Origin of the sequence: Cognatazoarcus halotolerans (assembly GCF_009800965.1) — a bacterium.
Classification (GTDB): Bacteria; Pseudomonadota; Gammaproteobacteria; order Burkholderiales; family Rhodocyclaceae; genus Cognatazoarcus; species Cognatazoarcus halotolerans.
Window position 1 is genome coordinate 1 of record NZ_WUAF01000006.1, and the last position, 225,761, is coordinate 225,761.

217 protein-coding genes, 1 tRNA gene and 1 pseudogene (1 of these 219 running past the window's edge) are annotated in these 225,761 nt (G+C 62.4%); 91 read left to right on the plus strand and 128 right to left on the minus strand.

What is annotated here, in order from left to right; all coding sequences use genetic code 11:
• The 6 genes from GQB03_RS09175 to GQB03_RS09200 form a co-directional block, all read right to left on the minus strand.
• A partial coding sequence (locus tag GQB03_RS09175) for a helix-turn-helix domain-containing protein (protein ID WP_235027003.1) occupies nt 1–319 on the minus strand: 319 nt, incomplete at its 3' end.
• A gap of 35 nt (nt 320–354) precedes the next feature.
• On the minus strand, nt 355–558 hold the full coding sequence (locus tag GQB03_RS09180) for a hypothetical protein (RefSeq protein WP_159687775.1): 204 nt from the start codon (nt 556–558) through the stop codon (nt 355–357).
• 175 nt (nt 559–733) lie between these two features.
• Nucleotides 734–2,164: a hypothetical protein gene (locus GQB03_RS09185; protein WP_159687778.1), complete on the minus strand. Its 1,431-nt coding sequence runs from the start codon at nt 2,162–2,164 to the stop codon at nt 734–736.
• A gap of 109 nt (nt 2,165–2,273) precedes the next feature.
• On the minus strand, nt 2,274–3,131 hold the full coding sequence (locus GQB03_RS09190) for a hypothetical protein (RefSeq protein ID WP_159687781.1): 858 nt from the start codon (nt 3,129–3,131) through the stop codon (nt 2,274–2,276).
• 132 nt (nt 3,132–3,263) lie between these two features.
• On the minus strand, nt 3,264–3,752 hold the full coding sequence (locus GQB03_RS09195; RefSeq protein ID WP_159687784.1) for a hypothetical protein: 489 nt from the start codon (nt 3,750–3,752) through the stop codon (nt 3,264–3,266).
• A 411-nt stretch (nt 3,753–4,163) separates the two neighbouring features.
• Nucleotides 4,164–7,037: an adenosylcobalamin-dependent ribonucleoside-diphosphate reductase gene (locus GQB03_RS09200; protein ID WP_200832161.1), complete on the minus strand. Its 2,874-nt coding sequence runs from the start codon at nt 7,035–7,037 to the stop codon at nt 4,164–4,166.
• 376 nt (nt 7,038–7,413) lie between these two features.
• Here GQB03_RS09200 and GQB03_RS09205 point away from each other — a divergent pair, with 376 nt between their 5' ends.
• From GQB03_RS09205 to GQB03_RS09235, 7 genes are read left to right on the plus strand one after another with little or no spacing between them, the layout of a single operon-like run.
• On the plus strand, nt 7,414–9,219 hold the full coding sequence (locus tag GQB03_RS09205) for an NAD(P)H-dependent oxidoreductase subunit E (RefSeq protein ID WP_159687790.1): 1,806 nt from the start codon (nt 7,414–7,416) through the stop codon (nt 9,217–9,219).
• The gene (locus tag GQB03_RS09210; protein ID WP_159687793.1) at nt 9,216–9,932 is read left to right on the plus strand and encodes a 2Fe-2S iron-sulfur cluster-binding protein; all 717 of its coding nucleotides are present in this window, start codon (nt 9,216–9,218) and stop codon (nt 9,930–9,932) included. Before GQB03_RS09205 ends, GQB03_RS09210 begins: the two co-directional genes overlap by 4 nt.
• A complete protein-coding gene (locus GQB03_RS09215) occupies nt 9,925–10,470 on the plus strand; it encodes an NADH-quinone oxidoreductase subunit B family protein (RefSeq protein ID WP_159687796.1) in 546 nt (181 codons plus the stop codon). The genes GQB03_RS09210 and GQB03_RS09215 overlap by 8 nt, the downstream gene beginning before the upstream one ends.
• Before the next feature lie 30 nt (nt 10,471–10,500).
• The gene (locus tag GQB03_RS09220; protein WP_159687799.1) at nt 10,501–11,625 is read left to right on the plus strand and encodes a ComEC/Rec2 family competence protein; all 1,125 of its coding nucleotides are present in this window, start codon (nt 10,501–10,503) and stop codon (nt 11,623–11,625) included.
• A 13-nt stretch (nt 11,626–11,638) separates the two neighbouring features.
• Entirely contained in the window at nt 11,639–13,102 is a 1,464-nt protein-coding gene (locus GQB03_RS09225; RefSeq protein WP_159687802.1) for a Ni/Fe hydrogenase subunit alpha, read from the plus strand.
• Nucleotides 13,103–13,105: 3 nt separating this feature from the next.
• Nucleotides 13,106–13,591 carry a hydrogenase maturation protease gene (locus GQB03_RS09230; protein ID WP_159687805.1) on the plus strand — a complete coding sequence of 162 codons (486 nt, stop codon included), beginning with the start codon at nt 13,106–13,108 and terminating at the stop codon, nt 13,589–13,591.
• A complete protein-coding gene (locus GQB03_RS09235) occupies nt 13,588–14,001 on the plus strand; it encodes a YbaN family protein (protein ID WP_200832162.1) in 414 nt (137 codons plus the stop codon). The genes GQB03_RS09230 and GQB03_RS09235 overlap by 4 nt, the downstream gene beginning before the upstream one ends.
• Nucleotides 14,002–14,076: 75 nt before the next feature.
• Here GQB03_RS09235 and GQB03_RS09240 read toward each other — a convergent pair whose 3' ends face one another.
• From GQB03_RS09240 to GQB03_RS09265, 6 genes are all read right to left on the minus strand, one after another.
• Entirely contained in the window at nt 14,077–14,946 is an 870-nt protein-coding gene (locus tag GQB03_RS09240) for an HDOD domain-containing protein (RefSeq protein WP_159687808.1), read from the minus strand.
• Nucleotides 14,947–14,955: 9 nt separating this feature from the next.
• On the minus strand, nt 14,956–15,801 hold the full coding sequence (locus GQB03_RS09245) for an HDOD domain-containing protein (protein WP_159687811.1): 846 nt from the start codon (nt 15,799–15,801) through the stop codon (nt 14,956–14,958).
• A gap of 58 nt (nt 15,802–15,859) precedes the next feature.
• Entirely contained in the window at nt 15,860–16,870 is a 1,011-nt protein-coding gene (locus tag GQB03_RS09250; RefSeq protein WP_159687814.1) for a cation diffusion facilitator family transporter, read from the minus strand.
• A 3-nt stretch (nt 16,871–16,873) separates the two neighbouring features.
• Nucleotides 16,874–17,248 (minus strand): cytochrome b5 domain-containing protein, encoded by a 375-nt coding sequence (locus GQB03_RS09255; protein WP_159687817.1) that lies wholly within the window; start codon nt 17,246–17,248, stop codon nt 16,874–16,876.
• Nucleotides 17,245–18,525 (minus strand): ferredoxin reductase family protein, encoded by a 1,281-nt coding sequence (locus GQB03_RS09260; protein ID WP_159687820.1) that lies wholly within the window; start codon nt 18,523–18,525, stop codon nt 17,245–17,247. The genes GQB03_RS09255 and GQB03_RS09260 overlap by 4 nt, the downstream gene beginning before the upstream one ends.
• A 262-nt stretch (nt 18,526–18,787) precedes the next feature.
• A complete protein-coding gene (locus tag GQB03_RS09265) occupies nt 18,788–20,371 on the minus strand; it encodes a hypothetical protein (protein WP_159687823.1) in 1,584 nt (527 codons plus the stop codon).
• A gap of 250 nt (nt 20,372–20,621) precedes the next feature.
• Between GQB03_RS09265 and GQB03_RS09270 the strand changes: the two genes are divergently transcribed.
• Nucleotides 20,622–21,488 carry an endonuclease/exonuclease/phosphatase family protein gene (locus GQB03_RS09270; protein WP_159687826.1) on the plus strand — a complete coding sequence of 289 codons (867 nt, stop codon included), beginning with the start codon at nt 20,622–20,624 and terminating at the stop codon, nt 21,486–21,488.
• A gap of 42 nt (nt 21,489–21,530) precedes the next feature.
• Here GQB03_RS09270 and GQB03_RS09275 read toward each other — a convergent pair whose 3' ends face one another.
• The 4 genes from GQB03_RS09275 to GQB03_RS09290 form a co-directional block, all read right to left on the minus strand.
• The gene (locus GQB03_RS09275; RefSeq protein WP_159687831.1) at nt 21,531–22,322 is read right to left on the minus strand and encodes a DUF2189 domain-containing protein; all 792 of its coding nucleotides are present in this window, start codon (nt 22,320–22,322) and stop codon (nt 21,531–21,533) included.
• Nucleotides 22,323–22,405: 83 nt separating this feature from the next.
• Nucleotides 22,406–23,221: an alpha/beta fold hydrolase gene (locus GQB03_RS09280; protein WP_159687834.1), complete on the minus strand. Its 816-nt coding sequence runs from the start codon at nt 23,219–23,221 to the stop codon at nt 22,406–22,408.
• A gap of 7 nt (nt 23,222–23,228) precedes the next feature.
• Nucleotides 23,229–24,533, minus strand: coding sequence for an O-acetylhomoserine aminocarboxypropyltransferase (locus tag GQB03_RS09285; RefSeq protein WP_159687837.1), 1,305 nt, complete (start codon nt 24,531–24,533; stop codon nt 23,229–23,231).
• Between the two features lie 15 nt (nt 24,534–24,548).
• Nucleotides 24,549–24,761 carry a YdcH family protein gene (locus GQB03_RS09290; protein ID WP_159687840.1) on the minus strand — a complete coding sequence of 71 codons (213 nt, stop codon included), beginning with the start codon at nt 24,759–24,761 and terminating at the stop codon, nt 24,549–24,551.
• Nucleotides 24,762–24,954: 193 nt separating this feature from the next.
• On the opposite strand from GQB03_RS09290, the gene GQB03_RS09295 reads away from it, so the two are divergent.
• The 4 genes from GQB03_RS09295 to htpG all read left to right on the plus strand — a co-directional run bounded on the left by GQB03_RS09295 (nt 24,955) and on the right by htpG (nt 29,616).
• Nucleotides 24,955–25,179, plus strand: a complete 225-nt coding sequence (locus GQB03_RS09295) for a DUF3567 family protein (RefSeq protein ID WP_200832163.1) — start codon at nt 24,955–24,957, stop codon at nt 25,177–25,179.
• Between the two features lie 72 nt (nt 25,180–25,251).
• Nucleotides 25,252–25,800: a transcription elongation factor GreB gene (gene greB / locus GQB03_RS09300; RefSeq protein ID WP_159687846.1), complete on the plus strand. Its 549-nt coding sequence runs from the start codon at nt 25,252–25,254 to the stop codon at nt 25,798–25,800.
• Nucleotides 25,801–25,948: 148 nt separating this feature from the next.
• Complete coding sequence (locus GQB03_RS09305) at nt 25,949–27,580, plus strand: methyl-accepting chemotaxis protein (RefSeq protein ID WP_159687849.1); 1,632 nt, start codon at nt 25,949–25,951, stop codon at nt 27,578–27,580.
• Nucleotides 27,581–27,660: 80 nt separating this feature from the next.
• Nucleotides 27,661–29,616 (plus strand): molecular chaperone HtpG, encoded by a 1,956-nt coding sequence (gene htpG, locus GQB03_RS09310; protein ID WP_159687852.1) that lies wholly within the window; start codon nt 27,661–27,663, stop codon nt 29,614–29,616.
• A 298-nt stretch (nt 29,617–29,914) separates the two neighbouring features.
• On the opposite strand, the gene GQB03_RS09315 is transcribed toward htpG, so the two are convergent.
• Complete coding sequence (locus GQB03_RS09315) at nt 29,915–31,456, minus strand: chloride channel protein (RefSeq protein WP_159687855.1); 1,542 nt, start codon at nt 31,454–31,456, stop codon at nt 29,915–29,917.
• Nucleotides 31,457–31,685: 229 nt separating this feature from the next.
• Between GQB03_RS09315 and GQB03_RS09320 the strand changes: the two genes are divergently transcribed.
• A complete protein-coding gene (locus GQB03_RS09320) occupies nt 31,686–32,195 on the plus strand; it encodes a MarR family winged helix-turn-helix transcriptional regulator (RefSeq protein ID WP_159687858.1) in 510 nt (169 codons plus the stop codon).
• Nucleotides 32,196–32,350: 155 nt separating this feature from the next.
• The gene (locus GQB03_RS09325) at nt 32,351–33,124 is read left to right on the plus strand and encodes an oxygen-binding di-iron domain-containing protein (RefSeq protein ID WP_159687861.1); all 774 of its coding nucleotides are present in this window, start codon (nt 32,351–32,353) and stop codon (nt 33,122–33,124) included.
• 12 nt (nt 33,125–33,136) lie between these two features.
• On the opposite strand, the gene GQB03_RS09330 is transcribed toward GQB03_RS09325, so the two are convergent.
• The 3 genes from GQB03_RS09330 to GQB03_RS09340 form a co-directional block, all read right to left on the minus strand.
• Nucleotides 33,137–34,324 (minus strand): vWA domain-containing protein, encoded by a 1,188-nt coding sequence (locus GQB03_RS09330; protein ID WP_159687863.1) that lies wholly within the window; start codon nt 34,322–34,324, stop codon nt 33,137–33,139.
• Nucleotides 34,325–34,405: 81 nt separating this feature from the next.
• Entirely contained in the window at nt 34,406–36,412 is a 2,007-nt protein-coding gene (locus tag GQB03_RS09335; RefSeq protein ID WP_159687866.1) for a TIR domain-containing protein, read from the minus strand.
• A gap of 126 nt (nt 36,413–36,538) precedes the next feature.
• Nucleotides 36,539–37,381 (minus strand): AAA family ATPase, encoded by an 843-nt coding sequence (locus GQB03_RS09340; RefSeq protein ID WP_159687869.1) that lies wholly within the window; start codon nt 37,379–37,381, stop codon nt 36,539–36,541.
• Between the two features lie 193 nt (nt 37,382–37,574).
• Here GQB03_RS09340 and GQB03_RS09345 point away from each other — a divergent pair, with 193 nt between their 5' ends.
• From GQB03_RS09345 to tmpT, 3 genes are all read left to right on the plus strand, one after another.
• The gene (locus tag GQB03_RS09345) at nt 37,575–37,901 is read left to right on the plus strand and encodes a c-type cytochrome (RefSeq protein WP_159687872.1); all 327 of its coding nucleotides are present in this window, start codon (nt 37,575–37,577) and stop codon (nt 37,899–37,901) included.
• On the plus strand, nt 37,898–38,230 hold the full coding sequence (locus tag GQB03_RS09350; RefSeq protein ID WP_159687874.1) for a c-type cytochrome: 333 nt from the start codon (nt 37,898–37,900) through the stop codon (nt 38,228–38,230). Before GQB03_RS09345 ends, GQB03_RS09350 begins: the two co-directional genes overlap by 4 nt.
• 152 nt (nt 38,231–38,382) lie before the next feature.
• Nucleotides 38,383–39,069: a thiopurine S-methyltransferase gene (gene tmpT, locus GQB03_RS09355; RefSeq protein WP_159687877.1), complete on the plus strand. Its 687-nt coding sequence runs from the start codon at nt 38,383–38,385 to the stop codon at nt 39,067–39,069.
• Nucleotides 39,070–39,124: 55 nt separating this feature from the next.
• Here tmpT and GQB03_RS09360 read toward each other — a convergent pair whose 3' ends face one another.
• The 3 genes from GQB03_RS09360 to GQB03_RS09370 form a co-directional block, all read right to left on the minus strand.
• Entirely contained in the window at nt 39,125–40,135 is a 1,011-nt protein-coding gene (locus GQB03_RS09360) for an NAD(P)-dependent alcohol dehydrogenase (protein ID WP_159687880.1), read from the minus strand.
• Between the two features lie 136 nt (nt 40,136–40,271).
• Nucleotides 40,272–40,937: a hypothetical protein gene (locus GQB03_RS09365; protein WP_159687883.1), complete on the minus strand. Its 666-nt coding sequence runs from the start codon at nt 40,935–40,937 to the stop codon at nt 40,272–40,274.
• Complete coding sequence (locus GQB03_RS09370) at nt 40,937–41,134, minus strand: hypothetical protein (RefSeq protein ID WP_159687885.1); 198 nt, start codon at nt 41,132–41,134, stop codon at nt 40,937–40,939. The genes GQB03_RS09365 and GQB03_RS09370 overlap by 1 nt, the downstream gene beginning before the upstream one ends.
• A gap of 145 nt (nt 41,135–41,279) precedes the next feature.
• Here GQB03_RS09370 and GQB03_RS09375 point away from each other — a divergent pair, with 145 nt between their 5' ends.
• The 3 genes from GQB03_RS09375 to GQB03_RS09385 are packed head-to-tail and all read left to right on the plus strand — an operon-like array spanning nt 41,280 to nt 43,920.
• A complete protein-coding gene (locus GQB03_RS09375; protein WP_159687888.1) occupies nt 41,280–41,810 on the plus strand; it encodes a PEP-CTERM sorting domain-containing protein in 531 nt (176 codons plus the stop codon).
• A gap of 38 nt (nt 41,811–41,848) precedes the next feature.
• Nucleotides 41,849–42,508, plus strand: a complete 660-nt coding sequence (locus GQB03_RS09380; protein ID WP_159687891.1) for a response regulator — start codon at nt 41,849–41,851, stop codon at nt 42,506–42,508.
• The gene (locus GQB03_RS09385) at nt 42,505–43,920 is read left to right on the plus strand and encodes a sensor histidine kinase (protein WP_159687894.1); all 1,416 of its coding nucleotides are present in this window, start codon (nt 42,505–42,507) and stop codon (nt 43,918–43,920) included. Before GQB03_RS09380 ends, GQB03_RS09385 begins: the two co-directional genes overlap by 4 nt.
• Nucleotides 43,921–44,086: 166 nt before the next feature.
• On the opposite strand, the gene GQB03_RS09390 is transcribed toward GQB03_RS09385, so the two are convergent.
• The 13 genes from GQB03_RS09390 to GQB03_RS09450 form a co-directional block, all read right to left on the minus strand.
• The gene (locus GQB03_RS09390) at nt 44,087–44,512 is read right to left on the minus strand and encodes a DUF1841 family protein (RefSeq protein WP_159687896.1); all 426 of its coding nucleotides are present in this window, start codon (nt 44,510–44,512) and stop codon (nt 44,087–44,089) included.
• A gap of 46 nt (nt 44,513–44,558) precedes the next feature.
• A complete protein-coding gene (nth, locus tag GQB03_RS09395; protein WP_159688494.1) occupies nt 44,559–45,191 on the minus strand; it encodes an endonuclease III in 633 nt (210 codons plus the stop codon).
• 20 nt (nt 45,192–45,211) lie between these two features.
• A complete protein-coding gene (gene rsxE, locus GQB03_RS09400; RefSeq protein WP_159687899.1) occupies nt 45,212–45,934 on the minus strand; it encodes an electron transport complex subunit RsxE in 723 nt (240 codons plus the stop codon).
• A complete protein-coding gene (locus GQB03_RS09405; RefSeq protein WP_159687902.1) occupies nt 45,931–46,587 on the minus strand; it encodes an RnfABCDGE type electron transport complex subunit G in 657 nt (218 codons plus the stop codon). Before GQB03_RS09405 ends, rsxE begins: the two co-directional genes overlap by 4 nt.
• Before the next feature lie 6 nt (nt 46,588–46,593).
• Nucleotides 46,594–47,598, minus strand: a complete 1,005-nt coding sequence (locus GQB03_RS09410; RefSeq protein WP_159687905.1) for an RnfABCDGE type electron transport complex subunit D — start codon at nt 47,596–47,598, stop codon at nt 46,594–46,596.
• 46 nt (nt 47,599–47,644) lie between these two features.
• The gene (gene rsxC / locus GQB03_RS09415; RefSeq protein ID WP_159687907.1) at nt 47,645–49,315 is read right to left on the minus strand and encodes an electron transport complex subunit RsxC; all 1,671 of its coding nucleotides are present in this window, start codon (nt 49,313–49,315) and stop codon (nt 47,645–47,647) included.
• Between the two features lie 3 nt (nt 49,316–49,318).
• Nucleotides 49,319–49,870: an electron transport complex subunit RsxB gene (rsxB, locus tag GQB03_RS09420; protein ID WP_159687910.1), complete on the minus strand. Its 552-nt coding sequence runs from the start codon at nt 49,868–49,870 to the stop codon at nt 49,319–49,321.
• A 100-nt stretch (nt 49,871–49,970) separates the two neighbouring features.
• On the minus strand, nt 49,971–50,552 hold the full coding sequence (gene rsxA / locus GQB03_RS09425) for an electron transport complex subunit RsxA (protein WP_159687913.1): 582 nt from the start codon (nt 50,550–50,552) through the stop codon (nt 49,971–49,973).
• A 151-nt stretch (nt 50,553–50,703) separates the two neighbouring features.
• Nucleotides 50,704–51,714: a quinone-dependent dihydroorotate dehydrogenase gene (locus GQB03_RS09430; protein ID WP_159687915.1), complete on the minus strand. Its 1,011-nt coding sequence runs from the start codon at nt 51,712–51,714 to the stop codon at nt 50,704–50,706.
• 34 nt (nt 51,715–51,748) lie between these two features.
• Nucleotides 51,749–52,219 (minus strand): hypothetical protein, encoded by a 471-nt coding sequence (locus GQB03_RS09435; RefSeq protein ID WP_159687918.1) that lies wholly within the window; start codon nt 52,217–52,219, stop codon nt 51,749–51,751.
• The gene (locus GQB03_RS09440) at nt 52,213–52,962 is read right to left on the minus strand and encodes an arginyltransferase (protein WP_159687920.1); all 750 of its coding nucleotides are present in this window, start codon (nt 52,960–52,962) and stop codon (nt 52,213–52,215) included. Before GQB03_RS09440 ends, GQB03_RS09435 begins: the two co-directional genes overlap by 7 nt.
• Nucleotides 52,963–52,979: 17 nt before the next feature.
• On the minus strand, nt 52,980–53,687 hold the full coding sequence (gene aat / locus GQB03_RS09445; RefSeq protein ID WP_159687923.1) for a leucyl/phenylalanyl-tRNA--protein transferase: 708 nt from the start codon (nt 53,685–53,687) through the stop codon (nt 52,980–52,982).
• On the minus strand, nt 53,684–54,799 hold the full coding sequence (locus GQB03_RS09450) for an ABC transporter ATP-binding protein (RefSeq protein ID WP_159687926.1): 1,116 nt from the start codon (nt 54,797–54,799) through the stop codon (nt 53,684–53,686). The genes aat and GQB03_RS09450 overlap by 4 nt, the downstream gene beginning before the upstream one ends.
• A 149-nt stretch (nt 54,800–54,948) precedes the next feature.
• On the opposite strand from GQB03_RS09450, the gene GQB03_RS09455 reads away from it, so the two are divergent.
• Nucleotides 54,949–56,607 carry an ABC transporter permease gene (locus GQB03_RS09455; protein ID WP_159687929.1) on the plus strand — a complete coding sequence of 553 codons (1,659 nt, stop codon included), beginning with the start codon at nt 54,949–54,951 and terminating at the stop codon, nt 56,605–56,607.
• Nucleotides 56,608–57,010: 403 nt separating this feature from the next.
• On the opposite strand, the gene GQB03_RS09460 is transcribed toward GQB03_RS09455, so the two are convergent.
• From GQB03_RS09460 to GQB03_RS09495, 9 genes and pseudogenes are all read right to left on the minus strand, one after another.
• Nucleotides 57,011–57,406: a VOC family protein gene (locus GQB03_RS09460; RefSeq protein ID WP_159687932.1), complete on the minus strand. Its 396-nt coding sequence runs from the start codon at nt 57,404–57,406 to the stop codon at nt 57,011–57,013.
• A gap of 63 nt (nt 57,407–57,469) precedes the next feature.
• On the minus strand, nt 57,470–57,823 hold the full coding sequence (locus tag GQB03_RS09465) for a ribbon-helix-helix domain-containing protein (protein ID WP_159687935.1): 354 nt from the start codon (nt 57,821–57,823) through the stop codon (nt 57,470–57,472).
• Between the two features lie 27 nt (nt 57,824–57,850).
• Nucleotides 57,851–59,419 carry a GMC family oxidoreductase gene (locus GQB03_RS09470; RefSeq protein WP_159687938.1) on the minus strand — a complete coding sequence of 523 codons (1,569 nt, stop codon included), beginning with the start codon at nt 59,417–59,419 and terminating at the stop codon, nt 57,851–57,853.
• Nucleotides 59,420–59,455: 36 nt separating this feature from the next.
• Nucleotides 59,456–60,070 (minus strand): twin-arginine translocation signal domain-containing protein, encoded by a 615-nt coding sequence (locus tag GQB03_RS09475; RefSeq protein ID WP_159687941.1) that lies wholly within the window; start codon nt 60,068–60,070, stop codon nt 59,456–59,458.
• Between the two features lie 345 nt (nt 60,071–60,415).
• Complete coding sequence (locus GQB03_RS09480) at nt 60,416–60,697, minus strand: cupin domain-containing protein (protein WP_159687943.1); 282 nt, start codon at nt 60,695–60,697, stop codon at nt 60,416–60,418.
• Nucleotides 60,698–60,864: 167 nt separating this feature from the next.
• A pseudogene (locus GQB03_RS23535) lies at nt 60,865–61,098 on the minus strand (3-isopropylmalate dehydratase small subunit); the annotation flags it as partial.
• 1 nt (nt 61,099) lies between these two features.
• A complete protein-coding gene (locus GQB03_RS23175) occupies nt 61,100–61,246 on the minus strand; it encodes a hypothetical protein (RefSeq protein WP_235027004.1) in 147 nt (48 codons plus the stop codon).
• Between the two features lie 112 nt (nt 61,247–61,358).
• The gene (locus GQB03_RS09490; RefSeq protein WP_159687946.1) at nt 61,359–62,378 is read right to left on the minus strand and encodes an extracellular solute-binding protein; all 1,020 of its coding nucleotides are present in this window, start codon (nt 62,376–62,378) and stop codon (nt 61,359–61,361) included.
• A 138-nt stretch (nt 62,379–62,516) separates the two neighbouring features.
• Entirely contained in the window at nt 62,517–63,062 is a 546-nt protein-coding gene (locus GQB03_RS09495) for a C40 family peptidase (protein ID WP_159687949.1), read from the minus strand.
• Nucleotides 63,063–63,175: 113 nt separating this feature from the next.
• Between GQB03_RS09495 and GQB03_RS09500 the strand changes: the two genes are divergently transcribed.
• Nucleotides 63,176–63,772, plus strand: a complete 597-nt coding sequence (locus tag GQB03_RS09500) for a hypothetical protein (RefSeq protein ID WP_159687951.1) — start codon at nt 63,176–63,178, stop codon at nt 63,770–63,772.
• A gap of 5 nt (nt 63,773–63,777) precedes the next feature.
• Here the strand turns inward: GQB03_RS09500 and GQB03_RS09505 are convergent, their stop codons facing one another.
• The 5 genes from GQB03_RS09505 to GQB03_RS09525 form a co-directional block, all read right to left on the minus strand.
• Nucleotides 63,778–64,416 carry a 3'-5' exonuclease gene (locus GQB03_RS09505; protein ID WP_159687954.1) on the minus strand — a complete coding sequence of 213 codons (639 nt, stop codon included), beginning with the start codon at nt 64,414–64,416 and terminating at the stop codon, nt 63,778–63,780.
• Nucleotides 64,413–66,320, minus strand: a complete 1,908-nt coding sequence (locus GQB03_RS09510) for a DUF294 nucleotidyltransferase-like domain-containing protein (RefSeq protein WP_159687957.1) — start codon at nt 66,318–66,320, stop codon at nt 64,413–64,415. Before GQB03_RS09510 ends, GQB03_RS09505 begins: the two co-directional genes overlap by 4 nt.
• A gap of 104 nt (nt 66,321–66,424) precedes the next feature.
• Nucleotides 66,425–67,834 carry a PhoH family protein gene (locus tag GQB03_RS09515; protein WP_159687960.1) on the minus strand — a complete coding sequence of 470 codons (1,410 nt, stop codon included), beginning with the start codon at nt 67,832–67,834 and terminating at the stop codon, nt 66,425–66,427.
• 50 nt (nt 67,835–67,884) lie between these two features.
• On the minus strand, nt 67,885–68,340 hold the full coding sequence (bcp, locus tag GQB03_RS09520; RefSeq protein WP_159687963.1) for a thioredoxin-dependent thiol peroxidase: 456 nt from the start codon (nt 68,338–68,340) through the stop codon (nt 67,885–67,887).
• A 94-nt stretch (nt 68,341–68,434) separates the two neighbouring features.
• Complete coding sequence (locus GQB03_RS09525) at nt 68,435–68,812, minus strand: Mth938-like domain-containing protein (RefSeq protein ID WP_159687965.1); 378 nt, start codon at nt 68,810–68,812, stop codon at nt 68,435–68,437.
• 132 nt (nt 68,813–68,944) lie between these two features.
• On the opposite strand from GQB03_RS09525, the gene GQB03_RS09530 reads away from it, so the two are divergent.
• The 5 genes from GQB03_RS09530 (at nt 68,945) to GQB03_RS09550 (ending at nt 74,140) form a co-directional block, all read left to right on the plus strand.
• A complete protein-coding gene (locus GQB03_RS09530; protein ID WP_159687968.1) occupies nt 68,945–70,261 on the plus strand; it encodes a pyridoxal phosphate-dependent aminotransferase in 1,317 nt (438 codons plus the stop codon).
• The gene (locus GQB03_RS09535) at nt 70,251–70,703 is read left to right on the plus strand and encodes a GNAT family N-acetyltransferase (protein WP_159687970.1); all 453 of its coding nucleotides are present in this window, start codon (nt 70,251–70,253) and stop codon (nt 70,701–70,703) included. The genes GQB03_RS09530 and GQB03_RS09535 overlap by 11 nt, the downstream gene beginning before the upstream one ends.
• Nucleotides 70,700–72,013, plus strand: coding sequence for a homoserine dehydrogenase (locus GQB03_RS09540; protein WP_159687973.1), 1,314 nt, complete (start codon nt 70,700–70,702; stop codon nt 72,011–72,013). The genes GQB03_RS09535 and GQB03_RS09540 overlap by 4 nt, the downstream gene beginning before the upstream one ends.
• A 65-nt stretch (nt 72,014–72,078) precedes the next feature.
• Nucleotides 72,079–73,515, plus strand: coding sequence for a threonine synthase (gene thrC, locus GQB03_RS09545; protein ID WP_159688496.1), 1,437 nt, complete (start codon nt 72,079–72,081; stop codon nt 73,513–73,515).
• Nucleotides 73,516–73,522: 7 nt separating this feature from the next.
• Nucleotides 73,523–74,140 carry an SAM-dependent methyltransferase gene (locus tag GQB03_RS09550; RefSeq protein ID WP_235027005.1) on the plus strand — a complete coding sequence of 206 codons (618 nt, stop codon included), beginning with the start codon at nt 73,523–73,525 and terminating at the stop codon, nt 74,138–74,140.
• Here GQB03_RS09550 and GQB03_RS22955 read toward each other — a convergent pair.
• Both GQB03_RS22955 and nadC read right to left on the minus strand, forming a co-directional pair.
• Complete coding sequence (locus GQB03_RS22955) at nt 74,131–74,268, minus strand: hypothetical protein (RefSeq protein ID WP_200832164.1); 138 nt, start codon at nt 74,266–74,268, stop codon at nt 74,131–74,133. The genes GQB03_RS09550 and GQB03_RS22955 overlap by 10 nt on opposite strands.
• A gap of 85 nt (nt 74,269–74,353) precedes the next feature.
• Entirely contained in the window at nt 74,354–75,202 is an 849-nt protein-coding gene (gene nadC / locus GQB03_RS09555; protein WP_159687975.1) for a carboxylating nicotinate-nucleotide diphosphorylase, read from the minus strand.
• 157 nt (nt 75,203–75,359) lie between these two features.
• On the opposite strand from nadC, the gene GQB03_RS09560 reads away from it, so the two are divergent.
• From GQB03_RS09560 to GQB03_RS23185, 10 genes are all read left to right on the plus strand, one after another.
• Nucleotides 75,360–76,808: a DNA-3-methyladenine glycosylase 2 family protein gene (locus GQB03_RS09560; RefSeq protein WP_159687978.1), complete on the plus strand. Its 1,449-nt coding sequence runs from the start codon at nt 75,360–75,362 to the stop codon at nt 76,806–76,808.
• Nucleotides 76,798–77,289: a methylated-DNA--[protein]-cysteine S-methyltransferase gene (locus GQB03_RS09565; RefSeq protein WP_235027006.1), complete on the plus strand. Its 492-nt coding sequence runs from the start codon at nt 76,798–76,800 to the stop codon at nt 77,287–77,289. Before GQB03_RS09560 ends, GQB03_RS09565 begins: the two co-directional genes overlap by 11 nt.
• Nucleotides 77,276–78,172: a DMT family transporter gene (locus tag GQB03_RS09570; RefSeq protein ID WP_159687983.1), complete on the plus strand. Its 897-nt coding sequence runs from the start codon at nt 77,276–77,278 to the stop codon at nt 78,170–78,172. The genes GQB03_RS09565 and GQB03_RS09570 overlap by 14 nt, the downstream gene beginning before the upstream one ends.
• A gap of 107 nt (nt 78,173–78,279) precedes the next feature.
• A complete protein-coding gene (locus GQB03_RS09575) occupies nt 78,280–78,894 on the plus strand; it encodes a GspH/FimT family pseudopilin (RefSeq protein ID WP_159687986.1) in 615 nt (204 codons plus the stop codon).
• Nucleotides 78,895–78,910: 16 nt separating this feature from the next.
• The gene (gene pilV / locus GQB03_RS09580) at nt 78,911–79,369 is read left to right on the plus strand and encodes a type IV pilus modification protein PilV (RefSeq protein WP_159687989.1); all 459 of its coding nucleotides are present in this window, start codon (nt 78,911–78,913) and stop codon (nt 79,367–79,369) included.
• Nucleotides 79,366–80,382 carry a PilW family protein gene (locus tag GQB03_RS09585; RefSeq protein WP_159688501.1) on the plus strand — a complete coding sequence of 339 codons (1,017 nt, stop codon included), beginning with the start codon at nt 79,366–79,368 and terminating at the stop codon, nt 80,380–80,382. Before pilV ends, GQB03_RS09585 begins: the two co-directional genes overlap by 4 nt.
• Entirely contained in the window at nt 80,379–80,918 is a 540-nt protein-coding gene (locus tag GQB03_RS09590; protein WP_200832165.1) for a pilus assembly PilX family protein, read from the plus strand. The genes GQB03_RS09585 and GQB03_RS09590 overlap by 4 nt, the downstream gene beginning before the upstream one ends.
• A 15-nt stretch (nt 80,919–80,933) precedes the next feature.
• Complete coding sequence (locus tag GQB03_RS09595) at nt 80,934–84,365, plus strand: pilus assembly protein (RefSeq protein WP_200832166.1); 3,432 nt, start codon at nt 80,934–80,936, stop codon at nt 84,363–84,365.
• A gap of 2 nt (nt 84,366–84,367) precedes the next feature.
• On the plus strand, nt 84,368–84,694 hold the full coding sequence (locus GQB03_RS09600) for a hypothetical protein (RefSeq protein WP_159687991.1): 327 nt from the start codon (nt 84,368–84,370) through the stop codon (nt 84,692–84,694).
• Nucleotides 84,691–85,143, plus strand: coding sequence for a type IV pilin protein (locus GQB03_RS23185; RefSeq protein WP_159687994.1), 453 nt, complete (start codon nt 84,691–84,693; stop codon nt 85,141–85,143). The genes GQB03_RS09600 and GQB03_RS23185 overlap by 4 nt, the downstream gene beginning before the upstream one ends.
• Before the next feature lie 111 nt (nt 85,144–85,254).
• On the opposite strand, the gene GQB03_RS09610 is transcribed toward GQB03_RS23185, so the two are convergent.
• Nucleotides 85,255–86,349 (minus strand): TRAP transporter substrate-binding protein, encoded by a 1,095-nt coding sequence (locus GQB03_RS09610; RefSeq protein ID WP_159687996.1) that lies wholly within the window; start codon nt 86,347–86,349, stop codon nt 85,255–85,257.
• 149 nt (nt 86,350–86,498) lie between these two features.
• The gene (gene pmbA / locus GQB03_RS09615; protein ID WP_159687999.1) at nt 86,499–87,839 is read right to left on the minus strand and encodes a metalloprotease PmbA; all 1,341 of its coding nucleotides are present in this window, start codon (nt 87,837–87,839) and stop codon (nt 86,499–86,501) included.
• A 65-nt stretch (nt 87,840–87,904) separates the two neighbouring features.
• Between pmbA and yjgA the strand changes: the two genes are divergently transcribed.
• From yjgA to GQB03_RS09630, 3 genes are all read left to right on the plus strand, one after another.
• The gene (gene yjgA, locus GQB03_RS09620; protein ID WP_159688001.1) at nt 87,905–88,456 is read left to right on the plus strand and encodes a ribosome biogenesis factor YjgA; all 552 of its coding nucleotides are present in this window, start codon (nt 87,905–87,907) and stop codon (nt 88,454–88,456) included.
• Nucleotides 88,449–89,039 (plus strand): molybdopterin adenylyltransferase, encoded by a 591-nt coding sequence (gene mog, locus GQB03_RS09625; protein ID WP_159688004.1) that lies wholly within the window; start codon nt 88,449–88,451, stop codon nt 89,037–89,039. Before yjgA ends, mog begins: the two co-directional genes overlap by 8 nt.
• Before the next feature lie 115 nt (nt 89,040–89,154).
• Nucleotides 89,155–89,493, plus strand: coding sequence for a hypothetical protein (locus GQB03_RS09630; protein WP_159688007.1), 339 nt, complete (start codon nt 89,155–89,157; stop codon nt 89,491–89,493).
• Here the strand turns inward: GQB03_RS09630 and GQB03_RS09635 are convergent.
• The 5 genes from GQB03_RS09635 to GQB03_RS09655 all read right to left on the minus strand — a co-directional run bounded on the left by GQB03_RS09635 (nt 89,480) and on the right by GQB03_RS09655 (nt 92,938).
• Nucleotides 89,480–90,169 (minus strand): protein-methionine-sulfoxide reductase heme-binding subunit MsrQ, encoded by a 690-nt coding sequence (locus GQB03_RS09635; RefSeq protein ID WP_159688009.1) that lies wholly within the window; start codon nt 90,167–90,169, stop codon nt 89,480–89,482. The two genes, GQB03_RS09630 and GQB03_RS09635, sit on opposite strands and share 14 nt — an antisense overlap.
• A 54-nt stretch (nt 90,170–90,223) precedes the next feature.
• On the minus strand, nt 90,224–91,162 hold the full coding sequence (msrP, locus tag GQB03_RS09640) for a protein-methionine-sulfoxide reductase catalytic subunit MsrP (RefSeq protein ID WP_159688012.1): 939 nt from the start codon (nt 91,160–91,162) through the stop codon (nt 90,224–90,226).
• An 85-nt stretch (nt 91,163–91,247) separates the two neighbouring features.
• Complete coding sequence (locus GQB03_RS09645) at nt 91,248–92,024, minus strand: anti-sigma factor family protein (RefSeq protein ID WP_159688015.1); 777 nt, start codon at nt 92,022–92,024, stop codon at nt 91,248–91,250.
• Nucleotides 92,021–92,521 carry a sigma-70 family RNA polymerase sigma factor gene (locus GQB03_RS09650; protein ID WP_159688018.1) on the minus strand — a complete coding sequence of 167 codons (501 nt, stop codon included), beginning with the start codon at nt 92,519–92,521 and terminating at the stop codon, nt 92,021–92,023. Before GQB03_RS09650 ends, GQB03_RS09645 begins: the two co-directional genes overlap by 4 nt.
• A 39-nt stretch (nt 92,522–92,560) precedes the next feature.
• Nucleotides 92,561–92,938 carry a COG4315 family predicted lipoprotein gene (locus tag GQB03_RS09655; RefSeq protein ID WP_159688021.1) on the minus strand — a complete coding sequence of 126 codons (378 nt, stop codon included), beginning with the start codon at nt 92,936–92,938 and terminating at the stop codon, nt 92,561–92,563.
• A 173-nt stretch (nt 92,939–93,111) separates the two neighbouring features.
• On the opposite strand from GQB03_RS09655, the gene aroG reads away from it, so the two are divergent.
• The 3 genes from aroG to dinB all read left to right on the plus strand — a co-directional run bounded on the left by aroG (nt 93,112) and on the right by dinB (nt 96,138).
• Nucleotides 93,112–94,197 carry a 3-deoxy-7-phosphoheptulonate synthase AroG gene (gene aroG, locus GQB03_RS09660; protein WP_159688024.1) on the plus strand — a complete coding sequence of 362 codons (1,086 nt, stop codon included), beginning with the start codon at nt 93,112–93,114 and terminating at the stop codon, nt 94,195–94,197.
• Nucleotides 94,198–94,229: 32 nt separating this feature from the next.
• Nucleotides 94,230–95,018, plus strand: a complete 789-nt coding sequence (locus GQB03_RS09665; RefSeq protein ID WP_235027008.1) for a M48 family metallopeptidase — start codon at nt 94,230–94,232, stop codon at nt 95,016–95,018.
• A 103-nt stretch (nt 95,019–95,121) separates the two neighbouring features.
• Nucleotides 95,122–96,138: a DNA polymerase IV gene (gene dinB, locus GQB03_RS09670; RefSeq protein WP_235027009.1), complete on the plus strand. Its 1,017-nt coding sequence runs from the start codon at nt 95,122–95,124 to the stop codon at nt 96,136–96,138.
• Between the two features lie 45 nt (nt 96,139–96,183).
• Here the strand turns inward: dinB and GQB03_RS09675 are convergent, their stop codons facing one another.
• Both GQB03_RS09675 and GQB03_RS09680 read right to left on the minus strand, forming a co-directional pair.
• Nucleotides 96,184–97,014 carry a PhzF family phenazine biosynthesis protein gene (locus tag GQB03_RS09675; protein WP_159688033.1) on the minus strand — a complete coding sequence of 277 codons (831 nt, stop codon included), beginning with the start codon at nt 97,012–97,014 and terminating at the stop codon, nt 96,184–96,186.
• A 19-nt stretch (nt 97,015–97,033) separates the two neighbouring features.
• On the minus strand, nt 97,034–97,585 hold the full coding sequence (locus GQB03_RS09680) for a cob(I)yrinic acid a,c-diamide adenosyltransferase (RefSeq protein ID WP_159688038.1): 552 nt from the start codon (nt 97,583–97,585) through the stop codon (nt 97,034–97,036).
• A 268-nt stretch (nt 97,586–97,853) separates the two neighbouring features.
• On the opposite strand from GQB03_RS09680, the gene alaS reads away from it, so the two are divergent.
• Complete coding sequence (gene alaS, locus GQB03_RS09685) at nt 97,854–100,475, plus strand: alanine--tRNA ligase (protein ID WP_159688042.1); 2,622 nt, start codon at nt 97,854–97,856, stop codon at nt 100,473–100,475.
• A complete protein-coding gene (locus GQB03_RS09690; protein WP_159688046.1) occupies nt 100,475–100,771 on the plus strand; it encodes a hypothetical protein in 297 nt (98 codons plus the stop codon). The genes alaS and GQB03_RS09690 overlap by 1 nt, the downstream gene beginning before the upstream one ends.
• A gap of 77 nt (nt 100,772–100,848) precedes the next feature.
• On the opposite strand, the gene GQB03_RS09695 is transcribed toward GQB03_RS09690, so the two are convergent.
• The 7 genes from GQB03_RS09695 to GQB03_RS09725 form a co-directional block, all read right to left on the minus strand.
• Nucleotides 100,849–101,835, minus strand: a complete 987-nt coding sequence (locus GQB03_RS09695) for a PA2778 family cysteine peptidase (protein WP_200832167.1) — start codon at nt 101,833–101,835, stop codon at nt 100,849–100,851.
• Entirely contained in the window at nt 101,832–102,227 is a 396-nt protein-coding gene (locus GQB03_RS09700) for a PA2779 family protein (protein WP_159688050.1), read from the minus strand. Before GQB03_RS09700 ends, GQB03_RS09695 begins: the two co-directional genes overlap by 4 nt.
• 176 nt (nt 102,228–102,403) lie before the next feature.
• On the minus strand, nt 102,404–103,795 hold the full coding sequence (locus GQB03_RS09705; protein WP_159688054.1) for a phosphomannomutase/phosphoglucomutase: 1,392 nt from the start codon (nt 103,793–103,795) through the stop codon (nt 102,404–102,406).
• Nucleotides 103,796–103,825: 30 nt separating this feature from the next.
• Complete coding sequence (locus GQB03_RS09710; RefSeq protein WP_159688058.1) at nt 103,826–104,881, minus strand: hydrolase; 1,056 nt, start codon at nt 104,879–104,881, stop codon at nt 103,826–103,828.
• Nucleotides 104,853–105,287: a YybH family protein gene (locus GQB03_RS09715; protein WP_159688062.1), complete on the minus strand. Its 435-nt coding sequence runs from the start codon at nt 105,285–105,287 to the stop codon at nt 104,853–104,855. Before GQB03_RS09715 ends, GQB03_RS09710 begins: the two co-directional genes overlap by 29 nt.
• 82 nt (nt 105,288–105,369) lie before the next feature.
• Entirely contained in the window at nt 105,370–105,570 is a 201-nt protein-coding gene (locus GQB03_RS09720) for a zinc-finger domain-containing protein (RefSeq protein WP_159688067.1), read from the minus strand.
• Between the two features lie 11 nt (nt 105,571–105,581).
• The gene (locus GQB03_RS09725) at nt 105,582–106,502 is read right to left on the minus strand and encodes a branched-chain amino acid transaminase (RefSeq protein ID WP_159688070.1); all 921 of its coding nucleotides are present in this window, start codon (nt 106,500–106,502) and stop codon (nt 105,582–105,584) included.
• A gap of 104 nt (nt 106,503–106,606) precedes the next feature.
• Here GQB03_RS09725 and GQB03_RS09730 point away from each other — a divergent pair, with 104 nt between their 5' ends.
• The 4 genes from GQB03_RS09730 (at nt 106,607) to GQB03_RS09745 (ending at nt 109,540) form a co-directional block, all read left to right on the plus strand.
• The gene (locus GQB03_RS09730; protein ID WP_159688073.1) at nt 106,607–107,062 is read left to right on the plus strand and encodes an NUDIX hydrolase; all 456 of its coding nucleotides are present in this window, start codon (nt 106,607–106,609) and stop codon (nt 107,060–107,062) included.
• Nucleotides 107,063–107,064: 2 nt separating this feature from the next.
• Entirely contained in the window at nt 107,065–107,748 is a 684-nt protein-coding gene (locus GQB03_RS09735; RefSeq protein ID WP_159688076.1) for a hypothetical protein, read from the plus strand.
• A gap of 16 nt (nt 107,749–107,764) precedes the next feature.
• Nucleotides 107,765–108,865, plus strand: coding sequence for a tRNA 2-thiouridine(34) synthase MnmA (mnmA, locus tag GQB03_RS09740; RefSeq protein WP_159688513.1), 1,101 nt, complete (start codon nt 107,765–107,767; stop codon nt 108,863–108,865).
• Between the two features lie 213 nt (nt 108,866–109,078).
• On the plus strand, nt 109,079–109,540 hold the full coding sequence (locus GQB03_RS09745) for a glycine zipper 2TM domain-containing protein (RefSeq protein WP_159688079.1): 462 nt from the start codon (nt 109,079–109,081) through the stop codon (nt 109,538–109,540).
• Nucleotides 109,541–109,622: 82 nt separating this feature from the next.
• Here GQB03_RS09745 and GQB03_RS09750 read toward each other — a convergent pair whose 3' ends face one another.
• From GQB03_RS09750 to tsaE, 8 genes are all read right to left on the minus strand, one after another.
• On the minus strand, nt 109,623–109,985 hold the full coding sequence (locus GQB03_RS09750; protein ID WP_235027010.1) for a hypothetical protein: 363 nt from the start codon (nt 109,983–109,985) through the stop codon (nt 109,623–109,625).
• A gap of 131 nt (nt 109,986–110,116) precedes the next feature.
• Nucleotides 110,117–111,061: a 4-hydroxy-3-methylbut-2-enyl diphosphate reductase gene (gene ispH, locus GQB03_RS09755; protein ID WP_159688082.1), complete on the minus strand. Its 945-nt coding sequence runs from the start codon at nt 111,059–111,061 to the stop codon at nt 110,117–110,119.
• 25 nt (nt 111,062–111,086) lie between these two features.
• Nucleotides 111,087–111,515, minus strand: a complete 429-nt coding sequence (locus GQB03_RS09760; protein WP_159688085.1) for an FKBP-type peptidyl-prolyl cis-trans isomerase — start codon at nt 111,513–111,515, stop codon at nt 111,087–111,089.
• A complete protein-coding gene (lspA, locus tag GQB03_RS09765; RefSeq protein WP_159688089.1) occupies nt 111,512–112,006 on the minus strand; it encodes a signal peptidase II in 495 nt (164 codons plus the stop codon). The genes GQB03_RS09760 and lspA overlap by 4 nt, the downstream gene beginning before the upstream one ends.
• A 24-nt stretch (nt 112,007–112,030) precedes the next feature.
• On the minus strand, nt 112,031–114,829 hold the full coding sequence (ileS, locus tag GQB03_RS09770) for an isoleucine--tRNA ligase (protein WP_159688092.1): 2,799 nt from the start codon (nt 114,827–114,829) through the stop codon (nt 112,031–112,033).
• 24 nt (nt 114,830–114,853) lie between these two features.
• A complete protein-coding gene (locus GQB03_RS09775) occupies nt 114,854–115,789 on the minus strand; it encodes a bifunctional riboflavin kinase/FAD synthetase (RefSeq protein WP_159688095.1) in 936 nt (311 codons plus the stop codon).
• 204 nt (nt 115,790–115,993) lie between these two features.
• A complete protein-coding gene (locus tag GQB03_RS09780; RefSeq protein WP_159688099.1) occupies nt 115,994–117,358 on the minus strand; it encodes an N-acetylmuramoyl-L-alanine amidase in 1,365 nt (454 codons plus the stop codon).
• The gene (gene tsaE, locus GQB03_RS09785; RefSeq protein WP_159688102.1) at nt 117,325–117,828 is read right to left on the minus strand and encodes a tRNA (adenosine(37)-N6)-threonylcarbamoyltransferase complex ATPase subunit type 1 TsaE; all 504 of its coding nucleotides are present in this window, start codon (nt 117,826–117,828) and stop codon (nt 117,325–117,327) included. Before tsaE ends, GQB03_RS09780 begins: the two co-directional genes overlap by 34 nt.
• On the opposite strand from tsaE, the gene queG reads away from it, so the two are divergent.
• The 3 genes from queG to murI all read left to right on the plus strand — a co-directional run bounded on the left by queG (nt 117,811) and on the right by murI (nt 120,764).
• On the plus strand, nt 117,811–118,905 hold the full coding sequence (gene queG / locus GQB03_RS09790; RefSeq protein ID WP_159688106.1) for a tRNA epoxyqueuosine(34) reductase QueG: 1,095 nt from the start codon (nt 117,811–117,813) through the stop codon (nt 118,903–118,905). The genes tsaE and queG overlap by 18 nt on opposite strands.
• 150 nt (nt 118,906–119,055) lie before the next feature.
• Entirely contained in the window at nt 119,056–119,892 is an 837-nt protein-coding gene (locus tag GQB03_RS09795) for an N-acyl amino acid synthase FeeM domain-containing protein (protein WP_200832169.1), read from the plus strand.
• Nucleotides 119,893–119,954: 62 nt separating this feature from the next.
• Entirely contained in the window at nt 119,955–120,764 is an 810-nt protein-coding gene (murI, locus tag GQB03_RS09800; protein WP_159688109.1) for a glutamate racemase, read from the plus strand.
• A gap of 16 nt (nt 120,765–120,780) precedes the next feature.
• Here the strand turns inward: murI and GQB03_RS09805 are convergent, their stop codons facing one another.
• The 3 genes from GQB03_RS09805 to GQB03_RS09815 form a co-directional block, all read right to left on the minus strand.
• Nucleotides 120,781–121,626, minus strand: coding sequence for a sulfurtransferase (locus GQB03_RS09805; RefSeq protein ID WP_159688112.1), 846 nt, complete (start codon nt 121,624–121,626; stop codon nt 120,781–120,783).
• 9 nt (nt 121,627–121,635) lie between these two features.
• Nucleotides 121,636–121,995 carry a SpoIIAA family protein gene (locus GQB03_RS09810; RefSeq protein WP_159688115.1) on the minus strand — a complete coding sequence of 120 codons (360 nt, stop codon included), beginning with the start codon at nt 121,993–121,995 and terminating at the stop codon, nt 121,636–121,638.
• Nucleotides 121,996–122,178: 183 nt separating this feature from the next.
• Nucleotides 122,179–123,108, minus strand: a complete 930-nt coding sequence (locus GQB03_RS09815; protein WP_159688119.1) for a branched-chain amino acid transaminase — start codon at nt 123,106–123,108, stop codon at nt 122,179–122,181.
• A 347-nt stretch (nt 123,109–123,455) separates the two neighbouring features.
• On the opposite strand from GQB03_RS09815, the gene glpK reads away from it, so the two are divergent.
• The 3 genes from glpK (at nt 123,456) to GQB03_RS09830 (ending at nt 127,504) form a co-directional block, all read left to right on the plus strand.
• Nucleotides 123,456–124,949, plus strand: a complete 1,494-nt coding sequence (gene glpK, locus GQB03_RS09820) for a glycerol kinase GlpK (protein ID WP_159688122.1) — start codon at nt 123,456–123,458, stop codon at nt 124,947–124,949.
• A complete protein-coding gene (locus tag GQB03_RS09825; protein WP_159688126.1) occupies nt 124,936–126,453 on the plus strand; it encodes a glycerol-3-phosphate dehydrogenase/oxidase in 1,518 nt (505 codons plus the stop codon). Before glpK ends, GQB03_RS09825 begins: the two co-directional genes overlap by 14 nt.
• Before the next feature lie 100 nt (nt 126,454–126,553).
• On the plus strand, nt 126,554–127,504 hold the full coding sequence (locus GQB03_RS09830) for an AEC family transporter (protein ID WP_159688129.1): 951 nt from the start codon (nt 126,554–126,556) through the stop codon (nt 127,502–127,504).
• Here the strand turns inward: GQB03_RS09830 and GQB03_RS09835 are convergent.
• On the minus strand, nt 127,497–128,420 hold the full coding sequence (locus GQB03_RS09835) for a LysR substrate-binding domain-containing protein (protein ID WP_235027011.1): 924 nt from the start codon (nt 128,418–128,420) through the stop codon (nt 127,497–127,499). The two genes, GQB03_RS09830 and GQB03_RS09835, sit on opposite strands and share 8 nt — an antisense overlap.
• A gap of 116 nt (nt 128,421–128,536) precedes the next feature.
• On the opposite strand from GQB03_RS09835, the gene GQB03_RS09840 reads away from it, so the two are divergent.
• Nucleotides 128,537–129,205, plus strand: a complete 669-nt coding sequence (locus tag GQB03_RS09840; RefSeq protein ID WP_159688132.1) for a glutathione S-transferase family protein — start codon at nt 128,537–128,539, stop codon at nt 129,203–129,205.
• A 14-nt stretch (nt 129,206–129,219) separates the two neighbouring features.
• Here the strand turns inward: GQB03_RS09840 and GQB03_RS09845 are convergent, their stop codons facing one another.
• A complete protein-coding gene (locus GQB03_RS09845) occupies nt 129,220–129,879 on the minus strand; it encodes a Crp/Fnr family transcriptional regulator (protein WP_159688136.1) in 660 nt (219 codons plus the stop codon).
• A 45-nt stretch (nt 129,880–129,924) separates the two neighbouring features.
• Between GQB03_RS09845 and GQB03_RS09850 the strand changes: the two genes are divergently transcribed.
• From GQB03_RS09850 to GQB03_RS09865, 4 genes are all read left to right on the plus strand, one after another.
• The gene (locus GQB03_RS09850) at nt 129,925–131,928 is read left to right on the plus strand and encodes a CHASE2 domain-containing protein (protein ID WP_159688139.1); all 2,004 of its coding nucleotides are present in this window, start codon (nt 129,925–129,927) and stop codon (nt 131,926–131,928) included.
• Nucleotides 131,929–132,049: 121 nt separating this feature from the next.
• A complete protein-coding gene (locus tag GQB03_RS09855; RefSeq protein ID WP_159688142.1) occupies nt 132,050–132,310 on the plus strand; it encodes a hypothetical protein in 261 nt (86 codons plus the stop codon).
• Nucleotides 132,311–132,562: 252 nt separating this feature from the next.
• Nucleotides 132,563–135,952: a TonB-dependent receptor domain-containing protein gene (locus GQB03_RS09860; RefSeq protein ID WP_159688147.1), complete on the plus strand. Its 3,390-nt coding sequence runs from the start codon at nt 132,563–132,565 to the stop codon at nt 135,950–135,952.
• A gap of 94 nt (nt 135,953–136,046) precedes the next feature.
• Entirely contained in the window at nt 136,047–136,478 is a 432-nt protein-coding gene (locus GQB03_RS09865) for a hypothetical protein (protein WP_159688150.1), read from the plus strand.
• 37 nt (nt 136,479–136,515) lie between these two features.
• On the opposite strand, the gene GQB03_RS09870 is transcribed toward GQB03_RS09865, so the two are convergent.
• The 9 genes from GQB03_RS09870 to clpS all read right to left on the minus strand — a co-directional run bounded on the left by GQB03_RS09870 (nt 136,516) and on the right by clpS (nt 146,811).
• On the minus strand, nt 136,516–138,687 hold the full coding sequence (locus GQB03_RS09870) for a peptidase domain-containing ABC transporter (RefSeq protein WP_159688153.1): 2,172 nt from the start codon (nt 138,685–138,687) through the stop codon (nt 136,516–136,518).
• Between the two features lie 8 nt (nt 138,688–138,695).
• A complete protein-coding gene (locus tag GQB03_RS09875) occupies nt 138,696–139,958 on the minus strand; it encodes an HlyD family secretion protein (RefSeq protein WP_159688156.1) in 1,263 nt (420 codons plus the stop codon).
• A 72-nt stretch (nt 139,959–140,030) separates the two neighbouring features.
• The gene (locus tag GQB03_RS09880) at nt 140,031–140,171 is read right to left on the minus strand and encodes a hypothetical protein (protein ID WP_159688159.1); all 141 of its coding nucleotides are present in this window, start codon (nt 140,169–140,171) and stop codon (nt 140,031–140,033) included.
• A gap of 556 nt (nt 140,172–140,727) precedes the next feature.
• A complete protein-coding gene (locus tag GQB03_RS09885; RefSeq protein WP_159688162.1) occupies nt 140,728–141,162 on the minus strand; it encodes a nitrogen fixation protein in 435 nt (144 codons plus the stop codon).
• 10 nt (nt 141,163–141,172) lie between these two features.
• Nucleotides 141,173–141,430: a hypothetical protein gene (locus GQB03_RS09890; protein ID WP_159688165.1), complete on the minus strand. Its 258-nt coding sequence runs from the start codon at nt 141,428–141,430 to the stop codon at nt 141,173–141,175.
• Between the two features lie 466 nt (nt 141,431–141,896).
• Nucleotides 141,897–143,210, minus strand: coding sequence for an isocitrate lyase (gene aceA, locus GQB03_RS09895; RefSeq protein ID WP_159688187.1), 1,314 nt, complete (start codon nt 143,208–143,210; stop codon nt 141,897–141,899).
• A gap of 277 nt (nt 143,211–143,487) precedes the next feature.
• Nucleotides 143,488–143,973, minus strand: a complete 486-nt coding sequence (gene rraA / locus GQB03_RS09900) for a ribonuclease E activity regulator RraA (RefSeq protein WP_159688190.1) — start codon at nt 143,971–143,973, stop codon at nt 143,488–143,490.
• A 250-nt stretch (nt 143,974–144,223) separates the two neighbouring features.
• The gene (gene clpA, locus GQB03_RS09905; RefSeq protein WP_159688193.1) at nt 144,224–146,500 is read right to left on the minus strand and encodes an ATP-dependent Clp protease ATP-binding subunit ClpA; all 2,277 of its coding nucleotides are present in this window, start codon (nt 146,498–146,500) and stop codon (nt 144,224–144,226) included.
• A gap of 2 nt (nt 146,501–146,502) precedes the next feature.
• Nucleotides 146,503–146,811, minus strand: coding sequence for an ATP-dependent Clp protease adapter ClpS (clpS, locus tag GQB03_RS09910; protein ID WP_159688196.1), 309 nt, complete (start codon nt 146,809–146,811; stop codon nt 146,503–146,505).
• Between the two features lie 392 nt (nt 146,812–147,203).
• Between clpS and GQB03_RS09915 the strand changes: the two genes are divergently transcribed.
• Nucleotides 147,204–147,407 carry a cold-shock protein gene (locus tag GQB03_RS09915; RefSeq protein ID WP_159688522.1) on the plus strand — a complete coding sequence of 68 codons (204 nt, stop codon included), beginning with the start codon at nt 147,204–147,206 and terminating at the stop codon, nt 147,405–147,407.
• Between the two features lie 158 nt (nt 147,408–147,565).
• On the opposite strand, the gene rpmG is transcribed toward GQB03_RS09915, so the two are convergent.
• The 3 genes from rpmG to radC all read right to left on the minus strand — a co-directional run bounded on the left by rpmG (nt 147,566) and on the right by radC (nt 148,850).
• The gene (gene rpmG, locus GQB03_RS09920) at nt 147,566–147,733 is read right to left on the minus strand and encodes a 50S ribosomal protein L33 (protein ID WP_159688200.1); all 168 of its coding nucleotides are present in this window, start codon (nt 147,731–147,733) and stop codon (nt 147,566–147,568) included.
• A gap of 25 nt (nt 147,734–147,758) precedes the next feature.
• Nucleotides 147,759–147,995: a 50S ribosomal protein L28 gene (gene rpmB, locus GQB03_RS09925; RefSeq protein WP_159688204.1), complete on the minus strand. Its 237-nt coding sequence runs from the start codon at nt 147,993–147,995 to the stop codon at nt 147,759–147,761.
• Between the two features lie 177 nt (nt 147,996–148,172).
• Complete coding sequence (gene radC, locus GQB03_RS09930) at nt 148,173–148,850, minus strand: RadC family protein (RefSeq protein ID WP_159688208.1); 678 nt, start codon at nt 148,848–148,850, stop codon at nt 148,173–148,175.
• A gap of 62 nt (nt 148,851–148,912) precedes the next feature.
• Here radC and coaBC point away from each other — a divergent pair, with 62 nt between their 5' ends.
• The 4 genes from coaBC (at nt 148,913) to GQB03_RS09950 (ending at nt 151,682) form a co-directional block, all read left to right on the plus strand.
• The gene (gene coaBC / locus GQB03_RS09935; protein WP_159688212.1) at nt 148,913–150,115 is read left to right on the plus strand and encodes a bifunctional phosphopantothenoylcysteine decarboxylase/phosphopantothenate--cysteine ligase CoaBC; all 1,203 of its coding nucleotides are present in this window, start codon (nt 148,913–148,915) and stop codon (nt 150,113–150,115) included.
• Nucleotides 150,116–150,118: 3 nt separating this feature from the next.
• Nucleotides 150,119–150,568, plus strand: coding sequence for a dUTP diphosphatase (gene dut / locus GQB03_RS09940; RefSeq protein ID WP_159688216.1), 450 nt, complete (start codon nt 150,119–150,121; stop codon nt 150,566–150,568).
• Nucleotides 150,568–151,026 carry an NUDIX hydrolase gene (locus GQB03_RS09945; protein ID WP_159688219.1) on the plus strand — a complete coding sequence of 153 codons (459 nt, stop codon included), beginning with the start codon at nt 150,568–150,570 and terminating at the stop codon, nt 151,024–151,026. Before dut ends, GQB03_RS09945 begins: the two co-directional genes overlap by 1 nt.
• Before the next feature lie 119 nt (nt 151,027–151,145).
• Nucleotides 151,146–151,682, plus strand: coding sequence for a c-type cytochrome (locus tag GQB03_RS09950; protein WP_235027012.1), 537 nt, complete (start codon nt 151,146–151,148; stop codon nt 151,680–151,682).
• Nucleotides 151,683–151,742: 60 nt separating this feature from the next.
• Here GQB03_RS09950 and GQB03_RS09955 read toward each other — a convergent pair whose 3' ends face one another.
• Together GQB03_RS09955 and GQB03_RS09960 are read right to left on the minus strand one after the other, a co-directional pair.
• The gene (locus GQB03_RS09955) at nt 151,743–153,017 is read right to left on the minus strand and encodes an NAD(P)/FAD-dependent oxidoreductase (RefSeq protein ID WP_159688225.1); all 1,275 of its coding nucleotides are present in this window, start codon (nt 153,015–153,017) and stop codon (nt 151,743–151,745) included.
• Nucleotides 153,018–153,031: 14 nt separating this feature from the next.
• Nucleotides 153,032–153,322, minus strand: a complete 291-nt coding sequence (locus GQB03_RS09960; protein WP_235027013.1) for a c-type cytochrome — start codon at nt 153,320–153,322, stop codon at nt 153,032–153,034.
• A gap of 224 nt (nt 153,323–153,546) precedes the next feature.
• Between GQB03_RS09960 and GQB03_RS09965 the strand changes: the two genes are divergently transcribed.
• From GQB03_RS09965 to soxB, 8 genes are all read left to right on the plus strand, one after another.
• Nucleotides 153,547–153,903, plus strand: a complete 357-nt coding sequence (locus tag GQB03_RS09965) for an ArsR/SmtB family transcription factor (protein WP_159688229.1) — start codon at nt 153,547–153,549, stop codon at nt 153,901–153,903.
• Nucleotides 153,904–153,950: 47 nt separating this feature from the next.
• A complete protein-coding gene (gene soxC / locus GQB03_RS09970; protein WP_159688232.1) occupies nt 153,951–155,285 on the plus strand; it encodes a sulfite dehydrogenase in 1,335 nt (444 codons plus the stop codon).
• A 94-nt stretch (nt 155,286–155,379) separates the two neighbouring features.
• The gene (locus tag GQB03_RS09975; RefSeq protein ID WP_235027014.1) at nt 155,380–156,327 is read left to right on the plus strand and encodes a c-type cytochrome; all 948 of its coding nucleotides are present in this window, start codon (nt 155,380–155,382) and stop codon (nt 156,325–156,327) included.
• A gap of 31 nt (nt 156,328–156,358) precedes the next feature.
• Nucleotides 156,359–156,826 (plus strand): thiosulfate oxidation carrier protein SoxY, encoded by a 468-nt coding sequence (gene soxY, locus GQB03_RS09980; protein ID WP_159688239.1) that lies wholly within the window; start codon nt 156,359–156,361, stop codon nt 156,824–156,826.
• A gap of 30 nt (nt 156,827–156,856) precedes the next feature.
• Nucleotides 156,857–157,168, plus strand: coding sequence for a thiosulfate oxidation carrier complex protein SoxZ (gene soxZ, locus GQB03_RS09985; protein ID WP_200832170.1), 312 nt, complete (start codon nt 156,857–156,859; stop codon nt 157,166–157,168).
• A gap of 105 nt (nt 157,169–157,273) precedes the next feature.
• Nucleotides 157,274–158,080: a sulfur oxidation c-type cytochrome SoxA gene (gene soxA, locus GQB03_RS09990; protein ID WP_159688243.1), complete on the plus strand. Its 807-nt coding sequence runs from the start codon at nt 157,274–157,276 to the stop codon at nt 158,078–158,080.
• A 10-nt stretch (nt 158,081–158,090) separates the two neighbouring features.
• Nucleotides 158,091–158,693 carry a sulfur oxidation c-type cytochrome SoxX gene (gene soxX / locus GQB03_RS09995; RefSeq protein ID WP_159688246.1) on the plus strand — a complete coding sequence of 201 codons (603 nt, stop codon included), beginning with the start codon at nt 158,091–158,093 and terminating at the stop codon, nt 158,691–158,693.
• Between the two features lie 64 nt (nt 158,694–158,757).
• A complete protein-coding gene (soxB, locus tag GQB03_RS10000; protein ID WP_159688249.1) occupies nt 158,758–160,482 on the plus strand; it encodes a thiosulfohydrolase SoxB in 1,725 nt (574 codons plus the stop codon).
• Between the two features lie 56 nt (nt 160,483–160,538).
• On the opposite strand, the gene aceK is transcribed toward soxB, so the two are convergent.
• A complete protein-coding gene (gene aceK, locus GQB03_RS10005; protein WP_159688251.1) occupies nt 160,539–162,326 on the minus strand; it encodes a bifunctional isocitrate dehydrogenase kinase/phosphatase in 1,788 nt (595 codons plus the stop codon).
• A 311-nt stretch (nt 162,327–162,637) separates the two neighbouring features.
• Between aceK and icd the strand changes: the two genes are divergently transcribed.
• Nucleotides 162,638–163,882 (plus strand): NADP-dependent isocitrate dehydrogenase, encoded by a 1,245-nt coding sequence (gene icd, locus GQB03_RS10010; protein ID WP_159688253.1) that lies wholly within the window; start codon nt 162,638–162,640, stop codon nt 163,880–163,882.
• Between the two features lie 82 nt (nt 163,883–163,964).
• Here icd and GQB03_RS10015 read toward each other — a convergent pair whose 3' ends face one another.
• Complete coding sequence (locus GQB03_RS10015; protein WP_159688255.1) at nt 163,965–164,411, minus strand: universal stress protein; 447 nt, start codon at nt 164,409–164,411, stop codon at nt 163,965–163,967.
• A 169-nt stretch (nt 164,412–164,580) separates the two neighbouring features.
• Between GQB03_RS10015 and GQB03_RS10020 the strand changes: the two genes are divergently transcribed.
• The 8 genes from GQB03_RS10020 to GQB03_RS10055 all read left to right on the plus strand — a co-directional run bounded on the left by GQB03_RS10020 (nt 164,581) and on the right by GQB03_RS10055 (nt 173,595).
• Nucleotides 164,581–165,240 carry a DsbA family oxidoreductase gene (locus GQB03_RS10020; RefSeq protein WP_235027015.1) on the plus strand — a complete coding sequence of 220 codons (660 nt, stop codon included), beginning with the start codon at nt 164,581–164,583 and terminating at the stop codon, nt 165,238–165,240.
• The gene (locus tag GQB03_RS10025; protein ID WP_159688266.1) at nt 165,237–165,644 is read left to right on the plus strand and encodes a PPC domain-containing DNA-binding protein; all 408 of its coding nucleotides are present in this window, start codon (nt 165,237–165,239) and stop codon (nt 165,642–165,644) included. Before GQB03_RS10020 ends, GQB03_RS10025 begins: the two co-directional genes overlap by 4 nt.
• 124 nt (nt 165,645–165,768) lie before the next feature.
• The gene (locus tag GQB03_RS10030; RefSeq protein WP_159688270.1) at nt 165,769–165,960 is read left to right on the plus strand and encodes a hypothetical protein; all 192 of its coding nucleotides are present in this window, start codon (nt 165,769–165,771) and stop codon (nt 165,958–165,960) included.
• Nucleotides 165,961–168,681, plus strand: a complete 2,721-nt coding sequence (locus GQB03_RS10035) for a sensor histidine kinase (RefSeq protein WP_159688273.1) — start codon at nt 165,961–165,963, stop codon at nt 168,679–168,681. It abuts the gene before it with no gap.
• Nucleotides 168,682–168,735: 54 nt separating this feature from the next.
• The gene (locus tag GQB03_RS10040; protein WP_159688276.1) at nt 168,736–169,110 is read left to right on the plus strand and encodes a response regulator transcription factor; all 375 of its coding nucleotides are present in this window, start codon (nt 168,736–168,738) and stop codon (nt 169,108–169,110) included.
• Nucleotides 169,107–171,275 carry a 3'-5' exonuclease gene (locus GQB03_RS10045; RefSeq protein WP_159688280.1) on the plus strand — a complete coding sequence of 723 codons (2,169 nt, stop codon included), beginning with the start codon at nt 169,107–169,109 and terminating at the stop codon, nt 171,273–171,275. Before GQB03_RS10040 ends, GQB03_RS10045 begins: the two co-directional genes overlap by 4 nt.
• Nucleotides 171,276–171,381: 106 nt before the next feature.
• Entirely contained in the window at nt 171,382–173,418 is a 2,037-nt protein-coding gene (locus GQB03_RS10050) for a sodium:solute symporter family protein (RefSeq protein ID WP_159688284.1), read from the plus strand.
• An 86-nt stretch (nt 173,419–173,504) separates the two neighbouring features.
• A tRNA-Ser gene (locus GQB03_RS10055) sits at nt 173,505–173,595 on the plus strand.
• A gap of 368 nt (nt 173,596–173,963) precedes the next feature.
• Here GQB03_RS10055 and GQB03_RS10060 read toward each other — a convergent pair.
• The 7 genes from GQB03_RS10060 to GQB03_RS10090 all read right to left on the minus strand — a co-directional run bounded on the left by GQB03_RS10060 (nt 173,964) and on the right by GQB03_RS10090 (nt 186,448).
• Nucleotides 173,964–174,179 (minus strand): hypothetical protein, encoded by a 216-nt coding sequence (locus GQB03_RS10060; protein ID WP_159688288.1) that lies wholly within the window; start codon nt 174,177–174,179, stop codon nt 173,964–173,966.
• 65 nt (nt 174,180–174,244) lie between these two features.
• On the minus strand, nt 174,245–177,118 hold the full coding sequence (locus GQB03_RS10065) for a BPTD_3080 family restriction endonuclease (RefSeq protein ID WP_159688291.1): 2,874 nt from the start codon (nt 177,116–177,118) through the stop codon (nt 174,245–174,247).
• A gap of 11 nt (nt 177,119–177,129) precedes the next feature.
• Nucleotides 177,130–180,435 carry a site-specific DNA-methyltransferase gene (locus GQB03_RS10070; protein ID WP_200832171.1) on the minus strand — a complete coding sequence of 1,102 codons (3,306 nt, stop codon included), beginning with the start codon at nt 180,433–180,435 and terminating at the stop codon, nt 177,130–177,132.
• Nucleotides 180,436–180,883: 448 nt separating this feature from the next.
• The gene (locus GQB03_RS10075) at nt 180,884–181,507 is read right to left on the minus strand and encodes a hypothetical protein (RefSeq protein ID WP_159688295.1); all 624 of its coding nucleotides are present in this window, start codon (nt 181,505–181,507) and stop codon (nt 180,884–180,886) included.
• On the minus strand, nt 181,504–184,413 hold the full coding sequence (locus GQB03_RS22960; RefSeq protein WP_200832172.1) for a hypothetical protein: 2,910 nt from the start codon (nt 184,411–184,413) through the stop codon (nt 181,504–181,506). The genes GQB03_RS10075 and GQB03_RS22960 overlap by 4 nt, the downstream gene beginning before the upstream one ends.
• Before the next feature lie 9 nt (nt 184,414–184,422).
• Nucleotides 184,423–184,914 (minus strand): helix-turn-helix transcriptional regulator, encoded by a 492-nt coding sequence (locus tag GQB03_RS10085; protein WP_159688299.1) that lies wholly within the window; start codon nt 184,912–184,914, stop codon nt 184,423–184,425.
• Nucleotides 184,915–185,230: 316 nt separating this feature from the next.
• Entirely contained in the window at nt 185,231–186,448 is a 1,218-nt protein-coding gene (locus tag GQB03_RS10090) for a tyrosine-type recombinase/integrase (RefSeq protein ID WP_159688303.1), read from the minus strand.
• A 690-nt stretch (nt 186,449–187,138) separates the two neighbouring features.
• Between GQB03_RS10090 and GQB03_RS10095 the strand changes: the two genes are divergently transcribed.
• From GQB03_RS10095 to GQB03_RS10105, 3 genes are all read left to right on the plus strand, one after another.
• Nucleotides 187,139–187,984, plus strand: coding sequence for a FecR domain-containing protein (locus tag GQB03_RS10095; RefSeq protein ID WP_159688305.1), 846 nt, complete (start codon nt 187,139–187,141; stop codon nt 187,982–187,984).
• Nucleotides 187,985–188,065: 81 nt separating this feature from the next.
• Nucleotides 188,066–188,938, plus strand: a complete 873-nt coding sequence (locus GQB03_RS10100; RefSeq protein ID WP_159688308.1) for a c-type heme family protein — start codon at nt 188,066–188,068, stop codon at nt 188,936–188,938.
• Between the two features lie 16 nt (nt 188,939–188,954).
• Nucleotides 188,955–190,409, plus strand: coding sequence for a serine/threonine-protein kinase (locus GQB03_RS10105; protein WP_159688310.1), 1,455 nt, complete (start codon nt 188,955–188,957; stop codon nt 190,407–190,409).
• Between the two features lie 115 nt (nt 190,410–190,524).
• Here GQB03_RS10105 and GQB03_RS10110 read toward each other — a convergent pair whose 3' ends face one another.
• The 14 genes from GQB03_RS10110 to tssA form a co-directional block, all read right to left on the minus strand.
• Complete coding sequence (locus GQB03_RS10110) at nt 190,525–191,880, minus strand: tetratricopeptide repeat protein (RefSeq protein WP_159688313.1); 1,356 nt, start codon at nt 191,878–191,880, stop codon at nt 190,525–190,527.
• Nucleotides 191,881–192,129: 249 nt separating this feature from the next.
• Nucleotides 192,130–193,131, minus strand: coding sequence for a LirA/MavJ family T4SS effector (locus tag GQB03_RS10115; RefSeq protein ID WP_159688316.1), 1,002 nt, complete (start codon nt 193,129–193,131; stop codon nt 192,130–192,132).
• A gap of 178 nt (nt 193,132–193,309) precedes the next feature.
• Nucleotides 193,310–194,389 carry a hypothetical protein gene (locus GQB03_RS10120; RefSeq protein ID WP_159688318.1) on the minus strand — a complete coding sequence of 360 codons (1,080 nt, stop codon included), beginning with the start codon at nt 194,387–194,389 and terminating at the stop codon, nt 193,310–193,312.
• A gap of 78 nt (nt 194,390–194,467) precedes the next feature.
• Nucleotides 194,468–195,388, minus strand: coding sequence for a M35 family metallo-endopeptidase (locus tag GQB03_RS10125; RefSeq protein ID WP_159688321.1), 921 nt, complete (start codon nt 195,386–195,388; stop codon nt 194,468–194,470).
• Nucleotides 195,389–195,391: 3 nt separating this feature from the next.
• Nucleotides 195,392–198,121, minus strand: coding sequence for a type VI secretion system ATPase TssH (tssH, locus tag GQB03_RS10130; RefSeq protein ID WP_159688325.1), 2,730 nt, complete (start codon nt 198,119–198,121; stop codon nt 195,392–195,394).
• Nucleotides 198,118–199,227: a type VI secretion system baseplate subunit TssG gene (gene tssG / locus GQB03_RS10135; protein ID WP_159688328.1), complete on the minus strand. Its 1,110-nt coding sequence runs from the start codon at nt 199,225–199,227 to the stop codon at nt 198,118–198,120. The genes tssH and tssG overlap by 4 nt, the downstream gene beginning before the upstream one ends.
• A complete protein-coding gene (gene tssF / locus GQB03_RS10140; RefSeq protein ID WP_159688331.1) occupies nt 199,203–201,077 on the minus strand; it encodes a type VI secretion system baseplate subunit TssF in 1,875 nt (624 codons plus the stop codon). The genes tssG and tssF overlap by 25 nt, the downstream gene beginning before the upstream one ends.
• Before the next feature lie 13 nt (nt 201,078–201,090).
• The gene (tssE, locus tag GQB03_RS10145) at nt 201,091–201,597 is read right to left on the minus strand and encodes a type VI secretion system baseplate subunit TssE (RefSeq protein WP_159688334.1); all 507 of its coding nucleotides are present in this window, start codon (nt 201,595–201,597) and stop codon (nt 201,091–201,093) included.
• Nucleotides 201,590–202,426 carry a type VI secretion system accessory protein TagJ gene (locus GQB03_RS10150; protein WP_159688338.1) on the minus strand — a complete coding sequence of 279 codons (837 nt, stop codon included), beginning with the start codon at nt 202,424–202,426 and terminating at the stop codon, nt 201,590–201,592. Before GQB03_RS10150 ends, tssE begins: the two co-directional genes overlap by 8 nt.
• A gap of 24 nt (nt 202,427–202,450) precedes the next feature.
• On the minus strand, nt 202,451–202,933 hold the full coding sequence (locus tag GQB03_RS10155; RefSeq protein WP_159688341.1) for an Hcp family type VI secretion system effector: 483 nt from the start codon (nt 202,931–202,933) through the stop codon (nt 202,451–202,453).
• A gap of 94 nt (nt 202,934–203,027) precedes the next feature.
• Entirely contained in the window at nt 203,028–203,516 is a 489-nt protein-coding gene (locus GQB03_RS10160; RefSeq protein ID WP_159688344.1) for an Hcp family type VI secretion system effector, read from the minus strand.
• A 139-nt stretch (nt 203,517–203,655) separates the two neighbouring features.
• Nucleotides 203,656–205,152 carry a type VI secretion system contractile sheath large subunit gene (gene tssC / locus GQB03_RS10165; protein WP_159688347.1) on the minus strand — a complete coding sequence of 499 codons (1,497 nt, stop codon included), beginning with the start codon at nt 205,150–205,152 and terminating at the stop codon, nt 203,656–203,658.
• Nucleotides 205,153–205,230: 78 nt separating this feature from the next.
• Nucleotides 205,231–205,740, minus strand: coding sequence for a type VI secretion system contractile sheath small subunit (gene tssB, locus GQB03_RS10170; RefSeq protein WP_159688351.1), 510 nt, complete (start codon nt 205,738–205,740; stop codon nt 205,231–205,233).
• Nucleotides 205,741–205,846: 106 nt separating this feature from the next.
• Entirely contained in the window at nt 205,847–206,902 is a 1,056-nt protein-coding gene (gene tssA, locus GQB03_RS10175; protein WP_159688354.1) for a type VI secretion system protein TssA, read from the minus strand.
• Between the two features lie 274 nt (nt 206,903–207,176).
• On the opposite strand from tssA, the gene tssJ reads away from it, so the two are divergent.
• The 6 genes from tssJ to GQB03_RS10205 are packed head-to-tail and all read left to right on the plus strand — an operon-like array spanning nt 207,177 to nt 216,781.
• A complete protein-coding gene (gene tssJ / locus GQB03_RS10180) occupies nt 207,177–207,689 on the plus strand; it encodes a type VI secretion system lipoprotein TssJ (RefSeq protein WP_159688358.1) in 513 nt (170 codons plus the stop codon).
• A gap of 56 nt (nt 207,690–207,745) precedes the next feature.
• Nucleotides 207,746–209,080: a type VI secretion system baseplate subunit TssK gene (gene tssK / locus GQB03_RS10185; protein ID WP_159688361.1), complete on the plus strand. Its 1,335-nt coding sequence runs from the start codon at nt 207,746–207,748 to the stop codon at nt 209,078–209,080.
• Between the two features lie 54 nt (nt 209,081–209,134).
• Nucleotides 209,135–210,448, plus strand: coding sequence for a DotU family type VI secretion system protein (locus GQB03_RS10190; RefSeq protein ID WP_159688365.1), 1,314 nt, complete (start codon nt 209,135–209,137; stop codon nt 210,446–210,448).
• Between the two features lie 34 nt (nt 210,449–210,482).
• Nucleotides 210,483–214,052 carry a type VI secretion system membrane subunit TssM gene (gene tssM / locus GQB03_RS10195; RefSeq protein ID WP_159688369.1) on the plus strand — a complete coding sequence of 1,190 codons (3,570 nt, stop codon included), beginning with the start codon at nt 210,483–210,485 and terminating at the stop codon, nt 214,050–214,052.
• Between the two features lie 8 nt (nt 214,053–214,060).
• Nucleotides 214,061–214,759: a type VI secretion system-associated protein TagF gene (gene tagF / locus GQB03_RS10200; RefSeq protein ID WP_200832173.1), complete on the plus strand. Its 699-nt coding sequence runs from the start codon at nt 214,061–214,063 to the stop codon at nt 214,757–214,759.
• A gap of 24 nt (nt 214,760–214,783) precedes the next feature.
• On the plus strand, nt 214,784–216,781 hold the full coding sequence (locus tag GQB03_RS10205; protein WP_159688373.1) for a serine/threonine protein kinase: 1,998 nt from the start codon (nt 214,784–214,786) through the stop codon (nt 216,779–216,781).
• Between the two features lie 146 nt (nt 216,782–216,927).
• On the opposite strand, the gene GQB03_RS10210 is transcribed toward GQB03_RS10205, so the two are convergent.
• From GQB03_RS10210 to GQB03_RS10255, 10 genes are all read right to left on the minus strand, one after another.
• The gene (locus tag GQB03_RS10210) at nt 216,928–218,154 is read right to left on the minus strand and encodes a hypothetical protein (protein WP_159688376.1); all 1,227 of its coding nucleotides are present in this window, start codon (nt 218,152–218,154) and stop codon (nt 216,928–216,930) included.
• A 63-nt stretch (nt 218,155–218,217) separates the two neighbouring features.
• Nucleotides 218,218–218,871 (minus strand): glycine zipper domain-containing protein, encoded by a 654-nt coding sequence (locus GQB03_RS10215; protein WP_159688379.1) that lies wholly within the window; start codon nt 218,869–218,871, stop codon nt 218,218–218,220.
• Nucleotides 218,872–218,900: 29 nt separating this feature from the next.
• A complete protein-coding gene (locus tag GQB03_RS10220; protein WP_235027016.1) occupies nt 218,901–219,722 on the minus strand; it encodes a PP2C family protein-serine/threonine phosphatase in 822 nt (273 codons plus the stop codon).
• Nucleotides 219,719–221,482 (minus strand): type VI secretion system-associated FHA domain protein TagH, encoded by a 1,764-nt coding sequence (tagH, locus tag GQB03_RS10225; protein WP_159688381.1) that lies wholly within the window; start codon nt 221,480–221,482, stop codon nt 219,719–219,721. The genes GQB03_RS10220 and tagH overlap by 4 nt, the downstream gene beginning before the upstream one ends.
• Before the next feature lie 18 nt (nt 221,483–221,500).
• Nucleotides 221,501–222,715: a hypothetical protein gene (locus GQB03_RS10230; protein WP_159688384.1), complete on the minus strand. Its 1,215-nt coding sequence runs from the start codon at nt 222,713–222,715 to the stop codon at nt 221,501–221,503.
• Between the two features lie 4 nt (nt 222,716–222,719).
• Nucleotides 222,720–223,145, minus strand: a complete 426-nt coding sequence (locus GQB03_RS10235; protein ID WP_159688386.1) for a hypothetical protein — start codon at nt 223,143–223,145, stop codon at nt 222,720–222,722.
• Nucleotides 223,146–223,213: 68 nt separating this feature from the next.
• Nucleotides 223,214–223,591, minus strand: coding sequence for a DUF4150 domain-containing protein (locus GQB03_RS10240; protein WP_159688389.1), 378 nt, complete (start codon nt 223,589–223,591; stop codon nt 223,214–223,216).
• Between the two features lie 18 nt (nt 223,592–223,609).
• The gene (locus tag GQB03_RS10245; protein WP_159688391.1) at nt 223,610–224,659 is read right to left on the minus strand and encodes a beta-ketoacyl synthase N-terminal-like domain-containing protein; all 1,050 of its coding nucleotides are present in this window, start codon (nt 224,657–224,659) and stop codon (nt 223,610–223,612) included.
• 17 nt (nt 224,660–224,676) lie between these two features.
• Nucleotides 224,677–225,213 carry a hypothetical protein gene (locus GQB03_RS10250; RefSeq protein ID WP_159688394.1) on the minus strand — a complete coding sequence of 179 codons (537 nt, stop codon included), beginning with the start codon at nt 225,211–225,213 and terminating at the stop codon, nt 224,677–224,679.
• Nucleotides 225,214–225,234: 21 nt separating this feature from the next.
• Nucleotides 225,235–225,761: the 3' portion of an AHH domain-containing protein gene (locus GQB03_RS10255; protein ID WP_159688397.1), read on the minus strand. Its footprint extends 208 nt past the window's final position; only the last 527 of its 735 coding nucleotides appear in the window; its start codon lies beyond the right edge, outside the window — the gene reads right to left on this strand; its stop codon occupies nt 225,235–225,237.

The following is a 225,761-nucleotide window of genomic DNA, read 5'->3' on the forward strand; positions in this document are numbered from 1 at the left end:
CCGAGTAGCTCACCTGCGGTGCCCGCCGAACAAGCCAGGCACGATGCGCCGACAGAACCGTCTCGTCCTTCCCGGCCCGGCGGTACGGCCTCCATTCGGACTGCCGCAGCCAGTAGCGCACCGTCTTGCGGTCCAGTTCCAACTGCCGCGCAATGGCCGACACGCTCTGGCCGGCTGCCCGCAATCGCTGGATCTGCTCCCATCGTTCCTTGCCGACCATCTGCGCCTCCGTGCCAGTACTGGACACGGAAACATTAACGCCGCCGATGCTCTCGGCCCGCGGGCCGAGAGCATCGGCCACTTCATTCTTCCCTTCCATCTTTGAACTCCTTGTCAAAAATGGGTGGGGAATTTTCAGTTCCCACAACTGGGGATTATTGGGTTCCTACTGACAGCCCCCGTAACATCGTTGCGAAAGCGGGCACGGAGGTCCGACAGATCGAGTTCCCGATCGACCAGATGACACAGCGCGAACTCGAACGAACCGGGCAAGACCTGCCGCTCGAAATCCACCGGGATCATCTTCAAACCATAATCGGGGGTCTTGAAGCGCGGCATCGGGAGGCTCCGGTGGGAGATGCCGAATTATACCGGGGGCATTGGGCGGATTGGCGGGAGGGGAGGGTTTTTCTACAGCCTCAACGTTCGACATAACCGGCGTGCAAAAGCAGAGCGGAGCGGCGCTTTTGCACGTCCGAGTTGATGGCGTTGTTAGGGCCAATATGCTTCATGACTATCTAACCCCAACAGACAAAAGTTGGCGTAATTCCGTCCGGTAGTTGCTTGCAAGAAAAGTGAAGGTGATTTCTCTATCAATGTCTTTGGCGGCCGCTTCCAGTTGAGAGGTCTTTGCATTCTCTTTAGCCGTCAATAAGTTCTTTTTCAAATCGTCGAATTCTTTTTTGGCTCTATCGGCTGACAGTGTTCTAAGAATTGCTGTCTTTAAAGCTTGGGCGCGTGAAATGTCGTAATAAAGATCGAAACCATATGACTTTCTAAGCTCGGAGTTCTGTAGTAGAGCGGTGGCCTCACGTAGGGGCGATAATGCATCAGCCTCAATTTCTGAAATGTACCCAGAGGCCTTAGACGACTTTTCAGAGGACGACAGGTCTCGCCACTCTCTGGCAACGGTCTCTAGCGTCGACACGCCAAGAACATTGAGAGGCGATAAACGTTGGTCTAGCCCAACTAGCCCCGACTGATTTGCCGACCACGCGGCCTTCAATTTTTGCTGGGAATCCCGAAGCCGTCTTGTCCACTCCCTGTCAGAATCTTGCGGCGGATTCTTTGATGCCTTAATAACTGTTCTGGCTAGCTGATTTGCGTTCTTGCTATCCATTGGCGCCATTTCGTATGCGGCTTTTGCTTTCTCATAGGACAGTAACAGGTAGTTATTGTCCCAATCATCAGACAATCGGAAGCTCTTAGGACGTGCAAGGTTATAGTAGAAACGCGAAGATATTCTCAGCACTGAAGGCCGTTGATCTTCACTGGCAATTTGATACGCCTTAACCATAATGGCATCGCCATCCCGTGCAACAGATTCGAATTGTTGTTTGTCATTGTGCCCAAGTTGTGCCACGTCCAAATAGATTGCCGCCTTATCGAGAATGGCTTCAGTGAGAAATCGCTTGTTTTGAATTTCGCCGAAATGGTGAATTGCTTCGTCTGCCCAGAACACTGCATTGGGTTTTAACGAACTGTCATTTTCCGTGGTCCGGTAAATCCTGTTCAGATATGAAAGAGCCTTCGAGACTTTTTCTGTGTCTTGTGCCTTACGCTCGATAAGGGACGCTTGTTTCCATGACAGTTCGAACTTATTTCTAGCGTCCAAAAGCTGGGTTGGCAATTGGGCCTCAGGAGATATTGTCTTAGCTGATCGGGCGATTTCTGCCTCTGTAATCCATTTCTCCATGCTTGAAGATAGGCCTGTATGCTGCTGCGGAGCGGGGATTTCCTGTGCGGATCTGAATACGGCGTAACCAAAAGACAGGCAGCCAGTGAACACTAGAGCTAGCGCAGCGAATCGCCAGACCTCTTTCGATCGCCGAAAAAAACCGTAGGACAGACCGGCCAACACTATCAACATCAGCGCAACAATTCCAAGGTTGCTAGATGCTGCTGCCTTGATGATATCTGGTAGGTTCTTCAGTATTTCTTGCATTGTCAGCCCTAAGAGATTGGGTTACTGAGGATGGCCCTAACGTCGCGGTAACCGGCATGCCGTGGCGTGTCCGGTTGACCAAGGTGTTAGCCATCGGCCTACAGACCACTCACGGCTCTTTCCGGTTCAGCCTCGGGAACTGCGGGAACCCTTCTGGCGTTGGTACGACTTCGGCCAAAGAGTAAGCGCCTCTAATCAGTACCTGCCTCTGGGCGAGACCATTGTGCTGCATCGCTAAAACCGTTCGATCTGAAATGAGAAGAACGTTTAGGTAGCCAGAGAACTGGTCTGAGTAGTACTCAACGTCATTGTCCACCCAAAGCTTATGAAACCTTGAAGATCCTGCGAGATATGAGACAACCAGCACCGAACCAAACGCTAAGACTATTGCACCCAATAGCGTTCGTACTCGGCTGGGGGAGGCAGTCGCGATACCGCGGCTCAATGTTCTAGAGAAAGTGCGAACGTAGAACGTAGCTCGAATTGTCAGCGCGAAAAGCAAGACCAGTGCCCCAAGGAGCTCCAATAGGTACCGCGAAGGCACCGTCGAAACATCAATATAGGTATAAGAGAAGATCATCAAAGCAAACACCACATGGAACGGAGTTATCGCACCACGCTCGGCATTTAACAAACGGATGATCCTTCGGCCGCGAGACACTGGCCCTCGGCGAAGCACGAGAACAATTAAGTAGGCCAGTGAATTTACGGTCAGCACTAGCAACATCGCAATGACTCTACCTGTAATTGCACAGAAGGCCAGGTACAGGAAAAAGGTGGCAACAAAACCTGGCGCCATTTCCTGGGCAATGACAGGCACAAACGGGTCTGCGACATGCCGCAGAAAACCAATAAAGTGAGCCAGTCCTACCGATGCAAGGGCCAGGGCACTTAGCACCACTTGCGCTAAAGTTCCCTGGATGCCAGCAGCCTCTATAAGCTTCCTGGTGGAGGACAGCCTCCGCATGATGCGTTCCCGATGGCTAACGCAGAAGTGAGCGGACTGCGCGGCTTTTTGCGCAGGTCCGCTCGACTGCCGGGTTAGCCGCGGGACCCGCTTTCGTGGCGAATTGAATGACAGGACTCCTCGTAACGTGCACTATTTCGCGGGTTCACAGGATCTCTTTGCTGTCTCGGTGTGATAGTGGTAGGCATTGTTGCCGACAACCCCGCACGCCACGGTACCGATCAGCCAGAGTGCGGCAACCGTTCCTGGTACCAAGTACCTGAAATTGCGCGAGGGTTGATTAAAACGTTCCCATCCTAAAGCGCCTTCCTCCACTCTTTGCTCAAGCTGGAGGAGATATTTGCCCATGTGCATTGCGCGGACGTGAATCGACACCGCAACAATTCCGATGAAGAAAGCGCACGCCGCAGGAATAAACCAGACAACCGCTAGGAGTTCGACTGGCAACTTGGAGCAAACGCCGTGTTGGTCTTGGCCAACGGCTTGAGTTGCAAGCCACGAGAAAACTGCTGCCGCTATCACGAGTGCATACTGAAGCAAAGATGTGTTCGTGCCCAATAACACTGCCAATTCCGCACGGATCGCTTTGAACTCTTCGATCTGAAAATCGGCTTTGGACATTCGATGCCTCCTGTTGAATTAGTGGCTAACGTTAAGTAGCCATCCTATCCGACGCAAAACATTGCGTCACCATGACAAACGAACCCACTGAACGAGCCAAGAATTCCATGATATTCAGTCCTCTCGTCCTGTTTAGTACGTCCTAATCGGAAACAGCAGACCCGTCACCTCCCAAGACGGCTCAACCCGATTCGCAACTGGATCTGGGCCAAGCTCTGGAATGGCGGGGTCAGGTCGTAACAGCGTCGGGGTCAGGTCGCTCTTTCTAACATCCCGGCCGGGAGTTCCGAACGAGCGCATCTGCGTGATCGAGCTTGAAGGCAACCCCGCTAACAAAAAACGCCGACGATTTCCCGTCGGCGTTTTACATGCAACCCCCGGTCCGAACGTACCGGGGTCGTCACCGACCAATCAGCCGCAGGTCCCCACCGCACCGCAGGCGGTGCAGAAGTCGCAGCCGTCCTTGCGGATCACCGAGTGGTTGCCGCATTCGTTGCACAGCGCGCCTTGCATGAGCTTGGGCTCGTTGTCGTCGCGGGGGGCTTCGAGGATGCCCATTTCGCGCTTGGGGTAGCCTTTTTCGTCGAGCACGCCGAGCATCGCGTAGCGGTGGATGATCAGCGCGGCGATGTAGGCGACGGTGGAGGGCCAGTTCTGCTGTTTGCGCGAGCCGGGCACGAAGGCCATGAAGTCGCCCAGGGGTTCCGGGTAGTTGAGCAGCTTGCGCAGCTTCATGCCGATCCAGGCCGGGTCCATCACGCGCATGTCGAGCGACAGGATGCGGGTCAGGCCGTCGAGGGCGCGCGGGTAGTTGCCGGAGAGCCAGACCGAGTAGGGGCGAGTGTCGCCGTCGGGCAGGGTGATCTCCTTGAGGCCGAGCACGAAGTCTTCGCCGGTGGCCGGGTTGTTGATGTCGACCGTCCAGGAGAGGGTGCCGTCGGTGCCGGTCTTGGGTTCTTCGCGGGTGAACAGGGTGTCGAGCACCGGTGTCGGGCCTTCGCCGTCGAGGGCGCCGATCTTCTCGCAGCGGTAGCGCACTACCTGGGCGAAGGCGGACACCACGCCGGGCATGAGCTTCTTCTCGCCGTGCGGGGGCAGGCGCATCTCGAAGGATTTTTCGCCGACGGTGCGGGCCAGTGTGTCGAGCTTGAGTTGCAGCCAGCCGCGGTCGTTGGCGCGCATGTCCATCGACAGGGTCTTGGCCACGGCGCCGAGGCCGCGCGGCTGGTCGGCACCGTTCACCCAGACTTCGAAGGGGAAGGCGCCGGCGCCGCCGTCCGGGTTTTCCATCTGGCCGACGAAGAGCGCGAACTCACCCGCCGGGGTGGACAGCATGTAGGTCCACGAGAGGTTGCCGTCCGGGGTGTCGGGGCGGCCGGGCCAGCGCAGGCTGGAGAGCACTGGTGCGGGCAGGCTCTTGATCGACAGGCGCTTGTTGGCGTCGAGGATGTCGACGTCGTGCGGCTGCTTCTGCTCGGCGCTCGGCGTGACCGACAGCACCGAACCCAGCACCGAGTTGGGGCGGTAGGTGGCGAGGCCCTTGAGGCCGGCCTTCCAGGCGGACAGGTAGAGGCCTTCGAACTCGGTGTAGGGGTAGTCCTCGGGCACGTTGACGGTCTTCGAGATCGAGGTGTCGATGTAGGGCGCGACCGCGGCCACCATGTCCTTGTGCGCCTTGGCGGAGATTTCGAGTGCGGTGACGAAGTAGTCGGGCAGCTTGTCTACATTGCCGCCGCCGTGGCGGTACAGCCGCCATGCGTAGTCCTCGACCGCGTATTCCTTGAAGGTGCCGTCGGCCATCCGCTTGCGGCGGGTGTAGGTGTAGGAGAAGGGCGGTTCGATGCCGTTGGAGGCGTTGTCGGCGAAGGCCAGCGAGATGGTGCCGGTCGGAGCGATCGATAGCAGGTGCGAGTTGCGCAGGCCGTGCTTGCGGATCTTGTCTTTGACGTCGTTGGGCAGGCGCGAGGCGAAGTTGCCGCCGGCCAGGTACATGTCGGCGTTGAAGAGCGGGAAGGCGCCGCGTTCGCGGGCCAGCTCGACCGATGCGAGGTAGGTCTGGTCGCGCATGAACTCGGAAATGCGCGAGGCCATGGCGCAGGCTTCGGCGCTGTCGTAGCGCAGGCGCAGCATGGCGAGCGCGTTGCCGAGGCCGGTGAAACCGAGGCCGATGCGGCGCTTGGACTGCGCTTCCTCGTGCTGCTGGGTGAGCGGCCAGTGGGTCGCCTCGAGCACGTTGTCGAGCATGCGGGTGGAGATCGCGACGATCTTGCCGAAGGCGGCAAAGTCGAACTCGGCCTTTTCGCCGAAGGGGTTCTTGACGAAGGGGGTCAGGTTGATCGAGCCCAGGCAGCAGCAGCCGTACGGCGGCAGCGGCTGTTCGGCGCAGGGGTTGGTGGCCTCGATGGTCTCGCAGTAGTAGAGGTTGTTGTCGCGGTTGATGCGGTCGAGGAAGAGGATGCCGGGCTCGGCGTGGTCGTAGGTGGAGCGCATGATCTGGTCCCACAGATCGCGCGCCGGCACCTTGCGGTACACCCACTGGCCGTCCTCGCGCTGATAGGCGCCGGCTTCCCTGACTTCGTCGGTGGGCTCGGACTTGTGGGCAAGCTCCACGTCGGTGCCGGCCTCGACCGCCTTCATGAAGGCGTCGGTCACGCCGACCGAGATGTTGAAGTTGGTGAGGTCGCCTTCATCCTTGGCGTGGATGAATTCCTCGATGTCCGGATGGTCGCAGCGCAGTACGCCCATCTGCGCGCCACGGCGTGCGCCGGCCGATTCCACCGTTTCGCAGGAGCGGTCGAAGACCCGCATGTAGGAGACCGGGCCGGAGGCGTTGGACTGGGTGCCCTTAACGAGTGCGCCCTTGGGACGGATGCTCGAGAAGTCGTAGCCCACGCCGCCACCACGACGCATGGTCTCCGCGGCCTGGGCCAGCGCAGTGTAGATGCCGGGGCGGCCGTCAACCGATTCGGTGACCGAATCGCCCACCGGCTGCACGAAGCAGTTGATGAGGGTGGCCTGCAGGTTGGTGCCTGCGGCGGAGTTGATGCGTCCGGCCGGGATGAACCCTTTTTCCTGGGCCTCGAGGAACTTTGCTTCCCAGTGGGCGCGCTTGTCCTCGGTTTCGATCGAGGCGAGGGCACGGGCCACGCGCTGGCGGACTTCGGCTACGGATTGTTCGTTGCCCTTGGCGTATTTTTCGACAAGGACTTCCCCGGAAATTTCCTGCGGTGCGAGGGTGGAGGCATCGGCCCTCACTGTCTCCTGGCTGTGGACGCTCGTGCTCATGTCTTGTTGGTCTTCCGTGTGGACTGGGAGGTGTGAAATTCGACGCATAGAGTACTCCGATGTCCTGTTGAGTGCAAAAAAAAGATATTGTTAAAAATCAATTACTTAAAAATTGTGCTTGTGCATCAATTGGTTTCGCCATACTAGATGTAGTAGCGTTTTGTTGCGGTGTTCGAGGGCGAAAACGGCGAGAAATCAGATGCTTATGTGTTCCTCCGGCGCCTTGCTCGAACATTGGACACGGCTCGCCACACCGGGTGCGGCGCACCGCGGAAGCTTTGTGGAAATTTTTTGCACCCGGGCTCGATCTTCCGGTCACCCGCCCCCGTGCCGATTGGGCCGGACGTATAATCGTCCGGACTGAGCAGGAGGAAGCATGAGCGCTGAAGTTCCGCAAGCCCTGATCGACGAGGTCCTGAGGACCGCGGGTTCGACACCGGACCGCCTGCTGCAGATTCTCGTGACCTTGCAGGCGCAGCTCGATTTCCTTCCGCCGACACTGATCAGCCGCCTTGCCGAACAGCTTGGCATGCCGAGATCGCGGGTCGAGGGCGTGGCGGGTTTCTACAGCTTCCTGCACCTGGCGCCGGCCGGTCGCTACCGGGTGCGCTTCTCCGACAACATCATCGATCGCATGCTGGGCAGCGAGGCCCTGATGGCGACGATGTGCGCGAATCTCCAGCTCAGGCCGGGCGTGCCGTCCGCCGACGGGCGCGTCACGGTGTCCACCACCTCGTGCACCGGCATGGGCGACCAGGGCCCCGCGGTGCTGGTCAACGACCGGGCGATCGGGCGGCTCAACCACCAGCGCGTGATGGAAATCTGCGACCTGATCCGCCACGACGCGCCGCTTTCTGCGTGGCCGGAAGAACTCTTTCATGTAGACGACAACATCCGCCGCGCCGACGCACTGCTGTCCTCGCCGATGGTCGCGGGCTCGGCGCTGGCGAAGGCGGTTGCCCTGGGGCGCGACGGCTGGCTCGCGCAGATGCAGGCCTCGAAGCTGCGCGGCCGCGGCGGAGCCGGCTTCACCACCGCGGTCAAATGGCTGGCCTGCCGGGATGCGGCGGGCGCCGACAAGGTGGTGGTATGCAATGCCGACGAGGGCGAACCCGGCACCTTCAAGGACCGCGTGCTGCTCAACCGCCACGCCGACCTGGTGTTCGAGGGCATGACGCTTGCCGCCTGGGCCACCGGGGCCCGCGACGGTTTGCTCTACCTGCGTGGCGAATACGCCTGGCTGCGGCCGCAGCTCGAAGCCACGCTCGCCGCGCGCCGGGCCGCCGGCCTGCTGGGCAGCGGCATCCTCGGGCAGACCGGCTTCGACTTCGACATCGCGATCCATCTCGGCGCGGGGGCCTACGTCTGCGGCGAGGAGAGCGCGCTGCTCGAATCGCTCGAGGGCAAGCGCGGCACGCCGCGGATCCGCCCGCCGTTCCCGGTCACCCATGGCTACCTCGGCCGTCCCACTGTGGTGAACAACGTCGAGACGCTGGCCAAGACCTGCCTCATCGCGCGCGATGGCGGTGCGGCCTTCGCGGCTACCGGCACCGCCCAGTCTGCCGGCACCAAGCTCCTGTCAATCTCGGGCGACTGCGCCCGGCCGGGGGTCTATGAATATCCCTTCGGGGTTAGCATCCAGCAGGTGCTCGACGACTGCGGCGCGGCCGATGTGCTGGCGGTGCAGGTGGGCGGCGCATCGGGCGTGACGGTGGCGCCGTACGAGTTCCAGCGCCGCATCGCCTTCGAGGATGTGCCCAGCGCCGGGGCCTTCATGGTGTTCGATTCGAGCCGCGACATCTTCGAGGTGGCGCGCAACTTCGTGCACTTCTTCGCTCACGAGAGCTGCGGCTTCTGCACCCCGTGCCGGGTCGGCACCGCACTCCTCAAGGGCTACATGGACAAGCTCGCCGAGGGCTACGGAGCGCTGCAGGACCTTGCCGACATCGACTGGCTCGACCGCCTGCTCAAGAACGCCAGCCACTGCGGGCTCGGCTCGAGCGCGCCGAACCCGGTGGTCGATACGCTGCTCAAGTTCCGTCCGGCCTACGAGCGCCGCATCCAGCACGCGGACTTCCAGCCGGCCTTCGATCTCGACGGTGCGCTGGCGCGTGCCCGACAGATGACCGGCCGCGACGACGCCGGCGCCCACTTCGACACTGGAATGGGGGCAACACGATGAGCGCTACTTTCCTGCTGGACGGCCAGCCGGTGTCCTTCGAGCCGGGGCAGACCATCCTCGAGGCGGCCCGCGCGGCCGGGCGCTACATCCCGCACCTGTGCTGGCATCCGGATTTTCCGCCGCACGGCAGCTGCAAGCTGTGCATCGTCAAGGTCGCCGGTCGCCATGTGTCGAGCTGCGCGATGCCGGCCAAGGAGGGTTGGGAGGTCGAGAGCGATACGCCGGAGATGAACGGCGAGCGTCGTGCGCTGCTGCAGATGCTGTTCGTCGAGGGCAATCACTTCTGCCCGTCGTGCGAGAAGAGCGGTAACTGCCAGCTGCAGGCGCTGGCCTACGATCTCGAGATGATGACGCCGCGCTTCAACCACTTCTTCCCGGACCGGCCGGTCGATGCCTCGCACCCCGACGTGCTGCTCGATTTCAACCGCTGCATCTATTGCGAGCTGTGCGTGCGGGCGTCGCGGGACAAGGACGGCAAGGGCATCTTCGCACTCACCAACCGGGGCATCCACAAGCACCTGGTGGTCAATGCCGAATCCGGCCGTCTCGCCGACACCGACTTCTCCGCCGACGACATGGCCGCCAATATCTGCCCGGTCGGTGTGATCCTGCACAAGCGCGTGGGTTTCGCGGTGCCGATCGGCCAGCGCACCTACGACGAAGCGCCGATCCACTTGGTGGCGATGCGACCGGAGGCTGCAGGCGATGATTGAACAACGCAAGCTCAGGGTGGCGACCGTATCGCTGGCCGGCTGCTTCGGCTGCCACATGTCGCTGCTCGACATCGACGAGCACCTCTTCGAGCTGCTCGACCGGATCGACTTCGACCGCTCGCCGCTCACCGACATCAAGCATTGCGGGCCCTGCGACATCGGGCTGGTCGAGGGCGGCGTGTGCAATGCCGAGAATGTGCATGTGCTGCGCGAGTTCCGGGCCAACTGCCGTACCCTGGTGGCGCTGGGCGCCTGCGCGGTCAATGGTGGCCTGCCGGCGCAGCGCAACCACCTGGACCTCGGCGCCTGCCTCGACGAGGTCTACCGCTCGCGGCCCGGCCTCGCCTGCGCCGCGGTGCCCAACGACCCCGAGCTGCCGCTGCTGCTCGACAAGGTCCATCCGATCCACGAGGTGGTGCGTGTCGATTACTTCCTGCCCGGCTGTCCGCCGTCGGGCGAGGCGATCTGGAAATTCCTGGCCGACCTGGTGAACGGCCGCACCCCGCGGGTTACCGGTCCCTTGCTGCATTTCGACTGAATCCATATGACCGTCGCGCCGATGCCCTCATTGCGATCACAACTCTGCGCGCCGACGCCGGACGGGCTGCTGCTCGAGGTGCTGCCGGCGGACGAGGGCGATTGCCTGCTGTTGAGCTGTCGTCGTGGCGCCGAGGTCCACCATGTGCTCGTTGACGGCGGCACGCCAGCGACCGCACCGCGACTCGCCAAACGCCTGGCCGAGCTGCCGGGCGGGCGCATCGAGCTGCTGGTGGTGACCCATGTCGATGCCGATCACATTGGCGGCATGGTGCGCCTGCTCTCCGACCCGGCCTTCAAGCTGGAGATCGGCGAGGTGTGGTTCAACGGTTACAGGCACCTGCCCGGTCATGCACCGCGGCCGCGCGGGTTTCGCGATGGCGAGAACCTGGTGGATATCCTCACCGGCGGTAGCGGGGGCAGGGCGTTGGCGTGGAACGAGGCCTTCGGCGGCGGAGCCGCGGTACGCGACGAAGGCGAGGCGTTCTCGCCGCCCGAAGTGCAGTTCAACTGGGGCCTGCGGCTCACCGTGCTCTCGCCGACGCCCGATCGGCTCGAGGCGCTGGGCCGCGACTGGCAGAAGTATCTCGACGCGCTGCACCGTGCCGAGCACAGCCGCCAGACCCCGCAGCCGCGGGTGGCGCGGGCGCGCGGCGAAGACCTCGAAGCCATGGCGATGACCCCGAGCCGCGACGACACCGCCAGGCCCAACGGCAGCAGCATCGCGCTGCTGGCGGAGTTCGGCGGCCGCTCGATGGTGCTCGCGGGCGATGCCCATCCCGATGTAATGGCGGCGGCATTCTCGCGCCTCGCGCAGCTGCGCGGCCATGGCGTGGATGTGCCTTTTCCGATCGATGTCTTCAAGCTGCCACACCACGGCAGCCAGGCCAATGTCACTACCGCGCTGCTGGCCACGGTGAAGGCTGCGCACTATGTGTTCTCCACCAGCGGCGCGCGTTTCCGGCATCCGGACCAGGCGGCGGTGGCGCGCGTGATCACCCGCGGGGGGCCGGACCACACGCTGTGGTTCAACTATGCCAACAGCCGCACCAGCCGCTGGGACAAGGCCGACTGGAAAGCCCGCCACGGCTACCAGACCCGCTATCCCGACGAAGCGGGACGCGGCGTGAGCCTGTTCCTGCCGGCAAGCGAATGACCAGGAGTTGCAGATGAGTTTCGAACTCGAAACGGCGCCCAACCGCGAGAACCTGCGCAGGGTGGCAATCGACCCGGTGTCGCGCGTCGAAGGGCATGGCAAGGTCACGCTGCTGCTCGACGAGGCCGGTCACATCCACGAGGCGCGCCTGCACATCGTCGAGTTCCGCGGCTTCGAGGCCTTCATCCGCGGCCGGCCCTACTGGGAGGTGCCGGTGATGGTGCAGCGGCTGTGCGGCATCTGCCCGGTGAGCCATCACCTCGCCGCGGCCAAGGCGCTGGACCGGGTGGTGGGTGCGGTGCCGGTCACCGCCACCGCCGACAAGATGCGTCGGCTGATGCACTACGGACAGATCCTGCAGTCGCACGCGCTGCACTTCTTCCATCTGTCGTCGCCAGACCTGCTGTTCGGTTTCGGCTCGCCGGTGGGCCAGCGCAACATCGTCGGCGTGGCACGTGCCCATCCCGACGTCGCGAAGCAGGGCGTGCTGCTGCGCAAGTTTGGACAGGAGGTGATCCGTGCCACCGCCGGCAAGCGCATCCACGGCACCGCGGCGGTGCCCGGCGGCATCAACCGTCACCTTGACGCTGCCGACCGCGACCTGCTGGCGGCCGAGGTCGACCAGATGGTGGCGTGGTCGCAGGGTGCGGTGGCGCTGGTGCGCCGGCTGCACGAGGCGGATCCGGCGCTTTACGACCAGTTCGGCCACTTCGAGTCGGGCCTGCTGAGCTTGGTCCGCGATGACGGTGCGATGGACCTCTACGACGGCCACCTGCGTCTGCGCGATGCGGCCGGGACCATCCTGCGCGATGATGTGGCGGATCAGGAGTACCTCTCGTTGATTACCGAGGAGGTGCGTGCCTGGAGCTACATGAAGTTTCCCTATGTGACCGAGCTCGGGCCGCAGGCCGGCTGGTACAAGGTGGGACCGCTGGCGCGGGTGCAGAACTGCGATTTCATCCCCTCGCCGCTGGCCGAGGCCGAGCGCAAGGCCTTCATCGACTACACCGGCGGGGCCATCCAGCACGCGCCGCTGGCCTTTCACTGGGCGCGCATGATCGAGATGCTGCACGCCGCCGAGGTCATCCGCGAGATGCTGCCCGATCCGGATCTGGTCGCCGGCGAGCGCATGGCCGACGGCGTACGGACCGGCGAGGGGGTGGGCATCATCGAGGCGCCGCGCGGCACCCTGATCCATCACTACGGCGTGGGTGACGACGACCTCGTCTCGATGTGCAACCTCATCGTGTCGACCACCCACAACAACCAGGCGATGAACCATGCGGTGCGTGCCGTGGCCCGCAAGTACCTGGACGGGCGCGAGCTCACCGAAGGGCTGCTCAATCACATCGAGGTGGCGATCCGTGCTTTTGACCCCTGCCTGTCCTGCGCCACCCACGCGCTCGGCAAGATGCCGCTGATCGTTGAGCTGCACGATGCAGGCGGCGCCGTGGTCGACCGCCTGAGTCGTGACTGAGTCGTGACTGAGGGGGCGCCGATCCGGGTGGTGGTGCTGGCCGCGGGCAACGATGCGCGCGGCGACGATGCGCTCGGGCCGCTGCTGCTGGCGCGCATTGAGGCCCTTGGGATCGACGCGGTGCGCTGCGTCTTCGATTTCCAGTTCCAGGTCGAACACGCCCTGGATCTTGGCGAGGCGGATCTGGCGCTGTTCGTTGACGCCCACGCCGATCAGGTGGAGCCGGCCCGCCTCGGGCAGATCGAGGCAGCCCGCCGCCCGCCGACGGGTAGCCATGCTCTTTCGCCCGACGAGGTCCTGCAGGTCTATGCACGGGTCTGCAGCGCGGACGCGCCGCCATGCTTCATGCTCAGCCTGCGTGGCGAGACCTTTGAACTGGGGGCGGGCCTGAGCCGAGCTGCCGAAGAGAGCCTTGAAGCCGGCTGGGCGCTTGCTCAGCGCCTGTTCGATTGTCCGGACGCTAACCGCTGGCGGACGCACTGCGCATGATCGAGCCACGTCTGCACGAATCGCGGGCAATGCGCATCGCCTACTGGATCGCCGGCAGCGTGGCGTTGCTGCTCGGCGTCATCGGGGCCTTCCTGCCGGTGCTGCCGACCACGCCCTTCATCCTGCTGGCAGCCTTCTGCTATTCGCGCGCCTCGGTGAGATTGCATGCGATGCTCGTCGGCCACCGGGTATTCGGCCCGCTGATACGCGAGTGGCACGAGACCCGCACGATTCCGCCGCGTGCCAAGTTCGCGGGACTGGCGCTCATGGCAGTGTCGTTCTCGTCGTCGATCTACATATTGCGGGATCGTCCCGGGCTGCAGCTTTTCTTGCTGCTTCTCGGCCTCGGGCTCGGCGCCTGGCTGGCCCGTATTCCTTCGCGCAAGAATGTCCCCAAGGACATGCGGTGAAGCGTGGTGTGCTGCCCGCGAAGCGGCGCCAACAGGATGGTTCGCGTGACGCTGGGCAGATGCGCCGGCCGCGTCTCAGTCCGTCCAGCCGAGCGCTTCGGCCAGGCCGCCGCGATGCGTATCCACCAATGCGGCGAGTTGGCCGAGATCGAATGGGTGAAGTCCCGAAATCGCCCATGCCGCAGCGGGTGCGAAGTCTCGGGCACTTTCCGGATCGCGACCTTGCTGCATGGCTTCGGCTAGCTGCCAGGCGAGGTTGAGGTTTGCGGCTTCGAGCTGGTACGGGGCCGCACTTTCCGGAGCCTGCATCATGCTCAGGACCTGTACCAGACCCGCCGGGGCGCCCCAGTAGCGCAGCAGTTCCGCGGCCACGGCCTGATGGCCGAAGCCGAAGGCGTTCTTGATCGCCTCGGCCAGCGGTCTTGTTTCGTCACACTCGGAGCGTATCCGGGCCATCGTTTGCGGTTCGCATTGCGCAAGCAGCAGGAGGCCGAGCGGTGCCAGAAGTCCTTCGAGCAGTGGGCGCGCCGATTCCGGCTGGGCTTGTCGACGGAAGGCGAAATGGGCTGCCAGGCCACATGACAGGCTCCACCTGCGGAACGCGCGAAAGGCAGCCTCGTCGAGGCGGTGGAGCATGCGGTGCAGGCTGGCCGCCAGAAAGAGATCGTGGCTGCATTGCAGGCCGAGCTGGTTCACCGCGTGGCCGACCTGGTCGATCGCGTCTTGTCCGGGGATCAGCCAGTTGACCAGGCGGAGGAAGCTGCGTTGCTCGGGCAGCGAGGTCGAGATTGCGTGCACGATCGTGGCGCTCGACGTGTGGCCCTCGATCAGGCCGTCGCGTACCAGGCAGTAGGCGGGTGAGATGGCGAGATGACCCGCGCAGCGAATGACGCAACTCAGCGCACTCGCGGGCTCGCTCGGTCCCGGGCGTGATGGGGCTTTCATCGGTTCCGGTTATCGCGGAAAGAACACCGCCAGGGCTGCTGCAAGACCCAGTTCCGCCGAGGCCCGCACCGCGGGAAGTTCGTCCGGCTCGACTGCCGACAGATCCCAGATGAAGGGCGGGCACTCCTCGATGATCTCGGTGGATGTCAGGCCGTCGCGGTCGGCACGCGCGATCTGGTTCGCGAGGTAGATGATCGAGGCCTCCTGAGCGCCGCTGCCGGCAAGCCGTGGTTCGAACTGGCTTGCCACGGCACGTGCAAAGCTGTCGGGCAGGCGCCACTGGGAAAGCAGCGCCGCGCCGACCTCGCCATAGTCGCAGCCGATCGTCTGACGCTCGACGAGGTGAAGCGGCTGCCTGTGCGTGATTGCATAGTCCTGGGCGGCGCGTGCCTCGTCGGCGATGGTCAGGTACATCACCATGTGACCCAGATCCGCCAGCAGGCCGAGCAGGAACAGTCTCTCCGGCTCGCTCATGCCGCTCTTGCGGGCAAGATCGGTCGAGGCGACCGCACGCAACACGCTTGCCCGCCAGTAGGCGCGCGCATCGAACCCCTTTGCACAGGGATCGCCGAAGGTGCTGGTGACGAGGATCGCCAGCGACAGATCCCGCACCTGACGCAGTCCGAGCAACTGGACCGCCCGCGTCACGGTGGTGATGCGGCTTGGAAAACCGAACATCGCGCTGTTGGCGACGTGAAGCAGCCGGATGGACAATGCCGGATCGTTGCTGATCAATCGCGCGACCTCCTCCAGCGAGGATTCGGGCGTATCGATTTCCCGCTCGATGCGATGAAAGACTTCCGGCAGGCTGAGCAGCCTGTCGAGGCAATAGATCATTTCCTGGGCTGAGTGCATCGAGTCTGTGTCTTGTCGTCGGTGGAGTCGGGTGATGACGGTACGTTCGCTGATGGATCTAATCGGCATTCGGCGGCGCAACTTGAGCCGGCGGATGGGCAGCACGAGCGGTGATCGCCACCGGTACGTCCGGCACGAGTTCTGGCTGGAGGGTTGCGTGGCCGATCGAAAATTCCTCTTCCAGCACGTTCTGCAGTCGGCCGAGCAATGTCGGCCAGGTATCCAGTTTCCGCAGCACCACGTGGGCGGAGAGTGCCACGCGTTTGCTGTCCAGGCTCCAGATGTGCAGGTCGTGGACCGCCAGCACGCCGGGTTCGCGCGCCAGCCGCCGGCCGACATCGGGCAGGGAGATCCCGGGGGGCACGCCTTCCATCAGCGTGCGTACCGCGGAACGCAGCAGATTGAGCGTCGAACCGAGAATGAGGCCGGCGATGAGCATGGTCAGTAGCGGATCGATCGGTGTCCAACCGGTATAGGTGATGACCAGTCCCGATGCCAGGGCGGCGACCGATCCGAGCAGGTCACCCATGACGTGCAGCAGGGCGCCGCGGGTGTTGAGATTCTGTTCTCCACGCGACAGGAGCCATGCGACCACCAGGTTGATGACAAGCCCGACCAGCGCCACCACCGTGACCGTGTCGCCGCTGACCGCAACCGGGGCGAGCAGGCGGTGCACCGATTGCCACAGCAGCCAGCCGATCAGGGCCATCATGAACAGGCCGTTGGTGAGCCCCGCGACCGCCTCGGCGCGATTGAACCCATAGCTCAGCCGTTGGGTCGGGGGCCTGCGGGCGATCACGGCGGCGAAGGCTGCGAGCGCCAGAGCCATGCTGTCGGTCACCATGTGTCCCGCATCGCCCAACAGTGCGAGCGAACCCGAGACCAGGCCGGCCACTGCTTCGACGCCCGCAAAGCCCAGTGTCAGGGCCAGGGCGAGAAACAGTATCCGCCTGTCGTCCGGTGGCGCATGGCTGTGTCCATGGTGGTCGTGGCCATGATGGGTGTGGTGCGCGTGCCGGCCGGATCCGTGTTCGTCGTGTTGATCGTGCGTGTGACTGTGAGCGTGCATCGTTCAGGGCTGCAGTGGGCCGAGCAGGTAGTGTGCCATCAAGTTGCGGGCATAGTTCGAGTGCGGGCGAGCGTGGTCCTTGGTAAGAAAGCCTTCGGTAGCGTCCTTGCCACAATACTTGAGCATCGCCTGCGGTGGCGCGGGGTGCTGCGGGAGATAGGTCGAAAAATCGTATATCTGCCCTTCGATGATCATCCAGCAGTCGTCTGCCCGGTCGTGCCGCGCGGTTTCGGCGCGCGTCAGCGGTGGCGCCTGGGTGCTTGCATGGACCGTGGCAGTGGCCGCGGACGGTTCCTCTGACTGGAGAGGGGCGCGTGCCAGCGCGAGGGCGACGATTGCCCAGAACGCGACGCTGGCCCAGGTGACGAGTCCTTTCATCTGAAGTCAAAGCGCTCACTGTGAATGTTCGCCTGCGGCACGCCCGCCTGCAGCAGCGTTGTCCGCAGTCCGTCCACCAATGCCGGAGGGCCGCACATGAATATCTGCCGTGCCTTTGCGTCGGGAACGTGGTTCGTGATCTCCTGCCATACCGTCGCGATATCGTGTCTGCCGTACAGGCAATGCAGCTGCATACGATGTCTGCGCTCGGCGAGCGACTGCAATTGCCCGAGCCCGACAGCTTCCTCCGGGCTGCCGGAGAGGTAGAAGAGGTCGACCGCCTCGGCGGCAGGCGGATGGGCTGCCGCTGCGGAAATGAAGGGTGTGATGCCGATGCCGCCGGCGATCCACAGCTGTGGGCGGGCCGCGTCGATGGTCGCCAGAAAGTTTCCGTAGGGGCCTTCGACTCTCGCCCGGGTGCCGGGCTCGATATCGCACATGTGCCCGGTGCAATCTCCAAGCGCCTTGACGAGGAGGGTGAAGCGCCCGCTGCCGGGGTCGCTGCTGACCACGGTGAAGGGATGGAACTCGCCGCATCCATGAAAATTCCGGCCTTCGAAGAAGGCCACGAAGACGAACTGACCGGGCTTGGGGCGAACCATCAGACGGTCCGGCGAAAGCACCAGCTCGGTGACGGCGGTGGCGGGGTGCATGACTTGCTCGACGCGGTAGGGCAGCGATCTGACGCGGCCGCCTTCCATGAGATAGCGGACCACGAGGCTGCCGCAACCGATCAACAGCGAGGCCGCAGCCAAGAACCGGTCGAGCGGATAACCGCCCGGCGCCAGGACGATTCCGTGCAGGCCGGCGAGCAGGAAGGCCGGTGCGGAGACCGCATGGACCTGCTTCCAGCGCGCGTACCGCAACGGAAGCAGGAAGGTGGCGAGCATCATCGCCATCATCAGGAGCAGTGCCGCCCACCCCGCCATGAGTGGCCAGTCCGATATCCCGGGGAGTATCCGCTGCGAGGCCGAAAGGAAGAGCGGAACGGGGTGCGCAAGCAGGCAAAGGTAGGCCATGCTGCCGCATACGTGATGCAGATAGTAGAGTCGATCGAGTCCTCCGGCGGCTTCTTCGAGCGGGCGAAGGCGCAGCATCAACAGCAGGCTCGCGGCCCATAGCAACAGGCTTGCGAGCCCGAGCAAACGCACCGCTTCGGGCAGCAGGGGGGCGCCACTTCCCACTCGCAGTGCGCCCGGCAGGATACTTGCCAGGATGATCACGGTGGCGAGGGCAGGTGCCAGGCGGGGAGAGTGTGGTGCGCGCGATTGGGGCATCGGGAAGGGGTTTGCGGGCCGGGACGTTTTGACGGTGTACAAGGAAATCGCGTCGAACTCGTGAAGGCGCGTGCCAGGGCGCGGCAGGTGGCCGGGGCTCGGCAACGGGCACGACGCGACGCGTGACCTCACGAGCGGGGCCTGCCGGGCTCGGGCATGTCTGCGCGACCGCTTGCCAACCATGGGCGCGCCCGCTGGACCCGCTGCGATTATCGCCCCGGCATCATCGCAATGCCAGCGCGGCAAGCCCCGCGGATGCCGGTCATGTGCCGTTTGGCAGCGGATCCAGGGGAATCAGTTCGCAGGAGTCGTAGTGTTCGATCGCCTCACAGGTTGCGAACCGCCATGTGCGGCCATGCCAGTGGACCAGTATTTCGGTGCGTGCCCGTATGGTCCTGCCGGGGGCGAGGATTGCCGCCTGCCGCCCGAGTGCGGGTACGCGCGGCAGCAGGATGATGCGTGCCTGCGAACGCGGCGCACCGATGGTCTCGGCAGGTATGCTGATCGAGGTGCTGATGCCTTGCGCTGCCAGGACCTCGACGCCGATGTCGAATTCGCGGTCGCCCAGATTGATCGCACGGCGGATCACGCACAGGTGCACCAGCGATCGTTCGCGTGGACGCAACGCGCACACGTCCGCCACCCTGAGCGTGCTCGAGGCATTGCCGAGGTAGCGCAGTCCGAAGCCGCCAGGGCTCTCGTCCTCGATCGCCCACTCGCCCGGATTCTCGGGATCGGCGAGCCGTGCGGATTCGCCCGCCCGCCGGGCAAAGGCCGAATCGCCGAGGAAGCGGTGAATCTGCTCAAAGCCCGCAACCAGATCGGCGCGTGGCAGGAATCGCGACCTGGGGTGCCGACGCATCCTTGGAAGCTGCCACTTCTGCGAGAGTGACTGCAGCAGCAATCGGTATGCGGGGTTGGCGGCATTGACTGGCAAGCCGATGCGTTCCGGCGAGGCACCCTGGGTCAGCGCATCGATTTGCCTTTGAAGCCTGCGCAACAGCGGCCTGGCATCCATGATCACGGTCTCGGGACCGTGATTGCCGCCCCGCCACAGCGGGCTCGCGGGCCGGCCGTTGTTCTCGATCACGAACAGGCCGGTCTGGCTGCGCTGCTCTGAGGGTAGCGCTCTCAGGGAGATAAAGCTTACGAGCGTCGCGTGGCGGCGAAGATAGAAGCAGACGTGATCGATCTGGGTATTGGTGAGCCGTCCCGGATCGGCGAGTGCGACCAGCAGTGCTCTGGCATGCAGGCCGGCGATGCTGCCGCTCGGATTATCCGGATCGGATTGTTCGAGACAGCCCTCGCGCCGAGCGATGGTGTGGATCTCTAGCATCTGGCGCCAGCAGTTTCCCGAGGGGTTCGCATAGGCGCGGTGGGCCAGCTCGATACGGATCGTCACCATGTAAGCGGCCCTGCGAAGCGCGGACTCGAGCGGGCGGGCGAAACCCGTTGCGAGCCAGCGGCCCGACATCTCGCGGGCGAGGGAGAGGTAGCCCGTCGCGAAACGTTTCAGCAGGCTCAGTACGTTGGCGGCGAGACTGCGCTGCGGACCGGGCAGCGGCTGCGGCGCATTGGCGAGCACAGCCTCGAGCCGTCGGATCAGCGCAGGTAGCCCCTGCTCCAGGATCTCGACGTGACGAAGGCGACGACGAAGATTGGCATTGCCGTCGAGAATCGCCTTGAGCCGCTCTTCGAGCATATGGCAACTGACGATCGGCGCATCTGCCGGCAGATTGTCAACCCATCGAGCGAGCACATCGTCGCGTTCCGCGCCAGCTCGTTCCGTGCCCATGAGTGTCAGGCTGATCGCCGAACCAAGGCCCGGCAGCCCGCGGGGGCTCATGTGGGACAACCGTGGGTGTCGTCGGGCGGCGCAAACGAGATCCGTTCCGCCCGCGGGCCGGGGCACGGAACGAATCGATGGGGACGGACGCCCGGCGCAGCCGAGGCGCGTCCACTCCTGGTTGAAGAGGCTTGCATGAACTGACCGTTGGTTTATTGTTATTTCAGCGACTGACGTCGTTTTGGCAAGTATCGCAGGCTGCGCAGCCGCGGATAGCGGTGATTGTTAAAACTTGTGTATTGGAGGACCAATGCACGTTCTGAGCTGGAACATCCAGTGGGGGCGTGGCGCCGACGGGCGTGCCGATCTCGCGCGAACCGTCGCAGTGCTGCGCGATGCCGGTAGCCCGGACATCATCTGCCTGCAGGAAGTCGCGTGCGGATGGCCCGGTTTGAAAGGGCAGGCCGAGCCCGAGGATGGCCCGGCGTATTTGCGGGCGGCCTTGCCCGAATACCACGCGATCTATTTTCCCTCTCTCGAGCGCGGCGACGGATGCGGTGGCACGAGAGGCTTCGGCAACATGATCATGAGCCGTCTGCCGATCGGTCAGGTTTTTCGCCACTTGTTGCCTGCGCCGCCCGATCCGGCGGTGCCGAGCATGCAGCGGGGATGTCTTGAGGTGTGCATCGACGCTGCGGGCGGCCCGCTACGTATTCTGACCACTCATCTGGAGTATTACTCGAAGCCGCAGCGACTGGCGCAGGCCGGCAGGCTTTGGGGACTCCAGCAGGAGGCCATTGTCGAGGCGCGACAGGTGAACGGGCGTGCGCTTCACCGGGGGGAGTCCATATTCGGGCTTCCGGCGCGTGGCGAGGCGGCCGTGTTGTGCGGGGACATGAACTGCGAGCCGGGCTCGCCGGAGTATCAGGCGATCATCGCGCCATCAGGGGGCGGGGCAGGGGCGTCGGGTTGGTTCGATGCCTGGCCTTCCCGTCACGGCGCGCTGGCCCACGAGCCATCGGTCGGTCTGCATGGCGCGGAATGGCCCGACCGCCAATATTGTTGCGACTACTTCTTCGTTTCCGGTGAACTGACTTCGCGAGTCAGAGACCTGCGGGTCCTTGCCGAGGTTGCTGCATCGGATCACCAGCCCCTGTTGCTCGAGCTGGCATGCTGAGCCCGGATCGATGGGCGGTGCGATCCGGGCCCGCCGGCGACATCAGTTGCGGGGCAACGGTGCGACCAGGTCGCGATAGGCGTGCCACGAAGCGTGACCGATGATCGGCATGGCGACGACCAGCCCGATGTGAAAGGTCAGGAAACCCAGGAGGCTCATTCCCACGATGGCAAAGGCCCAGGCCATCATCGTGGCCGGGTTCTTGGCCAGGGCGCCAACGCTGGCCAGCATCGCGGTAATCGCATCCTGATTGCGGTCGAGCATGAGCGGAATCGCGACCACGCTGACGGCAAAGACGATGGTTGCGAACAACAGGCCGACGCAGAAGTAGACCATGAGGAATTCGAGATTCTCGAGGGCGAGAATCTGCTCGAGGAAGCCGGAGAGGTTGGGCAGCTCATTCGTGTAGAACAAGGCAAAGACCACCAGCGAGGCGCGCGCCCAGACGAGAAAGATGACGCCGACCACAACCGTGTAGATCGCGAGATTGCTGATGTTGCGGCGCCATACCGTGAGCGTTGGGGCAAGCGCACAGGTTTCGCCCAGTTCGCGTCGGCGGCTGATCTCGTAGAGGCCCATCGCAAGCAACGGTCCGAGAAGGAGAAAGCCAGAGGTGAGGCCGGCGGTGTACTGGTAGGCGTGTTCGAAGACGAAGGTGATCAGGAGCCCCATCGCCGCATAGCAGAATCCATAGAAAAGGCTTGGTACCGGGCAGGCGCGCAAGTCATCCCAAGCCAGCGCCAGCCAACGGAAGGGCGACGTAGCCTTGATGTCGCGGATGGTTGGAAACGGGAGGGTGTCCGGACTTGCACCGGACTCGGTTGGCTCCTGCATCGTTTGTCTCCTGTAATAGTTGTTGTTGATCCCTGGCCGTGAAGTGGCCTCGCGGGTTTATCGTGCTTCGAGCGTTTGCACGCTCATGCTTGCTGTTCGTCGAGGAATCGGTACAAGGCCTCGCTGACGCCGTCAGGCGCCTCGGCCATCATGGCGTGTCCGCAGTCGGGCAGGATGGCCCGGCGGACACCACCCGGTACCCCGATCAGCGCGTCGACGAGTGGCACACTCGCCCGGGGCGGTGTCATCTGGTCGCGTGCTGCACTGACCACCAGCGTGGGGCAGCGTACCCGCGACGCAGCCTCGATGCCCGCAGTGTAGCTGTTGCAGGCAGCGAGGTCGGTGTGTAGCACGCCCGCTGCCTGACGTTCCATGAGCCGCAGATTCGTCACGGTGAGGCACGTGCCGGGCTGGGCGCTGCGGCCGAGCGCACTTCGGGGTGCGTACGACCACTGGTTGATCATCGCATGTGCCTTTTCGCGACGGTTCGCAGCGGCATCGAGGAGCGGTTCGGCTACCGGCATCGGCACCACGCTGCCGATCAGCGCCAGCGCATCGACGCGGTCGGGTGCGTCGGCGGCGGCCTGCAGCGCAACGAGCGAACCCATGCTGTGTCCGACCACCGCCGCAGTCTTCAGATCCAGCGCATCGAGCAGGCCGATCGTCCACGCAGCGAGCGCCTCTATGTCTGGCAGCGCCTTGCCGGCCGAGCGACCATGACCGGGGAGATCGGGCGCGACGACCGAATATCCGCGATGTGCGAGGAATCGGCATTGCATGTTCCAGACGCTGTGATCGTGGCCTGCGCCGTGGATCAGCAGAACGGTGGGCCGTTCACGGTCGATTTCGCGCCCGCCGGTGTATAGCCTGGTGGTCAGGCCGCAAATCCCGATATCCATCGTCGTCCTATTTACCCAGGGTGCGGGAAGCCGCCAGCAGGCCGCGATCGAGATCGGCGAGAAGATCCGCAATGCCTTCGAGGCCGACCGAAATGCGTATCGTGCCCGGACCGATGCCGGCTGCGGCAAGATCGGCCTCGCTCATCCTGAAATGCGTGGTGCTCGCCGGATGGATGACGAGCGACTTTGCGTCGCCGACGTTGGCCAGATGAGAGAAGACCCGCAGTGCATCGATGAAGGCAGCGCCCGCTGCCCGGCCGCCCTTGAGTTCGAAGCTCAGCACCGCTCCGCAGCCGTCGGGCAGGATGCGCGCTGCCAGTGCGTGATCGGGGTGGCTTTCGAGCTCGGGATAGGAAACCGCATCGACCATTTCGTGGCTTGCGAGATGACGCACGATCTCACGCGTATTGGCCACATGCTGACGCATCCGCAACGGGAGCGTTTCGATGCCCTGCAGGATCTGGAAGGCATTCATCGGCGAGAGGCAGGCGCCGAAATCGCGCAGACCTTCGCGGCGTGCCCGCAGCAGGAAGGCCGCGACAGGTGACTCTTCGCAGAACACCATGCCATGGAAGCCGTCGTAGGGTTCGCAGAGGGTCGGGAAACGACCCGAGGCTTCCCAGTCGAAACGCCCGCCGTCGACGATGAGGCCGCCGACCGCCACGCCGTGCCCGCCAAGGAATTTGGTCGCAGAGTGGATGACGATGTCCGCACCGAGTTCGATCGGACGTTGCAGGCAGGGGGTGCTCAGGGTTGCGTCGATCACCAGCGGCAATCCGTTCTCGTGGGCAATGCCGGACACACCCGGGATATCCAGCACGTCGAGCCCGGGATTGCCGATTGATTCTCCGAACAGCAGGGCGGTCCGAGGCGTGATCGCGGCGCGCCAAGCCTCGAGGTCGCGCGGATCGACGAAGGTGGTGCTGATTCCGAAACGGGGGAGCGTGTAGGCGAGCAGGTTGTGCGAGCCGCCGTACAGCGAACGTGAGGCAACGATGTGCGCGCCGCTGCCGGCGAGCGTCGTGATCGTCAGATGCAGTGCGGCCTGCCCGCTCGCGACCGCAATTGCACCCACGCCGCCCTCAAGCGCAGCGATGCGCTCTTCGAGGACGGCATTGGTGGGGTTGGAGATCCGCGAGTAGACGTGGCCTGGGCGCTCGAGGTTGAAGAGCGAAGCGGCGTGTTCGGCGTCGGGGAATACGTAGCTTGTCGTGAAGTGGATCGGCGTCGCGCGCGAACCGTGCAAGGGCTCGGGCTGCTGGCCGGCATGCAGGCTCAGCGTTTCCTGCGAGTAGGGGGAGGTTCGGGACATTCGTTGGGGGTGGTCTCAGGCAGGTTCGTCCGGAGTGAGCATGCGCTCCAGCAGCGCGATGCGGTCCTTGAGCAGTAGCTTGCGCTTCTTGAGGCGCCGCAGCATGAGTTGGTCGTCCGTGGGCGTCGCGGTGAGGCGCGCGATCGCCTCATCCAGATCGCGATGCTCGATCCGCAACTCTTCGAGGCGGGCGCCGAGGCTGGTGACTTCGTCGAAGTTGTCGCTCATGAGGCCCGTCCGTTAAAGCGGGGCGCGCAGGCGCCGTTAGTCCTTCCAGAATGCGGCGTATGTTATGCCGCGGTGCCGGGAATGACAACACGCCGGCATGGCTTGATTCAGCGCCCGGAGGCCCCATCTGAACGCCAGGGGAGCGGCTGGAGGCAGTCGTTCTAACGAACCAGTGAGGTGTGCGATGCATGTCATGTACAACGATGAAGGACTCTACGTGGTGGAGTATCCGGGGCACGATGCCATAGAGGTGATCGACAAGCGTCTTGGTCGCGGGATGGTGATCCGCAGCGAGGCGGCGCTGCGCTTCCGGATGGAACTCGGTCGTGCAGTCGAAAGCGGCGATGGTGGCGAAGCGGTCGATGACTGCCTGGACCATTATGGCGGCCTGCTCAACCAGCCCGCCATCTATCACTGATCGCGTGCTTGTAGGCGGATCGGGCATGGCCTAAGATTGGCCGCCCGATTCGACCATGGTGGCAGGACTGGTGTGAGCAAGGCGTTCGTCAAAGCGTCCGACGAGGATGATGATTCCCCGGAGACCCCCTCCGGCCCGGCCGCGGGCGGCCCGATCTACATGACCCGGCGTGGCTGGCTGGCGATCAAGTCGGAGCTTGATGGTCTGGTTCGATCGGAACGGCCGAAGCTGGTGGAGACCGTGGCCTGGGCGGCGTCGAATGGTGACCGTTCTGAGAATGGTGACTACATCTACGGCAAGAAGCGGCTGCGCGAGATCGACCGCCGCATCCGTTTTCTCATCAAGCGTCTCGAAAACGCCTGCGTCGTCGACCCGGCGGAGCAGCAGGAGCTGGATCAGGTGTTCTTCGGCGCCACGGTCGTGATTTCGGACGACGACGGCGAAACCGAGCAGACCTACCAGATCGTCGGAGTCGACGAAGCCAATGCGGGCGAGGGGCGCATCAGCTGGATCTCTCCCCTGGCAAAGGCGCTCCTCAAGGCGCGCGAAGGCGATGTCGTGCGTTTTCAGAGCCCGTCCGGCCTGCGCGAGATCGAGGTGCTGGAGATCAGGTATTCCTGACCGGGTGCGACGGCCCGCGCCGTGGGCCTGTGCGGCACACCTCAAGTTCCCCGACCGTCAGCCGATGTCATCGAGGCAGGGGCGCCGACGACGGCTTCAATCCATCGTTCGATGCTGAGCCCCTGTTTCGTGCAAACGGGGAACAACAATGCTCGAGAGAATGAAACTGGTCAGCCGGCTTGGCCTGATGACGATTGTTTCGGTGATCGGCCTGGTCGTGTTGGGGGCCGTGTCACTGTGGACCGCTCATGGTCAGCTCGTAGACGCCGAGATTCGCCGGGTGGAAGATGTGGTGACCGCGTCCGGCTATGTGTTCGAGCATTTCCACGAGCTCGAGACCAAGGGCGTACTGAGTCGGGAAGAGGCCCAGAAGCAGACGCTTGACGTGCTCAGGCACCTGCGCTTCGAGGGCGGCAACAACTACGTATTCGTCTACGATGGCAAGGGTACGACGCTGCTCTCGCCGATGAAGCCGGATACGGAAGGCAAATCCATGGCCGGCAAGACCGATCCGAATGGCTTCCCGCTGTTCGACAGGATTGCCGAGGTGGCGCGCAGCGGCAACCCGGCAGAACTCGAATACGCATGGCCGCGCACGACCGGTGGCGCGCCGGAGCGCAAGCATTCGACCGTCAAGTCGTTCAAGCCATGGGGCTGGGCCTACGGCGCGGGCGTCTACTTCACCCGGGTGGAAGAGGCATTCTCGACCGGGCTTGCCATTACCGGCGCGGTGGCATCTGCGGTTCTCCTGGTGACGATTGCGCTATCGTGGCTCATCGTCCGCAGTATCCGGAAACAGCTTGGCGGTGAGCCGGCAGAGGCGGTTGCGGCGATGCGGGAACTGGCGCAGGGAAATCTTCGTGCGACGATCCGGAACGAAGGGGGGGGCGACAGTTTGTTGGGCACGCTCGCAACGACGGTCGGACAGCTGCGCGGCATGATGACCGAGGTCGGCCGCAATGCGGAGGCCCTGCGCGAAAACGCGGGTTCCCTCGCAGGCGTGGCCCGTGGCGTTGCGGACAAGGCGCAGAGCCAGTCCGATGCCACCTCGGCGATTGCCGCGGGCGTGGAGGAAATGACCGTGAGCATCAACCACATTTCCGACAGCGCGCGCGATACCGCGAGCAATTCTTCCGCCGCAGTGGAGCTGGCCGTGCGTGGCGAAGCACGTACCGGTGAGGCGGCCGGTGAAATGACGCGAATTGCCCAGACCGTGGATGGCGCCTCACTCAAGATCCAGGAACTCGTCGGTCGGGCCAAGGAAATTGCTTCGATCGCCAACGTGATCAAGGAGATTGCCGCACAGACCAATCTGCTTGCGCTCAATGCCGCGATCGAGGCCGCGAGGGCCGGCGAACAGGGGAGAGGGTTTGCCGTGGTCGCCGACGAGGTGCGTGGTCTCGCCGAGCGCACCGCGGGTGCCACTGTTCAGATCGAAGACATGATCAAGGGTATTCAGAAGGATACCGGTGGCGCAGTGGATGTCATGGCGTCGGTTACCGCCCAGGTGCAGAGCGGCGTTGCCCAGGTGCACAGTGCCGCCGAGTCCTTGAGGGAGATCCGCGAGGGCGCCGGGCTGGCGCTCGAGCGGATTCGGGACGTGGCGGACGCGACGAAGGAGCAGAGCGCGGCGAGCAACTCGATTGCGCAACAGGTCGAACAGATCGCACAGATGGTCGACGGCACGAGTAGCGCGATGCGAGATGCCGCGAAGGCGGTCGAAGATCTGGAACGCCTGTCGGCGGGTCTCAACGAGGTCGTGGGCCGCTTCAGGTATTGAAGTCTGCTCCGTGGGCTTGAAACCGCGGTCGCTGGCCCCAATATCTCCGCCGTTACCTTGCAACGACGGAGATGATCCCGATGTCAGAAGCGCAAGCAGCGGCTCCGGCCGCCGATTCGCAGACCATGAACTTCCAGGCGGAGGTGAAGCAGCTGCTTCACCTCATGATCCATTCCCTTTACTCGAACCGCGAAATCTTCCTGCGTGAACTGGTATCGAACGCGTCGGACGCCTGCGACAAGCTGCGTTTCGAGGCGCTCGACAAGTCAGCCCTGTTCGAGGGCGACGGTGAGCTCAAGATCCGCATAGGCTTCGACAAGGCCGCCCGCACCGTGACCGTTTCCGATAACGGCATCGGCATGAGCCGGGATGAAGTCATCACCAATCTCGGCACGATCGCCAAGTCCGGCACCAAGGAATTCTTCGGTCAGCTTACTGGCGACCAGAAGAAGGATGCCCATCTCATCGGCCAGTTCGGGGTCGGTTTCTACTCCGCCTTCATCGTTGCCGACAAGGTCACCGTGTTGACGCGCCGTGCCGGCCTGGCCGCGAACGAGGGCGTGAAGTGGGAGTGCGCAATGACCGGCGACTCCGCCGGTGAATACGCGATTGCCGCCGTGGAAAAGGCGGCGCGCGGAACCGAGATCACCCTGCATCTGCGCGAGGACCAGGACGACCTGCTGTCTTCCTGGAAGCTCAAGTCGCTGATCCGCAAGTACTCCGACCACATCGTCCAGCCCATCGTGATGCAGAAGGAAGAGTGGGACGAGGAGAAGAACGAACAGGTTCTGCGTGACGAGGACGAGGTGGTCAACCAGGCCAGCGCTCTGTGGGCCCGCCCGCGCAACGACATCTCGGACGACGAGTACAAGGCCTTCTACAAACATGTCGGCCACGACTACGACGAGCCGCTGGCATGGACCCATTCGCGGGTCGAGGGCCGTCAGGAATACACTCAGCTGTTGTACGTTCCGGCCCATGCGCCGTTTGATCTGTGGGACCGCAATGCCCGTCACGGCGTCAAGCTGTACGTGAAGCGCGTGTTCATCATGGACGATGCCGAAAAGCTGATGCCGACGTATCTGCGCTTCGTGCGCGGCGTGGTCGATTCGGCGGATCTTCCGCTCAACGTGTCCCGCGAAATCCTGCAGGAGTCGAAGGATATTGACGCGATCCGCGCCGGCTGCACGAAGAAGGTGCTCGGCCTGCTCGAGGATCTGGCCACGAACGACGACGCGGCGGAAAAGGAAAAGTACGCCAGCTTCTGGAGGGAGTTCGGCAAGGTTCTCAAGGAAGGTGTCGGCGAAGATCACGCCAACAAGGAAAAGATTGCCGGATTGCTCCGCTTTGCGTCGACCCACGCCGATACGTCCGACGAGGTCGTTTCACTGGCCGACTACATCGCACGGATGAAGGAAGGACAGGACAAGATCTATTACGTCACCGCCGAAACCTTCAACGCGGCGAAGAATAGCCCGCATCTGGAAATCTTCCGCAAGAAGGGCATCGAAGTGCTGCTGCTGTCGGATCGGGTCGACGAATGGGTCATCGGCAATCTCACCGAATTCGACGGCAAACAGCTGCAGTCGGTTGCCAAGGGTGGTCTGGATCTCGGCTCGCTCGAAGACGAGGCCGAGAAGAAGGATGCGGAGAAGGCGGCCGACGAATTCAAGGAGCTGCTCGAGAAGATGAAGGCCAGCCTCGGCGAACGGGTCAAGGAAGTGCGTGTGACCCACCGGCTGACCGATTCGCCGGCCTGCCTGGTGGCTGACGAGCACGATCTCGGCATGAATCTGGCACGCATTCTCAAGGCTGCGGGGCAGGATGCGCCTGCGTCAAAGCCGATTCTTGAGATCAATCCGCACCATCCGGCCTTGCTGCGTCTCAAGTACGAGGACAAGCAGTTCGACGAGTGGGCCGCGGTAATCTTCGATCAGGCCCTGTTGGCGGAAGGTGGAACGCTCGACGACCCGGCGACCTTCGTCAAGCGCATCAACCAGTTGATGCTTGCGATGAGCGGAAACGGCGCGGCCTAAGTCGGGAACGACTGATCGGACAAGGCACCGGAACTGCAGGTGTGGGGTTCCGGGCGGCCGGTACGTGATTTCGGCCATTGCCTGCCGTCGTGAGACGGCAGGCAATGCGGCGGATGACGCTGGCGCCGGCGAAGGGCGATCGGCTAGTGGATCGAGAGGATCTTGCGGAGTGTCCGCCGTAGCGCTTTCATCCTTGGCGACCAGAAGCCAATGTGGCACGGGCGTGCGCGTCTCGGCCTTGCCGCTGTTTCGTCTTGATCGGGCGCGCCGCTTGTCTGGCCGGCGCCCTCCTGACTGATCAAGTCTTGGGCTGGCTCGCCTGACCTTGCGCTCCCGGGCTGTCGATGTTGTTTTCGGCAGCCTGCCTGGCCTGCTGGGCTGCTTGCTCGGCGGCCTGTTTTGCTTGCTCTGCCAGCTTGGCTTGAGCGGCCAGTTCGGCTTCCAGCCGTTCGTCATCGGTTGGCTGGGCTGGAATCGGCTGGTGGGGATGGAGCTTGCGGATCATGCCGTAAGCTATCGCATCGTAGAGCGGAATGGGTGCAACCGATTTCGAGAAGGCATGTGCGATCACCGAGGCTGCCATGAGTGGCAAGAGGAACTGGTGGTTCGCGGTCATTTCCATGACCAGTACGAAGGAGGTGATCGGCGACTGGGTCATGCCGGATAGAAAGGCGACCATGCCGAGCGCGAGCAGCGCCGCACCGTGCTCGACCGGCATGAACGAGGCGATATTGCTGCCGATTCCCGCACCCACTGCGAGTGCCGGGGCAAACACGCCGCCGGGAATGCCGCTCAGAAATGCCAGCAGAACCGTGGCCGCCTTGGCAATGCCATAGTAGAAAGGCAGTTCGGCAATGCCTTCGAGCGCCGCCTTCGATTCGGTATAGCCGGTGCCATAGGTGAGGCCCCCCGTCGCCAGGCCGATGATCGCAGTACCCAGACCGCAGGCTGCCGCGAGCCGGATGGGATGCTCGCGGGCAAAAATCCCGAGCTTGCCGGGCAGGGAACGCGTGGTGGCGAGCAGCAGCCGCGAGAACAGCCCGCCCCCGATTCCACCGGCGGCGCCACAAAGAATGACTGGCCAGATGCCTTCGGGCCAGCCGATGGCCGCCTGCGTGATACCGAAGTAGGTGTAGTTGCCCAGTGTGGCGAGTGAAATGAGACCCGCGAATATGACGGCAATCAGGGTCGTGCTGTTGGCGATGAAGGGTCGGTGTCGGGAAAGTTCCTCGATCGCGAACATGATGCCGCCAAGCGGCGTGTTGAAGGCCGCCGCGATGCCCGCCGCTCCGCCGGCGATGATCAGGTCACGCGTCGGAGCAATACGGCCGAAGCGCTTGCCTGCGAGGGTGTGCAGGATCGAGGCGCCAACCTGCACCGACGGGCCTTCGCGGCCGACGGTTGCGCCCGAAAGCAGCGCTCCGAGCGTGAGAAACACCTTTCCGAACGCGATGCGAGTAGATAGCAGCTTGCCACGCGCCTTGGGATCATCGGAGATCGAGGCGGCAATCGCCTGCGGGATTCCGCTGCCCTGGGAGCCGGGGAAGTAGCTTCGACACAGCCATGCCATCAGGGCGAAGCCTGCCGGAGCGACCAGCAGGGTGAGCAATGGGGTGAGGGCCATGAGCTGCTGGTGGGCGTGGATCGCGAGGTCCGCACCGATTGCGAAGGCGATACAGATGAAGCCTGCAAGCAGGGCTGCACCGACCAGCAGCATGCGGCGTCGCCAGCGGCCGATGGAAAGCCACGGCAGTGCGTAGCGGCGTCCTCCCCGGGCGAGTTGGCGGAAAGTCTTCGAACTTGCTGATTCTTCTGCCGGCGAAGGGTCGGGGCGATCCATTTGGGTCGGCGCTACAGCCGTGTCTCCGTTTGCCTTGTGGATTCGAGCCAACATGTTAACACGAGCGCAGCCACACCTCCCGGCTGTCGCGTATCGGCGTCTCGTTGCCATCGATTCTGTGCGACGAGATGGCACGAGGCCGTAGAATGCGGCGGGTGTCGCCGCATACTTCGACATCGTGCCGGTTTCTTCGAAAATTTCTCGAACTTCACCATTACGGAGCAAGTCAATGTCTTCCCCCGCCGCCGAGAACGTGGGCAAAACGAACACGGGTAAAGTGACGCCTCTTTCCGTGCTGCAGAGATTCAGGGTGTTGATTCGCACCGCTCAGCGGCATTCACAGTGGGTCGAGCGTCAGAGCGGGGTGACAGGTGCGCAGTTGTGGGCGCTTCAGGAGCTTTCGGAAGTGCCTGGACTGAAGGTCGGGGAGCTTGCACGATGCATGGCCTTGCATCAGTCGACCGCATCGAACATGGTCGACAAGCTCGAGACGTCCGGCTTGATCCGGCGCGAGCGCGGTAGCGCCGATCAACGTGTGGTGCGGCTCTACCCGACTGAAGCGGGGCTCGCCCTGCTTGAGCGGGCGCCGTCGCCGGCCCGCGGTGTGTTGCCCGAGGCGCTTCGCCGACTCGATGCGGATGCGCTGGAGCGACTGCACATGGATCTCGACGTGGTAATTACCCAGATCCAGCATCTGGACGAGGGGTTCGGTATGCAGCCACTGCCGTTTACCGAGTGACCCTTCTTCATGCCTGCGAAGCGTGCGGGAAACCGAATGACGATTCCTGGCCAGACACTAAAATTTGCCTTCGATCGGCCGTGTACACGCCTTGAAGTGCCCGTCCGGGCGCAATTCAGGAAATGGCCACTTGGGCCGGGTCCGGGGAAAATCTGATGTCCGAGGAGCTTTACAACGACGGCGTGCATGCCTGCGTCGCATTCTACGACCTGGTCGACGAGGGTGCCGATCACGCGGTGCAGTGCAACCAGTTCCTTATCGTCGATGGGGGGCATGGGGCTTTGATCGACCCGGGCGGCAACATGACCCACTCGGGTTTGCTCATGGGCATGCAACGTTACATGCCGTCGCGACAGCTTGATTTCATATTTGCCTCACATGCCGATCCGGACATCATTTCTTCGCTGAACAAATGGATGGTGACCTCTCACTGCAAGGTCATGATTTCGAGACTGTGGACACGGTTCATTCCCCACTTCACCACGGGAAAAGACTATTCGTCCCGAATCCTGGGTATTCCGGACAGCGGCATGGCCATCACGCTCGGCGCGGCGCGGATCATCGCGATACCGGCCCATTTTCTGCACTCGGAAGGAAATTTCCATTTCTACGACCCCGTCTCGAAGATCCTGTTTACCGGTGATGTCGGTGCGTCGCTGGTGGATCATGCGGAGGCGGCACGGCCGGTTCGCAACTTCGACGAGCATCTGCAGATGATGACCGGTTTTCATCGACGCATCATGGTCTCCAACAAGGTCTGCCGCATGTGGGTGAACATGGTGCGCCAGCTCGATGTGCGAATGATCGTGCCCCAGCACGGTTGCCGGTTCGAGGGCCGGGAAATGGTGACGCGCTTTCTCGACTGGTTTGAAAACCTGGAATGCGGGGTCGACCTCATGACGCAGGAAAACTATCGCGTGCCGACCTGAGTCGGCCCGGCTTCAGGCGTGGCGCTGGCTGCGCGAGAGCTGCCGGATGGCGCGACCGAGCCCGTCGAGTGTGAGTGGGTACATCCTTTCGCCGGCCAGATCGCGAACGATGCGGATCGAGTGACGGTATTCCCATAGCCTTTCGGGCTCGGGGTTCAGCCAGGCCGCCCCCGGGTAAGCGTCGAACAGGCGGCGCAGCCAGACCGCACCAGGTTCCTCGTTCATGTAGTCGATGGCGCCGCGCTGGTGCAGGATCTCGTAGGGGCTCATCGTAGCGTCGCCGACGAAAATCAGCTTGTAGTCGGCGCCGTAGCGGTGGATCACGTCGAGCGTCGGGATGCGTTCCTTGTGGCGCAGATGGCTGTCCTTCCACACCCAGTCGTAGACGCAGTTGTGGAAGTAGTAGTACTCGAGATGCTTGAACTCGGTGCGGCACGCCGAGAAGAGTTCTTCGCATATCTTGACGTGGTCGTCCATCGAGCCCCCCACGTCGAAGAACATCAGCACCTTGATCGAGTTGTGGCGTTCCGGGCGCATCATCAGGTCGAGCCAGCCGGCATTGCGGGCCGTGGCGGCAATCGTGCCGTCCAGGTCCAGCTCTTCGGCCGCGCCGCTGCGCGCAAAACGACGCAGTCTGCGCAGCGCCACCTTGATGTTGCGTGTACCGAGCTCGACCGTGTCGTCGAGGTTCCGGTATTCGCGCTGTTCCCAGACCTTTACGGCAGTCCGGTTGCCGGCGGAGGGGCCCCCAACGCGAATCCCTTCCGGGTGATAGCCGCTGTTTCCGAAGGGCGAGCTGCCACCGCTGCCCACCCATTTGCTGCCGCCCTGGTGACGCCCCTTCTGCTCTTCGAGGCGCTTCTTGAACTCCTCCATGAGCTTGTCCCAGCCCAGCTTTTCGAGAGCTGCCTTCTGCTCTGGGGTGAGGTGGCGTTTCATCATCGCGCGCAGCCACTCTTCGGGCAGATCCACCTCAAGGCCCGGGATCTCGGTGACACCCTTGAAATAGCTTCCGAAAGCCTGATCGAAACGGTCGTAGAGGGTTTCGTCCTTGACCAGACAGGCACGCGAAAAGACATAGAAGTCGTCGATCGAGTGGCCACAGACGTTCGCCTGCAGGCCTTCCAGCAAGGTCAGCAATTCCTTGGTGGAGACCGGCAGCTTGTGATCCTTGAGATGAAGGAAGAAATCGATTAGCACGGCTTTGAGCGGGCAGGCAAGAGGTGTTCATGATGCCGTGGAGTGGATTGCACTGTCGAGGCCCCGGCGGGCTTTCGGTGCTCAGCCACCGCCGTGCGCGACGAGTTCGAAGGTGTCGTTCTCGATTTCGCTGCCGTTGGCCGAGATCACCTTGCGCTCCATGCGGACGTACCGTTTCGCTTCGCGCGCATACCACACCAGATAGCGGATTCTGACCGGTTCGAGCTGTGCCTCGGCGCTTGAGCCGGTTGCGCGCCGGCTGCTCCAGACTTCGACCTTGGTGGCGGCAAAGCGGCCGGCCGGTACGCTGACGGTTTCCTGACCCAGAACCTTCGCCTCGGTGTACCACTGCGTCCAGTAGGCACCCATGTCGGGTGTCGGCACATTGCGCCAGCTGCGCCCCTCGGAAAGTGTGACGAAGGCGCCAAGGTAAGGGCTGAACTCGGTCCCGATCTCGTTCCAGCTCACGAAGCCGGCGCCGGTGGTGCCATTGGTCTCGCCGCGGAATCGCGGGGGCGGTTCGGTCTGTACCAGAAGATCCTGCACCGTCTGGCCGCTGACCGATCGTGCCGTGACCTGAAAACGTCGTTTCGGGCTTGTGGGCCATTTGCCCTTTGAGCGGTACTGCCATTGTTCTCCGACGCTGGGCAGGCTGTCAGTCGCGCTCGTCGGCTGTGCGGAGCCCGACGTGGGTGAGTCGGGTATGGTCGCCGTGGCGACGGGTTTGGGCCTGGCCAGCACAGTCTTTCGACTGCTGCCGCCCTGATTGGTCACCACCAGGGTAAAGCGTGTCGGGCCATCGATTGCAACATGTACGCAGTCTGAGGTGACGTTTTCGAGCATGCCCGGGGATGGCAGCAGCTCCACGCTGTCCGCAGCACTCGCGCGGTAGCAGATCCGTGTGCCGCCGTCTTCCGGCCTCGCATTCAGAGTGGTGACGCGCGGCGCGGGGGGTTTTGGCGCCGCGGCGGGAGCCGCGGAGGATGGCGGCGGCGAACCGGTGCCCGCCAGCGCGACGCTCAGTTGCTGGGTGCCGTCAGCCAGTCCGACGATGAGACTGGCTTTGCGTGTACCGCTCGATAGAGGGTGGAATCCCAGGTTGACCTCGCAGGTGCGGCCCGGAGCCAGGGTGCCTTCGCAGGTGTTCACGATGATCCTGAAGCTGCCCGCATCGACGCCGTCCAGGCGCGGGGCGCTCACCCGAGCGTCGGCGGTGCCCTCGTTACCGAAACGTACGGCACCTGCACCCCGGGTTTCGACCATGATCGAGCCGAAGTCGACCTTGGGTTGCAGGGCGACCAGTTTCGGCTCGCCGGTTGGCGCCTCCGCGGCCACGACTGGCGGCACTGCCGGCGGCGTTTGCACGGCTGGCGCGGGAGCTGGGGCTGGCGTGTCGTCAGGCCGGGTGCCGAAATACCAGGCAAGCCCGCCGACGGCCGCCACAAGGACCGCGGCACCCAGTAGCTTGCCGGGTGACGAGGGACGCGTATCGCCCCCTGTGCCCGCGCCGGTCGGGTGGTGGGGCGCGGGGGCCGCCGTTTCTGCTGGGACGCCGGCCGGCTCGGGAGCGGGCGCTGGCGCTTCGACGCTCTTCGCAGGCACAGCTGCACCGGATGGGTCGGCCTGCTCCAGTATCCGTTCGAGGGTGCCGATCAAATCGCCGGTCGATGATTCCCATTGCTTGTGGCTGATCTCCACCCCCTGCCGGCGGGTCAGCATGCGCAGCTCTTCCGGCAGGGCATCGCTCGGCGGCATCGGCGTGCCTTCCAGCAGCACCGGTACGACGCGGATGTCGCGCTTGAGCGCGGTGGCGGTTTCGAGGCGGATGAAGTCGTGGGGGTCGTCGAGCCGCGGCTTGCCGGACGCGTCGGTGACGCTCAGCCACTCGTCACCGATCAATACGATCAGGACTGCACACGAGCTGACCGCCTTCTCGATGGCAACGACGAAATCGGTGCCTGGCTCGATGCCCTCGACATCCATGAAAACCCGGTCGCTGCCGAAACGGGCTGCGAGGCGATCGTAGAGACGGCCTGCATAACCGGCCGAATCGTCGCGCCTGTAGCTGATGAAAATACCGCCCGTCATTCACCTGTCTCCCGTCGCGAAGCTCACGCGTGCCGTTGGGTCTCGCCTACAGCATAGACAGATTCGCCCGCGCAGCGCCAACGCGTTTGGCGGCAGGCACGCCTGTCGTGCCCAGGCAGTGTGTCCTCAACGGTTGTTCCGCGCCATGAACACCAGGCGTTCAAAGAGATGGACATCCTGCTCGTTCTTGAGCAGCGCACCGTGCAGTGGAGGTACTACGAGTTTCTGATCACTGCTGCGCAGGGCTTCGGCGGGGATGTCTTCAGCCACCAGCAGTTTGAGCCAGTCGAGCAGCTCCGATGTGGATGGCTTCTTCTTGAGGCCGGGAATGTCACGCAAGCCGAAGAACACTTCGAGCGCTTCCTGCAACAGTTTCTTCTTGATGTCCGGAAAGTGTACGTCGACGATCCGTTGCATCGTCTCCCGGTCCGGGAAGCGGATGTAGTGGAAGAAGCAGCGGCGCAGAAAGGCGTCCGGCAGTTCCTTCTCGTTGTTCGAGGTAATGAACACGATCGGCCGGTGGCGTGCCCGCACGGTCTCGCGCGTTTCGTAGCAGTGGAATTCCATGCGGTCGATCTCGCGCAGCAGATCGTTCGGGAATTCGATGTCGGCCTTGTCGATCTCGTCGATCAGCACGACGGTGGGCGTATCGGCCTCGAACGCCTGCCACAGCACGCCCTTGACGATGTAGTTTGCAATGTCGCGAACGCGGTCGTCGCCGAGCTGCGAGTCGCGCAGACGCGACACTGCATCGTACTCGTAGAGGCCTTGCTGGGCCTTGGTGGTGGACTTGATATGCCACTGGATCAGTGGCAGGCCCAGCGCTGTCGCGACTTCTTCCGCGAGCATTGTCTTGCCTGTACCCGGTTCGCCCTTGATCAGCAGGGGGCGCTGCAGCTGGATTGAGGCATTCACTGCCAGCATCAGGTCGGGCGTGGCAACGTAATCAGTCGAGCCTTCGAAGCGCATGATGCGGTTCCATGATTGAGCAATAGAGTGCGTCGAATTATACGGACCGCACCGCCGACGGGGGCGCGCAGCATGAATGTCGCGATTGCTGCGCTGCAACGAAACGCGAATCGTTTGCAATTCAAAGCCTGCAGCCCCTAGAATCGCCCGGTCGTTTCAGGTTTGCATCCCCATCCCCCCAACAGGAGGTCCCATGCAGGGACGACGTAATCTGATATCAACAGTCGTTTTGTCGACGCTTTCCCTTTCTGCGCTGGCGGTCGAGGGCAACGCGGAGGCCGCGCGTGACAAGATCTCGATGTGCGCGGGTTGTCACGGGATCCCGGGTTACCGGGCGAGTTTTCCGCACGTTTATCACGTCCCCAAGCTCGGCGGGCAGCATCCCGCCTATATCGTCAAGGCGCTGGAAGAATACCGTTCAGGAGAACGCAGTCACCCGACCATGCAGGGTGTCGCGGCGAGTCTGAGTGATCAGGATATCGCCGACGTGGCAGCCTACTACGGGGGGAGCGGCAAATGAGCGGGGTTCCAGTATTCAAGCCTGCCGCCCTTGCCCTTGGACTGGTTCTAGCGTCCGGTGTGTCGTGGGCGGGCGATCCGGTCGCGGGCAAGGAGAAGGCCGCCGTTTGCGGGGCGTGCCACGGCGTGGATGGCAACAGCCAGACCCCGGATTTTCCGCGGCTCGCGGGTCAGCACGAGGACTATCTTGTGCGTGCCCTGCTCGACTACAAATCGGGCCAGCGCAAGAACCCGATCATGGCGGGGCAGGTCGCAAACCTTGACAGGAAGGACATTCAGGATCTCGCCGCCTGGTTTTCGTCGCAGAACGGACTGGTCACCAAACGCTGAGCGAAACCTGATCGGGGGAGCGCGCAGGCGGGAATGGCCGCATAGCCTGCCTGCCGGTCGTGGCCGTCTGTACGAGGAGGCGCCGCAGCGGATGGTGTCCGGCTCGAGTGGGCAACGCCGTCCCGAGTATTCAATCCACTTCAGGAAAGGCCATGGACGCGGAATTCTGGCATCGCAAGTGGGCGCGTGAGGAGATCGGCTTTCACGAGAACGAGGTCAATCCGCTGTTGATCGAGCACTTTGTCGAGCTCGCGCAGGAACAGGACAGCCGCATCTTTCTGCCTTTGTGCGGCAAGACGCTGGACATCCACTGGTTGCTGTCCGAGGGGTATCGGGTCGTTGGTGTCGAACTGAGCCGTAGCGCGGTTGAACAGCTGTTCGACGAGCTTGGGGTCGAGCCCGCCGTATCCTCCCGCGGCCCGTTCGAGTGGTTCAGCGGTCCGGGTGTCGATATTTTCGTCGGCGATTTCTTCGAGCTATCGAGCGCGATCCTCGGCCGGGTGGACGCAATCTACGATCGTGCTGCGCTTGTGGCCCTTCCTCCCGCCATGCGAGAGCGCTATGCGGCCCGGCTCGTCGACATCACGGCCCATGCTCCGCAACTGCTGATCTGCTTCGAGTACGACCAGGCCCTCATGAACGGGCCGCCTTTCGCTGTCGAAGGTGCCGAAGTCGCACGTCATTACGAGGGGTGCTACCGCCTCAGGCAGCTCGGGCATGTTGAAATCCCGGGTGGCTTCAAGGGCAGGATTCCGGCGGCGGAGCGTGTCTGGCTGCTGCAAGCCGGAGCGCTCGGATCTGTTCAGACTCCGAATGGCCAACCCGGTCAGCCGGCTTGATGCCATTGCCGTGTGCGAACCGGCCGTGCCCGGTCCGACGGCATGGGCCGCTTGATCATTCGGCGGATGGCGTCCTTCCCGACCCTTCAAACGGCCTGGTGACGATGGCGACCTTGCCTCGTGCATGGCCTGCCATCAGGTAATCGAGCGCCCGCGGGGCCTCGCCAAGAGGAAAGCACCGGTCAAGCGGCGGGACCACGCTTCCATCCGCGAGGTGCTCCGCCAGGGCCCGCAGATCTTCCTGGCTGACGATGGAAACCAGCGGCACCAGATGCTGCCGCACGAAGGGGTTCATCAACCATGCCGAGAGTTGTCGGCCCAGTCCGCCGGTCCAGGGGTCTGCGTGCTCGCCGCCCACGATGACCAAAGTGCCTTGCTCGGTCAGCAGAGGCCTCAACCGGGCGAGCGGACGGTTCCCGGCAATGTCGATGATGGTGTCGTAGCTTCGACTGTGAGCGTTGGTGTCGAAGTGTCGGTAATCGAGAACACGATCGGCGCCGAGTGTTTTTACGAATTCCGCCTTGGCTTCGCTGCAGAGTGCGGTGACCTTCGCCCCGAAACATCTGGCAAGCTGTACGGCATAGGCGCCGACGCCGCCCGATGCGCCGATGATGAGCACGTCCTGACCGGCCATTGGCCGCCTGGACATGCGCAGCGCCTGCAAGGCGGTGACGCCCGACATGGCACAGACCGCGCCCGCGATCTCGTCCAGCTTGCGTGGCCGTAATACCAGTTGATCGGCCCGGGCCCGAGCGTATTCGGCAAATGAGCCAGAGCCCACGCCAAGAACGTCGTCGCCCGGTCGAAGGTGCGTGACCTTGCTGCCCACGGCGACGACTCGGCCCGCAAGATCGAAGCCGGGAACGCGATTGCGGGGCCTGCGCAGGCCGAACAGCGGCCTGAGCAGGTACGGCGTCCCGGTGAGCAGATGGGTGACTGCCCGATCAACCCCGGCGGCGTGAACGCGTACCAACACTTCCTTGTGACCCGGAACCGGCGGCAAGGGGACTTGGGTGAGCCGAAGCGCTTCCGTGCCGCCATACGCCGTCTGGACAATGGCCTGCATGCTTTGAGTCCCGGAACGGTCGAATGGGTTCACCTGCGAATTTTCCTTCAATGGCGAGGTCATGTCGTCGTTCCGGTTCCCGTCTGGGCATTGCGTGGCATCGATATTGACCCCGGTGGTCCCGGTGTCGAGCACCTCAGTCTATGCTGAGGCGCGACGGCGACTCGCACAGGGGATGACGAGCGAAGCGCGCCTCCAGTACCCTGGGTATGGGGAGCGTCAGGCTCAGAAGCATGGTCGGTTGGCCAAGCCACGCATACAGGTAACCGGCCCTGCCAGGTTCGGATCTGCGCCGGTGGATATCGTAACGGCCGTAGCGCGCGTCGAGCATCTTGCGGACCTTTTCCTGTTGAGCGCGACTCTTCGCCTGAGGGAATTCGCGTGAGATGGCCACTACGCGCCAGGTCTGCTGTCCGCGTTCGTCGGGCAGCATTCGCAGGGTGACACGCGTGGGATTGCCGTCTTCCGACGCGAATTGCCCGATCAGATCATGAGAGCGGCAGGCCGCCCGGATTCCGTGGAGTTCTCCGAGCACGTGGCGGTCGAAAATCCCCTTCTGCAGAAAAGGCGCAATGTTGTCGAAGCGACCCTTGTAGATCGTCTCAAGATGACGAATCTGCCGTCTGCTCAACTTCGTGCCAACGGCGCCGGACGCGGAAGCCCAGGGGATGTCCTTGAGGCTGGATGCCTCTTCGCCCAGACAGACATGCCCTGCACACGGCAGGAGTTCATCCGTAACTGCGGATGAAATCGCCGGGCTCAGGGCAAAACCAATGCCCAAGGCCAGGGCAAAAGCTTTCATCAACGAAAGATGCTCTTGAGGTCGTTGATGGTGCTGCGCATGTCCCGGGCCGTGGCGCTTGCATCACGGGCGGCCTCCCGTGCCTCCCGGGTACCGGCCGAGGGCGTCGGCTCGGATTGCGCCTGCCGCGTTTGCGTGCTCGTGCAGCCCGTGCTCAGTGCGAGTGCGATGCAGGTAATCAGGAAAGTGGTCTTCATGACGCCTCCGGAACTGGAATTGAACGAAAGCGAACGATAGGTGTTGCGCTCTTGGGGTTTCCTTTGTCAAACGACCGTCTATCCCAAGACTTTCCAAAGTCTTCCCGCCCTAACATGGGCGCCCTGCAACCCCGGAGACGACCCGATGCGGATACTCAAACAGCTCTCGGCCGCACTTGCGGCGATTGCGCTGGCTGCCACTGCGCAAGCTGCCACGACCGTCCTGACATTCGACGACATCGCCTCGATCGAGGATGGCTATGGCGGTATCACCGGCTGGGAAGCCGTGGGCAGGCTCGACGGCGATCCTGCCGGCGATACGCTCTTCTTCGGTCGTGAAGGGAGCCTGTCCTTCGCCCAGGAGGTCACGCTGCTCGGAATGGATTTCGTGAGCTGGACGGCGATGGAACTGGGTGGATTCAGGCTTTTTCATGAGGGCCAGCCGGTATACGAGTATCGGGAGATCGACAGCAGTTCGATCGAGCCGATCTGGCGCGAGGTGAGTTATCGCCAGCCCATCGATCGCATCGAGTTTTTCGGAAGCTCGGACGGCTTTTTGTTGGACAATCTGACTTTCACCGTCGCCAACCCCGTCCCCGAACCCGGGCAGGCGGCGCTCTTTCTTGCAGGATTCGCTGTCATGGGTGTGGTGATGAGGCGTCGGCGAATCAATTGAATGCATAGTCGGGGTATCGACATCACGCTGGAGGGCGCATGCATCTTCTGTTGATCGAAGACGATCTCGATCTCGGAACCGCGCTGCAACGGGCCTTGCGAGCACATGGCTTTGCCTGCACCTGGGTGCGAGGCGTGAAGGACGCCACCCTGCAGCTCGAAGCGTCCGATCTGTTTGCATGTGCGGTGCTTGATCTTGGCCTGCCCGATGGGGAGGGGCTCGAGTTGCTGCGGGCCTGGCGTCGCAAGCAGCACACGCTGCCCGTCATCGTGCTGACGGCGCGGGATGCCGTTTCGTCGAGGGTGGACGGTCTCGATGCAGGAGCGGATGACTACGTCATCAAGCCCGTCACGCCCGAAGAGCTCGCATCGCGCATCCGCGCGGTGACCCGCCGTGCGGGCGGCTGGTCGTCGTCGGAATGGGAAATCGGCAAGTTGAGGATTCATGTTGGCAGACGTGAGGTGAGTCAGAACGGTGTTCCCGTCCTGCTCTCTCCGAAGGAGTTCCAGATCGTCGAGGAGTTGGCGCGCAATGCGGGCGAAGTGGTGACCAAGCATCGCATGGCGCAGCTGCTCCAGCCCTATGGCGACCCGCTCGAGTTCAGTACTCTCGACTGGCATATCCACAATCTTCGCCGCAAGCTTGGTGCTGAGGCGATCCAGACGATGCGCGGCGTGGGGTATTTCCTGGGAAGATGAAACCGCCGGCACTTTCCAACGTCCTGGTCGTCACGGTGCTGCTGGCCTTCGTGGTGGTGTGGATCGTCGTCTATGGTGTCGCGGCTGCCCTCATGTACTGGCCGAAATCCGGTGAGTTTGATCAGCAGCTGCGGATCTTTGCGAATGCCCTTGCCAAGCTCGGCGAAGAGCATATGGCGCCGTCCGTTCTGCAGCGTTCGTTGTCGGGTGTCACTTTCGTTGTTGACGAACTCGCCGGCGCGGACAATCACGCGGATGCGGTCAGTTTCAATCTCTGGGATGACGCCGGCAAGTGGATGGCGGGTAGCAGCAACGCACCGCGCGGACCGGTTGAAACACCTGACGCCGAAGGTTTCTTCGATGCCGAGTTCAATGGTGAAACGTACCGGGTGTTCTCCCGGTGGACCGACGATCGATCGATCAGGGTCGATGTCATGCAGTCGGAAACCAGCCGCCGCAAGAATCTGAACAGCGTGATGCTGACGCCGGTCAGCATCGTTGCGCCGCTGCTGGTCGTGTTGCCGCTGCTGCTGCTTCCGATCCTGTTCGTTGTGCGTTGCGGCTTGAAACCCTTGCGCGAACTGTCGAACGAGTTGTCTGCGCGGGAGCCTGGCGATCTCACTCCAATACAAATGGGCGATCTGGTTTCCGAGTTGAGGCCCGTGGTGGACGAGGTGAACGGAACCCTGAAAAGACTCGATGAACTGCTGAAACGAGAAAGGGATTTTCTCGCCGATGCGGCCCACGAACTGCGTACGCCGCTGGCCGTCGTGAACGTGCAGGCCGATGAGGTGATGCGCGCGACGTCACCCGGTGAGCGCGCCGATGCTGCAAGCAACCTCAAGGCCGGGCTGAACAGGGCAAACCGGCTGGTTGGCCAGCTGCTCGAGCTGGCGCGCATGGAGGCAGGGGCGGATGTGCATTTCGCGGATGCCGACGTGGCCGATATCGTGCGCGAATGTCTGGCCATGTATGCGGCGGAGGCCAGGCAGCGATCGATCGAGCTGGTCTACCGCGGCCCCGATCATCTGCCCGTGAAGGAGGTCGGACATGCCTTCGAGAGCATCGTCGGCAACCTGGTGGCCAACGCGATCCGCTATGGTCGGGAAGACGGACAGGTCGTCGTGACCGTCGAACCGACGCCGCAGGACGGCTGGACCCTGGCGGTGTGCGATGACGGCCCGGGTGTTCCGCCCGGTGATCGGGCACGGATGTTCGAGCGGTTCCGCCGCGGCAGCCAGCTCGGCATTTCGGGATCGGGTTTGGGGCTTGCCATCGTCGCTTCGGCAGCACGGCAGATCGGGGGGCGGCTCGATACGGCGAACGGGCTGGGGGGCTGCGGTCTTTGTGTGCGCCTGACCTGGCCGGAGGGCAGGGCGGGCATCGATGCCAGGGTGATAAACCGGGCGTGAGGCCGTAGCTTGCGAGGACGGATGCCCATTCCTTCCGCGAGATCGATTGTCATGGCAAGGCTGGCCGACTATCTGGCGAATCAGCTCGAGGTCGATACCCCGTAACAAGCTCCGCTCAGGCGGCGTCGCTGATGTCGGGCAAGCCCGACTCTTCTCGTGATCGCCCTCAACGGACCCGCTTCCGGATCCGCTCCAGATAGGCTGCGCCATCCAATGGTCTGCCGCCTTGTTGAGCTTCCCAGATCGTTTCGCCCAGGCATTCGAGCACCTGGTGCATCGCTTCGTGGCGATCGCCGAGACGAAGCTGCAGCGTGGCAAAGGCTGGGCGGATGCCAGGCGGTTGGTCGATCGAGAGCTGCTCTTCGATGGCCAGGTGCAGCGAAAGATGCAGGAACGGGTTGATCTGGCCGTCTTCCGGCGTGAAGTCGCGGCTCACCGAGTCGGGATCTTCGAGCAGCGGGTGGTATTCCGGGTGCTGGAGGAGCAGGTCCGCGGTGATGTGCTCGAGCGGGGTGAGCACCTCCTGGGCGCGGTGCTTGCGCCAGGTCTCGATAAAGAACTGCCGTGCCTGGTCTCTGCTGGGATCGAACATGGTCTGGGTCTCCGGGGCCGGGCGCCGTCGGCGGCCAGCGATCGGGTCAATCGGTCTTGTCGCGGAAGCCGCACAGGTCGCGCACGATACACTTTCCGCAGTCGGGTTTGCGCGCCTTGCATACGTAGCGGCCAAGCAGGATCAACCAGTGGTGGGCGTTGACCCGGTAGGCCTTGGGAACGCGGCGTGTGAGTCGCTGCTCGACTTCGAGCACATCCTTTCCCGGTGCCAGGCCGGTTCGGTTGGCAACCCTGAGAATGTGGGTGTCGACCGCGATCGTGGGTTCGCCGAACAAGGTATTGAGGACCACGTTGGCCGTCTTGCGACCGACGCCGGGCAGCGCCTCTAGCGCCTCGCGGGTGCGCGGCACCTCACCGCCATGGCGCTCGAGCAATTGCCGGGACAGCGCTGCGGTGTTCTTTGCCTTGTTACGGTAGAGGCCGATGCTCTTGATCTGCTCGGAAATGCCTTCTTCTCCGAGGCTAGCCATCGCTTCCGGCGTCGGCGCGAGCGAAAACAGCCGTCGGGTGGCGATATTCACGCCCTTGTCGGTGGCCTGTGCCGACAGCACCACGGCCACCAACAACTGGAAGGGCGAGCCGTATTCGAGTTCGGTGGTCGGCGTCGGGTTGGCCTCCGCGAGCCGGCGAAAGAACGCCTCGATCTGCTCGCGCTTCATCGGCTGGTGTGGCCTCGCCATCAGGCCGCGCTGGTTTCCGCTTCGGGCAGGGCGGCTGGCGGCGGCGCGTGGCGATTGCGTGCGGCGGCCCGGGCGTCGATCCAGTTGCGCAGCGCAATCAGGCTGCCCAGCGCGAAGAACGCGCCCGGCGGCAGAATTGCCACGAGAAAGCCGGGGTAATGCTCGCCAAAGAGCTGCAATGGTTTCGCGCCGTCGATGATCATGTCGATGCCGCCGAGGAGGGTGCCATTGCCGATGATTTCGCGGACTGCACCGAGAACCGCAAGGACGGCAACCAGGCCAATGCCCTGGGCGATCCCGTCGACGATCGAGTGGCGCAGGTCGTTCTTGGCGGCAAAGGCTTCGACCCGTGCAAGCACGATGCAGTTGGTGACGATGAGCGGAATGAAAATGCCGAGTACCAGGTAGAGGCTGTGCAGCCAGGCATTGAAGGCAAGGTCCACCACGGTGACCAGTGCAGCGATGATGAGGATGAAGACCGGAATGCGGATTTCGTAGGGAATAAAGTTGCGCAGTGCCGCCACGCCGAGGTTGGCGAGCGCCATGACCAACACTGTGGCGAGGCCGAGACTGACTGCGTTGACGGTATTGGTGCTGATCGCAAGGATCGGGCACAGGCCGAGCAGCTGGACCAGTCCGGGGTTCTGTTTCCAGACGCCATTCCAGACGATGTCACGGTAGATGTGGCTGTCGTCGCTCGAGGCGACGTCCTGATTGCTCATAGTCGTGCTCCGTTATCGGCGGCAAAGACCTTGTCGTGGTTGGCCTCGGCCCACTGGCGCACCCGTGCGACGGCGCCAGTGACTGCCCGGGCGCTGATCGTCGCGCCCACTCTATAGTCGATCTCGCCTCCGTCCTTGCGGACCCTGAGCTGAGCGGCCGACAGCGGTCGCTCGCCGAACTGCCCGATCCACGGGCTGCTCTTGTTGCGGTCCTTTCGCGGATCGATATAGTCACCAAGCCCGGGGGTCTCGCGGTGGTTGGTGACGCGCACACCGGTAATCCGCTCCTGACTGTCGACTGCCACCAGCAGCTTGATCGCGCCGCCGTAGCCGTCCGGCGCCTGGGCTTCGATGACCATTGCCGCCGGTGCGCCGCCGAGACGGGCGCGGTAGACCTTGCCACCGTCGGCGTCGAGGCCGAGTGCGGGCGTTTCGCCGAGCATCACGAAATCGTTCAGCAGGGCGTTGTCGTATCGTCCCGCAGGGAGCACTTCGTTGACCAGCTTCATCTTCTCGGCTTCGACCGAGGCTGCGATGATCGGTCGGGTCACGCCATGGGTGACGCCCATCAGGGTTGTGAACACCAGCGCGAAGATCATCATCGTGCCGGCGCTCTGAAGAGCGGTGCGGGTTGCGGTGTGTTCGGCGTTCATCGTGGCTCAGTCCCGTTTGTGGCCGAACACCGGCGGCTGGGTCTGCATGTCGATAAGGGGTACGCAGATGTTGAGCAGCAGTACCGCGAAGGCGATGCCGTCGGGGTAGGCGCCGAAGCTGCGGATGACGTAGGTCAGCGCGCCGATCGCGGCGGCGAAGATCAGCTTGCCCTTGGGGGTGGTAGCGCCGGAGACCGGGTCGGTCACGATGAAGAACGCGGCCAGCATGGTTCCGCCGCTGGCGAGGTGGAAGATCGGGGAGCCGAACCGGTCCGGGCGCATGCCCCACATCAAGAGGGCCGTCGCGGCCAGCGCGAGCAGAAAGGCGGCCGGCATGTGCCAGGTGATGATCCGTTGCTGGAGCAAGAACAGACCGCCGATCAGATAACCGAGCGCGATCCACTCCCAGCCGGCGCCGCCGAGGGCGCCAAAGGCAGGTCCCGCCATCAGTCCGGGCACGGTCACGTCCGCGCCGCCTTCGCGCAGTCCGGTACGTAGCGCGTCGAGCGGCGTGGCGGCGGTGATCGCATCGAGCTGACGGGCGCCGCCAAGGATCAACTCTAGCTGCGTATGGAAGTCGAGCTGGCCGGCACCCGGCCATTGAGACATCAGTGCCGGGAAGGCGACGATCATGGTGCAGAAGGCGACCATCGCCGGATTGAACGGGTTCTGTCCAAGCCCGCCATACAGATGCTTGGCGATCACGATGGCAACCAGCGTGGCGGTGACCATCAGCCACCATGGCGTGATCGGCGAGAAACTGAGCGCGATGAGCCAGGCCGTGACGACCGCGGAGAGGTCGGTGAGATAAAGCCTGGCGGGTTTGCCGCGCGCGGCGAGCATGGCCGCTTCGGCGAACAGTGCGGTCGCCGTCGAGATGGCAAGCTGTACCAGGATGGCGGCGCCGAATTGCCATGCGTAGGCGCAGATTGCAGGCAGCAGCGCAATCAGCACCCGCAGCATGACGCTGTTGACCGCAGTGGTCTTGCGAAGATAGGGCGATGTATTCATGAGGCTCTGCCGGAGTGGCCGATTGGCGACACGTGGGTGACCGTAGTCATTCGGCCTCCTGGCGCGCGGCGGCCCTGCGGGCTTCGATTGCGTCGATCTCCGCCTGTTTGTCGGCCGACAGATTGTCGGTGTTTCGCGGCGGCACCGGTGCGCGTTCCTTTTGCTGTCTGGCCTTTTCCAGCGCTGCGGCGATCAGCGCCTTCTTCGCCTCTTCGGCCTGGCTTGGCTTGGCCGAAGAGGTGGTCTTGTCGTCATCACCGCTTTCGCCGGCGAGCTTTGCGCGTGTCTCGGCAGCCTTGGCGGCAAGGCGGGCAGCCTTTTCCTGCTTTTCCCGCTCCTGGCGCAGGTTGCGGAAATCGAAGCGCTCGCGAGCGGCGTCGGCGGCATCCTTGTCGCGCTCCCGCGCCCAGATCTCGCTCTTGGCGAAGCGGTAGTAATCGACGAGACGGATGTGCGAGGGGCACACGTACGAGCAGCAGCCGCATTCGATGCAGTCGAAGAGATGATATTCCTGCGCCTTGCCGAAGTTCTTGGCACGCGAAAACCAGTACAGCTCGAAGGGCTGGAGATCGGCCGGACAGGCCTTGGCGCATTCGCCGCAGCGGATGCAGTTCATCTCCGGTGGCGGCGGCGGAAAAAGGCTTGGAGACGATACCAGCACGCAGTTTGTCGCCTTGACCACCGGCACATCGAAAGCCGGCATGCGGAAGCCCATCATCGGACCTCCCATGATGTAGGCATCGGTCCCGGGCAATTCGCCGGCGAGCGCGACCAACTCGTTCATCGGCGTGCCGAACAGTACCTCGTAGTTGCGCGGTTGGCCGACATTCCCCGCGACGGTGACGATGCGCGAGATCAGCGGCTGATCGAGTTCGAGGGCCTCGTGGATCGCATAGGCGGTGCCGACGTTGAAGCATTGCACGCCGTAATCGGTGGAGCGTGCGCCGTGTGGCACTTCGATGCCGGTGAGGACGCGGATAAGCTGTTTTGCGCCCCCGGCAGGATAACGTGTCGGAATGGCGACGACGCTCACTTGATCGAGGCCGGCCGTCTGCACTGCCAGCGTCATTGCGTCGACTGCGGCCGGCTTGTTGTCCTCGATGCCGACGATCACTTCCTCCGCGCCGAGGATCTGCCGCATGACGCGAATTCCGCTCACGATCCCTGCTGCACGCTCACGCATCAGCATGTCGTCGCAGGTGATGAAGGGCTCGCACTCGGCGCCGTTGATCACCAGCGTTCGGGTCGGCTTCTCGCGGCTCGCCTTGAGCTTGAGATGGCTTGGAAAGACGGCGCCGCCAAGGCCGACCACGCCCTGATCGCGCAGATAGTCGCGAATTTCGTCGGCCGGGGTGGCGCGCAGATCGATCGGCTGGCGTTCGATCCAGCGTTCCTCTCCATCCGGTTCGATGATCACCGAGAGCGTTGACAAGCCCGAAGCGTGAGCCGTCACGACGGGCTCGACGGCGAGTACGGTACCCGAGGTGGGGGCGTGGACCGCGGACGAGACGTTGCCGTCGGCACCGCCGATACGCTGGCCCTTCAGTACCTTGTCGCCGGCCTTGACCAGCGGCCTGGGCGTGCCGCCGATGCTCTGGTGCAACGGCACCTTCAGCCGGGCCGGCAAAGGGGGCGTGACAATCGGTGAGGCGGTCGCGGCGTCCTTGTGGGTCGCGGGCTTGACTCCGCCGTGGAACTTGAAGAGTTTGCGCAGCATTGCTCAGGCGGCTCGCTTGATTTCGATTACCGGATACCGCCATTTCCAGTTTTCAACTGTCTCGGCAATCGGCTCCATGCTGATGCAGTCGACCGGGCAGGGTGCGAGGCACAATTCGCAGCCGGTACATTCCGAGGCGACGATGGTGTGCATCTGCTTGGCTGCGCCGACGATCGCGTCGACCGGGCAGGCCTGGATGCACAAGGTGCAACCGATACAGGTCTGTTCGTCGATAAAGGCGACCGATTTGGGCTTTTCGACGCCATGCTCCTCGTTGAGCGGCTTGTATTCACGGCCGAGCAGGTCGGCAAGCTTGCGAACGCCTTCGTCGCCGCCGGGTGGGCATTGGTTGATATCGGCCTCACCCTGGGCGATGGCATCGGCGTAGGGGCGGCAGCCCGGAAACCCGCACTGGCCGCACTGGGTCTGCGGCAGGATCGAGTCGATCTTCTCGACCAGCGGATCACCTTCCACCTTGAAATGGATCGCGGCGAATCCCAGTGCCGCGCCGAGCACGAGGGCAATGCCGGTCATCACGAGAAGGGCTGAGAGCATGGATCGGGGGGGTAGCCTTGCTAGACGGGTCCGGAGGTCTGGAAGGGGTTTGCGGTGAGCATCTTGCGGTTCATCAGGATACTTGAATATGGACTGCCGCTCAGTAGCGGTCGAGTCCGGCAAATCCCATGAAAGCGAGGCTCATGAGGCCGGCCGTGATCATCGCGATCGCCGTGCCGCGAAATGGCGCCGGTACATCGGCGCCGTCGAGTCGTTCCCGGATGCCCGCAAAGAGGATGAGGGCCATCGTGAAACCGATCGAGCTGCCAAAGCCGAACAGCAGGGATTCGAGCAGGTTGTGCTTCAGCGCCACGTTGAGCAGCGGCACACCCAGCACTGCACAGTTCGTGGTGATGAGCGGAAGGTAGATGCCGAGAACCTGGTGCAGCAACGGACTGGTCTTCTGGATGACCAGTTCGGTGAGCTGGACGATCGCCGCGATCACCACGATGAACGACAGCGTGCGGAGGTAAACGAGATCGTTGGGAAGGAGCAGGTAGCGGTCTATGAGATAACTGGTACCGCTGCCCAGGGTGAGCACGAAGGTTGTCGCAGCGCCCATGCCGATCGCCGTTTCGAGTTTCTTGGAGACGCCCATGAAGGGGCATAGTCCGAGAATGCGCACGAACACGACGTTGTTTACCAGAACCGCGCCCAGCACCACGAAAAGATAGCTGCTCATCTTGTTCTGTTGGTTGATCGACCGGAAATTATCGCGCGATTGCTGCAGGGCGCCAACCCTGATGCAGTTATAGGTTTATAGCCTGCGGTGATGCCGACGCCGCGTCGCGAGCGCTTTAGGGGCTCTCCCGCTGCCGATTCCGTCGGCATTCTCATTTGAAGGTCCGTGTGCTGCGTATCGCTTCACTCACCAGCTCGGGCCCCCGATAGACAAGTCCGCTGTAGAGTTGCACCAGCGATGCCCCGGCCTCGAGTTTTGCCAGCGCCTGGCGACCGTCGAGTATCCCGCCGACGCCAATGATCGGTATTTCCCCAGCCAGCGCAGTGGCAAGCTGAGCGACAACCGACGTCGAAGCCTCGAATACCGGTGCGCCGGAAAGACCGCCCTGTTGTTCGGCGTAACGCACCCCCTTGACCTTGTCGCGCGAGATGGTCGTATTGGTGGCGATCACGCCGTCGATGCGGTGCCGACGCAGGGCATCCGCGATGGCCGCGACCTGCTCCGGCTCCAGATCCGGGGCGATCTTGAGTGCCAGCGGCACATAGCGTCCGTGTTGTTCGGCAAGCTGCAGCTGTCGGCCCTTGAGGGCGCCAAGCAGGGCATCGAGTTCGGAGTGGCCCTGCAACTGGCGCAGATCCTTGGTATTGGGCGAGGAAATGTTTACCGCCACATAGCTCGCCAGCGGGTAGACCTTGTCGAGACAGAGCAGATAGTCGTCGGCGGCACGCTCGATGGGCGTATCGAAGTTCTTGCCGATATTGATGCCGAGCACGCCCCTGTATTTGGCTGCACGCACGTTGGCAATGAGTGCATCGACCCCGTGATTGTTGAAACCCATGCGGTTGATGATGCCTTTCACCTCGGGCAGCCTGAACATTCGTGGCCGTGGGTTGCCGGGCTGGGGGCGAGGCGTGATTGTGCCAATCTCGATGAAGCCGAAACCCATGCGGGCCAGCCCGTCGATCGCTTCGCCGTTCTTGTCCAGGCCGGCCGCGAGGCCGACACGGTTCGGAAAGGCGATGCCCATTACCGTGACCGGGTCGCTGTCGTCGGGTCGGGCGGCGGGGAGGATGCGGCCGGCGAGGTGAAGCGCGGCCATCGTGAATTCATGGCTGCTCTCGGCATCGAAGGAGAACAGCAGGGGGCGGATGAGCGGATACATGGCGCGCGATTGTACTACGCGTGGGGCCTCGGCCTCAGGGCAACGCGAAACGCAGCTGGAGGCCGAGATAGCCGCTATAGCCTGGCAGATTAGGCACTGCGATCAGATTGGCTCCGATGTTCCGGCCCTCTACGGTGATGACGGGAAGCACCAGAATCGGCGACGGGTAGCCACTGGCAGCCAGACCATAAAGCCCGAAGCGAAACGGACCTGCCGCCAGTGGTGTCCAGCGGACACCGCCATACACCGAATGCTTGTCGTAACTATTGCGCAGATAACCGGCAGTCAGTGCCCACGGCCCGTAACCCGATTCGTCCATGTCGCGCTCGACGCCGAGCCCGGGATTGATCTGACGCCAGTGCCGACGTTCCTGAAAATGCCACGAGAAACCCGATACGGCGAGCCAGTCGGCGGCGTCGGCAGGCATCGCCATGCCTGCGAGGACGGCCAGTACTGCCGCCGCAATGCCGGCACGGCACGCAGGCGTAGTTTCCGCCTTCAGCACAATTGATTGAGATCCTGTTCGGTGAGCGTGCGCCAGTTACCGGCCACCCTGCCTTCGAGCGGTCGGAAGCGGGATTTGTAGGCCATTTTCTGGCTGTCGCGAATCCAGTAGCCCAGGTAGAGATAAGGGAGTTCGAGGAGGCGGCAGGCTTCGATCTGCCAAAGCACGCCATAGGTTCCGAGGCCCTCTTTCGTCAGAGCCGGATCATAGAATGTGTAAACGCTGGAGAGACCGTCGGTCAGGCAATCCAGTACGCAGATCATCCTCAGTGCATTGCCATCGGTGGGGTCGCGGAACTCGACGATGCGGGTTTCGACGTTGCTCTGCAGAAGAAAATGCGAGTACTGCTCGCGGCTGTCCTGATCCATGCCGCCGCCGGCATGGCGCAGTTCCTGGTAGCGCTGGTAGAGGGCATAGTGATCTTCGCGGAACACCAGCGGGCATTCGCGTGCCTCCAGCGCGGCATTGCGATTCCAGCAGCGCTTCTGGCTGCGGTTGGCAACGAAGCGGGCGACCGGGATGCGCGCCGGGATGCAGGCGCGGCAGCTGTCGCAGTAAGGCCTGTAGGTAAATACGCCGCTGCGGCGAAAGCCGTTGCGTACCAACTCGCTGTAAACAGGGGTGTTGATGAGATGGCCGGGGGTCGCAACCTGTGAGCGCGCCTGCCTGCCCTCCAGGTAAGAGCAAGCATACGGGCCGGTGGCATAGAACTGCAGCAGGGCGTAAGGATAGTCCTTGAGCATCGCAACCGTTGTCCGGGTCAAAGCCAGTTCATGTTCCGGGCCGCATCGGCAGGCCAGCACTCTGGCGCCATGTCCTGACGGCCCCAGCGGGCCAGCATTTCGGCGAATTGGGCCCGCGGAATTTCTTCGGCACCCATGAAGCTCAGGTGCGCCGTCGTCATCTGGCAGTCTATAACGGCAAAGCCCAGTTTTTCCAGATGGCGGGCGAGGTGTACCAGTGCCACCTTGGAGGCGTCACTGACGCGGGAGAACATGGATTCGCCAAAGAATATCCGACCGAGGGCAATGCCGTAGAGTCCTCCAACCAGCTTTTCGTCCTGGTAGGTCTCGACGCTGTGTGCATAGCCCAGTTCATGCAGCCGAAGGTAGGCCGTCTGCATTTCAGGATGGATCCAGGTGCCGCCGCCGGGTTCGCGTGGCGCTGCGCAGGCGCGGATCACCGCTCCGAAATCGGTGTCGAACCTTACCTCGAAGTCGCCGCGCCGAAGGCGCTTGGCAAGACTGCGCCTGATGCGCACTTCCCCGGGTCGCAGAACGAGCCGCGGATCGGGGCTCCACCACAGGATCGGGTCCTTGCTGTCGAACCACGGAAAGGAGCCCCGTGAATAGGCCGCCAGAAGCCATTCGGGCGACAACGCGCCGCCGGCGGCGAGGAGGCCGTTGGGCTCGCGCAGCGCCTTGTCGAGCGGCGGGAACGCGTCCGGTTCGGTGAGCCAGGGAATCATCGGGCGGCGGTGATCGGAATGGCATCGAGCGCCATGCTCCCGCCGGCGCCCGCCTTGTGGAAGGCCACCACATGATCGACATCGAGGCGGATGCCGATGCGCTCGCCGATGGCATGGTTGTGATGGCTCGGTACCAGCGACAACACGCGTGTACCGCTCGGCAGGCGCAGCGTATAGAGGATGTCCGCGCCGCGAAAGGCCTTGCCCGTCACTTCGGCCCGCAGCGGGCTCACATCATCGTGAATCACGTCGTCGGGGCGCAGCAGCACGTCGACATCGCAGCCGCGCTCGCAGGTCTCGCAGGCCGGGCCGCAACTGAGCATGCCGCTGCTCTCGAGCACCCCGAGTTCCATCCTCACCTGTCGGCGGCTGAGCACGGTACCGTCAACGAACACGCCCTGGCCGACGAAGTCCGCGACGAAGCGGTTGCCGGGCCGATGGTACAGGTTGTAAGGCGTGTCCCATTGCTGGATGCGGCCCTGATGCATGATGCCGATCTCGTCGGCCACTGCAAAGGCCTCGTGCTGGTCGTGGGTGACCAGGATCGCGGTGATGCCCGCGGCCTTGATGATCTCGCGCACTTCACCCGATAGACGCTCGCGCAGGTCGACATCAAGATTTGAGAACGGTTCGTCGAGCAGCAACAGCGCGGGCCGTGGGGCCAGCGCCCGGGCCAGCGCGATGCGCTGCTGCTGGCCGCCGGAGAGTTCGTGCGGATACTTGTGCTCGTGTCCGTTCAGACCGATCGTCCCGAGCAACTCGGCAACCCGCGCAGCGACGTCAGTCGCAGGCAGCTCGCGCAGCCCGAACGCGATGTTGCGGGCGACGGTCAGGTGAGGGAACAGCGCGTAATCCTGAAACACCATGCCGATGCGCCGCCGTTCGGGAGGCATGTGGGTCTGCGTATCGGCGATGACGGTTCCGTCCAGGCGAATCTGCCCATCCCTGACCGGCTCGAATCCGGCAATCGAACGCAGCACCGTGGTCTTGCCGCAGCCAGAGGGGCCGAGCAGGCAACCGATGCTGCCTTTGGCCAAGGAGAGGGACAAACCCTCCACGACCCGGTGGGTACCGAACGACAGGGAAATACTTTCAAGTTGAAGATGAGCCATGTGTCCGCAATCAGTAGGGTTTCGGGGCCGCTGCCGGGCTGCACCTCGCGGCGCGGCATGAAGCGGGAGTGGACGTTCCCTGAGATGCGATCGATTATAATTCGCATCCGCCAATCCCGGCAGCGTCGCTGCCGCTTCTGGGAGTCCCCATGTCAATGCTCGGTGGGCGCAGCGCCGCCGCAGACCGCTCTTACCTTACCAGCATCGCGCTCTTCATCGCGCTGCTGGTGGCAATTCCGGTGTTGTCGGTGTTCTCCAACGTCCTGACTGCCGGTACCGGTGACACCTGGTCTCACCTTGCCGAGACCGTGCTCCCCGATTATCTCCGCAATACCGTGGTGCTTTGCATCGGGGTGGGGCTGGGTGTGTCGAGCATCGGCGTGACAACCGCATGGCTCACCACCATGCACGATTTCCCTGGGCGGCGCATCTTCGAGTGGGCGCTGGTGTTGCCGCTTGCCATGCCGGCCTATGTGATGGCTTATGTCTACACCGATTTCCTGCAGTTCGTCGGCCCGGTGCAGAGTTTCCTGCGCGAAACCTTCGGCTGGCGTGCGCGTGACTACTGGTTCCCCGACGTACGCAGCAGCGGCGGGGCGATCGGCATGTTCATGTTCGTGTTGTTTCCCTATGTCTACATGCTTGCCCGGACCGCTTTCCTCGAGCGCGCCGGTGGCATGCTCGAGGCGGGGCGCTCGCTCGGGCTGGGGCCCTGGGGTTGCTTCATGAAAGTCTCCCTGCCGCTGGCCCGCCCGGCGATCGTCGCCGGTACCGCGCTGGCGCTCATGGAAACCCTGGCCGATTACGGAACGGTGGCTTATTTCGGGGTGCAGACCTTTACAACCGGAATCTATCGCGCGTGGTTCTCGCTGGGTGATCGGGTGGCTGCGGCGCAGCTCTCCGCCGCGCTGCTGAGCTTCGTGGTGATCGTGCTGATGCTCGAGCATCTGAGCCGCGGTCGGGCGCGCTTCCACAATACCTCGCGTCAGCACCGGCCCCATCGCGAACGACGGCTCTCGCCGCTGTCCGGCGCGATCGCCGCGCTTGCCTGCTTCATGCCGCTGCTGTTCGGTTTTCTGCTGCCTGCGGGACTGCTCGCCCACATGGCCATCACCGAGGGCGATGCCCGCTTCGGGCCACGCTTCTTCGAACTTGCCGGCAACAGCTTCATCCTTGCCGCGCTCACCGCCATGCTGGCCGTCGTCTGTGCGGTGCTGCTGGCCTATTCGAAGCGTATTTCCGCGACACCGCTCACCCATGGCCTGAACCGCCTGGTCGGTCTCGGCTACGCGGTGCCGGGCTCGGTGATCGCGGTGGGTGTGCTGATCCCGGTGACCCGCCTCGACAACCTGATCGCGAACTGGTGGGCCGCCCAGTTCGGCAGCAACCCCGGCCTGCTCCTCACCGGCGGGATCGCGGCCCTGATCTATGCCTATCTCGGCCGCTTCCTGTCGGTGGCACTGCAATCGGTTGATACCAGCCTCTCGAAGATCACGCCAAGCATGGACGATGCCGCCCGCAGCATGGGATACGGCCGCCTCGCTACCCTGCGGGCGGTACACCTGCCGCTGGTCCGTGGCTCCCTGCTCACCGCGGCGCTGCTGGTCTTCGTCGATGTCATGAAGGAACTGCCGGCGACGCTGGTGATGCGGCCCTTCAACTTCGATACGCTCGCCACCCAGGCCTACAACCTCGCCTCGGATGAGCGTCTTGCCGAGGCCTCGACCTCGGCGCTGACCATCGTCGTGGTGGGTCTTGTCCCGGTGATCTTGTTGTCACTGCAGATCGCGCGCGCGCGCAGCGCCTGAGAGCTGCTTTCCTGGCGCGCTGCCGAGTCTTGTCGCGCTCGTACCGGCCTACGGAAGGCAGCAACGGCTCTTTGTCAGCAACGCTGCCTCGCCCGTGTTCAGCCGGCGGGGGGGGGGGGGCGATATGGTTCGCGTTCGCGTGCGGCTCATCAATCACGCGCTCGATGCGCGGCCGGCCTCGCATGCCGATGTGGCATCGAAATGCAACTGGTGCTCCATCGACGACTGCCCGCCACAGTACCTCAGGTCTTACCGGGACGAGTAGCCGTCCCGCGGCCTGATCCATGAACAGACCGCCGAACAGGTGCCGGGCCCGCGTTGGCAGGTATCACGAACCATCGATCGTTCAATGGCTGGCGGTCCCGCGGGTTTCGAAGCGCCGATCAAGCCGGATGCTGATCGCCTAGCGGTAGTGACCGTGCTCCTCGAGGACCTCGATCTTGTAGCCGTCCGGGTCCTGGATGAAGAAGAAGCGTGCCAGCAAATCGTCTTCTCGCTTGAATTCCTTCACCGGTGCCGGATCGTGGCCCTTGGCGACGAGCTCGTCACGGAACGACGCCACATCCGGCACGACGCAGGCGATGTGGCCATAGCCGGTGCCGTGGGTATAGGGCTCATCACGCCCCTTGTTGAGGGTGAGTTCGATCTCGAAATCGTTGTCGTCGTTGCGCAGGTAGACCAGGGTGAAATCGGGGAAATCGAGCCTGTGCGACTCGCGCATTCCGAGCAGGTCTGCATAGAAACGCATCGATTTTTCGAGATCCATCACGCGGATCATGGTGTGAATGACTTTGGCCATCGGGGCTCCGGGAAGGTGGGAACGGAATAAACGGATCGCGGGTCAGGGCTGCGGGCGCAGTGTTCAGGATTTCGCCGCGACGCTGAGGAGCGGGCGCGGCGGGTTCTTCACTACCTCGGGCGCCCATTCATCGGGTCGGTCGCGTTCGGCTGCGGTGAGCTTTCGGCGAAGAAAGCGCATGCAGGTGATACGCAGGAAGGAGGCGAAATTGGGCACCTCGCCACGATGCGCGAGGATTTCGTCGTGAAAGGTAACGATCAGCTGGTTGGTCGTCACCGACTCTTCCTCAGCCATCTCGGCGAGGATGTCCCATACCATGTTCTCCAGCCGGATGCTGGTGAGCACGCCATGAATGCGGATCGTGCGGGTACGCTGCTCGTACTGGATCGGGTCTGCCATGACGAAGTATTTGCACATCTCACTCTCCTATCGGTAGCGACCGCGCTAGATCAGCTTGCGACTCATCTGGCCGGCGATGTGATCGGCCTGCCGGATGGCGAGCGCGACGATTGTCAGGGTCGGATTCTCCGCGCCGCCCGTCGTGAATTGGCTCCCGTCCGAGATGAACAGGTTCGAAATGTCATGTGTCTGTCCGAACGCGTTGCACACGCTGCTGCTCGCCGAAGCACCCATGCGGCATGTGCCCAGGTTGTGTGTCGAGGGGTAGGGCGGTGTGCGGAAAGTGCGGATCGCACCCGCAGCCTCGTAGACCCGTTCGCCCTGAGTATAGGCATGATTGCGCATCGCGACGTCGTTCGGATGGTCGTCGAAATGCACGTTTGCCACCGGGCTGCCGTACTTGTCCTTGACCTTGGCGTTGAGCGTGATCCGGTTGGTTTCGCGCGGCATGTCCTCGCCCACCAGCCACATTCCTGCAAGCTGCGCGTAGTGATCCATCCACCAGGTGAAGTCCGCGCCCCAGCCGCCCGGATTGAGAAATGCCGCCATGAAGGGTACACCGAGCGAGAGCGTCTCCATTTCGTAGCCACCGACGAAGCCACGACGGGTGTCGTTGCCCGCTTCGTCACGCACGATACCGGCCATGGTCGTGCCACGGAACATGTGAACCGGGTCCTTGAATGCCGCGTACACCGAGCCGGTCATGTGCCGCATGTAGTTGCGCCCGACCTGGCCAGAGGAGTTCGCCAGACCATCCTTGAACATGTCCGATGCCGACAGTAGCAGGAGTCGCGGTGTTTCGATCGAGTTGCCCGCCACGCAGACAATGCGCGCCTTCTGCCGTTGCTCCTTGCCATCCTTGTCGAAGTAGACCACAGCGCTGACCTTGCCGGCGGCGTTGTGTTCGATGCGGGTGACGTGGGATTCGGGGCGCAGATCCAGGTTGCCGGTGGCGTCCGCCTTCGGCAGCTCGGTGTAGAGGGTCGACCACTTGGCCCCGCTCTTGCACCCCTGGAAACAGAAGCCGAGCTGCAGGCAGCGACCGCGACCATCCCGCGGCTGACTGTTGATCGCCATGTTGCCGGTGTGGACCTCCTTGTAGCCCAGCTTGGTCGCTCCGGCGTACATGACCTTGAAGTTGTTGTTGCCGGGCAGACCCGGAATCCCGTTGGTACGGGTCACACCCATTTTGTCTTCGGCCTTGGCGTACCAGGGCTCCATTTCCTTCAGGGTGAGCGGCCAATCCATCAGGTTGGCACCCTCGAGCTGGCCGTATTCGCTGCGGACCTTGAATTCGCGCTCCTGAAAGCGCAGCGAGGCGCCGGCCCAGTGCGTCGTCGTTCCGCCCACGGTCTTGCATATCCATGCGGGCAGGCCCGGGAAATCCTTTGCCAGGCGGAAGCTGCCGGAGGTGGTCCGCGGGTCGAGCCAGGCCAGCTGTGCGAACGATTTCCACTCGTCGTTGATGAAGCTGGCGTTGGACTGCATCGCCCCCGCTTCCAGAACGACCACCTTGATGCCCTTCTGGCACAGCTCGTTTGCCAATGTGCCGCCGCCCGCGCCCGAGCCGATGATGACGACTGCCGAGTCGTCGTTGTATCCGATCTTCGCCATGTGCTTTCTCCGTATTCTCGTGGCCAGTGCTGCGGGTCAGCCCATGTAGGGCGGTGGGCTCGCGCTCTCCGGCGGGGCCGGTAGCCATTTCAGATCCTGGAAACCGTGGGTGATGTAACCGCCCTTGCTCCAGGACTCTCCGGGATAGCCGAGCGCCGCCCAGGCCATCTCGTTGTCGTACAAAGAGGTGATGCACTTGCCGCGCACGGTTGCGAAGAAGGGGGTGGCCTCGATGGCCTTGACTGCCGTGAGCTGGGTCTCCGGCTTGGCCTTCGAAAAGGCGCCACCCGCCTTCTGATCGAGTGCTTGCACGCCGTCCCGCAACTGACGGGCAATCTCGGGGTCGCTCGCCGCCATGGCGTCGAGATCCTTGACGAGAATGGCGTATACCGCATCGGGAAGGTTGGCGTGAGGATAGAGCACTCGCCCGAAGCTCAGCAGGGTGTTGCCGGTGGCGGTATCGAGCACCTTGAGTTCGAGCGCCCACGCCGACGAGGGGGCGAGCAGCGCCAGGGGGCTCGTGATGGCGATGGTGCCGAACAGGATGCCGGAACCCTTGAGGAACTGGCGTCTCGTCAACGGCAGGTCAGGTTTGGTGATGCTGCCGGACGGTTCGCGGCTGTCCGCCGTGGCCAAGCGGATTGGTTGCATGGTTGTCTCCTCTTCTTGCATCAGGATCTGGCTGCCCTGACTTGATTCCAGTATTTCACTGCCGGGATTGCCGCAGGTAATACGTAGCTACCTACAAGGGAACGCGCTCGAACGTGGCGCCCGGTGCTGACGTGCCAAGCATGAATCCGATGGGGGGCCGGCGTTTATCCGGCATTTGCATGCGCTGGCATCGTGGGAGGGGGAAGCTACCCGGCCGTGTGTGGGGCCACCGCGGCTGAAGGCCGTAGGGTCGATCGCGGAATCCGGCAGTCCGGAACGATCGGATCCACTACCGGGGGCATTGCTGCCCCAGCCATCGTTCGGGACGAAGAGGTTTTGCCGCTGCTAGCTGTTTCGACGCGCGACCCAATACGTCGCGCCATCTACGCCGTAACGTTCGGCATGGGGAACGCTGTGTTCGAGGGCGAATTCGTCACCAGGCCGGAGGTGCCGGGTGTGCTTGCCGACGGTGAGCCACATTTCACCCTGAACGACCACCGCCTTGAGGGAAAACGGATGCGTGTGGGATTCCAGGACCGTGGCGGGCGCCCACTTTCGTTCCAGAACCTCGTCGAAGCCCTGGGCTTTCATGTCCGCTGTAAAGCGTTCGAAATCGCTTGTGGTCATCTTGATCCTTTCTGCGGCCCGGACTGCATCATCGCTCCAGGCACCGTGAAATATCAGAATGCTCAATCGAACAGTCAGGATTCCAGCTCACGACGACTGTCTTCGTAGACAGGGATCTCCTCAACATGCGTCGGGATATGGCCAATGTAGTCCAGGCCGTTCAGTAGTCAATTCTGGCGGAAGCGGGTGAGAGTGAAGTGGCTGGCCGTGTCGTCCGGTGTCGTCACTGTCCGTCCCTTGAGGTCTACGTTCAGACGATATCCCGGTGTCGTTTGAACGGCAGCGAAGAGCGAAGCGACGATACCGCTATCCAGGATGTTCGGGAGCAGGCCATTCTTGAAGCAGTTGCCGTAGAGGATTTTGGCAAAGCTTGGCGCGATGAGTGCGCGGATACCGAAATCGTCAAGCGTCCAGGGAGCATGCTCGCGGCTCGAGCCGTAGCCGGGATTCTCCCAGGCGAGCGGAACAAACCTGGCCGGGCTCCCCGCAGCCGAGATAGCGCCACTCGTCGAACAGGAATGGCCCGATGCCGCTGCGCTTGGTGGTCATCAGGTACTGCTTGGGTTTGTGGCAGCGTGCTGCAGCTGCAGTTTTTATCCTGTCAACGAAAAAAGCCGGCCCTCGCGAGCCGGCTGCCTGTTGCCGTGGCGGGCGCCTGCAATCAGCGGTAACCCGCCCGGTCATAGATCTTCTGAGCTTCGGCCGTGGTGTTGGCGAGATCGCCCACCGGCAGTGAATCCATCCGGAAACTGCCCAGTGATTCGAGGGCACGATTGCTGATCTTGACCCCCTTCACGACCGGCCATTCATTGTTGCCATTGGCAAAATAGGCCTGGGCCTGATCCGAGGCGAGATACTCTAGGAACTTGCGTGCGGCTTCCTTGTGCGGAGCATGCTTGAGCATGCCGCCCCCCGAGACGTTGATATGGGTGCCCCAGCTCTTCTGGTTTGGCCAGATCACGCCGACAGCTTCCATCGTCTTGCGGTCTTCAGGTTTGCTTGAATTGATGAGGCGCGCAACGTAGTAGCTGTTGGCGATGGCCACACCACATTCACCGGCGCCGACTGCGCGAATCTGGTCGGTGTCTCCGCCTTTTGGCTGTCTGGCAAAGTTGGCCACCACGCCGCGGGCCCATTTTTCGGCATTCTCGGCGCCGTCGTGCTGGATCATCGCGGCACCGAGCGAAAGATTGTAAGGATGGCTGCCGGAGCGGGTGCAGACCAGACCCTTGAGGGCCGGGTTGGCGAGGTCTTCGTAATTGCGGACCTGATCCGGTTTGACCTCAAGCTTGTTATAGACGATGACCCGGGCGCGTATCGAGAAGGCTGCCCAAGTATCGGTGCGCAGATTGGCCGGAATGCGTTGTGTGATCAACGCCGAGTCGAGTGGGGCGAAGACGCCGAGCTGGTCTGCCTTCGCGAGGCGAGCGGCATCGACGGTGATGAAGACGTCGGCCGGACTGTTTGCCGCTTCGTTGCTGATGCGCTCGAGCAGTTCGTCTTCCTTGCCCTCGATGCGGTTGATACGGATGCCGGTGGTCTTCGTGAAGTCCTCGTACAGGGCCTCATCGGTCTGGTAGTGACGGGCGGTGTAAAGATTGAGTTCGGTATCTGCTGCGTACGCCGGTGCATACAGGCCGGCGAGGGTGAGGGCGGCCAACAGGGCGGAGGACTTGATCATGCCGAGAACCTGACTGTGATGGAAAGATCGGTGAATGATACCTGTTCTCATTTGCATGCGCAAAAAAAGAACGAATCCGAACATCCATCATCGTTGCAGGCGATGTGGTTCCCGAGGACCACACCCGCGTCACGAAAGTCAGTTGCTGGCCGGCGTGGCCGCGTCGGCCTGGTGGTCGGGAAGGATGCGGCGTGCGCCGTTGAAGCGTGAGGCCCAATACGATACGGAAAGCTTTTCTATCCGTACTGCGCCGCCGGTCGACGGGGAGTGGAGAAACTGCCCGTCGCCGAGGTAGATGCCGACGTGAGAGAACGCTCTGCGCATGGTGTTGAAGAACACCAGATCACCCGGCTTGAGTTCGGAGCGTTCGACTTCTTCACCTACCCTTGACATCGCGGCGGCGGTGCGTGGCAGATCGAGGCCGATTGCCGAGCGGAACAGATTCTGAACCAAGCCGCTGCAGTCGACACCGGATTCTCGGTCTGTTCCGCCGTAGCGATATGGAATGCCGAGATAGCTCATGCCCTGGATGACGAGCTCCTGGGCCGCGGTGGCGTAGCGTTGAATTCCGCTCTGGGTTTCGACGGCAGGCTTGACTGCCGCCGTGTCCACGTCGTCGGCGAACGCGTTGTTGCCGAGCGAAAGCGCGGCGAGCAGGGCAATGGATGTCGTCAATTTTCGCATCGGGCGCAATATATCCAAGGAAATCAGCGAGGTAAAGCTTTGTTTTGAGCCGTAGATGAAAGAAGCTTCGGCATACATTGATTTTTCTTTAATTTCTGGCTTGGATCTCTGCCATGGACTGGATCGGTCTTCTGGGGCTCGCGTGTTTCATCGGCTTTGCCCTGCATCGCCTGCGTGTGCGCCGACAGCGTCTGCGAGAGGCGGCGCTGGCGCGCGAGGCTGCGTTCGTGGCCAGTTTGCGTGGAGATTTCGGGAAGGCGATCGATGGAGATCATGCCGCAGCCTCGTCGGTGCCCCGACACGATCCCGCCATGCGGGGGCGTGCCGTCGATGAGCGGGCGGTTGTCGCGGCTCTGCCAATAAGGGGAAATCCTCCGGCGTATCTCTCCAGTCGTCAGTTGTCCGTTTATCGGCTGTTGCGGAATGCTGCGCCCGAGGTCGATGTGTTCGTGCGGGCCTACCTGCACTGGCTGGTTGGCAAGGGGGCGGGGGAGAAAGCGCTGCAGCTGGATTTCGTATGCTGTGACCATCGATCGCAACCGCGTATGGTCATCGACCTGATCCGCGATGCGGATGAGCCTGCCGTGTGCGAATTCAAACGTGAGCGCCTCGCCGCCGCAGGGATCGTCTATCTGCGATGGGACGTTGCCGTGTTGCCGGGACGCGACGAAATTGCCCGGCTGTTGTCCGGTCTCGGGCGCAGTGCCTGACGCCTTCAACGTTTTGCCGCGCGCCGGGAGCGCTCCATTTCGGTCAGGCTGCGCGCCGTTACGGCGCCAAGCACGCTGCCGCGGCCGAGTACCGCGATCAACATCTGCGCGATCAGCAGGCCGTCTCCAAGCGCGTGATGACGCTGAAAGGTTTCGAGGCCGAAGGCGTCGATCCAGCTGTTCAGCCGGACCTGCTCGGAAATTTTCTCGGAGAACAGGACTGGCAGGATCCATTGCAGATCGATCCACTGCCATTCCGGCGTGAACCCGAGGTGCTCGTCAAAAGCGCGTTCGACCAAGGTCTTGTTGAAGCCCGCATTGAATACCGCGACGGGGGCTTTGCCGACGAACTCGAGGAGTTTCCCAAGTGCTTCCGCGGGGCTGGATTCGAGTTTGTGGCATATGGCATCGCCCGGGGAGAGCAGGCCACCGCTTACACCCAGAGCGGCGATTGCCAGCAGTCGGTCCTTGTCGAGGTCCAGACCGGTGGCCTCGGTATTGAGTACCGTGTAACGCGTTTCGAAATGGGGCCGGCCGAGATCGGGTTCCGGGATGTCTTTCCACCTTTCCAGGATGTCCTTCAGCTGCGGGCTGAGATTCTCCGCGGCAGCGTGGCCGCCGACCAGTCGCGAAAGCCAGTTCATAGCTGATAGTCCAGTTTGAGCCGCAACTGGATCTTGCGCGCCTGGCGGAACGCTTCCTTGAGGATTCGTCGATCGAGTTCGTTGAGCTGCTCGGGATTGACCCGGTTGTCGCCGGGGGCGTCATGCTCGGTGTCTAGATGTTGAGAGCGCAGGCGCAGGAGCTGGATGAAGTTGAAACCGTCGATGATGGCGGAGAGCTCATCTGCCGACCAACCGAGTTTCTGCCCGGCCTGGCGAAGCCTCTGCACTGTGCTGGACGAGCTCACGCCTGTCCGGAGTGAAAGGATCCGCGCAGCGTCGACGAACAGCCTGGCTCCCGATTTCTTAAGATCGATGGTGCCGGGATGCTGTGGGTCGTCGTCGGTGACGAAGTCGCGGATTCGGCCCAGCGGTGGCGGGACGGTGAGCGCGTTGGCCGCCATCATGTGCAGGAAGGTGGTATTCGTTCTGGCATTGCTCAGGAGCCAGCTGCGAAGCTGTTCAGCGAGTTTGTCGGAGCCGAAAAGGGTGCGGAAATCGAAGAAGATGGATGCGTTCAGCAGTGCTTTCGGATCCGGTTCGCGTATCCACGAGCCGAAGCGGCTTTTCCACTCGGCGAGGGTGAGGCAAAGTTCGGGATTGCTGGCCATGATGTTGCCCTTGCAAAGCGGGAAACCACAGACGGCAAGGTCCTCGTTCACGCTGCGTGCAAAGGCGATCAGCTTTTGCTTGTATGCATCCTGGGCAACCCCTTCGGGCAGGACGTAGATCAGGCCGTTGTCCTGGTCGGTGGATAGCGTTTGTTCGTGACGCCCTTCCGAACCGAAGGCAAGCCAGGAAAATTCGGCGTCATGAAGGTCATGGCGATCGATGCTCAGTTCGATGATCCGGCAGGTGAGCGCATCGTTCAGGGCCGAGATGAACTGGGTGAGCTGTTCCGCGCCGATCCCTTGTGCGATCAGATTGAGGGCCAGTTGGCGAATGTCGCGACTGGCCTGCTGGAGGGCCTCGATGTCACTTGCGCTTTCGATGCCGGCGCGGATCTGACGCAGGCCGATACGTTGCAGCGAGAACAGGTCGCGCTCGGACACCACGCCGAGCAGGCGTTCCTCGCCATCGACGACGAGGAGATGCCTGACGCCGTGAGTCGCCATCTCGAGCGCCGCGTCGTATGCCGATGCCGATGAGAACATCACGTGAGGCGACTTGCTCATCACTTCGCTGATCGGCCGGGATAGATCGAAAGCGGGCAGAACCACCCTGGTAAGGATGTCGCTCTGGGTGAGAATGCCCACGGGCTTTCTGCCTTCGTCGACCACGACCATGCAGCCGACATGATCGTCCGCCATCTGTTGGAGTGCCTTGCGGGTGATCGTGTCCGGGGTGACCGAGACCGGTTCGCGCTTGATGAGCTGACCGAGCGGTGTGGTCATGGTCTGCTGTTCGGCCGCACGTTGCGAGAACTGGATCTGAAGCTGTTGCCGCGATTGGTTGAGGAGGCTGGCGATGTATTGCGTGCAGAAGAGATGGAAGACTGGGCTCATCTGCATGAGTGTCACGAAGTCTTCGGCCGGAAGCTGGAAGCAGAAGCTGTCTTCGACGGCGGTATAGGTATTGGTCGAAGGGCGTTGAGCGGAGATCGCGCCGATCGGGAAGCATTCCCCCGGCCCCATGCTCAGACTCGAGTATTCGGTGACCGAGACATTGCCGGTCTGTCTGGCCTGGACCTTGCCGCGCTGCACGATGTAGAAGTGCTTTACCTGCCCCATCTCGGGTGAAAGGATGGTGCTGTCCTTTGGATGAAAGGCGAGGGCAAGCCGCGATGCGAGGAACTCCAGCGCCTCGTGTTCCATCCGGTTGAAAGGGGAGTGACGACGCAGGAAGTCGACACTCGCGCCGACCAGCATTTCAGTAGCTTCGGTCATGGGCAGGACTGCTCTCGGTCTGAACGAATCGAATCGCGATTATATTGCGCCAGAGGAGTCTCGCGACCTGATCTGGCGCAAACTGCGGCCAAGCGGGTGTCGTATCAGAGGACTTCGGCCGCGTAATCGGCGAGGCGGGAACGTTCGCCGCGCTGCAGCGTGATGTGCCCCGAATGCACCCAGCCCTTGAAGCGGTCAACCACATAGGTAAGACCCGAACTGCCTTCGGTGAGGTACGGCGTGTCGATCTGCGCGATATTGCCAAGGCATACCACTTTGGTCCCCGGGCCCGCACGGGTAATCAGCGTTTTCATCTGTTTCGGGGTGAGGTTCTGGGCCTCGTCGATGATCAGGAACTTGTTGATGAAGGTCCGGCCGCGCATGAAGTTGAGACTCTTTACCTTGATGCGGCTGCGGATCAGGTCGCGGGTTGCCGCGCGGCCCCATTCGCCGCCCTCGCCGGCGTTGCCGTTGAGTACATCGAGGTTGTCCTCCAGCGCCCCCATCCACGGCGCCATCTTCTCTTCCTCCGTGCCCGGCAGAAAGCCGATGTCTTCGCCGACCGGCACCGTCACCCTGGTCATGATGATTTCGGAGTAGCGCTTGGTTTCGAGCACCTGGGTGAGGCTGGCGGCAAGCGTGAGCAGGGTCTTGCCCGTACCTGCCTGACCGAGCAGGGTGATGAAGTCGATATCCGGACTCATCAGCAGGTTCAACGCGAAGTTCTGTTCCCGGTTGCGCGCGGTAATGCCCCACACGTTGTTCTTCTGGTGGGAGTAATCCGTGAGCGATTCGAGGGTGACGGTACGCCCGTCCTTCTCGGTGACCCAGGCCTGCAGCGGTTGTTCGCCGTCCTGGAACACGAATTCGTTTATGAGCAGTTCAGAGGCGCCGGGGCCGGTGAGCCGGTAATAGGTATGACCGTCCTGCTTCCAGGACTCCATGTCCTTCGCGTGTGCTTCCCAGAAATCCGCATCGAGCTGGGTAACGCCCGTATAGAGAAGGTCCGAGTCTTCGAGGACCTTGTCGTTGAAGTAGTCCTGGGCCTCGAGGCCCAGGGCGCGCGCCTTGATGCGCATGTTGATGTCTTTCGACACCAGGATGACCGGGCGCTTGCCGAATTTCTTGTGCAGATGAAGGACGACGGCGAGGATCTGGTTGTCGCCGCGGCCGGTCGGGAGGCCATCGGGCAGGTGAGCGCTGATTGCCTCCGCCTGGAGGAACAGGCGTCCCGTGGCGAGTCCGCGCGAAACTTCGCCGAGGTCGATGCCGGAGTCGATTCCGTCCGGGCTCGCCGAGACGATATCGTCCATCATGCGGCTTGCCTGACGCGCGTTGCGCGCGACTTCCGACATGCCCTTCTTGTTGTTGTCGAGTTCCTCGAGCGTCATGATCGGCACGTAGATGTCGTGCTCTTCGAAGCGGTAGAGGCTGGTGGGATCGTGCATCAGCACGTTGGTGTCGAGCACGAAGAGTTTGGTTTTTTCTGTTTTTGATGCGCGTCGTGTGGCCATTTATCGTTTCCGGTCTGGGTGACGGTTGCTTTGCGGGAAGTGGGGCCGGGTCAAAGGGAATTCACGACATCCAGCACGGCCTGAGCGTGGCCGGGGACCTTCACGCCGCGCCATTCGTGACGCAGCGTGCCGTTGCCGTCGATCACGAAGGTGCTGCGTTCGATGCCGCGCACCTGTTTGCCGTACATGTTCTTGAGTTTCATGACGCCGAACAGATTGCACACCGTTTCGTCCTTGTCGGACAGCAGTTCAAATGGAAGGGCTTGTTTGGCCTTGAAGTTCTCATGGGATTTGATGCTGTCGCGTGAGATGCCGAACACTGTGCAACCCGCGGCCTTGAACTGGTCGTGCAGGTCGCGGAACTGCTGGCTCTCGGTGGTGCATCCCGGGGTACTGTCCTTGGGGTAAAAATAGAGCACGATCTTCGTGCCCTTCAATGCGGACAGGGTCACGCTCTGTTCCCCGGTGGCCGGCAGGGTGAAATCGGGTGCGGCCTGATCGATCATGAAATGCTCCTGGGCTGGAAGAGATACGGCGCAGCGTAAGGGAGCAAGCGAGCGCTTGCAATCCGCCCATGCTGCGATGAGGTCGGATCGGACCTCAGGGTTTTTCGAGAATCAGCGCTGCCGCGACGTTGCGACCCTCCCCTGCCAGAATGTTGTAGGTTCGGCAAGCCGAACCGAGATCCATGATCTCGAAGCCGATGCGCGCGGAGATGAACGGTTGTAGCAGCGCGGCGGCCGGAAAGCGTTGCCGCGCGCCGGTGCCGACGATCACGACGTCGACACCGAGCGCGGCGACCTGTGCGAACTCGTCCAGCGAAAGCGCTTCGAAGCCACCTACAGCCCAGTCCACAGTGATGTTTTCCGGCTGAAGAATGAGACTGCCGTCGTAACGAACCTTGTTGATCATCACGTGATCGTTGGCGTAACCGGTGACCATGTTGAGATCTGCCGCTTTGTCTTGAAAAAGCTTCATGAAAGGATCTGCCTTCAATTGCGGGTATGGGCGGTATTGAATACCATAATACGCTTTCGCTTTCCCGCGGCGCCTTGATACGGTGCGGCGCGGAAACCTCGACCAAGCCCTTAAACATCCGGGAGGATTGCCATGAACCGTAGAGCCGAACTCAAGATTGCTGGCGATGCGGCTGCCGCAACCGAGCCGGTGTTGCCCAAACCTTCCGGTGAAAAGCCTTCCGTGAAAACCGTCGCAAAGTCAGCAAAGCTTGCAAACGTCTGTTACGACATTCGCGGCCCCGTCCTGGTGCGGGCGAAGCAACTCGAGGACGAAGGGCACAAGATCGTCAAGCTCAACATCGGTAACCTCGCCGCGTTCGGTTTCGACGCGCCCGAAGAAATCCAGATGGACATGATCCGCAACCTGCCCAACGCGGCGGGCTATTCGGATTCCAAAGGCATTTTTTCCGCACGCAAGGCGGTGATGCACTACACCCAGCAAAAGGGCATCAAGGGTGTGGACATCGAGGACATCTACATCGGCAACGGGGTGTCCGAGCTGATCGTGATGTCGATGAATGCGCTCCTCAATGCGGGGGATGAGGTGCTGGTACCTGCGCCCGACTACCCGCTGTGGACCGCGGCGGTGAGCCTTTCGGGCGGCACGCCAATGCACTACCTCTGCGACGAGTCGGCGGGCTGGCTGCCCGATCTCGACGACATCCGCTCCAGGATCACGCCGAACACGCGCGCGATCGTCGTCATCAACCCGAACAATCCCACCGGCGCGCTGTATCCGGACTCGACCCTGCTGGGCATCATCGAGATCGCGCGTGAGCACGGGCTGATCATCTATGCCGATGAAGTCTACGACAAGGTGCTTTTCGACGGCGCCGAGCACACTTCGGTGGCTGCGCTCTCGGAAGACGTGCTGACCATCGTGTTCAACGGGCTCTCGAAGAATTACCGGTCCTGCGGTTACCGCGCGGGATGGATGGTCGTGTGCGGCGACAAGCGGGGCGCCCAGGATTACATCGAAGGGCTCAACATGCTGGCCTCGATGCGTCTGTGTGCGAACGTGCCGGGGCAGTTCGCGATTCAGACTGCCTTGGGAGGCTATCAGAGCATCGACGATCTCGTCTCCGAAGGCGGCCGGATGCGTCGCCAGCGTGATCTGGCGTATGAGCTGATCACCGCGATTCCGGGCGTGAGCTGCGTCAAGCCGAAGGCCACGCTCTACATGTTCCCGAAGCTTGATCCGGCGATGTATCCGATCGAGGATGACCAGGCCTTCATCGCCGAACTCCTTGAAGAGGAGCGGGTGTTGCTGGTCCAGGGGACCGGTTTCAACTGGCCGTGTCCGGACCATTTCCGGCTGGTATTCCTGCCCCACGAGGATGACTTGCGCGACGCGATCGCCCGTATTGCCCGCTTCCTCGAACACTACCGCAAGCGACATGCGGGCTGAGGTCCGGATCGTCGCGGTCACGGACGACGACGGGCAGGTCTGCGAGCCTGTCCTGTTGCGCTCTGCCGAGGCGGTCCACCGCCAGTTGCGTCCGATGCTGCCGGCCGACTATGCCGGGCGGCTGTCGGTCATTTTTGCTTCGGGTGGCCGACTGGCCGTTGCGGTGCGTGGCGAGGCAGTCGTCGGGGTGGCCTTGTGGCGCCTGGTCGAGAACACCTACGAGGGGCGTCGCCTTTACGTCGACGATCTCGTAAGTGACGAATCGTCCCGGTCGACCGGCGTGGGTCATTGCCTGTTGGCCTGGCTCGAGGAGCGCGCCCGCCTGTTCGGCTGTGAGGTACTGGCGCTCGATTCGGGCGTGCAGCGGTCTCGGGCGCATGCGTTCTATTTTCGAGAGGGGATGTCCATCCCCTCGTTTTCATTCAGGAAAGTGCTCAAATGAAACCGATGAATGTGGGTCTGCTTGGTATCGGTACCGTCGGTGGCGGTACGTTCTCCGTTCTGAAACGCAACGAGGAAGAAATCACCCGTCGCGCCGGACGGCCGATCCGCATTGCGACCGTGGCTGACAAGAACCTCGAGCTGGCGAGGAAAGTGGCTGGCGAGGGTGTCAGGCTTACCGACGATGCCTTTTCGGTCGTCACCGATCCCGAGATCGATATCGTCGTCGAATTGATCGGCGGTTACGGTGTTGCCAAGGACCTCGTGCTGGCCGCGATCGAGAACGGCAAGCACGTGGTCACCGCCAACAAGGCCCTGCTCGCGGTGCATGGCAACGAGATCTTCGCGGCAGCCCAGAAGAAGGGCGTGATGGTGGCATTCGAGGCTGCGGTGGCGGGCGGCATTCCGATCATCAAGGCGCTTCGCGAAGGCCTGACCGCAAACCGCATCGAGTGGATCGCCGGCATCATCAACGGCACGACCAACTTCATTCTTTCCGAAATGCGCGACAAGGGGCTGCCTTTTGCCGACGTGCTCAAGGAAGCCCAGGCGCTCGGCTATGCCGAGGCGGATCCGACCTTCGACATCGAAGGTGTCGATGCCGCGCACAAGGCCACGTTGATGGCGTCGATCGCATTCGGCGTGCCGATCCAGTTCGACAAGGCGCACATCGAAGGCATCACCAAACTGGAGTCGGCCGATATTCGTTACGCCGAGCAGCTTGGCTATCGCATCAAGCTTCTCGGTATCGCGCGCCGCCGGGAAGCCGGTATCGAGCTGCGGGTTCATCCGACGCTGATCCCCGCCAAGAGGCTCATCGCCAACGTTGAGGGGGCGATGAATGCGGTTCTGGTGCAGGCAGACGCGGTTGGTGCGACCCTCTATTACGGGAAAGGTGCGGGCGCCGAGCCGACCGCGAGTGCGGTCATCGCCGATCTCGTCGATATCACGCGCCTGCACACGGCAGATCCCGAGCATCGCGTTCCGCATCTTGCCTTCCAGCCGGACCAGATGGTCGATCTTCCGGTGCTGCCGATCGACGAGGCCGAGACCGCCTGCTACATGCGCATGCGAGTCGAGGATCAACCCGGGGTGCTGGCCGATATCACACGGATTCTTGCGGACAACGGTATCTCCATCGACGCGATGCTGCAGCGCGAGCCGGAAGAGGGCGAGTCCCAGACCGACATCATCATCCTCACCCATCGATCGATCGAAGGCCGTATCAGTGCGGCCGTGGCCAAGATCGAGGGGCTTGCGGTGGTGATCGGCAAGGTCGTGCGCTTGCGACTCGAAGACCTCGCCAAGTAATCACACATGCCATACGGTGCCGGCGAATGAGCCGGCGCCAGATCTGTCTCCAAACGGTCCACGCCATGCGCTATATCTCGACCCGCGGCCAGTCGCCCGCGCTTTCCTTCTCCGACATCCTGCTGGGCGGCCTAGCGCCGGACGGCGGACTCTACCTGCCTGAAAGCTATCCGCAGATAGGGCGTGCCGAACTCGACGCCTGGCGCCACCTCGGTTACGCCGAGCTCGCCTTCGAGATACTGTCGCGCTTCATCGACGATATTCCCGCAGAGGACCTCAGGGCGCTGTGCGAACGAACCTACACGCCCGCGGTGTATTGCCACACCCGCGCGGGCGACGATGCGGCCGACATCACTCCGGTGAAATGGCTTGAGCCGGGCCGGTTGGCGCTGCTCGAATTGTCCAACGGCCCGACCCTGGCCTTCAAGGACATGGCAATGCAGCTGCTCGGCAACCTCTTCGAGTACGTGCTGGACAAGCGTAATGATTCGATCAACATCCTTGGTGCGACTTCCGGCGATACCGGTTCGGCAGCCGAGTATGCGATGCGCGGCAAGCACGGTGTGCAGGTGTTCATGCTCTCGCCGCATGGTCGTATGAGTGCCTTCCAGCGTGCCCAGATGTATTCGCTGCAGGACGACAACATTCACAACATTGCTGTCACCGGGATGTTCGATGACGCCCAGGACATCGTCAAGGCGGTTTCCAACGACCACGCCTTCAAGGCGCGCTACAAGATCGGGGCGGTGAATTCGATCAACTGGGGTCGGGTGGCAGCCCAGGTGGTGTATTACTTCAAGGGCTATTTCGCCGCGACCGAAAGCAATGATCAGCAGATCGCATTTGCCGTGCCGTCGGGCAATTTCGGCAATATCTGCGCCGGCCACATCGCGCGCATGATGGGCCTGCCGGTCGCGAAGCTGATACTGGCGACCAACGAAAACGACGTTCTCGACGAGTTCTTCCGTACCGGCATTTACCGCCCACGCAAGACGGCCGAGACCCACGCCACCTCGAGCCCGTCGATGGACATCTCGAAGGCTTCAAACTTCGAACGCTTCGTGTTCGACCTGGTGGGGCGAGATCCCGAGGTCGTTCGCGAACTCTGGGCCAGCGTCGACGCCGGCGGCGCGTTCGACCTGACCAAGACCGCGTTCTGGTCGCAAATTGGCGATTTCGGTTTCGTGTCAGGCAGCAGCAGCCATGCGGATCGGCTTGCCACGATCCGCATGTGCGACCAGAAGTACACGACGGTGATCGATACGCACACCGCCGACGGGCTGAAGGTCGCCCTGGAGCACCCTCAGAGCGGTGTTGCCACCTTGGTGCTCGAGACGGCGCTTCCGGCAAAGTTCGAGGAGACCATCGTGGAGGCGCTGGGACGCAAGCCGGAACGACCTGCCGATCTGCGCGATATCGAGCAATTGCCGCAGCGGGTCGAGGTGATGGCAGCGGACGTCAATGCGGTAAAGGCCTTCATCGTCCGTCATCTGGAGCGTTGAGGCAGGTATGTCCCTGGAAATGTGGAACAACCGCTTTGCCGATGCGGGCGAGCGTTTCGTGTTTGGCGAGGCACCGAGCGTCTTCCTGACCGCACAGGCAGCGCTGGTGCGTCCGGGCAGTACCGTGTTGAGCATCGCCGATGGTGAAGGGCGCAACAGTGTGTGGCTGGCCGAGCAGGGCTGCGTGGTAGACGCAGTCGAGTTTGCACCGGTGGCGGTAGACAAGGCCCGGGGACTCGCGGCCCGCAGAGGGGTATCGGTGAACTTCACGGTTGCCGATCTGCTCGACTGGGATTGGCCCGCCGAGCACTACGACATGGTGGTGGCCGTATTTATCCAGTTCGCCCCACCAGCGCAGCGCGAGCGCCTATTCGAACATATCAAGCGTACGCTCAAACCCGGTGGGCTACTGCTTTTGCATGGTTACACGCCAAAACAGCTCGAATACGGCACGGGTGGGCCTTCGGCAGTTGAAAACCTCTATACCGAGCCGTTGCTCGCACAGGCCTTCGCTGATTTCGATCTCCTGCGGCTTGTCGCCTACGAGAAGTCGCTCTCGGAAGGGATGGGCCATTCGGGCATGTCTGCCCTGATCGATCTGGTCGCGCGCAAGCCTCACAGATAAAGCACGGCGGGAAACACTGTCACCGCCACGAGATAGAGCAGCCAGTCGAGATTCCTGCGCGCCAGATAACCGGTGAAGTGCAGGATCAGTACGACGATGGCGAAAACATAGTAAAGACCAAAAAGCATCCGGCAGGCTCCGCAAGATTGGCGACAGCGCGATTCGCCACTTATAGACAAGGCGATCGCGCTTGGCAAGCATCTCGCATGATGTTCATTCTTCGATGTGGCGAAGCGACAGATCAATGGCCCTGACATCCTTGGTAAGGGCGCCAATCGAAATGCGATCGACGCCCGTTTCGGCAATTGCTCTCACCCGCTCCAGGTTTACTCCACCGGAAGCTTCGAGTTCGGCCCGGCCGTCGGTCATTCGCACCGCTTCGGCCATTTCATCAAGACTCATGTTGTCGAGCAGGATCATACCGGCGCCGGCGTCGAGCGCTTCGGTCAACTGCGCCAGCGATTCGACTTCGATCTCTATGAACACGTTCGAGGGCGCAATGCGGCGTGCGTCCTCGATGACCTGCGCAATGCTGCCTGAAGCAATGATGTGGTTTTCCTTGACAAGAATGCCATCGTAAAGGCCCATCCGGTGATTGACGCCACCTCCGGTCAGTACCGCGTATTTCTGCGCGAGGCGAAGCCCCGGAAGGGTCTTGCGGGTGTCCACGATTTTCGCGCCGGTACCGGCAACAGCTTCGACGTAGCTGCGTGTCACGGTGGCTGTCCCGGACAGCAATTGCAGGAAGTTCAGGGCGGTACGCTCGGCGGTGAGGAGCGCTCGGGCACTTGCGATGACGTCGCAAAGGACTTGTCCCGGTTCGATCGGCTCACCGTCCGTGGCATGCCACAGCACGGTGCAGGAAGGCTCCATTGCGGCGAAGGCGGCATCGAACCACGCGGTGCCGCACAAGATTGCGCCCTCTCGGGTAATCACCCGGCCACGGGCGTCGACCTTGCCGGAGATCAGCCGGGCGGTCAGGTCGCCGGTGCCCACGTCCTCCGCGAGCGAGGCCGCGACGCTGCGTTGAATCTCGACCCTGAGTTGTTCGCTGATCTGCATGCCCGCTCCGTGAATGAGTGTCGGGCGCATTCTATCACCGGGCAATGACAGATCGCCGACCGACGGCCCTTCCGAGGTGCCGGCCTGAGCGCACGGAGGAAATATCCATGTCCGTTTTCGGCGAGCCGGACAGCGGGTGCTCAAGCATAATCGGCGCATGAATCTTCCCGAACCCGATGCCTGTTACCAAGCGCTGCTCAGTCATGACAGCCGTTTCGATGGCCGGCTTTTCGTAGCGGTCACGAGCACCGGTATCTACTGTCGGCCGGTTTGCCGGGTAAGGCCGCCGCATCGCGAGAACTGCCGGTTCTTCGCCAGCGCAGCGGCAGCGGAAGCAGAGGGTTTCAGGCCATGTCAGCGTTGTTGCCCGGAACACGCGCCCGGTCGTGCCCCGGTGGACGCCGCCTCGACGATCGCGCGAGCGGCTGTGGAGATGATCGAAGGAGGGCTCCAGGGGGAACTCGATACCGGGTCCATGGCGCGGCGGATCGGGGTCAGTGAGCGGCATCTGAGGCGGGCGTTTTCGGCCGAGTTCGGTGTGTCACCGGCAGCCTATCTGGCCAGCCGCAGACTGCAGCTTGGTCGCCGATTGCTGCGCGAATCGGCCATGTCGGTGGTGGACATTGCGTACGCGACCGGCTTTGGCAGTTTGCGCACATTCAATACGAGGTACAGAGCGGCTTACGGCGAAGCTCCGCAGGCCTCGCGGAGGGGTTTGGCGAACCGTGCGGAGGGCGCCTTCGAGTTTCCGCTGGCCTACAGGCCGCCGCTGGACTGGGACGCGCTGCTTGCTTTCCTGGGGGGGCGGGCAATTCCGGGGGTCGAGGCAGTGAATGCTTCGGGGTGCTATCGGCGCACCGTGCGGGTGGGAGAGGCAGGGCGTGAGTGTCGCGGCTGGGTCGAGGTCACCAGGGCCGCGCGCGGCGATGTACTGACGGCCCGTATTTCCGCGTCGCTTGCCCGTGCCTTGCCACAGGTGATGGCTGGTTTGAAGCGGCTCTTCGACCTGAGTTGCGACCCGCACCAGGTCAACGCCACGCTCGGGGTGTTGTCGGCCGGAAGGCCCGGGCTGAGGGTGCCTGGCGCGCTCGACGGCTTCGAGATGGCAGTCAGGGCGATCGTCGGACAGCAGGTTTCGGTCGCTGCGGCACGAACGCTGGTTGGTCGATTCGCGCTGCGTTTCGGTGCGCCGATCGAAACCGGCAGGGAGGACCTCGTCCGATGTTTTCCCACGGCAGGGGAGATTGCCGCGGTGGCATCTTCCTCCATCGGAGAGCTCGGTATCATCGGATCGCGCGCTGCCGCGATCATCGCCCTCGCCACAGCGGTATCCGAGCAAAGGCTGGTGCTTTCGCCCGAAGCGGAACTCGCGACCACCCGCGAGGCGCTGTTGTCCCTCCCCGGCATCGGGCCGTGGACTGCCGACTATATTGCGATGCGTGCCCTCTCCTGGCCGAATGCCTTTCCCGAAGGCGATGCCGGCGTACATCGAGCGCTTGCCACCGCAAACCGCGCGGAGGCAAGGGCAATCATGGCGCGGTGGGCGCCGTGGCGGGCATACGCCGTGATGCATCTATGGCATGGAGCGAACTGGCATGAACTGTGAAGGCATGATTGACTATTGGCTCGAGAGCCCCTGCGGGGATATCGAGGTGCGGATGTGCAGCGGCCTTCTTGCCGGCCTGCGGTTTGTCGAAGGCGCGCGTCGTGAGTCGCTGCCGCAGGCACCGCAGGCGGTCCGCGATGCGTTGTCGGCGTGGTTCGATGGCGCTACGCTCGGGTTCGAGTGGCTCGCCCCGAACCTGCCGGGCACTGCATTTCAACAGGCCGTATGGCAGGCCTTGCGGCACATACCGCGTGGTGAGCGGATAACCTACCGCATGCTCGCCGCCCGGCTCGGGCGACCGCGTGCCGTACGTGCCGTGGCGAGCGCGGTTGCGGCGAATCCGGTGTTGCTGATCCTGCCCTGTCATCGTGTGGTCGGTTCGGACGGGAAACTCCACGGTTATGCAGGTGGCGTCGAGCGAAAACGGATGCTGCTGGAGATGGAGCAATCTTCGATCGGGGGCAGGCGTGACACGGCGTGACATGATCGATCTGGTCCTGCTCGCCGCGCTTTGGGGGGCATCGTTTCTCTTCATGCGCGTGGCTGGGCCCGCCTTCGGGCCGATCCCGATGATCGAGCTGCGTGTGGGCATTGCGGCGCTCGTGCTGCTGCCGGTGCTGGCCCTCGGTGAGGGCCTGACCTACCTGCGGCGTTACCTCGCACCGTTGAGCTTCGTCGGTTTGACCAACTCGGCCCTGCCTTTCGTCCTCTACGCCTGGGCGACACTGTCGGTGAGTGGCGGTTTCGCTTCGATCGTCAACGCGACGTCACCGCTGTGGGCAGCCCTCGTGGCGTTTGTATGGTTTCGGGAGCGTCTGTCGGCCGCGATGATCGGCGGCATGACACTCGGTCTGCTCGGTGTGATCGTACTTGCATGGGACAAAGCCACGTTTTCGGCTGGTGGGGGCGGTTGGCCGATGCTGGCCTGCCTGGGGGCGACCCTTAGCTACGGGGTTGCCGCCAATTTCACCAAACGCTTCCTGACCGGCGTCCCGGCGCTCGCGATCGCAACCGGTAGCCAGCTTTCCGCAGCCCTGATGCTCTTGCCGGCAGCCGTGGCGACGTGGCCCGTCGATCTTCCGTCCGCAACCGCTTGGCTTGCGGTGATCCTGTTGGCGATCGGCAGCACGGCCTTGGCTTATTTTCTCTATTTCCGACTGATCGCGAGTGTCGGGCCGGCCCGGGCCATTGCGGTGACTTTTCTCATTCCCGCGTTCGGAATGATGTGGGGTTGGCTGTTGATCGACGAGCAGATCACGATGTCGATGGTGACGGGCTGTATCGTGATCCTGTTGGGGACCGCGATCTCCACCGGTGTGATGCGCTGGCCGCGACGGCATGCGGTGCAGCCGGTGCGGAAATAAGTCACGCGCGTCGATCCGTATGTCCGGTCGAACGGGACGCTTGTCATCCCTTCGTATCTTCCCCTTTGTGCGCACGCTAAGTTAGCGTCGCACAAAGCGGGAATTCCATGAACACCTCAAGTATCCGATCTGCCCGGGGTTTCACCCTCATCGAACTGATGGTTACCGTCGCGGTAATGGCCATCCTCGCGGGTCTGGCAGTACCGAGCTTTCAGGGGCTGTTGCGCTCGAGCCGGCTCGCCGGAGAATCAAACGATATCCTCGCGGCGCTCAGCCTGGCGCGCTCCGAATCGGTACGGCGCAACCAGCGTGTCGTGTTCTGTCGCGCACCGGTGGTGGGCGGTGTGATCGCTGACAACTCTGCATGTATCACCGGTGATACGGCATCTCGCTGGGCGGGGTGGATGGTCTTTCTCGACAGCAACGCGAATGGTGCCCGCGATGCCGCGAACGAGCCTTTGCTGCGCAGCGGTGTCTTCTCGCGCGACACCCTGATCACGGTTGCGAGCACCAATCTGCAGGGCGGCGGCAATCGACTGGTTTTTCGGCCCGACGGGATTGCGCGTGATGCGGGCAGCAACGCGATACAGCAGGTGGCGCTGAGAGTCTGTGAAGCGTCCGGCAGCGGCGAGAATGCGCGTGACGTGGTGGTCGCGTTCGGTAGCCGTATCAACGTGGTCCGCGCTTCGTCGGCCGCATGCGCCGCCCCGTCGAATCCCTGATCGCATGAGTCGACAGATGAATACGAAACGACATTCTCCCGGCTTGCAGGCTGGAACGACGCTGATCGAGGTGCTCGTCGCCGTCGTCGTGCTTTCCATCGGCTTGCTCGGCATTGCCGGCCTGCAACTCTCCGCACTGCGAAATACCCAGGGTGCCTACGAGCGCAGTGCCGCCGTCATCCTTGCGAACTCGCTCGCCGAACGCATGGCGGCCGATCGTCTTCAGGCGATCGCAGGCGCCTACAACATGGCGATGGGGGCAGGGGGCTGTGCGGGGCCTGGCGCCGGCACGCTGGCGGCCACCAATCTCACCGACTGGTCCGCGGAGATCAAGCAGATGCTCGGGGAGACCGGTTGTGGTGGGGTGAACTGCGCCGCCGGACTGTGTGTGGTGTCGATTCGATGGACGGATCGCGGTGGCGAAGCACGATCCGACATGGCGACGCAGATGTCCGTGGAGGTAAGGCTGCAATGATCACCGATCGCTACCGGATGCGTGGTCTGTCGCTCATCGAGTTGATGATCGCGATGACGCTCGGTCTGCTCATCATGGCCGGTGTGGCCAGCATCTTTTCCGCCAATACGCAGATCAATCGCTCTTCCCTGAACGTTTCCCGGTTACAGGAGTCGGCCCGCACGGTTTTCGAGATGATCGGCCGCGACCTGCGCGAATCAGGCGTGAACGGCTGTGGCCGGATCGCGGCGGACAGCGTGCATAACGTGCTCAACGGTGCGGGCACTGCCGCGCTGTGGTGGGCAAACTGGAGCGGCGGCCTGATCGGGTATGAGGCAGGTACGGTGCTGGCGGGCATTCCGATCGGCGCCGGGGTTGGAGGCCGCGTTGCAACCTCGGACGTGGTGCATTCCATGCACGGCTCGCCGACCGTCTTTCAGGTGGTGAACCACAACATCGCAGGTGCGCCGCCGGTAATCAACCTGGGCGGACCGGGGCTCAATACGGTGCAGACCGGCGATATCGCCATCGTTTGCGACTTTCTGATGGCGTCCATCTTCCAGGTCACCGACAACCGTGCCGGAACCGGTAATGGCCTGGCACATGCCACGGGCGGTGGTTTCGTACCGGGCAACGCAAGTGTTGGCCTCGGTGGCAGCGGAGTGGCCTACGCTTATCCGCCGAACGCGAACGCCATGGTTCTCGAATCCTCCACGTGGTATGTGGGCAACAACGACCGGCCCGATAGCGGTGGGCGGTCGCTCTTTCGCGCGGTTTCGAGAAACGCCGGCGGTGCGACAGCACCCGTTGCCGAAGAGGTCGTGGAAGGCGTGACCGACCTGCAGGTCCAGTACCTGCTGAACAATGCCTACGTCAATGCCGCCGCGGTACCGGCCAATGGCTGGGAGCGGGTGACAGCGGTCAGGGTCCAGATCACCTTGCAAGGGCTGGAGCAGGAGCGCGACGCCGCGGGCGCGCTGACCCGGGTGACGCGGCAATTTACGCAGGTGATCGCGCTCAGGAACAAGGTATGAAGGCGATGAATTTCAGCCAATTTCCGGATCGGCAACGTGGCACCACGCTGATCGTTGCGCTGCTGCTGCTCGTGGCGATGATGCTGATCAGTCTTGCCGGCATTCGTGGATCGGGGCTCGAGGAGCGCATGGGGGCGAACCTCTACGACCGGCAGCTTGCCTTCCAGGCAGCGGAGTCGGCCCTGCGAGAGGGTGAGACGACCTTGCTTGCAGCGCTGGGGACGGTGTCGCCGGAGATGATTCCCACACTCTTCAACGGCACCAATGGCCGCTATCCGCAGCCCGATCCGAGCCTGGAGCCGCGGTGGACCGCGGCTGCCACCGTATGGCGCAACGCCACGACGGTGGCCACCGGACCCCGCAGAGTCACACCGCAATACATCATTGAATACATGGGCGAGTGGCCCAACGATCTGAGCTGTCAGGCGGACCCCAACGCGATTATCTGCTACGAGCCCCGCTACCGGATCACGGCCCGTAACAGACCTGATGCAGACGGTGCAGTCGTGATGCTGCAATCAACGTTTCGCCGCTGAGATAGAGGTGACGGCATGAGCAATTCCAGACCGAATTTGATCCAATCCCGTTTTCGCATGCGTGCGATCCCGCTGGCGACGACGCTGTTGCTCGCTGCGGGCGGCGCAGGCGCAGGCGTCGATATCTCGACTTCACCATTGTTGACAGGGTCTGCGGTGGCGCCGAACGTGATGTTCGTGCTCGACGACTCGGGCTCCATGCAGTGGGAGGTCATGCCCGACGACATTCTGTACGCCTACTACCTCTTTCCACGTCCGTCCTCGGTTTATGGCGCTTCCGTCTACGACAACTTCGTTCCCAATTTCAGTGACAGTGACTGGGTGAACGTTTATCTCCGGTCATCCACAAACAACTCGGTGTTCTACGACCCCCTGGTCGTATACACGCCCTGGGCGGGCTACGACGGATCGGCGACGACCAGCTACGGCAATGTTTCGCCGACGAGTGCTCCCTACAACCCTGTGCGGGCATCCGCCGGTACCCTGAACCTCACCGTGAGCCAGTCGATGTATGCGAACTGGGTTTCGGCGAGCGGATGGGGGTCCTGCAGCGGCTACCAGTGGTGCAACAATATCTGGCCGGCGACCTTCTACGTGTACAAGGGCTCGGGTTCGACGACGAGCACGACTAGCTACGTCCGCTATCAGCTCCGGGGCAGTCGGGGTTATCGCAAGGATCTCTCCACCGGCACGGAAGTGGAAGTGACCTCATTCACCTGGGGCGGGCGGACCAGGACCGTGGCCCAGGAACTGCAGAACTTTGCCAACTGGTTCTCGTACTATCGATCCAGGGTTCTTGCCGCAAGGGGAGGAGCGAGCAATGCGTTCGCGCAGATGGGGAACAATTACCGCGTCGGATTCGCCACCATCAACGGACGGGGGGATTCGAAAGTCTTCTACATTCCCACGACGGGTGTCTTCGAGGGCGAGAACCGCCGTCAATGGTTCCAGAGTCTTCTCGAGACGGCGATCGATACCAATGGCACACCGCTGCGCACCGCCTTGAAATGGGTCGGGGAGTACTATTCCGGCAACACTGGTCCTGATCCGTGGTTACCGAATCCGAAGGTGAGTTGCCGGCAGAGTTTCACGATTCTCACCACGGATGGCTATTACAACGACGGCTCTCCGGGGATAGGCAACTCCGACAATACTGCTGGTTCGACCATCACCGCGTCCGATGGGACCACGAAGTATAAATATGCGCCGGCGAAACCCTATCAGGATGGCTGGAGCGATACGCTTGGTGATATCGCAATGGAGTACTGGAAGAAGGATCTCCAGACTTCGGCCGAGATGGTCAATAACGTCCCGGCATCGACCGCCGACCCCGCCTTCTGGCAACACATGGTCACCTTCGGACTATCGATCGGTGTTCAGGGTACGCTGGATCCTTCCACAGATCTGCCGGCGTTGCAGTCGGGCACCAAAAGCTGGCCGAATCCGTCGAGCAACGCAGCGAAAATCGATGATCTCTGGCACGCCGCCGTTAACAGCCGTGGGACTTTCGTCGCCGCGAAGAATCCAAAGGATTTTGCGGACGGCCTGCGAAAAGCGCTCTTCACGATTGGTGAACGGGTTGCGTCGGCGTCGAGCGTGTCCGGTAACTCAACCCTCGTCAGCAGTGATTCGCTGATCTTCCAGGGAAAGTTCTTCAGCGGCAAATGGACCGGTGACGTGGTTGCCTTTGGCTTCAATGCGGATGGCACGCTTTCATCCACCGAAACATGGAAGGCCTCGGAGCAACTGCCCGCCGCTGCGTCCCGCAACATCTACACCTGGAACGGCACTGCGGCAACGGCTTTCAGCGGTTCGACGATCGCGAGTCTTGTCGGTTCGATCGATCTGCTCAACTATATCCGTGGTGACACCTCGGAAGAGGAGGGGAACGGAGGCGCTTTCAGGACCCGGTCGTCGAGGCTAGGCGATATCGTGAACTCGTCCCCCGTATTTGTCGGCAAGCCTGCCAACCGCGGCTACGAACGCTATGCGTGGGCCGGCGCATCGAGCTATCAGGCTTTCCGAGAGGCCAAGGCCGCCCGCAAGCAGATGGTTTATGTGGGCGCCAACGATGGCATGTTGCATGCATTCGAGGCGAAGACAGGCAAGGAAACCTTCGCTTATATCCCGTCGGAACTCCTGTCGAGCCTCAAGAATCTCGCCGATCCGAAGTATGTGCATCGTTTCTATGTTGACGGAGAGGTGCAGGTTGCCGATGTCTATGTCGGCGGCGCCTGGAAGAGCGTTCTGTTCGGTGTGACGGGGCGGGGCGGGAAGTCGATGTTCGCGATTGACGTTACCGATCCGACCAGCCTCGGTGCAGGCAGCGTGATGTGGGAGTTCAGCGATGCCTCCATGGGTAACGTGCTGTCGAAGCCGACCATCCTGCGGCTCAACAACGGCAAATGGGTTGTGGCGGTCGGTAATGGCTACAACAGCAGTGGAGACAAGGCGCAGTTGCTGCTGGTGGATATCGAAACCGGGACCCTGACGAAGGCGATCGACACGGGTGTGGGCGGCTCCAACGGACTGGCCGGCGTCGGTAGTCTCGATAGCAACTTTGATGGTAATGCCGATTATCTCTATGCCGGCGACATTCTTGGCAATCTGTGGAAATTCGATGCGAGCAGTTCGTCGTCGGGGAGCTGGAAAGTCGGGTATTCGAAGTCGCCGCTTTTCTCTGCGGTGAATGCGTCCGGCCAGATTCAGCCGATCACGGCCACTCCGACCCTCGGCATCCATCCGGGGACGTTCGAACCATGGGTGTTTTTCGGAACCGGAAAATACATCTCCAGTGGCGACCCGTCGACCACGCAGGTGCAGTCATGGTATGGCCTGCGGGATGTCGCGACCATTTCCGGGCGCAGCAAGCTTGTCGAGAGAAAGATCGTCGCCGAGGGGAGTGACGCGCTCGGCCCGTATCGCCTCATGTCGCGCCAAGGGGACACCGTCGGGGGGGAATCGCTGCTCGATTCGACGGGAAAATTCGTGAAGAGCGGATGGTACGTGGACCTCAAGTCGCCCGGCACTACGGGCACTGGCGAGCGGATGTTCAGTGCCAACTGGTGGGTCGATGGCCTGTTGTTCGGTTCGTCGCTGATTCCTTCGGGCGACGCCTGTTCCTCGGGGGCGACCGGGTGGGTGATGGCGATGGATCCGTGGAGCGGCGGTCGGCCCGAAGAGAATGTCTTCGACAACAGCAAGGACGGAAAACTTGATGCGTCCGATCTCAATACGGTCGGCGATCCGACGGCATTTGGCGGAAACAGCGCAATCGGCCGTAATGGTTGGCAGATCGGGAATGGAACACAACTCTATGGTCAGGCGACCGGAACCGGCTCGGTGAAAACGACCGGAAGTGATGCCGCGGGCAAGAGCAGTGAAGGCCCGGAGCAGTTTCTCGCAAAACGTGGCCGACTTTCGTGGCGCGAATTCCTGAGGGATTGAACATGAAGATCAACGCGTGTGTGATGGCGATGGGATTGCTGATGGGGTTTGGCACGGTGGCGGTTGCCCAGAGTCCCCAAGGGTTTCTGTTGAGTAACTATGAGCGTCAAGGGGCGGTCAGCAGGGTGGACGCTGCAACATCCACAGTGTGGATCGACGGGAAACCATACAAGGTGAACGCGCAAGCCCGCCTCTATGTTGGCGTCGGCGCCGACATGAAGGCAGTCGGACGGCTTTCGGAAGTGCCTGCCGGCGGGATTGCGGGTATCCAGCTGGACCAGAACGGAACCGTCGAAAGCCTGTGGTTCCGATCGAAGGAGCCGAAATGAGCCTCAAAGCCGAAGTCGGGCTCCCCGTGCCGCGTGCTCGCGTGAGGGGAATGACGTTGATCGAACTCATGATCGTGGTGGCGATACTCGGAATCCTCGCCGCGATCGCCTACCCGTCCTATACCCAGTATGTGATCGATTCGAGACGCGGCCTCGCGCAAGGCTGTGTCATGGAGAACGCTCAGTTCCTCGAGCGCAATTACACGCTCAACATGAGTTATGTGGTGGCGTTGCCTCCGGCGTTGCAATGCGTGACCGATCTGAGAGGTTTCTACGTTTTCGCTTTCGGGGCGGGCGAGCCGACAGCGAGTACTTATTCGCTGGAGGCGCGGCCTCAGGGGGTGCAGGCATCGGGTGACAAGAAATGTGGCTGCACGCTTACGTACAATCAACAGGCGTCGAAAGGTGTCGGTGGCGGATGCAGCAAATCCGTCAGTTCATGCTGGTAGCCCGCTTCCCTCTGTCGTCGGCGAGAAAGCGTCGGAGAAAATGAAAAACGCCCCGCATTGCGGGGCGTTTGTTTGCATGGTGAAGCTAAGGAATACCGTTCAGGACGGGACTCAGAGCTTGCGGCTTTGCATGAAGCGGTCGAAGTTTCCTTCCGTGACACTTGCCCACAAGACCTGATCCTTCTGGAAGGCCGTCATCTGATCGTGAATCTTCTTGAACGCGGGATTCTCCTTCTTCACCTCTACATAGACCTCCTGTGCGGCCTTGTAGCAGGCTTCCATGACCGGAAGCGGGAAGGGGCGCAGCTTGGCACCGCCAGCGACGAGGCGCTTGAGGGCGGCAGGGTTCAGCGCGTCGTACTTGGCCATCATGTCGAGGTTGGCCTCGGCTGCAGCTGCCTCCACGATGGCCTGATATTCCTTCGGCAGTCCTTCCCAGAGCTTCTTGTTGATGTACAGGGAGATGTTCGGGCCGCCTTCCCACCAACCAGGATAGTAGTAGTACGGCGCCACCTTCTGGAAGCCCAGCTTTTCGTCGTCGTAGGGGCCGACCCATTCGGCGCCGTCAATCGTGCCTTTCTCGAGCGAAGGATAAACGTCGCCACCGGGAATCTGCTGGGGTACCACACCAAGCTTGGCCATCACGCGGCCGGCAAAGCCCCCTACCCGGAACTTGAGGCCTTCGAGATCCTTGACCGACTTGATTTCCTTGCGGAACCAGCCGCCCATCTGGGCACCGGTGTTACCCATCGGGAAGTTCACGATGTTGTGCGTGCCAAAAAATTCTCGCAGCAGCGCAAGCCCGCCACCGTGTCGGGTCCATGCCGCGAACTGGCGACAGTTGAGGCCAAAGGGCACCGCGGCGTCGAGTGCAAACGTAGGATCCTTGCCGAAGAAATAGTAGGACACGGTGTGCGCGCACTCCACGGTGCCGTCCTTGACCGCATCCGCAACCGAAAAGGGCGGCACGAGCTCGCCACCCGCGAAAACCCGGATCTCGAATTTGCCGCCGGTTGCCTCACTGACACGCTTCGCGAAAACATCGGCGCCACCGTAAATGGTGTCCAGACTTTTCGGGAAACTCGAAGCCAGGCGCCACTTGATGGTGGGCAGGTCGGCCGCCCGGGCTGCACTGGAAAGTGCCGCCATCGACGCCCCCGCAGCAACACTCACGCTGGCTTTCTTCAGGAATGAACGACGCTCCATAACTCTCCTCGCTACGTTGTTGTGTATTGACGGCCTGACGATAGCCGACGGCTGAATGAGCTAGCTATTGGGGTTTTCCCAATCACTCGTTTGAAATATGTGGTGCAAACCATCTGCCCGTCCCGACGTGCCGCGGACGGTGACGTGCATCAGCTGCCCGCGAGTTTCATTCTCTCGATGAGGATCGAGCCGGTCTGTTTGGATCCGCGCGAAAACACGTCGTTGCCTGACTCGACGATGCCCCTGAACATCTCTGCGAGGTTGCCGGCAACGGTAATCTCTTCCACCGGGTGGACGATCTTGCCCTTTTCGACCCAGAAACCTGCCGCGCCGCGCGAATAGTCGCCGGTTACGTAGTTCACCCCATGGCCGAGGACCTCGGTAAGAAGCAGGCCGCGATCCATCAGTTTGAGCATTCCGTCGAAATCGCGATTGCCGGGCTCGAGCATCAGGTTGTGCGCCCCACCCGCGTTCCCGGTGGTGGCCATGCCGAGCTTGCGCGCGGAATAGCAACCGAGGAAATAACCCTGCAACACGCCGCCGTCGACCACGTCGCGATCATGGGTGGCAACGCCGTCGTCATCGAATGGTGTGGAGCCGAAGGCCTTCGGCAGGTGGGGGCGCTCGAGGATCCGTACTTGTGGCGAGAAGATCTGCTTGCCAAGACTGTCCAGCAGAAAGGATGACTTGCGGTAGAGCGCGCCGCCGCTTGTCGCCGATACGAAATTGCCGAGCAGCGATGCCGCCAGCGGCGCTTCGAAAAGCACCGGGACCTCGCAGGTCCTGATCTTGCGCGACCCGAGTCTGGCCTCGGCACGTTGCGCTGCCATGCGACCGATTTCCTCGGCCGACATCAGGTCCGCAGGGTCGCGTCGACTGTCGTACCAGTCATCGCGCTGCATGCCGTCGCCTTCGCCGGCAATCACCGAGCAGGAGATCGAATGACGCGATGTGGCGAAGCCGCCGACAAAGCCAAGGCTGTTGGCCGAGACGAAATGCGATTGCTGGGTGGAGGTGCTGGCACCTTCGGAATTGGTGATCCTGTCGCTGGTGTCGAACGCGGCCTGCTCGCAGCTTTTCGCCAGTCCGATCGCGGCTTCCACGTCGAGCTGCCAGGGATGGAACAGATCGAGGTCCGGAAATTCGGTGGCCAGCAGCTCCTTTTCGGCCAGTGCGGCGCAGGGGTCGGGGGCGGTGAATCTGGCGATCGACAGTGCGGCTTCGACGGTGGCCTTGATCGCGGTGGGCGAGAAGTCGGAACTCGACGCGTAGCCGCGTTGCTGTCCGACGTAGACACTGACGCCGATCCCCTTGTCGCGGTTGTATTCGATGGTGTCGACCTCGCCCTTGCGTACCGATACGGTCTGGCCGAATCCTTCGGAGACGTCGGTCTCGCAGGCGGATGCGCCCCGCTCTCGGGCAAACTTCAGAATGTCGCTGGCAATCTCGCGCAAGGTGTCGTGGTCGAAGCTGAAACCTTTGTCTGACATGGCATTCGGGCTGGTTGGGGCGAGGGGCTATAATCTTACCCTTTCCACCCAGCAGCCGCTTCAACATGGACGATCAAGAGTTTTCCGAAGATCAGTTGCCGAGCAAGACGCGGCGCAAGAAGGAAATGCATGCCTTGCAGGATCTCGGCGAAGCGCTGATCGCGCTCTCGAAGGAGCAGCTGCGCAGGATGCCCATTCCCGAGGATTTGCTGACGGCCGTGCTCGATGCCCAGCGCTTTACCAGCCACGGTGCCCGCCGCCGCCAGATGCAGTACGTCGGGCGCTTGATGCGCAACGTGGACCCGCAGCCCATACATGACGCGCTCGATGTGCTGGCCGGTAATTCGCGGCAAGAAACTGCGCGTCAGCACCGTCTCGAGCGGCTCCGCGAGAAACTCATCGACGACGAAAAGGTGTTGCATGAGATTGCCGAAACCTGGCCCGGCGCGGATCTCCAGCGCTTGCGGGTGCTGCGGCGCAATGCCATCAAGGAGCGTGAGCAAGGCAAGCCGCCGCGTGCGTTCCGTGAGCTGTTTCGCGAACTGAGGATGCTCGAAAGCGGCGGCGGCCGCGACGAGTCATGGGACGAGTCGTTTGAGGAGCAGGAAGATGAGTGAGGACGTGCTCAAGCTGGGGCTGGTGTCGGTCAGTGACAGGGCTTCGGGGGGAGTCTATGAAGACAAGGGACTGCCCGCGCTGCGGGAGTGGATGGGGCATGCCCTGACTTCCCCATGGGTTCCGGTCGAGCGGTTGATTCCGGACGACCAGGCCGCCATCGAGCAGACCCTGATAGAGCTATGCGACGTGCAGGGCTGTCAACTGGTCCTGACATCCGGTGGAACCGGTCCCGCACCACGCGATCTGACGCCCGAAGCCACCATGGCGGTGGCTGACCGACTCATGCCGGGTTTCGGCGAACAGATGCGGCAGGTATCGCTGCACTTCGTGCCCACTGCGATTCTCTCGCGGCAGGTCGGGGCGATCCGCGGGCGCAGCCTGATCCTCAACCTTCCGGGGCAACCAAAGTCGATCAAGGAAACGCTGGAGGGCGTGCGCTCGGAGCAAGGCGAGGTGCTCGTGCCGGGGATCTTCGCGGCGGTGCCGTACTGCATCGATCTGATCGGCGGCCCCTACATTGAGACCGACGAAGCGGTCATCAAGGTGTTTCGCCCCAAGAGTGCGCTTCGCAACAAAGGCTGAGCCGTCCTGAAGCGCGGTCGGCACCGTCAGGCCCTGGTGCCCAAGGGACTCTTGATGGAACCGCGCCGCGAGCGATCCTGTCCCACCTCCAGAGGTGAAGACGGAGGTGGCTGTCATGCGGACTGCGCTCCTGTTGTTTTTCGTCGTGTTCGCGTTCTATCTGCCGGTTCACATGTTGCGGCGAGAGCTGGCGGCGCAGCGACGTTCGGACTACTGGCGACGCTGGGGGGCGGTGGTCGTCCGGCCCGCCGCTCTGGAGCTCAGGGAACAGCTGATTGGCTACTACATGGGCGTGGAGATTTTCGAGCGGATACGCTTCCACCAACTCGATTACCGCTTTTCTCGGATCGGTGGTCCACGCGAGCGCGAAGCGATCGACGGTGGAGAGTTGTATCTCGAGCCCGGCTTGATCTACCGCCTCGCGGAGGTTGATTGCCGCTCTACTTCGCGATGATCTTGATGATCCGGCCCGGTCCGGGCGGTCGAAGATAGGCGCCTTGAAGCTGGCGTTCCCGTTCCTGGTTTCGCCACCATGCCCTCATCCCGAGCAGGACCGCGAGAATCACCGCGTAGATGATTGGCCAGGTGAGATCCTTTTTCACCAGCCACCAGAAATGCACCACGCCCATGATCGCGATTGCGTAGACCGAGCGGTGCAGGCTCTGCCACTTGCGTCCGCCAAGGCGCTTGATCATGTAGGCATTGGAGGTAATGGCAAGCGGTGTCATCAGCACGAAGGCCGCGAAGCCCACAGTGATGAAGGGGCGCTTGAGAATGTCGAGCGCAATCGCCCCCAAATCGAAGAACTGGTCGAGCCACACATAGGTGAGGAGGTGGGCGCAGCCGTAAGCAAAGGCATAAAGGCCCAGCATGCGGCGAAAACGGAGAACCCAGTGCAGTCCCGAGAGGCGCCGCAGTGGGGTGACCGCGAGCGTGATGAGCAGGAAGCGCAGCGTCCATTCGCCGCTGCCGCGTGTTATGGCCTCGATCGGGTTTGCGCCGAGCGTGTCGGCGTAGGCGCCCCAGGCGAGCAGCGCCGCAGGAATCAGGCATGCCAGGAACAGCACCACCTTCATTGCCGAGATCTGCGCTGCGGACGGGGTATGAATGGCACTCTTGGTACGGGTCATCTCGAATTCTTCGCTGATTTCTTGGGGGGCAAGTCGCTTGACCGATCCGTTCGTTCAGAACTGGCGTTTCAGATCCATGCTGCTGTAAAGGCTGGCAACCTGATCGGCGTAGCCGTTGAAGGGCAGGGTGGGGCGCTTGCGAAACTCGCCGATGCGCCGCTCGCGGGCCTGACTCCAGCGGGGATGGTCGACCTCGGGATTCACATTGGAGTAGAAACCGTATTCTTCCGGGCCGGCCATGTTCCACGACGTTTCGGGTTGCTTCTCGAGGAGGCGTATCGTGACAATCGACTTGGCGCTCTTGAAGCCGTATTTCCAGGGCACCACGATGCGTACCGGAGCGCCGTTCTGGTTCGGGAGTGTTTCGCCGTACAGACCAACCGTCAGCAGCGTCAGCGGATGCATCGCTTCGTCGAGCCGCAAACCCTCGCGATACGGCCAGTCCAGCACCGGCAGGCGGGACATGATCTTCGGGTCGTAGTGGCTGATGAACTGCACGTATTTCGCGCTGCCCTGAGGGTCAACCTGCTTGAGCAGCGCGGAGAGCGGGAAGCCGACCCATGGTATGACCATCGACCAGGCCTCAACGCAGCGCAGCCGGTAGATGCGCTCTTCGAGCGGAGCCATCCGCAGGATCTCATCGATATCAAAGGTGCGCGGCTTGTTCACCAGGCCTTCGATACGCACGGTCCACGGTCGTGTCTTCATGACGCCGGCACGCTCTGCCGGATCGGCTTTGTCGGTGCCGAACTCGTAGAAATTGTTGTAGCTGGTGACGTCCTTGCGCGGCGTCATCTCTTCCATGGTGCTGAAAGCGCTCTTGCTCAGGGCGCCGAGGCTTGCTGCTCGGGCTCCGGATGGCAGACCTGCCCATAATGCGGCGCCAGCGATCAGTCCTGCACCTGACTGACGCAGGAAATCGCGGCGCTGGTCGAACAGCGTGCGCGGGGTGATCTCGGAGGGGGCGATGTCGCCGGGGCGTTTGATGAGCATGGTGGATTCGCAGTCGGATAAGGTGGTACTGGATCAGACCGGTGGTAAGCCCAAGAGCTTACAGCTTTGGCGGATTCGGGCGCGCTTATGGGTTGAGTTGCCGATATACGGTCGTTGCCAGCTTCAGAAGCTGCTCGCGCGGCAGTTCGCCCGAGAGCGCATAGCCGACGCCACCATCGATCCAGTAGAAGACGCCGATCCTGTCTTTTTGCGCGTAGCGAAAGGCGGTGGTGGTTTCGTCCTCGTCGCGGCAGAGCACGAGACTGAGGCGCTGGCCGGTGACATTCTCATACATGAGCATCGCCCCCGGACCATCGTGACTGGTTACCAGCCTTCCCCCCATGAGCTGGAAACCCTCGGATTCGAGTGCGGGGGCGCGAATCGTCGTGCCGGCGCGTTTGGACAGCCAGCCCAGCAGATGGGCGCGCTCGCTTGCAGCCACCTCGACCGGGTGGCGAATCTCCGGCGCATAGACAGCGTGGGCGATCAGCGCATCATGTGGCAGACCGGCGATCCGTTCCGCATTGGCGGGACCACTGCCGTCGCGACCGATTACGAACCCCGCGATCAGCCCGATTGCCAGCCAGCCGACTGCCGCGGCGATCCGCCAGCGCGGTGGATGTGCCGCGACGTCGGGTGCCGGTACGCTTGCTGCAGCAAGCAGGCGCTCCGGGATCTCTTCCGCGAGGATCGGAGAAAATGCCATGCGAATGGCCTCATCCTGGGCCCGCCAGTCGTCCACTCGCGCCCTCTCGTCGGCTTTCCCTGCCAGCTGGCGCTCAAGTTCGGCCGCCTCCGCTGCGGGTAACCGGTGGTCCGCATACCGGACCAGATCTTCGTCGATCCTTGCGCGTTCGGTCATTTCACTATCCTGAACTTCTGTACCCGGCCGTCCATTGCGAGCAGGCTGCGCAGCCTGTCCCGAGCGCGTGCCAGGCGCGACATCACGGTGCCAATCGGTACCCCGATCACCTCGGCGGCTTCCTCGTAGCTCAGCTCTTCAAGGCCGATGAGCAGCAGCACCGCCCGATGCTCGTCGCTGAGCTGGCCGAGGGCGTTCTTGAGGTCGCGCAACTCGAGGCCATGGTGCTGGGCTTCGGCCACAGGGGTTTCAGGCAGATCTTCGCTCGCCCGGTATTCGATCTTCCGGTTTCGCTTCCACTGATTCACGAATATGTTGTGCATCAGCGTCAAGAGCCAGGCGCACAGGTTGCCCCCTTGCCATAGCGAGGCCTTCTGAAGCGCCCGCTCGAGCGTGTCCTGGACCAGATCGTCAGCGAGCCCGGCGTCGCCGAGCAATGCGTGTGCATAGCGGCGGAGCCGGGGGATCTCGGCGATCAGGTCTTTCTGTTGAAACATTTCGTCATTCGCGAATATGGCCGGTCGCCTGCCCGGTGATTATGGTCTGGCGAGATGCCACACGTCACGAAAGCCGTCACCCGTGCGATCTCCGGGTTTCTGATCCTTGATCCAGCGATACAACGGTTTGCCCTTGAACGCCCATTGTCGGCTGCCGTCGTCCCGCATGATGATGCTCCAGGGGCCGTGAGCCATGCTTTCCTGTGTTGCCGAGAGCGGTGGCCAGTTGGCGGCGCAAGGGCCGTTGCATGCGCTCTTGTCCATGCTGTCCTTGTCAAAGGTATAGAGGCTCATGCCCTGGGAGTCGGTCAGTATTCCGTCGCGCGCGCTTGCGGGCATTTCCGAGTGACCTTGGTGCATGGTTCCGCATGCGGACAGGGACGCGGCAAGCGCCAGGGTGGTGAAGAAGTGTTTCATGCTCGTGTCTCCGGTTGAGGTGGCCGTCCGGTTTGTCGGCCGGTCATGCAGTGAACCGCTCGAGTCGCGCATTTATTCCGCCGCCTGCCACCGGACAGCTGCGTACGCGGGTCCGGTTGCGATCGGCTAGAATGCGCGGAATATCAATCAATATTTTTCGATCGCGCAAGCCTATGTCTGCCTCCATGAAGATTCATATCGACGACGTCCGAATCAAGGAAATCAAGGAGCTTGTGCCACCGGCGCACGTGCTGCGCGAATTTCCCGCGACGCCCCACTCTGCCGAAGTGGCCTTCGAGGCGCGTTCGGCAATTCATCGAATCCTTTTCGGCGCGGATGATCGGCTGCTGGTGATCATCGGCCCGTGCTCGATCCACGATACCGATGCGGCGATGGAGTACGCCCGCAGGCTCAAGACCGAGGCGGACCGTCTCAAGGACGACCTGCTGGTGGTCATGCGCGTCTACTTCGAAAAGCCGAGAACCACGGTGGGCTGGAAGGGGCTCATCAACGATCCGTATCTCGACAACAGTTTCCGCATCAACGAGGGTGTACGCTTGGCGCGCAAGGTACTGTGGGAGATCAATGAGCTCGGTCTTCCCGCCGGCACCGAATTCCTCGACATGATTACCCCGCAGTACATCGCCGACCTGATCAGTTGGGGTGCGATCGGCGCCCGTACCACCGAGAGCCAGGTCCATCGGGAGCTCGCATCGGGACTGTCGTGTCCGGTGGGCTTCAAGAATGGTACCGATGGCAACGTCAAGATCGCAGTCGACGCGATAAAGGCCGCCCAGGCGCCACACCATTTCCTGTCGGTGACCAAGGCAGGCCACTCGGCCATCGTGTCCACGCGTGGCAACGAGGATTGTCACGTGATCCTGCGCGGCGGCAAGGGGCCGAACTATGATGCCGAAAGTGTTGCGGCGGTGTGCAAGGATCTGGCCGCCTATGGTGTGCCCGGCAAGGTCATGATCGACTTTTCGCATGCCAACAGCTCGAAGAAGTATCAGCTCCAGCTCGAAGTGGCGCGCAACGTGTCGGCCCAGTTGACGGCCGGAGACGACCGCATCATCGGCGTGATGGTGGAGTCTCACCTCAAGGAAGGTCGCCAGGATCTCAAACCGGGCGTCGAGCTTGAGTACGGCAAGAGCATCACCGACGCGTGTATCGGCTGGGAGGACAGTGTGCAGGTGCTGGATATTCTCGCCGAGGCTGTGCGTGCGCGTCGGGTCAAGCGCGCCGCCCAGGGAGAGTGACGAAGCATGCGATGAACGCGGCGGGGTGGTGCGTGTCGTTCCTCCTGCTGTGCTTGGGCGGGCCGGGACCCGCCTTCGCGGAATCGCCCTCGGCGGTTGCGCCTCCATCGAGGCTGACCCGACTGGTGCCAGCGGAGGCGGTCGAAGGACAGGCCGCGCGGCAGTTCGGTCAGCTCAAGGAGACCGCTGCCCGCAAGGGTGCTCTGGTGCCCCGCGACGACCCCCGCATGCGACGACTGCGCGCCATTGCGGAACGGATCGTTCCCCAGGCGCTGACCTTCAATCCCCGTGCACGGCAGTGGCAGTGGGAGGTGGTGTTGATCGCCTCGAACGAGATAAACGCTTTCTGCATGCCTGGTGGAAAGATCGCTTTCTATACCGGAATACTGGATCGTCTCAAGCTCGACGAGAACGAGATTGCCGCGGTGATGGGGCACGAGATCGCGCACGCGCTGCAGGAGCATGCCCGCGAGCGGATCGCCAAAGGACAGTTGACGCAGCTTGGTGCCAGTCTCCTTGGAGAGCTCTTCGGAGGGGGGCGATATACCGACCTGTTCTCGGTCGGCGGCAATCTGCTGACCCTGAGGTTCTCGAGGGATGATGAAAGCGAGGCCGATATCGTCGGCCTCGAGCTCGCCGCGCGTGCTGGCTATGATCCCCGGGCCGGCATATCGTTGTGGCGGAAAATGAGCGCAGCCAATGCAGGTGGACCGCCGCAATGGTTGTCCACACATCCCTCGGGCAAGAATCGTATTGCTGAAATGCAGAAGCAGCTGCCGCGGGTGATGCCGATATACAGGCAGGCCGGTGGGCGAGGCTAGCGTTGTCGCTCCGGATGCCGACGCGGGTCCGCGGCATGACGCGGTCTCGGCCGTCCGCAAGATCATTCACTGCGATTGCGATTGCTTCTATGCGGCGATCGAGATGCGTGACGATCCCGCCCTGCGTGGCCGACCACTCGCGGTCGGTGGTCGCGCCGAAACACGCGGGGTGGTCGCGACCTGCAACTACGAGGCGCGTGCCTACGGTGTTCATTCCGCGATGTCCAGTGCGCGGGCCTTGCGGCTATGTCCGCAGCTCATCCTGCTGCCGCCGGATTTCGAGCGATATCGCGCCGCCTCCCGGCAGATCCTGGACATCTACCGCGACTATACGGCGCTCGTCGAGCCCCTGTCGCTCGATGAGGCCTACCTTGACGTAAGCGGTGTCGAGCGTTGCCGCGGCAGTGCAACCCTCATGGCGGCCGAGATCCGCGGGCGGATATATGAAGAAGTCGGAATCACGGCTTCGGCCGGGATCGCACCGAACAAATTCATTGCCAAGGTCGCGAGTGACTGGAACAAACCGGACGGCCAGTTCGTCGTGCGTCCCGAAGAGGTCGACGCGTTCGTCGCAGCCCTGCCCGTAGGAAAGTTGTTTGGGGTCGGCAAAGTGACCGCAGCGAGGATGAGCCGGCTCGGGATTGAATCATGCGGCGACCTGCGGAGCTGGTCGCTGGCGGATCTGACGCATCGCTTCGGCAGCTTCGGAGCCCGTCTGTACCGCTTGTGCCGTGGCATCGACGACCGGCCCGTAGCGCCAGAGCGGCCGCGCAGATCCTTGTCCGTCGAGACGACCTATGCATCTGATCTGCCCAATGTCGCCGCTTGCGTGCAGGCGCTGACGCCCCTGATCGAAGAGTTTGGTGGGCGTTTTGCCCGTCTTCGTCAGCCCCCGTCGATCAACAAGGTTTTCGTCAAGATACGCTTCGACGATTTTTCCCACACCACGGCCGAATGCTCGGCGAGCGGGCCCGACGAACGCCTGTGGCGCAATTTGCTCGACACCGCGGTGAACCGCAAGAGCAGGGGGGTGCGATTGATCGGGGTTGGCGTGCGATTTGCCGAGCCGGAGCCTTCTTGCGACGCGCATCAGGCGTCGTTGTTTCCTGCCGAGGGCTGAGGTTGGTTGCCTGCAAGCTGCGGTCGCAGCTTGCAGGCATCGCGATCAGACCCGCGGGCGAGGCATCTCTCGTCCGATTTCGACGATCTGATCGGGCAGGTTGAGGCGGGATTCGATTACCGTGAGCGCCGAGCCCGCGATCTCGACCCTGTCACCCACGATTTCGCAACTAAGTCTGCCACCGCGAAGCGAACACTGGAACGCGTCGAGACGGGTCTTGCCCAGGCGCTCCGCCCAGAACGGGGTGAGCGCGCAGTGGGCAGAGCCGGTGACCGGATCTTCCGGTACGCCTTTCGCCGGCGCGAAGAAGCGGCTCACGAAATCGCAGCTGTCTCCCGGTGCCGTGGCGATCAGGCCCCATTCCGGAAGCCGGGCAAGGGCGGTCATGTCAGGCCGCAATCGTCGGACCGACTGCTCCGCGTCGAACAGGGCGAGATAGTAGTCACGCGACAGCCACAGTTCGCGTGGGGCCATGCCGAGCGCGGCGGTGATGCTGGCGTCGTCACGCAGGCGCACGGCCGGCCAGGCCGGCAGGTCGATGATGATCCGCTCGTCTGCCTTCCGCGCCCTCAGCCGGCCACTGCGGGTCTGAAAGAGGACTTCCGGGGCCGCCCAGTTCATGTGGTGAAACAGTACGTGCGCGCTTGCCAGTGTGGCATGGCCACACAGATCGACTTCACTGGTCGGGGTAAACCAGCGCAGGTCGAAATGGCTTCCGGCAGGTACAAAAAAAGCGGTTTCCGAAAGGTTGTTCTCGTTGGCCAGCGCTTGCATCAAGGGATCGGGCAGCCATTCGGAAAGCGGGCACACCGCCGCGGGATTGCCCTGGAATGGTTTGTCCGAGAACGCATCGACCTGATACTGCAATAGATGCATGAGGCGGGTTCCTGCTTGCTCAGGCGTTTTTGCCCTTCTGCCAGAGTACGTCTCCGCGCCCACCTGCCCGGTTGAGTACGCGACCGAGAACGAACAGCAGGTCGGAGAGCCGATTGAGGTATTGGCGCGGTCCTTCGTTGACCTCTTCTTCCTGCGCGAGTGCCACTACCGCCCGTTCGGCCCTTCTGCAGACGGTGCGGGCATGATGGGCCAAGGCCGCGGCACGGGTGCCACCGGGCAGGATGAAATCCTTGAGCGGCTCGAGGTCTGCATTCAACGCATCCAGTTCGGTTTCGAGCTTGTCCACCTGTGACGCGGTGATCATCTGCATGCCGGGAATGCAGATCTCGCCGCCGAGGTCGAAAAGATCGTGCTGCACGTCGGTGAGCAGTGCTCGCACTCCTTCGGGGAGTTCTTCGCACAACAGCAGTCCCACGATTGCGTTGAGTTCGTCCACCTCGCCCAGGCTGTCGATGCGAAGGCTGTTCTTCGGAACCCTGTTTCCATTGCCAAGGCCGGTTGTTCCTGCGTCTCCGGTTCGCGTGTAGATCTTTGATAGACGGTGTCCCATTATTTCTGTTTCCACATGAATATCGGTCGATTATAGGTGAAGGCGGAGATTCGGCTGGTTTCATGGAACCGCGTCCCGAGGTGGAAGCCGTCGAGCGTGGGCATCGGGGTTCCCCGGAAGCCGTTTTAGCCGTGCGTTCTGCGGGCCATGGTCGGCGGACCCGATCGTTCGCTCCGCCCGGCAATCTCCCTCGGGGAGAGATGCATCAGGTACAATCCGCCGGCTGTCCAGCGTGTTGCCGGACGGGTTTCCAATCAGACGGTCAGCCATGAAAAGCGCCGAAATCCGCGAAAAATTCCTCAAATTCTTTGAGTCCAAGGGCCATCAGATCGTTGCATCTAGCTCTCTGGTGCCGCACGAGGATCCGACCCTGTTGTTTACCAACGCGGGCATGAACCAGTTCAAGGACGTCTTCCTTGGCTTCGACAAGCGTACCTACAGCCGCGCGACGACCTCCCAGAAGTGCGTACGCGCGGGCGGAAAACACAATGATCTCGAGAACGTCGGCTACACCGCGCGACATCACACTTTCTTCGAGATGCTGGGCAATTTCAGCTTCGGAGACTATTTCAAGCATGACGCCATCGCCTACGCCTGGGAGCTGCTGACCGAGGTTTTCAAGCTGCCCAAGGACAAGCTGTGGGTGACGGTCTACGCCGAGGACGACGAGGCCTACGACATCTGGACCAAGACCGTTGGCGTGCCGGCCGAGCGGGTGATCCGCATCGGTGACAACAAGGGCGCGCGTTACGCCTCCGACAACTTCTGGATGATGGGCGACACCGGCCCCTGTGGCCCGTGCACCGAGATCTTCTACGATCACGGCGCCGACATCTGGGGTGGTCCCCCGGGCTCGCCCGAGGAAGACGGTGACCGCTACATCGAGATCTGGAACAACGTGTTCATGCAGTTCAACCGGGACGAGGCCGGCGTCATGCACCCGCTGCCCAAGCCCTCGGTCGATACGGGCATGGGCCTGGAGCGTATCTCGGCCGTGCTGCAGCACGTGCACAGCAACTACGAGATCGACCTGTTCCAGAACCTGATCGCGGCCGCCGCGCGTGAAACCCGCTGTGCCGATCTGACCAGCCCCAGCCTCAAGGTGCTGGCCGACCATATCCGTGCCTGTTCTTTCCTGCTGGCTGATGGTGTCATCCCAGGCAACGAAGGCCGCGGCTACGTATTGCGCCGCATCATCCGCCGCGCCATCCGCCACGGCTACAAGCTCGGCGCCCGCGCTGCCTTCTTCCACAAGCTGGTGCCGGACCTGGTGGTCGAGATGGGCGCCGCCTACCCGGAACTGACGGCGGCCCAGGTCAAGGTGATGGAGATCCTCAAGCAGGAAGAGGATCGCTTCTTCGCCACCATCGAGAACGGCATGGCCATCCTCGAGGCCGAACTTACGGCCATGAAGGCAGCCGGCAAGACCGTATTCGACGGCGAGACCGCATTCAAGCTGCACGACACCTACGGTTTTCCGCTCGACCTGACTGCCGACGTGTGTCGCGAACGCGAGGTGACCGTCGATGCCGCTGCCTTCGACGCTGCGATGGCGCGCCAGAAGGAGCAGGCACGTGCTGCAGGCAAGTTCAAGATGGCCGCCAACCTGGAATACGAAGGTCCGGCCACCGCCTTCCAAGGCTACGATACGCTGGAAGCTGCCGGCAATGTGCTGGCCCTCTACAAGGATGGCGCGTCGGTCAATGAACTGAACGAGGGGGAGATGGGCGTGGTGGTGCTCGACAACACCCCATTCTACGCGGAATCCGGCGGCCAGGTGGGCGATCGTGGCGAACTGCGCTCCAGCCACGGCATCTTTGCCGTGGAGGACACGCAAAAGATTCAGGCCGCTGTGTTCGGCCATCATGGCGTGGTGAAGACCGGCAAGCTCACCGTGGGCAATGGCGTCACCGCGCGTGTGGATACGGCTGCCCGTGCCGCCACGGCGCGCAACCACTCGGTCACCCACATCATGCACAAGGCCCTGCGGGAAGTGCTCGGAGCCCACGTGCAGCAGAAGGGGTCGCTGGTCGATCCCGACAAGACGCGTTTTGACTTCGCTCACACCCAGCCGATGACACGAGCCGAAATTCGTGAGGTGGAGCGCCGTGTCAACGCCGAGCTTCTCGCCAATACCGCGACCTCGGCGGAGGTGATGCCGCTCGAGGCTGCCCAGCAATCCGGCGCGATGATGCTATTCGGGGAAAAGTACGCTGACGAGGTGAGGGTACTGTCGATTGGTAGTTCCAAGGAGCTGTGCGGCGGTACCCATGTTGCCCGAACTGGCGATATCGGCCTCTTCCGGATAACCACCGAGGGCGGCGTGGCCGCAGGCGTCCGCCGGATCGAAGCGGTGACGGGCGGGAATGCGCTGACGTTGGTGCAGCACCAGGAGGATCTGCTCGATGCGATCACTGGAACCCTCAAGGCCCAGCCCAACGAGTTGCTTGCCCGTGTGAGCCAGGTAGTCGACAACGTCCGCGCGCTCGAGAAGGAAATTTCGCGTCTCAAGAGCAAGCTGGCATCCAGCCAAGGAGACGATCTCGCCGCTCAGGCGGTCGAGATCAAGGGTGCGAAGGTACTGGCGGCAATGCTTGATGGCGCCGATGTTCCGACCTTGCGTGAAACGATCGACAAGCTCAAGGACAAGCTTGGCTCCGCGGTCGTCCTGCTCTCGTCGGTCAGTGAAGGAAAGGTGAGCCTGATTGCGGGGGTCACAGCAGACCTGACGGCCCGGACCAAGGCGGGTGAACTCGTGAATTTCGTTGCCCAGCAGGTCGGTGGCAAGGGCGGTGGCCGACCGGACATGGCCCAGGCGGGGGGGACACAACCTGAGAATCTGCCGACGGCGCTGGCCAGCGTGGCCGGCTGGGTCGAGGGCAAACTCTGATGCGCCACACGGTCGCCGCAGCGAGCCTCGTGCTCGCGAGCATGGCCGCAATGGGCGGCGAGGGCTCGGTGATCGATGCCACGACAGCGGACGGCCACGCCGTTCGTCTGCTGCCCAATGGTCGCTGGGAATACCGCGACGCGGAGCGGCAGGCGGAGGCCGCGCGTGTTGCCGAGACCTATCCGGAGAATCATCTGCGACCCAAGGATGCACAGGGCGGCTGGTTTGGTACCCGCTACATCATGCCGGGCGACCCTGACTACAACCGCGGTTCGCTAAATCCGAAAACGCGTTGAATGCGGTGAGGCCGGCGCGGCGTGCCGGCCTCACCGCAAGGCCACCGGTTTCGGATCGGGGCCGGTGGCGCTGTGGATTAGGGCTGCTTTTTTGGCTTCGGGCCCTCGCCCGGTGCGTTTGTCATCGACTCGATCTGGTCGAGCGTTTTCTGGGCTTCCTGCCGCCACCGGTCGCCAAGCGCCAACGCCTGTCTTGCCGTTCTGCGTGCGGCTGCGATGTGGCCCTGTTTGGCGAGAATGAACGCGAGGTTGTTGAGTATCGCACCGTCTTCCGGATGGGTTTTCGACGCGGCTTCGAAGGCCTGACGGGCGCCGTCGAGGTCTCCCGATTCGTAGGCGGCGTTGCCAAGGCCGATGGCCAGAGGCAGATTGTCCGGCCAGCGTTGCAAAGCGGCGTAGTAGGCACTGCGCGCATTGGCGGTGGTGGCGAGACGTGCGAACGCGAGGGTGGCGTCCTGAGTCGCCTGTTCGTCGGCGCTGACCGCCAGTTTCCCCGGCGGCAAAGCGACGAAAGCCCATCGGTCGCTACGGTTCCATGTATGCATGAAGGTGTTGAGGCTCATCACCTGCCGAGCGGTCGTACCCGAGCGGAGCACGATCTCGCCGCGGTCGAGATCGTAGCCGATTGCCACCGCGTAATGCCAGGACGGGATCCAGGAGAGACCCAGATTGAGCAGCACCAGTACAGGATTGCCGGCTGCCAGTTCTGCGAGCAGGGCGTCGATTCGATCGGGAAGCACGAAGGCCACGGCACCGTTGCGTCTGGCAGCGGCCAGCATCTCGATCTGGAAGCTGCCCTTGCGTGCAGGAACGTAGACCTCGTCGACGAGCTTGTCCGGGGCGGCCTCGATGCCGATGGCGCCCAGGGAGGTGGCCAGCGCAGCGGGGCCGCACTGATATTTTTCCTGTGGGTAGAACGGCGTAGCAGCCAGCTCGACCTGACGCTCAACGGAGCTCGATTCGAGCGCGGGTCGCAGACCCGTGGCGGCACAGCCGCCAAGTGCGACGACTGCAACCGCAAGCAGCCAGTTGCGCAGCCGTCGCCGGAGTTGCTGCGGCCTCAACGGACCGAGCGGGTGAACGGGAAGATCTTCGTGAAACCGAGGATGTCGGTCAGCAGCAGGACAAAGAACACCAGCAGGATCGCGCCGAGGACATCACCACCAGCCGGCGCGGAATCCATGTTGGCCGCCAGCTTTTGTGCATCCTCCGCGCTCAGCGACGCGGCCCGCTCTGCAGCGAGTGCAGGATCAACACCCTGGCGTACGAGCTCCGCCTGCACATCGGGCCTGGCGAGAAGCTCCTGGAGGCGCGCATGGGCATCCCGGGACGCCGGTTGTTCGACCTGAGCGCGAGCAACGTCTTCGGCGCCCACGAGCGCGGCCGAGGCGCTCTGCGCGAAGCCGGTGATTGCGATACTGAAGGCAATGTAGAGATGAGCCGTCCGCTTGAGCATGATGTTGATCTCCCTGACTGAGTTGTTCGCTGAGTGTTTGCGTTGGGTGGGCTAGCGCGTAGATCATAGCGATCGGCGAGCCGGGCGTCACGGCAGATTGGTAACAGCAGATGTTCGAGGCAATGCCGGACAGCGATCACTTTGCGGGCAATCGTTCTTCACGACCGTGCCGGTGCTCAGAAAGGCAGTGAAATCCCCGGCCAGATACCTTCGATTGCATGCCGGAAATCCGCCTTGATGCGCTCGATCCCCTCCTCGGTATCGGCCTCGAAGCGCAATACCACGACGGGCGTGGTGTTCGAGGGGCGGGCGAGCCCAAAGCCGTCGGCGTATTCGACGCGCACGCCGTCGAGCGTGAGAATGTTCTGGGCGCCGTCGAAGCGGGCCTCGGCCTTGAGCTTGTTTACCAGCGCGAACGGTTCCCCTTCGTTCATCTTGATATTGAGTTCCGGTGTGCTGATGGCGTTCGGCAGCGCCCTCAGCACTGCACTCGGATCGGCGCTGCGAGAGAGGATCTCCAGCAGCCGCGCGGCCGTGTAGAGGCCATCGTCGAAGCCGTACCAGCGCTCCTTGAAGAACACATGACCGCTCATTTCCCCGGCCAGGGGGGCGCCGGTTTCCTTGAGCTTGGCCTTTACCAACGCGTGACCGGTATTCCACATCAGCGGTTCGCCGCCGCGTTCGCGGATCCAGCCGGCGAGGTTGCGGGTGCACTTCACGTCGTAGATGATCTGCCCACCCGGGACGCGCGAGAGTACGTCCTCGGCGAAGAGCATGAGCTGACGATCAGGGTAGATGATTTCCCCATCCTTGGTTACGACGCCGAGCCGGTCGCCATCGCCATCGAAGGCGAGACCGATCTCGGCGTCGGTTTCCCTGAGTGCGCGAATGACGTCCTCGAGATTTTCCGGTTTCGACGGGTCCGGGTGATGATTGGGGAAGTTGCCGTCGACTTCGCAGAACAGCTCGACAAGCTCGCAACCGAGCTTGCGGAACAGTTCGGGAGCGACGGCTCCGGCAACCCCATTGCCGCAATCGATGACCACTTTCATTGGCCGGGTCAGTTTGACGTCCGAGACGACTCGCTCGATGTAGGCCGGAACGACGTCGGCGCTGCTGAGTGCGCCGCTGCCGAATGCGAAATCGTCTTCAGCGATGCGGCGACGCAGGTCCTGAATCATCGTTCCGTAGAGCGTCTCGCCGCCAAGTACCATTTTCAGACCGTTGTAGTCTGGTGGGTTATGGCTGCCGGTGACCGACACGCAGGAGTCCGCGCCAAGCTGATATGCGGCGAAATAGGTGAGCGGTGTCGGAACGCAACCGATGTCGATCACGTCGACACCTGCCGCACGGATTCCGTCGGCCAACGCACCTGCAAGCGCCGGCCCTGAGAGGCGTCCGTCGCGGCCAACCGCGATGCATTGCTGCCGGCGGGCACGTGCTTCGGAGCCGAGGGCATGGCCGATTGCCCTTGCGGCGGTCGGGGTTAGAACCGTGTCCACGATGCCGCGTATGTCGTAGGCCTTGAAGATCTCGGGTGCGGGAAGAGGGTATCTGGGCTGGCTCATGGGATTTCCGTCAGGTTCGGGCAGGAGGCATTATTGCAAAGCAGCATCGACTTGTCTCGCCGCGGTTACGATGGCTGGGTGTGGCACCTGGCTGCCCGTCAGCTGAAAGTGGGCAAGTACTCGACGGGGCAGCCATTGCAGGTGGCCAGGCCAGCGGCCGTCCAGGAAGCCGACGTGGCCGCCCGAAACCGGTGTTTCGAAGCGGACGGCGGGGGACAGTTCGGAGATCTCGGGGAGGGCCGGAATTGGCACGAACGGGTCGTTGCGAGCGTTGATCAGGAGCGTCGGTACGGTGATATGCCGTAACCAGGGCCTGCTCGATGCACGCGTCCAGTAATCGTCGGCACTGTGAAATCCGTGCAACGGCGCCGTGTAGGCATCGTCGAATTCATGCAGCGTTCTTGCCTGTCGCACCGCATCCAGGTCGCACGGGCCACCGATGCTGCCCAGTTTGTGCAGTGCCTTGCGCTTCAATGTTGCGAGGAAGTTGAGGGTGTAGATCCGGTTGAATCCCGCGCCGAGTGCGTGGCCGGATATGTTGAGATCGAGTGGTGGGCAGACGGCCGCCGCGGCGTCGATCAGCCCGGTCGCCCCTAAGCTCTGCTCACCGAGCCACTTGAGCAGCGCGTTGCCACCCAGAGATACCCCGACCGCATAGCGGGGAATGTCCGCATGAATGGCCGCGATGCGGCGCAGAATCCAGTCGACTTCGTCACTGTCGCCGGAATGATAGGCACGCTCAAGACGATTGGGTTCGCCGGAACAGCCGCGGAAATGCGGTACCACGCCGTTCCAGCCGATCCGGGATAGTTCGCGCATCAATGCTCGCGCATAGTGCGAGCGACTTGAGCCCTCGAGGCCGTGAAACAGCACGACGAGCGGTGCTCCCGGCCGATCTGTCAGCCAATCAAGATCGATGAAATCCCCGTCGGGCGTTTCCCACCGCTCTCTCCGATAACTGGGTGCCGGGCCCTTGCGCGCGAGCGGGAAAATCGTCTGGAGATGTGCTCCGGGGAGCCAGGGCGGTGCCTGATAGGGCGCAGTGCCGTTGTTCTTGTCAGTGAAGCGTATGTCGGGCTTCGTCATGCGTGGGGTGTTCCTCTGCCGGCAGGGGCGAGGCGTGATGCAGCACCATTCTCCAGCCCTGAGGACCCCGAATGTAGATGTTCGTGGCGAGGACTGGTGTCGGACGGTGGCTGGAAATTCCTTCCATGCTGATCTCTTCGATCAGGCTACGAACGATGAACATCGGGCTTTCCTGAACGAGAAGTTCGGACAGCTTTATCCGCAGCCGCGGGCCGCCGGCAAAGAGCTGCTGCCACGCATCACGAATTGCCGGCATGCCGTGCAGGCGGGGGCCGCCCGGATGGATGCAGACAGGTTCGTCATCCTCGGACCATACGGCCATCATTGCATCGAGATCGGCGCGGGCGAGTGCATCATAGAAGGCGGTCTCGACTTCTTCGGCGGAAGAGAAGAAGGGCGTACTCATGGCGATGGATGATCCCGGAAAAAAATGGCCGGCGCAGACGAAGCACCGGCCATCTGTTTGAAGCGACGCGAACGCCGCTGCGTCAGTGATGCCCTTTCGGGCGTTCGCCGGTGAACACGTAGTGTGCGCTGCAGTATGGGCACACCGCTTCACCTTCCTTGAGGACGTCGAGGAAAACCCGCGGGTGGCGCGCCCAGAGCGGGGCTCCGGGTTGCGGGCAGTGCAGCGGCAGGTCCGCGGCGGAAACCGGGATGGTCTGTTCCTTGGATTGGGTGTCGGTCATGGCGCGCTCGCTCAGATAAAGGAAAGCCAGTGTTCGTATTCGGGGGCGCGGCCATTGACGATATCGAAGAAGCGCGACTGCAGCTTTTCGGTAATCGGTCCGCGGGTGCCGCTACCGATGACCCGGTTGTCCAGCTCGCGGATTGGCGTGACTTCTGCTGCCGTGCCGGTGAAGAAGGCTTCGTCGGCGATGTAGATGTCGTCGCGCGTGAGCCGTCGGGGCTGGACTTCGAGGCCGAATTCACGTGCGACCTGAATGACCGAATCGCGGGTGATGCCGGTCAGTGCCGAGGCGATTTCGGGTTCATAGATCTTGCCGTCCTTGACAACGAACAGATTCTCCCCCGCCCCCTCGGCAACGAAGCCCTGGGTATCCAGGAGGAGCGCTTCATCATATCCGTCCTGAGTTGCCTCAAGGTTGGCGAGAATGGAGTTTGCGTAGGTGGTGGCGACCTTCGCCCGCGGCATCGTGACGTTGACGTGATGGCGTGCGAACGAGGAGGTGCGTACGCGGATGCCGTTCTTGAGGCCGTCTTCGCCGAGATAAGCGCCCCATGGCCAGGCGGCGATCGCCACGTGGACGGTTGAGCCTCGGGTCGAAATGCCCATTTTCTCCGAACCATAGAAAGCGATGGGCCGCAGGTAACAGGATTCGAGTTTGTTGGCGCGGACAACCTCGAGTTGCGCTTCCATCAGTTGCTCGATGGAGTAGGGCAGGTTCATGAGGTAGATCTTGCCTGAGTTGATCAGTCGCTGGGTGTGTTCACGCAGGCGGAAGATTGCCGTGCCGTTGACGGTGTTGTATGCCCGTACGCCTTCGAAGACCGACAGCCCATAGTGCAGTGAATGGGTCAGCACATGGGTCGTGGCATCGCGCCACGGCACCATTTTGCCGTCGTACCAGATGAAGCCGTCGCGGTCGGCCATGGACATGTTGGAATCTCCAGCGTTGCGTTTGATCGAGACCGGCAATTCTAGCGGATTTGCCGAATGGCAGAAACGGGCGTGAGCGTGGCGCAACAGTTAGAATGCCGGGCATGGAAAGAAGCTGGAAACCAAACGTCACGGTGGCCGCGGTTGTGGAGCGGGGTGGTCGTTTCCTGCTGGTCGAAGAAGAGACCGTGGACGGGCTGCGGTTCAACCAACCGGCCGGGCATCTCGAGCGGGGTGAATCGCTGGTCGAGGCCGTGGTGCGGGAGACGCTGGAAGAGACTGCCCATGGCTTCGTGCCGAATGCACTGGTCGGCATCTATCAGTGGCCGCGGCCCGACGGCGAAATCACCTACCTGCGGTTCGCCTTTTGTGGCGAGGCCGGAATGTGCGACCCGGCGCGCAAGCTCGACGACGGTATCGTACGGGCTGTATGGATGAGCTTCGACGAGATCAGCGCGTGTCGCGCGCGCCACCGTAGCCCGTTGGTGTTGCAATGTATCGAAGACTTTGTGGCTGGTCGCCGCTACGGACTCGAGTTGCTCCGTCATTATCGGGAATAGAGGTGCTACGTCGCGTGCTCTGGCTTGTTGTGCTGCTGACGGCGCCGGTGCGGGCTGCTGAGCTCGACATTTGCTTCAATTACGGTTGTCAGAACGAGGCTCGCGTGAGCTTCGAGGACTCCTTGATCGAACGACAGGTGACCTACGTGCAGCAGGCCGGGAGCGCGCAGGATGAGCGAAGACGTCTCGCCGAGGTCGTTGGCTTGCTTTATCGGGAAGCGGGCAGGCAGTCTCCGATCCACGCGGACCGCAAGGGCGATTACCTGGACGAGGGCGTATATGGAAAGATGGACTGCATCGATCATTCCGAATCGACCACCCGCATGCTGGCAATGCTCGAGGCGAGCGGGGCGATGCGTTTTCATCGCCTGATTGGTCAGCAGCGCCGTAGTTTTCTCATTTTTCAGCATTTCTCGGCTGCACTCGAGGAACTGGAAGTCCCGCTTGCCCGACCGGCTTCAGTGGATCCGGTCGCGGATTATGTGCCTTATCTCTTGGTACTGTGCGATTGTGAGGACTTGATCGCCAAGCAAGGGACAGATATGGAAAAGACATCGGCTGTTGCCGGGCGGAGCGTGGAATTGCCGCGTTTCGTGATCGACAGCTGGTTCGTGGAACATGGAGAGCCGGCGGTGATATTGCCGTTAGGTGCCTGGCTTGGGGGAGAAGGACCGAATGTCCAGTGATAAAGATCCGAATGGTATGACCGTTGTGGTCGGCATGTCTGGCGGCGTCGACTCGTCGGTGGCTGCCCTGCTGCTCAAGCGACAGGGTTACAAGGTCGTCGGCCTGTTCATGAAGAACTGGGAAGACGACGATGATTCCGAATATTGCTCCACCCGTCAGGATCTCGTCGATGTCGCGTCTGTCGCGGATGTGCTCGGCATCGATCTTGAAGTGGTCAACTTTTCGAAGGAATACAAGGACCGGGTGTTTGCCGAGTTTCTTGCCGAGTATGAGGCGGGTCGCACGCCGAACCCCGATATCCTCTGCAACAGCGAAATCAAGTTTCGCTGCTTTCTCGACCACGCAATGCAGCTTGGCGCTGACAAGATCGCCACTGGCCATTACGCGCAGGTGCGTGAATGGTCGAACGACGGCCGTACCGACTTTCAACTGCTGAAGGCCGAAGACGGGACCAAGGATCAGAGCTATTTCCTCTATCGCCTGAACCAGGCTCAGCTTTCAAAGACCCTCTTTCCGCTTGGTCAGCTATACAAGCGAGAGGTCCGGAAAATGGCGGCTGCAGCGGGTCTACACGTCCACGACAAGAAGGATTCAACCGGTATCTGCTTTATCGGAGAGCGCCCGTTCCGGGAATTCCTGATGCGCTACCTGCCGACCGAACCCGGTGAAATCCGCAGCTTCGACGACAATCGGGTACTCGGAGAGCATCAAGGGCTGATGTACCACACGATCGGTCAGCGCAAGGGATTGCACATAGGCGGAATCAAGGGAAATCAGGATGATGCCGGAGAGCACGATGCCTGGTATGTCGTCAGCAAGGACATGGCTGCAAACGTGCTTTATGTCGTGCAGGGGCACGATCACACGGCACTGCTTCGCGATCGCTTGACTGCGACGCAGTTGTCCTGGGTGTCAGGTAGGGAGCCGCGAACTCACTGGGTGTACACCGCCAAGCCGCGCTACCGCACGCCGGACATGCCTTGCGAAATCGATGCGCTCGGCGAGGGCCGTGCAGAAATAGCCTTTGCGCAGCCACAGTGGGCGCTTACACCGGGGCAGAGCGTTGTGGTTTACGAATCGAAGGTGTGTCTTGGTGGAGGCGTGATCGATCTCTAGCCCCTGTGATTTGTAAGCGAACGAAAACGCCGACAGCTCTCCGATACAGCAAAGTATCGCCGCATTAAGAAAATTTTCAGTAAAAACAGACCCTTGCTTCAATTCTGTGGGCTGCTGACTGATCGTCCGATACGTAACCGGTAACAGCTTTTGTTCGGGCTCCACCTCGAAGGCCTGCATACTGCATCCCGATTCTGGATCGGAGAATGATGTATGCGCAGGGTTGCAAGTGTGGTTCTCATGTGGGGCTGTCTGAGTGCCGGTGCAATGGCGGGCGATGTCGGCACTGCCTTGGGTGGCGGCCTGGGGGCGGCGGCAGGTGCCGTGATCGGTCACTCCGTTGGTGGTAAGGATGGCGCAGTACTGGGTGGCGCGGTTGGCGGCGCGGTCGGTGCTGCGGCGGGCAACGACGGACGTGGAAAGAGCGGCGCGATGCTTGGCGGTGCGTTGGGCGGCGCAGGTGGCGCGGCCCTGGGGGGAACTGCGGGTGCCGCGATCGGCGGGGCGGCCGGCGCGGTCGTCGGCAAGAATGTTTCCGAGTCAGGTTCGGGACGAGCCCGAGAACGTAACGTGTATCGTGAGCGGGTCGACTACCGCGACGATGGTGATCGTCGCGGGCGTGGTCACAAGTACGGTCATTACAAGAAGCATTCACGCCATCATCATCGGGATTGAACTTCCGAAACAGAAAAAGTGGAACGGCGCCATCTGGCGCCGTTCCACTTTCTGCAATTGGTATCCGGGGTGTCGGGACCGCTCAAACCTGCGTGCAATCGCTCGCGAGAGGTTTGTTGCGATGACCATCGAGCAAAATGCTCTTCCACGGAAGATCGATCCATACAAGGCCGCTTCCTGCATCCTCGTAGCGTGGCAGGCCGGAATAGGAGTGGTTGCGGCTGAGATCGTAGTGGCCGCCGCCCCATCCGATGCGTACGTGGTTCGCATTCTCCCGGTCGCGCAGTACTTCAACCTTCTGGCCCATGTCGCACCGATAGGTACCGCTCGCGAGGTCGAAATTGAGTTGCTGATCCCCGCCTGCTTTGGGCAGCTCGGAAGAGACCGACTTTTCCGCCGTTGGCGCTGGTGGTGCGGTCGTGCAGGCAGCGAGCAGGGAAAGCATGAAAGGCAGTGCGATGCGGCGGAGATACATGGTTCCTGATCCGGGCGGGACGATGAAGCTGGATATTCTAGCTACATCCGCGGTGACGGGTTGTTTCCGGAACATCACTTTACGTATTTCGTCTCCATGGCCTAACCGGACTGTACGTTCTGCAATTCCCTGGGTAGCGGGAAGGTGACTCTTTCCGGTACCCCTTCGAGAGACCGTACGGAAGTCCCGCCGAGGCTCTTGAGCCGATCGATCACGGCGGCAACCAATACCTCGGGGGCGGATGCCCCTGCCGTTACGCCGATCCGGCGCTTGCCTTCGAGCCAGGCCGGATCGATGTCCTCGGCGTTGTCGACAAGATAGGCCGGCACGCCACGCAATTCGGCGACTTCCCTGAGCCGGTTCGAGTTGGAACTGTTGAGCGAGCCCACCACGAATACGACGTCCGCCTGCGGCGCCATGAATTTCACGGCGTCCTGGCGATTCTGCGTGGCATAGCAGATGTCGTCCTTTTTCGGGCCAATGATCGCCGGAAATCGCTTGCGAAGCGCGTCAACGATCGCGGCTGCGTCGTCCATCGACAAGGTTGTCTGGGTGACATATGCCAGCATGTCGGGATTAGCAACCTGCAGGGTCGCAACATCGGCAACCGTTTCGGCAAGGTGGATCCCGTCCTTCACCTGGCCCATGGTGCCCTCGACCTCGGGGTGCCCTTTATGGCCGATCATCACCAGCTCCCGTCCCTGTTCGCGCATTCTGGCGACCTCGAGATGCACCTTGGTGACGAGTGGGCAGGTGGCATCGAACACCTGCAGGCCTCTCGCCTGAGCTTCCGAGCGCACCGACTGGGGAACGCCGTGGGCACTGAACACCACGGTATTCCCCGGTGGCACGTCGCTGAGATCCTCGATGAACACGGCGCCCTTGGCGCGCAGTCCATCCACCACGAACTTGTTGTGTACGACCTCGTGACGCACGTAGATCGGCGCCCCGAAGCGTACCAGCGCCCGCTCCACGATCTCGATCGCGCGTTCGACACCGGCGCAGAAACCGCGTGGGTTGGCGAGCAGAATTTCCTTGTCGTTCATCATTGCCTCTGCCGGAAGGTCCGGGTTACAGGATTCCGATCACTTCCACGTCCAGACGGATCGATTTTCCCGCGAGCGGGTGATTGAAGTCGATCACCGCGATCTCGTCATCTACCTCGCGGACCAGCCCTTGATAGCGGGAGCCGTCCGGTGCCGTGAATTCCATGATGCTCATTGCCTCGATTTCGCTTTCCATCATGTCTGCACGCCGCACGCGTTCGACGAGCTCGGGCTTGTGAGTACCGAAAGCCTGCTCGGGTTCAAGCAGGAAACTCTGGAACTTGCCGACTTCCATGCCGGTGAGACAAGCCTCGAGGCTGGGCAGGATCTCGCCGGCGCCCAGTTGCAATGTGGCCGGTGTGCCTGCGAAAGTGTCGATCACTGAGGGGCCGCCCTCGAGTGCGATTCGGTAGTTTAGGGTGACGAGGCTATTCGGAAGAACGGTCTGGATCACGAAATCTTCTCCGGGGACGACGCGCCGCGCTGTCCCTTCAGTTGGCCGACCAGCATGAGGACGACGCCCAGCGTGATGGCGGAATCGGCAAGGTTGAATGCTGGCCAGCCATAGCGGCCAACGTGAAAATAAAGAAAATCGACCACGGCGCCAAATACGAAACGATCGATTACGTTGCCCACCGCACCGCCGATGATCAGCGAAAAGGCTGTCGGCAAAAGGGTTTCGTCCTGATGGTGCCGCAGCAAGGAGAGGAGCCAGCTGCAGATCGCGAAGGCCAGTATGATGAAGAACCAGCGTTGCCAACCAGAGTGGTGAGCCAGAAAACTGAAGGCCGCGCCCGGGTTGAAGACCAGCACGAGATCGAAGAATCCCGTTACGGGAACGTTCTCGCCAAAGTTCAGCACGGCCATGATCCAGTACTTGCTCGCCTGATCGAGTGCGGCAACAAGCACGGCGAGGCCCAACCACCCGGCCAGGCGCGGGGTCATCGCCATGCTCCGTGTCGGGCTTGATCAGGCATGGGTACGCTCCTCACCGTCGCCGAAGAGGTTGCTGCCGCACCGGGCGCAGATTGTCGGGTGTTCGGCATTTGTCCCGACGTCCGGTGAGTAGTGCCAGCAGCGTTCGCACTTCGCATGTGTGCTGGGGGTGGCGAGAATAGTCTCGTCGTCTGCCGTGGTCGCCAGCGTGAGCCGGGCGGAAGAGGTCATGAGCGTAAATTTGAGATCGTCGCCGAGTGATGCCAGCGCCACATGTTTGTCCCCGGTCAGCGTGAGGCTGAGCTCTGCCTGAAGCGACGAGCCGACCTTGCCTTCGGTCCTCAGGCCCTCGATGACCTTGAGGGCGTCGCTGCGCACCGCGCGGATGATCTCCCAGCGAGCGATCAAACCTTCTTCGCCGGCCTGTTCGGGCAGTGCGTGGAAGGTGTGCAGCATCACGCTATCTTCTGCATCCCTGCTCAGCACGTTCCACACTTCTTCGGCGGTGAAGGAGAGGACGGGCGCCATCAGACGGACAAGCGTCTGGGTGATGTGCCACAACGTCGTCTGCGCCGAGCGGCGGGCGTGGCTGCCTGCCTTGGTGGTGTAGAGGCGATCCTTAAGGATGTCGAGGTAGAAGGCTCCGAGATCCTCGGAGCAGAAGATCTGCAGCGCTTGTACCACGCGATGGAACTCGAATTTTGCGTAGTCCGCTTCGGCCTGCTGCGCCATCCTGCGGGTGAAGGCCAGTGCGTAGCGGTCGATGTCAAGCCATTGCTTGAGCGGGACGGCATCCGTGGAGATGTCGAAGTCCGCAGCGTTGGCGAGCAGGAAGCGCAAGGTGTTGCGGATCCGTCGGTAAGCCTCGACCACGCGATCGAGGATCTCCTTCGACATTGCGAGCTCGCCGGAATAGTCCGTGCTGGCGACCCACAGGCGCAGGATCTCGGCACCGAGCTTGTCGGATACCTCCTGCGGCAGGATGGTGTTGCCGAGGGACTTGCTCATCTTGCGGCCTTTCTCGTCCACCGTGAAGCCGTGCGTGAGCAGCGCCTTGTAGGGCGGATGGCCGTCGATCGCGCAGCCGGTGAGCAAGGACGAATGGAACCAGCCGCGGTGCTGGTCGGAGCCTTCGAGGTAGAGGTCGGCGCGCGGCCCTTCGGTGTGACCGTCAGGGTGGGAGCCGCGCAGCACGTGCCAGTGTGTCGTACCCGAATCGAACCAGACGTCCAGCGTGTCGCTGATCTTGTCGTACTGTTCGGCTTCGGCGCCGAGGAGTTCGGAGGTGCCCAGCTTGAACCAAGCCTCGATGCCTTCTTTCTCGACGCGTTTGGCGACCTCTTCCATCAGCTCAACAGTGCGCGGATGGAGTTCGCCAGTCTCCTTGTGCAGGAAGAAAGGAATCGGCACGCCCCAGTTGCGCTGGCGCGAGATGCACCAATCCGGGCGGTTGGCGATCATCGCGTGCAGCCTGGATTGTCCCCAGGCCGGGAAAAAGCGGGTCGTTTCGACGCCCTTCAAGGCGCGTTCGCGAAGGGTAGGGCCTTCGGCGGGCTGGCGGTCCATACCGACAAACCACTGCGCGGTCGCGCGGTAGATCACTGGCGTCTTGTGGCGCCAGCAGTGCATGTAGCTGTGATTGATCGACTCCTGCGAGAGCAACGCGCCGACCTCGGCGAGCTTGTCGACGATCTGCGGATTGGCTTTCCAGATCATCAGGCCGCCGAAGAAGGGCAGATCGCTGACGAAATGCCCGCTGCCTGTTACCGGAGCGATGATCTCGTCGTTGTCACGGCCATAGGCATGCCATGCATTGAAGTCGTCCACGCCGTGGGCCGGCGCCGAATGCACGATTCCGGTGCCGGCGTCGAGACCGACATAGTCCGCCAGGTAAACCGGCGAAACGCGATCGAACAGCGGATGACGAAACTCGATGCGGTCAAGTGCCTGGCCAAGACAGGTCGCGATCACCGTGCCTTTGAGCGCGTAGCGTGCCAGGCAGCTCTCGACCAGATCCTTGGCAAGTACCAGCAGGCGGTCTCCGGCGTCGACGAGCGCGTACTCGTACTCAGGATGGATATTGAGGGCTTGGTTGGCGGGAATCGTCCACGGCGTGGTGGTCCAGATCACCGCCGCAGCGGGCTTGGCAAGCGCGCCGAGGCCGAAGGCTTCAGCAAGCCGGGCCGACTCGTAGACCGGGAACGCCACGTCAATGGCCGGGGATTTCTTGTCGGCGTACTCGACCTCGGCCTCGGCAAGTGCCGAGCCGCAGTCGAAACACCAGTTGACCGGCTTTAGACCCTTGAAAACATAGCCAGCCTTGACCATTTCCGCCAGCGCCCTGATCTCGTTGGCTTCGTTGGCGAAGTTCATCGTCTTGTAGGGGTTGTCCCAATCACCCAGCACACCAAGGCGGACGAAATCCTTGAGCTGTCCTTCGATCTGCTCGGCAGCATAGGCGCGGCACAGTTCGCGCACCTTGTCGCCGGAGAGGTTCTTGCCGTGGGTGACTTCCACTTTGTGCTCGATGGGCAGACCGTGGCAGTCCCAGCCCGGAACGTAGGGGGCGTCGAATCCGGCCATTGTGCGCGATCGCACGATGATGTCCTTCAGGATCTTGTTCAGCGCATGACCCAAGTGGAGGCTGCCGTTGGCGTACGGGGGGCCGTCATGCAGGATGAACTTGGGCCGGCCGGCGGCAGCCTTGCGGATCTTCTGGTAGAGCTTTTTCTTCTGCCAATTCGCGATCCAGCCCGGCTCGCGCTTGGCGAGATCGCCTCGCATCGGGAACGGCGTATCGGGCAGGTTGAGGGTCTTGCGATAGTCAGCCATGGGAAAAGTCTTTGGACGATTTAATCAATTGAGGTTTGCTGTGAGCCAGGTCCGCGCAAGGGCGGCGTCGCGGGCGATCTGAGTCTTGAGGGCGGCGAGTCCGTCGAATTTCATCTCTGCACGAAGTCTGTGATGAAAGTTGATCCGCAGGTGAGCACCGTAGCAGTCGTCACTCCAGTCGAACAGATTGACCTCGAGCGTTGGTTTGCCAGCAGCACTGACGGATGGGCGCACGCCCACGTTGGCAACGCCGTAGTGCAAACGGGAGCCCTCCAAACCCTCGACGCTGACTGCAAAAACGCCTGAAAGCGGCGTGCGGCGATGTTTCAGTTGGATGTTTGCGGTCGGAAAGCCGATGGTTCGCCCGATCCTGTCGCCGCGGACGACGCGTCCGGCGATGCTGTAGGGGCGGCCGAGCAGGGCCGCGGCGTCACTCAAGCGACCTTCGTGAAGGGCAGCCCGAACGGCGGAACTCGACACGCGTTCGCCATTGAGCTCGAGGGTCGGCATGGCTTCGACGCCGAAGCGCAGCAGTTTTCCCGCTTGCTCCAACATCGCGAAATCGCCCTTGCGCTGCTTGCCGAAGCGAAAATCGTCGCCAACCATGAGATGACGAACCCCCAAGCCTCGCGCCAGGATGTCTTCGATGAACTGCTCCGCCGTATGGGCCGCGAAGCGGGCGTTGAATCGGCCAACGAAAACGCGATCGACGCCGCAGCTCTCGAGAAGGAGCAGCTTCTCGCGCAAGGACGCTAGTCTGGGCGGAGCCTGATCCGGGGCAAAGTACTCACGCGGGTGTGGCTCGAACGTCAACACCGACGCTGGCAGAGCAAGACTGCGCGCCTTGTCGATGAGCAGTTGAAGCAGCGCGCGATGACCGAGGTGAACACCATCGAAATTGCCGATGGTGAGAACCGATGAATGTTGGGCGCGTTCAGGAATGCCGCGGAAGACCTGCATAACCGCCTGTTAAAAAAGGCGCAATTATACGGCTAAATCGCTTGCTCGGCGGCACTGCATGGAGCCGGCCCCTCAATCCGTGCCGCTTCTTCGCAGTGGCGTTATGCATGATTCCCGTTCGGAAGCGCGGCTCGGTAGCGCCAATTGTTATTGGCGGCTTTCGAAGTACCCTGGCTCGCATGAGCTTGACTGGACAGCTTTACCTCAGTCAAGCAGTGCCAGCTTGGAGCGTGCGGTGGGCGGATTGCGCGAGAAGTAGCGTTTGATGCCGCGGATGATCGCCTGGGCGAGCTTTTCCTGGTACGCGTCATCGTTGAGGCGCGCTTCCTCCTCGGGATTGCTGATAAAGGCGGTCTCGACGAGGATCGAAGGAATGTCGGGCGCTTTAAGGACGGCAAAGCCCGCCTGCTCGACGTCCGATTTATGTAGCCGGTTGATGTTGCCAATCTCGTCCAGCACCGCCCGGCCGACCTTGAGGCTATCGTTGATCGCAGCTGTCTGGGAAAGATCGAGCAGGGTACGGGCGAGGTGTCCGTCACCACCTGCCAGGCGAACGCCGCCGATCAGATCGGCATCGTTTTCCTTCTTGGCAAGCCAACGCGCGGCGGCGCTGGAGGCGCCTCGTTCGGAAAGGACAAAAACGGAACTTCCGTGGGCGTCGGGTCGGATGAAGGCGTCTGCATGAATTGAAACGAACAGATCCGCCTGTACGCGGCGGGCTTTGTTCACGCGGTGGTGGAGTGGCACGAAAAAGTCGCCGTCGCGGGTGAGCATGGCCCGCATGTTCGGCTCCGCGTCGATGCGCGCCTTCAGCCGGCGAGCGATCTCGAGGGTGACGTTCTTCTCATAGCTGCCACGGTGACCGATCGCGCCGGGGTCTTCGCCGCCATGGCCGGGGTCAAGCGCGACGGTGATCAGGCGCCGGATTTTCGGCTCGTCCTGGTCTGCGCGGGAAAGCCTGCCGTTGCCATCCGGTTTTTCCGCTACTGTCGTGCTGGAGGCTCCGCGCTCCGGTGTGGGGGCGTTTCCGACAGCCGCCTCATTCGGTGTGGTCTTCTCGATCAGGGCGAGCAAGGGGTCGACAGGGGTGGACGGGTACAGATCGACGACCAGTCGATGACCGTAGTCGCCAATCGGATTGAGCGTGAATATCTGCGGGTCGATCTCCCGCTTGAGTTCGACGACAACGCGCACGACTCCGGGGCGGTTGCGCCCGGCGCGAATGAGTTTGATGTAGGGGTCCTGAGGACTGACCCGATCGCCGAGATTCTGTACCAGGCTATTGAACTCGACACCTTCGAGATCGAGCACCAGGCGCTCGGGGTTCCTGACGATCTGTTGCGTGAACTTCAGCTCGGCCCCACCTTCGAGCGTGATCCGCGTGTAGTCCTCTGCGGGCCAAACCCTCACCGCGAGAATGCTCGCCTCGGCAGCGCGTCCCACGGGGCTCACTAGCATCGCCAGCACCGCGCCGGAGGCCCTCATGAATGCGCGGCGACCCTGAAGGCCTGCCGAAGGCGATGTTTCCTGATCGTTCAGCGCTCCGGGGAACTCATCCTCTGTATGCATTTTCGTCCCGCCTCCGTCAGTGCGTGCAAGCGTGCATGGCGCCCTTGAGCGACCATTTCCAGCTCGATTTCGAGATCCGGAGCGGGAATGTGCGGTGCTGCGTGTCGCGGCCATTCGACAAGGCAGACGCCCTGTCCTGCGAAATATTCGTCAAGGCCGGCTTCAAGATACTCATCCGGATGGGTGAACCGATAAAAATCAAAGTGATATAAGTGTATTCTAGAATCTACATAAGGTTCAACAAGTGTGTATGTGGGACTTTTCACGTTTCCTCTGAATCCGAGAGCCCGAACCACACCTCTGGTAAGCGTTGTCTTGCCGGCGCCGAGGTCTCCGGAAAGGTAGATGATGAGTCCGGGGGCGAGGGCCGGGGCCATCGCCGCGCCTAGCGCCATTGTGTCCTCCTCGTTCTGCAGAGCGATTTCTGCTGTGTTACCGCTATCATCGAGGGCATGGAAAAGAAGGTGCATTCGGAAGACTCCGGCGAGGGGAACGCCGGTGAAGCGCTGGCCGCGCTACGGCGTGAAATCACGATTTGGGGAGACGAACTCGGTTTCGACGCAGTGCGCGTCGCCGGCGTCGATCTGTCTTCAGCCGAGGCGGGCGTGCAAGCCTGGCTGCAGGCCGGGTTTCACGGCGAGATGGATTATATGAGCAAACACGGCAGCAAGAGGACGCGGCCGGCCGAACTGGTTCCGAATACGTGCAGCGTCATCAGCGCACGAATGTCCTATCTGCCGGATGCTGCCGATCCAGTCGAGAATCTGCGTGACCCGGAGCGAGCATATATTTCGAGATATGCGCTCGGCCGCGATTATCACAAAGTGCTGCGTTCGCGCTTGCAGCAACTGGCGAATCGCATTGCGGGATCGCTACCTCACGGATACCGGGTTTTCGTTGATTCGGCTCCAGTCATGGAGGTTGAGTTGGCAAGTCGTTCGGGACTGGGGTGGCGCGGCAAGCACTCGCTGCTACTTGATCGTTCGGCGGGTTCGATGTTCTTTCTTGGTGAGATCTATACCGACCTGGTGCTTCCGGCAGATCCTCCCGTGGAGGAGCACTGCGGATCATGCCGCACCTGCCTTGATGGGTGTCCTACCGGGGCTATCGTCGCTCCCTACCGGGTTGATGCCCGGCGATGCATTTCATACCTGACGATCGAGTTGAAGGAAGCGATTCCGGTTTCGATGCGTCGTTTGCTTGGGAATCGGGTCTACGGTTGTGATGATTGTCAATTGGTTTGCCCCTGGAATCGATTTGCCCGCACGACTGCCGAAACGGATTTCAGTGTTCGTCATGGCCTGGACCAAGCAAGCCTCACGGCGTTGTTCCACTGGGATGAACGCGAGTTTTCAGAGCGCATGGCGGGCAGCGCGATCTATCGCATCGGTCATGAGCGCTGGTTGCGCAACCTGGCAGTCGGCCTGGGAAATGCGCCGACATCGAGTGTCGTGCTTGCAGCGCTTGCCGCGAGAAGGAATGACACGTCTCCCCTTGTCCGGGAGCACGTCGCGTGGGCATTGGCCGAACACGAAGGGCGGCGGTAAGTGTTGGGGATTACCCCATATCAAGAAACACTTATTCGCAATTAGAATTATGGAATATATTGATTGAAATCTGTCATTCATTGAATATCCACGATCAAGTGGGGAAAATTGGTTATTCTTCCCACCATCAGCAGGAGAACCACGCCGCTCATGAGCTTCATCGACTCCCGTCGTAACGATGTATCGGACTGGCAGCAGGCATTGGCGGAAGTTACCGTCATGGAAAGCCTTCGTCTGCAGGCGATGTGCATTGAGCAGGACGAGATCGAGGGTATTCAGGACTTCGCCGAACGAAAGGACAAGTTTCAGATAAAGCTGCTGTCGGGTAGCCAACAGGAGAAGCGGGAAACGAGCCTGCTGATCGAGAAGCGGTATGCGTGGCGTGGCTATAACAGTGTCGCGAGCCTGGATCAGCTGCCGAATCGCATGACGCTGAATGCCGAACTGTTCGGCAACATCTACGCGACTCTTACTGTAAACATCGATTCACCGGCCGGGCTGGCGGTGGATGAAACCTATCCGGAGGAAGTCGCCGATCTGCGGCGGAGGGGCAAACGAATTTGCGAGTTCGGCAAGTTCGCAGTGGAGCCATCCGTGCGTTCGAAACGTTTGCTGGCGACGCTTTTCCACATGCTGTATCTGTATGCCTATCGCGTTCAGGGGTGTACCGATATCCTCATAGAAATCAATCCCCGCCACCGCTTTTTCTACCAGCGTTATCTCGAGTTTCGGAAGATCGCGACCGAGCGTAGCTGCGAGCGGGTCGGTGCGCCGGCCCTGCTGATGCATATTTCGTGCGAGTACGTCCGCGATCGTCTCGCCGAGCTCGCCGGCCGATGGCGTGAACTTCCTGACGAGAAATCCATATACAAATATGGGTTCCCGCGCGAACAGGAAGACTCCCTGATCCTGCGTCTGATCCAGGAAGGCACGGTGCCTGACGCAGAGGATGCGATCGAGGCGGATCACGCCTCCATGATTTCCTGAGTCTGCTGCACGGGGCGCCTGCTCCGGGTAGAATCCGCGCCTTTCCATCACCTGATCAGATCATGGCGTCTCCGCGCGAGTTGCCGATCGGCGTTTTCGACTCTGGCGTCGGCGGCCTTACAGTGGTCCGAGCACTCATGGAACGCTTGCCGCTCGAGCACATCGTTTATTTCGGCGATACGGCACGCGTCCCATACGGGATAAAGTCGATTCCCACGATCGAGCATTTCACGGGACAGATCACGGATTTCCTGATGGAACGTGGTGTGAAGATGCTGATCGTGGCGTGTAATACGATGGCTGCCGTTGCGGTTCACGAGGTCGCCCGGCGTGCCGGAAACATTCCCGTGCTTGATGTCATCGATGCCGGGGCGAGGGCTGCGGTGGAAGCATCCCGTGGTGGCAATATCGGCGTCATCGGCACGCCCACCACGGTGAATTCGAATGCCTACGCAAGGCGAATGCATGCGCTTGATCCGCGGATAAGGGTGTTTTCCCAGGCCTGCCCGTTGTTCGTGCCGCTCGTGGAAGAGGGTTGGCTGGAGCACGAGGTAACGCGTTTGACCGCGAGGGAGTACCTGAAACCGGTGTTGGCCGAGGGTGTGGATACACTGGTACTGGGGTGCACTCACTACCCCCTGCTCAAACCGCTGCTTCAGGATGTTGTCGGTCCGGGTATCCGATTGGTCGATTCTGCCATCACGACCGCCGAGTTTGCAGCCGCGAAACTCGCGAGCCTTGATCTCGCGAATCATGGAGAAGTGCCGGCACGTTACGCATTCAACGTGACTGACATTCCTCTGCGCTTCCAGACGATTGGCGAACGCTTTCTTGGCCGCTCCCTCTCGCAGGTCACAAAGGTGGAATGGTAGTACCGTCCGGCCCGATTCAGGCCGGGCCGGTCGCAACAGGTCTGGCCGGATCCGCGCACCATTCGCTCCAAGATCCTGGGTAGAGCAGGGAGCCCGAAAGACCCGCGGTCTCCATGGCGAGCAGGTTCAGACACGCGGTAACGCCGGAGCCGCATTGGTGAACGACCCTCGAGGGTGGATGACCCCGAAGAAGGCCATCGAACTCTTCGCGCAACATCGCAGGTCCCTTGAAACAGCCATCTTCGTGAAAGTTGTCGCGAAAGAAGCGATTCATGGCACCGGGAATGTGGCCCCCGACAGGATCGAGCGTTTCATTTTCGCCGCGAAACCGATCCGGGCTCCGCGCATCGATCAGCAGTAGCTCCCCTTGCGCGAGGCCGTCCTGAAGCGCCGCGGGTCCGACCCAGTCGGGCCGCGGACTGGCCTTGAACGTTTGCGGCTCAGGTTGGAGGATTTCGCTCGTAAGCACTTTCGCCGTTCGGCACCATGCTTGGTAACCACCGTCAAGGATGGCGACCCGTTCATGACCTAGCCAACGCATCAACCACCAGAGCCGCGCGGCATACATGCCACCGGTATCATCATAAGCGACGACTTGCGTGTTCTCGTCAATCCCCCACCTGCCGAAGCTTGCGGCAAGTTTCTCGGGCGTCGGCAGGGGGTGACGGCCATTCCGGCCGTTGGGTGGTGAAGACAGATCCTCGTCGAGATGGGCGAAACAGGCACCTGGCAGGTGTCCGATTGCGTAGGCCGCGCGACCGAAAGTGGGATCGGCGAGATCGTGACGGCAGTCAACGATCCTCAGATGCGTGTCATGCAGGTTTTGCGCGAGCTGTTCGGCGCTGATCAGCGTGGTAAACAAGAGCGTCCTCTACGTGGTCTCGGTTTCAATGCCAAGCCAGTTTCTGGCGGCCGTCTCGTCATCGAAGACCTGTACATCGGCCTTTACGAAGATCTGCGATATCCAGGCGCTCCAGGTGACCCACTGATCGCTTGTCAGGATTGCAATGCGGTTGAAGTCGTTCGCGTGATGGCGTGAGAACTGTATTTCTTCCCATGCCACGTCCAACGTGAATCCGGCCATGTCTCGGAGATCCATGAGCAGATTGACCTTGCCCTCGAACTGGATCTTGTAATTCACCTGTTCTTCGAACTCCTTGTAGTCCGCAAGTGTGAACTCACCGAAAACAGCGACGGCTACGACATTGGGTGCCTGCGAGGTGGTGATCATTTTTGCCTCCGGTGGTGCGATGAAGTCTGCGGCCTACTATAGCCCTGCCGCCGGAACGCTTCAATCGGCGTCCCGGAATTCCACGGACATTTGGCTTTGGGCGTCGACTTCAGCCTGCTTGATCTGATGACGTCCGGCAGGAGGCGTGAAGGGCTCGCTCGAGGCGAGCCCTTCACGCCCGGGTCAGCGGGGCTGGACGTGGGTAAGCCAGTCGCTGTGTTTCTTGTCCGAATCAGTCACGCACGCAAAGAAGCGCGACTGAAGATTCCTGGTGAGCGGTCCGGGTTCGCCCGCCCCGATCCGCCGGCGGTCCACTTCGACGACGGGCGTGATCTCGGCTGCAGTCCCACTGAAGAACAGTTCATCCGCCACATAGAGTTCGTCGCGCGTGATGCGACGGGAGACGATCTCGTACCCTGCCTCGCGCGCCAAGGTGTGGATGGTTCGCCGGGTGATACCGTCTAGTGCCGAGGTGATTTCGGGCTCGTAAATGATGCCACGCTTGATGACGAACACGTTCTCACCCGGACCTTCGGCAACGAAGCCGTCCGTATCGAGCAGCAGCGCTTCGTCGTAGCCGTCACTGCGAGCCTCACGGCAGGCGAGGATCGAATTGGTATAGGTGGACACAGATTTTGCGCGGCACATCTGGATGTTGACGTGGTGACGCGAGAAGCTGGAAACCTTCACGCGGATTCCCTTGTTGATTCCGTCATCGCCGAGATAGGCGCCCCACGGCCACGCCGCGATCATCACGTGAGTCGCTGCGCCGAGTGGATCCACGCCGGCTTTCTCCGCCCCGAGAAACACCAGCGGGCGTATGTAACCGGCTTCGAGTCCGTTTCGCGAGACCGCCTCGCAACAGGCCCGACGAAGTGCAGCGCGTTCGAAGGGCATGTCGATGCCGAGGATCTGTGCCGACTCGAACAGCCGCTCGAGGTGATCGTCGAGTCTGAATATGGCGGGCCCCGTCGGCGTACGGTATGCACGGATACCTTCGAAGCATCCGAGCCCGTAATGCAGGGTGTGCGTCATTGCATGGATTCTGGCTTCTCGCCACGGCGTCCATTCGCCGTCCAGCCAGATCCATCCGTCACGATTTTCCATGCTCATGGAAAACTCCTTCAAATGTGTTTTCAGTTGTCTGGGAGTGTCATCGGTCGCGCCACCGCTTCGCGGTGAAACGCTCTGGCATGCGCGGGATGGGCTTGCCGGGTCCTGAACGCCGCGCCGGTTGGGGTGGCGGCACCGCCTGGGCCTTGTCGGGCAGGGGGCGGAAGGGGTGTTTTCGGTGCGTCCAGAATGCGCTGCCGGCCCCCTGCCATTCAAACGAATCCGGGAACGTAATTGATGAACGATTTTCATCTGTTTGCGGGAGCGTATGCATGACCGAGGTTTCATGCGCGGGTCCAATCCGCTATCGTTGCGCCACCACAAGCCAGCCATGGCGAGGAGACGAAATGGATTACCTGCTGGCCCTCGATCAGGGCACCACCAGTTCAAGGGCAATTGTGTTCGATGCGAGGGCCCGTGTCGGCGGTGAGGCACAGCGCGAGTTTGCGCAGTCGTTTCCTCGTCCCGGTTGGGTCGAGCACGATCCGATGCAGATCTGGCGCTCGCAACTCGAGTGTGCCCGTGAAGCGATTTATGAGGCTGACGCGGGAGGGCGCCAGCTTCGTGCCATCGGCATCACGAATCAACGCGAAACCACCATCCTGTGGGATCGAAAGACCGGCCAGCCTCTGGCTCCGGCAATTGTCTGGCAGGATCGCCGGACTGCGAGCCATTGCGAGAAGCTGCGCAAGGCCGGACACGAGGACTCGATCAGAGCGCTCACAGGACTCGAACTTGATGCCTATTTCTCGGCAACGAAGCTGGCATGGCTGCTTGACCATCTGCCTGGTGCGCGCGCTCGGGCAGAACGTGGCGAGCTGGCTTTTGGAACGGTGGACAGCTGGCTGGTGTGGCAATTGACCGGTGGGACGCTGCACGTTACCGATCCGAGCAATGCCTCGCGCACCCTGTTATTCGACATTCACAAGCAATGCTGGGATGAGGCATTGCTGGCACTTTTCAACGTGCCCCCCGAGGTGTTGCCCGAGATCGTCGACACATCCGGGGTGATCGGACATACGGAGCCGTCACTTTTCGGTGGGCGGATCCCGATCGGCGGCGTAGCGGGAGACCAGCAGGCCGCGACCTTCGGTCAGATCTGTGTTTCGCCCGGAATGGCCAAAAATACCTATGGAACGGGATGTTTCCTGACGCTCAATACCGGCACCGAGGCGGTGGCGTCGCGCAATCGCCTATTGACAACGGTCGGCTGGCGTCGCGGGCCGGATACCCGGTATCTGCTGGAGGGCAGCGTCTTTGCTGCTGGTGCGGTCGTCCAGTGGCTGCGCGATGGCCTCGGATTCATTCGCACGGCGGCCGAAGTCGAGGCCCTGGCCGCGAGCGTGCCCGACAATGGACAGGTAGTCATGGTGCCCGCCTTCACGGGTCTGGGTGCGCCACACTGGGATCCCCATGCGCGTGGAACGCTGATGGGTATGACGCGTGGCACCACGGCCGGGCACATCGCGCGCGCCGCGCTCGAGTCCGTGGCCCTGCAGACGGTCGATCTGGTCGACGCCATGGTGGCCGACAGTGGGCAGCCGCTCAAGGAACTGCGCGCGGATGGTGGCATGACCCGCAACGATCTGTTGATGCAGATGCAGGCCGATCTTCTTGGTGTCCCGGTGGTACGACCGCGACAGACGGAAACAACGGCGCTGGGCGCGGCCTTCTTTGCCGGACTGGCGGCAGGTGTCTGGGCGGACGAAGCGGAACTCCAGCATCACTGGGCGGCAGAACGGGTTTTCGAACCTCGGATGTCGGCAGATCAGCGCGAAGCGATGCGTTCGCGCTGGCGCAAGGCGGTTGAGCGCACCCGGGGCTGGGATGATCCTGAATGACCCGGGCCCTCTGCCGCGCGAACGGCTCATCGCGCAGCTGGCCACGCAGCCCGCCTGGGATCTGATCGTGATCGGTGGCGGTGCCACCGGTCTGGGAACGGCCCTCGATGCCGCAACCCGCGGCTATCGGACCCTGCTGCTGGAGGCCCGCGACTTCGCAAAAGGAACAAGCTCTCGGTCGACCAAACTGGTGCATGGTGGCGTGCGTTATCTTGCGCAAGGCCGTATCGGCCTGGTCCGGGAGGCGCTCCTCGAGCGCTGGCGGCTGTCGCGAAGCGCGCCGGGGCTGGTGCGCCGGCAGCGCTTTGTAGTGCCCGTATATCGTCTGTGGGACAAGCTCAAGCTGGGGGCGGGTCTGACTGCCTACGACCTGCTCGCCGGCCGTCACGGATTCGGCCGTGCACGGTTGCTGGATGCGGCACAGACGCTTGCGGCCTTGCCGACGGTACGCAAGGAGGGGCTAAAGGGTGGCATAGCGTATTTCGACGGGCAGTTCGACGATAGTGCTCTGGCCGTCGCGCTTGCCAGAAGCACCATTGCCGCAGGTGGCCTGGTGATCAACTACATGGCCGTGACCGGCCTGCGCCACGAATCCGGCCGGGTCTGCGGGGTGATCGCCCGCGACCAGGAAGGTGGAGAGGAGTTCGTTCTTGAGGCCAGGGCGGTCGTCAATGCCACGGGGGTGTGGGCTGACGATCTGCGCAAGATGGACGAACCTGGGTGCGCGCCGATGCTCTCGCCCAGCCAGGGGGTACATCTGGTGGTCGGGCCGCAATGGCTACCCGGTGGCGATGCCCTGCTGGTGCCGGAGACCACGGATGGTCGGGTGCTGTTCATGATTCCATGGCAGGGCAAGGTGCTCCTCGGCACCACCGATACACCACGCCCCGACGTACCGCTCGAGCCTGGACCACTGCCGGGCGAAGTCGAATTCATCCTGCGAACGGCGCAAACCTGCCTTTCGCGGGCGCCGCAGCGAAGCGACGTGCTGAGTGTCTTTGCCGGTCTTCGCCCGCTGATTGGCGCGGCCCCGGATGAACCGACCGGTCAGCTTTCGCGCGAGCATGTCATTCGTGTATCTGCGAGCGGCCTGCTCACCATCGGCGGTGGAAAATGGACGACCTACCGGCGAATGGCCGAGGAGACGACCGACCGCGCCGCCAACCTTGCCGGCCTGTCCCCACGACCTTGCGTGACCGCGGAACTGAAATTGCTCGACCAACCCTTGTCTGATGGCAATGCCGGATTCCTGCATCCGCGGCTTGACCTCAGCGCCGCGCGTGTCGAGCAGGCGATACGGTTTGAGTTTGCGCGCAACGTCGAGGACGTGCTGGCGCGGCGACATCGTGCGCTCTTTCTGGATGCCGAAGCTGCCGTCGAGGTGGCGCCGGCCGTGACCGAACTGATGGCCGGACTGTTGGGGCGCGATGGCGCTTGGGTGTGCGCACAGACCGAAGGATTCCGCGAGCTGGCGAGCGCTTACCACGTCGCATCCAGCGACTGAATATCACCAGACGTCGTCCTGTTTCCGGCTTGTGTTGTCGCGGCCGCTCGGCCCGGGTAGAGTGAATCGGTTCTTGATGCGGTGTGGCACCATTCCTCCCTTGAGCGACTTCCTGCAGATCCTCGCATTCTCGCTTTCAGTGACCGGACCGATCTTCGTGCTCCTGGCGCTGGGGATTCTGCTCATACGGATCGAGTTCCTCAACGACGCGTTCGTCGACATCGGATCCAGGCTGGTTTTCACTCTGGGGCTGCCCGCCCTGCTTTTTCTGAACGTAAGCAAGGCGAATCTCGGGGAGTCGGCCGATCTGGCACTGGTGGGCTACGGGTTGCTCATGACACTCGTGGTCTACCTGCTGCTCGAATATCTGGCAGCGAAGCATGTTTCTCCAGCCGAGGACCGTGGCGTCGTGGTACAGGGCGCGTACCGGTCGAACATGGGCATCATCGGCCTTGCCCTGTGCGCCAATGCGTACGGCGACCGAGGCCTGGTTGCGGCATCACTGTACGTGGGGCTCGTGACCATCCTCTTCAACGTGCTGGCGGTCATCACGCTGAGCCGCTCCCGACTGCGCAAGCAGGGCTGGGGGCGGATGCTCAAGGGCATCGTGCTGAACCCGCTCATCATCGGCATCATTCTGGCCTTCCCGGTGTCGATCGGCAACATCGCGCTTCCCACGGCTTTGCTCCGCTCGATCCAGTATGTTGCGGATCTGACGCTGCCCCTCGCCCTCATCTGTACTGGCGCTTCGCCCAATCTGATGGCGTTTCGCGCCGAGATCCGCAACACGTTGCTGAGCAGCGGATTCAAGCTCGTGGTCGTGCCGGCCCTTTTCTGTCTGGGCGGAATCGCGCTGGGTTTTCGGGGCATCGAACTCGGTGTGCTTTTGCTCATGTCGTCGGCGCCCACGGCGGCGGCGAGCTACGTGATGGTAAGAGCGATGGGTGCGAATGCCGCCCTTGCCGCGAACATCATTGCAGTGACGACCATCGGCTCGCTCGTGACGACCAGTCTGGGGATCATGTTGCTGCGCGCCGCTGGCCTCATGTAATCGAGGTCGTCGAGGTGGGCCCGGGACTCAACGCAGCGCGCTGGAGCCATTCGACGAATGCGCAAAGCCACGCTTGTTCTGCCGCTGCGGATGTCATGACGGCATAGAAACCGCGGCCTTTGCAGCGGATCGAAAACGGTTCGACAAGTGTGCCATTGGCAAGAAAGGCACGTGCCGGCAGACCCACGCTCATGGCGATCCCGGCGCCCGCGGCCGCGGCTTCGAGCATCATCATCGCGTCTTCGAATTCCGGCCCGCTGTCAGGCTCCGCCCAGTCCAGGCCGACCGCTTCAAACCAAGGCTTCCATGGGAGCAAGGGGTGGCGCAACAGCCGCTCACGCGCGAGGACTTGTGGGTCCGGCGGGCGTCCAAGCCTCGCTGCAAACTCGGGCGAACAGACGGGGGCGAGTTCTTCGTTGCTGAGCTTGCGGGCGACCAATCCCTGCCAAGGAGGTCCGCCGTATCGCAGTCCGAGGTCTGCGCTGCCATTCAGGAGTGGTTCCAGACTTGTCGAGACAGTGACCGTGAACTCGATTTCGGGGTGGCTTCTCTGGTACTCGGCGAGGCGGGCGACCAGCCATTTGGAGCCGATGGCCGGCGCAACGCTGATACGGACACGCCGGCCCGCGTCACGCGACGGGTGTTTCAGGGTGCGAGTGGCCTTCTCGATGATCTCCAGTCCGGCACGAATCTCGGCGTGATATCGGGCGCCGGCTTCGGTAAGGATGACTCGTCGATTGGCGCGGCGGAAGAGAGGCTGGCCGAGCCATCCTTCCAGACAGCTGATACGATGGCTTACGGCGGATGGCGTAAGCTTGAGATGTTCTGCCGCGCGAACGAAACTTCCCAGTCGTGCTGCCGCATCGAAGGCTAGGAGCATGGGCAGGGGAGGGACGTTGAGCATGGGCGTGGTCATCGAGCCGGACACTTTTCTCGCATCTTAAACGCCCGCATTATTCAATGCATCTTGCGGTTGCCGTGCCGAGTCGGTTATGTTGAACGGGTACGGAATCGCGCGCATCGGAGGTGTTCATGTACACGCTTTATTGTGGTAACAAGAACTACTCGTCATGGTCGTTGCGCGCGTGGTTGTTGCTTGCGCATTACGGCATTCCGTTCGAAGAGCGAATGGTCTCGGTAAGCGGACGTGGGGTTAGCGAAGAGCATCGGGCGTATTCCGGAAACGGCCTCGTGCCATGTCTGCATGACGGCGATTTCCAGATCTGGGAAACCTTGGCGATTGCGGAGTACCTTGCCGAGCGCCACCCGGGCATATGGCCTGGGGATCCGCTGGCCCGTGCGCGGGCGCGCAGCATCTCGGCGGAGATGCATGCTGGATTTGGCGCGCTGCGCGGGGCAATGCCGATGAACGTCAAGCTGCGCCTCAAGGGGCGACCGGCAGCCCCGGAGGTTCAGACCGATATCGATCGGGTTGTCGCCATCTGGAGCGAGGCGCGTCAGCAGTTCGGACAGGGAGGGCAGTGGCTGTTTGGCGGCTTTTCCGCGGCCGATGCAATGTACGCGCCGATCGTGTGGCGCTTTGCCACCTACAATGTTCAACTGCCGGCGATCGCCCAAGCCTATTGTGATGCGATGCTCGAGCTGCCCGCGATGAAACTCTGGGAAATGGGTGCGCTTGCCGAGAAGGCCTGTATCGCCGAGTGTGATGCGCTGGTGGCGGAGTACGGCGGAGCGCGCTGAGCGTAGGTCCAGCCCTACCAGCGTTGGGGCAGCTTCTTGAGCAGTATCAGTCGATGATGTTCGATTTCGATATAGCCGCCGGTGACGAGATCACGCAGGATACGGTTCACCATTTCCCGGGAGGCGCCGACCATATTGGCGATTTCCTGCTGGGTCAGCCGACGTTCGATCACGAGATGGCCATCCCTTTCTTCGGCAAGGGAAGAGAAGAGACGTGATATCCGGCCGAAGACGTCCACCAGCGCGAGGGCACGTACGCTATCGGTCAGGGAGCGGATTCGTGCCACCAGATTTCTGACGACGATGTGCATGACCTTCGGGTCGCTATCGATGAGTTCCAGAAACGCCTGTTGCGAAAGCTGCAACAGTTCACCTCGTTCGAGCGCAATTACCGAGGCGGAGCGGGGCGCTTCGTCGAGCAGGGCCAACTCGCCAAAATAATCCCCTTCGCCAAGTAGCGAGAGCGTGATCTCGCGGCCGTTTTCGTCCATGAGGAAGGCCTTCAGCGTACCGGACTGGACAACGAACAATCCGTGTGGCTCGTCGCCTTCGCTGACCACTATCGTGCCGGGCAAAACCGGTCGGATGCGGCTATTCTGGCGGAGGGATTCGAGTTGTGACTCGGTCAGACCGGCGAAGATGTCTACCCGGTCCAGATACGTGGCTGAGTCCATCCATTACCCCCTTATCGACCTGTTCGTTAATGAAGGTGCGCGTGCGTGTTCCGCCTGACCAACCGATACCTGTTGCTATTGGCAAGCCTCGCAATCACGTTCCTGATCGGACTGTCGCCACTGGCTTCGCTCGAGACTGGCCTTGGCATCAAGCTCCTATACACCCTGCGCGGAATGCGCGCGCCACCACCAGACGTCCTTATTGTATCGCTGGATTCCCGTGCCGCCAGTGCCTTGGGCCTTTCGAGGCGTCTTACCGAATGGTCGCGGGCGACCCATGCGGTGATGGTCAATGGTCTGGTGTCGAGCGGAGCGAGGGCGATCGGCTTCGATGTATTGTTCGAACGTGAGCGGGATCCCGCGGGCGACGCAGCGTTCGCTCAAGCGCTGCAACGTGCGGGCAGGGTAGTGCTAGCGGAGGCGGTCGCCCGACGGAAGATTCTCGATTCTGCTGGCAGGGAGCTCGCGAGTGTGGAGTACCGCAGCCTGCCACAGGCGATGTTTGCCGATGTGGCATATACGACGGCGCCGTTTATTCTGCCCAAGACCGACGAGGGGGTGTTCGAGTTCTGGACACATCTGCCCGGGGTGGGTGACCGACCAACAATGCCGGTGGTGCTGGCCGGTATCATGGCGGGAAGAAGCTTGCAGGAAGCACAGCAATCCGGCTTGGGCCGCGAGGCGCGCCGGCTCGCGCTGAATCTTTATGGTCCGCTTGGGCGGATCACTACCCTTTCCTACGATCAGGCGCTGAGGCTGCTCGAAGATCCGCTTCAGGCCAGGCGCCGCTTCGAAGGGAAGGCCGTCATCATCGGCCTGTCCGAGCCCAACCAGAGCCTGCAATCCGACGCATATCGCACACCATACAGCAGTGCCGACGGCGTGGACGTGAGTGGTGTCGAGCTGTGTGCCACGGCACTTGCGAATCTCCTCGACGGGTCCTACCTGCGGCGTCTCGAGCCGGCGACGGAGCTTGCCGGGCTGCTTGTCTGGTCGACGACCCTGATGCTTGTCTGGCTGTGTCTCGCACCGCGGATGGCAATGTCCGTTACGGTGGTCGGGGTGATCGCATACGCGCTGTTGGCGGTGCTCGCTTTTGGTCGCGGCAATCTATGGCTGCCGGTGATCCTTCCGCTGTTGGTCGTTCCAGTCATGATTGCCGGTCTTGGCCTGGGTGCGCACTACCGTCGTGTTCGCGTCCGGCAGGCTGACCTTGAACGCGCAATGGAGCATGGGCTTTCACATCGGGCGTTCGAGCGCCTTGAGGGCGTTCTTGGTGGATTGAGTGCGGGGCGCACGGTCTTTGCCGTCTGCCTCTGTAGCGATATCGAAGGGTATACAGCCCTTTCGGAGACACTTTCTCCACAAGGCACACGTGACGCGCTCAACCGGTATCTCGAAGCTTTCATCCCGAAGGTGGAGTCGAATGGTGGCTATGTCGTCGATATCGTGGGTGACTCGGTGATGTCGGTCTGGGTTGCGGATGCCTCTCCGGCCCAGGCGCGCGATGGGGCGCAGCGCGCCACCCTCGCGCTGGATGATTACATGAACGGTAGCGAGTTGCGGCCCGGGGCCCTGCCGACCCGCTTTGGGCTCCATTTTGGTCAGGTCTTCTTGGGCGAAGTGGGGTCCGACAAGCGCAGGGAGATCCGCGCCGTGGGTGATATCGTCAATACCGCCAGCCGTATCGAGGGTGTCAACAAACTCTTGGGTACCCGGATCCTGGCGTCGGAAGGTGCGCTTCCGACGCCCTGCCATTCGGGCGCTAGAGCGGCAGGGCGCTTCGTCCTCAAGGGAAAACGCCAGTCGTTGGCCCTTTACCATTTGTCCTCGAATCCGGAGCTCCTGTCTTTCGCACCCGACTTCGAGCGCGGTTTCGCGGCCTTCACGGGGGGGGACTTCGTTGCGGCAGGACAATCGTTCGAGCGCGCACTGGCGGGGCGGCCAAATGACGGAATATGTGCCTACTACCTCAGTCTGTCCCGACGCTTGGCACTTTCCGGTGCCACCTCCGAGTGGGACGGAAGTGTCATTCTCGACAACAAGTAAGGCTCCCTGCTCGGTGTAATCCCGGGGCTGGTTGAGTCCGACTATGAACTATGTCACTAGACGACATGAATTTTGACCTTTGTGCGTCGCCGCAACGATAGCATGCTGGAACTGCCGTGAAATGCAGGTCGCATCGACCGGTTTTTTTCACGTAGATCTGGAGGCGTTACCAATGAGCGGTTCGATTTTCGGCGAGAAAGATACCGGTTTGGGCGCATATTCGGTGCCCCCGTGCTTCGAGTTGCCCAGAGGAGTCGGCGTGACGCTGCGGTGCAGCCCGTCGATAGTCGGATCACGTATTCGCAAGTGGCCCGATGTCCCTGCCGGAATGATTGATCTGCTGCGTCATGACGGCGATCTGGACGTTCTTTTCGAGGATTGATACTGCAATTTGGCTCCGCTATCGACTGTCGGGCGGCAATAAACTGCTTGGCCGGGTAACACTTTGTGATAATTTTCGGGCTTGTTGCCGTGCGCTGTATGCGCAGTGGCGGCGGGCACGGGATTACCGGCACAGGGTTTTGTCCGGTTTGCCGCGCCGGATTCGAGGCTGACCAGAAGACGATTCCCCCGCTTGGTTTGCGTGAGATCGAGGATGCCCTGAGTCTGGCACTTTCAGTAAAAGGGGCGCGCAGTGACAGGCAAGGGAAAGGATTGGCTACGGGCGCTGGTAGCAACGATTCTGCTTTCGGCGTCGATGCAGGTACTTGCGGCGTGTGCGGTACCGGCAGGCGAGGTGGTTTCCGTCCAAGGTCTGGTCGAAGTCCGCGGTCAGGATTCTGAAAGTTGGCATTCGGTTTCGGCCAGACATCATCTGTGCGCGGGTGACCGGGTCTCGGTACGCGCCTTTGGCCGGGCGGCGATCGTGCTGGCCGGCGACATACTAGTCCGCCTGGACCAGAATTCCACGCTGACGGTTATGCCCCCGGGGCCGCAGGCAGACGGTGTGCTCGGTCTTGCTCAGGGGGCAGTCCACGTCATCAGCCGGTTTCGAAAGCGCCTCGGCGTAGAGACGCCTTTTATCAACGCGTTGGTCGACGGTACCGAATTCACGGTATTCCAGGACGGCGCGGGCGGTCGTGTGGTCGTCACGGAAGGTCGTGTCAGGGCTTCGAACGGTGCAGGGGAGATCCTGCTGCTCGCGGGCGAAGCCGCACGGGCGGGAGCATCCGGTGCACCGTTTCCGGTATCGATCAGGCCGGTTGATGCGATCCGGTGGGTGATTCATTACCCGCCGGTGATTCATTTGACCGAGACCGTGACAAGTGCGTTGCCCGACGCGCTTGCGACCCGGGCGCGTGATGCAGCAGCCCTGTTTGCGTCGAACCAGCCGGGCCGGGCGCTCGAGGCCCTCGGCGACGACGCTGGCCTGCGGGCCGTCCCGGCACTGCGTGCCTTGCGTGCCTCGATGCTTCTGGCCGTCGGCAGGGTCGATGATGCCCGCCCGCTCATGAACGGCATCCCGGCCGGCGAGCAGGGCGCCGCGCTGAGTGCGCTGAATGCGATCGTCAAGCTGGCAGCAAATGACGTGCCAGGTGCGACAGAGCAGGCTGAAGCCGCGGTGCTGGCGGATCGGAGTTCGGTGCCCGCGTGGCTCGCACTGAGCTATGTCAGACAGGGGGCGCGCGACCCTGAGGGGGCGCTTGAGGCTGCCGGAGCGGCTTGTCTTGCGTCACCGGATGATGCTCTGGCCTGGGCCCGGCGCGCCGAGCTGGCGCTCTCGCTATCGCGAATCGATGAAGGTCGTCGCTACGCCATGCGCGCGCTCGAGATCGATCCGACGGTTGCGCGTGGCAAGGCGTTATTGGGATTTGCCGATCTGCTCGGCGGGAATCTGACTGTGGCTTCGGCCCGATTCGGCGCTGCCCTGCAGGGTGACCCCAACGAGCCTCTGACGCATCTTGGCGCAGGCCTGGCGCTGATCCGCTCGGGACAGCTTGCCGAAGGTCGGCGCGAGATCGAGATCGCGGTGATTCTTGATCCCTCCAACGCAGAGTTGCGCAGCACGCTGGGTCGTGCCTACCTGGAGGAGAGCCGGGGCAAGGTGGCGAACGATCAGTTCGAGCTTGCCAAGCGGCTCGATCCTGCCTCGCCCACGCCCTGGTACTACGGGGCCTATGGAAAACTGCGGGAGAGTGATCCTCTCGGCGCGATCGCGGACAGTCGACATGCGATCGAATTGAATGACAATCGTGCGGTGCTCCGCTCGGACAACATGCTCGACTCGGATCGAGCTGCACGCAATGCGGATCTGGGGCTCGCCTACCGGATGATCGGTTTTGAGGCGTCCCTGGGTGATGTCGCTCGAGCGGCCGTCGAGGATGATCCCCGCAGCGGTGCGGCACACCGGCTGATGAACGGCGCCTACGCCGAGCAGAGCGGTTTTGAGACGGCGCGGGTTTCCGAACTCCTGCAGGCACGCTTGCGCTCGCCGCTTGGAGCGCGGCCTCAGGATGCCTATCAGCTGGTTCCCTCCTTGCCTGTGCTGGACGGACCGCGGGCTTTGTCGCCTGACGAGACCACCGGGCTTTTTGCTTCTGGAATGCACCATTTTTCGGCCGGTCTGCTGTTCGGCTCTCAGGATACGCGCGGGGCCAGTGTGACTGCGTCCGCAGCGTCGGAGCAGACGCAGATCTCGGGCAGCGCATTCGATGTGCGTAGCGACGGATTCGGGGGGGCTTCCGACGTCGCGATCTCCGGGCAGCGTGTCGAGTTGCGAGTGGATCCGTCCGTGGCGACTGCGGTGATCGGGGAACTGAGCCACACCGATCGAAGCGGCTCGAATTTCGCGCAGCGCCTGTTCGCCGATGCCGGGGACCCCGATCGGCGAACCCTCGTGCGTCGTGACGAGGGACGGTTGAGTCTGCGCCACGCGCCTTCGTTCGACGAGGAGTGGATCGTCAGCGCAAAGGTCGGCAAGGTCGATGCAAGCAAGGCCGCGACCAGCATCATTCCGTTCTTCCCCGATGACCTCGTGCTGACACTCAAGGAAGATCGGGATATCGACTTCCATGAGGTGGGTGTCCATTACGGCAGGGGTGTCGGTGCCGCGTCGTGGCAGGCCGGCGGCTATGCCTATCGGGCGGATGATCGAGGCCGGTCCGCTTTCGCCTGCTGCGGAGTCGGCGACCCGTTGCTCCCCGATCCGCCGGTACGGCGCACGGTTGCTCACGATCGCGTTTACTCCAGCGCCGCGCTGGATCTATCAAGGGCTTTGTCGGCAATGGCGGGGCTCGACTATGACCGCTACCGCGATAGCGATATTTCGACTGTCGAGCGGTTCAGCGGCAAGCTCGGGGTTCGCTTCCGCCCAGGGGCCGGGAGCGAGGTGCGGGCCGCCGTGATCCAGGCGGTCAAGGGTGACTATTGGCAAGACGAAACGCTCCAACCGACCGTTTTCAACGGCTTTGAGCAGTCATTCGACGATCTGAACGGCACGACATCGACCCGCTATGCCCTCGCCGCGCAGCGTAGACTTGCGGGTGGAGGCCTGCTCGGGGCCGAATGGTCTTCGCGGGATCTGAGCATCCCCACCCTGGGTTGTTCTGTGCCGTGCCGGGCGGACTGGCGGGAGTTGCGGCACCGGCTGTTTGCAGAGTATCCGGTTGCGCCATGGGCCGCCGTTTCGGCCCAGTGGCGATTCGAATCCAGCCGGCGAGAGGCAGTGCCGGACGCCACTGCGACGATCACTGTGCCCACGAGGCTGCAGACCGAACTCGTGCCGCTCGGACTGTGGCTGCGTCCCGTGCATGCCCTCGGTGTATTGGTGGAAGCGGTACGCATGCGCCAGAAGGGCACGATGTTCAATGCTGGCGTCAGCGACACGCGCCACGAGTCGGTGTGGCTGGCGAATCTGCGATTCAGATACCAGACTTCATATGCGCCGTGGTACCTGGAGGCTGGCGTCCGCAATCTCTTCGACCGGAATTTCGCCTACCAGAATACCGATTATCGTGACGAAGCGCGGACACCTTTGTTCTACCCGGAGCGCTCCCTTTATTTGCGGATGGGAGTCAATTTCTGATCGGTTTACGCAAAGCCGAACGGCATTCCGGATCTACTCGTCAATCGGCATCCGGGCCGCAGCTTTCAAGTTCGACACACCAGGAGAATCGACAATGAAATATTCGCTCAGCACTTCCCGCCGCGTAAGACAGGCCGTCCTGCTGCTGCCCCTCGGTCTGGTTGTGACCGCCTGCCAGCACATGCCACATCCCGGCGGGGATGCTTCTAACGGGTCCGAGTTGGCGCAGCGGTTCGTCAAGCCGGTAGATGGCTTGGTCGGCATCATCGTTGGGCGGGACGGCGAGCTGACCGTCGTTGATCGAAATGGCAAGATCGTTCCCGCCTGCAGTCTTCCGGGGGTGCATCCCGACGATGGCAAGCGGTCGACTGCCATCGATTCCGATCTGCCCACCTGCAGGGGGACCACGGGCACCAATATTCTCAAGGTCACACCGATCTCGGTAATGAACCATACCGGCTCCGATTGCATCACCATCAGTGGTGTGACGTTCGGCCGCGCCTGGCAGCGAACGGTCTGCCCCTGAGCAAGGCCGGCGCAGCAGCTCGGCGAGGCGCAGGGTTTCAGCCGATTTCGGCAAGGCGGCCGTGCATGCGTGACGCCATCCGCGACGATTCGCGCTCCACCACCTGCATTTCGGTTGCGCCCGCCGCGCCGTTGAGTACGATCACCCGGTCGGCGCTCGCGATGGTTTCCGGCCGGTGGGCGACAATTACGCGCGTCAGGGAAAGTCCCTTCACCGCTTCGTTGATGGCCTTTTCGCGGGCTACGTCGAGATGGCTGGTGGCCTCGTCGAGGAACAGGATGCGCGGTTGCTTGTAGAGCGCACGGGCCAGGAGGATGCGTTGCTTCTGGCCACCAGAGAGCACGGTTCCCATGTCCCCGACGAGGGTGTTGTATTGCATCGACATGCCGACGATGTCGTCGTGGATGGCAGCCATGCGCGCACACTCCTCAAGCCGCTGATGATCGATCTGCGGGTCGAAGAAGCTGATGTTCTCGGCCACCGAGCCAGCGAAGAGTTGATCGTCCTGCATCACGCTCGCGACCGCGTCGCGGTATTGGGAGAGGCCAATGCGGGAGAGCGGTGTGCCGTCGATTTCGATCTGGCCTGCAGTTGGCTCCAGTAGGCCGAGGAGGAGCTTCATCAGCGTCGTCTTGCCGCAGCCCGAGGGACCGACGATCGCGACCGATTCACCCGCTGCAATGCTGAAGCTCAAGGCATCGAGCACGTCGGGGTCGGATGCGCCGTAGCGATAGGAGAGATTGCGTACCGTAATCGCTCCGGCGATCGGGTTGCGGGCCACAGCGACTGGAGGTGCCGCAGGTTCCGCTTCAGTCAGTGCGATATCGCCGATGCGCTCTGCGTGCAGGCCGAGCATGCGCAGTTCGAGGCCTTTCTCGATGAGTGCCGCAATGCGTTGCACGAACTGCGTCTTGTAGGAGACGAAGGCGAACAGCATGCCGACCGAAAAGCCGGTTCCGAGTCCGGCATCGAGTACGAGCAGCGCGCCGAGCCAGATGGTGAGTACGTTCTCGACACCGAAGAGGATGCCATTCAAGGCCTTGTACAGGATCGAAAGACGCTGGGTGCGGATGCCGGCGTTGAACTGCGCGACCGCGAGGTTCTGCCAGGCAGAAAGCCTGGGTACCTCATGCGCGAACAGGCGGATGCTCTGCATGCCGCGGACCGTCTCGAGAAAGTGACTCTGCTGGCGCGCGCCGCGGACGATATGCTCTTCGGTGGCAAGGCGCAAGGGGCGGTAGAGGAGTAGTCGGAGCAGGCCGTAGAGCGCGGCCGCGGCTACCGCGATCAGGGTCAGCTTGACGCTGTAAAAGAGCATCATGCCGAGGGTCAGCAGCACCATCACGCCGTCGATAAGGGCCTCGAGAACCCCGTTTGTAAGGGTTCGCTGGATTTCGCTGACCGATTCGAAGCGCGAAACGATATCACCCATGTGCCGTTTTTCGAACCAGGCCATGGGAAGGCGGATGAGATGCCGGAAAAGGTTGGCCTGGAGTTGAAGATTGAGCGAGGTGCCGAGCACCATCAGTACCCAGGCGCGTAGCGCCGTAACGCCGGCCTGGATCAGGGCAAGCAGTAGAAACGCGGTGCCGAGGACGGCGACAAGGTCGCGGTCCTGCGAGACCAGTGCCTGATCGACGACCCACTGCATGAAAAAAGGCCCGATCAGTAGGAACAGTTGCAGCACCAGGGCCAGCAGCAGTACCTGGGCCGCTGCACCACCGATTCCCGGCAGACGGCCGATGAGTCTGGCTATCCGTACCTTGCGCTTTTCGGTGCGGGGCTGAAAATCAGTCGAGGGACTCAGTTCGAGCGCCACGCCGGTGAAGTGTCGGGAGAACTCGCTCAGCGGGATGTCGCGCTGGCCACTTGCGGGATCATTGATGGAAATGCGGTCGCCCCGAACGCGGGTCATGACCACGAAGTGATTGAAATCCCAGTGCAGGATGCACGGCAACCTGAGTTTCCCCAGATGTTCGAGATCGAGCCTGAGCGGGCGGGGTACGAGATCGAGATGTCCGGCCAGACGCATCAGATCGGCGAGAGTCGATCCACGCAGTGAGATCGCGTGACGTGCGCGCAGGGTGGCGAGGTCGATCTGGTGGCCGTGGTGACCTGCGATCATGGCGAGGCAGGTGAGGCCGCATTCCGCGGCCTCCGACTGGAGCATGACGGGCGTTGCTCGGTGAGCGGAAAAATCGAGCTTCATGGTGGGCCTCATACGCGTCCGGCAACCGAGATGAGCGGATCAAATACCCACTCGATCAGGCGCCTGCTGTCGATCCGGACATCGGCATCGAGTGCCATGCCCGCCTGAAGTGCCATGTCCTGACCGTATGCCTTCACCGCTTGCGCAGGCAGTCGCACCGTTACGAGGTAGACCGGCTCCTGAACCTGCACCGGCAGGCGGGCCTCACCGGGCTGGATGACTGTGCGGCCAATTTCGCTCACCGTGCCGAGGTGGTGGCCGAAGCGCTGATACGGAAAGGCCTGGTAGCGCAGCGCGACCTGTTGATCAGCGTGGATGAAACCTGCCGCGCGGGTTGGCACCAGCAGGCGTGCCTCAAGCGCGGCGCCGGCGGGCAGGATGGATAGAAGGGGCGTGTCCGGTGCGACGGTCTGACCGCGTTCTGCGAGTACGGTGGTGACCGTGCCGTCGGTCTGAGCTGTCAGCACGACCTCGCGTCTGGCGTCGCCCTCGGTAAGCTGCTGGTCGATCTCCGAGATCTGACGACCCATAGCGGCGCTGTTGTTGGCGCGACGAAGGGTCGACGCTTCGAAGTCGGTTCGGGCACTGTCTATCTCCCGCTCGAGACCCGCGATGACGCGTTCGATACCCGCGAGCTGGGCGCGCTGATCAAGCAGATCCTCGAGTTTTTGCTGGACCGTGGCTTCCGAGACGAATCTTGCTTCGAGCAGTTGACGATTGCGTGTGACCGTCCGTTCCGCGCTGGCGACACGACTGCGCTGTATGTTCAACTGCGCGCGCGCCTGGGCAAGCTCGGAGCCGAGGCCGCGGATCCGGTCCTCAATTCCCCGGGATGTGAGCGTGTCGATTTCGGCCTGCTTGGCGAGTTCGCGTGCCAGGCTGTCGCGGCGGGCACGTAGCTCGTGGAGCATCGCGGCCTGTGTTGCCATGCTCGTGCTGCTGGCGCGCTCACTGGAAACGACCATCAGTGTTTCGCCGCGCTTCACCTCCTGTCCTTCGGTAACTCTAGCCTCCACGACGGTGCCGGACTGGGGCGTGTAGACCTTGATCATGCCCAGGGTCGGAGCGAGATAGCCGCTGACATGTTCCTTGCGCGTGTACTGTCCCCACCACGCAAAGATGATCAATGCGGCCGCAATGGCGCAAGCACATGCGACCAGAAAGCGGACGCCCGGTCTGGGAGCAATCAGCACGTCGCCGTGCGATGTGTCGTTCTGGGCCTCGAGGGCTTCGACACGGAACAGGGGGGGCGCATCGGGAGATCGGGACATGGAGGTTTCCTCTTGCGGGCGAATGGGGGGCCGACTGCGACAAGAACGGGCTCGCAGCCGGGGCCGTCGTGGTTATTTGCCGGGAGGGGGATCCTTGCGGACGTAGGGGCCGCAGTGTGCGCATCCGCCGAGCAGCAGCGCGGCGCCGACGACGATCAAGGGGAGGAAGCCGCCACTGATCTGGCGGATCTGTTCTGGGTTCAGCGTTTGCATGATGAGGCTCCTTGACAGAGGAGGGGATTCAAGGCCGGGCTGCCGTCTTCCTCGCGTTTCTCTGGTGCGATCCCAAGGAAGCGCGTGCCTTTGACTGCGACGTGAGCGGCACGCCCTCCCCCGTGACCGCTTCGGGTTCAGCCTTCGAAAGTGGGGTCGGACAGTCCTGCATCCTCGCGTCCATGAATATCTCCGGAGTTGCCTGGATACGCCCTTCGGGTTGGGGAACACAGCTCCGGGGACGTGGTTCCAGCTTAGATCGGGTCGGCCTCGTTTCGGATAGCGGGTGTCACTACGACGCAGTGACCAAGATCACAGTGCCCCGTCGCTGCGGAATACGCGCAGTGGGCCCCGTCAGGGCCTTGAAACCGACTCAGGAGCACGGTCGGCAAACGGTGCTCGCGGTTACGGAAATCCGGCTCTTGGAGAGCCAGCAGGCTGCTGCAGGCAAAGTGCCTGGCAGGCATGGTACGTGTCGGTCGTGAAACGGATGCGGAGGTCGGCCCATGCGATTGATCCCGCACTGGGCCGAACCATCAGCCGGCGCTTGCCGCGCTTAGCGGACGATGGGGTCAGCCGCTTCACGCATTTCGGGTGAAGGTGCGTAATCGACGGTGACGACCTGCGGGCAGCGGCGACAGGCGCTTGCACCTTCCTGCTGCCACCAGCGACACGAGGTTCGGATGGCGCACCGTGGTAGCTTCTCGAAAACCACCGGTGCGAGGCGGACGGTCTTTTCGACCAGACGGCAGGTACTTCGCGCGTCATCGTAGTGACCACAGGCGCTCTTCGCGCATGGTGCTGCAAAGCGGAAGACTTCAGCGGGCGCCACCGGGCCGGCCAGCTCCAGCAAGGCCGGAGTGACCGGCTGGGTTTGGTCGAGATAGGCCGTTTCCGGCCTGTCCGGGGCGCCACCGACAACCGCGAAGAGCCTTGCATCGTCCCAGTCGTGCTGGGCACTTGGGCAGAGCGTATCGGGCGTGGTGGGCATGATGATGTCCTCAGCGAAGCACGGGAACGGCCATCTGGCTGTCAAGTGGGTTGTTGAGGATGTCGATCGGCCCGAAAATGCCGCCCGCGATGATCGGGTAGCTGAGCTTCGAAAGCACTGCGCCGCCCGAAACTCGGTCGAGTTCCGCCGCGCTCAGTTCGTTCATTTTCTGCCTTGCGGCCAAAGCGCGATCCAGCCCCTGGCGGGCCAGCGTTTCCAGGTCGTTGGCCGTGATGCTCTGAGGTTTGTCGTGTCGATGGGTTTTCATGGTGCTCTCCGGAAAGTGTCGTGCATGGGATCTAGAGGACGGCCAGTACGTTCGGGCCGTGATGCCACTCTAGGGTTCCGTGGCACCCGGCTCGACGTGACACTGCACCCTCGGCCGGTGATCCATGTCACATGCAGGACCGCTCTCCGCGCGGGGGCGAGAGTCGGATGAGCGTGGCCCGGGGGCTACTCGCATCGGAGCTTGCAATGCAACGCCTGATCCGACCCGGGATGCGCCGCGCCGCTTCGCAAGGGCAGAACGGTGGGGCCTTATCGACGCCGTCATTACCCGATGCAGGAGGCCCTATCGGAGGGATGTGAGCGCTGCCGAGGGGGAGTGCCTCTATACGACAGAGAGGGCGGGCGCCTTGCTATGAGCAGAAAAAAACGCCCCCCGTGATCGGGAGGCGTTCTGCTTGCGCTTTGCGATTGCGGCGATTGATCTCACCGCAGGGCTGACTTGTCGATCAGTGGAACTGCTCTTCCTCGGTCGATCCGGTCAGAGCCTTCACGGACGACGAGCCGCCCTGGATAACGGTGGTCACGTCGTCGAAATAGCCGGCGCCGACTTCCTGCTGGTGCGACACGAAGGTGTAACCCTTCTCGCGTGCAGCGAATTCCGGCTCCTGCACCATCTCGGTGTAGTGCTTCATGCCTTCGCCGCGGGCATAGGCGTGTGCGAACTGGAAGGTGTTGTACCAGTTGACGTGGATACCCGCTAGGGTGATGAACTGGTACTTGTAGCCCAGTGCGGCGAGGTCGTCCTGGAACGTCGCGATCTGCTTGTCGTCGAGGTTTTTCTTCCAGTTGAAGGACGGCGAGCAGTTGTACGAGAGCAGCTTGCCCGGGCACGCAGCCTGCACAGCCTGGGCGAACTCGCGGGCGAAGCCGATATCGGGTACGCCAGTCTCACACCACACCAGATCGGCATACGGTGCGTATGCGACACCGCGGCTGATGGCCTGCTCGAGACCGTTCTTGACACGGTAGAAGCCTTCCTGGGTACGCTCGCCGGTGACAAACGGCTGGTCATTGGCGTCGCAGTCGCTGGTCAGCAGGTTGGCGGCCTCGGCATCGGTACGGGCCAGAACGATGGTGGGCACGCCCATCACATCGGCCGCGAAACGTGCTGCGATCAGCTTTTCGACCGCCTCGCGGGTCGGCACCAGTACCTTGCCACCCATGTGGCCGCACTTCTTCACCGCAGCCAGCTGGTCTTCGAAGTGAACCCCGGCGGCGCCCGCAGCGATCATGTTCTTCATCAGTTCGAAGGCGTTCAGCACGCCGCCGAAACCGGCTTCCGCATCCGCAACGATCGGCAGGAAGTAGTCGATGAAGCCTTCATCACCCGGATTGACACCACGGCCCCACTGGATTTCGTCAGCGCGCTTGAAGGTGTTGTTGATGCGGCGAACCATCGTCGGCACCGAATCGTAGGCATACAGCGACTGATCGGGGTACATGGTTTCGGACGTGTTGCCGTCTGCAGCAACCTGCCAGCCCGACAGATAAACGGCTTCCAGGCCTGCCTTGGCCTGCTGCATCGCCTGGCCGGCGGTAATGGCACCGAAGGCGTTCACGTAGCCCTTCTTGGCGCCGCCGTTGACCTTTTCCCAGAGCTTTTCGGCACCGTTCTTGGCCAGCGTGTACTCCGGCTGCAGGCTGCCACGCAGACGCACGACGTCGGCGGCACTGTAGCCACGCTTGACGAGCTTCCAGCGGGGGTTTTCAGCCCAGTCCTTTTCGAGGGCGGCGATTTGTTGTTCGCGGGTCATGGTCATGGTTTTTCCTTGACGAGTTACGAGGGAGAAGGGGTACCGATTGGATCAGGCCGATCTCGCCAGATCCGACCGGGCCATCAGGACATTGCTGAAGGCATCCGGCATGGAGAAGAGTATAGGTAATATTCTGCAGAGCAGCAATAGGTCTTATATAAGATACAAGAAATAATGTTTCGCATAAAAAACAAATACTTGAGAAGCTGGTTTTGTAATGTGAAACGCATTTTCCAGAAATGAAACGGGCTGCTGCTGCAATGCGGCTGGCGTCGGGAATTGCTTACAGAAGTGGTTCGGAGCTCACGACAATTCCGTCGTGGTCCGCGTAAAGGTATTCGCCGGCAGTGAAGGTGAGGCCCGCGAAGCGCACCGGGATATCCGTTTCGCCAACACCCTTCTTGATGCTCTTGCGTGGATGTGTCCCGAGTGCGAGAACGCCGATGTCCATTTGGCTGATTGCGTGTGAGTCGCGGATGCAGCCATATACGACAATTCCGGCCCAGCCGTTCTTGACACCGAGAACGGCCAGTTGATCACCGACCATGGCGCAGCGCATCGAGCCGCCTGCATCGACCACGAGCACGCGGCCGTTGCCCGCGCCTTCAAGGGCACTGCGAACGAGAGAATTGTCCTCGAATACCTTGAGGGTACTGATCGGCCCGCCGAAGGCGGCACGTCCTCCGAAGCTGCGCAGGCCGATGGGGTCGGCGACGCGAACGCCTTCTTCGTGCTGGTCGCAAAGATCGGCGGTCTGAATGTTGTTCATACTCGATTTTCCTTTCCGAGGTTGCTGAGAGGCCGCAGTGTGATGGCCGGGTACTTTGTCGTATCTGCCCCGCGAATTGCGATCGGGCGTGCTCGAGTTCAGTGCTTGCTTACAGGATGGCGTCTCGGGGCGCTCCTTTCACCGGGTCACATGGTAGCAGTAGTCGGCGTTGCGTCGCAGCAATGGCTGCGCTTGCCGGCGACATGAAAAAAGGCAGCCCGTGGGCTGCCTTTGATGAATGACCTACCGTTCAGGCAGTCGTCGCTTCTTCTTCCTTCTCGAATTCGAGGCTAACCTTGCCATCGTCATCAAGGTCGATCGTGACATGACCGCCATTGGCCAGTCGACCGAACAGCAATTCGTCCGCGAGTGCCGAACGAATCGTGTCCTGAATCAGCCGTGCCATCGGTCGCGCGCCCATGAGCGGGTCGAAGCCGTGCTCCGCGAGCCAGGCCTTGAGCTCGTCGGTGAAGGTGGCCTCGACCTTCTTGTCGTGCAGCTGCGCCTCGAGCTGCATCAGGAACTTGTCGACGACCTTCAGTATGACCTCGTGATCAAGTGCTGCGAACGAGATGATCCCGTCGAGCCGGTTGCGGAACTCTGGCGAGAACATGCGTTTTATCTCGGCCATTTCGTCACCACTCTCTCGTTTCGCAGAGAAGCCGATTACCGCCTTTTGCATCGATTCGGCACCGGCATTGGTTGTCATGACCAGGATTACGTTCCGGAAATCCGCCTGACGCCCGTTGTTGTCGGTGAGCTTGCCGTGGTCCATTACCTGCAGAAGAATGTTGTAGATGTCGGGATGAGCTTTCTCGATCTCGTCCAGCAGAAGAACACAATGGGGTTTCTTGTTTATTGCTTCTGTCAGCAAGCCTCCCTGGTCAAACCCCACGTAGCCCGGAGGCGCGCCGATCAGGCGGCTTACTGCGTGCCGCTCCATGTACTCGGACATGTCGAAACGCTCGAGTTCGATACCCAAAGTGTAGGCGAGTTGCCTGGCGACTTCCGTCTTGCCTACGCCTGTGGGGCCGCTGAACAGGAAGCAACCGATCGGTTTCTGTGGATTGCCAAGTCCGGACCGCGACATCTTTATCGCCTTGGCGAGTGCGTCTATCGCGGGATCCTGGCCGAAGACGACATTCTTCAGATCGCGGTGAAGGTTGCGTAGTGCATTCTTGTCGTCAGAAGATACGCTGCGCGGCGGGATACGCGCGATCTTGGCCACGATCTCCTCGATCTCGCCCTTGCCAATCGTTTTCTTCTGCTTGGACTTGGGCAGGATGCGCTGCGCCGCGCCTGCCTCGTCAATCACATCGATCGCCTTGTCCGGCAGATGGCGGTCATTAATGTATTTTGCGGACAGTTCGGCCGCGGAATTCAACGCCGCGGTCGAATACTTGATTCCGTGATGCTCTTCGAAGCGACTTTTGAGTCCTTTCAGAATCTCGACGGTCTCGGCTACCGATGGTTCGACGACATCGATCTTCTGGAATCGGCGTGACAGTGCGTGATCCTTCTCGAATATCTGACGGAACTCGGTGTACGTCGTGGCACCGATGCATTTCAGCTGGCCGCTTGACAGGGCAGGCTTGAGGAGGTTGGAGGCGTCAAGAGTTCCACCCGACGCCGCGCCGGCACCAATCAGCGTGTGAATTTCATCGATAAAGAGAACCGCGTTGGTGTGATCCACCAGCTGCTTCAATACTGCCTTCAGGCGTTGCTCGAAATCCCCTCGGTATTTCGTGCCAGCGAGCAGGGCGCCCATATCCAGCGCGTAAACCTGTGCATCTGCGAGAATCTCGGGCACCCGGCCTTCAATGATGCGTCGCGCCAAGCCCTCCGCGATTGCCGTCTTTCCCACACCGGCTTCGCCTACGAGCAACGGATTGTTTTTCCGCCGCCGACAAAGCGTCTGAATGACCCGCTCGACTTCTTTCTCCCTACCAATAAGGGGGTCGATCTTGCCTACCAACGCGAGCTGGTTGAGATTCTGGGTGTAGTTCTCGAGGGCGCCGCCTGCAGCCTGGGCTTCCTGTTCGCCTTCGGCCTGCTCCCCTTCCGGGCGTGGTGCGCCGGGGCTTGGAGGCTGAGCTGCCTTGGTTACGCCATGAGAAATGAAATTGACGACGTCCAGGCGCGAAATCCCCTGCCGCTGGAGAAAGTACACCGCATGTGAATCCTTTTCGCCGAAGATCGCCACCAGCACGTTGGCGCCGGTCACTTCCTTCTTGCCGGAAGACTGTACGTGAAGGATCGCCCGCTGTATGACTCTTTGAAAACCGAGTGTAGGCTGGGTGTCGATCTCTTCCTCGCCTTCGACCTTTGGCGTGTGATCACCGATGAAAGTGGTGAGTTCGCGCCGCAACTCCTCGATGTTCGCCGCACAGGCACGAAGTACTTCGGCTGCTGAAGGGTTATCCAGCAGGGCAAGCAGAAGATGTTCGACCGTGATGAACTCATGGCGCTTTTGGCGAGCTTCGACGAACGCCATGTGGAGACTGACTTCAAGCTCTTGAGCGATCATTACTAGTTTTCCTCCATGACGCACGCGAGGGGGTGCTGATGTTGCCTCGCAAATGCCACTACCTGTTCCACCTTCGTGGCAGCCAGATCCTTGGGGTAGGTACCGCAGACCCCCATGCCTTCCTTGTGGACTTTGAGCATGATCCGCGTCGCTTGTTCTCGGTCCTTACTGAAAAACTTCTGCAGAACCACTATCACGAAATCCATCGGCGTGAAATCGTCGTTCAACAGCATTACTTTATACATCGGAGGTGGTTTGACCTTCGAGCGCTCGGCTTCAAGCAGGAATTCGTCTTGTTTTCGGGTTGCCATGAGATTCATTCTAACCAAGTGCGAAGAGAGTGCAACACAAGCACCGGGCTTCACGATGTGGTGTTTTTCCCACCTTTCTTGAAGAAATCGATATTGCGCTGCAATTCACACCCAACTGTATGAGAAATAAGGCCAAATCTCATATTTTCAAGTGCATGGCTTGATTTGGTGTGATGGAATGCTGTAGTGCAGCATCAAAAACGCGCAAACAGGCGTTGACGGGGCTTATCCAAGCCAGTAAAAACTCAGGCGTGCCTTGCTTGATGTGCGGGCAGTCGTGCGCTATGGCGGCCTTGCAAGGGCTGAGTGTGGCGATGGCTCCTGCTTGGTGAGGCTGGTGCAACCCGATTAGAAATCGGTCAGACATGCGTTTAATTGAAGGAATGAGCAATATGGCAACTGGCACTGTTAAGTGGTTCAACGACTCGAAGGGCTTCGGCTTCATCACCCCGGACGATGGCAGCGAAGATCTCTTCGCGCACTTTTCCGCCATCTCCATGAGTGGCTTCAAGTCGCTCAAAGAGGGTGAAAAAGTCAGCTTCGAGGTTACCCAGGGTCCGAAGGGTAAGCAGGCTTCTAACATCCAGAAAGCCTGATGCTTGCGGCGGGGCAGAGCGCTCCGCTGGGTAAGAAAGCCGCCGCGTCAAACCGGCGGTTTTTTGTTGAGGTGCGGGCCGCTGCAGACGTTTCAGGCGACAAAAAGGCCCGCATTTTTCAATGCGGGCCTTTTTTTGCTGTCTGGAACGGCGGGGCGTTACTTCAGCTTCACTTCCTTGTACGCCACGTGTTTGCGAACCACGGGGTCGTATTTCATGAATTCAAGCTTGCCCGGGGTGGTTCGCTTGTTTTTCGAAGTCGTGTAGAAATGCCCGGTCCCTGCAGTGGACTCGAGCTTGATTTTTTCGCGGGCGCCTTTGGCCATGTCAGTCTCCGATTACAGAGGTTGCTCAGACCTTGTCGCCGCGGGCGCGCAACTCGGCCATCACGACGTCAATGCCCTTCTTGTCGATAGTACGCAATCCTGCGTTCGACACGCGCAGGTGCACCCAGCGGTTTTGCTCTTCACTCCAGAACTTGCGGTACTGCAGGTTCGGCAGGAAGCGGCGCTTGGTTTTATTGTTGGCATGGGAAACGTTGTTCCCGACCATCGGTGCCTTTCCGGTTACTTGGCAAACGCGAGCCATCTTCTGCTCCAGGGAATTCGGTGAGTCGAAAAGCCGCTGATTATACGGGAGAGTTGTCTTGAATCTCAAGCATTTATTCAATCATGGCTTAAAGATTGTGCAAAAAGCATTGCTGGCCAACGAACCTGCGCTCGTGTAGTCCCGCGGCTCGGCCCGAATGCATGCCGACTTTGGTTGCTATAACAGACCGAGCCGGGCGAACGACACGGGTGCTGCGTTGCCGGCCACGATGAAATGGTCGAGCACCTGGACGTCTATCGTCGCGAGGGCGTGTTTGAGGGTGCTTGTCAGCCGCTGATCGGCCGAGCTTGGTTCGGTGGCTCCCGAGGGATGGTTGTGGGCGAGGATGACGGCCGCAGCGTTGCTCTTCAATGCCAGTTTGACAACTTCGCGTGGGTATACGCTGGTTTGCGTCAGGGTGCCACGAAACAATTCGACGGCGTCGATCAGCTGGTGTCTGGCATTCAGCAGAAGCACCATGAACACTTCGTGCTCAAGCTGCGAGAGCTTGAGGCGCAACCAGTCGCTCACGGTATCTGGGGAGTCGAACATCGATCCGGACGACAGCTCCTCGCGCAGGGCGCGCCTCGCGAGTTCCATGACGGCCTGCAATTGCGCATATTTCGCGAGGCCCATTCCAGGAAATGTCGTGAAGTCGTCGACCGGGGCGCAGCATAGTCGGGTGAGCGATCCGAACTCTAGCAACAGTTCGCGGGCGAGGTCGACCGCACTTTTACCTTTTACCCCGACCCGCAGGAACAGGGCTAGCAATTCAGCGTCGCTCAGCTTGCCCGCGCCAAGTTGCAGTAGGCGCTCGCGAGGACGTTCGCCTGCCGGCCAATCCGTGATCGCCATGGCGTGTAGAATCCTGCTCGACTTGGATGTGCGGATTCTAATTCCGACTAAAGGACATTGTCATGAATTTTCTTGGCGGACGCAAAATCGTTCTCGGGGTGACTGGCGGTGTCGCTGCCTACAAGGCTGCAGAACTGACCCGGTTGCTTGGCAAGACGGGAGCCGATGTGCATGTCGTGCTTTCGGAAGGAGGCGCGAGATTCGTCTCCGCCGTAACCTTCCAGGCGCTGTCGGGCAATATCGTCTGGAGCGACCTTTGGGATGCGCGAATGCCCAACAATATGGCGCATATCGACCTGACGCGAGGTGCCGACATGATTCTTGTGGCGCCTGCCACAGCCGATTTCATGGCCCGAGTCGTGCATGGTCTTGCGGATGATCTCTTGACGACGTTGTGTCTTGCCCGCGAGGTGCCATTGCTGCTTGCACCCGCGATGAACCGGCAAATGTGGGAAAACCCCTCTACCCGGCGCAATGCCGGACAGTTGGCCGCTGATGGGGTGGTTCTTCTGGGGCCGGAGGCAGGAGAGCAGGCGTGCGGGGAGGTTGGGCCGGGACGGATGCTCGAGCCTGACGCATTGCTCGAGGACGTCATCGCTTTTCTTCAACCCAAGCGCCTGGCAGGACGGCGGGTAGTCCTCACGGCCGGTCCGACCTTCGAAGCGATCGATCCGGTACGTGGCATTACCAACTCGAGCTCCGGGAAAATGGGATATGCACTTGCACGTGCCTGCGCGCACGCTGGAGCAGATGTCGTACTTGTGAGCGGGCCCGTCACGCTGCAGGCGCCGCGCGGAGTGCGCAGGATTCAGGTGCAGTCCGCCCTTGAGATGCGAACGGCCGTGTTTGATGAGATCGGTGCTGCGGACGTCTTTATTGGTGTCGCCGCGGTAGCCGATTATCGGCCAGCCGCCGCGGCGGAACACAAGATCAAGAAATCCGGGGGCGAGATGCATCTTGCGCTGACGCCCAACCCGGACATTTTGGCAGATGTGGCAGCGCTGGATGATCCACCGTTTTGTGTTGGCTTTGCGGCCGAAAGCCGCAACCTCGATGATTATGCCGAGTCCAAACGGCGCGCCAAGAAGCTCCCGCTTTTGGTCGGCAACCTGGTTCAGGATGGGCTCGGGGGCGAAGATAATCAGGTCATTCTGTTTGATGACAAGGGCAGCCATCCGCTTGGGCGCGCACCCAAAATGGAGCTCGCGATACAGATCGTCGCGCATATTGCTGCAATGCTGAAGTCGGACAGGATTTCGGGGTGAGGGATGCGAAACATTGATATCAAGATACTCGACGAACGGCTGAGGGATCACCTTCCCGCGTACGCAACGGATGGCGCCGCAGGGCTTGATCTGCGCGCTTGCCTGGGTGCCCCTGCTGTGTTGCATCCGGGCGAGACGGTTCTGGTGCCGACCGGGATTGCCGTTCACCTTGCCGATCCGGGCATCGCCGCCATGGTGCTTCCACGCTCCGGGCTTGGGCACAAGCACGGGATCGTATTGGGTAATCTCGTGGGTCTGATTGATTCCGACTATCAGGGACAGATCTTCGTGTCCGTCTGGAACCGGGGACGAACGTCCTTCACCCTCGAGCCGATGGAGAGAATTGCCCAGCTCGTGGTCGTGCCGGTCGTGCAAGTCGGGTTCAACGTGGTCGATGACTTTGTCGCGAGCGAACGTGGCGATGGCGGATTCGGCAGCACCGGCAAACATTGATGGACTTGCATCAAGGTATTCCCACCGGCGTGCACGTAACCTTGAGGCGCGGACGCGAGATCTTGTTGATGAAGCGCCACGCCACCGGTTTCTTCGACGGACTGTTGAGCCTGCCGGGAGGGCATGTCGATCCCGGCGAGCGTATTGTCGATGCCGCTCGGCGGGAGCTGAAGGAAGAGCTCGGCGTCGATGTGGCACTTCCGGCACTGCGTTGGCAGGGTGTGGTACACCGGCTTTCCGACACGAACAGGATCGATTTCTTCTACGAAGCCGACGTTTGGTCGGGAACCCCGACCGTTTGCGAACCGCACAAGTGTGGGGGCCTGAGTTGGTATGACTTGGGCGCGCTACCCGATGGAGTCGTGCCATACGTGAAGACCGTTCTGCTGTCGCCCCTGCCAGAACCGTGGATGATGGAGCTTGGCTGGCAGGGCCTTGGGAGTATCAGTAAAACCTGATAGGCTCACCCATCGTTGGCACGGTGTGGAGGAAAGCGATGAGATGCGGCATTCTTGCGGGCATTCTGCTGGCGAGCGTCGGATCGTCCGCTGCCACGGGGGCGTCGAACTTTCCCGATGTGGACCTGGCCCGTGCCGAGGAGATCGTTTCGGGGAGATGCTTTTTATGCCACGGTATGAACGGCGAAAGCTCGACCTCGCTGTATCCCCGGTTGGCCGGGCAGCACTATCAGTACATCGCGAAGCAGTTGGCCGACTTCAGGTCGGGCAGACGCCAGAGCGAGACGATGAAGAGCATGGCCGACGAACTCTCCGACGATGAAATGCTTGCGCTCGGTGTCTACTTTGAAACGAAACCCGCTGTTTCATCTCCCGTGGATGATGCGGAACTGGCCGCGGTGGGGCGGTTCGTGTTCTTTCGTGGAAACGAATACTCCGGCGTTGCTGCCTGCGCGAGTTGCCATGGAGACAAGGCTTACGGAACGGCACAGTTGCCACGCCTCGCCGGGCAGGGTGCGAAATATGTCGAGAACCAGTTGAAGTCCTTCAATAGCCGCGCGAGGACCAATGACAATGCGGTCATGCATTCGATCGCCTCGCGGCTCTCAGAGCTTGAGATCAAGGCCGTTGCAAACTTCATCAGCACGTTGAAATGAGCGAGCTGGGGCCGCATTGGACAGAGCCTCCTGTCGGAAGCCCTGTTTTTACCCGGGCAGTCAGGCGAGCATGTCGGCCCAGATGTTTTTCGCCCAGCTTGCGGCGTATTTGGCCTCGAGCTCATTTGCGGCGGGGGACAGGCCACCTGCTCCCTTTACGGGCAGAAAGGTGTTCTTGGTTGCGTCGTATTGATGTACCGAGGCGACGTGGACTACTGCTTTCGGATCCACATAGCTGTAACAGGTGTTCATCACGACAGGCTCGCCGTTCGGTGGCTCGCCGGCCAGGAGATTGAGAATCGCCGCCGCCGCGACCTTTGCCTGCTGGTTCGCCATATGGCCGGACTTGGGCATGGTCGGCGCGGGAAAGAGCGCATCGCCGAGCACGTGTACCCGTTCGACACCCTTGGCCTCCATGGTCAGCCAATCGACATCCACCCAGCGATCGTTGATAAGGGGTACGTCCAGCATGCTCGTGACCTGTCCTGCCCGTTGCGGCGGAATGACATTGAGCACGTTTGCCTTGACGTTTTCGAAATCGAGCATGGCTGTCCGCGTTTTCGCGTCCACCGAGCGCAGCTCGTTGTTCGGCAGATATTCCAGAATGCCCTTGTAGTGGGTTTCGAAGGCTTTGGTGAACAGGGCCTTCTTGGATTGGATTTCGCCGTTTGCGTCGAGGACCAGGACCTTCGATCGTGGTTTGTGCATCTTGAGGTAGCTGGCGACCATGCAGGCGCGCTCGTAAGGCCCCGGGGGGCATCTGAACGGCGCCTTCGGAATGTGCATGGCGAATATGCCGCCGTCGGGCATCGCTTCGAGTTGCTGGCGAAGAAGAGCGGTCTGGGGACCTGCCTTCCAGGCATGCGGGATGGTTTCCAGATTGCCCTCGAGGCCTCCGACCGCGCCGATCATGAAGTCGATCCCTGGTGAGAGAATCAGGCGGTCGTACTTGAGTTCCCCGTTTTTCGCCAGACGAATTTTTTGCGCCGCAGCGTCAATCGCGGTGACCTCGTCCCGGAGGAGGCGAACGCCATGGCGATCGCGCAGGTTCGCGTAACTGACCGTTATGTCGCTCATCTGACGGTATCCTCCGATGACCAGGTTGGACATCGGGCAGGAAACGAATTCGGCGTTGCGCTCCACCAGCGTGACGTCTACTCCGGCATTGCTCCACATGCGCAGATACTTTGCCGCCGTGGCGCCGCCAAAGCCGCCACCCACAACGACAATGTGACCACGCGCGCCGTTTCTACCGGTGGTTGCGCAGCCCGAAACGGCCATGGCGCCGGCTGCAGCAAGGCCGGCTGTCTTGAGGAAATCGCGTCGATTCAGCATGTTCTTCTCCCTGGTCATTTTCGCTCTGCGAAATACGATGCGATCAACTCCAGTTGTGCGTCGGTGTAGCCGTTTGCAATCTGCTGCATGATGCTCGAGGGTTTCTCGCCCGAGCGGAATTCCTGGAGCTTTCTGAGGATCTTCTCCTTCGGCTCACCGGCAAGACTCTTGTTGTCGCCGATGCTCTTGCCATTCGTCCCGTGGCAGTTTGCACAGGTTGCCGCGAGATTGCGCGCGAGGTTTGGGTCCTGCGCGTGTGCGATCGCTGCACAGACGAGCAGCAGCAAACAGATCTTGTGTCTCACGATTTCTTCTCCTTTGGCCGTTCGTGCTTGCGGCGTCAGTCTAACGACACCCCGTTGTTGGCGTCCAGTTTCAATAGGTGAAAGATGCGGGAGTTTCGGCGCACGTTGCGGCTATTTTCGGCGGAATTTGCCTGAATAGATTGTTGCGATGCACAAATATTAGAAGTTGACCATATACGTGTATGGTTATACCGTTATTCCAAGAGGCGAGGTGGGGACTTGCAATGGAAGAACTCAACAAGGTGTTCGAAAACGTCGCTGAATACTTCAGCCTGCTTTCCGAGCCGACAAGACTGAAAATTCTTCATTGCCTGTGTCGTGGCGAAAAGGCGGTCAACGAGGTCGTGGAGGCCTTGGGGTTGACCCAGGCCAACACCTCGAGACATCTCAACCTGCTTTACCGTGCCGGTGTGGTGGATCGGCGCCGTGACGGGAGCCAAGTGTTCTACCGGATCATAGATCCGAATTTCGTCGATCTGTGCCGGACAGTCTGTGTGACCGTGGCAAGCCGGGCCAATGTCATGCCGGTCGGCAGCGAATCACTGCGTAGGCTGGAGCAGGATCTGAATATCGACCGCTAGGCGGTGCAATAAAAGCGAGTTGTTCAAATAACGAGGGAGACTGTTGCATGGCACTTCAAGATGAGCGTCCAGGGCGTCTCAGGCGTGCGCCCGAGAACTTCCTGACGCAGGAAGATATCCAGGCGGTACAGGCGGGACGCCGCAGTTTCATGCGAAACGCGTTTGTCGCCGCGAGTGCCGCCATGGGTGCGCCGATGCTTGCGCGCGCCGCAAGCGGTGATTCGGCGATCATGAATCTGCCGCCCTGGAGCACCAGCCTCGGCCAGCCCGTCGCAGCCAGGCCCTATGGGCTTCCGTCCAAGTATGAGAGCAATCTGGTACGGCGCGAGTCTCCGGGCCTGACCCGGGTCGGAGGATCCTCGGTTTCCTTTGCGCCGCTGCAGGGATTGTTCGGAATCATCACGCCTTCGGGTCTGCATTTCGAACGACATCACCAGGGTTGGCACGACGTCGACCCGGGCAAGCATCGTTTGATGATCAACGGGCTGGTCAAGACGCAGGCCATATTCACGATGGACGATCTGTTGCGTCTGCCGGGTGTGTCGCGTATCCATTTCATCGAGTGTGGTGCCAATACCGGGATGGAGTGGGGCAATGTGGCGGTCCCGACGGTGCAGTACAGTCATGGCATGCTGTCATGCTCCGAATTCACCGGCGTACCGCTGCGTGATCTGCTCGAGCAGTGCGGCGCGGATTTCAAGAAGGGACGCTATGTGCTCGCCGAAGGCGCCGATGGCTCCTCGATGACGCGCACGATTCCGATGGAGTTGATCGAGTCCGGCGAGGTCATGGTGGCCTATGGCCAGAATGGCGAAATGCTTCGGCCCGAAAATGGCTATCCGCTGCGCCTCATCGTGCCGGGTGTGCAAGGGGTCTCCTGGGTCAAGTGGCTACGCCGCATCGAGGTCGGCGACAAGCCCTGGGGTGCGAAGGACGAAGCCGTCCATTACGTCGATCTCATGCCGGACGGAACCCATCGTCAGTATTCTTCGATCCAGGAAGCCAAATCAGTCATCACCAGCCCATCCGGCGGACAGATTTTGCTGGCGAAGGGTTTCTACAACATAACCGGGCTGGCATGGTCGGGCCGCGGAAAGATAAAGCAGGTCGATGTGTCGACCGATGGCGGTATCAACTGGCGCCGTGCCCGGCTCGAGTCGCCGGTGCTCTCCAAGGCACTTACCCGCTTCAATATCGACTGGGTGTGGGATGGCAAACCGGTCATCCTCCAGTCCAGGGCAATGGATGAAACCGGTTATGTACAACCCTCCTACGGGCAGTTGCGTGCCGTTCGGGGCACCAAGTCGATTTATCACAACAATGCCATCCAGTCGTGGAAGATCAATGAAAGCGGGGAGGTGGGCAATGTCCAGGTTCTCTAAGACCGTCGTTGCTGCGCTGCTCGCGGGCTGCGCGCTGGGCGCGCATGCGCTGGACCGATACCCCGGACTCGGTCGCGTCGCCACTGCGGAGGAGGTGAAGGCTTGGGACATCGACGTCCGGCCGGATTTTGTCGGCCTGCCGAAAGGTTCAGGCAGCGTCGATGACGGCGCCGATATCTTTGAAAACAAGTGTGCCTCCTGTCATGGCTCCTTTGGGGAGTCGAACGAGGTATTTACGCCACTCGTCGGTGGAACGACCAAGGAAGATGTCCAGACCGGGCGGGTAAAGGCTTTGGTCACGGGTTCCTTCCCGCAACGAACGACATTCATGAAGGTGCCGACGATCTCGACCCTGTTCGACTATATTCAGCGCGCCATGCCCTGGACGGCGCCGAAGTCGCTCAAGCCGGACGAGGTTTACGCGGTGCTTGCCTACCTGCTGAACCTTGCGGAGGTTGTGCCGGCCGATTTCGTGCTGAGTGACCAGAATATCCGCGATGTTCAGAATCTCATGCCGAATCGCAACGGAATGAGTACCGATCACGGCATGTGGCCGGGCAGGGGCATGGGCAACGGTGGCAAGCCGGACGTGAAGAATGTAGCCTGCATGAAAGACTGCAAGACGGAAGTGAAGCTGACCTCGAGCTTGCCTGAGTATGCGCAGGACGCGCACGGCAATCTCGCCGATCAGAACCGTCTTGTAGGCGGTGTCCGGGGCAAGCAGACGGTAGCGCCAGCAGAGGGTGACGAGAAGGCGATCGCAGGGCAGCCGTCAACTAATGCGATTGCAACCGCGCTGGCGACAGAGAAAGGATGCATGGCTTGTCACGGCGTCGCCAACAAGATCGTCGGGCCGTCCTACCAGGACGTTGCGGCGAAGTACAAAGGACAGGACGGCGCCGAAGCGAGGTTGGTTGCCAAGGTAAAATCGGGCGGTCAGGGCGTCTGGGGCGCAATCCCGATGCCGGCCCAGAGCCACGTCAAGGACGAAGAGATCAGCAAGCTCGTCCAGTGGATATTGTCGGGCGCGAAAGCGCAGTAACAGCAACAACTTGCAAACAAGGAGACTGGGGATGGATCAATCACGCAGGAACACGCTGAAGGCCAGTGGCGGCCTGAGTCTGTTCAGCCTGCTGGTCGCGGCCGGCATGGTCAAGCCGGGTGTGGCCGAAGCAGCATGGAACAAGGCGGCATTCGATGCCAAGAAGATGGATGCAGCGCTGGCCGCGCTCGGAGCGGGCAGCCCGGCCGAGAGTGCCGAGGTGCAACTGACGGCGCCGGATATCGCCGAGAACGGTGCCGTCGTGCCGGTCGGGGTGGTGAGCAATCTGCCCAACACCGAAGAGGTCGCGATCCTTGTCGAGAAGAATCCGAACATGCTCGCCGCACGCTTCATGCTCCCGGCAGGCACCGAAGCGGCGGTTCAGACCCGCATCAAGATGGGCCAGACTTCCGACGTGTATGCGGTGGTGAAGGCGGGTGGGAAGTTCTATATGGCAAAAAAAGAAATCAAGGTCACGCTTGGCGGTTGCGGCGGTTGAGCGAATCAGGAACAACGAGGAGAGACACTAATGGGTAACCCGATGCGAATTCGCGCTGCCGAGAAGGATGGCGTGACCGAAGTAAAAGTATTGATGAACCACGAGATGGAAACGGGCCAGAGAAAGGATTCCTCCGGCAACCTGATTCCGGCGCATTTCATTTCCGAACTGACTGCGAAGCACGGCGACAAGGTTGTGCTGCAGGCTGAGTTTGGCCCGTCGGTATCGAAGAACCCTTTCCTGTCGTTCAAGTTCAAGGGTGGTGCCAAGGGCGACAAGGTGGTGGTGAGCTGGATCGACAACAAGGGTGACACCCGCTCGGACGAGGCGACGATCGGCTGATCGCGCGCGGCAATGGACGGGGTGGCTCGACAGTATTGGTCGAGGCCGTGCCGGAGCATGCGTCCGGCAGTGCTGCCACCCAACAGAATCCGTGGAGGAGAGACGATGAAAAAAAGACTGACGCTTGCCGCCCTGGCGATTGTAGCGGCGTTCACAGCGCCGGCAGCAATGGCCGAGGGCTCGGCAGCCGACGGTATCGCCCAGTATCGCGCGATGCTCGCCGAAGGCAATCCGTCCGAGCTCTGGGAGCTCGCCGGTGAGGACATCTGGAAGGAAAAGCGTGGCCCGAAGCAGGCTTCGCTCGAGCAGTGTGATCTTGGCAAGGGGCCTGGTGTCGTGAAGGGCGCGAGTGCGGCGCTGCCACGTTATTTCAAGGACACCGGCCGCGTCCAGGATCTCGAGTCTCGGCTCATGAGCTGCATGGAAACGCTTCAGGGCATCGCTCCCGAGAACTTCGTCAAGGGCAAATGGGGCAAGGGCGAGATGGAAAAAATGGAGCAGATCGTCGCCTACGTCGTTGGCCAGTCGCGCGACATGAAGGTCAATGTCGATATGAGCGCCCCACAGATGAAGAAGATGTATGCCTTGGGCAAGGAAGCGTTCTTCTACCGCGCCGGCCCGATGGATTTTGCGTGTGCGACTTGCCACGGCCAGGACGACAAGCGTATCCGCCTGCAGGATCTGCCCAATCTCACCAAGCATGAAGGGGCTGCCGCGGGCTGGGGTTCGTGGCCCGCCTATCGCGTCTCGAACGGACAGTTCTGGACCATGCAGCATCGCCTGAACGACTGCTATCGCCAGCAACGTTTCCCCGAACCGATCTACGGATCGGACGTCACCATTGCGCTGTCGGTCTACATGGCCAAGACGGCGAACGGCGGCACGGTGATGACCCCTGGAATCAAGCGCTGAGGAGAACGCGATGAAGAAATTTCTGATGATCGCCCCGCTGGCGCTTGGCATGCAGTTCGCTGTGGCCGGTGACGACATGCACGCCGAGTTCAAGCAGATGATGGACAGCTCCTTCAAGGGAAATGGCATCGCTGAAAAGCACCGACTTTATCAACTCGATTTTCAGGCGGCTTGTTCGACCGAAAAATCCCCTTCACCCGCGATGTTGAAGGCGATCGAAGCCGAGCAGATGAAAACCATTCGCTGGCCTTCCGACGGCAAATACACCGGTGACTGGAAATCCGGCGAGAAGATCGCGATCAGCGGACGCGGACTCACCTGGAACGACAAGGCGGACGCTGCGAATGGCGGTGGCTGCTATAACTGCCATCAGATGAGTCACAACGAGATTTCCTACGGCACCATCGGCCCCAGCCTGCTCAACTACGGCAAGCTGCGTGGCAATTCCAGCGACATGCTCAAGTACACCTGGGGCAAGATCTGGAACGCCAAGGCGTACAACGCCTGCAGCAACATGCCGCGCAACGGCGATGCGGAGATCCTGACCGAACGGCAGATCAAGGACGTGATGGCCTATCTGTTCGACCCGGAATCACCGGTCAACAAGCCCTGATTCAACGGTCCCCAGCCCGGCCCGCATTGCCGGCCGGGCATTTTTTCGTCTTGAGGATGGAAACATGAGCATGAATCGCCGCGAATTTATGCAGGTTCTGGCCGTGGCGGCCGCGGGCGGGATGAGCCTGTCCAGCGATTTCGCACGTGCCGAGAAAGGCGCTGCCGCAATGTACGAGTTGCCGCGCTTCGGTAATGTAAGCCTGCTGCACATGACCGACTGTCATGCCCAGTTGCTGCCGATCTATTTCCGGGAACCGGACGTGAATCTCGGCGTGGGTGACATGATGGGCCGTGCGCCGCACCTGGTCGGTGAGTCGTTCCTCAAGCACTTTGGCGTCCGGCCGGGGACGATCGAGGCCCATGCATTCACCTACCTTGATTTTTCCGAGGCCGCGAGGACTTACGGTAAGGTCGGCGGATTCGCCCACCTGGCGACGCTGGTCAAACGGATGAAGGCCTCTCGTCCGGGGGCGTTGCTGCTCGATGGTGGCGACACCTGGCAGGGGTCGGGCACGGCGCTGTGGAGCAAGGCCCAGGACATGGTCGACGCCTGCAAGCTGCTCGGCGTCGATATCATGACCCTGCACTGGGAGTCGACCTACGGTGCCGAGCGCGTCAAGGAGATCGAGGACAAGGATTTCAAGGACCGCATCGACATCGTGGCCCAGAACGTGAAGACCACCGATTTCGAGGATCCGGTTTTCAAACCCTATGTGATTCGCAAGATCAACGGGGTGCCGGTGGCAATCATCGGCCAGGCCTTCCCCTATACCCCGATCGCCAACCCGCGGTATTTCACGCCGCAGTGGAGTTTCGGCATCCAGGACGAGCGGATGCAGGAGATGGTCGATGAGGCGCGCGGCAAGGGCGCGCAGGTTATCGTGGTGCTTTCGCACAACGGCATGGATGTGGATATCAAGATGGCGTCCCGGGTCACCGGCATCGACGTGATCTTCGGCGGGCACACCCACGACGGCATGCCTGTGCCGACCGTGGTCGAGAACGCGGGTGGCAAGACCCTGGTGACCAATGCCGGTTCGAACGGCAAGTTCCTGGCGGTGATGGACCTCGACGTACGTGATGGCAAGGTCCGCGACTTCCGCTACAAGCTGCTGCCAGTGTTCTCCAACCTGTTACCGGCAGACCCGGAAATGAGCACCTACATTGAGAAGGTGCGGGCACCCTACCTCGACAAGCTTGGTGAAAAACTCGCCGTTACCGAAGGCCTGCTCTATCGCCGCGGCAACTTCAACGGCTCCTGGGATCAACTCATCCTCGATGCGCTGATGGCCGAGAAGGATGCCGAGATCGCCTTTTCGCCGGGTTTCCGCTGGGGAACCTCGCTGCTGCCGGGCGATACCATCACCATGGAACTGTTGCTCGACCAGACCGCGATCACCTATCCCTACACCACCGTGACCGAGATGAAGGGCAGCATGATCAAGACGGTGCTGGAAGATGTCTGCGACAACCTCTTCAATCCGGACCCCTATTACCAGCAGGGCGGCGACATGGTGCGGGTGGGGGGCTTGCAATACAGCTGTGATCCGATGGCGGGGATGGGCAAGCGGATCGACAACATGACGCTCGGCGGCAAACCGATCGACCCGGAGAAGACCTACAAGGTGGCCGGCTGGGCGCCAGTTTCCGAAGATGCGCGCAATGCCGGCGGCGAGCCGGTGTGGGATGTGGTGGCGCGTTACCTGCGCGCCCAGAAGGTAGTCAGCCAGCGAAAGCTCAATCAGCCGCAGCTGAAGGGCATGAAGGGCAATCCCGGAATGGTTTGAGCCCGCAGGCGGGTGCCGGTCGAAGCGAACGCGCCCCCTGCGGGCGCGTTCGCAGTCTACGTTTCCTTCGTCGTGCCGTCGGGCGCCGCTGCGTCTGATTGCGCGAACTGGTTGCGGAAGCGCAGCTCCTGGGGGTAGGGGTAGAAGTCCTCCACGTAGCCGGCCCGGATCTGCTCTTGGGCCTGCTGCCAGAACTTGGGGTTGAGCAGGTCGCGGTGGTGTTTGAGGAAGGCCTTGCGGATGCGTGGCTGACCAAGCAGGAAAGTGGCGAACTCCTCGGGAAAGACATCCATCGGGCCAGCGCTGTACCAGGGTTCGCCGGACATCTCCATTTCCTCGTACGGCGCGGGCGGGATGGCGCGGAAGTTCATGTCCGTCATGTACTCGATTTCGTCGTAATCGTAGAACACCACCCGGCCGTAGCGGGTCACGCCAAAGTTCTTCCATAGCATGTCGCCCGGGAAGATATTGGCTATCGCCAGCTCGCGGATCGCATTGCCATATTCCCGGACCGCGTGCTCGGTCTTTTCCTCGCTCGCGTGATCGAGATAGATATTGAGCGGCGTCATCCGGCGTTCGATGTAGAAGTGCTTGATGATCACCGAATCGCCCTCTATCTCGAAGGAAGAGGGCGCGAGGTCGCGCATCTCCTGCAGCAAGTCCGGGTGAAAGCGCGAGAGCGGCAATGCGCCGTATGAAAACTCGAGTGTGTCTGCCATGCGCCCGACCCGATCCACCTGCTTGACCATCACGTACTTGCGTTTCACCGTTGCGCGATCCATGTTCTTCGATGCGCCGAAGACATCCTTGATGATCTTGAAGACATACGGATACGAGGGCAGGGTGAACACCAGCATCACCAGACCGCGAATGCCGGGTGCGACGATGAACTGATCGTTGGAGTGCCGCAGGTGTGCGAGCAGGTCGCGGAAGAACCCGGTCTTGCCCTGCTTGCCCAGGCCGAGCATTGTGTAAAGTTCGCTGCGGGGCTTGTTCGGCATGATGCTGCGCAGGAACTGGACGTAGCCCGAGGGCACCTCCATGTCGACCAGAAAATAGGCCCGCGACAGCGAGAACAGCAGCGATATTCGCCAAGCGTCGAAGAGGATGGTATCGACATACAGCATGCCGCGCTCGGAATGACGTATCGCGAGTGCGAACGGATACTCCTGATAACCGTTTACCGCCTTGCCGATGATGTAGGCGGTCTTGTTGCGGTAAAAGGCCGAATAGAGCACCTGGATCTGGCAATTCACTTCCATCACCGGCCATTCGCCGAGGGTCTGGAGAATCGAACGCATCACGAAGTCCACGTCGCGGTCGAGATCCTCGAAGGCGCGTTCCCAGTCGAAATCCTCGATCACCGTCTTGATGGTGCGACGCAGTCCGCGATCCTGCGGATAGTAGCTGCTGTAAACCGGCGGAAAGGAATCGATGAACTCCGTGGAGATGGCCGGCCGGGCAAACAGGTAGTCGTTGTTGAAGTAGCTGCGGTGCAGGATCTTGGTGGTGACCGAGTTGAAGAAGGTTTCGGCCAGCTCCGGTTGCCGGTGATTGATGAGCATGCCGATGTACTGCAGCTTGACACGCTGCCAGGTGGCGTCGTCGAGTGAGTCGGCGTCGAATTCCTGCCTCAGGCGATCGCCGGTCTCATTGACCCGGTCGTCGTAGAATTGCACGCGCTCGCGCACCGCAGTGAGCTGCCCCTGCCAGTCTGCCGCCTCGAAGCTTTCCTTGGCACGCCGGCTGGTTTCCCGGAATATCCGGTAGTGCTTGTTGAAGCCTTCGATCAGCGCCTGCGCGATCGACTGCGCGACTCCGTGTTCGCTTCGGCTGGCGTCCATGGATCCCCTCGTCCGGTTGTCGTCCGGTCTGCCACTTGAGCGCGGCGCGGCCGTTGCCGCCCGAAATACTAGCATTCGGACCTTCGTCGGCCATACTTCGGGATGAGCGCCCACCGATGCGCGTACCGGCCGGCGGTGCGCTTTCGAAAGAAATCCAGTTCGGTGATAATTTCGCGGCCATGGCGAGCCGCGCCGGTCGCGACGCGGGCCGATCCTCGTCGTCAGGCCGGAAGCATTGATTCTGCCGTTCGTCGCTTTGGCGGGGCCGTGATCCGGCCCCTCTGTCACGCACACATATCGAGGGAGTAGGAATGAGCGTTTCTCACATCAAGGTTCCCGCGGGTGGTCAGAAAATCGTCCCGGGCCAGACAACTCCGAACAACCCGATCATCCCGTTCATCGAAGGGGACGGGATTGGTGTCGACATCACGCCGGTGATGATCAAGGTCATCGATGCCGCGGTTGCCAAGGCATACGGTGGGGAGAAAAAGATCTACTGGATGGAGGTCTATGCTGGCGAGAAGTCCACCCAGATCTACGGTCCCGACGAATGGCTGCCGAAAGAAACCTTCGACGCCCTGCGCGAGTATTCCGTCTCGATCAAGGGGCCGATGACGACGCCGGTCGGTGGCGGTATCCGTTCCCTCAACGTTGCGCTGCGCCAGGAACTGGACCTCTACCAGTGCGTCCGTCCGGTGCGTTACTTCACCGGTGTTCCCTCGCCACTCAAGCGCCCCGAACTCATCGACATGGTGATCTTCCGCGAGAATACTGAAGACATCTATGCCGGCATCGAGTGGCAGTCCGAGTCGGATGGGGCGAAGAAGGTCATCAAGTTTCTGACCGAGGAGATGGGTGTCAAGAAGATCCGCTTCCCGGACACTTCGGCAATCGGCATCAAGCCGGTGTCCAGGGAAGGCACCGAGCGCCTGACCCGCGCGGCCCTGCAGTACGCAGTGGATAACGATCGCAAGAGCGTGACGATCGTCCACAAGGGCAACATCATGAAGTTCACCGAAGGTGGCTTCCGTGATTTCAGCTATGCGCTGGCCAAGCGTGAGTTCGGTGCGGTGGAGATCGACGGCGGCCCGTGGTGCAAGTTCAAGAACCCGAAAACCGGCAACGAGATCGTGGTCAAGGACGTGATCGCCGATGCCTTCCTGCAGCAGATCCTGCTTCGTCCAGCCGAGTATGACGTCATCACCACGCTCAACCTCAACGGCGACTATGTCTCCGACGCGCTGGCCGCCCAGGTTGGTGGTATCGGGATCGCCCCGGGCGCGAACATCTCCGACCAGTACGCCTGTTTCGAGGCCACCCATGGCACCGCGCCTAAGTATGCGGGGCTGGACAAGGTGAACCCTGGCTCGCTGATTCTTTCGGCGGAGATGATGTTGCGTCACATGGGCTGGAAGGAGGCCGCCGACCTCGTCATCAGTTCGGTGGAAAGGGCTATTGGGGACAAGTTCGTGACCTATGACTTTGCACGGTTGATGGATGGGGCAACCGAAGTCAGCTGTTCCGAGTTCGGTGACAAGATGATCGAACGGATGTAGGCCGTTCTTGTCCGACGCGGCAACGTGCTGCCGGAGCCACGCATGGCCGGGGCTCCGGCGTTTCAAGGCAGTCGATGGCGTTTCAGCAGTGGCGCACGACAAGCACCGAGATCTCGACCTTGCGCAGGAGCTTCTCCGCCACGCTGCCCAGCAGCATGCGCTGAATGCCGCGACGGCCGTGCGAGCCGACGATCAAAAGGTCGGCATCGGACTTTGCCACGTGCGCGGCCACCTGGTCCGCGGCATGGAGCGTATTCGAACTGAGCAGCTGACTTTTCGGCGAGAGCCCCGCATCCGTGGCGACCTTGACTGCCTTGGCGAGCGTTTCCTCGCCTTCGAGCATCACGGCCTTGAGCGCGGCGCCCTTATCGATGAGCGTTGTTTCCCGGATATGCGCGAAGATCGACTCGTCGACCGCGTGTACGATCTCGAGCGTTGCGGCGCTGCCCTTGCAGATTTCTATGGCCTTCTCAAGCGCCTTGCCGGAAGTGTGGCTGTCGTCGACGGATATCAGAATATGCTGGTACATGGTCATGCCTCATGAACGGATCTGAACGGTTCGCAATTCGCTCGGCACACTATCATTGCGGCACCTTCCGCGGCATCGGCGTTTTCCCCAAGAGATCCGCAAGGGCGCTCGCCGCTGCCACACCGCTCGATCCTGGTGTGCCTGTCGTTGCGGATAAGGGAGTATGCGCGTGACTGCCTCGCTGTGTGTCGATGTGATTTCGGATGTCGTCTGTCCGTGGTGCTACCTGGGCCGGCGCCGGCTCGACGAGGCCTTGGCGCGCCTCGCTGCGGCGCGACCCGAGGTGACCTATCGCCTGCGCTGGTTTCCTTTTTTTCTGAATCCGGATACGCCGCCCGAAGGCGAACCCTATCGGCCGTTCCTGGAGCGGAAGTTCGGTGGCGCGGCCGAAGTGGACGCGATGCATGCCCGACTTGCCGAGGTGGGTGCGGGCGCCGGTGTGATGTTTCGCTTCGAGCGCATGACGGTGCGCCCCAACACCTTGAATGCGCATCGTCTCGTTCATCGAGCGCAGCAGGAGGGGTTTGTCGCCGACGTGCTTGTGGACGCGCTCTTCAAGGCGCATTTCGAGGAAGGGCTCAACGTGGGCTCCCCCGACACCTTGCAACAAATCGGTTTGGCGATCGGCATGGGTGACGTCAAGGCGTGGCTCGCCGGCGATGACGCGGTCGAGGCGGTACGGGCGCTTGACAGACGCGTGCGCGAACTTGGCGTCAGCGGCGTGCCGATGTTCATCTTCAACGGTCAGATTGCCGTTTCAGGCGCCCAGCCGGTGGCGGTCCTGCTTGATGCAGCGATGCGTAGTCTCGATGCGAGCCCGGCGACATGAGCCTACGATACGTGGCGTGGCGCTTCGCGCCCGGCGATGACCTGCGACGCGCCCTTGAGCGCAGCCTGGCCGGAGAGGCCTATTCCGCAGGCTGGGTGTCGGCCGCCGTCGGCAGTCTGAGCGAAGCTCGGCTGCGATTTGCGGGCTGCAGTGAATCCTCGCTGCTCACCGGTGCGCTCGAGCTCGTCTCGCTGTCCGGCACCCTCGCGCCCGACGGATTGCACCTGCATGCAGGCGTCGCGGATGCACGAGGCCGCATGAGCGGCGGCCACCTCGATTACGGCTGCACGGTGCGCACCACGATGGAAGTCGTGTGTGCGCTGTGCATCGGGGACCTGGCCTTCCGGCGGCAGCATGATCCGCACACCGGATACCGGGAGCTCGTGGTGGGCCTCCGGCCCTGACTTCCGGTGGTCGCAGCGACCACGTGGTGGCTGCTCGACTGTCGTCCACGAATCGAACGCCTGTAAGCAGGGCGTATGGATTCGGCCGGTATAATCGGTCGTTGGCATCCGACAGGGGTAGGTGATGCGTACGCGTTCGATCGGCCACCGTTTGGTGGCGCTTTTTGCGATGGGGTGCCTGTTCTTCAATGCACCGCTGCTGAGTATCTTTGATCGTCCCGTCAATGTGTGGGGCATTCCGCTGCTCTATCTCTACGTGTTCGGTGCCTGGTTGTTCTTGATCGTCGCGATTGCCTGGATAAGCGAGGGTCGCTGAGTGCTCTCGGCCGGCGTCCTCTTCAGCGTTGCGCTGCTTTATCTGGGGCTGCTTTTCGGCGTTGCATATTTTGGCGACCGCAGTGCCGAGCAGGGCCGTTCGATCGCGGATTCGCCGCTCGTATATTCGCTTTCGCTCGCAGTGTATTGCACTGCCTGGACCTACTACGGAAGCGTGGGACGCGCCGCCTCGAGCGGTGTCGGGTTTCTGCCGGTATATCTCGGGCCGACCCTAGGCATGGCCCTCGCCTGGTTGGTGCTGTTGCGGATGGTGCGTATCAGCAAGGCATATCGCATCACCTCGATCGCCGACTTCATCGCTTCTCGGTACGGCAAGAGCCAACTGCTCGGCGGTGCTGTTTCGCTCATCGCGCTGATCGGCACCGTTCCCTACATCGCGCTGCAGCTCAAGGCGGTTGCCAGCAGCTTCAATCTTCTGGTGGCCGACCCCGACGCGCAGGTTGGCCTGCTGAGCGATACCGCGCTCTACACGGCGGTGCTGCTTGCCTTGTTCTCGATCCTGTTCGGCACGCGCCACCTCGACACCACCGAGCGGCACGAGGGCATGGTTACCGCGATCGCGTTCGAATCGATCGTCAAACTCTGTGCCTTCCTGGCCGTCGGACTCTATGTCACGTTCGGTCTTTATGACGGTGTCGGCGATATCTTCAGCAGGGTCGAGGGAAAGCCGGAGCTGGCCAACCTGTTGCGCCTCGGCGGAGATGGTGCGATGGGTTACGGGAGCTGGTTCGCGCTCACCTTGTTGTCGATGCTGTCGGTGATCTTCCTGCCGCGGCAGTTCCAGATGGTGGTGGTCGAGAACGTGAACGAGCGCCATCTGCGGCGCGCAGCCTGGTTGTTCCCGGGGTATCTCCTGCTCATCAACCTTTTTGTTCTGCCGATAGCGCTTGGCGGGCTCCTTTACTTTGGCGACAGCGGAGTCGACCCGGATACCTTCGTGCTGACTTTGCCGGTCGCCGGCCAGCTCGATGGGCTGGCGTTGCTGGTGTTCGTTGGCGGTCTTTCAGCCGCGACCGGCATGGTCATCGTCGAATCGATCGCCGTTTCCACCATGATCTGCAATGATCTGGTCATGCCCCTGTTGCTGCGGCGGCGCAGTTGGGCGCAGGGCGGCCAGCAGGACCTGAGCCAACTGCCCTTGTTGATCAGGCGATGCGCGATCGCCGGTATCCTGCTGCTTGGCTATCTGTACTACCGGCTCGCGGGCGAAGCCTACGCGCTGGTGAGCATCGGCCTGATCAGCTTCGCTGCGGTGGCGCAGTTCGCACCCGCGATGCTGGGCGGAATGTTCTGGCGTGGCGGATCCCGTACCGGCGCGCTCGCCGGCCTTGCGGCCGGCTTTGGCATCTGGGTCTACTGCCTGCTGCTGCCGTCGTTCGTGAAATCCGGCTGGCTGGGCAGTGATTTCCTCGAATACGGACCGCTCGGCCTGAACCTGCTGCGCCCCGAGCAATTCCTCGGGCTGGAAGGGCTCGATCCGATCAGTCACGCGCTTTTCTGGAGTCTGTTCTTCAATATCGCTTGCTACCTGTTCTTCTCGTTCGCATATCCGCCGGGCGCACGGGAGGCGTCGCAGGCGTCGATGTTCGTCGACATCATGCGCCGCGATCCGAGCTCGCTCGCGGTGTTCTGGCGCCCCGGCGTCGGCGTGGGGCAGCTCATCCCGCTGGTTTCACGGTTCCTTGGTGCGGACCGTACGATGCATGCGTTCGAAGCCTACGCGCGTCGACGTGGCGTCTCGCGGGTTGAGGAGCTCGCCGCCGATGCCGATCTGGTGCATTTCTCCGAAACCCTCCTGGCCGGGGCAATCGGTGGTGCCTCCGCCCATGTCGTGGTGTCCTCCGCAGTCGAGGCCGAGCCGCTGGGGCTCGATGAAGTCATGGGCATTCTCGACGAAGCCTCCCAGGTGCGTGCCTACTCGCGCCAGCTCGAAGAAAAGTCCCGCGCGCTCGAGGCGGCGACGGCGGAGCTGCGGGCGGCCAACGAACGACTCAAGGAGCTCGATCGTCTGAAGGATGACTTCATGTCTTCGGTCACCCATGAACTGCGAACACCGCTGACTTCGATCCGGGCGTTCTCGGAAATGCTGCAGGACGATCCGAAGATCGATCTCGAGCAGCGCCGTCGCTTCCTCGGCATCATCGTCGCCGAGACGGAACGGCTCACCCGCCTGGTCAACCAGGTACTCGATCTCGCCAAGATCGAATCCGGCCACGCCGAGTGGCACAACGCCGAACTCGACATGGGCGACGTCATACGCAACTCGATCGAGGCGACAAGTCAGCTGTTTGCCGCCAAGAGCGTGGCGGTCGACGTTTCGCTACCCGAGAAAGTCAGTCCGCTGTGGGCTGATCGCGATCGTCTCATCCAGGTGATGATCAATCTTCTGTCCAATGCGGTGAAGTTCGTCGCGCCGAAAGGCGGCGCAGTCAGGGTCGAGCTGTCCGAACGGGGAGAGGAGGCCTTGAGAATCGAAGTGGCGGATAATGGGCCCGGCATCCCGTTGAACGAGCAGGCGACCGTCTTCGAAAAATTCCGCCAGGTAGGTGATGCCCGGGCCAAGCCCGCGGGGACCGGACTTGGACTGCCGATCAGCCGGCAGATCGTCGAACATTTCGGGGGCCGGATGTGGGTGGAGAGCATCCCGGGAGCGGGAGCCTCGTTCTACTTCGAGCTCCCGCTGGAAAGATCGGAAGGGTAGTGGCAGTGATTTGAGCAGTGTCCAAAACAAAGCAAACGAGAGGGGGGAAGGGTCATGACCAAAAAGATCCTGATTGCCGACGACGAGGTGAACATCGTCATTTCACTTGAGTTCCTCATGAAGCGGGAGGGCTTCGAAGTAGTGCTGGCGGCCGATGGTGAGGAGGCGATCACCAAGATCCGGGAGGAGAAGCCGGACCTCGTGCTTCTCGACGTGATGATGCCGCGCAAGACCGGATTCGAAGTGTGCCAGGAGCTGCGCTCCGACCCGGCCATGCAGGATCTGAAGATACTCATGTTGACCGCCAAGGGGCGCGATACCGAGGTTGCAAAGGGTATGGCGCTCGGTGCGGATGCCTACATGACCAAGCCATTCTCGACCCATGAGTTGGTGGAGCGCGTGAAGAGCCTGCTGGGGCTCGCAGAATGAGTCCGAAGGCCCGATTGCCGGTTGCACTTTCGCTGTCGATCGCGTTCGTGGTCGCCATGCTCGTCAGCGCAGCCTATCTCGTCTGGCAGGATCTGGACCAACTCGAAAAGGCTGTGGTCCAGCCGATCCTCTCGTCGCGAAGCGGCCTCATGGTGGCTGCGGTGGTGCTCGCCTGCGCTGTTGTGGTGATGGTTGTCAAATCCTTGCACGATGGACTTTTCGCACTACCGGGCAAGCTTGCCGAAGATGCGCAGCTGATCCTGTCGACCGAACCTTCCCGACGGCTGGAGCCGGTCGGGAGCGCCGATCTCAAGGCGCTGTCGCGCACGATCAATTCCTTTGCCGACCAGCGCGATTCGCTGCGCAAGGATGTCGAGTTGCGCGTACAGGAAGCCAAGCATTCGGTCGAGGAAGAAAAAAACCGGCTGGCCGCCCTGATGTCCGAGCTCACCCAGAGCGTTGTGGTATGCAATCTCGATGGCCGGATCCTGCTTTACAACAACCGGGCGCGCCTTCAGTTCAAGGCGATGTCCGATGCGCCCCAGGTCGCGGGTGGTGGCGAACTGATCGGCCTCGGCCGATCGATCTATACCGTCTTCGAGCGCAACCTGATCGTGCATGCGCTCGAGAGTCTGCAGCACCGGCTGCGCAAGAGCGCGGCCCAGCCGGTGGCAAACTTCGTAACCACGACCCGTGCCGGTCAATTGCTGCGAGCCCAGATGGCGCCCGTGCTCACCGCCCGGGAAGAGGGGGAGCGCAGCCTCACCGGCTTCATCCTGATGCTCGACAACATCACCCGTACCTTCGAGAGTGAGACGCGGCGGGATCAGCTGCTCCACAGCATCACCGAGGGTAACCGCGCCGCGTTGGCGAACGTTCGTGCCGCGGCCGAGATGCTTGACTACGATGACCTCGAACCGGCCTTGCGATTGCGCTTCAGGAAGGTGATCAAGGACGAAGTGAATGCGATGAGCAAGCGTATCGACGAAGCGGCGACCGCATTCACCGACACGGTCAAGACGCGCTGGCCGCTCGAGGAAATGCTGGGCACGGACCTGATTGCCGCGGCGCGGCGACAGCTCGAAAGCCGGACAAAGGTGCCGGTGAAGCTAGAAGACGTCGACGAGGCCCTCTGGGTACGAGTGGATAGTTTCTCGATGTTGATGGCGGTCACCTATCTGGGCAACCGACTTTCCGAAGAATTCGAAGTACGTGAAGTGCGGCTGCGCCTCACCGGTGCGGGCCGTATGGCCCATCTGGATCTGATCTGGTCTGGTCAGGCGATGAGCACGGAGACCGTGATGACCTGGGAGCTGGAGCCGATGCGAATAGGCGACGAGACCAGCCCGCTCACGGTGCGCGACGTCATCGAGCGCCACGATGGCGAAATCTGGCTCGAGCGCGAAAAGACCAAGCATCGGGCCTTTTTCCGCATTCTCATTCCGTCGGCGATGCCGCAGCAGGAGCTCGAGAACGAGGCTGAGACCTATCTGCGCGGCGAAAGCCGACCCGAGTACTACGATTTCGATCTCTTTTCGGTGTCCGAGAAAGGTCACGCGCTGGACGATCGTCTTCTCAGCGAATTGACTTTCACCGTTTTCGATACAGAAACGACCGGCCTCAACCCCTCCGAGGGTGACGAGATCATCCAGATCGGCGCCTCGCGCATCGTCAATGGCAAGTTGCGGCGCAGCGAGTCGTTCGAGCAACTGGTTGATCCCTGCCGTCGTCTGGCGCCGGAATCCGCACAGATACACGGCATCACGGCCGAGATGTTGGTCGGACAACCCAAGATCGGCGAGGTACTGCCGGCCTTTCACGCCTTTGCGGCGGATACCGTGCTGGTGGCCCATAATGCCGCATTCGACATGCGCTTCCTGCAGCTCAAGGAGGCGGCGACCGGTCTGAAGTTCGATCAGCCGGTGCTCGATACCCTGCTGCTCTCCGCGGTGATTCATCCCAACCAGGAGTCACATCGGCTGGAGGCCATCGCCGAGCGCATGGGGGTGCACATCATCGGCCGGCACACCGCGCTGGGCGACGCCATCGTCACCGGCGAGGTCTTCCTCAAGATCATCCCGCTGCTCGCGGAGAAGGGCATTCGTACCATGCGCGAAGCCCGCGAAGCCGCCGAAAAAACCTACTACGCCCGGATCAAATACTGATGCCAACACGTCGGGTTCCCGCACCGGCAGCGCCGGCGGGAGCCCGAATCGGGCGAAGGAGCGTGTATCCTGACGCGCTCAGCAACCCGGAGCGTGTAGTTCGCAGATGAGTCCGTTCGAAAGCCGCCTGCGCCGCAATTACCTGATCTACACCGCAGGCTTCGTTTGTTTCGTGTTGCTGCTGGCGGCGGGCGAGTCCTTCGGGCTCTCGCAGCGCGTCATCGGACACCTTTTCCTGTTTGCCACGATCGCCATCTACGCGGGCATCGGCGTCATGAGCAGGACAGCCGACGTTTCCGAATACTACGTCGCCGGCCGGCGTGTTCCGGCCGTATTCAATGGCATGGCGGTCGCGGCGGACTGGATGAGTGCGGCCTCGTTCATCGGCCTCGCCGGCACGCTCTACTACGGTGGTTTCGAGGGGCTTGCCTTCGTCACCGGCTGGACCGGGGGCTATGTGCTGGTGGGGTTGCTGCTTGCACCGTATCTGCGGAAATTCGGCCGCTACACCATCCCCGATTTTTTTGGCGCGCGTTACGAGGGAAACTTTGCCCGGACCGTGGCCGTCGGGGCAACCATCCTGACGAGTTTCGTCTACGTCGTCGCGCAGATCTACGGTGTCGGGCTCATCACTAGTCGTTTCGTCGGCGTCGAGTTCGAGGTCGGGCTGTTCGTCGGCCTTGCCGGAATTCTCGTGTGTTCCTTTCTCGGTGGCATGCGTGCCGTTACCTGGACCCAGGTGGCGCAGTACGTGATCATCATCATCGCGTACCTGGTGCCGGTGGTGATCCTTTCGTCCAAGATCACCAGTGTGCCGGTACCGCAGGCGTCCTATGGAATCGCACTGAAGCAGATCGGTGAAAAGGAGCTTGAGCTGTTCTCCGACCCAAGGGAGATCAGCGCTCGCACCCAATACGGATTCCGGGCCGAAGAGTACGCAAGAAAGATCGCCGACCTGCCGGTTTCGTTCGATGCCGAGCGAAAGGCGCTGGTCGAGGAGCTGAATGCGTTGCGGCTTGGCGGTGCCTCGGCGCGTGAAATCGCGCATGCCGAGCGCGCGCTCAGGGATGCTCCGAGGACCGAGGAGGAAGCCCGCGAAAAATGGGAACTCGCCCGCCAGGACAGTCTTCACAAGGCGATGGTGCCGAACCGGCACGCGGAGGCCTACCCTGGTGCCACGACTGAAGAGTCTGATCACGCCCGCGACAATTTCATCGCACTGGCCTTCGTGCTCATGATGGGTACCGCAGCCTTGCCCCATCTGCTGACCCGTTACTACACCACGCCCGGCGTGAGCGAGGCACGTCGATCGGTGTTCTGGTCCCTGTTCTTCATCTTCCTGCTCTATGTCACCGCACCGGCCTATGCCGTGTTTGCCAAGTGGGAGGTCTATTTCAACCTGATCGGCGCGAAGATATCGACCCTGCCGGCCTGGGTTGCCTACTGGGGCAAGGTCGGCCTGGTCAAGATCGAAGACATCAACGGCGACGGCATTCTCCAGCTCGCCGAACTCAGCCTCAACACCGACGTGATCGTGCTCGCGACCCCCGAAATCGCCGGTTTGCCCTACGTGGTTTCCGGTCTGGTTGCGGCTGGCGGACTTGCCGCCGCGCTCTCCACCGCGGACGGACTCCTGCTGACCATCTCGAATGCGCTGTCGCACGACCTGTATTACAAGATGGTCAATCCTTACGCATCGACGCAGCGGCGCCTCGTCGTCGCCAAATCGCAACTGTTGGTGGTTGCCATGGTCGCCGCCTGGGTCGCGTCGCTTCGCCCGGACAACATCCTCTTCATGGTCGGGCTGGCGTTCTCGATCGCGGCATCGGCCTTCTTTCCCGCACTCGTACTCGGGATCTTCTGGAAACGCGCCAACAAATGGGGCGCCATCGCCGGGATGGTCACTGGCCTTGCGGTGACCATCTTCTACGCAGCCAGGACACACCCGTTCCTGGGGGGGTCGATGGAGAACGCCTGGTTCTCGATCAACCCGATATCCGCCGGCGCTTTCGGCGTGCCGGTCGGCTTCGTCACCATCGCACTCGTGAGCCTGCTGACGCCGCCCCCGCCAAGATCCGTCCAGGACCTCGTCGACTACATGCGCTATCCGAACATGCCAATGCCGGAGAGCGAAAACGACTGACGAGCCGGGGGTTTGAGCGGCACCAGGCAGGGCAGAAAGAAAGGGTTTCATTCCTGACCGGGTTTGCTATAATCCGCGCCTCGCATGGAGAGGTGGATGAGCGGTTTAAGTCGCACGCCTGGAAAGCGTGTTCAGGGTAATACCCTGACGCGGGTTCGAATCCCGCCCTCTCCGCCATCGAACACCATAAAACCCGCGTGGCCATTGGCTTTGCGGGTTTTTCGTTTTTGGCGAGTCACCATTCGAGTTACCACTCGGCAGCGGGTAGCCCTGAGTCACCGCCTCTTGCTGGCGCAGATCACCGTCGAAGAAACAGCCCCAGCCCCATTGATAACTGCCGACATGCGCGCTCTGCGATAACCCGCGTGCAGATCGACGGGGAGAACCTGGACGCCAGCCTCACGCGCGCGCGTACAAGTCGCAATCCCATCGCCCAGGCCCGCAAGATCGCCCCAAGTGACGCGCATCAGGTGTTGGTGACTCAGCCACTACCGACAAAGAAAAACCGGTGCGCGGCCGGGTCGATTGCTGGTGCTGATCGAGGATCACCCCGCATCGGTTACAGCGTAACCATCGAAGTGCAGAATCGCGGCCTCGATCACTTGGCGCTTGGTCTGGCCGGTGCGCTCGCAGATACGTTTGAGCGTTGCGTCAGCAGTCGGGGACAGCATCACTTGCAGCCGCGTGAGCAGCAGCCCGTCCGGGTCTTTCAGCGCGCGCTCGCGGTAGCGGCGTTGCTTCTCGGCGTTGGTCATGCCCATGTTGTCCTCGTCGGTTACAGCGTAACCGTAACTCTAGAATGGTTACGCTATAACCGCAATCCGGATCACCCAGGGACCAATACTCCCTCACCGATCGGTCCCGACGCCCCCGCGTTCCCGGCGTGATGCACCAGCACATCATCGACCTTCGAGGGCTCGCCCTTCACCACATCCCAGCACCACGTCCCGAAACCGCCCCGTGCATTCACCGCCCGCACCCAGGCGTCGAGCGCCATGCGCTTGACCCGGTTCTGGTCCGAGTCCTCGCCCTTGATCTCCAGCACCAGCCGCTTGCCGTTGGCGAGCTCGATCAGGAAGTCGGGCACGAAGCGCCGCCGGCTGCCGCGCCACAGGTAGTAGATCTGGAACCCCAGGTGGTCGTTCTTGGCGTAGGCCGCCACGTCAGCCCGCTGTTCGAGCACATTGACCGTGTAGGCTTCCCAAGTGCTGTCCGAGACTGCGTGGCTGATCTGCGACTTGGTCGTCTCGACGCAAGGCTTTGTCGTGTACCAAGTGCGCATGTTGCGCGTCGAGCCGATCGGGAGCTCGCTATCGAACACGGGTTCCAGCCGCTCGGCGTTCTCCTGCCGGAAATGATCGACCACATGCTGGACGATGGTGTCGATCGAGAGCGCGAACAGGATGCGCTTGCGCAGCGGCTCCTGATGGAACAGTGACGGGATGTCGAGCCGATCGGACTGGAAGAACTCTTCGACCAGTCGCACCAGTTGCTGTACGAGGTATTCGCGGCTGCCGGTGAAGCCGTGCCGCATTTCGGCAAATGCCTTGCGCGCCGCCACGAACAACACGCGCTGCAGCCGGAACTCTTCGGGCAGCTTCTCCAGGTCAATGGACACCGCCTTGCTAAGGTCGGCCGCACCGCCCAGGGCGGGAGCCATATCCGCGCTGACGTGGATCTTGGCCGGATCGAGTTTGAGCACCGACATCCTCGACCAATCGACGCGCAGGGTGGAATGCACGACCACATCGACCCGCAGCACGTTGGGCCAACTCATCTCCAGCTCGGCGCGCTCCTGGATCGCCTCGACCTGCGTGCTGTTTCGCGGCGGCGGCGGCGCATCGCCCCCAGCACCCACATCCTCGAACACCGACAGCGGAACACCGAACACGTTGACGTACTCGGCCTTGAACAGCATCCGCTCCTTGCCGTCCGGACACACCACGGGCTCGGTGTCGTAGGACACCCGGCGTAGGCCGCGGCCGATCACCTGCTCGCACAGAAGCTGGCTGGTGAAGGCGCGCAGGCCCATGATGTGGGTGACGTTCTTGGCATCCCAGCCCTCTGAGAGCATCGCCACCGAGATCACGTTCTGCAGATCCTGGCCCGCGCTGCCGCGTTTGCCGACGTTGTCGATGATCGCGCGCAGCAGTTCTTCCTTCTTCAGCGCCAAGAGTTCAGCCTTGCGCGTTGGCAGGATGTCGGCTGCATCGACAATCTCGCGCAGCACCGCCTCATACGCCTTGTCAGTCCCCGATGTCTCGCCCACCTCCGCTTTATCGAGCACCTTGGAATCGACGCGCAGGGTGCGACTCGGCGCGTGCAGTTCAGGCCAGTACGCATCCCCCGACCGGAAGTAGTATTCAATCCGCGCCGCGGTCTCCGTGCGGTTACACACCGACAGCATCACCGGCGGCGAAGTGTGATTGTTCGCCTGCCATGCCTTCAGCGTCTCGCGCCAGTCGGCCCCCAGCAGGGTGTAGGCTTCCTGCACGATCTGCGGCAAGGCCTCGTGCGGCTCGGCCCCCCGGCGGTTCAAGTCCTCCGCGACCTCGGGCTCGCGGTACAGGTGATAGAGCTTGCTGCGATAGGTCTGCGCATTCGGCAGCGCGTTGTCGCGGATCACCACCCGCGGCGTCTTCACCAAGCCGGCCTCGATCGCGTCGTACAGGCCGAAGTCCGAGATCACCCACTCGAACAGCGCCGCCTCGGTGCTGGTCTTGCCTGTCGGTGCGAACGGCGTCGCCGACAGGTCGAAACAGCGGCTGATGCGGCGCATCTTGTGAATGCGGTCCAGGCCCTCGACCCAGCGCGTGGCCTCTTCCAGGTCGATACCGAGCGCCTCCGCTTCCTTCTTGCTGACCTTGCTCTCGGCCGGCTTGCGGTAGGCGTGGTGGGCCTCGTCGTTGATGACGATGATGTCCTTGTAGCCAGCGAGCTTGCCGAGCACCCGGCGCACATAGGCTTCATCGCTCTCCGCGCCCTTCTTCACCACCGAGCGGTCCTGCTCCTTCAACGGCATCAGGTTGTGCCAGTTCTCGATCAGGATCTCGAGCTGGTTCAGCTTCTGCCGCAGCGCTTCGTTCGGGCACAGCGCGAAGGCGTCGTAGTAGTTCTCTGGATGCCCTGGCAGCAGCACCTGCAGCCGCTCCTTGACTGTCAGGCCCGGCGCGACGATGAAGACAGCCCGTGCAAAATCCTTCGTGCGCTTCGGGTAGGTCAACGCGTTGAGCACCTGCCACGTGATGATCATCGCCATCACCGTGGTCTTGCCGCTGCCGGTCGCCATCTTGTTGCAGACGCGCTCCCACGCGCCGCCATCGCCGGGAATGGCGATGCCCTGCTTGTAGTCGGCCGGTGCCTCGACGTGCCAGATCAGCGTCTCGATGGCTTCGAGCTGGCAGAAGTAGAACGCGTACTGGCGGCTGATCTCGTCGTCCTGCCAGTGCGCGAGCAACTGCCGCGTCACCGACGTCACGCCCGGGTAGCCGGCCCCCCGCCACGCATCAACGCGCTCCCGGATGCGGTTGACGAGGTCGAGCTCGACGCTGCGGATCGTGTTGTTGCGCGTGTCGAAGATCTCGTAGCCCGCGGGGCGTCGGCCATCGACCAGTTCGAGCTTGCTGTCGCTCTTGCGCCGCCAGTGGTGTGTCGGGGCCTCGAACGGCGAGCTGATGATCAGGGACCGCGGCGTGCTCATGGTCTCGCCCATCACTGCAACCCGATCACTTTCAGCGACTCGATACCGCGGTCATCGACGATCTTCACCGCCACCTTGCGGTTCTCGCCGGCCTCGAAAGGCAGGCTCACCGTGCCGTGGAATTTATCCAGGCGGGCTTCGTCCAGCTCGGCGCGGATGTTCTTCTTCAGCTTCTCCCAGCCCTCGCCCTTGCCGGCCATCGGGAAGAACACTTGGCGCGGGAAGAGGCTGCGATCGTCGTAGTCGGTGTCGAGCGCCCACATCGCGATATTGCGCTTGCCGCCGGACACGAGTTCGCCCCTCACGGTGTCGAAGTAGTCGAAGCCGTGCACCTCGACTTCATACTGGCCGCCCTTGAGCGTGCGCACCTCGACCTCGGGCTGGCCCATCAGCCAGAAGCTCTGGTTGCTGGCGCGCGCCTTCTTCAGGTCTTCGGTCAGCAGGTCGGTGTTCATCTGCGCCTTGAGCGCGGTGATGCCGCGGAGGCTGTCGATGTCCTTGGCCGCCTCGGGGTCGAAGGTGAAGGCGCAGAACACGATCATCTTCGGCAGCGGGAACAGGTTACCGGCCTCGTTGAGCGCATTGGCGACCTGACGCTGCTCCAGCGCGGCGTGCTCCGGGCCGAAGCTCACTACCACGCGCTCGCCGCTGTCCAGATGGCCCACGGCATGCAGGTTCGCCATGTCGGCGTCGAAGGGCAGTGCCTCCAGGTCGGCGAACTTCAGCATCTGGCCGCCCTTACCGCGGATACCGGTTTTCAGCAGCTCGTCGCGCCACTGGTGCTGGCGGCCGGATTCACCGGTACGCGCGATGCTTGCGTCGGCCTCCTCCGGGCCGCTCGCTTCTTCCAGCGACTGCACGCTCGGGAAGGGCACCGCCTCGACGGTGAAGGGGCCGGTGATGCGCAGCTTGTTCCTGGCGATCGCGGGCTGGTCGTAGAGCACTTCCTGATCGGCGTGCGCCGCGATCGAGTCGTCCATCTGGCGCTGCATGGACTGACGGGCTGCGTGGAAGGCGTCGAGCGCCTCAAGCAGCGGCGCAGCCAATATCAAGGGCAGATTGAAGGGGACCTCCCATTCCAACCAGCCGGCATCGGCTTCACTAAAGTCGAACCGGGTGCCCTTGCGGCCGCCCTCTTGCACAACGAACTCGAAGGTCGGTGCGGACTGGCGGAAGGCTGCATTCAGATGTAACAGTGCGGCGTCGATCGCCGGATGCATCCGTTCGTAGATGGTGTCGATATCTGGGTTATCCGCGATCTGTTTGGGCGTCACATGAATAGCAGTCCCATAAATGAACCCACCCTTCAAACCCTCGTGCGGATACTTGAGCTCGAAGTAATCGAAGCTCGCGGTCATAAGACGCTGCTTCGCCAGTGTCACTGCAACACGCGAGGTGTCGCAGGTGATCCAGCGACGACCCCATTTCTCTGCGACGGCGGCCGTTGTCCCGCTGCCGCAGGTTGGATCGAGCACGAGATCGCCGGGGTCAGTAGTCATCACCAAGCAGCGCTCGATCACCTTTGTTGTCGTCTGAACGACGTAAACCTTCTCGGCGTTGAAGCCCCCAGATTGGGTGTCAAGCCAGACATTGCTCAAAGGCTTGGCGGGATTGAAGTCCCAAAACAGCTTGAAGGCGACGTCGTTCCCGATCTGGAAGACGTGACCAGAACGAGCGATTCTTGGCATGTCCGCTACAGGATCTACGGTCCAATGCCTGTTCGAGTTGCACTCGAATTGCAGCCCTTGAAACCCAAAAGGCTTTGGATTGCTTGATGGGCCATCTGAATTCAGGGGGCCATGCCGAAAAATGCGGCCTATCCCAGCCGTCAGCGACGGGTCTTCAGACTCAGCTTTCGTGAGGTATCTCCAACTTCCATTTGCGAGCAACAACCTCCTGTAATACTTGTCTCCAACATCAGGATACCGAGCGTGGTCTCGTATCTCGCGGTACTTCACGCGACCCTTATCTTTGGCATACCAAATCACATAGTCTTCGACTAAGGACAGGGTCTTTTTTGTGAAACCACCCGTCTTCTGGATGACGATCTGACCGAGGAAGTTCGCGGCCCCGAAAACATCATCCAAGAGTTCTCGGACACGGTGCAGATTCTCATCGGAGATCTGAACGAACACGCTGCCCGACTCATGCAACAGCTCCCGCGCCAGCAGCAGCCGGTCGCGCAGATAGGTGAGGTAGGAATGGATGCCCAACTCCCAGGTATCCCGAAACGCCTTGATCATCTCGGGTTCCTGCGTCAGGTCCGCATCGTTGCGGTCCTTCACGTCGCGTTTTCCGACGAAGGGCTGGAAGTTGCTGCCGTACTTGATGCCGTAAGGCGGGTCGATGTAGATCATCTGCACCCGACCGGCCATGCTCTCCTTCTGCAGCAGGCTGTTCATGACCAGCAGACTGTCGCCCGCGATCAGCCGGTTCGCCCAGCCACGCTCGTGGCGGTAGAAGTCGATCGCGTCACGCAGTGGCAGGTTCTCGAAGGGCGCATCGAACAGGCCGGGCTGAATGGCCTTCTCGGCGCCCTTGGCCTTGCCCTCGCCCTTCATCGCCTTGCGCACGGCCGACAGGATGCTCGCCGGGTCGATGCGCTCGTGGACGTGCAGGCTGACGGTGTCGATCTCGAAGCTGGTGCGCTCGGCCTTGCCTGCCCAGTTCAGGTAGGGCGACTGCAGGCGCTTGAGCTCTTCCAGGGCCTCGCGCATGCGGTCGGTGTCGCCCGACTCCAGCGCGTCGTCGATCAGCTTCTCGATGTTGGCGCGAGCGGGGTCGAACTGCAGCGCCGGGTCGAGGTGCGGATCGTAGGCCCAGCGCGTCTTTCCCGCCTCCGGGTCCGTGGCCGGCGTCACCATGCCGACCTCCGGGTTGTTCTTGCGCTTGTCGGCGTGGCGGTAGGAGATGATCTGCGCCGCCTCTCTGGCAGCACTGCGCGCAACCGGCGCTGTGGGGCGCGTCGCAGCAGCCGGGGATTTCGGGGTGGTTTGTACGCTCAACTTGGGGCGCTGCTGCGCCTGCAGAGCAAAGCCATCAGCATCGTCCGCCAGATCGCCGGATGCCCCTGACGCGACCTTGTCCGCCACCTTCGCGCGCCGCACCGAGCCGCCGCGCCCTTGCCCCTTCAACAGTGCGCCATCGGCAACCAGCGTGCTGTGGGCCTGCCAATAGTCGTCATCGCCGATCGACAGCCCCTCGGACTGCAACAGCTTGTCGATCTCGCGGCGAAGGGCGGTATTGCCGATCGTGGAACCATCGGACGGGACGATGGAAAGCATCGCGCGCGCGACGCGATCTTGCAGGCTGGACACGGAAAGCACTCCCTGATCTTCTTATTTGCAGACCACCAACGGTGGTTTGCGGGTGATTATGGCCTGCGAGTCCTGCATTTGTCATTTTGGGGCGCTTCCAGATGAGTGCTCTGATTACTCAGGGACGTTCGTAATGCTGAGTTTTGCTGAAACCGTCCGGGCATCTACGCGCGCGCTAAAAGTCCGAGAAACTCGGCAATGGCTGCAATCAGCCCATCCTTTCGATAAGCCGGCTCCGGTGTCTCCGATCGGTTCGACGGATACGACAGTGGATGCCAGCACTCGCCACGGCGTCAGCCGTTGTAGAACGCCCGCGCAATGCGATTGTCGCCGCTGCCGAATCAGCACATCCCGCCCTCGGAGATTTTCTGGAATCGATTGCGGCGATGAAGCTGCGGAAATTACCTCGATTCGCCCGCCCCCTTAACAGCAAAGGGGGCGCCGCTATTCACGAGCTACGACCTCCCGCATGGTGCCAGTCCTCGTGCGACAGGTGGCTCGCGCAGCCGATGCCCTGATCGTCAGGCAGTCGTCGTAGCGGGTGACTGGCGCCATAAGCGGGCGCCAGATCATCCCGCCCACCAGCGCAATGGCCCGGCCACGACAAACCCGGCGTCTTTCGATGTCGGCAGGTCGAGCAGCCCCGCTTTAGCGCGTGCGCGTACAACTCGAAATGCCGATTTCTGTGCGTACCTTTGCGTACTTCGGCTAGCAGTTCCGCTGTGATCATGTTCGATTCGGCGGCCGGCGCGTCGGCATGTTCGACGGGTGTGCGATCCAGCGGTTCTTTGCCCGTAGGAGTCGGCAGCCAGTCGGTTGGCCGGGTAGATGGTGCGGTGTCGGTCGGAGTGTCGCCCCCGTCCCCTGATGGGGGCGCAGTTGCGCGGTGCGGTTGACCAAGTTCGTCAACATCACGTCCTCCGACAATTTCTGCGATGAGGAGCGCTTTTGAGTGGCGGATACGCTCGATCAGCTCGGGTGTGAGTGCCCCTTTCGGGGCGTCGAGAAGCAATCCGCCGTCGTCATCGAGACTGGCAATGACATCTAGGTCGAGCAGGTCCGAGACGTTCATAGCTTCCTTACCTCTCGTGCGATGTCGTGCCCGGTGACACTTTTCTCTGTCGCGCCGACGGGAACCTGCAAAACATGCGAAGCCTGCACCACGCGCCATTGGGTAGCGCCCCGGGCCGAGCTCACGCTGTTGAACTTCAGCCCGTTGATGATTCTGCCCTGATGATGCTTGATCCACCAACCGAGTCGCCCACGGTTGATCTCGCCGCGCTCCTCTGCAATATCCTTGAGCACTTCTGCGAAGTCAGTGCCGTTGGCGTCGAAGCCGTATGCTCTACGTACAACGTCGCGAACCAGCATCGGCGTCGAGCCGTGCGCTGCGTGCCACTCAGTCAACATTCGACCGAGCAGTTCCGCGTCGGGGTCATGTGCAAGTTGTTCGAACAGCCTCTCAGCCGGATCAGGCCGGCCAAGCCACAGCAAAGGCTGCCTGCAACAATCCGCCCACCGCCCATAGCTGGCAACCGGTTTCACCTCTGTATGCGGTGCACCTGCTGCGATCCATGCCCTAATTATGACCAGCGCCGCCGATACATATAGTGCGCGGTCACGTCGGACTTCTGCTTCGAGATGGGGGCGCTTGAACACGCGTGCAACGGGGTTTTCACACCGTGCATCTAGATGGATAGTCAGCACACGCCGTGCCATGTCCCGCACCGGTCCCACGTTGTTTCCTGAGAACAGGAACAGAGTCCTTGTGCTGCACGACACGTCCTTGCTCACACCCAGGAGGCGACCGCCAATAAATTCCTCCGTCATGCACGTTTTCAAAGCTTCGCTCGGGACGATATCGCCGTTCAGGTCGTCGAAGTTGACGACGGCGGGCGACTTGATAAGCAGCGCGATGAGCGTTTTGCGCATTTCGTCTCCGTTGCTAGGAAAGGCGACGCCAGGGACATTCTGTGGTGTCGCCAAGGCGCTGATGAGCCTCGACAGGAACGATTTTCCTGAGCCGATCGTGTGTGCCGCCACATGAAAACCCGGTGCCGTTGGAAGGCTTGGCCTACATGCCGCCGTCAACATCGCGGATAGAGCCGCCGCGCGATCGTTGTCAGTGTCGAAGGCGACTTCATCGAGCAGCCCATCAAGCCGCGCCAGTGCGGCTTGAGCATCGGCGTTAGTGGGCTTGTCGGGGATGTGGTAGTCGCGCGCATTGAACACACCGAAGCGCCCAGTCAGCGTGTCGTAGCCTGCTGCCGTCACCACCGAGCCGTCATTTCTCAGGTGTGGTTGGCGGGCAATGCCACGCAGTACGGGCAGGTGCGGATAGTCGCTCGAGTCGAACAGCACGCCCGCATGACGTGCAGGGGGGTCAGCCACCACCCATGCCTTTTCACGTCCGTCGAACTTTACCCAATCCGCTACCCGCGACAGTGCCCGCACAAGCGCTGGTTGAGTCACAGGGACGATGGCAGTTTCGTCGCTGGCCGGGTCAGTCTGCACCGTCGCCACCAAACCCGCAGACTGGTAGTAGCGCCCCGAATCCGCAAGTAGTCGTTCGGCACGATCCACAATCCGATGTATTTGCCCGGCCTGGATGCGCACTGTGGGCTTCATGCGCGCCTCTGCTGCTTGGACGCTTAGCAACCCGAGCAGATCACGGATGCGCAGTCGATCACCGTGGCTGTGCATACACTTGAAACCGCCGAGCGGAAATCCGTCGGCAGGCTCGAAGTACGCGGTGCCGCCGTCGATACCATGGGTGTGCTCATTGCACCACGGACAGGTGATTTCGTGCTTGCCGCTACCGAGCGGAGACTTGTACAGCTTCATGTCCTTTAGTGCCGCAATAACGGGGTTCTGGTCGGGCGCAGGGATGAATACACCATCGTCGGGCGCGTCATCGCGCGATGACATCATTGCGGACTTCGCAGACGTTTTCTTTGGTCGCCCTGCTGCGGGAAGTGCCAACCCCAAGCCGTCAACAAGCGCCTGCACCGTGTAGCGTCGATCAGGTGCCCACTCAGTTAGCTTGCACTCGAACACCGGCGAACGCTTGCCATTGATGGCGACCGGCAGACGTGCGAGGCGAGCCGTGGGGCCGTTCGCGCCCGGGTCGCACAGACCTGCGTCGATAATTGCCGTCATAAGCCCTTCCGCCCGAGCTGAATCGGTGACAGGCTCGGCCAGGATGAAACCGCCTTGGTAGTTGCCCGGCGATGTTTCGAGCAGCCACGACAGCCGAAGTGACACCGGCAAACGATCCATGTCGACCTTAGTGCCCAGATCGTCGAGCATGACTGCGTGCAGCGCGGCGAACGTTTTTTTCGTGCGTCGGAACTGACTCGCATCGTCGTTGAAGTAGCTCGAAACGCCGAAGTAGTTGTTCGCCGTGTGCGGTGTATTCGCTGGCGCAGGTCGAGCAAACCACCGAGACTTCGGCCCCCCGTCGGGTGCTGGATTGCCGGGGAAACTCACGATGCCGGGGCGCGCCCCTTCAGGCAGCGTGTCGAAGATTGCGGCCAAGAAGTCGTCGTTCGAAACGTTGCAGCTTTTGCAGCTTTTGCTGGCTTTCGACGGAGCGTCTGCGAGAAGTGTCACGTCGCCGCGGCGGGTGAGGGGGGCGTCGGAGGTCGTCATTACACGCTCCCCATCTGCAGCATGCCCCCCAGCCTGCGTCGGCGGCCTCGTCAGCCCCCCGTCGATCTTGCTGCGGTTGTGGTTGGCCGGACCGGCCGCGCCCCTGTAGTTGCCGCGAACGCTATCAGAGTTTAGGTCGCGCCCGCGTTCAGGCCACGACAGCGGAAAGACTAGACCAGCTTCTTCGCGCTCAGTTTCACGCAATCCTTCACGTGTAGAATTGGGTTCAGTTGAAGTGCTTCGGGTGCGGCCTTGCTTGGGGGCCAGCCCCGTTTCTTTTATGCAGGTTTCAGCCTCGGCTTGATGCCGATATTGATTGGTCGCCATGACTGAACCTCACGCGGATAGAGCGCGGCGAATGTCGCCAGCAGCCCATACGTTGTTTGAGGTCAGCCCCAGTTTTCGAGGTTTGGGTAGGATGCCCTTGTCGATCCAGCGGTAGAGCGTTGCGCGGCTCTTTCCGGTAATCGCTTTCAACGCGGCAATGTCAATGCATGCGGAATCAGGCAGGCGGTCGAAGTGCTCGACCGTAGAAGGCAGGGTGTTGCGGGTGTTGGTTGGGCGTCCGGTGCGTCGCCGGTCCGGGTCGGGGTCGCCATCACCGTCGCCGTCGTCATCCGATGCGGCTACCTCCGGAGCCGCCGTAGCTGTCGAAGATCCGCCAATATTTTCGCCGCAGTCGGTGGCGCACTCGTTGATGATGCTCAGCGATGCTGGCCGCAGTCTCGTTGCACGCTCGGCCTTCTGTATGTCTTGGCCCCAATCGCTAAACACTCTGCACATGTGATCCACCAAGCAGTTGTAGCTGTCCGAAACAAACAATCTCATACTCGCGTTCCTCAGAAAATTCGTCGTCTCATATCGGTGCAGGCGGACTTATAGCACACTGGCCTGTTGCCAATTCCACTGACATTGATTACGACCCGGTAACAATCTCTGCAAGAGCGCTGTTGCGCGACCGAGTTCAATTGCTTGCCGCACCACTTCTTCTCGATATTCCACTCTATAGGCTCGTTTTGAGATCCCGTTTCCCATCTTTACGTCCTCATGTTCGCTTTGAGGCCGATTCATGGCGTCCGTTTATGGGGGACAAGCCCTTATCGGGTCAGCAGCATGCCGCATATCCCGCCATCTATCGCCCCTGTCATGCAGCCGCCATGCTCCCAATCGGGATGACATTTTCGGCTGGCTTCGTGACGCAATAGCTAGCCCAATCGGCCATCAGAGCCCGACGTTTTTCCAATAGATCCCCGCGCCGGTATGCCGCTTCCACCGCATTGCCGACGGTGTGCGCGAGGGCTTGCTCGGCAACGATGTTCGGGTAGTGAGTTTCCTCGGCCGCCCAATCGCGGAACGTTGAGCGAAAGCCGTGAACAGTCAGATCACCAAGGCCAAGTTTCCGGAGAACCATTGTCATCGCCATGTTCGATAGTGGCTTGCCAGCCTTCGCGCCGGGGAATACATAACCTTCGCCCTTGCCGATGATGGTGTTGAGCAGCGCTAATGCCGCCTCGGACAGGGGAACACGATGCGGATTACCGGCTTTCATGCGCTCGCCGGGGATCGTCCACAGCCGGTTTGCAAGATCGAACTCATCCCATGTGGCGAGCAGTACCTCCGACGTGCGGCAGGCCGTCAGGATCGTGACTTGCAGCGCCACTGATGACAGTGAATGACGCTCAGTGGTTAGCCGCTTGTAGAAAGATGGCACGTCTCGGTAATCCATCGCAGCATGGTGTTCACGGCTGGCCTTGCTTCGTTTGGGGAGCAACTTGTCGAGGTGTCCGCGCCACGCCGCAGGGTTGATGCCGGTTGCCAGTCCTTTCGCACGCGCCGCGTCGAGCACAAGTTCGATCCTGTTGCGCACGCGGTTCGCGGTCTCCGGTTTGGCCGTCCATATTGGCTTGAGCGCCCCGAGTACATCGTCTGTGGAGATTTCGCCCACAGACTTGTCACCTAGCTTCGGATACACGTATTGCGCGAGCGTGTTCTCCCACTGCTGGCCGTGCTTGGCGTTGCGCCAGCTCCCACGGTGCGCTTCGATGTATTCGAGCGCAGCATCCTTGAACGTCGTCGCCGCGGCCTTCTCTGCAACCTCCGCCGCCTTGCGAACCTCCAGTGGATCTTTGCCTTGCTTCGCCAGCTTGCGCGCCTCTGCAGCCTTTTCTCGGGCCTCTGCGAGCGTCAGCACGGAACACGCCCCCAAGCCCATCATCCGACGCTTCCCGTCGATCTGGAAACGGAACTGCCAGGACGTCGCGCCCGTCGGCCCAACTTTGAGGTACAGCCCGTCGCCATCTGCTGTCGCCCCTGGTCGAGCATCCCGGATCAGTTTGTCGACCTGCTTCGTTGTCAGTGCCATATTGCCTCCGAGTCACCACTGCGTCACCATCCGAGTTACCACTCGATTATGGATTAGGAAGATACAGCGTGAGACAATGCGAAACAAGTTAGATGGCTATTTGTCTGTAATTTCAGCGTGTTAAATGAGTGTTGGGGTGTCTCATCTTGAGTTTCGTTATATCATGATGGCGGACGCCCTCTCCGCCAGAATGTCCAGCAAACAAGCGCCTTTCCGGGCGCTTTTTTGTTTCCCGAATCCGCGATGCGCTGTGGCATGACGAGCGTGCGTTCCTGCCCGTCGGTAAGCGCATCGGGTGTCGAGTCGGAATGACAGACCTTCAGGATTCCTGTCAGGTCCGCGGGCCTCACGGGAATTCCGGCTGAGCCTGGGAGCTTGATGGTTCGAGCCGGTTGGGCTTGGTACGTCAATCCGATACTGCGGTGTCGCGTGCGCCATGAGGGCGCGAGTGCATGTGTCCGCCGGGGGAGTGATAACCGCCGCTGCCGGAATGTGGTGACCGGATCTGCGCCTGCCCAGGGCAGGACGTTCCCCCTGCATGGTCCGCAGAGCGGCCCTGCGGCGCATGAACCGTGGCGCAATCCGCAGGGTCTGGCGTTTTTGGCACCCAAGTGAGCGGCATCCTAGTATTCTTCTACGCGAGATTAACAAATAGACACTCTTTTTCTGATGGCTCTGCGCCTTCCTTCCATGCTCCGTTTCAGTTTGTTGCTGCTTGCGTTGGTGGTTTTTTCGTCAGCCCAGGCGCAAACGACGGGCAAGCTGACCTATGTCGAAGGGCAGGTTCAGGTAATCAGGGGTGCGCAGGCGCTTGCCGCAGTTGCGGGATTGCCGCTCGAGAGTTCGGATATCGTTGAAACCGGGTCGAACGCCTATGTGCTGCTGGAATTCGGGAACGGGATGAGGCTGGCTTTGGGAGGCGATACCCGCCTGATGCTGCGTTCGCTTGGCAGCTCTAAGGATGGCACTGTTGAGTTCGCGACACTGGGTGGGTGGCTCAAGGCCCAGTCAGGAACTGCGGAGAAGGACCCAGGGTACCGGATCGATACGCCGACACTTTCGGTTCGGTCGAGCGATGCAAGCCTCGTTCTTCGGGTGGGGGCCGAGACGAACGCCCTGTTCGTCGAGAGCGGGGCGGCGACCGCAGCAGTCCTTGATCGCCGGGGGCGTGCCGGCACGTCGAAGGCACTGCGTCGCGGCAATTTTCTGACTCAGCCTGCCGATCATTCTCTTGTGGTACGCGAGCGTCCGGGTCAGGAGTTTGTTGCGGCCTTGCCGAGACCCTTCCGGGATCCATTGCCTGATCTGCTGGACCATTTCAGGAACCGTCCGGTGAACGTCCGCATTCTCGGCGATGCGGACTACGCGTCGGCGGGACCGTGGCTGCAGGGCCCGAGGACCTGGCGCGCCGGGCTTGTGCCGCGCTTCAGCTCACGTGCCCGCGACCCGGAGTTCCGTCGCGGCCTTGTCGAAAATCTAAAACTCCATTCCGAATGGTCGCGGATACTGTATCCGGAGCGCTACCGCAAGCATTGAGGCGATCTCGTGCCGCCCGTGGGCGAGCCGGATGCAAGCACCTTTCGTGATCTTTGACCATGCTTCATACAGGGCATTTCCATGAAACTGATCGTCAAATTCAACCTTGCACTGAGCGTCGTCTTCCTGCTTGGGCTGGCCGGTGCGGGTTATGTTTCGCACAACGTCCTGCAGGACAATGCGCGGGACGAGATCCTGCAGAACGCCCGGATCATGATGCAGGGGTCGCTGGCCGCGCGGGGATATACCCAGAGCCAGATCGCGCCACTGCTGCAGAACCAGCTCAAGTACGAGTTTCTGCCCCAGTCGGTCGCCGGCTATGCGGCAACAGAGCATTTCAATGAGCTGAGAAAGCAGTATCCGGACTATACGTACAAGGAAGCGACGCTCAACCCGACAAATCCCCGGGACCGGGCCGCGGACTGGGAAGCGGACATCGTGAACAGTTTCCGCAACACCGCGGGTCAGACCGAAATCGTCGGTGAGCGCGACACCCCTTCCGGGCGCACGCTGTTCCTGGCGCGCCCGATACAGATCAAGGATCCGGGTTGCCTGCGTTGCCATAGCGTTCCGGACGCGGCACCCGCGTCGATGATCGCGCGATACGGTACCGCCAACGGTTTCGGCTGGCAGCACATGGAGATCGTCGGAGCGCAGGTGGTGTCGGTTCCCATGGAGGTGCCGATCCAGCGCGCCGAAAAGACATTCAAGGTGTTCATGATGCTGTTGGTGGCGCTGGTCGGCTTCATTTTCGTGTTGTTGAATGTCCTGCTGGTCAGTCTGGTCGTGCGGCCGGTCAATCGCCTGGCCGGGATTGCCGATCGGGTGAGTCTCGGCGAGATGAATGTCGAAGAGTTCGCGGTCAAGGGGCGGGACGAGATCGCGACCCTGTCGGAATCGTTCAGCCGCATGCGCAAGAGCCTGGTTCACGCGCTGAAGATGCTCGAATCCTGAGCCTGCGACACCATTCATGAGCATCCCGAATCATCTCGGCAAGTACGAGATCGTCGACATTCTTGGCAAGGGGGGAATGGGCACGGTATATCGTGCCCACGATCCTTCGATCGACCGGATTGTCGCGCTGAAGACCATTCGGCGCGAATTGCTGGACGGTGGCAATGGCGAAAGCATGGTCGACCGCTTCCGCAACGAAGCTCGTGCAGCCGGTCGGCTGAATCATCCCGGGATCGTGGCGATCTACGACTTCGGCGAGGATCAGGATGTCGCGTACATCGCGATGGAGTATGTCGACGGATGCGGACTGGGCCAGTTCATCAAGCATCATGACGCGCGGTTTCCCATCGCCGACGTCGTGAGCATCATGATCCAGCTTCTCGAGGCGCTCGAATACGTTCACCAGCGGGGGGTGATCCATCGTGACATCAAGGCTGCCAACCTGCTGATCACCGCAAGTGGTCGGCTGAAGATCACCGATTTCGGCATTGCCCGCATCGATGCGGCCAACCTGACCCTGGTCGGTTCCATCATCGGCACGCCGAATGCGATGGCACCCGAGCAGTTTCTCGGGCGAGAGGTTGACCACCGCGCCGACCTGTTCTCGGCCGGGGTGGTCTTCTACGAATTGCTGACCGGTGCGCGCCCGTTCACAGGGCCCGCCGAGGCCATGGCCTACCAGGTCTGCAATACCGAGCCGCCGGCACCGTCCTCGCTCAAGGCCGATGTTTCGGTGGAGTTCGACGAGATCTGTGCCCGGGCCCTCGCCAAGCGCCCGGAGGATCGTTACGCCGACGCCGAAGCCTTTTGTGCAGCCTTGCGGCTTGCATACGAACGTGCTTTTCTTTCGCCCGCCAGCCCATTGCTGTCGGAGGAAACCGTCGTGATGACGGCCCAGGCGGTACGCGAGCGCCTGGCTGCGCTGAAGGCTGGTGCGCCTGCGGCAGCGGCCCAATCGACCAGTGCGCCTTCCATGTCGGTGACGCCGACCCAGTGGCAGGAGGACACGCTGAGGACCGTGGAGCGCCAGCTTGCGGCGTATATCGGTCCGCTCGCACGCGTCATCGTGCGTCGTGCGGCGGCCAGTTCCGCCGACCTCGGCGAGCTTTACGGGAATATCCAGGACAAGCTGGACAGTGACGAGGCGCGCAAGGGTTTCCGCGACGGTCTGACCAGGGTCGGCCTGAAGCCGCCGGCGATGGAGACTGCTGCAAGCCCTGGTGGGACGAGCGGTGTGGCCGCTTCGCGGACCGGGGCTTCAGGCACAACCGGAGCGGGAATCACGCCGGCGGATCTGGAGCGTGCCACGAAGGCTCTCGCTCGTCATATCGGGCCGATCGCCGGTGTGCTGGTCAAGAAGGCCGCACGGGACGTCGGGGATCTTGCATCCTTGCATGCGGTGCTTGCGGCGAAGATCGATGGTGCAGCGGCGCAGGCCCGGTTCTTCGAGGATGTGGGCAGACAGGCCTGAGGGGCTGTCGGCAGGATACGTCCGATACGGCCTGTAGACGACTCCGGTCATCGCGGGCGGGGCGCGGCGGCCTATTGCTCACGGGGTGAGGTGGAAACCCTTCCTGGCAACCTCTTCAATGCCCGGGAGGCGGATCCGTGTCGGCACTGACCAGCAGCCCGGCGACCGGCTTGCCACCCTCGGTGCGCAGCACCACTTCCTCGGTTGTCGTCGTCGCAAAGCCCGCGGCCTGCAACATGGCGCAGACGTACTGCCTGGAATGCTGGTAGCGGCCGTTGGTGGCGAGTCGATAGCCGGTTTCGGGGGCCGCATCCTCGCTTGTCATCTCGACGGTGAAGATCAGGCTGCCGGGGCTTCGGAGCGAATGCCGCGCCGCTGCGAGAACGGCCTTGAGCGCACCGAAATAGCACAGCGTGTCGGCCGAGACGATCAGGTCGTAGCTTGCTTGCACGCTTGTTTCGAGGAAGCTCGTGATCTCGGCCTTGATCAATCGGTCATAGGACCTGCGACCCTGTGCCTTGGCGAGCATCGGCTGCGACAAGTCGATGCCGGTCAGGGTGCGGGCGTGGGGTGACAGCAGCGGTCCGCACAAGCCGGTTCCGCAGCCTGCGTCGAGGATGTCGAGCTCGTGCGCCGCGTCGCCGAAACGCCGTGCCACCGCTTCCGCGATGAGTTCGGGAGCACGGTAGGTCAGCGCGCTCAGCTTGGCATCGAAACTTTCGGCAAAGCTGTCGAACACGCTTTCCACGTAACCGTCGGTCGCGCGCTCCGGTACGTCTTCGCCACTGCAGGCGGCAAGATGGTGGCGTGCCGTGGCGTTGTCCGGCTCTTCGCGCAGCCAGGCGCGGTAGTACTGCACAGCCTCATCGATGCGACCGAGCATGCAGTACGCGTAGCCGAGCATCTTTCGCGCGGCAGGATTGGTGGGCATCAGGGCGATGCTCTCGCAATAATGCTTCACTGCCTCCTCGATGCGCCCGGTGCCGGCGAGGAGGTTGCCGAGGTTGTTGTGCGCATCGATATCTTTCCGGTCGAGTTCGAGTGCACGCCGGTAGGCGGCTTCGGCTTCGTCGAGCCGTCCCTGGGCCCGCCGCAGTACGCCGAGGTTGCTGTACAGGCCGGGGTTGCTGTCGTCGAATTGCAGGCTGTGCTCATAAGCCTCGCCGGCGAGTTCGAACCGTCCGAGATCCAGCAGGATGTTGCCAAGGTTGATCCAGACACCGGGCGCATTCGGGCGAAGTTCGGCACTGCGCCGGAGAAGCTCGATGGCCTCTTCCGAAAAACCGCGCTGATGACGCGCAATGGCGAGGAAGCCGAGTGCGTCCGGGTGTTCGGGGACCGCTTCGAGTACCCGCTTGTAGAGCGTCTCCGCCGCGTCGATCTCGCCTATGCGATGCAGGCGTGTTGCGTAGGCGAGCGCGTCCTCGAGGGTCATCTCGGTCGGCATGTCTGAGTCGGAAGGGCGATTCATGGATGGTGTCTGGCTCTGGAGGGCGGGAGGCGGTCGTTGCGAAGGATCGAATCCATTTGCACCGCTCGGAGGAAATATCGCGGTTTCAGGCAGGGTTGGGTGATGCGCCGTCCGATCCTAACATGGCGATTGCGTCGTTCAGCGATCGCGGCGCCCCGGCCCCCGGGCGTTCCCGGCTCGAATGCGTTTTCTGGTGGATCGTCTTGCGGCGGCCTGTCCGGTCCTCCGGTTGAAGACCCTGCCGATGCGTCATTCGGTGTAGTAGAAGATCATCTGTCCGGCCTTGCCGTGGAATGTGTGCGTGTACTTCTGGGCGCCCAGGGTCGTTGCATGCTGACCCGGTTTGAAGTCGGCAGCACGCTCCGCGCGAACGCCGCTCTTGTTCTTGTGCCAGCCGAGCTTGTCCTGTTCGTCGCGTCGGTGCGCCTTGATGTCCTTTTCCTGGATGCTCTGCACAACGCCGTTGTCCTCGGATAACCATTTGCGGTTGTTGTAGCGGTGGTAAAGGTAGTTGGCCACGAAGTGATCGTTGAGCAGGGCGCGGTTGCCCTTGACCGCCAGAAGATAGTCCATGATCAGCTGTGGCGACCGGTAGGAGTCGGTCTCGAGCGTTTCGCCGGAGACGAGTTCGGTCGCGAATTTCTTCATGTCCGGGGGAAAGGAGTCGGCGAGCCAGCTCCAGAGCGGTACCACGAGGGCACGCGCACTGTCCGCCGATGGTGCCCAGTAGTTGACCGAGTTTGCGTAAAGCTCGGGCACGCTCTGGGTCGTCCTGACCCCTTGAGCGATCGCCAGCCACTGAAGGCTGTGGCTGTGCTCCCCGTGGCGCGAGTCCATGCTGTCCTTCCAGAACAGCCTGGCGCGCACATGCTGGCCGAGCAGGGGGTCGCCGGCGAGCAGTTTCAAGCCGATCGGCGCGGTGTTGAGCTGGAGCCGGTTCTGGAACTGGAAGCCGTATCCGGTCGCAATCTTGCCCAGCGCGCATGAAAACTTGTTGCGGAATTTCTGCGGATAGTTGCGGTATTCGTCCCACAGCCTGGCCGAAACCTCCGCCAGCGCGCGTTCGAAGTCCGCCTTGTTGCACAGGAACGCCGCAATGGTGGCGTAATCATTCAGATATGCGCCGCTGTCGTGGGGGGCGTTCTCACGCTTGAACTGCTTGTCGCCAACAGCGTAACGAGCGTAGACGAACTTGTTCTTTTCCAGACTGAGCCGCGCCGCGGCCTGGTTCGCAAAAACGGTTCCGGTCATTTTCTGCTCCTGTGCGCATCAACGATTGGCAAGGCATCAACCGACGCTTCAGCGCGTGTATCGATTCAAATCACCGGCCCTCGAACAGTGCATGGAAGCGCGCCGTCGAACCCGCTATCGGAGATTCAGGCGCGGTGCTGTCAGTTTCTTCCGAGGCTCCGCGTGCGGCATGTCGGTTTCAAGGTGCGACATGGACCCCCGGCCCGAGGATTGCCATGCCAGGCCAACGGTCGAGAATCGCACCGATGGTCGTGGCCTGCCCTTGCGCGACGTTGCCCGGCACCTGTCCATGCATCAGCGCGACGACTTCGCCAGCGGCATTGATGACGATCGAACCCGAGTCCCCGGGAACCTGGAATCCGTACGCCGATGCGTCGTCATCGGCCTGTTCGATCAGGACCTGATCGGTCATCACGACGGGGGGGCCGAGGTCTCCGCGTGGAATCTGTGCCGGATTTGCGCCGAGGCACACTCCGTTACGTGCGCCTGTGGCGACGCCGTGCTTGCGGACGGGATCGTTGGCAACGAGGTTTCGGTTGTGGCCGGAGATGACCGTGCCTGCCGGTGTAACGTTCGAACACTGGATCCCGGTCGTTACCCTTGCCAGCGCGGCATCCAGCAGCGGCTCACCCTGATAGTAGGTCGCCACCTCATCGAAATACGTGCCACCGAGCAGGTGCGGGGGTTGCAGGATTGCCGCGTCGGTCGTTCCCGTTTTGCGCAAGACGTGCATGTTCGAGAGGATGTAGATCGCGCCGTTCAGCTGAACGAAACAGCCCAGGGTCCCCGGGCCGTTGGTTCCGCGCTGGCCGATGGCGCAGCCTGCCAGGAGCGGTCGCTGGTTGGTGCCGTCCCAGCCGCCCCAGGTCAAATCTACACCAACGCCACGCGACTGAAGCTGCATCACGCTATCGGCCAGATTGCTGAGTTCCGCTCTCAGAAGCGCCTGGCCGGAGGCCGCCGGGTTGGCGTTGTATGCCGCAATGCCGCGTGCGAGGTCGTTTGCGGGAACGCCGCTGTTGGCGCGCGCGGTGACGACCAGCAGGAGCGCACGGCGGTGGCTTCGCTCCACCGTCTCCATCGCCTTGCCGAGCGGATTGGCGGCGTAGCCTCCTTGCGCCATCGCCGCGCTGAGCGCCTTTCGCTGAGGCACGGTGAGTGAGTTGATATAGGCCTGGACCGCCGGTGCCTTGGTGGCATTGAGGCCGGTGATGACCGTCATGGTGTCGGTCAGCCGGGTTTTCCAGTTCTTGCTCATGGTCAATCTCCTGGGGTTGGTGTCGACCGGCCGGCGCAGTGTCGCTGCGGCACGAATCGATTGGCCGCGCCGCGCGGACTAGAGTACGGCTCGTGTCTTGAGGTCCTTGTAGACGGTGGATTTCACCGCCTTGGTCTTGAGCTTTTTCGCACGTACCGCCCGTGGCTCGTCATTGACCAGCTCGCGGGCCGACAGCAGGCCGCCGCGCAGCAGTTCGATCGCAGCGTAGGCGTAACTGTCGGCGTTGAGCACCGCGTGATCGGGGCTCATCGGTTCGTACAGGTGGGTCGCGTGCTTGTAGGCGAAGTCACCCGTGCTGGCATAGCGATGCGAGGCCTCGTGCACGATGATCCGGGCAAGTGCATCCACCGAGAGCGCTTCGGCAAGCTGGAAGCGGATGTGCATGCTGCGTTTGGTGTCGAGCGTGTAGCGGCTGAGGATCTCATGCATCTTCTGGCCCTTGGCGTAATTCCATTCGAGCTGGAAGGCCTTGGCCTTGGCGAAGTCCCGGCGCTCGAGGGCCTGCTGATCCTTGCGCATCGTCGGTTCGAGGGCTTCCATGATCTCGGCATCGAAGAGTTGCTGGGCCCCGCCCCGCAAGGTGACGTAGCCTTCCGCCTGCGATTCCCGGCCGAGCGTGTCCGACAGCACCACGTGGTCCTGGAAGCCCGCGTGGATCTTGGCGAAGGTCTCACCGATGATCCTCAATTGCTCGTCGGTGGTTGGATTGCGGAAGTCGTCGGTCAGGATCGAGCGGGTGAGCTTCGACCACCCGAATACCCCGCCGCGGCCCTTGATCGTCAGCCCCGAAAATTCCTTGGTGGCCTTCTTGACGGCCTCCTTGGCGCGGACGAAGGCGGTGAGCAGGCCCAACCGGATGTCTTCGTTGGCCTGGAGATCGAAGGCGTGCTGGCGCTCGATATCGCTCAGCGGTACGCGGTACTTGAAGGATACCTTGGCCCCGTCGAGCGAGACGGTTACGTATCGTGTGTTGTGCATGGCTCAGGCGAACCCGTATTTGAAGTCGCCGTCGGCGGTACTGACCGAAACCCGCTCGATCGGTCGTCCTTCCATCATCCGGTTGAGGAATTCGCGGCTGATGTCCGGCAACATGGTGTTGGTCAGGATCGCGTCGATCATCCTGCCGCCGGACTCGCTCTCGGTGCAACGCGAGACGACCAGCTTGACCACGTCGTCACCATATTCGAACGGAATCTTGTAGCGCGCCTCGACACGCTTCCTGATCCGGTTGAGCTGCAGCACGACGATCTTGCCGAGCATCTCGTCCGACAGCGGATAGTAGGGGATCGCCACCAGCCGTCCGAGCAGCGCGGGCGGGAAGATCTTGAGGAGCGGTTCGCGCAGCGCCTTGGCCATGCCCTCGGGATCGGGCATCAGGTCAGGATCCTTGCACAGGCCGGCGATCAGATCCGTGCCGGCGTTTGTCGTGAGCAGGATCAGGGTGTTCTTGAAATCGATGAAGCGACCTTCGCCGTCCTCCATGAAGCCCTTGTCGAAGACCTGGAAGAACATCTCGTGTACGTCCGGGTGCGCCTTCTCGACTTCGTCGAGCAGCACCACGCTGTAGGGCTTGCGGCGTACCGCCTCGGTGAGCACGCCGCCTTCGCCGTAGCCGACATATCCGGGCGGCGCGCCCTTGAGGGTGCTGACGGTGTGCGCCTCCTGGAATTCGCTCATGTTGATGGTGATGAGATTCTGCTCGCCGCCGTAGAGTGCCTCGGCCAGCGCCAGCGCAGTCTCGGTCTTGCCGACACCCGAGGTGCCGGCCAGCATGAACACACCGATCGGCTTGCTCGGGTTGTCCAGGCCCGCGCGGCTGGTCTGGATTCGCTTGGCGATCATCTCCATCGCGTGATCCTGCCCGATCACGCGTTTGGCGAGGCTCTCGGCAACCTTGAGGATCGTCTCGATCTCGTTGCGCGCCATGCGACCGACCGGGATGCCGGTCCAGTCGCCCACCACCGTCGCGACCGCTTGGTAGTCGACGGTCGGCAGGATCAGCGGGTTCTCGCCCTGCAGTTCGGCGAGTTTGCCTTGCACCTCGGTCAGCTGTGCGAGCAGGGCGCTGCGCTCGGCCTCGCGATCGGCGTCGCTCGTTTCCTCGGCGTTTGCAACGGCCCCGGCTTCGGCCTCGAGCTTGCTGCCGGTGCCCTCCACGGGCTGGGTGCCATCACGCAGCCGGGCGCGCAGCGCGAGCAGCTCGTCCACCAGGGTGCGTTCAGCTTCCCAGCGCGCCTCGAGATCCGCAAGGCGCTGGCGCTCGTCGCTCAGCATGGCCTCGGCGTCGCTCTCGCGCTGGCCGACGTCGATGCCGATGGATTTCTCGCGGCCGATGATGCGCAGTTCAGTCTCGAGTGCTTCGATACGCTTGCGGCTGTCGTCGACTTCGGCGGGTGTGGCGTGCAGGCTGATGGCCACGCGTGCGCAGGCGGTGTCGAGCAGGCTGACACTCTTGTCGGGGAGCTGGCGGGCGGGGATGTAGCGGTGGCTCAGGCGGACGGCAGCTTCCAGCGCCTCGTCGAGGATCTGCACCTTGTGGTGCGCTTCCATGGTGCTCGCGACGCCGCGCATCATGAGGATGGCTTTCGGTTCGTCGGGCTCGTCCACCTGCACGGTCTGAAAGCGGCGGGTGAGCGCCGGGTCCTTTTCGATGTGTTTCTTGTATTCGGCGAAGGTGGTGGCGCCGATGGTGCGCAGGGTGCCGCGGGCCAGCGCCGGCTTGAGCAGGTTGGCGGCGTCGCCGGTGCCGGCCGCACCGCCCGCGCCAACCAGCGTGTGGGTCTCATCGACGAACAGGATGATCGGCCTCGGGCTGGCCTGGACCTCGTCGATGACCGAGCGCAGACGCTGCTCGAATTCGCCTTTCATGCTGGCGCCGGCCTGCAGCAGGCCCACGTCGAGGGTCAGCAGCTGTACATCCTTGAGGCTTGGCGGGACGTCGCCGCGGGCGATGCGCTGGGCAAAACCTTCGACCACGGCGGTCTTGCCGACGCCGGCTTCGCCGACCAGGATCGGATTGTTCTGGCGGCGGCGCATCAGGATGTCGACCACCTGGCGGATCTCGTCGTCGCGGCCGACGATGGGGTCCATCTTGCCACCGCGTGCCTGTTCGGTGAGATCGACGGTGAATTTCTTGAGCGCTTCCTGCTTGCCCATCGCGGCCGGCGCGATGGCGCCGCTTTCTTCGCCGGGCTGGCCGACGGCCCCGGAGCCGTCGCGGGCGCCGAGCAGTTCTTCCGGCGAGCCGGCGACGATGGCAGCGAACTCATCGGTCAGGACGTCGGCCCGCACCCGTTCGAACTGGCGGGAGATGGCCAGCAGTGCATTGCGCAGCGAGCCCGTCTTGAGCATGCCGACCAGCAGATAACCGGTCCGTACCTGGCGGTCGCCGAACATCAGGGTGCCATAGACCCAGCCGCGTTCGATCGCGGTATCGAGGTTCGACGAAATGTCCGAGATAGACGTCGAACCGCGCGGCAGGCGGTCGAGCGCGTTGGTCATGTCAGCGGCAAGTCGTGCATCGTCGAGCTCGAAATGGCGGACGATGCGGTGCAGGTCCGAGTCTTCGGTCTGGAGGAGTTGCTGCAGCCAGTGCTCGAGCTCGACATAGGGGTTGCCGCGCAGCTTGCAGAACACCGTGGCACCTTCGAGCGCCTTGTAGGCAAGGCTGTTGAGTTTTCCGAACGAGGCTACCCGACTGATTTCGGTCATGCGTCTCTCTCTTCGTGGGGCGGTCGCGTGCCGCCGTTGTGGGTGCGATATGCGCAGGAGGCGTCTTCTTCCTTCCCGCTCCGACTGAATCTGCTTGCGCCGAGCAGGCGCTCGGCATCGAGCACCAGATCGTCGCGTTCGCGCCTGGCCGCGGGTCTGCCGAGCCAGCAGGTCCAGCCCAGCCTGTTGCGGCCCTTGAGACCGAGCGGCGGGACTTCATCACGCTTGAGGCGCAGGCGCACATCCCAGGCAAGCTCGCCGTTGGTATAGAAGCGTATCCAGTCGACGAGCTGCGGCAGTGCCCTGCCGCCGGGCAGGAAGGATTCGTAGCGCACCAGGTTCATCGAGCCGATGTGCAGGCGGAACTTGCTTTGCCGGTCCCACACGCGGCGGCCGAGCACCGCGCTCGTACCGAGCCTGCTGCCGGTGCCGAGCCGGGAATGGTCCTGCTCGCCGATCTGCATCCAGTGCCCGGCATATTGTTCGACTTCTACGGGGAGTTCGAAATAGTTAGCCAGCACCACCTGCAGGCCCTCGGCGTTGCGCACCTGCCGGGCCAGCAGGCCGGCATGAAAGCGTTTTGCATTGTCCGGTACGCGGTCACGCTGCTGCAGCGCGCTCTGACCGATACCGACCAGCGAGCCGACGTAGGTCGCGAAGCGGTCGTCCTGTGGCCGGTCGAGACTGACGGTCGGCTGTGCCTGCGCCCAGGCACGGTAGAACAGGGCGAGGAAGCGATGATGGATGAGGTCGAGGAAGCGGATGAAGGTTTCGTCGCCCTGGTGCAGGATCCGGTGCCGCGCGTATTCAGTGAGATGAAGCGGCATTGGCCCATTTGGCCCGAGCAGACCGAAGAAACGTACTTCTAGGCGCGGCGGCACACCGTTGCGGGCCGGCTTGAAGCCGGACAGGCTGGTTGGGGCGAAGGCAAGCGAGGCTTCCTGTGCGAGGCGCACCGGCTCATCCTGAGGGCGTCGCGCACTGGCCCAGCGCGGCTTGTCCGGAAAGGCGCACTCGATGCGACGCATCGCCTGCAGAAAATCGAAGGCGTACGGTTTGCGGGCGAGGGCATCGAACAATGCTAGAGGATCGGACGCATCCCGCATCGCGGCCTCCAGCGCATGATCTGTCCGCGCGTCAGCGAGCGCAGGCTGGTCTGGGTAAAGCTGTTCAGCGAGGCATGGCGGGCCAGGAAGTGCTCCATCACGCTGCCGAAAACAAAGGCTCCACCGCCTTCGAACGCGGCTTCGTCCACCTCCAGTTCGATTTCCAGGCCGCGACCGAAGCAGATCGGGCCCGGGAAAGGGAGACGGGCCACGACCGGCTTGGCACGGACTGATTTGAGGCCTTCGACCTGCCGGCGCATGCCCGCGTCAACGCTGGAGGCATACAGCGCCAGCATCTCGCGCAATGCCGCAGCGCCTTCTTCGGTGTTGGCGTCCGCGAGCGAGAAGTGGTTCAGCGCCAGATGGCTGATCAGACGCCAGGCCGTCGAGCCTTCGCCAAGCATGCCGTAGGGGCGCGAGGGTCCCCTTACGCAGCGAATCGCTTCCACCGGTGCAGCAATGTCGAGCGAAAAATCGGTCTTGCCGCCACCCAGCGACATCAGGATGGGGAGGTCGCGGTTGGTGCACAGCGCCTTGATCGATAGCTGGCGCAGGTCGCCGCGATAGGGCGCTTCGTTCGGGTCGACCAGCGACAGGAATACCTCGCTTCCGACGTAGCCGGTGCGTGGGCCGGTGCGTTGCTGTTTCTCCGAAAGCAGCCGGGGCTCGCGCTGACAGCTGTAATAGGCTTGCCGGCCACCGTTGCCGGAATGGAAATCCGCATAGAAGGGCAGGAACTGCTGCTCTTCGCGGGAGCCGTGGAAGTGCCCGATCACTTCGGTCAGCTCGTAGATCTCGTAGTCCATTGGCTGGGTACGGTCGGCGACGACGTGAAACTCGTGGTTGGCGTCGCTGATGTGGATGCGGTCGGCGCGCTTGGAAAAAAGATTGATGGCCGGTGCGCAGTGGAGCAGGAAGTTGGTCTCGTCCACCACGCTTTCGAGCATTGCCTCGCCCGTGGCAAAGAGCAGGATCAGTTCGATTTCCTCGTCGGCCTGGCTCAGCGCCGGGGCGAGGCCGGCGACGTTGAAGAACAGGAAGCGCTCGGGGAAAGAAAAATACTCCTGCACCAGCCGATACCCGCCGAAGCTCCGGTGCCGGGTCGGCAGCAGCGCCTGCTCGTCATCGTAGCCAGTAAGACCGATCCGCTCGGCAGGGATGAAGTGCTGCCAGGCGGCATCCTTGCCGCCGGTCGGTCGGACCACCGCGCCAAGGCAGGCGGCGCCGATCTGCTCGCACAGGCGGTAGGCGACTTCCTGTGCGCCGCCGAGGTGGAATTGCAGGGTGTCGAGCGACAGCTGGCTGAACTTGAGGCCGCCGGTGCAGCGCAGCGTCATCCGCACGCCGCCCCGAACCCGGCCGGTGAGCGGCAGCTTTGCCAGTGGCAGGTCGGCCGCAAAGCTGAAGTAGCGGGCCTGGGTCAGCTCGATCGGCCAGAGCCGGATCTCGTGCGCCGTCCGGAATTCGCAGGCGGCGGTATCGCCCTTGCCAAGCGGGCTGCGAAAAGGAGCGCCGCGGGGCAGGGTGAAGCCGCGGGCGAGGTTGGTCTCGCCGGGGATCGGACGGAACTGCGCGACCAGCATGGCCGGTGTGGGGGCCAGGTGGTGGGGGTGCAGCATTTCCAGCAGGCGCTGGGTGAAGCGGGGAAACTCCGCGTCGAGCTTGAGTTGTACCCGCGCCGCGAGAAATCCGGTGCCTTCGAGCAGGCGCTCGACGTAGGGGTCGGCCACCTCGATGCCATCCATGCCGAGGCGGGCTGCGATCTTGGGAAACTGCCGCGCGAACTCGGCGCCCATTTCGCGCAGATGTTGCAGCTCGAGGTTGTAGTAGCGCAGCAGGCGCGGATCCATGCGCTACCCCCCTTCAACGACCAAGATCGCGGACCTCGACAAGCCCGCTCTCCAGATCGAGGGCGGTGCGCAGCAGGAGCTCCAGCGGCACCGGCTGCGCCCAGATCAGCGCCGAGATACGCACCCCGATGACGTTGTGGGAGTCGAGAATGCTCTCTTCCTGTTCGGCTGTGATCTGCAGGGAGCCGGGAATGATGCGCGGTTCGAAGCGGGTCAGCGAATCGCGGATGGCGCGTTCGAGATCGTTGATGTCGAGCGACGAAGCCGTCTCGCCGGAGAAGCACGGCATGCCGTAGTTGAGCACGGACTGCTCGACCTCCGGCCAGGCCGACAGACCGTCGCTCGCCGGCGGGCGCATGGCGTTGAGCAGCCAGGTCAGGTCGCGCAGTACCGCTTCGCGCAGCTGGCTGCGGGTGAGTACGCGGCGCTCTTTCGCTTCGACGCGCTGTTCGGGCTCGTCGTCCTGCAGTCGATCCAGCAGTGCAGGCTGCAGGCGGTCGAGTGGCAGCAGTTCAGCCATCGGCTTCTTCCGTGGAGGCAGCGGGGTCGAATTCGATGCGACGGATGTCCAGCAGCGGGAATTCGCCTTCGTCCGTGGTGAGGAGCCGCTGGCCAAGGCCGTGGTAGTCCCCCCCGTGTTCTATCCATTCCGTCCTTCTCGCCAGCCGAATTGCGCCGTCGGGCACGGTTTCGGAGCCGCTGTATCGCGTCGGAATCACCCCCACCGCCTCGCCGCCGTTGGCAAAGAGGAAATGTGCCGGTGCCCACACGAAGTCGCGCAGATCCGCAGGCGCCTCGATGTCGATGCTGGCGAGCCGCGAAAATGGCAGCCAGTAGTAGCGGCCGTTGATCACCGCTTCGCAGACCGGACCCAGGCGGGTGTCCGCGTCGGCCAGCCAGGCGAACGGTGTGCCGTCCAGGCGCCCGCTGCTCGGCGGTGCAAGGTCGAAGGCCTGTTCGCGCAGCCGCACGGCCGCCGCGGTATCGCCGCGGCCCGAACTCAGCAGGCTTTCGAGCAGCAATGCCAGCCATTGCTCGGGTTCGCCGAACAGCAGCGGGACCCGTTTGCCGGCGAAGACCTCGGTACGCAGCGCCTCGCAGCGCAGGGTCTCGCGGTACATCTGTGCCATCGCCAGCGTCGAGGCATCCAGTTCGGTGGCGACGTTGAGCTGATTGAGGGCGCGTTCCCACTGGCCGAGCACGGACAGCAACTGAAACAGGAAGACGCGCAGCCTCGAATCGGCAGGCTGGCTACGGATGGCTGCCTGCAGGTGGCTCAGCGCAGCTTCGGGGTCTCCTGCACGCAGGCTCGCTTCGGCGTCGGCTACGTTCTTTGCGGTTACGGACATGCCCGCATGCTCCTGTTGGGTGGTTCAGCGAGGGCTGATGTCGGTCTCGAAGCGTGATACGGCGTTTCCGCCTCCCGAGCTTTCCTGGCCACGATATTCGATGGCGACTTTCTGGAAGGAAATGGCAACCTGTTCGACGACGGTGTCCGAGCCATCCGCTCCGGACAGATCCACCGAACGGATGCGCGCGTTTTCCATCGTCATCACAAGGTATTCGACCGCCTTCGCACCGCCGGCCTTGCGCACGGTCAGGACCACGCTCTTGAGTTGTTCATTGGCACGCAATGCCACCAGCAGGGCGGTGCTGGCACGGTCAAAACCTTTCGTGACGACGAGTTCGCGGACCGAGATCTGGCTTGCCCCGCCGCTGCGGGACCCCGCGGTCGCGGTCGCGCTGGCATTGCCCTGCATGCCCCAGTTCCAGCCGTAGATGTCGATCTCTTCCCGATGCAGCTGATCCTGGGCCTCTCCCTTGATGGGCCCCATCCGCGCACCTTCGATTTTCAAGAACATGTCGCCGGCCATGCAGTCTCCCCGGGGTGCTCGTGAAGCGCTCTGATCCGCGCCGCCTGTGCCGCGGCGCGGAGCGAATCCAGCTGCCTTACTTGATTTCGCCGGTGTTCTCGGCGATGTTCCATTCGGCCGTCATGGTCGTGTCCTTGCCACCCTTGACCGCCTGCTTGGTGTATTCGTACTTGACCTCGGCGAAGTTGAGGGTGACGTTCTCGGTGAGACGGTCCTCGCCGCCGCTGCCACCGGTGCTCAGCGAGGTGACCATGACCTCCTTCATCGTGATCTTGATGTATTCGAGCGGGTTGTCTCCGGCCTTGCGTACCGTCAGCAGTGCCTGATCGTAGTGGGTGCCCTTGCAGCACGCCATGATCAGCGCGTGGCTCGATGCGTCAACGTACTTGGTGAAGGAAAGGTCCTGCACATTGACCTTGCCGGCACCGCCGCCGCTGCCCATGTGGGTGGTGCCGGACTGGCTCAGGCCCCAGCTCCAGGCCAGCACGTCGACCGATTCCTTGTGCGTCTTGTCGTTTGCTTCGCCCTTGATGTCGCCAATCTTGATGAACATGTCGACTGCCATGGATATCTCCTAGTTGTTTCAGTTGGGTCGGATGGCCGGGGTGTCCGGCGGCACAGCTTTGCGGGGTTCGCGCGATCGGCCGCTTGATCGTGCTTGTCCCGCGAAACCGGGCAGTGTTTCCTGCCCGGTCCTTACCGCTTCAGCCGCCCTTGGCCGAAGGCAGCTTTGAAACCAGTCGCAGCGATACCGTCAGACCTTCAAGCTGGTAGTGCGGACGCAGGAAGAACTTCGAGGTGTAGTAACCGGGGTTGCCTTCGACTTCATCGACAACGACCTCGGCCGCCGCGAGCGGGCGGCGGGCCTTGGTGCTTTCCGACGAGTGTGAGGGGTCGCCATCAACGTAGTTCATGATCCAGTCCTGCAGCCAGCGCTGCATGTCGTCACGCTCCTTGAAGGAGCCGATCTTGTCGCGGACGATGCATTTCAGGTAATGCGCAAAACGGCAGGTGGCGAACAGGTAGGGAAGGCGGGCGCCGAGATTCGCGTTGGCAGTGGCGTCCGGGTCGTCGTATTCGGCTGGCTTGTGCAGCGACTGGGCGCCGATGAAGGCCGCGAAGTCGGAGTTCTTCTTGTGCACCAGCGGCATGAAGCCGCTCTTGGCAAGTTCGGCTTCGCGCCGGTCCGAGATGGCGATCTCGGTGGGGCACTTCATGTCCACGCCGCCGTCGTCGGTGGGGAAGCTATGGACCGGCAGCCCCTCGACTGCGCCGCCGGACTCGATCCCGCGAATGCGCGAGCACCAGCCGTATTCCTTGAAGGAGCGGTTGATGTTGACCGCCATTGCGTAGGCCGCATTGGCCCAGGTGTACTTGCCGTGATCGGCCGCGCCGGTGTCTTCCTCGAAATCGAACTCCTCCACCGGGCTGGTCTTCGCGCCGTAAGGCACGCGACTCAGGAAGCGCGGCATGGCGAGGCCGACATACTTGGCGTCGTCCGATTCGCGCAGCGAGCGCCATGCAGCGTATTCCGGTGTGCTGAAGATCTTGGTCAGGTCACGCGGGTTGGCGAGCTCCTGCCAGGAATCCATCTGCATGATGGTGGGGGAGGCGCCGGTAATGAAGGGGGAGTGCGAAGCAGCGCAGACCTTCGACATTTCGCCGAGCAGTTCGACATCGGGCGGGCTCTGGTCGAAATGGTAGTCGCCCACCAGGCATCCATAGGGTTCGCCGCCGAACTGGCCGTATTCCTCTTCATAGACGCGCTTGAACAAGGGGCTCTGATCCCAGGCGGTGCCCTTGTAGCGCTTGAGCGTCTTGCCCAGTTCGGCCTTGCTGATGTTGAAGACCCGGATCTTCAGCATCTCGTCGGTTTCGGTGTTGTTCACCAGGTAGTGCAAGCCGCGCCAGGCACCTTCCAGTTTCTGGAAATCCTCGTGGTGCATGATCTGGTTGATCTGTTCGGTCAGCTTCTGATCGAGCGCGGCGATCATCGATTCGATGGACTTGACGACGTCCGAGCCGATCAGCGTGGTCTGGGCAAGTGCCTGTTCGGCCAGCGTGCGCACCGCGTCTTCGACTGCACTGCGGGCTTCATCGGTCTTGGGTTTGAATTCCTGGCGAAGCAGCGACTCGAGTTCGTTGCCTTCGATTGCCTGGCCTGCGGCCTGGTTTTCGGTCTGTGCTTGGGCGTCAGCCATGCTGAACTCCTCGATTGCGAGTATGGGCTGTGGGATGGGGCGTGGTGTCGGCGGGCGGAAGGACGTCGTTTGCGGACGTCACTCGGCCGGCGTGTCGTCGGGTTTGGGGGCGGCGGCGAGGGTCTGCAGCAGCGCCGGATCCTGCAGCACCTTGGCGATGAGCTCTTCGGCGCCGGTCTTCCCGTCCATGTAGGTGATCAGGTTGGAGAGTTGCTGGCGCGCGGTGAGGAGCTTGTTGAGCGAATCGACCTTGCGCGCCACCGCGGCCGGAGAAAAGTCATCCATGCTCTCGAAGGTCAGCTCCACGTTCAGGTTGCCCTCGCCGGTGAGCGTGTTGGGGACCTGGAAGGCCGCCCGTGGCTTCATCGATTTCATGCGGCTGTCGAAGTTGTCCACGTCGATCTCGAGGAACTTGCGATCCGCCACCGGGGCAAGGGGTTCCGCCGGTTTTCCCGAGAGGTCGGAGAGCACACCCATCACGAAGGGCAGTTGTACCTTTTTCTCGGCGCCATAGAGCTCGACGTCGTATTCGATCTGCACCCGGGGGGCGCGATTGCGCGCAATGAACTTCTGGCTGCTGGTCGCCATGCTTAGTCTCCGTCAGGAAAGGTTGAAATCCGTCGATGGCGGATTGAGGGGCTCTCGATTGTGGGCTCTAACAAGGATGCGGTCTCGGTTCTTCGGCGGACAGGGACTATTCGTCCTGTTCCGGATTGAGCTGTCCGCCGACCATGCGCTCCGCCTGATCGAGCCCATCCGGGGCGAGTTCGACGATCGCCTCAAGGAAGTTCATGTTCATGACCCGATGCGCGCGCCGCAGCAGCCACTGGGCAGGGTTGGTCGGTTCGGTGCGCTCGAGGTAGGCGACCAGGCGCTCGATCGTCGCGGTGACGTCCTGGCGGGAGCGAATCTCGCCGGGGGCTGCCGGCCGCGCAGCGTCGGTCGATGCGTCTGAGGACGTCTCCGCCAGGGCGGCCGCCTCGCTGCCGGCCGCTGGCGCGACATTGCCAAGCGCCTGGTTCACCGCCTGCAACACGTCCTGCAAGGGTTTGAAGTCGAGGCTTGCAGCCGAGCCGACCTGATCCAGCAGATACGCCGACAAGCGGCGCACGAGGGCGAGGCTTTCGACGATCGCGCCACTCAGGCCCTGGTCCTGCGCGATCGCTTCAGCCAGCATGCCGTTGATCTGGGTGTCGGTATAGGTCTGCTCTCCGTCACGTGCGGCGAGGCGACCCTGAGTCACTTCGATGTCACGTACGCCCAGTACGCCGGACTGCCGCGACCTCAGCAGCCAGCTTGCACGTAGGTCGTTGATGACGGCATCGCTGGAAACCAGCGGTGCGAGCGCGTTGACCCGCATCGTCGGGTCGTCGTTGTCATCGGCATCGAGTTCGGGGTGAACGTGCGGCCAATGAGTCTCGAGCAGTCCGACGATCAGCCGCAGGCCCGCGTGGATGCCGGCGAAACCCTCGGTGCGCAGCAATGCCCGGGTGTAGTAAATCGCCACGCGTAAATCGCGGGTGCGTTCGAGCAGTCCCTCGGCGATGCGTCGAACCTCGGGCCAGTTGGGCCCTTCGCCCTCGATCGTGACGCGGGCGCCGGAGTCGCCATGGGCAAACTCCTGGGTGGCTTGCTGGCGGGCCGCTTCCTCGAGGCTCAGGAAGTCGGCGTCGTATTCGAGGTTGGGGCCGCAGGGCTGGTCTTCGCTCAGTGAGGCAAGGTGTTTGTCGAGGTCGATTTCGAGCGACATCTTTGGTTGTTCCGGTCCCTGTATGACTTGGGCGCTGCGGTGGCGCCATTCACGACGGCACTCAACGGCCTCTGCGAGCTGCTTCGTTATAGCAAAAGTTTTGCATTGTGTGTCACGCGCTGCCGACGAGAAACTAGCACGGATCGACTCAAGGAGGTGTGTGATGCAGTCGATAAGCCGAGATATTCGAGTAATGCTGCAGCAAAGCGGTTGCCCGGCCGGGCCTCATCGGCAACAATCGGCACCACATCGCATTGCGGCAAGGAGCCTGGTTTTGAACAGACACGCCAACGTCTCGCGTCTTCTCGCCATTGCGGCCGTTGTGCTCGGCATGCTTTCGGCCTGCTCCAGCCCGGTTGTTCCGGCCAAGCCGGATCCGACGGTCGTGACGGTCAGTCTTGCTGCCACGGACAGGATCAATGTCGATGCACGCAAGCGGGCCAACCCGGTGGTAGTGCGTCTTTACTTCCTCAAGAACGCCGCTGCATTCGATGTGGCCGACTTCTTTTCCTTGTTCGACAAGGACACGGAGGTGCTCGGGGACGCGGTGGTCGCTCACGACGAAATCGTGCTCAAACCGGGCGAGACACGCACGCTCGACCCGCGTGTCGCGGAAGGGGCCAAGGTCCTCGCCGTGCTGGCCGCTTTCAGGGACGTCGATCGGGCGGCGTGGCGGGCAACGGCGCCGGTGGTGGCCAACCGGACGAATGAAGTGACGGTCAGCCTGGATGGAACGCGGGTCACGGTTGCGGCGCGTCTGGCGGCGGTCAAGACAGGTACCAAATGACACGGAACAAACCGTTTAGACTCGCTGCACGTCGCGCCTCTGAGGAATAGCCGTTCATGTCCTGGTCAAGCAAGGTTCTCTGGTCCGAGGGATTGTTCCTGCGTCCACAGCATTTTCAGCAGCAGGATCGCCACGCGGAGTGGCGGGGAGAATTGCTGCGCAGGCAGCTCGGCGCCAATGCCTGGGGATTCTCGACTCTCGAACTGGATGATGCGGCACTTGCCATCGGCAAGGTGTCGCTGCGCGCCGCCAGCGGAATCCTGCCCGACGGCACGCCTTTCGATTTTCCCGCTGCCCACGAAGGGCCGCTGGCCTTCGATTTTCCGGCGGACGCCAAGGACGGGCTGGTCGTACTGAGCCTGCCATTGCAGCGTGCGCTGATGCCCGAATACTGCATCGACGGCGACGACGATCCGCTCGCCCGCTATGCGGTGGGCGATGTCTCGCTGCCCGATGCGGCGGGAAGCGGTGGCGCGGCCGAGGTCGTTCAGGTGGGTGTGCCGCTCCTGCGCCTGGGTCTGGCTGATGCCTTTTCGGATGCCTTTGTCAGGATCGGGGTCATCCGGATTACCGAGCGTCGCCCTGATGGCAGTCTGCTGGTCGACCGTGGCTATATTCCGCCGGTGCTGGACTGCAACGCGTCGCCGCAGTTGTCGTCGATGCTGCGCGAAGTGTTGGGGCTGCTGGCGCAGCGAGGCGAGGCGCTGGCCGGACGCATGACCCAGGCAGGAAACGGCGGCGTGGCGGAAATGGCGGATTTTCTGTTTCTGCTTGGCGTCAATCGGCACCTGCCGGTGTTTGCCCACCTCGAGCAGGTCAGGCCGCTGCATCCCGAACGACTCTACAGCCAGATGCTGACCCTGATGGGCGAGCTCGCCAGCCTCACTGCCACGGATCGGCGGCCTCCATCGCTGCCGGCCTATCGCCACGATGCGCTGCAGGAGAGTTTCAGTCCGCTGCTCCGGGATATCCGGCGCAGCCTGTCGGCGATTCTCGAACAGAATGCGGTGCAGATCATGCTGCAGGATCACAAGCAGGGGCGGTATGTCGGAGTCATTCCCGATCGCGGCCTCCTGAAGCAGGCCGGCTTCGTGCTCGCCGTCGGCGCAGAGATGCCGGCCGAAGCGGTGCGGACGCGATTCCCGACGCAGGCCAAGCTCGGTCCGGTGGAGAAGATCCGCGAACTCGTGAATCTGCAGTTGCCGGGTATCGCGCTGCGACCGCTGCCGGTGGCACCGAGACAGATTCCGTTCCACGCGGGTTTCACGTATTTCGAGCTCGACAGCACCGGGGATCTGTGGAAGCAGCTCGATGGTTCCGGTGGTCTTGGGATGTACGTGACGGGAGATTTTCCCGGGCTGGAAGTGGCGCTGTGGGCCATCCGGGCATGATGCAGCGGAGTCTTGTACGGCGGGCCGAAGCCTGCTGCCAGGCGGAAACGAACGATGACGACTGACGATCCCTTCGCAAGCCCGCCGGGCGACCGCACGCTGGTGATTCCGAATCCGGGGGCCCGTGCCGCCCGTCCCGCACCAGCGCCGTCGACGGGCGCGGGATCCGCACGGATCGAACTTGCCGCACTGGACTGGGGGGCGGGGCTCAATCCACTGGTGGCTGCAGCCAATCCGCTTCTCGGGCTGGTGCCCCATCTGCGCCAGGCTCACCATCCCGATCCCGCCGCGCTGAGGGATACGCTGGCGCGCGCGGTGCAGGCCTTCGAGACCAAGGCACGCGAGGCCGGGGTGCTCAACGAGCATGTCATCGGGGCGCGTTATGCGCTGTGCACCTTTCTGGACGAGACTGCGGCGAACACGCCCTGGGGCGAGAAGCTCTGGGCCCAGCGCAGCCTGCTGGTGCAGTTTCACAACGAAGCATGGGGTGGCGAGAAATTCTTTCAGCTGCTGGGCAAGCTGGCCGAGCAGCCGGCGACTCACCGTAATCTGCTCGAGCTCTTCTACATCATCCTTGCGCTGGGTTTCGAGGGGCGCTATCGAGTCTTGCAGAATGGCCGCGCACAGCTCGATGCGGTGCGCGAGCGTCTCGCGCAGATGATCATCAAGGAGCGCGGCGAGCCGACACGCGAGCTCTCGCCGCACTGGCAGACGCTCGCCACGAATGCCCGGCCACTGCGGGATTCCGTTCCGATCTGGGCCGTCGCGGCGATCGCGGCGCTGTTGCTGGCGACGCTCTATCTCGCGTCTTCCTACGCGGTCAACCGCCACTCCGACCCGGCTTTCGCCCAGATCCTCGGGCTCAGGGTGCCCCCCCCGACGCCCGTCGCGCCGGTGAGCTCGCCCGCCGCACCGGCAGTGCCCGCCAAGGTGCCGGACCGTCTCCAGCATTTTCTCGCTGCCGAGATCCGCGAGGGCCTGGTGACGGTGCGAGACCTGCCGGACCGCAGCGTCGTGCAGATCCAGGGCGATGGCCTGTTCGAGCCGGCGAGCGCAACCCTGTCGCCCAAGGTCAAGGACCTGATGGTCCGTATCGGCACCGCGGTCGCAAAGGTCAAGGGCAACGTGCTGGTGCGCGGCCATTCGGACAATCGCCCGATCCGCAGCGCCCGCTTCCCGTCCAACTGGCACCTGTCGCAAGCGCGTGCCGATTCGGTGGCTGCTGCGCTGGCGCCGGAACTTGGCGGGCAACGTATCGAAACCGAGGGGCGGGCCGAGAGCGAGCCTGTCGCATCCAACGATACGCCGGAAGGGCGGGCAAAGAACCGCCGTGTCGAGATCATTGTGTTTCCGGCTGCGGGCAATTGAGCGCAGCGGCGCCGTCATCGATACAGGGCTACACATGAAAGCGGTCTTCAAGTTTCTGTTTCATCCGGTGCTGCTGGGCATCCTCGGCCTGCTTGCGCTGGCCTTGCTGATCTGGTTCATCGGCCCGATGGTCGCGGTGGCAGGCGTCGCGCCGCTCGAATCGGAACTCGCGCGGTTTGTCCTGATCGGGCTGATCGTGGCGGCTGTCGTGTTGCGTCTGGTATGGCGCAAGTTAAAGGCGCGCAAGAAGAACGAGAAGCTTGTCGAAGGACTGATCGAGAAGGACGCGGCCGAAAAGGCCGCACCGCAGTCGGACGAGGTTCAAGTCCTGCGCAAGCGCTTCGAAGATGCCCTGCGTGTGCTCAAGGAGAGTCAGGCCGCGGCGCGCGCGAAGCAGGGGGGGCTGGCGAGACTCCTGTCGGTGGGTTCGGCACGCTACCTCTACGAGCTTCCCTGGTATGTGTTCATCGGCGCGCCGGGGTCCGGAAAGACCACGGCGCTGATCAACTCCGGCCTGCATTTTCCGCTCGCCGAGAAGCTCGGTGTCCACCAGTTGAAGGGTGTCGGCGGGACACGCAACTGCGACTGGTGGTTTACCGACGACGCAGTACTGATCGACACCGCCGGCCGCTACACCACGCAGGATTCCGACCAGGGCAGCGACAGCGAGGCATGGTCGGGCTTTCTCGGACTGCTCAAGCGGCATCGTCCGCGCCAGCCACTGAACGGCGTGCTGCTCACGGTGAGCATGGGTGATCTGCTGTCGCAGGATGTCGATGCGGCCGAGCGTCACGCGGCCGCGCTGCGTACCCGCATCCAGGAACTCTACAAGCAGCTCAACGTGCGCCTGCCGATCTATGTGCTGGTCACCAAGGCCGATCTGATTGCAGGTTTCGACGAATTCTTTGCCGATTTCGGCAAGGAGGCGCGCGACCAGGTGTGGGGCACGACCTTCGCGCCGCAGGCGGACGCCGCCGCCGCGCTCGAGCGACTTCCTGATGAGCTGGCCGGGTTGCGCCAACGGGTGCTCGATCTGCTGCCGGTGCGATTGCGCGACGAGCGCGACCTCGTTCGGCGCGGGGCGATCGCGGCCTTCGACCAGCAGCTTGCGAGTGCCAACCGTCTGCTGACCGCCTTCCTCGGCAAGGTCTTCGCGCCCTCGAGCTTTGATCACGCCTTGATGCTCAGGGGGGCCTATTTCACCAGCGGTACCCAGGAGGGCAGCCCGATCGATCGCGTGATGTCCTCGCTGGGCGCGGCCTTCGGTCTCGAGCGTCGGCTGATCCCGCCGCAGGGCGGCAGCGGCAAGAGCTTCTTCATCACCCGCCTGCTGCGCGAGGTGGTGTTCGCCGAGCAACGTCTCGGCGGCACCAATCTCAAGTGGGAGCGGCAGCGCGGCCTGGTACGGCTTGCTGCCTTTGCGGCGATCGGCGTCCTGACCGTCGGTCTGGGCCTGGCCTGGGCGCTGAGCTACCGGAACAACAACGCCTACATCGACGAGGTTTCCGCACAAGTGCAGCGTGTGCAGCCGATGGTGGCCGAGGCGCGGGTCGCCGCCTCGGACGACGTGATCGGCATCCTCCCGGTGATCGACGCCGTGCGTACAGTGGCGAACACCGAGTCGCGTCCGCTTGGCGATGCACCCCTGTCGATGCGCTTTGGCCTATACCAGGGCGACAAGGTCGACGCCGCGGCGCGTCAGGCGTACCGGGGCCTGCTGCGCGACGTTCTGCTGCCGCGCATTGCCTTCCGCGTCGAGAAGCAGTTGCGTGGCTTCGATCCGAACAATCTCGAGTTCGCCTACGAGGCGCTCAAGAGCTACATCATGCTGCACCAGCCTGAGCACTTTGACGCCGAAGCGCTCAAGGCCTGGATAAGCCTCGATTGGGAGCTTAATCTGCCGCGCGAAACCACCAGTGCGCAGCGGACCGAGCTGACCGAATACCTCGACGAGTTGTTCAGGGAGGGCCCGGTTGCCTCTCCGCTGCCGGCGGATACCGCCCTGATCGCCAGTGTACGCAACCAGCTGCTGCGCTATTCGCTGCCCGACCGGATCTACAGCCGCCTCAAACGGCAGGGCGTGGGTAGCGAGTTCCCTGAATTCAGCATCGAGAAAGTCGTCGGCCCGTCCGCAGCACTGGTCTTCGTGCGCAAGAGCGGACAGCCGCTGGGCCGCGGCGTGCCCGGCCTTTACAGCTTCGATGGCTACCACAAGGGCTTCGATCCTCAGGTCGGGCGCGTTTCGACGCGGCTGGCGGAAGAGGAGAGCTGGGTGCTCGGCACCACCGCGACAACCCCGGATGCCGGGAAGGCCCGTGAGGTTGCCGACGAGGTGCGCCGGCTGTACCTGACCGACTATGCGCGGATCTGGGAAGCCTTCATGGCCGACATCGCGGTCCAGCGCGCCCCGAATCTGCAGCAGAGCATCCAGGTGGCCCGGGTCCTGTCGGCGACCGACTCGCCTTTGCCCAAGCTCATGAAGGCCATCTCGCGCGAGACCACCCTGATCGTGGCCAGTGAAGACAAATCGGTGGTCGACAAGGCCCAGGAGCGCATTGCCGAAGCACGCGACAAGCTCGGCCGGGCGATCTTCGGTGCGAGACCGGAGGCGCCTGCTGCTGCCGCAGCGGGCGGCATCGAGCACATCGTTGACGATCGCTTCGTGGCGCTGCGCCAACTGGTCACCGAGAACGGCGGTGCCGCGCCGGTCACCGGCGTGGTACAGCTCATCAACGATGTATACGTCAATCTGTCGGCGACGGAGACTGCACTGCGTGACAATGTGGCACCGCCGCCGTCCGATGCTGCGGCCCGCGTCAAGGCCGAAAGTGCGCGCATGCCGGAGCCGGTGCGCTCGATGCTGCAGGATCTCTCGGCCGCAGGAGCCGGTCAGGCGCTGAGCTCACTGCGTGAATCACTGTCGACGGCGGTTGCAAGCCAGGTCGGAAAATTCTGCAGCGAAGCCACCAACGGCCGCTATCCATTCGTCCGCAGCAGCCCGCGCGACGTCACCCGCGACGATTTTGCCGCGCTGTTCGGGCCGGGCGGAAAGTTCGACGCGTTCTTCACCCAGAATCTCGCGCAGTATGTCGACACATCGGGACGCAACTGGACCTTCCGCAAGGTGCAGGAGCAGTCGCTCGGGGCGGCCGGCAACCTGATCCAGTTCCAGCGTGCGGCGGTGATCCGGGACGTCTTCTTCCGGGGCGGCGGGGTGTTGCGCATGGATTTCAAGCCGATCGAGATGGATCCGGCGATCACCCGTTTCACGCTCGACGTCGATGGCCAGCTCGTCAATTACGCGCACGGGCCGCTGGTGCCCCAGTCGGTGCAATGGCCGGGACCGAAGGGTGGCCTGCAGGTGCGCGTGCAGATCACGCCGCCCGGATTGAGCGGTACTTCGGGTATCGCGACCGACGGGCCATGGGCCTTGTTCCGCATGCTCGACAAGGCAAACATCGAGCCGACCGCGCTGCCGGAGAAGTTTCGGGCCACGTTCGTGGTGGATGGACGTTCGGCGGTTTTCGAGGTCACCACCAGCAGTGTGCAGAATCCCTTCCGCCTGCGCGAACTGGTCGATTTCCGTTGTCCGGGCGGGCTGTGAGCGTGGCGGTGTCGGCGCCTGCTCCGGGGTGGTACGGCAAGCTGCCGGTACTCGGCGATTTCGCGAGCCGCCGTCTGCCGCATGCGTTCGTGTCGAGCTGGGATACCTGGCTGCAGCGGGGCATGTCGCATAGCCAGGAGGAGCTTGGCCAGGACTGGCTCGAGGTCTTCCTGACGGCACCACTATGGCGTTTCGTGCTTGGCCCGCAAACGCTGGAAGCTCAGGGCTGGGCGGGCGTCCTGTTGCCCTCGGTGGATAGCGTCGGGCGCTATTTCCCGCTCACGCTGTGCGCGCCGCTCCCAGTGCTGTCCTTTGATGAGGCGGCGCAGCGCCTGATGGAACAATGGATGGATGCGCTCGAGGGCGCCGCACGGGTCGGCCTGGATCCACAGCGCGGCCTCGATCAGTTCGAGGCCGAACTGACCGGCATCGCGCCGCTGGTGGCGACAGCACACGAAACCGGCGGGGGGCTGGCGCAGGCGCTGCTGCGAAGAGAGCCTCTGGTGCGTCTCGAGCGCGCAGGCGCACGCAATCTCAACGAACTCGCCGGTGCAGTGGCGACCGAGCTAATCGATGGTTTGCTGGCACCCTATACGCTATGGTGGTGCCGGGACAGTGACGGCGTGGCCGGCGGCTTCGCCTGCCATGGCATGCCCAGCGCCGCGGTGTTTTCAAGGATGCTCCAGTATGTTCCCGGCCAGGCTTGATCGACTCACAGGAATTTTCGACCGGTGTCCGACCTGAACGACCAAGACAAGACGGTGGTGCTCGGCGGCGCGGCTGCCGCAGCGCCCGCTGCCGCAGAGACGCCCCATAACGCACTGGCGATCGGTGCCCGGCTGGGTGAGTTCGAGATCATCGGCCTGGTGGGCGAGGGCGGTTTCGGCATCGTCTATCTGGCGCTCGACCATTCCCTCGGGCGCAACGTCGCGCTCAAGGAGTACATGCCTGCATCTCTCGCCTCGAGAACCGCCACCGCGACCGTCTCGGTGCGCTCCGAACGTTATCGCGAGACCTTCGAGATCGGGCGGCGCAGTTTCGTGAATGAAGCGCGACTGCTGGCCCAGTTCGATCACCCGGCGCTGGTCAAGGTATACCGCTTCTGGGAGGCCAACGGCACCGCCTACATGGCGATGCCCTATTACGACGGCAGCACCTTGCGGGACACGCTCAAGGCGCGCGGCAGCGTGCCGGACGAGAGCTGGATCCGCAAGATTCTTGCCCCGGTGATGGATGCGCTCGAGCTGATTCACCGCGAACAGTGTTTCCACCGCGACATCGCCCCCGACAACATCATGTTGTTGCGCGATGACCGGCCGGTGCTGCTTGACTTCGGCGCTGCGCGGCGCGTCATCGGCGACATGACCCAGGCGCTGACGGTGATCCTCAAACCGGGCTACGCGCCGGTCGAGCAGTACGCCGAGATGCCGGGGATGCAGCAGGGCCCGTGGACCGACGTCTATGCACTGGCGGCGGTGGTCTACTTCATGCTGACCGGTGAGACCCCGCCGGCCTCGGTGGGCCGGCTGATGCAGGACAGCTACCAGCCGCTGGCGACGCGGATGGCCGGCGCGGGCTACAGTGCCCGCTTCCTGGCCGGAATCGACCGGTGCCTGAGGGTGAGGGCGGAAGATCGCCCCCAGAACATCGCCGAGATGAGGGAGGCTCTGGGCTGGGGCGTGGATTCGCCGCTGTTCGCCCCGCCTCTCGAACCGGCCGTGTCGGGCAGCATGCAGCAGTCGGCGCCGGTTCCGCTTGCCGGGAAGGGACGCGGTGCCTTGCTGGTGTCCGGTGCCGCCGCGTTCGTCCTCGCCCTTGGCGCGGCGTATTGGTTGATGCGACCCGAGGCGCCGGGCACGACGGCACCTGCCAATCCGCTACCCGGTCCGTCTGTTCCCGGGTCGGCCGAATCACCGGCCCCGCCTGCGCCGCCGGTAACGGTCGTGCCGTCCCTGCCGCGGCCGGCCTCGGCAACGCTCGAGGCGGCATACCAGATGGTGCTGGATCACGCAGACGCGGCGATGACGCCGCGTCTCGAGGTTCCGGAGACCGTCATCGTTGGGCAGGATCAGCTCAAGCTCACGCTCGACAGCAAGATTGCCGGACATCTCTACATTTTTCTGTGGGATGGTGGCGACGACATGGTTTACCGCTTGTTTCCGAACGAAGCCGATTCGGACAGTACGCTTGGCGTCGGCAACATTTTCCAGGTGCCGCGACCGCATTTGAGAATGCCGTGGGTTTTTCCCGCTGAAGCGCCCGAGGGCGAGTGGCGGGTACTCGCGGTGGTTTCCGAGCAGAGACGCGATTTCGATCATGCGACGCTTCAGCGAGATGGCGATCTGTTGACCGCCAGCCGGGCTGCGCTGGAGGCCGCGTTCGGTCGTGGCGCCGATATCGGGACCCTGATCGGAACGCCCCACTGTGTGGCGGGGGAGGCATGCTCCGGGCGTTACGGTGCGAAGCTGGCGAAAATTCGCGAACTGCCGCCTCCACCTCCGCCCGCGCCAACGCCACCGAGCGAACGCGCTTCGAAGCCCGCAGCGAAACCCGCAGGGCAGCCGGGCGACAAGCCGCGCAGCGCCCCGAAGGCCGCTCAGGTACCCGATCAGCCGGTTGCCCCCAAGCCCGTGCAACAGGACAGCGACACGCTCAAGGCGGAACGCGACTACGTGCGGCAACTCAACAAGGATCTCGATCGCCTGCTGCAGGGGCAGCCGGTCAAGTAGGACGCCGCCTTCCGGGCGCTGTCCGGGCAATCATCTTTCGCGGGGCGAAAGGCGGCGCAGCGATGGGTTTGCACCGCGGTCGGTATGCAGCGGGACGGGCACCGTGCCCGGAACGAACCGCGCACGGTGCCATCCGGGGTCCGGGCTTAGAACCAATAACTGCCGCTCAGCGATATGCTGCTCGAGTCCTTGCCGCGCAGATAGCGCAAGCCGAATCGCCCGAAGGCCTTGTCGATGTTTCCGCCGCGGTTGGTACCGAGTGAAACGCCGATTTCCTGGGTATTGTCCACGAAGAATTCGGTGCCGCCGGTGTAACGGGTGTCGACCAGTGAATACTCGACCGACAGCGGCACACCGGAAATACTCACCGGTTGCGAGAGCATCACGCCGTTGCGCAGCGCCCAGGTCTTGATGTCGGGGTTGAAGGAATAATCGCCGACGGAGAACTTGGTCGTCTTGTAATAGCCGGCCATGTTGCCGATCACCATGTCGAAGCGGCCGAGCGGGACATGGTAGGTGCTTGCCAGCGCCGCCGCGTACATGCCGGCCACCGACGCCAGATCGGCCGAGCCGGTGACCGAGTAGCGCAGACTCGGCGTGAGCGCCCATCGCGTCGTCATCGGTGAGCGGAAGGCGATGCCCAGACCGCCGTGATAGGACGCGGCGCCGGCTACCGTCACCTGGGCGAGTGAGCCCGAGAGGGTAAACAGTTGTCCGGGTTTTTCCTTAGAGCGCCAGACGTGCGAGAACGGGATCCGGGTGATGTCACCCTTCTTCCCGTCCATATCCACCTTGCCGTAAGCCGCTCCGAGCGTTGAAGAAGGGCTTTCGCTACCCGCCCCCAGATACTCGTTCAGGCTGTCGGACATCGCCGTGTCGAAGTCGGTGGCGGCCGCAACCGGAATCATTCCGTCGGGGCCGGTGATCGGACTGTTGGGCGTATGCGTCGCCTGGTACTCGAGGATCTTCGAGAGGATGCCGCTCTTCTTGACATAGTCCTCGAGCATGTCGCCGGAGGCGTCGCGATCGGTACCGGAAAAGGTCATGTCGATTCCCAGCGCGGCGATACGGAAACGCAGATCGGGGCCCGACGTTTCGAAGTCCACCAGAATCGGCAGGCTGTTGAAGCTGATCTGCGCGGAAGACACAAGATTCTGGTTATAGGCCGGGACGATCGATTTGAGGCCGGCATTGTTCATGAGATCGAAGAAGCTCTGAGCGGTGTCCTCGCAACGTGTGCCCTGGTCGATGAGGCCCGAACTGCCATAGACGAACAGTTCGACGCCGTAGTTCTTGTTCGAGCATGTCGCGGCCGAGGCTGCCACGGGCAACGCCGCCATGACGGAAAGTGCGAGGAGTCCGGAGATTTTCATCGTGTCGTGTCCTGGTGGCTGGCTGGCTGGTTGGGAGGCAATGCTGGCGCGTTTGCGCGCGGGTCAGACCTCGACCCGGCTCCGGTTCTTCGCTTCGATGGTGATGCGCTGGACGTTACCCGGTATGGAAGGGTCGGCCACCCGGGTGTGACGTACCTGGCCCGCACCCGATTTTTCGATGGTTTCCTGCAAGGTCACCTTCGAGGCGGCGGCACCGCCCTTTCCTGGTGCGGCGGCGACTGTCAGATCGATCGTTTCTCCCCGTTCGCTGGCCGTCCTGCGCGCATATTCCTCGAGCTTTCGTATCGCTTCACGGCCTTCCGGCGTATCGACCTGGCTCACCGGGATGTCCACCGAAACCGATTTGAACGCCGAGACGGTTTCCGTCTTGTTGGCCTTGGTATCGACTACCTTGACCTGCTGGGTCTGCACCGGGGCCACTTTGGCACCCTTGACCTTGGCCGCCGCCTCACTTGCCTGTCGGGCCTCATCGACCTCCGCGTTGCGTGCCTTGACATAACCGACGATGCCGCCGACCAGTGCCCCGGCTGCGCAGCCGCCGCCCGCGTCATTTTCGGTCAGTGTCGCCAGCACCGCGCCGACCCCGCAGCCGATTGCGGCACCGATGCCGGCACTCTGGGTCTTGTTGTCCATCGTCGTGCAGGCGCTCAGCGCGAGCGCCACGCATACTGGAAGTACTGCAATGTTCTGCTTCATCTGCGTCTCCGGGTCTAGGTGAGGCGGATCTACCCCAAAACTATGGTCTTGCCTTCGGTGGCCTGCTCAATCTTCACCGCAATTGCAGTGTAATTGTCGTTCTGCTGGCCGTCCTGCGCGTCGACGATGGAGGCCATGCGCTCGAGCCAGTCGGCACTCGACACGCTCGCCTCCAGGCAACGCGTCATCTCGGCTTCGTCTACGTATTCCCACCAGCCGTCGCTGCAGATCAGGAAGCTGTCACCGGCCCCTATTCGTACCGGCTCGCCGGATACGCTGAGCGAAAGCTCGTCCGCGTTGCCGATCGCCGAGGTGAGCAGGCTGCGCTGCGGATGCGTACGGATGCTGGCGACGTCGCCATAGCCTGCGTCGATCATGCTTTGTACCAGGCTATGGTCGCGCGTCTGGTGGATCAGGTTGCTGTTCCTGAAGAGATAGATGCGGGTGTCGCCCACGTGGGCCCATACCGCTTCGTGACGAACCGGGTCGATCAGCAGCAGCGCCGCGGTGGCATGCATGTTGTCGCCGTCGGGATGGGCACGCTTCTCGCTCATCACCGCCGCCTGAGCTGCCTCGAGAAGCGCGATCGCCGCCGCCTCGCCGTTGTTCGGGTCGCGTGCGAACTGTTCAAGCACCGTGCTCACCACCATCTGGGCGGCGCGATCCCCACTGCCGTGACCGCCGGCGCCATCCGAAAGGACCCAGCAGCACCCCTTGTCCGAGGTCCAGTAGCCGCAGGCGTCCTCATTGCGTTTGCGCTGGCCGATACGCGAAATGTAGGCAGTCTGGAGATCGAGCATCGCTTCCTCCGAGCCGGGTTTCCGGGCGGTGCCGGCAGTGGGCGTGTTCATTCGCGGCCACGCTGCAGTTGAGCGATCTGCGCTTCGTAGGCCTTGAGAAACTCGCGCCCGAAGAGCGAATGGAAATCGTCCTCTGCCTCGCGGGAGATCTCGCTGTAGCGCTGCTCATAGAGGTCCCATAGCTTGGCCTTGCGATTTGCCGGGAGCACACTGTCGAGCAGCGTTCTGGTTGTCAGCCGTGTTTCGAGTTCGGCCGGCGTGAACCTGTTCAGCACGCTCGCCAGTGCGGCACGCAGGCCCGCGACAAAGCCGATCTGGTGGGCACGCAGATCGTCGTAGGCGTCGCGCATCGCCTCGGTCGGCGGCATGAAACCGCTACCCGGCGGGACCAGCAACTGCATCAGGGCGAAGTCCACATCGGGCGAGAACTTCAAGGGATTGTTGTTCTTGCTGACGATCATCGTGACGTCGGCGCGGACCTCGCGCTTGGTCGCGGCACGTGCGATCAGCAATTCCACCGTGCCCTGGACCGCTTCTCGCAACATGCCGCCGATATGCTCCATGAACTCCGGCGTCATTCCGCCTGCTGGCGAAAGCCCGGGCAGCCCGATGCCGCGCGCGAAGGCGGCGAGCAGCGCGTCGGCATCGGCGGACGAAGGCGGTGCGGTTGGTGGCGGTTCGGTCTTTTCCGCGGTGGCGTCTGCTGCTACCGGTTGCCGGGGCGGCGCGCTTTCGTCCGGTGTCTGGCGGAGTGAAGTGGGCCGGGGGGCAATGCGGGTCACCGCTTCCGCCGCGGTGGCCGGGTCAGGTTCCCGGGCTGAATCCGGCCCTGGCGCCGGGGTTGCCCAGGATACGACGCCCCCTGGTGGCGTCGATGGCAGGGGATTCGGTGAGGTCGCGGGTGTTCCGGGTGCCCGGGACTCTCCGCTGCTTGCCGCTTCGGGTGGTGCCGCTTCAATCGGTTTCGGCGGCGCAAAGGCGTCGTGCAGGAGGGGCGAATCGTTGCCGGCGCTCGGCACGACGTCGGGGGGCGCGTCGCTGCCGAACAGGGCAAAGGGGTCGCTTTCTCTGTCCGACGGGATCGGTGCGTGGGCCGGATCGCCCAGCGGGGAGCCGGCGAACGGGTCGTGGCCGGAGCCGGCCGCATCCAGTCCGAAAAGCGCGTCCAGCGAACTCGGCCGCTCGGCGCCGGTGATTCCGCCGATACCCAGGGGATCGGCGCCGGCGCGGTTGCTGTCGGGGTCGGCGGGTGGTCTGGCCGTGGGCGCGAAGGGGTCGATGCCGTGGGCTGCGGGCGTTTCAGGCGTATCCGGCGTCGCGGGTTTCGCGGGTGGAACGAACACCGCGAACGGGTCTTCATCGTACGGCGTTGACTGGGGGGACGATGATTTCGCCGTGGTAGGTGGCGGTGTGATCGCTGCCTGGGCTGGGGGCGGAGCGAACAGCCCGAGCGGGTCGCTCGCAGGGCTCGGCGCCGCGCTGCCCGCGGGGCTGGCCCCGGTGACGATCTCGACCCGCAATACGCAGTCGGCAATCCCGATTTCGTCACCGTCGTGCAGGCTTGCCCTCACGCCCTTGCCGAGCGGCCGGCCATTCAGTGAGGTGGGGTTGCCGCCGTGATCGGTCAGGATGTAGGACTCGCCGTCGTGCCCGATCTGCGCCTGCATCCGCGAGATGTGGCGATTCGGGTCGGGCAGGGCGAGGGCATTGCTGGCGTCGCGACCGATCGTGCCGCCACGCTCGTCGAAATCGTGGCTGAGCGGCGTGGCGGGAGGAAAACCGTTGTCCTGTGTGAGCGTGATGCGTAACACCGTGCTTGCTCCGTTGGTTCAGATGACCGGGGGCGGGGCCATGAGCCGCTCGCCCGCGAGTGCGGCACGCATGCCGAAATCCCAGCGTGCCGCCAGATCGATCGTTGCCTGGGCGGCGGTGGACAGGGCTGACGAGATCTCGTGACCACGACACCAGCGCCGGCCGCTGCGCCAGCGTGCCTCGTTTCTTGTCCATTGCTGCCGCGCGCGCGCCTGATCGGGCAGCCATACATCATCGACGAACTCGCGCTCGAACTCGTCGGCGTTCGCGTCGATCGGCAAGGTGTGGCGCTGCGCGGCAACATCGAGTCCGGTCAGCCTGGTGTAGGCGGTGCCCGCCGCAGCAGCGGTCAGGGGGTTGGAATCGGCCATCATCCCGATGATCGTTTCGATCGCCTCGGGGTGGCCGGTGCGGGCCAGCATCGCGCATCGGCTCGGGCCGGGCAGCGCAGCGATCCGGTCGCCCCAGGCGGCGGACGAAAAAGCGTCTTCGAGAGCCGCGCACAGCCCGAGGCCGAGCGTGTCGCCGGTGGCGGCGAGGCGGGACGCAAACGATGGTAGCCATTGCTCACCGCGCCAGATCGCAGCGCCGATCGCCGCGGCACGCAGGGCGTCATCGCCGGCCTCGAGCGCCGTCCGGTAGGGCAGCGGTCTCGTTGCCGACGCCGGGTCGGTCAGAGCGACGCACTGCCAGGCAACGGCCGCGACCCCGGCGTCCGCTACTTCCAGCAAGCGGTGCAGGGCCGCATCATCCGGGGCCAGGCGCTGCCGGGTGACGAGCGCCGCGGCAGCTGCAACCGCGCGGGCTGGCTCCGCACCCGTCAGGGCGTCGCGCAGAGCGGCTTCGGTGTGCGCCTGGGATGCCGCACCGAGTGCATCGCCCAGGCCGTGCAGGCGTGGCCCTTCGGCTTTCCGAAAAGCGTCCAGAACACGCGCGATCGCGGCTCGCTGGCCGCTGCGCAGAAACGCCCAGGCGGCAGCGAAGACCTCGTCCCGGTCGTCTGCGCAGAGCCAGTCGTCGAACAGGGCAAGCAGGCCTTCATCCGCTGCGAGCATGCCTTGCAGGTGGGCCTCGATGCGTCCCTGCAGGTCCTGGAGATCCCTTAGCGTCAGGGTCTCCGAGAAAATTGCGCCGCGGCGTCTGCCCCAGAGATAGGCGAGTTCCTCGCCATGCGTGATGGCAAGGTCTGCGATGAAGCGCACCCGGCACCGTGGAGGCGAAACGACGGCCATGGATTCAGTTGATCGCGACGTTGCCGGCACGGATGCGCTGGGTTCCGCGGGCACGCAGCAGAACGTCCTCCCCACGCAGCATCAGCTTGCCGTCAGCGGCACGAAGGTCGATGGAAACGTCGCCGCACTTGAGCGTCAGGATCTCGGTCGCTTCGAGCGTGAGTCGTGGCGGCGCCTGCGGTTCGCGGAAGGGCCCGACACGCCCGAGGACAATGCCGCGACCGCTGGCGTCGGGGGGCAGGGCAAGCACGGTATCGCCCGGCACGAGTTGCGTGACGTGACCGCTGTCAAGCCAGTCGCAGTCGAATTCACGGTCGGCATGGTCGCGGACCCGAAGCCGTCCATCCGCGATCGCTACCAGGGTGGCGCGCTGAGGGCCGGGGTTTGCCGGGGCGGGGCGCTGGAAGTCGATGACGCGAGTATTTGACATGGGATGCCTCACGGATTTGTCGGGCGAACGCGCTGCTCAGGAGTCATGAATCCCGCTGCGCCGCGGGTTCATCCGCAGATGTTCTTCTTGTTGTGCCACAAGGGATCGCCCATTCGGCATACGTTCTTGCCGTCGAGCATCACGTCGAACGAATACATCAGGAACTCGCATTCCTGTTTGAAAGTGCTGGAAAGGACGCCGCCGGCACTTCCGGCCTCGTCGCCCGTGCTCATCATGTACTTCGCGCCCTTGACCATGACCATGCTGCCGTCTGCCTTCACGGTGGTGGTGCCAGCCGACGTGTCGGCCGATTTGCCGATATTGGGATAGGGGATCGGGATCGGTCCGCCCGGCGAAGGGGTCTTGCAGACATCCGGGAACACGATACTCAGGCCACCGCTGTTCTTGTGGGCGAATCCCTTGATGTTATGGACGGTACAGGGCATGGCGATCTCCGGGGATGGTCAGCCGGCGCGAGTGAGCAGTGCCGCGGCGCGGTCACCGTGGTCGGACGAAGCATAAACCAGGCATGGCCCCGGCCGATAGCCGCCAGCCAGTCCGTGCGCGGCGAGGGCCGCAAGCAGGGGGCCATGCGCGGCACCGAGATCGCCGCAGCATTCGGCCGGGTGCTCGAGTTGCATGGCGTCGGAAAAATGTGCCGCGTTGCGGATGCGGGCGACACCGAACTCGCGGGCCCAGTAGCGTTCGCCATTGAAGGAGGAGTAGGTGCAGGCGATCGGCGACGGCGGGGGCTGTTCGCCGAAAAGGCCGGTCACGGCAGCCGCGAGTCCCTCGCCCAGGTACGGGGCCTCGGCATACAGGTGGCCGGCTTCGACCGCCATGCCGGCCCCTTCAATGCGGGCCAGAGCCGCACCGTCACGCTTGCCGTCAGCCTTGCCCAGCAGCAGGAAGGCGGCACCTTCCCCGGGTCGGAAGCCCTCGCCGTTCGATTCGCTGCGCAGCCGGCCCCGGAGGTCAAAGGTGTCGAGCACGTAGGGATCGAGCAGGCTGTCCACACCGCCGACGAGCACATGGTCGGTCTGGCCGGCCTCGATGAACATGGCCGCCTGGCGCAGTGCCATCAGTCCCGCGGCGCGACCGCGTGCCACTGCCACGCTGCGCGAGAGGTCGATGGCCGCGCCGCTTTGCAGGAGGAGATGCCGCAGGAAAGCCGCTGGTTCGATTGCCCGCAGGGCGTGGTGTTCCGGCAGCCCCAGCAACAGGGGCAGCGGGGCGGTATCGGCGGGCAAGGTCTCGAGCGCCTCTGCAAGCGCGACGTGCGCCAGCCGGAGCATGCGGGCCTCGCGGGATTGCAGTGGGAGGTCTTGCAGCGGATCGGCGAGCGGCGGCAGCGCGTCATCCGGTACGCTGCCTGCGACAACCGGCTCGCCCCGCCTGTCGTTCAGCGATATTTCCCGCAAGCGTGCCACCCGGGCACGCGCCGCTGCAGCGGTTTCGGCGAGGCCGAGACCGATAGGGGTGATGCAGCCCGCACCGAGAATCATCATTGCCATGCGCCGTGCGGCCCCGTTCAGTCGAGCGCCTCGAATCCGATGTCGTCGTAGCCGGCGCCGGCAATGAGCCGTTGCAGTCGTTCGCTGACGATCATGCAGTCGGTGTCCTCGTCCGCGACGAAGAGATCCAGATCCGGTATCCGGGCCGGGTCGAGGGCGAGACGGTCGACGATGGTCATGCCGTCGCCGAGCGAACGGGTCTCCGATCGCCCCATGTCCACGCAGTTCACACGGCCGACGATGTTGAGCAGCAGGTAATCGTCGATGAGCACGTCGTTCGTCTCGTCGCTGATCTCAACGGGGCTGGCCTCGATGTTGGAGATACCTGCCGCAAGCAGGGTGGCGTGGAAGTCACGGGTGCCGATCCAGGCCGGTGATTCGAAGAAGGTCGGCAGCTTGCCGTTCGGCAATTCCGGATCGAGCTTGAGCTGCAGCGGCGGGACGAAATCGGGATCGAAACGGTGGCCGCTCTTGAACTCGGTCATGAAGTGGCTGGTTGCATACAGACCGGCCCCGTTGGGGTCGATGCGGCGGTACATGCGGAAATGCTTCATCGCTGAGGGTCCTTGGCGGATTCAGGTGCCGAATCCGCCGTTCTGGGCGAATTCGGCGGCTATTCTGGAAACGAAGACGCGACAGCTGTTGATGTCCTGCTCGAGCAGATCCGAAGCCTTGTCGACATAGCGAACCATGTTGTCGCGCGGCGGCAGCTTGCCCGCCTGTTTCTTGCCCTTGCAGCCCTCGCATGGCGGGTCCTTCTTGTAGTGCGAGACCGCGTGATTGGCGATCTTGTCGAGATACTTCTTGACGCACTCCTTGTACGCGCATTCGCCGATGCCGTAGTTGTTCGAACCGCTGTGCTTGCCCTGGTGCATCTGGATCTGGGCAAGCTGCATTACCTTGAACATCAGCGAGCGGTTGCTCGCGACATGGGCGGCAGAGCTTGCCGCCGTGTGCCATTCGGCCAGGCTCGACGCATAGGGCATCCATTTGCCATTGTTGCGGTGGTCGACGTCGTATCGCGTATCGCCGAAGATGATGCTGCCGTCCTTGAGCCACTGGGCGACCCTGTGGTTCTTCAGTGTCAGGTGCGGAATCAGGT

Excerpts from the sequence above, each read along its gene's own strand:
- GQB03_RS09180 (WP_159687775.1), bottom strand. The coding sequence starts at position 558 with ATGCCGCGCTTCAAGACCCCCGATTATGGTTTGAAGATGATCCCGGTG.
- GQB03_RS09185 (WP_159687778.1), bottom strand. The coding sequence starts at position 2,164 with ATGCAAGAAATACTGAAGAACCTACCAGATATCATCAAGGCAGCAGCA.
- GQB03_RS09190 (WP_159687781.1), bottom strand. The coding sequence starts at position 3,131 with ATGCGGAGGCTGTCCTCCACCAGGAAGCTTATAGAGGCTGCTGGCATC.
- GQB03_RS09195 (WP_159687784.1), bottom strand. The coding sequence starts at position 3,752 with ATGTCCAAAGCCGATTTTCAGATCGAAGAGTTCAAAGCGATCCGTGCG.
- GQB03_RS09200 (WP_200832161.1), bottom strand. The coding sequence starts at position 7,037 with ATGAGCACGAGCGTCCACAGCCAGGAGACAGTGAGGGCCGATGCCTCC.
- GQB03_RS09205 (WP_159687790.1), top strand. The coding sequence starts at position 7,414 with ATGAGCGCTGAAGTTCCGCAAGCCCTGATCGACGAGGTCCTGAGGACC.
- GQB03_RS09210 (WP_159687793.1), top strand. The coding sequence starts at position 9,216 with ATGAGCGCTACTTTCCTGCTGGACGGCCAGCCGGTGTCCTTCGAGCCG.
- GQB03_RS09215 (WP_159687796.1), top strand. The coding sequence starts at position 9,925 with ATGATTGAACAACGCAAGCTCAGGGTGGCGACCGTATCGCTGGCCGGC.
- GQB03_RS09225 (WP_159687802.1), top strand. The coding sequence starts at position 11,639 with ATGAGTTTCGAACTCGAAACGGCGCCCAACCGCGAGAACCTGCGCAGG.
- GQB03_RS09235 (WP_200832162.1), top strand. The coding sequence starts at position 13,588 with ATGATCGAGCCACGTCTGCACGAATCGCGGGCAATGCGCATCGCCTAC.
- GQB03_RS09240 (WP_159687808.1), bottom strand. The coding sequence starts at position 14,946 with ATGAAAGCCCCATCACGCCCGGGACCGAGCGAGCCCGCGAGTGCGCTG.
- GQB03_RS09245 (WP_159687811.1), bottom strand. The coding sequence starts at position 15,801 with ATGCACTCAGCCCAGGAAATGATCTATTGCCTCGACAGGCTGCTCAGC.
- GQB03_RS09250 (WP_159687814.1), bottom strand. The coding sequence starts at position 16,870 with ATGCACGCTCACAGTCACACGCACGATCAACACGACGAACACGGATCC.
- GQB03_RS09255 (WP_159687817.1), bottom strand. The coding sequence starts at position 17,248 with ATGAAAGGACTCGTCACCTGGGCCAGCGTCGCGTTCTGGGCAATCGTC.
- GQB03_RS09260 (WP_159687820.1), bottom strand. The coding sequence starts at position 18,525 with ATGCCCCAATCGCGCGCACCACACTCTCCCCGCCTGGCACCTGCCCTC.
- GQB03_RS09265 (WP_159687823.1), bottom strand. The coding sequence starts at position 20,371 with ATGAGCCCCCGCGGGCTGCCGGGCCTTGGTTCGGCGATCAGCCTGACA.
- GQB03_RS09270 (WP_159687826.1), top strand. The coding sequence starts at position 20,622 with ATGCACGTTCTGAGCTGGAACATCCAGTGGGGGCGTGGCGCCGACGGG.
- GQB03_RS09275 (WP_159687831.1), bottom strand. The coding sequence starts at position 22,322 with ATGCAGGAGCCAACCGAGTCCGGTGCAAGTCCGGACACCCTCCCGTTT.
- GQB03_RS09280 (WP_159687834.1), bottom strand. The coding sequence starts at position 23,221 with ATGGATATCGGGATTTGCGGCCTGACCACCAGGCTATACACCGGCGGG.
- GQB03_RS09285 (WP_159687837.1), bottom strand. The coding sequence starts at position 24,533 with ATGTCCCGAACCTCCCCCTACTCGCAGGAAACGCTGAGCCTGCATGCC.
- GQB03_RS09290 (WP_159687840.1), bottom strand. The coding sequence starts at position 24,761 with ATGAGCGACAACTTCGACGAAGTCACCAGCCTCGGCGCCCGCCTCGAA.
- GQB03_RS09295 (WP_200832163.1), top strand. The coding sequence starts at position 24,955 with ATGTACAACGATGAAGGACTCTACGTGGTGGAGTATCCGGGGCACGAT.
- GQB03_RS09305 (WP_159687849.1), top strand. The coding sequence starts at position 25,949 with ATGCTCGAGAGAATGAAACTGGTCAGCCGGCTTGGCCTGATGACGATT.
- htpG (WP_159687852.1), top strand. The coding sequence starts at position 27,661 with ATGTCAGAAGCGCAAGCAGCGGCTCCGGCCGCCGATTCGCAGACCATG.
- GQB03_RS09315 (WP_159687855.1), bottom strand. The coding sequence starts at position 31,456 with ATGGATCGCCCCGACCCTTCGCCGGCAGAAGAATCAGCAAGTTCGAAG.
- GQB03_RS09320 (WP_159687858.1), top strand. The coding sequence starts at position 31,686 with ATGTCTTCCCCCGCCGCCGAGAACGTGGGCAAAACGAACACGGGTAAA.
- GQB03_RS09325 (WP_159687861.1), top strand. The coding sequence starts at position 32,351 with ATGTCCGAGGAGCTTTACAACGACGGCGTGCATGCCTGCGTCGCATTC.
- GQB03_RS09335 (WP_159687866.1), bottom strand. The coding sequence starts at position 36,412 with ATGACGGGCGGTATTTTCATCAGCTACAGGCGCGACGATTCGGCCGGT.
- GQB03_RS09340 (WP_159687869.1), bottom strand. The coding sequence starts at position 37,381 with ATGCGCTTCGAAGGCTCGACTGATTACGTTGCCACGCCCGACCTGATG.
- GQB03_RS09345 (WP_159687872.1), top strand. The coding sequence starts at position 37,575 with ATGCAGGGACGACGTAATCTGATATCAACAGTCGTTTTGTCGACGCTT.
- GQB03_RS09350 (WP_159687874.1), top strand. The coding sequence starts at position 37,898 with ATGAGCGGGGTTCCAGTATTCAAGCCTGCCGCCCTTGCCCTTGGACTG.
- tmpT (WP_159687877.1), top strand. The coding sequence starts at position 38,383 with ATGGACGCGGAATTCTGGCATCGCAAGTGGGCGCGTGAGGAGATCGGC.
- GQB03_RS09360 (WP_159687880.1), bottom strand. The coding sequence starts at position 40,135 with ATGCAGGCCATTGTCCAGACGGCGTATGGCGGCACGGAAGCGCTTCGG.
- GQB03_RS09365 (WP_159687883.1), bottom strand. The coding sequence starts at position 40,937 with ATGAAAGCTTTTGCCCTGGCCTTGGGCATTGGTTTTGCCCTGAGCCCG.
- GQB03_RS09370 (WP_159687885.1), bottom strand. The coding sequence starts at position 41,134 with ATGAAGACCACTTTCCTGATTACCTGCATCGCACTCGCACTGAGCACG.
- GQB03_RS09375 (WP_159687888.1), top strand. The coding sequence starts at position 41,280 with ATGCGGATACTCAAACAGCTCTCGGCCGCACTTGCGGCGATTGCGCTG.
- GQB03_RS09380 (WP_159687891.1), top strand. The coding sequence starts at position 41,849 with ATGCATCTTCTGTTGATCGAAGACGATCTCGATCTCGGAACCGCGCTG.
- GQB03_RS09385 (WP_159687894.1), top strand. The coding sequence starts at position 42,505 with ATGAAACCGCCGGCACTTTCCAACGTCCTGGTCGTCACGGTGCTGCTG.
- GQB03_RS09390 (WP_159687896.1), bottom strand. The coding sequence starts at position 44,512 with ATGTTCGATCCCAGCAGAGACCAGGCACGGCAGTTCTTTATCGAGACC.
- nth (WP_159688494.1), bottom strand. The coding sequence starts at position 45,191 with ATGAAGCGCGAGCAGATCGAGGCGTTCTTTCGCCGGCTCGCGGAGGCC.
- rsxE (WP_159687899.1), bottom strand. The coding sequence starts at position 45,934 with ATGAGCAATCAGGACGTCGCCTCGAGCGACGACAGCCACATCTACCGT.
- GQB03_RS09405 (WP_159687902.1), bottom strand. The coding sequence starts at position 46,587 with ATGAACGCCGAACACACCGCAACCCGCACCGCTCTTCAGAGCGCCGGC.
- GQB03_RS09410 (WP_159687905.1), bottom strand. The coding sequence starts at position 47,598 with ATGAATACATCGCCCTATCTTCGCAAGACCACTGCGGTCAACAGCGTC.
- rsxC (WP_159687907.1), bottom strand. The coding sequence starts at position 49,315 with ATGCTGCGCAAACTCTTCAAGTTCCACGGCGGAGTCAAGCCCGCGACC.
- rsxB (WP_159687910.1), bottom strand. The coding sequence starts at position 49,870 with ATGCTCTCAGCCCTTCTCGTGATGACCGGCATTGCCCTCGTGCTCGGC.
- rsxA (WP_159687913.1), bottom strand. The coding sequence starts at position 50,552 with ATGAGCAGCTATCTTTTCGTGGTGCTGGGCGCGGTTCTGGTAAACAAC.
- GQB03_RS09430 (WP_159687915.1), bottom strand. The coding sequence starts at position 51,714 with ATGTATCCGCTCATCCGCCCCCTGCTGTTCTCCTTCGATGCCGAGAGC.
- GQB03_RS09440 (WP_159687920.1), bottom strand. The coding sequence starts at position 52,962 with ATGCTCAAGGACTATCCTTACGCCCTGCTGCAGTTCTATGCCACCGGC.
- aat (WP_159687923.1), bottom strand. The coding sequence starts at position 53,687 with ATGATTCCCTGGCTCACCGAACCGGACGCGTTCCCGCCGCTCGACAAG.
- GQB03_RS09450 (WP_159687926.1), bottom strand. The coding sequence starts at position 54,799 with ATGGCTCATCTTCAACTTGAAAGTATTTCCCTGTCGTTCGGTACCCAC.
- GQB03_RS09455 (WP_159687929.1), top strand. The coding sequence starts at position 54,949 with ATGTCAATGCTCGGTGGGCGCAGCGCCGCCGCAGACCGCTCTTACCTT.
- GQB03_RS09460 (WP_159687932.1), bottom strand. The coding sequence starts at position 57,406 with ATGGCCAAAGTCATTCACACCATGATCCGCGTGATGGATCTCGAAAAA.
- GQB03_RS09465 (WP_159687935.1), bottom strand. The coding sequence starts at position 57,823 with ATGTGCAAATACTTCGTCATGGCAGACCCGATCCAGTACGAGCAGCGT.
- GQB03_RS09470 (WP_159687938.1), bottom strand. The coding sequence starts at position 59,419 with ATGGCGAAGATCGGATACAACGACGACTCGGCAGTCGTCATCATCGGC.
- GQB03_RS09475 (WP_159687941.1), bottom strand. The coding sequence starts at position 60,070 with ATGCAACCAATCCGCTTGGCCACGGCGGACAGCCGCGAACCGTCCGGC.
- GQB03_RS09480 (WP_159687943.1), bottom strand. The coding sequence starts at position 60,697 with ATGACCACAAGCGATTTCGAACGCTTTACAGCGGACATGAAAGCCCAG.
- GQB03_RS23175 (WP_235027004.1), bottom strand. The coding sequence starts at position 61,246 with ATGACCACCAAGCGCAGCGGCATCGGGCCATTCCTGTTCGACGAGTGG.
- GQB03_RS09490 (WP_159687946.1), bottom strand. The coding sequence starts at position 62,378 with ATGATCAAGTCCTCCGCCCTGTTGGCCGCCCTCACCCTCGCCGGCCTG.
- GQB03_RS09495 (WP_159687949.1), bottom strand. The coding sequence starts at position 63,062 with ATGCGAAAATTGACGACATCCATTGCCCTGCTCGCCGCGCTTTCGCTC.
- GQB03_RS09500 (WP_159687951.1), top strand. The coding sequence starts at position 63,176 with ATGGACTGGATCGGTCTTCTGGGGCTCGCGTGTTTCATCGGCTTTGCC.
- GQB03_RS09505 (WP_159687954.1), bottom strand. The coding sequence starts at position 64,416 with ATGAACTGGCTTTCGCGACTGGTCGGCGGCCACGCTGCCGCGGAGAAT.
- GQB03_RS09510 (WP_159687957.1), bottom strand. The coding sequence starts at position 66,320 with ATGACCGAAGCTACTGAAATGCTGGTCGGCGCGAGTGTCGACTTCCTG.
- GQB03_RS09515 (WP_159687960.1), bottom strand. The coding sequence starts at position 67,834 with ATGGCCACACGACGCGCATCAAAAACAGAAAAAACCAAACTCTTCGTG.
- bcp (WP_159687963.1), bottom strand. The coding sequence starts at position 68,340 with ATGATCGATCAGGCCGCACCCGATTTCACCCTGCCGGCCACCGGGGAA.
- GQB03_RS09525 (WP_159687965.1), bottom strand. The coding sequence starts at position 68,812 with ATGAAGCTTTTTCAAGACAAAGCGGCAGATCTCAACATGGTCACCGGT.
- GQB03_RS09530 (WP_159687968.1), top strand. The coding sequence starts at position 68,945 with ATGAACCGTAGAGCCGAACTCAAGATTGCTGGCGATGCGGCTGCCGCA.
- GQB03_RS09535 (WP_159687970.1), top strand. The coding sequence starts at position 70,251 with ATGCGGGCTGAGGTCCGGATCGTCGCGGTCACGGACGACGACGGGCAG.
- GQB03_RS09540 (WP_159687973.1), top strand. The coding sequence starts at position 70,700 with ATGAAACCGATGAATGTGGGTCTGCTTGGTATCGGTACCGTCGGTGGC.
- thrC (WP_159688496.1), top strand. The coding sequence starts at position 72,079 with ATGCGCTATATCTCGACCCGCGGCCAGTCGCCCGCGCTTTCCTTCTCC.
- GQB03_RS09550 (WP_235027005.1), top strand. The coding sequence starts at position 73,523 with ATGTCCCTGGAAATGTGGAACAACCGCTTTGCCGATGCGGGCGAGCGT.
- GQB03_RS22955 (WP_200832164.1), bottom strand. The coding sequence starts at position 74,268 with ATGCTTTTTGGTCTTTACTATGTTTTCGCCATCGTCGTACTGATCCTG.
- nadC (WP_159687975.1), bottom strand. The coding sequence starts at position 75,202 with ATGCAGATCAGCGAACAACTCAGGGTCGAGATTCAACGCAGCGTCGCG.
- GQB03_RS09560 (WP_159687978.1), top strand. The coding sequence starts at position 75,360 with ATGAATCTTCCCGAACCCGATGCCTGTTACCAAGCGCTGCTCAGTCAT.
- GQB03_RS09565 (WP_235027006.1), top strand. The coding sequence starts at position 76,798 with ATGAACTGTGAAGGCATGATTGACTATTGGCTCGAGAGCCCCTGCGGG.
- GQB03_RS09575 (WP_159687986.1), top strand. The coding sequence starts at position 78,280 with ATGAACACCTCAAGTATCCGATCTGCCCGGGGTTTCACCCTCATCGAA.
- pilV (WP_159687989.1), top strand. The coding sequence starts at position 78,911 with ATGAATACGAAACGACATTCTCCCGGCTTGCAGGCTGGAACGACGCTG.
- GQB03_RS09585 (WP_159688501.1), top strand. The coding sequence starts at position 79,366 with ATGATCACCGATCGCTACCGGATGCGTGGTCTGTCGCTCATCGAGTTG.
- GQB03_RS09590 (WP_200832165.1), top strand. The coding sequence starts at position 80,379 with ATGAAGGCGATGAATTTCAGCCAATTTCCGGATCGGCAACGTGGCACC.
- GQB03_RS09595 (WP_200832166.1), top strand. The coding sequence starts at position 80,934 with ATGAGCAATTCCAGACCGAATTTGATCCAATCCCGTTTTCGCATGCGT.
- GQB03_RS09600 (WP_159687991.1), top strand. The coding sequence starts at position 84,368 with ATGAAGATCAACGCGTGTGTGATGGCGATGGGATTGCTGATGGGGTTT.
- GQB03_RS23185 (WP_159687994.1), top strand. The coding sequence starts at position 84,691 with ATGAGCCTCAAAGCCGAAGTCGGGCTCCCCGTGCCGCGTGCTCGCGTG.
- GQB03_RS09610 (WP_159687996.1), bottom strand. The coding sequence starts at position 86,349 with ATGGAGCGTCGTTCATTCCTGAAGAAAGCCAGCGTGAGTGTTGCTGCG.
- pmbA (WP_159687999.1), bottom strand. The coding sequence starts at position 87,839 with ATGTCAGACAAAGGTTTCAGCTTCGACCACGACACCTTGCGCGAGATT.
- yjgA (WP_159688001.1), top strand. The coding sequence starts at position 87,905 with ATGGACGATCAAGAGTTTTCCGAAGATCAGTTGCCGAGCAAGACGCGG.
- mog (WP_159688004.1), top strand. The coding sequence starts at position 88,449 with ATGAGTGAGGACGTGCTCAAGCTGGGGCTGGTGTCGGTCAGTGACAGG.
- GQB03_RS09630 (WP_159688007.1), top strand. The coding sequence starts at position 89,155 with ATGCGGACTGCGCTCCTGTTGTTTTTCGTCGTGTTCGCGTTCTATCTG.
- GQB03_RS09635 (WP_159688009.1), bottom strand. The coding sequence starts at position 90,169 with ATGACCCGTACCAAGAGTGCCATTCATACCCCGTCCGCAGCGCAGATC.
- msrP (WP_159688012.1), bottom strand. The coding sequence starts at position 91,162 with ATGCTCATCAAACGCCCCGGCGACATCGCCCCCTCCGAGATCACCCCG.
- GQB03_RS09645 (WP_159688015.1), bottom strand. The coding sequence starts at position 92,024 with ATGACCGAACGCGCAAGGATCGACGAAGATCTGGTCCGGTATGCGGAC.
- GQB03_RS09650 (WP_159688018.1), bottom strand. The coding sequence starts at position 92,521 with ATGTTTCAACAGAAAGACCTGATCGCCGAGATCCCCCGGCTCCGCCGC.
- GQB03_RS09655 (WP_159688021.1), bottom strand. The coding sequence starts at position 92,938 with ATGAAACACTTCTTCACCACCCTGGCGCTTGCCGCGTCCCTGTCCGCA.
- aroG (WP_159688024.1), top strand. The coding sequence starts at position 93,112 with ATGTCTGCCTCCATGAAGATTCATATCGACGACGTCCGAATCAAGGAA.
- dinB (WP_235027009.1), top strand. The coding sequence starts at position 95,122 with ATGCGTGACGATCCCGCCCTGCGTGGCCGACCACTCGCGGTCGGTGGT.
- GQB03_RS09675 (WP_159688033.1), bottom strand. The coding sequence starts at position 97,014 with ATGCATCTATTGCAGTATCAGGTCGATGCGTTCTCGGACAAACCATTC.
- GQB03_RS09680 (WP_159688038.1), bottom strand. The coding sequence starts at position 97,585 with ATGGGACACCGTCTATCAAAGATCTACACGCGAACCGGAGACGCAGGA.
- alaS (WP_159688042.1), top strand. The coding sequence starts at position 97,854 with ATGAAAAGCGCCGAAATCCGCGAAAAATTCCTCAAATTCTTTGAGTCC.
- GQB03_RS09690 (WP_159688046.1), top strand. The coding sequence starts at position 100,475 with ATGCGCCACACGGTCGCCGCAGCGAGCCTCGTGCTCGCGAGCATGGCC.
- GQB03_RS09700 (WP_159688050.1), bottom strand. The coding sequence starts at position 102,227 with ATGCTCAAGCGGACGGCTCATCTCTACATTGCCTTCAGTATCGCAATC.
- GQB03_RS09705 (WP_159688054.1), bottom strand. The coding sequence starts at position 103,795 with ATGAGCCAGCCCAGATACCCTCTTCCCGCACCCGAGATCTTCAAGGCC.
- GQB03_RS09710 (WP_159688058.1), bottom strand. The coding sequence starts at position 104,881 with ATGACGAAGCCCGACATACGCTTCACTGACAAGAACAACGGCACTGCG.
- GQB03_RS09715 (WP_159688062.1), bottom strand. The coding sequence starts at position 105,287 with ATGAGTACGCCCTTCTTCTCTTCCGCCGAAGAAGTCGAGACCGCCTTC.
- GQB03_RS09720 (WP_159688067.1), bottom strand. The coding sequence starts at position 105,570 with ATGACCGACACCCAATCCAAGGAACAGACCATCCCGGTTTCCGCCGCG.
- GQB03_RS09725 (WP_159688070.1), bottom strand. The coding sequence starts at position 106,502 with ATGTCCATGGCCGACCGCGACGGCTTCATCTGGTACGACGGCAAAATG.
- GQB03_RS09730 (WP_159688073.1), top strand. The coding sequence starts at position 106,607 with ATGGAAAGAAGCTGGAAACCAAACGTCACGGTGGCCGCGGTTGTGGAG.
- mnmA (WP_159688513.1), top strand. The coding sequence starts at position 107,765 with ATGACCGTTGTGGTCGGCATGTCTGGCGGCGTCGACTCGTCGGTGGCT.
- GQB03_RS09745 (WP_159688079.1), top strand. The coding sequence starts at position 109,079 with ATGCGCAGGGTTGCAAGTGTGGTTCTCATGTGGGGCTGTCTGAGTGCC.
- GQB03_RS09750 (WP_235027010.1), bottom strand. The coding sequence starts at position 109,985 with ATGCTTTCCCTGCTCGCTGCCTGCACGACCGCACCACCAGCGCCAACG.
- ispH (WP_159688082.1), bottom strand. The coding sequence starts at position 111,061 with ATGAACGACAAGGAAATTCTGCTCGCCAACCCACGCGGTTTCTGCGCC.
- lspA (WP_159688089.1), bottom strand. The coding sequence starts at position 112,006 with ATGACCCCGCGCCTGGCCGGGTGGTTGGGCCTCGCCGTGCTTGTTGCC.
- ileS (WP_159688092.1), bottom strand. The coding sequence starts at position 114,829 with ATGGCTGACTATCGCAAGACCCTCAACCTGCCCGATACGCCGTTCCCG.
- GQB03_RS09775 (WP_159688095.1), bottom strand. The coding sequence starts at position 115,789 with ATGCAGGTCTTCCGCGGCATTCCTGAACGCGCCCAACATTCATCGGTT.
- GQB03_RS09780 (WP_159688099.1), bottom strand. The coding sequence starts at position 117,358 with ATGCATACAGAGGATGAGTTCCCCGGAGCGCTGAACGATCAGGAAACA.
- queG (WP_159688106.1), top strand. The coding sequence starts at position 117,811 with ATGGAAAAGAAGGTGCATTCGGAAGACTCCGGCGAGGGGAACGCCGGT.
- tsaE (WP_159688102.1), bottom strand. The coding sequence starts at position 117,828 with ATGCACCTTCTTTTCCATGCCCTCGATGATAGCGGTAACACAGCAGAA.
- GQB03_RS09795 (WP_200832169.1), top strand. The coding sequence starts at position 119,056 with ATGAGCTTCATCGACTCCCGTCGTAACGATGTATCGGACTGGCAGCAG.
- murI (WP_159688109.1), top strand. The coding sequence starts at position 119,955 with ATGGCGTCTCCGCGCGAGTTGCCGATCGGCGTTTTCGACTCTGGCGTC.
- GQB03_RS09810 (WP_159688115.1), bottom strand. The coding sequence starts at position 121,995 with ATGATCACCACCTCGCAGGCACCCAATGTCGTAGCCGTCGCTGTTTTC.
- GQB03_RS09815 (WP_159688119.1), bottom strand. The coding sequence starts at position 123,108 with ATGAGCATGGAAAATCGTGACGGATGGATCTGGCTGGACGGCGAATGG.
- glpK (WP_159688122.1), top strand. The coding sequence starts at position 123,456 with ATGGATTACCTGCTGGCCCTCGATCAGGGCACCACCAGTTCAAGGGCA.
- GQB03_RS09825 (WP_159688126.1), top strand. The coding sequence starts at position 124,936 with ATGATCCTGAATGACCCGGGCCCTCTGCCGCGCGAACGGCTCATCGCG.
- GQB03_RS09835 (WP_235027011.1), bottom strand. The coding sequence starts at position 128,420 with ATGACCACGCCCATGCTCAACGTCCCTCCCCTGCCCATGCTCCTAGCC.
- GQB03_RS09840 (WP_159688132.1), top strand. The coding sequence starts at position 128,537 with ATGTACACGCTTTATTGTGGTAACAAGAACTACTCGTCATGGTCGTTG.
- GQB03_RS09845 (WP_159688136.1), bottom strand. The coding sequence starts at position 129,879 with ATGGACTCAGCCACGTATCTGGACCGGGTAGACATCTTCGCCGGTCTG.
- GQB03_RS09855 (WP_159688142.1), top strand. The coding sequence starts at position 132,050 with ATGCAGGTCGCATCGACCGGTTTTTTTCACGTAGATCTGGAGGCGTTA.
- GQB03_RS09865 (WP_159688150.1), top strand. The coding sequence starts at position 136,047 with ATGAAATATTCGCTCAGCACTTCCCGCCGCGTAAGACAGGCCGTCCTG.
- GQB03_RS09870 (WP_159688153.1), bottom strand. The coding sequence starts at position 138,687 with ATGAAGCTCGATTTTTCCGCTCACCGAGCAACGCCCGTCATGCTCCAG.
- GQB03_RS09875 (WP_159688156.1), bottom strand. The coding sequence starts at position 139,958 with ATGTCCCGATCTCCCGATGCGCCCCCCCTGTTCCGTGTCGAAGCCCTC.
- GQB03_RS09880 (WP_159688159.1), bottom strand. The coding sequence starts at position 140,171 with ATGCAAACGCTGAACCCAGAACAGATCCGCCAGATCAGTGGCGGCTTC.
- GQB03_RS09885 (WP_159688162.1), bottom strand. The coding sequence starts at position 141,162 with ATGCCCACCACGCCCGATACGCTCTGCCCAAGTGCCCAGCACGACTGG.
- GQB03_RS09890 (WP_159688165.1), bottom strand. The coding sequence starts at position 141,430 with ATGAAAACCCATCGACACGACAAACCTCAGAGCATCACGGCCAACGAC.
- aceA (WP_159688187.1), bottom strand. The coding sequence starts at position 143,210 with ATGACCATGACCCGCGAACAACAAATCGCCGCCCTCGAAAAGGACTGG.
- rraA (WP_159688190.1), bottom strand. The coding sequence starts at position 143,973 with ATGAACAACATTCAGACCGCCGATCTTTGCGACCAGCACGAAGAAGGC.
- clpA (WP_159688193.1), bottom strand. The coding sequence starts at position 146,500 with ATGATCGCTCAAGAGCTTGAAGTCAGTCTCCACATGGCGTTCGTCGAA.
- clpS (WP_159688196.1), bottom strand. The coding sequence starts at position 146,811 with ATGGCAACCCGAAAACAAGACGAATTCCTGCTTGAAGCCGAGCGCTCG.
- GQB03_RS09915 (WP_159688522.1), top strand. The coding sequence starts at position 147,204 with ATGGCAACTGGCACTGTTAAGTGGTTCAACGACTCGAAGGGCTTCGGC.
- rpmG (WP_159688200.1), bottom strand. The coding sequence starts at position 147,733 with ATGGCCAAAGGCGCCCGCGAAAAAATCAAGCTCGAGTCCACTGCAGGG.
- rpmB (WP_159688204.1), bottom strand. The coding sequence starts at position 147,995 with ATGGCTCGCGTTTGCCAAGTAACCGGAAAGGCACCGATGGTCGGGAAC.
- radC (WP_159688208.1), bottom strand. The coding sequence starts at position 148,850 with ATGGCGATCACGGATTGGCCGGCAGGCGAACGTCCTCGCGAGCGCCTA.
- coaBC (WP_159688212.1), top strand. The coding sequence starts at position 148,913 with ATGAATTTTCTTGGCGGACGCAAAATCGTTCTCGGGGTGACTGGCGGT.
- dut (WP_159688216.1), top strand. The coding sequence starts at position 150,119 with ATGCGAAACATTGATATCAAGATACTCGACGAACGGCTGAGGGATCAC.
- GQB03_RS09945 (WP_159688219.1), top strand. The coding sequence starts at position 150,568 with ATGGACTTGCATCAAGGTATTCCCACCGGCGTGCACGTAACCTTGAGG.
- GQB03_RS09955 (WP_159688225.1), bottom strand. The coding sequence starts at position 153,017 with ATGCTGAATCGACGCGATTTCCTCAAGACAGCCGGCCTTGCTGCAGCC.
- GQB03_RS09965 (WP_159688229.1), top strand. The coding sequence starts at position 153,547 with ATGGAAGAACTCAACAAGGTGTTCGAAAACGTCGCTGAATACTTCAGC.
- soxC (WP_159688232.1), top strand. The coding sequence starts at position 153,951 with ATGGCACTTCAAGATGAGCGTCCAGGGCGTCTCAGGCGTGCGCCCGAG.
- soxY (WP_159688239.1), top strand. The coding sequence starts at position 156,359 with ATGGATCAATCACGCAGGAACACGCTGAAGGCCAGTGGCGGCCTGAGT.
- soxZ (WP_200832170.1), top strand. The coding sequence starts at position 156,857 with ATGGGTAACCCGATGCGAATTCGCGCTGCCGAGAAGGATGGCGTGACC.
- soxA (WP_159688243.1), top strand. The coding sequence starts at position 157,274 with ATGAAAAAAAGACTGACGCTTGCCGCCCTGGCGATTGTAGCGGCGTTC.
- soxX (WP_159688246.1), top strand. The coding sequence starts at position 158,091 with ATGAAGAAATTTCTGATGATCGCCCCGCTGGCGCTTGGCATGCAGTTC.
- soxB (WP_159688249.1), top strand. The coding sequence starts at position 158,758 with ATGAGCATGAATCGCCGCGAATTTATGCAGGTTCTGGCCGTGGCGGCC.
- aceK (WP_159688251.1), bottom strand. The coding sequence starts at position 162,326 with ATGGACGCCAGCCGAAGCGAACACGGAGTCGCGCAGTCGATCGCGCAG.
- icd (WP_159688253.1), top strand. The coding sequence starts at position 162,638 with ATGAGCGTTTCTCACATCAAGGTTCCCGCGGGTGGTCAGAAAATCGTC.
- GQB03_RS10015 (WP_159688255.1), bottom strand. The coding sequence starts at position 164,411 with ATGTACCAGCATATTCTGATATCCGTCGACGACAGCCACACTTCCGGC.
- GQB03_RS10025 (WP_159688266.1), top strand. The coding sequence starts at position 165,237 with ATGAGCCTACGATACGTGGCGTGGCGCTTCGCGCCCGGCGATGACCTG.
- GQB03_RS10030 (WP_159688270.1), top strand. The coding sequence starts at position 165,769 with ATGCGTACGCGTTCGATCGGCCACCGTTTGGTGGCGCTTTTTGCGATG.
- GQB03_RS10040 (WP_159688276.1), top strand. The coding sequence starts at position 168,736 with ATGACCAAAAAGATCCTGATTGCCGACGACGAGGTGAACATCGTCATT.
- GQB03_RS10045 (WP_159688280.1), top strand. The coding sequence starts at position 169,107 with ATGAGTCCGAAGGCCCGATTGCCGGTTGCACTTTCGCTGTCGATCGCG.
- GQB03_RS10050 (WP_159688284.1), top strand. The coding sequence starts at position 171,382 with ATGAGTCCGTTCGAAAGCCGCCTGCGCCGCAATTACCTGATCTACACC.
- GQB03_RS10060 (WP_159688288.1), bottom strand. The coding sequence starts at position 174,179 with ATGGGCATGACCAACGCCGAGAAGCAACGCCGCTACCGCGAGCGCGCG.
- GQB03_RS10065 (WP_159688291.1), bottom strand. The coding sequence starts at position 177,118 with ATGAGCACGCCGCGGTCCCTGATCATCAGCTCGCCGTTCGAGGCCCCG.
- GQB03_RS10075 (WP_159688295.1), bottom strand. The coding sequence starts at position 181,507 with ATGAACGTCTCGGACCTGCTCGACCTAGATGTCATTGCCAGTCTCGAT.
- GQB03_RS22960 (WP_200832172.1), bottom strand. The coding sequence starts at position 184,413 with ATGGCGACCAATCAATATCGGCATCAAGCCGAGGCTGAAACCTGCATA.
- GQB03_RS10085 (WP_159688299.1), bottom strand. The coding sequence starts at position 184,914 with ATGAGATTGTTTGTTTCGGACAGCTACAACTGCTTGGTGGATCACATG.
- GQB03_RS10090 (WP_159688303.1), bottom strand. The coding sequence starts at position 186,448 with ATGGCACTGACAACGAAGCAGGTCGACAAACTGATCCGGGATGCTCGA.
- GQB03_RS10095 (WP_159688305.1), top strand. The coding sequence starts at position 187,139 with ATGCTCCGTTTCAGTTTGTTGCTGCTTGCGTTGGTGGTTTTTTCGTCA.
- GQB03_RS10100 (WP_159688308.1), top strand. The coding sequence starts at position 188,066 with ATGAAACTGATCGTCAAATTCAACCTTGCACTGAGCGTCGTCTTCCTG.
- GQB03_RS10105 (WP_159688310.1), top strand. The coding sequence starts at position 188,955 with ATGAGCATCCCGAATCATCTCGGCAAGTACGAGATCGTCGACATTCTT.
- GQB03_RS10110 (WP_159688313.1), bottom strand. The coding sequence starts at position 191,880 with ATGAATCGCCCTTCCGACTCAGACATGCCGACCGAGATGACCCTCGAG.
- GQB03_RS10115 (WP_159688316.1), bottom strand. The coding sequence starts at position 193,131 with ATGACCGGAACCGTTTTTGCGAACCAGGCCGCGGCGCGGCTCAGTCTG.
- GQB03_RS10120 (WP_159688318.1), bottom strand. The coding sequence starts at position 194,389 with ATGAGCAAGAACTGGAAAACCCGGCTGACCGACACCATGACGGTCATC.
- GQB03_RS10125 (WP_159688321.1), bottom strand. The coding sequence starts at position 195,388 with ATGCACAACACACGATACGTAACCGTCTCGCTCGACGGGGCCAAGGTA.
- tssH (WP_159688325.1), bottom strand. The coding sequence starts at position 198,121 with ATGACCGAAATCAGTCGGGTAGCCTCGTTCGGAAAACTCAACAGCCTT.
- tssG (WP_159688328.1), bottom strand. The coding sequence starts at position 199,227 with ATGCGGGATGCGTCCGATCCTCTAGCATTGTTCGATGCCCTCGCCCGC.
- tssF (WP_159688331.1), bottom strand. The coding sequence starts at position 201,077 with ATGGATCCGCGCCTGCTGCGCTACTACAACCTCGAGCTGCAACATCTG.
- tssE (WP_159688334.1), bottom strand. The coding sequence starts at position 201,597 with ATGGCTGAACTGCTGCCACTCGACCGCCTGCAGCCTGCACTGCTGGAT.
- GQB03_RS10150 (WP_159688338.1), bottom strand. The coding sequence starts at position 202,426 with ATGTCCGTAACCGCAAAGAACGTAGCCGACGCCGAAGCGAGCCTGCGT.
- GQB03_RS10160 (WP_159688344.1), bottom strand. The coding sequence starts at position 203,516 with ATGGCAGTCGACATGTTCATCAAGATTGGCGACATCAAGGGCGAAGCA.
- tssC (WP_159688347.1), bottom strand. The coding sequence starts at position 205,152 with ATGGCTGACGCCCAAGCACAGACCGAAAACCAGGCCGCAGGCCAGGCA.
- tssB (WP_159688351.1), bottom strand. The coding sequence starts at position 205,740 with ATGGCGACCAGCAGCCAGAAGTTCATTGCGCGCAATCGCGCCCCCCGG.
- tssA (WP_159688354.1), bottom strand. The coding sequence starts at position 206,902 with ATGTCGCTCGAAATCGACCTCGACAAACACCTTGCCTCACTGAGCGAA.
- tssK (WP_159688361.1), top strand. The coding sequence starts at position 207,746 with ATGTCCTGGTCAAGCAAGGTTCTCTGGTCCGAGGGATTGTTCCTGCGT.
- GQB03_RS10190 (WP_159688365.1), top strand. The coding sequence starts at position 209,135 with ATGACGACTGACGATCCCTTCGCAAGCCCGCCGGGCGACCGCACGCTG.
- tssM (WP_159688369.1), top strand. The coding sequence starts at position 210,483 with ATGAAAGCGGTCTTCAAGTTTCTGTTTCATCCGGTGCTGCTGGGCATC.
- GQB03_RS10210 (WP_159688376.1), bottom strand. The coding sequence starts at position 218,154 with ATGAAAATCTCCGGACTCCTCGCACTTTCCGTCATGGCGGCGTTGCCC.
- GQB03_RS10215 (WP_159688379.1), bottom strand. The coding sequence starts at position 218,871 with ATGAAGCAGAACATTGCAGTACTTCCAGTATGCGTGGCGCTCGCGCTG.
- GQB03_RS10220 (WP_235027016.1), bottom strand. The coding sequence starts at position 219,722 with ATGAACACGCCCACTGCCGGCACCGCCCGGAAACCCGGCTCGGAGGAA.
- GQB03_RS10230 (WP_159688384.1), bottom strand. The coding sequence starts at position 222,715 with ATGGCCGTCGTTTCGCCTCCACGGTGCCGGGTGCGCTTCATCGCAGAC.
- GQB03_RS10235 (WP_159688386.1), bottom strand. The coding sequence starts at position 223,145 with ATGTCAAATACTCGCGTCATCGACTTCCAGCGCCCCGCCCCGGCAAAC.
- GQB03_RS10240 (WP_159688389.1), bottom strand. The coding sequence starts at position 223,591 with ATGCCCTGTACCGTCCATAACATCAAGGGATTCGCCCACAAGAACAGC.
- GQB03_RS10245 (WP_159688391.1), bottom strand. The coding sequence starts at position 224,659 with ATGGCAATGATGATTCTCGGTGCGGGCTGCATCACCCCTATCGGTCTC.
- GQB03_RS10250 (WP_159688394.1), bottom strand. The coding sequence starts at position 225,213 with ATGAAGCATTTCCGCATGTACCGCCGCATCGACCCCAACGGGGCCGGT.